190 protein-coding genes, 4 tRNA genes, 1 other RNA gene and 1 pseudogene (1 of these 196 cut by a window edge) are annotated in these 230686 nt (G+C 59.2%); 115 read left to right on the forward strand and 81 right to left on the reverse strand.

Translation table 11 applies throughout. The features are described from left to right. The 23 genes and pseudogenes from A9G06_RS00005 to A9G06_RS00115 form a co-directional block, all read left to right on the forward strand. A pseudogene (locus A9G06_RS00005) lies at positions 1 to 601 on the forward strand (IS3 family transposase); the annotation flags it as partial. A 742-nt stretch (positions 602 to 1343) separates the two neighbouring features. Then, positions 1344 to 1847 (forward strand): type VI secretion system contractile sheath small subunit, encoded by a 504-nt coding sequence (gene tssB / locus A9G06_RS00010; protein WP_069553860.1) that lies wholly within the window; start codon positions 1344 to 1346, stop codon positions 1845 to 1847. Positions 1848 to 1884: 37 nt separating this feature from the next. Then, complete coding sequence (tssC, locus tag A9G06_RS00015; RefSeq protein ID WP_069553861.1) at positions 1885 to 3366, forward strand: type VI secretion system contractile sheath large subunit; 1482 nt, start codon at positions 1885 to 1887, stop codon at positions 3364 to 3366. Positions 3367 to 3372: 6 nt separating this feature from the next. Beyond that, positions 3373 to 3804, forward strand: a complete 432-nt coding sequence (gene tssE / locus A9G06_RS00020; protein WP_005299981.1) for a type VI secretion system baseplate subunit TssE — start codon at positions 3373 to 3375, stop codon at positions 3802 to 3804. A gap of 3 nt (positions 3805 to 3807) precedes the next feature. After that, positions 3808 to 5574 (forward strand): type VI secretion system baseplate subunit TssF, encoded by a 1767-nt coding sequence (tssF, locus tag A9G06_RS00025; protein ID WP_019444948.1) that lies wholly within the window; start codon positions 3808 to 3810, stop codon positions 5572 to 5574. Then, the gene (gene tssG / locus A9G06_RS00030; RefSeq protein WP_042053054.1) at positions 5538 to 6536 is read left to right on the forward strand and encodes a type VI secretion system baseplate subunit TssG; all 999 of its coding nucleotides are present in this window, start codon (positions 5538 to 5540) and stop codon (positions 6534 to 6536) included. The genes tssF and tssG overlap by 37 nt, the downstream gene beginning before the upstream one ends. A gap of 39 nt (positions 6537 to 6575) precedes the next feature. Then, positions 6576 to 7811 carry a type VI secretion system-associated FHA domain protein TagH gene (tagH, locus tag A9G06_RS00035; protein ID WP_069553862.1) on the forward strand — a complete coding sequence of 412 codons (1236 nt, stop codon included), beginning with the start codon at positions 6576 to 6578 and terminating at the stop codon, positions 7809 to 7811. After that, complete coding sequence (gene tssJ, locus A9G06_RS00040) at positions 7811 to 8326, forward strand: type VI secretion system lipoprotein TssJ (RefSeq protein WP_058057355.1); 516 nt, start codon at positions 7811 to 7813, stop codon at positions 8324 to 8326. The genes tagH and tssJ overlap by 1 nt, the downstream gene beginning before the upstream one ends. Positions 8327 to 8328: 2 nt before the next feature. After that, positions 8329 to 9663 (forward strand): type VI secretion system baseplate subunit TssK, encoded by a 1335-nt coding sequence (gene tssK, locus A9G06_RS00045; protein ID WP_069553863.1) that lies wholly within the window; start codon positions 8329 to 8331, stop codon positions 9661 to 9663. Between the two features lie 23 nt (positions 9664 to 9686). Further along, on the forward strand, positions 9687 to 10466 hold the full coding sequence (icmH, locus tag A9G06_RS00050; protein WP_019444943.1) for a type IVB secretion system protein IcmH/DotU: 780 nt from the start codon (positions 9687 to 9689) through the stop codon (positions 10464 to 10466). Between the two features lie 20 nt (positions 10467 to 10486). Then, entirely contained in the window at positions 10487 to 13129 is a 2643-nt protein-coding gene (tssH, locus tag A9G06_RS00055; protein ID WP_069553864.1) for a type VI secretion system ATPase TssH, read from the forward strand. Between the two features lie 2 nt (positions 13130 to 13131). After that, positions 13132 to 14670, forward strand: a complete 1539-nt coding sequence (locus tag A9G06_RS00060; RefSeq protein ID WP_019444941.1) for a sigma-54-dependent Fis family transcriptional regulator — start codon at positions 13132 to 13134, stop codon at positions 14668 to 14670. Continuing rightward, a complete protein-coding gene (vasI, locus tag A9G06_RS00065) occupies positions 14670 to 15275 on the forward strand; it encodes a type VI secretion system-associated protein VasI (protein WP_069553865.1) in 606 nt (201 codons plus the stop codon). The genes A9G06_RS00060 and vasI overlap by 1 nt, the downstream gene beginning before the upstream one ends. Positions 15276 to 15283: 8 nt before the next feature. Next, a complete protein-coding gene (tssA, locus tag A9G06_RS00070; RefSeq protein WP_069553997.1) occupies positions 15284 to 16711 on the forward strand; it encodes a type VI secretion system protein TssA in 1428 nt (475 codons plus the stop codon). A gap of 41 nt (positions 16712 to 16752) precedes the next feature. Continuing rightward, entirely contained in the window at positions 16753 to 20250 is a 3498-nt protein-coding gene (gene tssM, locus A9G06_RS00075) for a type VI secretion system membrane subunit TssM (protein WP_069553866.1), read from the forward strand. A gap of 43 nt (positions 20251 to 20293) precedes the next feature. Next, positions 20294 to 21721, forward strand: a complete 1428-nt coding sequence (locus tag A9G06_RS00080) for a VasL domain-containing protein (protein WP_069553867.1) — start codon at positions 20294 to 20296, stop codon at positions 21719 to 21721. 305 nt (positions 21722 to 22026) lie between these two features. Beyond that, positions 22027 to 22314, forward strand: coding sequence for a type VI secretion system PAAR protein (locus tag A9G06_RS00085; RefSeq protein WP_019444936.1), 288 nt, complete (start codon positions 22027 to 22029; stop codon positions 22312 to 22314). A gap of 11 nt (positions 22315 to 22325) precedes the next feature. Further along, on the forward strand, positions 22326 to 24377 hold the full coding sequence (locus A9G06_RS00090; protein WP_069553868.1) for a type VI secretion system tip protein VgrG: 2052 nt from the start codon (positions 22326 to 22328) through the stop codon (positions 24375 to 24377). A gap of 1 nt (position 24378) precedes the next feature. Next, positions 24379 to 25104, forward strand: coding sequence for a DUF4123 domain-containing protein (locus A9G06_RS00095; protein ID WP_069553869.1), 726 nt, complete (start codon positions 24379 to 24381; stop codon positions 25102 to 25104). Beyond that, positions 25101 to 25616 (forward strand): hypothetical protein, encoded by a 516-nt coding sequence (locus tag A9G06_RS00100; RefSeq protein WP_069553870.1) that lies wholly within the window; start codon positions 25101 to 25103, stop codon positions 25614 to 25616. The genes A9G06_RS00095 and A9G06_RS00100 overlap by 4 nt, the downstream gene beginning before the upstream one ends. A gap of 121 nt (positions 25617 to 25737) precedes the next feature. After that, complete coding sequence (locus A9G06_RS00105; RefSeq protein WP_069553871.1) at positions 25738 to 26253, forward strand: DUF3304 domain-containing protein; 516 nt, start codon at positions 25738 to 25740, stop codon at positions 26251 to 26253. 2 nt (positions 26254 to 26255) lie between these two features. Continuing rightward, a complete protein-coding gene (locus tag A9G06_RS00110; protein WP_069553872.1) occupies positions 26256 to 27959 on the forward strand; it encodes a DUF2235 domain-containing protein in 1704 nt (567 codons plus the stop codon). 151 nt (positions 27960 to 28110) lie between these two features. After that, positions 28111 to 29484: a tetratricopeptide repeat protein gene (locus A9G06_RS00115; RefSeq protein ID WP_069553873.1), complete on the forward strand. Its 1374-nt coding sequence runs from the start codon at positions 28111 to 28113 to the stop codon at positions 29482 to 29484. 165 nt (positions 29485 to 29649) lie between these two features. Here A9G06_RS00115 and A9G06_RS00120 read toward each other — a convergent pair whose 3' ends face one another. The 8 genes from A9G06_RS00120 to A9G06_RS00160 form a co-directional block, all read right to left on the reverse strand. After that, the gene (locus A9G06_RS00120) at positions 29650 to 30372 is read right to left on the reverse strand and encodes an AcvB/VirJ family lysyl-phosphatidylglycerol hydrolase (RefSeq protein ID WP_069553874.1); all 723 of its coding nucleotides are present in this window, start codon (positions 30370 to 30372) and stop codon (positions 29650 to 29652) included. Between the two features lie 11 nt (positions 30373 to 30383). Next, on the reverse strand, positions 30384 to 32933 hold the full coding sequence (mprF, locus tag A9G06_RS00125) for a bifunctional lysylphosphatidylglycerol flippase/synthetase MprF (RefSeq protein ID WP_069553875.1): 2550 nt from the start codon (positions 32931 to 32933) through the stop codon (positions 30384 to 30386). Positions 32934 to 33086: 153 nt separating this feature from the next. Continuing rightward, positions 33087 to 33269 carry a hypothetical protein gene (locus A9G06_RS00130; RefSeq protein WP_005337116.1) on the reverse strand — a complete coding sequence of 61 codons (183 nt, stop codon included), beginning with the start codon at positions 33267 to 33269 and terminating at the stop codon, positions 33087 to 33089. A 54-nt stretch (positions 33270 to 33323) separates the two neighbouring features. Beyond that, positions 33324 to 34649, reverse strand: coding sequence for a two-component system sensor histidine kinase RstB (gene rstB / locus A9G06_RS00135; protein ID WP_069553876.1), 1326 nt, complete (start codon positions 34647 to 34649; stop codon positions 33324 to 33326). A gap of 21 nt (positions 34650 to 34670) precedes the next feature. Further along, on the reverse strand, positions 34671 to 35381 hold the full coding sequence (gene rstA / locus A9G06_RS00140; RefSeq protein WP_069553877.1) for a two-component system response regulator RstA: 711 nt from the start codon (positions 35379 to 35381) through the stop codon (positions 34671 to 34673). A gap of 314 nt (positions 35382 to 35695) precedes the next feature. After that, positions 35696 to 35771, reverse strand: a tRNA-His gene (locus tag A9G06_RS00150). Between the two features lie 52 nt (positions 35772 to 35823). Beyond that, a tRNA-Arg gene (locus A9G06_RS00155) sits at positions 35824 to 35900 on the reverse strand. 37 nt (positions 35901 to 35937) lie between these two features. Continuing rightward, positions 35938 to 36014 (reverse strand) — tRNA-Pro (locus A9G06_RS00160). Between the two features lie 213 nt (positions 36015 to 36227). On the opposite strand from A9G06_RS00160, the gene folD reads away from it, so the two are divergent. Next, on the forward strand, positions 36228 to 37082 hold the full coding sequence (gene folD / locus A9G06_RS00165; RefSeq protein ID WP_005346435.1) for a bifunctional methylenetetrahydrofolate dehydrogenase/methenyltetrahydrofolate cyclohydrolase FolD: 855 nt from the start codon (positions 36228 to 36230) through the stop codon (positions 37080 to 37082). A gap of 116 nt (positions 37083 to 37198) precedes the next feature. Here the strand turns inward: folD and cspD are convergent, their stop codons facing one another. Continuing rightward, positions 37199 to 37417, reverse strand: a complete 219-nt coding sequence (gene cspD, locus A9G06_RS00170) for a cold shock-like protein CspD (RefSeq protein WP_005300025.1) — start codon at positions 37415 to 37417, stop codon at positions 37199 to 37201. 229 nt (positions 37418 to 37646) lie between these two features. On the opposite strand from cspD, the gene clpS reads away from it, so the two are divergent. Together clpS and clpA are read left to right on the forward strand one after the other, a co-directional pair. Further along, on the forward strand, positions 37647 to 37964 hold the full coding sequence (gene clpS / locus A9G06_RS00175; protein ID WP_005337111.1) for an ATP-dependent Clp protease adapter ClpS: 318 nt from the start codon (positions 37647 to 37649) through the stop codon (positions 37962 to 37964). A 59-nt stretch (positions 37965 to 38023) separates the two neighbouring features. Beyond that, a complete protein-coding gene (gene clpA, locus A9G06_RS00180; protein WP_069553879.1) occupies positions 38024 to 40279 on the forward strand; it encodes an ATP-dependent Clp protease ATP-binding subunit ClpA in 2256 nt (751 codons plus the stop codon). 68 nt (positions 40280 to 40347) lie between these two features. Here clpA and infA read toward each other — a convergent pair whose 3' ends face one another. The 3 genes from infA to aat form a co-directional block, all read right to left on the reverse strand. After that, entirely contained in the window at positions 40348 to 40566 is a 219-nt protein-coding gene (gene infA / locus A9G06_RS00185) for a translation initiation factor IF-1 (protein WP_005300033.1), read from the reverse strand. Positions 40567 to 40634: 68 nt separating this feature from the next. After that, the gene (locus A9G06_RS00190) at positions 40635 to 41351 is read right to left on the reverse strand and encodes an arginyltransferase (protein ID WP_019445526.1); all 717 of its coding nucleotides are present in this window, start codon (positions 41349 to 41351) and stop codon (positions 40635 to 40637) included. Continuing rightward, the gene (aat, locus tag A9G06_RS00195; protein ID WP_019445527.1) at positions 41348 to 42055 is read right to left on the reverse strand and encodes a leucyl/phenylalanyl-tRNA--protein transferase; all 708 of its coding nucleotides are present in this window, start codon (positions 42053 to 42055) and stop codon (positions 41348 to 41350) included. The genes A9G06_RS00190 and aat overlap by 4 nt, the downstream gene beginning before the upstream one ends. 19 nt (positions 42056 to 42074) lie before the next feature. Here aat and A9G06_RS00200 point away from each other — a divergent pair, with 19 nt between their 5' ends. After that, complete coding sequence (locus A9G06_RS00200) at positions 42075 to 42545, forward strand: glycine zipper 2TM domain-containing protein (RefSeq protein ID WP_005359981.1); 471 nt, start codon at positions 42075 to 42077, stop codon at positions 42543 to 42545. A 108-nt stretch (positions 42546 to 42653) separates the two neighbouring features. Here the strand turns inward: A9G06_RS00200 and A9G06_RS00205 are convergent, their stop codons facing one another. The 3 genes from A9G06_RS00205 to ald form a co-directional block, all read right to left on the reverse strand. After that, positions 42654 to 43901: a diguanylate cyclase gene (locus tag A9G06_RS00205; protein WP_005351207.1), complete on the reverse strand. Its 1248-nt coding sequence runs from the start codon at positions 43899 to 43901 to the stop codon at positions 42654 to 42656. 62 nt (positions 43902 to 43963) lie between these two features. Beyond that, positions 43964 to 44914 carry a thioredoxin-disulfide reductase gene (trxB, locus tag A9G06_RS00210; protein ID WP_019445530.1) on the reverse strand — a complete coding sequence of 317 codons (951 nt, stop codon included), beginning with the start codon at positions 44912 to 44914 and terminating at the stop codon, positions 43964 to 43966. Between the two features lie 185 nt (positions 44915 to 45099). Further along, a complete protein-coding gene (gene ald / locus A9G06_RS00215; RefSeq protein WP_069553880.1) occupies positions 45100 to 46215 on the reverse strand; it encodes an alanine dehydrogenase in 1116 nt (371 codons plus the stop codon). A gap of 150 nt (positions 46216 to 46365) precedes the next feature. Between ald and lrp the strand changes: the two genes are divergently transcribed. The 5 genes from lrp to serS all read left to right on the forward strand — a co-directional run bounded on the left by lrp (position 46366) and on the right by serS (position 53281). Continuing rightward, on the forward strand, positions 46366 to 46857 hold the full coding sequence (gene lrp, locus A9G06_RS00220; RefSeq protein ID WP_005300047.1) for a leucine-responsive transcriptional regulator Lrp: 492 nt from the start codon (positions 46366 to 46368) through the stop codon (positions 46855 to 46857). A 202-nt stretch (positions 46858 to 47059) separates the two neighbouring features. Then, positions 47060 to 49576 (forward strand): DNA translocase FtsK, encoded by a 2517-nt coding sequence (locus A9G06_RS00225; RefSeq protein ID WP_069553881.1) that lies wholly within the window; start codon positions 47060 to 47062, stop codon positions 49574 to 49576. Between the two features lie 80 nt (positions 49577 to 49656). Continuing rightward, complete coding sequence (lolA, locus tag A9G06_RS00230; protein ID WP_041236057.1) at positions 49657 to 50265, forward strand: outer membrane lipoprotein chaperone LolA; 609 nt, start codon at positions 49657 to 49659, stop codon at positions 50263 to 50265. Between the two features lie 76 nt (positions 50266 to 50341). Continuing rightward, positions 50342 to 51679, forward strand: a complete 1338-nt coding sequence (locus tag A9G06_RS00235) for a replication-associated recombination protein A (RefSeq protein WP_069553882.1) — start codon at positions 50342 to 50344, stop codon at positions 51677 to 51679. 306 nt (positions 51680 to 51985) lie between these two features. Continuing rightward, positions 51986 to 53281 carry a serine--tRNA ligase gene (gene serS / locus A9G06_RS00240; protein ID WP_005337087.1) on the forward strand — a complete coding sequence of 432 codons (1296 nt, stop codon included), beginning with the start codon at positions 51986 to 51988 and terminating at the stop codon, positions 53279 to 53281. Between the two features lie 2 nt (positions 53282 to 53283). Here serS and A9G06_RS22220 read toward each other — a convergent pair whose 3' ends face one another. Further along, on the reverse strand, positions 53284 to 53460 hold the full coding sequence (locus tag A9G06_RS22220) for a hypothetical protein (RefSeq protein WP_155395816.1): 177 nt from the start codon (positions 53458 to 53460) through the stop codon (positions 53284 to 53286). Positions 53461 to 53468: 8 nt separating this feature from the next. Between A9G06_RS22220 and A9G06_RS00245 the strand changes: the two genes are divergently transcribed. The 9 genes from A9G06_RS00245 to A9G06_RS00285 all read left to right on the forward strand — a co-directional run bounded on the left by A9G06_RS00245 (position 53469) and on the right by A9G06_RS00285 (position 61615). Continuing rightward, a complete protein-coding gene (locus A9G06_RS00245) occupies positions 53469 to 53957 on the forward strand; it encodes a CvpA family protein (protein ID WP_005337086.1) in 489 nt (162 codons plus the stop codon). Between the two features lie 21 nt (positions 53958 to 53978). Next, a complete protein-coding gene (gene purF / locus A9G06_RS00250; RefSeq protein WP_005351229.1) occupies positions 53979 to 55499 on the forward strand; it encodes an amidophosphoribosyltransferase in 1521 nt (506 codons plus the stop codon). 205 nt (positions 55500 to 55704) lie between these two features. After that, positions 55705 to 56463 (forward strand): tRNA isopentenyl-2-thiomethyl-A-37 hydroxylase MiaE, encoded by a 759-nt coding sequence (locus A9G06_RS00255; protein ID WP_069553883.1) that lies wholly within the window; start codon positions 55705 to 55707, stop codon positions 56461 to 56463. Between the two features lie 303 nt (positions 56464 to 56766). Next, positions 56767 to 57411 (forward strand): adenylate kinase, encoded by a 645-nt coding sequence (gene adk, locus A9G06_RS00260; RefSeq protein ID WP_005337083.1) that lies wholly within the window; start codon positions 56767 to 56769, stop codon positions 57409 to 57411. A gap of 98 nt (positions 57412 to 57509) precedes the next feature. Beyond that, positions 57510 to 58484 (forward strand): ferrochelatase, encoded by a 975-nt coding sequence (hemH, locus tag A9G06_RS00265; RefSeq protein WP_069553884.1) that lies wholly within the window; start codon positions 57510 to 57512, stop codon positions 58482 to 58484. A gap of 34 nt (positions 58485 to 58518) precedes the next feature. Then, positions 58519 to 58911: an MAPEG family protein gene (locus tag A9G06_RS00270; protein ID WP_069553885.1), complete on the forward strand. Its 393-nt coding sequence runs from the start codon at positions 58519 to 58521 to the stop codon at positions 58909 to 58911. Between the two features lie 186 nt (positions 58912 to 59097). Next, positions 59098 to 60402 (forward strand): inosine/guanosine kinase, encoded by a 1305-nt coding sequence (locus tag A9G06_RS00275; RefSeq protein WP_005337079.1) that lies wholly within the window; start codon positions 59098 to 59100, stop codon positions 60400 to 60402. A gap of 180 nt (positions 60403 to 60582) precedes the next feature. Continuing rightward, positions 60583 to 60945 (forward strand): DUF2750 domain-containing protein, encoded by a 363-nt coding sequence (locus A9G06_RS00280; protein WP_005337077.1) that lies wholly within the window; start codon positions 60583 to 60585, stop codon positions 60943 to 60945. 175 nt (positions 60946 to 61120) lie between these two features. Next, positions 61121 to 61615 carry a hypothetical protein gene (locus tag A9G06_RS00285; RefSeq protein ID WP_069553886.1) on the forward strand — a complete coding sequence of 165 codons (495 nt, stop codon included), beginning with the start codon at positions 61121 to 61123 and terminating at the stop codon, positions 61613 to 61615. Here A9G06_RS00285 and A9G06_RS00290 read toward each other — a convergent pair. Further along, positions 61578 to 63218 (reverse strand): EAL domain-containing protein, encoded by a 1641-nt coding sequence (locus A9G06_RS00290; RefSeq protein ID WP_069553887.1) that lies wholly within the window; start codon positions 63216 to 63218, stop codon positions 61578 to 61580. The two genes, A9G06_RS00285 and A9G06_RS00290, sit on opposite strands and share 38 nt — an antisense overlap. A 189-nt stretch (positions 63219 to 63407) precedes the next feature. Here A9G06_RS00290 and glgC point away from each other — a divergent pair, with 189 nt between their 5' ends. After that, on the forward strand, positions 63408 to 64682 hold the full coding sequence (glgC, locus tag A9G06_RS00295) for a glucose-1-phosphate adenylyltransferase (protein ID WP_005337070.1): 1275 nt from the start codon (positions 63408 to 63410) through the stop codon (positions 64680 to 64682). 84 nt (positions 64683 to 64766) lie between these two features. On the opposite strand, the gene A9G06_RS00300 is transcribed toward glgC, so the two are convergent. Together A9G06_RS00300 and A9G06_RS00305 are read right to left on the reverse strand one after the other, a co-directional pair. Further along, positions 64767 to 66764 carry a hypothetical protein gene (locus A9G06_RS00300; protein WP_069553888.1) on the reverse strand — a complete coding sequence of 666 codons (1998 nt, stop codon included), beginning with the start codon at positions 66762 to 66764 and terminating at the stop codon, positions 64767 to 64769. 195 nt (positions 66765 to 66959) lie between these two features. Further along, positions 66960 to 67511 carry a lipoprotein gene (locus A9G06_RS00305; protein ID WP_005337065.1) on the reverse strand — a complete coding sequence of 184 codons (552 nt, stop codon included), beginning with the start codon at positions 67509 to 67511 and terminating at the stop codon, positions 66960 to 66962. A 243-nt stretch (positions 67512 to 67754) separates the two neighbouring features. Between A9G06_RS00305 and A9G06_RS00310 the strand changes: the two genes are divergently transcribed. Next, entirely contained in the window at positions 67755 to 68525 is a 771-nt protein-coding gene (locus tag A9G06_RS00310; RefSeq protein ID WP_069553889.1) for a hypothetical protein, read from the forward strand. Between the two features lie 12 nt (positions 68526 to 68537). Here the strand turns inward: A9G06_RS00310 and A9G06_RS00315 are convergent, their stop codons facing one another. From A9G06_RS00315 to A9G06_RS00325, 3 genes are all read right to left on the reverse strand, one after another. Next, complete coding sequence (locus A9G06_RS00315; protein WP_042023947.1) at positions 68538 to 68999, reverse strand: DUF2919 domain-containing protein; 462 nt, start codon at positions 68997 to 68999, stop codon at positions 68538 to 68540. 148 nt (positions 69000 to 69147) lie between these two features. Next, on the reverse strand, positions 69148 to 70095 hold the full coding sequence (gene corA / locus A9G06_RS00320; RefSeq protein WP_005337059.1) for a magnesium/cobalt transporter CorA: 948 nt from the start codon (positions 70093 to 70095) through the stop codon (positions 69148 to 69150). A 293-nt stretch (positions 70096 to 70388) separates the two neighbouring features. Then, a complete protein-coding gene (locus A9G06_RS00325; protein WP_069553890.1) occupies positions 70389 to 72032 on the reverse strand; it encodes an electron transfer flavoprotein-ubiquinone oxidoreductase in 1644 nt (547 codons plus the stop codon). Positions 72033 to 72201: 169 nt separating this feature from the next. Between A9G06_RS00325 and A9G06_RS00330 the strand changes: the two genes are divergently transcribed. The 5 genes from A9G06_RS00330 (at position 72202) to aroG (ending at position 77978) form a co-directional block, all read left to right on the forward strand. After that, positions 72202 to 72954, forward strand: a complete 753-nt coding sequence (locus A9G06_RS00330; RefSeq protein ID WP_069553891.1) for an electron transfer flavoprotein subunit beta/FixA family protein — start codon at positions 72202 to 72204, stop codon at positions 72952 to 72954. Then, positions 72951 to 73877: an FAD-binding protein gene (locus A9G06_RS00335; protein ID WP_069553892.1), complete on the forward strand. Its 927-nt coding sequence runs from the start codon at positions 72951 to 72953 to the stop codon at positions 73875 to 73877. The genes A9G06_RS00330 and A9G06_RS00335 overlap by 4 nt, the downstream gene beginning before the upstream one ends. A gap of 225 nt (positions 73878 to 74102) precedes the next feature. Next, positions 74103 to 75191: a 3-phosphoserine/phosphohydroxythreonine transaminase gene (gene serC / locus A9G06_RS00340; protein ID WP_069553893.1), complete on the forward strand. Its 1089-nt coding sequence runs from the start codon at positions 74103 to 74105 to the stop codon at positions 75189 to 75191. Positions 75192 to 75418: 227 nt separating this feature from the next. Further along, positions 75419 to 76702, forward strand: coding sequence for a 3-phosphoshikimate 1-carboxyvinyltransferase (gene aroA / locus A9G06_RS00345; RefSeq protein ID WP_069553894.1), 1284 nt, complete (start codon positions 75419 to 75421; stop codon positions 76700 to 76702). A gap of 220 nt (positions 76703 to 76922) precedes the next feature. Next, complete coding sequence (gene aroG / locus A9G06_RS00350) at positions 76923 to 77978, forward strand: 3-deoxy-7-phosphoheptulonate synthase AroG (protein ID WP_069553895.1); 1056 nt, start codon at positions 76923 to 76925, stop codon at positions 77976 to 77978. A gap of 126 nt (positions 77979 to 78104) precedes the next feature. Here the strand turns inward: aroG and A9G06_RS00355 are convergent, their stop codons facing one another. Further along, entirely contained in the window at positions 78105 to 79700 is a 1596-nt protein-coding gene (locus A9G06_RS00355) for a methyl-accepting chemotaxis protein (RefSeq protein WP_069553896.1), read from the reverse strand. A gap of 255 nt (positions 79701 to 79955) precedes the next feature. Here A9G06_RS00355 and hutW point away from each other — a divergent pair, with 255 nt between their 5' ends. Then, on the forward strand, positions 79956 to 81317 hold the full coding sequence (gene hutW / locus A9G06_RS00360; protein ID WP_069553897.1) for a heme anaerobic degradation radical SAM methyltransferase ChuW/HutW: 1362 nt from the start codon (positions 79956 to 79958) through the stop codon (positions 81315 to 81317). Positions 81318 to 81428: 111 nt separating this feature from the next. On the opposite strand, the gene A9G06_RS00365 is transcribed toward hutW, so the two are convergent. Together A9G06_RS00365 and A9G06_RS00370 are read right to left on the reverse strand one after the other, a co-directional pair. Next, positions 81429 to 82817, reverse strand: coding sequence for a DEAD/DEAH box helicase (locus A9G06_RS00365; RefSeq protein WP_069553898.1), 1389 nt, complete (start codon positions 82815 to 82817; stop codon positions 81429 to 81431). 182 nt (positions 82818 to 82999) lie between these two features. Then, positions 83000 to 83476: a glutathione peroxidase gene (locus tag A9G06_RS00370; protein ID WP_069527243.1), complete on the reverse strand. Its 477-nt coding sequence runs from the start codon at positions 83474 to 83476 to the stop codon at positions 83000 to 83002. Positions 83477 to 83825: 349 nt separating this feature from the next. On the opposite strand from A9G06_RS00370, the gene A9G06_RS00375 reads away from it, so the two are divergent. Next, positions 83826 to 84434 (forward strand): 2OG-Fe(II) oxygenase, encoded by a 609-nt coding sequence (locus A9G06_RS00375; protein WP_069553899.1) that lies wholly within the window; start codon positions 83826 to 83828, stop codon positions 84432 to 84434. Positions 84435 to 84638: 204 nt separating this feature from the next. Next, positions 84639 to 85628 carry a D-alanine--D-alanine ligase gene (locus A9G06_RS00380; protein WP_042055738.1) on the forward strand — a complete coding sequence of 330 codons (990 nt, stop codon included), beginning with the start codon at positions 84639 to 84641 and terminating at the stop codon, positions 85626 to 85628. A gap of 167 nt (positions 85629 to 85795) precedes the next feature. Here the strand turns inward: A9G06_RS00380 and mngB are convergent, their stop codons facing one another. Together mngB and mngA are read right to left on the reverse strand one after the other, a co-directional pair. Further along, on the reverse strand, positions 85796 to 88450 hold the full coding sequence (gene mngB / locus A9G06_RS00385) for a mannosylglycerate hydrolase (RefSeq protein ID WP_069553900.1): 2655 nt from the start codon (positions 88448 to 88450) through the stop codon (positions 85796 to 85798). An 86-nt stretch (positions 88451 to 88536) separates the two neighbouring features. Next, positions 88537 to 90483: a PTS 2-O-a-mannosyl-D-glycerate transporter subunit IIABC gene (gene mngA / locus A9G06_RS00390; RefSeq protein ID WP_069553901.1), complete on the reverse strand. Its 1947-nt coding sequence runs from the start codon at positions 90481 to 90483 to the stop codon at positions 88537 to 88539. A gap of 247 nt (positions 90484 to 90730) precedes the next feature. On the opposite strand from mngA, the gene A9G06_RS00395 reads away from it, so the two are divergent. After that, positions 90731 to 91450 carry a GntR family transcriptional regulator gene (locus tag A9G06_RS00395; RefSeq protein ID WP_069553902.1) on the forward strand — a complete coding sequence of 240 codons (720 nt, stop codon included), beginning with the start codon at positions 90731 to 90733 and terminating at the stop codon, positions 91448 to 91450. Between the two features lie 115 nt (positions 91451 to 91565). Here the strand turns inward: A9G06_RS00395 and xseA are convergent, their stop codons facing one another. Then, positions 91566 to 92945, reverse strand: a complete 1380-nt coding sequence (xseA, locus tag A9G06_RS00400) for an exodeoxyribonuclease VII large subunit (protein WP_069553903.1) — start codon at positions 92943 to 92945, stop codon at positions 91566 to 91568. A gap of 290 nt (positions 92946 to 93235) precedes the next feature. Here xseA and A9G06_RS00405 point away from each other — a divergent pair, with 290 nt between their 5' ends. From A9G06_RS00405 to A9G06_RS00435, 7 genes are all read left to right on the forward strand, one after another. Continuing rightward, positions 93236 to 93787, forward strand: a complete 552-nt coding sequence (locus tag A9G06_RS00405; protein WP_069553904.1) for a cytochrome b — start codon at positions 93236 to 93238, stop codon at positions 93785 to 93787. A gap of 444 nt (positions 93788 to 94231) precedes the next feature. Then, positions 94232 to 95695: an IMP dehydrogenase gene (guaB, locus tag A9G06_RS00410; RefSeq protein ID WP_041207517.1), complete on the forward strand. Its 1464-nt coding sequence runs from the start codon at positions 94232 to 94234 to the stop codon at positions 95693 to 95695. An 84-nt stretch (positions 95696 to 95779) separates the two neighbouring features. Further along, positions 95780 to 97369, forward strand: a complete 1590-nt coding sequence (gene guaA, locus A9G06_RS00415) for a glutamine-hydrolyzing GMP synthase (protein ID WP_069553905.1) — start codon at positions 95780 to 95782, stop codon at positions 97367 to 97369. Between the two features lie 379 nt (positions 97370 to 97748). Continuing rightward, complete coding sequence (locus tag A9G06_RS00420; protein ID WP_005337011.1) at positions 97749 to 98021, forward strand: hypothetical protein; 273 nt, start codon at positions 97749 to 97751, stop codon at positions 98019 to 98021. A gap of 472 nt (positions 98022 to 98493) precedes the next feature. After that, on the forward strand, positions 98494 to 99177 hold the full coding sequence (locus A9G06_RS00425) for a hypothetical protein (RefSeq protein WP_069553906.1): 684 nt from the start codon (positions 98494 to 98496) through the stop codon (positions 99175 to 99177). A gap of 181 nt (positions 99178 to 99358) precedes the next feature. Next, positions 99359 to 100531 (forward strand): AAA family ATPase, encoded by a 1173-nt coding sequence (locus tag A9G06_RS00430; protein WP_069553907.1) that lies wholly within the window; start codon positions 99359 to 99361, stop codon positions 100529 to 100531. Then, complete coding sequence (locus tag A9G06_RS00435) at positions 100528 to 101271, forward strand: hypothetical protein (RefSeq protein ID WP_069553908.1); 744 nt, start codon at positions 100528 to 100530, stop codon at positions 101269 to 101271. Before A9G06_RS00430 ends, A9G06_RS00435 begins: the two co-directional genes overlap by 4 nt. Before the next feature lie 340 nt (positions 101272 to 101611). Here the strand turns inward: A9G06_RS00435 and A9G06_RS00440 are convergent, their stop codons facing one another. Together A9G06_RS00440 and A9G06_RS00445 are read right to left on the reverse strand one after the other, a co-directional pair. Next, positions 101612 to 102439: a bifunctional transcriptional activator/DNA repair enzyme AdaA gene (locus A9G06_RS00440; protein WP_069553909.1), complete on the reverse strand. Its 828-nt coding sequence runs from the start codon at positions 102437 to 102439 to the stop codon at positions 101612 to 101614. A gap of 51 nt (positions 102440 to 102490) precedes the next feature. Continuing rightward, positions 102491 to 103255: an SDR family oxidoreductase gene (locus tag A9G06_RS00445; RefSeq protein WP_069553910.1), complete on the reverse strand. Its 765-nt coding sequence runs from the start codon at positions 103253 to 103255 to the stop codon at positions 102491 to 102493. Positions 103256 to 103574: 319 nt separating this feature from the next. Between A9G06_RS00445 and A9G06_RS00450 the strand changes: the two genes are divergently transcribed. Together A9G06_RS00450 and A9G06_RS00455 are read left to right on the forward strand one after the other, a co-directional pair. Further along, entirely contained in the window at positions 103575 to 104945 is a 1371-nt protein-coding gene (locus A9G06_RS00450; protein WP_069553911.1) for a leucine-rich repeat-containing protein kinase family protein, read from the forward strand. Between the two features lie 286 nt (positions 104946 to 105231). Continuing rightward, entirely contained in the window at positions 105232 to 105879 is a 648-nt protein-coding gene (locus A9G06_RS00455; protein ID WP_005337003.1) for a thiopurine S-methyltransferase, read from the forward strand. A gap of 333 nt (positions 105880 to 106212) precedes the next feature. On the opposite strand, the gene A9G06_RS00460 is transcribed toward A9G06_RS00455, so the two are convergent. Beyond that, positions 106213 to 108999 (reverse strand): insulinase family protein, encoded by a 2787-nt coding sequence (locus tag A9G06_RS00460; RefSeq protein WP_069553912.1) that lies wholly within the window; start codon positions 108997 to 108999, stop codon positions 106213 to 106215. A gap of 162 nt (positions 109000 to 109161) precedes the next feature. Between A9G06_RS00460 and sixA the strand changes: the two genes are divergently transcribed. The 3 genes from sixA (at position 109162) to A9G06_RS00475 (ending at position 111051) form a co-directional block, all read left to right on the forward strand. Beyond that, positions 109162 to 109629 (forward strand): phosphohistidine phosphatase SixA, encoded by a 468-nt coding sequence (gene sixA, locus A9G06_RS00465; RefSeq protein ID WP_005351311.1) that lies wholly within the window; start codon positions 109162 to 109164, stop codon positions 109627 to 109629. A gap of 133 nt (positions 109630 to 109762) precedes the next feature. Continuing rightward, positions 109763 to 109969, forward strand: a complete 207-nt coding sequence (locus A9G06_RS00470; protein WP_005336998.1) for a DUF1107 domain-containing protein — start codon at positions 109763 to 109765, stop codon at positions 109967 to 109969. Between the two features lie 164 nt (positions 109970 to 110133). After that, positions 110134 to 111051: a DMT family transporter gene (locus A9G06_RS00475; RefSeq protein ID WP_069553913.1), complete on the forward strand. Its 918-nt coding sequence runs from the start codon at positions 110134 to 110136 to the stop codon at positions 111049 to 111051. A 103-nt stretch (positions 111052 to 111154) separates the two neighbouring features. Here the strand turns inward: A9G06_RS00475 and A9G06_RS00480 are convergent, their stop codons facing one another. Continuing rightward, complete coding sequence (locus A9G06_RS00480) at positions 111155 to 112771, reverse strand: peptide ABC transporter substrate-binding protein (protein WP_069553914.1); 1617 nt, start codon at positions 112769 to 112771, stop codon at positions 111155 to 111157. A 382-nt stretch (positions 112772 to 113153) separates the two neighbouring features. Here A9G06_RS00480 and fbp point away from each other — a divergent pair, with 382 nt between their 5' ends. Then, entirely contained in the window at positions 113154 to 114188 is a 1035-nt protein-coding gene (gene fbp / locus A9G06_RS00485) for a class 1 fructose-bisphosphatase (RefSeq protein WP_058051810.1), read from the forward strand. Between the two features lie 100 nt (positions 114189 to 114288). Here fbp and mfd read toward each other — a convergent pair whose 3' ends face one another. Together mfd and A9G06_RS00495 are read right to left on the reverse strand one after the other, a co-directional pair. Continuing rightward, positions 114289 to 117756 (reverse strand): transcription-repair coupling factor, encoded by a 3468-nt coding sequence (gene mfd, locus A9G06_RS00490; RefSeq protein WP_171903370.1) that lies wholly within the window; start codon positions 117754 to 117756, stop codon positions 114289 to 114291. Positions 117757 to 117811: 55 nt separating this feature from the next. Further along, complete coding sequence (locus A9G06_RS00495; RefSeq protein WP_005336991.1) at positions 117812 to 118387, reverse strand: hypothetical protein; 576 nt, start codon at positions 118385 to 118387, stop codon at positions 117812 to 117814. A gap of 76 nt (positions 118388 to 118463) precedes the next feature. Between A9G06_RS00495 and A9G06_RS00500 the strand changes: the two genes are divergently transcribed. The 3 genes from A9G06_RS00500 to lolE all read left to right on the forward strand — a co-directional run bounded on the left by A9G06_RS00500 (position 118464) and on the right by lolE (position 121727). Continuing rightward, positions 118464 to 119699 carry a lipoprotein-releasing ABC transporter permease subunit gene (locus tag A9G06_RS00500; RefSeq protein ID WP_069553916.1) on the forward strand — a complete coding sequence of 412 codons (1236 nt, stop codon included), beginning with the start codon at positions 118464 to 118466 and terminating at the stop codon, positions 119697 to 119699. Between the two features lie 88 nt (positions 119700 to 119787). Continuing rightward, a complete protein-coding gene (gene lolD / locus A9G06_RS00505) occupies positions 119788 to 120486 on the forward strand; it encodes a lipoprotein-releasing ABC transporter ATP-binding protein LolD (protein WP_069553917.1) in 699 nt (232 codons plus the stop codon). Then, positions 120486 to 121727: a lipoprotein-releasing ABC transporter permease subunit LolE gene (gene lolE, locus A9G06_RS00510; RefSeq protein ID WP_069553918.1), complete on the forward strand. Its 1242-nt coding sequence runs from the start codon at positions 120486 to 120488 to the stop codon at positions 121725 to 121727. The genes lolD and lolE overlap by 1 nt, the downstream gene beginning before the upstream one ends. 88 nt (positions 121728 to 121815) lie before the next feature. Here lolE and yfbR read toward each other — a convergent pair whose 3' ends face one another. Together yfbR and A9G06_RS00520 are read right to left on the reverse strand one after the other, a co-directional pair. Next, positions 121816 to 122406 (reverse strand): 5'-deoxynucleotidase, encoded by a 591-nt coding sequence (gene yfbR / locus A9G06_RS00515; RefSeq protein ID WP_069553919.1) that lies wholly within the window; start codon positions 122404 to 122406, stop codon positions 121816 to 121818. Positions 122407 to 122498: 92 nt separating this feature from the next. Continuing rightward, the gene (locus A9G06_RS00520; RefSeq protein WP_005336982.1) at positions 122499 to 122933 is read right to left on the reverse strand and encodes a YccF domain-containing protein; all 435 of its coding nucleotides are present in this window, start codon (positions 122931 to 122933) and stop codon (positions 122499 to 122501) included. Positions 122934 to 123374: 441 nt separating this feature from the next. On the opposite strand from A9G06_RS00520, the gene tig reads away from it, so the two are divergent. From tig to ppiD, 6 genes are all read left to right on the forward strand, one after another. After that, entirely contained in the window at positions 123375 to 124685 is a 1311-nt protein-coding gene (gene tig, locus A9G06_RS00525; RefSeq protein WP_005336981.1) for a trigger factor, read from the forward strand. Between the two features lie 86 nt (positions 124686 to 124771). Then, entirely contained in the window at positions 124772 to 125395 is a 624-nt protein-coding gene (gene clpP / locus A9G06_RS00530; RefSeq protein WP_005336979.1) for an ATP-dependent Clp endopeptidase proteolytic subunit ClpP, read from the forward strand. Between the two features lie 70 nt (positions 125396 to 125465). After that, positions 125466 to 126740: an ATP-dependent protease ATP-binding subunit ClpX gene (gene clpX, locus A9G06_RS00535; protein WP_005336977.1), complete on the forward strand. Its 1275-nt coding sequence runs from the start codon at positions 125466 to 125468 to the stop codon at positions 126738 to 126740. A gap of 141 nt (positions 126741 to 126881) precedes the next feature. Further along, positions 126882 to 129236: an endopeptidase La gene (lon, locus tag A9G06_RS00540; RefSeq protein WP_069553920.1), complete on the forward strand. Its 2355-nt coding sequence runs from the start codon at positions 126882 to 126884 to the stop codon at positions 129234 to 129236. A 240-nt stretch (positions 129237 to 129476) separates the two neighbouring features. After that, on the forward strand, positions 129477 to 129749 hold the full coding sequence (gene hupB, locus A9G06_RS00545; protein ID WP_005315375.1) for a nucleoid-associated protein HU-beta: 273 nt from the start codon (positions 129477 to 129479) through the stop codon (positions 129747 to 129749). A 150-nt stretch (positions 129750 to 129899) separates the two neighbouring features. After that, positions 129900 to 131813: a peptidylprolyl isomerase gene (gene ppiD / locus A9G06_RS00550; RefSeq protein WP_069553921.1), complete on the forward strand. Its 1914-nt coding sequence runs from the start codon at positions 129900 to 129902 to the stop codon at positions 131811 to 131813. A gap of 222 nt (positions 131814 to 132035) precedes the next feature. Here ppiD and A9G06_RS00555 read toward each other — a convergent pair whose 3' ends face one another. The 5 genes from A9G06_RS00555 to A9G06_RS00575 all read right to left on the reverse strand — a co-directional run bounded on the left by A9G06_RS00555 (position 132036) and on the right by A9G06_RS00575 (position 138291). Next, positions 132036 to 133628, reverse strand: coding sequence for an ABC-F family ATPase (locus tag A9G06_RS00555; RefSeq protein ID WP_069553922.1), 1593 nt, complete (start codon positions 133626 to 133628; stop codon positions 132036 to 132038). Positions 133629 to 133793: 165 nt separating this feature from the next. Continuing rightward, positions 133794 to 135446, reverse strand: a complete 1653-nt coding sequence (locus A9G06_RS00560; RefSeq protein ID WP_069553998.1) for a cation acetate symporter — start codon at positions 135444 to 135446, stop codon at positions 133794 to 133796. 11 nt (positions 135447 to 135457) lie between these two features. Next, positions 135458 to 135769 carry a DUF485 domain-containing protein gene (locus A9G06_RS00565; protein ID WP_005336970.1) on the reverse strand — a complete coding sequence of 104 codons (312 nt, stop codon included), beginning with the start codon at positions 135767 to 135769 and terminating at the stop codon, positions 135458 to 135460. Between the two features lie 105 nt (positions 135770 to 135874). After that, positions 135875 to 136501 (reverse strand): 3'-5' exonuclease, encoded by a 627-nt coding sequence (locus A9G06_RS00570; RefSeq protein WP_069553923.1) that lies wholly within the window; start codon positions 136499 to 136501, stop codon positions 135875 to 135877. A gap of 2 nt (positions 136502 to 136503) precedes the next feature. Then, positions 136504 to 138291: a putative nucleotidyltransferase substrate binding domain-containing protein gene (locus A9G06_RS00575; RefSeq protein ID WP_069553924.1), complete on the reverse strand. Its 1788-nt coding sequence runs from the start codon at positions 138289 to 138291 to the stop codon at positions 136504 to 136506. A gap of 168 nt (positions 138292 to 138459) precedes the next feature. Between A9G06_RS00575 and A9G06_RS00580 the strand changes: the two genes are divergently transcribed. Further along, complete coding sequence (locus A9G06_RS00580; RefSeq protein ID WP_069553925.1) at positions 138460 to 139266, forward strand: crotonase/enoyl-CoA hydratase family protein; 807 nt, start codon at positions 138460 to 138462, stop codon at positions 139264 to 139266. Between the two features lie 69 nt (positions 139267 to 139335). On the opposite strand, the gene A9G06_RS00585 is transcribed toward A9G06_RS00580, so the two are convergent. Further along, positions 139336 to 140835 carry a sodium:alanine symporter family protein gene (locus A9G06_RS00585; protein WP_005336959.1) on the reverse strand — a complete coding sequence of 500 codons (1500 nt, stop codon included), beginning with the start codon at positions 140833 to 140835 and terminating at the stop codon, positions 139336 to 139338. A 348-nt stretch (positions 140836 to 141183) separates the two neighbouring features. Between A9G06_RS00585 and A9G06_RS00590 the strand changes: the two genes are divergently transcribed. Further along, on the forward strand, positions 141184 to 141621 hold the full coding sequence (locus tag A9G06_RS00590; RefSeq protein WP_069553926.1) for a GNAT family N-acetyltransferase: 438 nt from the start codon (positions 141184 to 141186) through the stop codon (positions 141619 to 141621). Between the two features lie 76 nt (positions 141622 to 141697). After that, the gene (locus tag A9G06_RS00595; protein ID WP_069553999.1) at positions 141698 to 142462 is read left to right on the forward strand and encodes a zinc-dependent peptidase; all 765 of its coding nucleotides are present in this window, start codon (positions 141698 to 141700) and stop codon (positions 142460 to 142462) included. Between the two features lie 81 nt (positions 142463 to 142543). Here A9G06_RS00595 and A9G06_RS00600 read toward each other — a convergent pair whose 3' ends face one another. From A9G06_RS00600 to A9G06_RS00640, 9 genes are all read right to left on the reverse strand, one after another. Further along, positions 142544 to 143140 carry a GPR1/FUN34/YaaH family transporter gene (locus A9G06_RS00600; RefSeq protein ID WP_005336948.1) on the reverse strand — a complete coding sequence of 199 codons (597 nt, stop codon included), beginning with the start codon at positions 143138 to 143140 and terminating at the stop codon, positions 142544 to 142546. A 223-nt stretch (positions 143141 to 143363) separates the two neighbouring features. Next, positions 143364 to 146366, reverse strand: a complete 3003-nt coding sequence (locus tag A9G06_RS00605) for a DUF748 domain-containing protein (protein WP_069553927.1) — start codon at positions 146364 to 146366, stop codon at positions 143364 to 143366. Positions 146367 to 146418: 52 nt separating this feature from the next. After that, positions 146419 to 147180 carry an ABC transporter substrate-binding protein gene (locus tag A9G06_RS00610; RefSeq protein WP_069553928.1) on the reverse strand — a complete coding sequence of 254 codons (762 nt, stop codon included), beginning with the start codon at positions 147178 to 147180 and terminating at the stop codon, positions 146419 to 146421. Between the two features lie 36 nt (positions 147181 to 147216). Continuing rightward, positions 147217 to 147627 carry a MerR family DNA-binding transcriptional regulator gene (locus A9G06_RS00615; RefSeq protein ID WP_069553929.1) on the reverse strand — a complete coding sequence of 137 codons (411 nt, stop codon included), beginning with the start codon at positions 147625 to 147627 and terminating at the stop codon, positions 147217 to 147219. Between the two features lie 2 nt (positions 147628 to 147629). Then, a complete protein-coding gene (locus tag A9G06_RS00620; RefSeq protein WP_069553930.1) occupies positions 147630 to 148598 on the reverse strand; it encodes a hydroxymethylglutaryl-CoA lyase in 969 nt (322 codons plus the stop codon). Next, positions 148595 to 150565, reverse strand: a complete 1971-nt coding sequence (locus A9G06_RS00625) for a biotin carboxylase N-terminal domain-containing protein (protein ID WP_069553931.1) — start codon at positions 150563 to 150565, stop codon at positions 148595 to 148597. Before A9G06_RS00625 ends, A9G06_RS00620 begins: the two co-directional genes overlap by 4 nt. Beyond that, positions 150562 to 151416, reverse strand: coding sequence for an enoyl-CoA hydratase-related protein (locus A9G06_RS00630; protein ID WP_069553932.1), 855 nt, complete (start codon positions 151414 to 151416; stop codon positions 150562 to 150564). The genes A9G06_RS00625 and A9G06_RS00630 overlap by 4 nt, the downstream gene beginning before the upstream one ends. A 10-nt stretch (positions 151417 to 151426) precedes the next feature. Continuing rightward, a complete protein-coding gene (locus A9G06_RS00635) occupies positions 151427 to 153028 on the reverse strand; it encodes a carboxyl transferase domain-containing protein (RefSeq protein WP_069553933.1) in 1602 nt (533 codons plus the stop codon). Continuing rightward, a complete protein-coding gene (locus tag A9G06_RS00640) occupies positions 153025 to 154167 on the reverse strand; it encodes an isovaleryl-CoA dehydrogenase (protein WP_069553934.1) in 1143 nt (380 codons plus the stop codon). Before A9G06_RS00640 ends, A9G06_RS00635 begins: the two co-directional genes overlap by 4 nt. Positions 154168 to 154471: 304 nt before the next feature. On the opposite strand from A9G06_RS00640, the gene A9G06_RS00645 reads away from it, so the two are divergent. From A9G06_RS00645 to ffs, 8 genes are all read left to right on the forward strand, one after another. Next, the gene (locus A9G06_RS00645) at positions 154472 to 155629 is read left to right on the forward strand and encodes an acyl-CoA dehydrogenase family protein (protein ID WP_069553935.1); all 1158 of its coding nucleotides are present in this window, start codon (positions 154472 to 154474) and stop codon (positions 155627 to 155629) included. Positions 155630 to 155769: 140 nt separating this feature from the next. Further along, the gene (locus A9G06_RS00650; protein ID WP_069553936.1) at positions 155770 to 156552 is read left to right on the forward strand and encodes an enoyl-CoA hydratase; all 783 of its coding nucleotides are present in this window, start codon (positions 155770 to 155772) and stop codon (positions 156550 to 156552) included. Positions 156553 to 156570: 18 nt separating this feature from the next. Beyond that, on the forward strand, positions 156571 to 157683 hold the full coding sequence (locus A9G06_RS00655; protein WP_069553937.1) for an enoyl-CoA hydratase/isomerase family protein: 1113 nt from the start codon (positions 156571 to 156573) through the stop codon (positions 157681 to 157683). Positions 157684 to 157734: 51 nt separating this feature from the next. Continuing rightward, complete coding sequence (gene mmsB, locus A9G06_RS00660; RefSeq protein ID WP_069553938.1) at positions 157735 to 158637, forward strand: 3-hydroxyisobutyrate dehydrogenase; 903 nt, start codon at positions 157735 to 157737, stop codon at positions 158635 to 158637. Between the two features lie 52 nt (positions 158638 to 158689). Then, entirely contained in the window at positions 158690 to 159469 is a 780-nt protein-coding gene (locus A9G06_RS00665) for an SDR family oxidoreductase (protein ID WP_069553939.1), read from the forward strand. Between the two features lie 358 nt (positions 159470 to 159827). After that, complete coding sequence (gene arcD / locus A9G06_RS00670; protein ID WP_005336921.1) at positions 159828 to 161264, forward strand: arginine-ornithine antiporter; 1437 nt, start codon at positions 159828 to 159830, stop codon at positions 161262 to 161264. 105 nt (positions 161265 to 161369) lie between these two features. Then, a complete protein-coding gene (locus tag A9G06_RS00675; RefSeq protein WP_069553940.1) occupies positions 161370 to 162158 on the forward strand; it encodes a sulfite exporter TauE/SafE family protein in 789 nt (262 codons plus the stop codon). A 102-nt stretch (positions 162159 to 162260) separates the two neighbouring features. Next, an RNA gene (gene ffs / locus A9G06_RS00680) (signal recognition particle sRNA small type) lies at positions 162261 to 162357 on the forward strand. A gap of 317 nt (positions 162358 to 162674) precedes the next feature. On the opposite strand, the gene A9G06_RS00685 is transcribed toward ffs, so the two are convergent. Together A9G06_RS00685 and A9G06_RS00690 are read right to left on the reverse strand one after the other, a co-directional pair. Beyond that, complete coding sequence (locus A9G06_RS00685) at positions 162675 to 164501, reverse strand: ATP-binding protein (protein WP_069553941.1); 1827 nt, start codon at positions 164499 to 164501, stop codon at positions 162675 to 162677. 8 nt (positions 164502 to 164509) lie between these two features. Next, positions 164510 to 165001 carry a molybdopterin-dependent oxidoreductase gene (locus A9G06_RS00690; RefSeq protein ID WP_005351410.1) on the reverse strand — a complete coding sequence of 164 codons (492 nt, stop codon included), beginning with the start codon at positions 164999 to 165001 and terminating at the stop codon, positions 164510 to 164512. Between the two features lie 339 nt (positions 165002 to 165340). On the opposite strand from A9G06_RS00690, the gene A9G06_RS00695 reads away from it, so the two are divergent. The 6 genes from A9G06_RS00695 (at position 165341) to A9G06_RS00720 (ending at position 171494) form a co-directional block, all read left to right on the forward strand. After that, the gene (locus A9G06_RS00695; RefSeq protein ID WP_005333409.1) at positions 165341 to 165691 is read left to right on the forward strand and encodes an STAS domain-containing protein; all 351 of its coding nucleotides are present in this window, start codon (positions 165341 to 165343) and stop codon (positions 165689 to 165691) included. After that, a complete protein-coding gene (locus tag A9G06_RS00700; RefSeq protein ID WP_005351415.1) occupies positions 165688 to 166104 on the forward strand; it encodes a hypothetical protein in 417 nt (138 codons plus the stop codon). Before A9G06_RS00695 ends, A9G06_RS00700 begins: the two co-directional genes overlap by 4 nt. 18 nt (positions 166105 to 166122) lie before the next feature. Next, entirely contained in the window at positions 166123 to 168228 is a 2106-nt protein-coding gene (locus A9G06_RS00705) for an SLBB domain-containing protein (protein ID WP_005351417.1), read from the forward strand. Between the two features lies 1 nt (position 168229). Next, positions 168230 to 168898 (forward strand): tyrosine-protein kinase family protein, encoded by a 669-nt coding sequence (locus tag A9G06_RS00710; RefSeq protein ID WP_069553942.1) that lies wholly within the window; start codon positions 168230 to 168232, stop codon positions 168896 to 168898. A 23-nt stretch (positions 168899 to 168921) separates the two neighbouring features. Beyond that, a complete protein-coding gene (locus tag A9G06_RS00715) occupies positions 168922 to 170412 on the forward strand; it encodes a SpoIIE family protein phosphatase (protein WP_069553943.1) in 1491 nt (496 codons plus the stop codon). An 80-nt stretch (positions 170413 to 170492) separates the two neighbouring features. Continuing rightward, entirely contained in the window at positions 170493 to 171494 is a 1002-nt protein-coding gene (locus A9G06_RS00720) for a glycosyltransferase family 4 protein (RefSeq protein ID WP_069553944.1), read from the forward strand. 282 nt (positions 171495 to 171776) lie between these two features. Here A9G06_RS00720 and A9G06_RS00725 read toward each other — a convergent pair whose 3' ends face one another. From A9G06_RS00725 to A9G06_RS00735, 3 genes are read right to left on the reverse strand one after another with little or no spacing between them, the layout of a single operon-like run. Next, a complete protein-coding gene (locus A9G06_RS00725) occupies positions 171777 to 172412 on the reverse strand; it encodes a sugar transferase (protein ID WP_069553945.1) in 636 nt (211 codons plus the stop codon). After that, positions 172409 to 173602, reverse strand: a complete 1194-nt coding sequence (locus A9G06_RS00730; protein WP_069553946.1) for a glycosyltransferase family 2 protein — start codon at positions 173600 to 173602, stop codon at positions 172409 to 172411. Before A9G06_RS00730 ends, A9G06_RS00725 begins: the two co-directional genes overlap by 4 nt. A 31-nt stretch (positions 173603 to 173633) precedes the next feature. Further along, positions 173634 to 174698 carry a glycosyltransferase gene (locus A9G06_RS00735; RefSeq protein ID WP_253182296.1) on the reverse strand — a complete coding sequence of 355 codons (1065 nt, stop codon included), beginning with the start codon at positions 174696 to 174698 and terminating at the stop codon, positions 173634 to 173636. 244 nt (positions 174699 to 174942) lie between these two features. Between A9G06_RS00735 and A9G06_RS00740 the strand changes: the two genes are divergently transcribed. The 4 genes from A9G06_RS00740 to A9G06_RS00755 all read left to right on the forward strand — a co-directional run bounded on the left by A9G06_RS00740 (position 174943) and on the right by A9G06_RS00755 (position 178951). Then, positions 174943 to 176358, forward strand: coding sequence for a GNVR domain-containing protein (locus A9G06_RS00740; protein ID WP_069553948.1), 1416 nt, complete (start codon positions 174943 to 174945; stop codon positions 176356 to 176358). Between the two features lie 309 nt (positions 176359 to 176667). Beyond that, on the forward strand, positions 176668 to 177426 hold the full coding sequence (locus A9G06_RS00745) for a hypothetical protein (RefSeq protein ID WP_069553949.1): 759 nt from the start codon (positions 176668 to 176670) through the stop codon (positions 177424 to 177426). A gap of 60 nt (positions 177427 to 177486) precedes the next feature. Continuing rightward, entirely contained in the window at positions 177487 to 178053 is a 567-nt protein-coding gene (locus A9G06_RS00750; protein WP_069553950.1) for a hypothetical protein, read from the forward strand. A 271-nt stretch (positions 178054 to 178324) separates the two neighbouring features. Beyond that, a complete protein-coding gene (locus tag A9G06_RS00755) occupies positions 178325 to 178951 on the forward strand; it encodes a hypothetical protein (RefSeq protein ID WP_069553951.1) in 627 nt (208 codons plus the stop codon). Between the two features lie 104 nt (positions 178952 to 179055). Here the strand turns inward: A9G06_RS00755 and A9G06_RS00760 are convergent, their stop codons facing one another. After that, complete coding sequence (locus A9G06_RS00760; RefSeq protein WP_069553952.1) at positions 179056 to 179901, reverse strand: DUF1194 domain-containing protein; 846 nt, start codon at positions 179899 to 179901, stop codon at positions 179056 to 179058. Between the two features lie 158 nt (positions 179902 to 180059). Between A9G06_RS00760 and A9G06_RS00765 the strand changes: the two genes are divergently transcribed. Together A9G06_RS00765 and A9G06_RS00770 are read left to right on the forward strand one after the other, a co-directional pair. Continuing rightward, entirely contained in the window at positions 180060 to 180827 is a 768-nt protein-coding gene (locus A9G06_RS00765) for a hypothetical protein (RefSeq protein WP_069553953.1), read from the forward strand. After that, positions 180814 to 181260, forward strand: a complete 447-nt coding sequence (locus tag A9G06_RS00770) for a hypothetical protein (RefSeq protein ID WP_069553954.1) — start codon at positions 180814 to 180816, stop codon at positions 181258 to 181260. The genes A9G06_RS00765 and A9G06_RS00770 overlap by 14 nt, the downstream gene beginning before the upstream one ends. Here A9G06_RS00770 and A9G06_RS00775 read toward each other — a convergent pair. From A9G06_RS00775 to A9G06_RS00790, 4 genes are read right to left on the reverse strand one after another with little or no spacing between them, the layout of a single operon-like run. Beyond that, positions 181238 to 181714 carry a hypothetical protein gene (locus A9G06_RS00775; protein WP_069553955.1) on the reverse strand — a complete coding sequence of 159 codons (477 nt, stop codon included), beginning with the start codon at positions 181712 to 181714 and terminating at the stop codon, positions 181238 to 181240. The genes A9G06_RS00770 and A9G06_RS00775 overlap by 23 nt on opposite strands. An 11-nt stretch (positions 181715 to 181725) precedes the next feature. Then, positions 181726 to 184266, reverse strand: coding sequence for a hypothetical protein (locus A9G06_RS00780; protein WP_069553956.1), 2541 nt, complete (start codon positions 184264 to 184266; stop codon positions 181726 to 181728). Beyond that, positions 184263 to 185462, reverse strand: a complete 1200-nt coding sequence (locus A9G06_RS00785) for a glycosyltransferase (RefSeq protein ID WP_069553957.1) — start codon at positions 185460 to 185462, stop codon at positions 184263 to 184265. Before A9G06_RS00785 ends, A9G06_RS00780 begins: the two co-directional genes overlap by 4 nt. Then, complete coding sequence (locus tag A9G06_RS00790) at positions 185459 to 186214, reverse strand: acyltransferase (protein WP_069553958.1); 756 nt, start codon at positions 186212 to 186214, stop codon at positions 185459 to 185461. Before A9G06_RS00790 ends, A9G06_RS00785 begins: the two co-directional genes overlap by 4 nt. A gap of 299 nt (positions 186215 to 186513) precedes the next feature. Between A9G06_RS00790 and A9G06_RS00795 the strand changes: the two genes are divergently transcribed. The 4 genes from A9G06_RS00795 to A9G06_RS00810 are packed head-to-tail and all read left to right on the forward strand — an operon-like array spanning position 186514 to position 191644. After that, positions 186514 to 187833: a lipopolysaccharide biosynthesis protein gene (locus A9G06_RS00795; protein WP_069553959.1), complete on the forward strand. Its 1320-nt coding sequence runs from the start codon at positions 186514 to 186516 to the stop codon at positions 187831 to 187833. Continuing rightward, positions 187821 to 189227, forward strand: a complete 1407-nt coding sequence (locus A9G06_RS00800) for an O-antigen ligase family protein (RefSeq protein WP_069553960.1) — start codon at positions 187821 to 187823, stop codon at positions 189225 to 189227. The genes A9G06_RS00795 and A9G06_RS00800 overlap by 13 nt, the downstream gene beginning before the upstream one ends. After that, entirely contained in the window at positions 189224 to 190495 is a 1272-nt protein-coding gene (locus A9G06_RS00805) for a glycosyltransferase family 4 protein (RefSeq protein WP_069553961.1), read from the forward strand. The genes A9G06_RS00800 and A9G06_RS00805 overlap by 4 nt, the downstream gene beginning before the upstream one ends. A 12-nt stretch (positions 190496 to 190507) precedes the next feature. Continuing rightward, the gene (locus A9G06_RS00810; protein ID WP_069553962.1) at positions 190508 to 191644 is read left to right on the forward strand and encodes a glycosyltransferase family 4 protein; all 1137 of its coding nucleotides are present in this window, start codon (positions 190508 to 190510) and stop codon (positions 191642 to 191644) included. A gap of 50 nt (positions 191645 to 191694) precedes the next feature. Here the strand turns inward: A9G06_RS00810 and A9G06_RS00815 are convergent, their stop codons facing one another. The 4 genes from A9G06_RS00815 to A9G06_RS00825 all read right to left on the reverse strand — a co-directional run bounded on the left by A9G06_RS00815 (position 191695) and on the right by A9G06_RS00825 (position 197805). Continuing rightward, positions 191695 to 192735, reverse strand: a complete 1041-nt coding sequence (locus A9G06_RS00815) for a diguanylate cyclase (RefSeq protein ID WP_069553963.1) — start codon at positions 192733 to 192735, stop codon at positions 191695 to 191697. 302 nt (positions 192736 to 193037) lie between these two features. After that, positions 193038 to 194105: an HD domain-containing phosphohydrolase gene (locus tag A9G06_RS21300; RefSeq protein ID WP_083243707.1), complete on the reverse strand. Its 1068-nt coding sequence runs from the start codon at positions 194103 to 194105 to the stop codon at positions 193038 to 193040. Between the two features lie 5 nt (positions 194106 to 194110). Then, positions 194111 to 195952: a cache domain-containing protein gene (locus A9G06_RS21305; RefSeq protein ID WP_083243708.1), complete on the reverse strand. Its 1842-nt coding sequence runs from the start codon at positions 195950 to 195952 to the stop codon at positions 194111 to 194113. Positions 195953 to 196188: 236 nt separating this feature from the next. Beyond that, entirely contained in the window at positions 196189 to 197805 is a 1617-nt protein-coding gene (locus A9G06_RS00825) for a response regulator (RefSeq protein WP_083243709.1), read from the reverse strand. A 373-nt stretch (positions 197806 to 198178) separates the two neighbouring features. Between A9G06_RS00825 and A9G06_RS22225 the strand changes: the two genes are divergently transcribed. The 13 genes from A9G06_RS22225 (at position 198179) to A9G06_RS00890 (ending at position 214432) form a co-directional block, all read left to right on the forward strand. Further along, positions 198179 to 198355, forward strand: a complete 177-nt coding sequence (locus A9G06_RS22225; RefSeq protein ID WP_162519496.1) for a hypothetical protein — start codon at positions 198179 to 198181, stop codon at positions 198353 to 198355. Next, a complete protein-coding gene (locus A9G06_RS00835) occupies positions 198352 to 202371 on the forward strand; it encodes an ATP-binding protein (RefSeq protein ID WP_069553966.1) in 4020 nt (1339 codons plus the stop codon). The genes A9G06_RS22225 and A9G06_RS00835 overlap by 4 nt, the downstream gene beginning before the upstream one ends. A 988-nt stretch (positions 202372 to 203359) precedes the next feature. Continuing rightward, a complete protein-coding gene (gene hybO / locus A9G06_RS00840; protein WP_069553967.1) occupies positions 203360 to 204493 on the forward strand; it encodes a hydrogenase 2 small subunit in 1134 nt (377 codons plus the stop codon). Positions 204494 to 204495: 2 nt separating this feature from the next. Next, the gene (gene hybA, locus A9G06_RS00845) at positions 204496 to 205536 is read left to right on the forward strand and encodes a hydrogenase 2 operon protein HybA (protein ID WP_069553968.1); all 1041 of its coding nucleotides are present in this window, start codon (positions 204496 to 204498) and stop codon (positions 205534 to 205536) included. Beyond that, positions 205529 to 206716 carry a Ni/Fe-hydrogenase cytochrome b subunit gene (gene hybB / locus A9G06_RS00850; protein WP_069553969.1) on the forward strand — a complete coding sequence of 396 codons (1188 nt, stop codon included), beginning with the start codon at positions 205529 to 205531 and terminating at the stop codon, positions 206714 to 206716. The genes hybA and hybB overlap by 8 nt, the downstream gene beginning before the upstream one ends. Beyond that, positions 206713 to 208416, forward strand: coding sequence for a hydrogenase 2 large subunit (hybC, locus tag A9G06_RS00855; RefSeq protein WP_069553970.1), 1704 nt, complete (start codon positions 206713 to 206715; stop codon positions 208414 to 208416). Before hybB ends, hybC begins: the two co-directional genes overlap by 4 nt. After that, entirely contained in the window at positions 208416 to 208946 is a 531-nt protein-coding gene (locus A9G06_RS00860) for a HyaD/HybD family hydrogenase maturation endopeptidase (RefSeq protein ID WP_069553971.1), read from the forward strand. Before hybC ends, A9G06_RS00860 begins: the two co-directional genes overlap by 1 nt. Then, entirely contained in the window at positions 208928 to 209467 is a 540-nt protein-coding gene (gene hybE, locus A9G06_RS00865) for a hydrogenase-2 assembly chaperone (protein ID WP_069553972.1), read from the forward strand. The genes A9G06_RS00860 and hybE overlap by 19 nt, the downstream gene beginning before the upstream one ends. Positions 209468 to 209598: 131 nt before the next feature. Further along, the gene (locus A9G06_RS00870; RefSeq protein WP_069553973.1) at positions 209599 to 211209 is read left to right on the forward strand and encodes an ABC transporter substrate-binding protein; all 1611 of its coding nucleotides are present in this window, start codon (positions 209599 to 209601) and stop codon (positions 211207 to 211209) included. Further along, positions 211194 to 212204 carry an ABC transporter permease gene (locus A9G06_RS00875; protein WP_069553974.1) on the forward strand — a complete coding sequence of 337 codons (1011 nt, stop codon included), beginning with the start codon at positions 211194 to 211196 and terminating at the stop codon, positions 212202 to 212204. Before A9G06_RS00870 ends, A9G06_RS00875 begins: the two co-directional genes overlap by 16 nt. Continuing rightward, positions 212194 to 213009: an ABC transporter permease gene (locus A9G06_RS00880; protein ID WP_069553975.1), complete on the forward strand. Its 816-nt coding sequence runs from the start codon at positions 212194 to 212196 to the stop codon at positions 213007 to 213009. The genes A9G06_RS00875 and A9G06_RS00880 overlap by 11 nt, the downstream gene beginning before the upstream one ends. Beyond that, positions 213003 to 213791, forward strand: a complete 789-nt coding sequence (locus tag A9G06_RS00885; RefSeq protein ID WP_069553976.1) for an ATP-binding cassette domain-containing protein — start codon at positions 213003 to 213005, stop codon at positions 213789 to 213791. The genes A9G06_RS00880 and A9G06_RS00885 overlap by 7 nt, the downstream gene beginning before the upstream one ends. After that, a complete protein-coding gene (locus A9G06_RS00890) occupies positions 213791 to 214432 on the forward strand; it encodes an ATP-binding cassette domain-containing protein (RefSeq protein ID WP_069553977.1) in 642 nt (213 codons plus the stop codon). The genes A9G06_RS00885 and A9G06_RS00890 overlap by 1 nt, the downstream gene beginning before the upstream one ends. A gap of 364 nt (positions 214433 to 214796) precedes the next feature. Here the strand turns inward: A9G06_RS00890 and hypB are convergent, their stop codons facing one another. Further along, the gene (hypB, locus tag A9G06_RS00895; protein WP_216093207.1) at positions 214797 to 215663 is read right to left on the reverse strand and encodes a hydrogenase nickel incorporation protein HypB; all 867 of its coding nucleotides are present in this window, start codon (positions 215661 to 215663) and stop codon (positions 214797 to 214799) included. Here hypB and A9G06_RS22395 point away from each other — a divergent pair. After that, positions 215544 to 215924, forward strand: a complete 381-nt coding sequence (locus tag A9G06_RS22395; RefSeq protein WP_253182297.1) for a hypothetical protein — start codon at positions 215544 to 215546, stop codon at positions 215922 to 215924. The genes hypB and A9G06_RS22395 overlap by 120 nt on opposite strands. On the opposite strand, the gene hypA is transcribed toward A9G06_RS22395, so the two are convergent. From hypA to hyfB, 15 genes are all read right to left on the reverse strand, one after another. Further along, a complete protein-coding gene (gene hypA, locus A9G06_RS00900) occupies positions 215902 to 216243 on the reverse strand; it encodes a hydrogenase maturation nickel metallochaperone HypA (protein ID WP_069553979.1) in 342 nt (113 codons plus the stop codon). The genes A9G06_RS22395 and hypA overlap by 23 nt on opposite strands. A 69-nt stretch (positions 216244 to 216312) precedes the next feature. Continuing rightward, positions 216313 to 217317 (reverse strand): hydrogenase expression/formation protein HypE, encoded by a 1005-nt coding sequence (gene hypE / locus A9G06_RS00905; RefSeq protein WP_069553980.1) that lies wholly within the window; start codon positions 217315 to 217317, stop codon positions 216313 to 216315. Further along, entirely contained in the window at positions 217314 to 218426 is a 1113-nt protein-coding gene (gene hypD, locus A9G06_RS00910) for a hydrogenase formation protein HypD (RefSeq protein ID WP_069553981.1), read from the reverse strand. The genes hypE and hypD overlap by 4 nt, the downstream gene beginning before the upstream one ends. Then, entirely contained in the window at positions 218420 to 218671 is a 252-nt protein-coding gene (locus tag A9G06_RS00915) for a HypC/HybG/HupF family hydrogenase formation chaperone (RefSeq protein ID WP_043819819.1), read from the reverse strand. The genes hypD and A9G06_RS00915 overlap by 7 nt, the downstream gene beginning before the upstream one ends. Before the next feature lie 5 nt (positions 218672 to 218676). Beyond that, positions 218677 to 221115: a carbamoyltransferase HypF gene (hypF, locus tag A9G06_RS00920; RefSeq protein WP_069553982.1), complete on the reverse strand. Its 2439-nt coding sequence runs from the start codon at positions 221113 to 221115 to the stop codon at positions 218677 to 218679. Next, positions 221112 to 222995 carry a selenocysteine-specific translation elongation factor gene (gene selB, locus A9G06_RS00925; protein ID WP_069553983.1) on the reverse strand — a complete coding sequence of 628 codons (1884 nt, stop codon included), beginning with the start codon at positions 222993 to 222995 and terminating at the stop codon, positions 221112 to 221114. The genes hypF and selB overlap by 4 nt, the downstream gene beginning before the upstream one ends. Before the next feature lie 4 nt (positions 222996 to 222999). Continuing rightward, on the reverse strand, positions 223000 to 224478 hold the full coding sequence (gene selA, locus A9G06_RS00930; protein ID WP_069553984.1) for an L-seryl-tRNA(Sec) selenium transferase: 1479 nt from the start codon (positions 224476 to 224478) through the stop codon (positions 223000 to 223002). Positions 224479 to 224792: 314 nt separating this feature from the next. Continuing rightward, a tRNA-Sec gene (locus tag A9G06_RS22230) sits at positions 224793 to 224884 on the reverse strand. Positions 224885 to 225097: 213 nt separating this feature from the next. Then, positions 225098 to 225589, reverse strand: coding sequence for a hydrogenase maturation peptidase HycI (gene hycI / locus A9G06_RS00935; protein WP_069553985.1), 492 nt, complete (start codon positions 225587 to 225589; stop codon positions 225098 to 225100). Then, positions 225589 to 226002 (reverse strand): formate hydrogenlyase maturation HycH family protein, encoded by a 414-nt coding sequence (locus tag A9G06_RS00940; protein WP_011706331.1) that lies wholly within the window; start codon positions 226000 to 226002, stop codon positions 225589 to 225591. The genes hycI and A9G06_RS00940 overlap by 1 nt, the downstream gene beginning before the upstream one ends. After that, the gene (locus A9G06_RS00945) at positions 225995 to 226810 is read right to left on the reverse strand and encodes an NADH-quinone oxidoreductase subunit B family protein (protein WP_005301886.1); all 816 of its coding nucleotides are present in this window, start codon (positions 226808 to 226810) and stop codon (positions 225995 to 225997) included. Before A9G06_RS00945 ends, A9G06_RS00940 begins: the two co-directional genes overlap by 8 nt. Continuing rightward, positions 226810 to 227367: a formate hydrogenlyase complex iron-sulfur subunit gene (locus A9G06_RS00950; protein WP_069553986.1), complete on the reverse strand. Its 558-nt coding sequence runs from the start codon at positions 227365 to 227367 to the stop codon at positions 226810 to 226812. Before A9G06_RS00950 ends, A9G06_RS00945 begins: the two co-directional genes overlap by 1 nt. Before the next feature lie 9 nt (positions 227368 to 227376). Continuing rightward, the gene (locus tag A9G06_RS00955; protein ID WP_069553987.1) at positions 227377 to 229095 is read right to left on the reverse strand and encodes an NADH-quinone oxidoreductase subunit C; all 1719 of its coding nucleotides are present in this window, start codon (positions 229093 to 229095) and stop codon (positions 227377 to 227379) included. A gap of 80 nt (positions 229096 to 229175) precedes the next feature. Beyond that, entirely contained in the window at positions 229176 to 230129 is a 954-nt protein-coding gene (locus A9G06_RS00960; protein ID WP_069553988.1) for an NADH-quinone oxidoreductase subunit H, read from the reverse strand. A 1-nt stretch (position 230130) separates the two neighbouring features. After that, on the reverse strand, positions 230131 to 230686 hold the end of the coding sequence (hyfB, locus tag A9G06_RS00965) for a hydrogenase 4 subunit B (protein ID WP_069553989.1). 1334 nt of this gene lie beyond the right edge of the window; 556 of the gene's 1890 nt are visible here — the last part of the coding sequence; its start codon lies beyond the right edge, outside the window; its stop codon occupies positions 230131 to 230133.

Below are 230686 nucleotides of genomic sequence, written 5' to 3' on the forward strand. Positions count from 1 at the left end.
GGCCTGGTATCCAAGCAACCGGGCGCTCATCGCTATCAGGTGGCACAGTCTGAACGACCGGACATACCCAATCTGCTGGCCCGCGAATTTGATGTCCAGCAACCCAATCAGGTGTGGTGTGGATATCACCTACGTCTGGGCCGGTGGTCGCTGGCATTACCTGGCAGCGGTGCTTGACCTGCACACTCGGCGGGTCGTGGGCTGGGCGATGTCTGATAAACCTGATGCAGAATTGGCAATCAAAGCCCTGGAGATGGCCTATCAGCAGCGGGGTTGTCCGTCAGGCGTGCTGTTTCACTCTGACCAGGGCAGCCAATATGGCGGCCGAGCATTTCGGCAACGACTGTGGCGCTATCGCATGACCCAGAGTATGAGTCGGCGTGGCAACTGCTGGGATAACGCCCCGATGGAACGGTTGTTCAGAAGCCTGAAGTCAGAGTGGCTCCCGGCTATGGGATATATGAGCGTGCGGGAGGCGAAGCAGGATATCAGTTATTACCTGATGGATTACTACAACTGGCGGCGTCCACATCACCACAATGACGGGATACCGCCAGCAAAAGCCGAAGAACGGCCTAACCAAGTGTCTGGATTTAGTTGACCACTACAACCACTGCACAATGACGTCTAACAACCCTGTGTAATCCTCAATAATGAGCTTGATGGTAACTTGATTTATATCGCCATGTAGTTATAGCGACAACTTTTGGCGTATATGTTCGTGTGTTGCTTGACTGGATTTTTAACCTGTGAGAAGGCCATTCCATAGCACGTAGCGGATTTTTATTATGTCATTTATACGGATCTAAGTACGTAATTGACGACGATGTCATGCAGAAAAAGTAAATTTCAAGTAGGGCTCTACGGATTGGTAAGTAGCCATTTTCTCTCTTGCTATTTATGCTCGCGCCGAGCGGGAGTTAGATGTGTTAACATTTAACGAGAGTGCGTCAGCTGTTGTCGCAAATCAGTTTGGCCAAGAAGGGTTAACTGGATTATGGATGGACTTCAGTTCATTTAATAAAGTCTATCGCGATTCAAAAAATGGCAATTTGATCATAAGTTATTGATTTTGTCTTCTTTTTGGTTGTGGCAACCTGATTTGTATCAACGTAAATTAATTTTGTTGTGACAGCTATGGTAAGTGTGACGCAGGTTTCATTGAGGTAAATAGTTAATGCTTACCTTCATATTAGAGTAATGGCTTTATTCATTTTTTTATCTTTAATTTCGATGGGTCAAGTCTGGTTTGGTTCAACTGTCATTTATTACAGTTGCCGCTAATGATATTAGCTATAAGCTTTGCTTCTCATGATAAAACCTTACAAATCGGGTACTAGAGCATGGGAAAAGGAATTGACGGCGCAACAGTCGCGCCCAAAGAACGTATAAATATCAAATATGTACCGGCAACCGGTGGTCAACAGGCGGAGATTGAACTCCCGTTGACCATGATGGTTGTTGGCAATATGAAGGGCCGTACCGAAGATACCCCGATCGAGGAGCGTCAGACTGTCTCCATCGACAAGAATAATTTCTCATCTGTCATGAAAGAATCGGCATTGGAACTGAACTTCACCGTTCCAAATCGTCTGGAAGAGAACAGCCAGGACGAGCTGCCGGTTTCGATCAAAATCCAGTCCTTGGAAGACTTCACTCCTGACAATGTGGCGCAGCAAGTGCCCGAGCTGCGTAAGCTGCTGGAACTGCGTGAGGCGCTGGTTGCCCTGAAGGGGCCGCTCGGCAATATCCCTGCCTTCCGTAATCGTTTGCAGGATCTGCTATCCAGTGATGAGGCTCGTGAGCAGTTGCTCAAAGAGCTGGATTTGATCAAGCCAGCCGAGTGATCGGCGGGTTGTATTGACTGAACGAGAAGGAACAAACATGTCTTTGGTCGAAGAACAGGTTCAAGCGGGGGTGAATGCAGCCTCCTCGTCCTCTTTGCTGGACGAAATCATGGCACAAGCGCGCATCACACCGGTTGATGAGGGTTACAGCGTCGCCAAGCAGGGGGTCGCAGCCCTGATCGCCAACATTCTGGATAGCGGTACTGCCAGCAGTCCGGTCAACAAGGCATTGGTTGACAGCATGATTGTCGAGCTCGACAAGAAGCTCGGCAAGCAGATGGACGTCATCCTGCATGCCAAAGAGCTGCAAGAAATGGAGTCCTCCTGGCGCTCCCTGAAGTTACTGGTGGATCGCACCGATTTTCGCGAGAACATCAAGGTCCAGGTGCTTCACGCAACCAAGGAAGAGCTGCTGGAAGATTTCGAGTTTTCCCCAGAGATCACCCAGTCCGGTCTCTACAAGCATGCCTACTCCAGCGGTTATGGACAGTTTGGTGGTCAGCCGGTGGGCGCTGTGATCGGTGATTACGCCTTCACCCACAGCGGACCCGATATCAAGCTGATGCAGTATGTCAGCGCGGTCGGCGCCATGGCCCATGCCCCCTTCATCTCTTCCGTTGCACCGACCTTTTTTGGTGTAGACAGCTTTACCGATCTGCCCTCCATCAAGGATCTGAAATCGGTGTTCGAAGGACCGGCCTACACCAAATGGCGCTCCCTGCGCGAATCGGAAGATGCCCGTTATCTGGGGTTGACTGCACCACGTTTCCTGGCCCGTCTGCCTTATGACCCGACTGAAAACCCCATCAAGGGTTTCAATTATCAGGAAGATATTAGCTCGGATCACGATCACTACCTGTGGGGCAACACAGCCTATTTGATGGGCACTTCCCTGACCGACAGCTTCGCCAAGTACCGTTGGTGCCCGAACATTATTGGCCCGCAAAGTGGTGGCGCCATTCACGATCTGCCGGTGCACGTCTATGAGGCCATGGGTCAGCTGCAAGCAAAGATCCCGACCGAAGTGCTCATCACCGACCGTCGCGAATATGAGCTCTCTGAAGAGGGTTTCATCACCCTGACCATGCGCAAGGACAGCGACAACGCGGCGTTCTTCTCTGCCAACTCGGTGCAAAAACCCAAGGTGTTCCCCAACACCAAGGAAGGCAAGGAAGCGGAGACCAACTACAAGCTGGGTACCCAGCTGCCCTACATGTTCATCATCAACCGTCTGGCGCACTACATCAAAGTGCTGCAGCGCGAGCAGATCGGCTCCTGGAAGGAGCGTCAGGATCTGGAGCGTGAACTGAACGGCTGGATCAAGCAGTACGTTGCAGACCAAGAGAACCCGCCGGCAGACGTCCGTAGCCGTCGTCCGCTGCGCGCCGCCCAGATCAAGGTGCTGGATGTGGAAGGGGAGCCGGGCTGGTACCAGGTTGCCATGGCCGTGCGCCCGCACTTCAAGTACATGGGGGCGAGCTTCGAGCTCTCTCTGGTAGGTCGACTGGACAAGGAATAAGGCCCGATGCCGCATCTCTCTTCCTGGGATAGAGGAAATGCGGCCAGCCTGTTTGATCGTATCCGGGGGGAGGGGCTTGGCTCCTCCCCTCGTTCGGAAGTTGATGAATTGGTCGACTCTGTCAAACGGCAGCTCGACCAGATCCTCAACACCCGTCCCGGCAATTGCCGCAGTGCACCCGATTTGGGGGTTATTGATCTCAATGACGCCACTCAGGGCAGTGCGGATATCAAAGGACGGATCCGTGAGGCGATCCGGCAATGCATCCGTCGTTATGAACCTCGGATCATCCATGTGGATGTCCGTTCACCCGACTATCAGGCAAGTCCGCTTGAGATGTCGTTTCAGGTGACGGCCCATGTGCGGCTGGAGCATATCGAGCAAGTTACCTCGTTCAACGTCCATATGGACAGTCACCGTCACTACCGCATGGTCTGATCAATGTCGCTGGAACATTACTTCAGGGATGAGTTGGCTTTTTTGCGCCTGCAAGGGCGCGAATTTGCCGATAGCTATCCCGAACTCACCCGCTTTTTGTCGGAGCAGAATACCGACCCTGATGTGGAACGCCTGCTGGAAGGCTTTGCGTTTCTTACGGGCAACCTGCGCGCCAAAATCGAGGACGAGTTCCCAGAGCTGACCCACGGTCTGCTCAATATGCTCTGGCCGAACTATCTGCGCCCCGTCCCCAGCATGACCATCATGCAGTTTTCGGTCATTCCGGGTGCCATTGCCCAACCGGCACTGGTCAGGCAGGGTTGCCAGCTGGACAGTCTGCCAATCGACGACGTGACCTGCCATTTTCAGACCTGTCACGATGCCTGGGTCTATCCGGCCGAAATGCGCCAGATAACGGCGCAAAGTGGCAACGATCTCTCTACTATCTCGCTCGATATTGCGCTGCATGCACCCCTGCCACTTAGCGAATTGCAGCTGGACAAGCTGCGCTTTTTCCTCGGTGGCGACAGCTACACCGCGTATGAGCTCTACTTCTGGCTCTCCAACCAGCTCTCCCATATCGAGCTGGAGATCGACGGCAAGCGCTTTCGTCAGGAGGCCAAGGCACTCAAATCGGTCGGCTTCGAGCGCGACGATGCGCTGCTGCCCTATCCGAATAATGTCTATTCCGGCTACCGGATCCTGCAGGAGTATTTCTGCTTTCCGGAGAGCTTTCTCTTCTTCGAACTCTCCGGTGGTGAGTGGCCCAAACAGCCGCTGCCGGTGAGTGAATTCAAAATCCATTTCTGTTTCGACCGGCCCTTGCCGGCGGAACTCAAGATCCGTCCCGACTCCTTCATGCTCAACTGCGTGCCGGCTATCAACCTGTTCCAGCACGATAGCGAGCCGGTCAATCTCAACGGCCGTCAGGCGGAATACCCGCTCAAGGCGAGCTATCGCTATGCCGACAGTTTCGAAATTTTCTCGGTAGATCAGGTTGAAGGCTGGGTTGAGGGCAATATGGGCCGCTCCCGCGGTACGCCACGCATTTATCAGCCGTTCGAAAGTTTTCAGCATCAGATTGAGCGGGCCAAACAGCGGCTGGCGCTCTATTACCGGGTGCGGGTTCGAGAGTCGGTGAGCGGTGATGGCTTCGAACACAGCCTCTCGTTCGTGCGGGGAGATGAAACCACTACGGTCGATCTGGATGAATCCATCTCGGTGACGCTCACCTGCACCAACCGCTCCCGTGCTGCCCGGCTCAAGGTGGGCAGCATCTGCGTGCCAACCGGCAGTTCACCGTCGTTTGCTACCTTCCGCAACCTGATCCGGCCGACCCGGCCACTGCGTCCGGCTCTCGATGGCAGCCTGCATTGGACCCTGATTTCCAACCTGTCGCTCAACTATGTCTCTCTGCTGCGCCGGGATGCCTTGGTGCAGGTGCTGCGTACCTATGACTTTCCCGCTTTGCACGACAAGCAGGCAGAGCAGGCGTCGCGCAAGCGGCTGGCGGGGATCGAGGAGATCGAGACCAAGCCGGTGGACAGGCTGGTGCGCGGCATGCCGGTGCGGGGGCTCAAGTCGGTGCTCTCCATCCGCCAGTCCGCCTTTGGCAGCGAAGGGGAGCTTTATCTCTTCAGCACCGTGCTGGCCCACTTCTTCTCGCTCTATGCCAGCGTCAACGCTTTCCACCTGCTTGAGGTGGTCAATCTCGATAACAAGGAGCGCTATCAGTGGCCAGTCCAGATCGGTCAGCACTCCCTGATGTGAGTGCCGCCAACGAGGCGCCCCGTTTCAATTTCTTCCAGCTGGTTGAGCTGCTCAACCGGCTGGACGGTGCCGATCAGGAGCGTGGTCTCGACCACCTGCCGAGTGACGAAAATATTCGTTTCAAGGCGACTGCATCGCTGGGGTTTCCCACCAGCGACGTGCTGCAAATTGGCCGCGACGAGAAGGGGCGCCACGAGCTGGAAGTGGCCTTTCTGGGTCTGCACGGCAGCCAGTCGCCGATGCCGGGGTATTACCTCGACTCGCTGGCGTGGGAGTACGCCCAGGGGGAACAGAAGCTCGGTCTTTTCCTGGATTTCTTCCACCACCGCCTGCTGACCCTGCTGCACCGGATCTGGCGCAAGTATCGCTACCACGTCCGTTTTCAGGATGACGGTGAGGATGGGTTCTCCCGTCTGATGTTTGCGTTGGTGGGGCTTGGCAACGATGCCGTCTGTCAGAGTTTGCCGGTCAACCGCGCCAAGATGCTCTCCTATGCGGGCATGCTGGCCAGCCCCAGCCGCTCTCCAGAGGTGGTTGCCGGTCTCGTGGCCCACTGCTTCGATCTGGCGGATGTGGAAGTGAGTGCCTGGCAGTGGCGCAAGGTGCCGATCCATCCGGAGCAGCAAAACCGCTTGGGCGGTGCTTGCGCCACTCTGGGGCACGACTTCGTCATCGGTGACAAGGTTAATGATTGTGCCGGCAAGTTTTTATTGAAAATCAATGATCTGAGTTTTAGCCAGTTTCTCGGATTTCTCCCGAACGGGGAGCATTTCCACGCCCTGGTGACCTTTGTCTCCTTCATCTTGCGCGATCAGCTGGCTTGGGATCTGCGGCTTGGCTTCGGCCAGGAGCAGGCCAAGGGGCTGAGATTGGGGGAGGAGCAGAGTGCCCGTCTGGGGTGGAGTACCTTTCTCGGCCAACCGCCGAGTGACCCGTTCGTGACAATCTGTGTACAGGAATAAGCACAGAAATTCAGTGTAGGAATACGTGCAGGAGTGAATGTGGACGACTTTAACCAGCAACTATCTCTGGTGGTGCTCAACAGCGAGCAGCTCGACGGCAGCCAGCAGGTGCAATATCGCTTCGACGAGATGGGGGGAACCCTGGGCTCCTCCGAACAGGATGACTGGCAACTGCGAGACAGGTTGGGGGCGGTGATGCCAGCCCATGCCCGCGTCGAGCTCAATGACGGTCGTTTCTGCCTGTGCGATCTCAGTGGCCAGACCTACATCAATGGTGCAACCTCGCCCATCGGGCGGGCTCGCAAGGTCAACCTCGAGCAGGGTGACGAGCTGATTGTCGGCCCTTTTCGCCTGAGAGCCTATCTCGGTGCCATCTCCCCCGAGCAGAGTTTGCAGCAGGTGCTGGGCAACCGTCCGACCGAGCAGCTTGATGAGTGGCTGGCCAGCGATCCTCGCCACCCCCAGACCCTGGACGATCCACAAGCCCTGGGGGTCGACCCCCTGCTGGCATTGCAGCAGGAGCGTGCGGCCCCGAGTCCGTTGGTGGATGCTCGCCTGCAGGCTCAACCGCAGTTTCAACCGGATATGGACACCGTATCCCTCGCTCCATTTTCAGCCGTCGAGAACACCATGAACCAAGAATTTCTGGATATGCCCACCATCGAGAACCACCCCGACTTCCAGCCACTGGAGGGCGTTGATCACGTCGCCCTGACTCCGCTGATGCGTGGTCTTGGCCAGCCGTTGCAGTTGCAAGACACCCAGCAAGCCCACGACATGCTCGAAGAGATGGGCAAGACCGTGCGTGCCATGGTGGAGGGGTTGCTGCAACTGCAAAGCGATCAGGCTGCGCTGGCAGACAAGCACCTGCGCCCCATCGAGGACAACCCGCTGCGCCTTGGTCTCGATTATGACGAGACGCTGGCGGTGATGTTTGCCGAGCAGAAGAGCCCGGTGCACCTGACCGCGCCTGCTGCGGTGGCCGAGAGTCTGCGCAATGTACGCATTCACCACGTGGCGAACCAGCAGGCTATTGGCGCTGCGCTCGACAGCATCCTGCAAGCCTTCTCGCCCGAGGCGTTGCTCGGCCGTTTCGAGCACTACCGTCGTACCGGTACCCCGGGTGTGGCCGATGAAGGCTGGGCCTGGAACATGTACCAGCACTACTACCGCGAGCTCACCTCCGCCCGTCAGCAGGGGTTCGACAAGCTGTTCCATCAGGTCTACGCCCAGGCGTATGACCAGGCCGTGCGTCAGCAACAGGGACTGATTTGATGATACGTGCACTGTGGTTTGGGGCCTGTCTGCTGGCCCTGGCCGGTTGTACCACCATGGGCAAGATGGCCGATGTGGCCATGAACCCGGATATCCAGGTGGGGAGCAACGATGACCAGCCCTCCACCCTGGGGCTCAGCCTGTTGGCAGAGCCTGATGTCAACCCCAACGAGAGCGGGGAGGCGGCACCCATCGAGTTTCAGGTGGTGCTGCTGGCTGAAGATTCCAAGCTGCTCGCTACTGACTATGACCAGGTGACGGCGGATGTAGAGAAGGCCCTTGGCAAGAACTACCTGGATCATCAGGACTACACCCTGCTGCCCGGCCAGTTCAAATACCTGCCCCCCGTCAAGCTTGACGAGAAGACCCGTTACATCGGCGTGATTGCACGGTACGCCGATCCGGACAGCGCCGAGTGGCGCAAGGTCATCAAGATCAAGAGCAAGGGAACGGCCTATCAAATTCTGGTGCACCTGCGCCTGGATGAAGTGGAACTACAAAAAGAAGAAGAATAATCATGTCGAGTCGAAATCGGGTTATCTGGCGTGAAGGGCTCTTTATCAAGCCCCAGCACTTCCAGCAACAACAGAGACATTCAGATTACGCGCTGCACGCGCGTTTGAGCGCGCTGTCCGACTATTTCTACGGGTTGCAGTCGCTCTCCATCAACGAGGATTACCTCGGCTTTGGCCGCATCGCGCTGGTGGGAGCCACCGGTATTCTGCCGGACGGCACCGTCTTCAACATCCCGAACGATGATGTGCTGCCGACCCCGCTGGAGATCACCGATGCCTCGGTGGCCAACCAGAAGGTCTATCTGGCGCTGCCGCTCTCGGTGAGCGGGGTCAACGAGGTCAATCAGGGGGGGCAGGTCGCCACCCGCTTGCAGGCTCATCGCCACGACGTGCGGGATCTGCACAGTGAAGGGGGGGACGTGGTTTCCCTCGAAGTGGGTCGGGTCAGCTTGCGGTTGATGCTGGAGCGGGAAGACCGCAGCGCCTACGCGTCCCTCGCCATCGCCCGCATTCTGGACAAGCGCCCGGATGGCGGTCTGGTGCTGGATCCCAACTTCATGCCTTGCAGCATCAGTGTCTCTGCCATTCCGACCCTCAAGCGCTTCCTTGGCGAATCGGCTGGCCTCGTGGCCGAGCGGGCTCGCAGCCTCTCCCAGCGCATCGCTGCGCCGGGACAGCAGGGGGTGGCCGATGTGGCCGAGTTCATGATGCTGCAACTGCTCAACCGGGCTCAGCCCCAGCTCTCCCATCTGGCGCGTCTTGGCACCCTGCACCCCGAGCGGTTGCACGAGGCGCTGGTGCAGCTTTGTGGCGAGTTGATGACCTTTACCGACGAGTCCCGTCTGCCGCCTGAGTTCCCCGCCTATCGTCATGACGATCAGCAGGTGAGCTTCGAGCCGGTGATGCTGGCCCTGCGTCAGGCACTCAGTACCGTGCTGTCGCCGCGCGCCGTCTCCATCCAGCTGCGCAAGCACCAGTACGGCATCATGGTAGCCATGGTCAACGAGAGCGAGTTGATGCAAAGCGCCGATTTCGTGCTGGCAGTGCGTGCCCGCATGCCGCAGGAGCAGCTGCGCAAACAGTTGCTGCAGCAGACCAAGGTGGCGTCGAGCGACAAGATCCGCGAACTCATCAGCCTGCAGCTGCCCGGTATCCCGCTGTTGCCGCTGCCGGTGGCGCCGCGCCAGTTGCCCTATCACGCCGGTTACAGCTACTTCCAGCTCGACCGTCAGAGCCCAGCCTGGCAGATGCTGGCGGTCAGCAACACGCTAGCCTTCCACATTGCCGGCGATTTCCCCGAGCTCGACATGCAGCTCTGGGCCATCCGTAGCCAGTGATCGCATCAAGGAAACAAGCAGAGATGACCACGGACATTATCAACAACGAGCAACTGAGCGACCTGCTGTTCGATCACGCCGAGCAGCTGGACATGGATTCGGACTACTGGTTCCGCCTGCGTGGCCAGAGCATCAACCCGATGATCGATGCGGTGACCCCGCTGCTGGGGCTGGTACAGCGGGTGCGTCTGTTGTCGCGCTACGACCGGGTGCCCGAGCTTTATCAACGGGTGGTGACCGAGATCCAGGCCATCGAGCAGGAGTTGATGGCGCAGGGTTACGAGAATGGCGTCGTCCTCTCGTTTCGCTACATCCTCTGTACTTTTATCGATGAGGCGGTGATGGGGCGCGATTGGGGCAGCCAGAGCGAATGGTCCCAACACTCCCTGCTGGCCAGGTTTCACAACGAGACCTGGGGGGGCGAGAAGGTATTCGTGCTGTTGTCGCGTCTGCAGGAAGATCCGGTGCGCTATCGCGACATCCTGGAGTTCATCTATCTCTGCCTCTGCCTCGGTTTTGAGGGTCGCTACAAGGTGATGAGCCAGGGCCGTGACGAGTTTGAACGGATCGTCAAGCAATTGCACAAACAGTTGTCACTCGAACGTGGCGGTGAGGCACCCAGCGTGTTTCATCTCGATCTCGGTCAGCAGGCGTCTCGCTACCAGCTGCGCAAGCAAGTCTCCCTGCGCACCCTGTTTATGGGCGGCGCGCTGATCCTGGCCATCATCTTTGGCCTCTATCACCACCAACTCAATAACCAGACCCAGGACGTACTGCGTCAACTGGGCGAATTATTAAAATAAATACTTAAGGAGAGCACGCCTTGATTCGTATAGAGCTACCGGTACTGGTGGAAAGACTCAACCCTATCTGCCGTCACATGCTGGAGGAGGCCGCGGCCCTCTGTGTCAATCATCAGGGCGCCGAGATCCGCATCGAGCACCTGCTGCTGAAGATGCTGGAGACCCCCCTCAGCGATGTACGCCAGATCCTCAAACGGGCCGAAGTTGAGGTTGAAGAGTTAAAGAGCCTGCTGCAACCCTCGGCGGCCGATAACGGCTATGGTCAGGGTTATCCCTCCTTCTCGCCGCTATTGGTGGAGTGGCTGCAAGACAGCTGGCTGCTCGCCTCTGCCGAGCTGCAACATGGCCAACTGCGCAGCGGCGTCATGCTGCTGGTGCTGCTGATGACTCCCCAGCGTTACCTGCCGGGCTCGGTGACCCGTTTGCTTGCCAACATCAATCGCGAGCTGCTGCGCCAGCAGTTCGACGAGTGGGTGAAAGAGTCTGCCGAGACCCAAGTGACAGTTTCTGCCAACGGTACTTCTACTCAGACCGCGCTGCCCGCCGATGCCAGCCTGCTGGCCCGCTTTACTGTCAACGTCACCGAACAGGCCCGTCAGGGAACCCTGGATCCGGTACTCTGCCGGGATCACGAGATTGATCTGATGATCGACATCCTCTCCCGTCGCCGCAAAAACAACCCCATCGTGGTGGGGGAGGCCGGTGTCGGCAAGAGCGCCCTGATCGAAGGGTTGGCGCTGCGCATCGTCGCAGGCCAGGTGCCGGAAAAATTGCGCGATGTGGAGCTGATGACCCTGGATCTTGGCGCCATGCAGGCCGGAGCCTCGGTCAAGGGGGAGTTCGAGAAACGTTTCAAGGGGGTGATGCAGGAGGTCAAGGAGTCGGTGCGTCCGGTCATCCTCTTTATCGACGAGGCACACACACTGATCGGGGCGGGCAATCAGGCGGGGGGGCTGGATGTCTCCAACCTCATCAAACCTGCGCTGGCCCGTGGCGAGCTGCGCACCATCGCCGCCACCACCTGGGGCGAGTACAAGAAGTACGTGGAAAAAGATGCCGCCCTGTCGCGCCGTTTCCAGTTGGTGAAAGTGGGTGAGCCTAATGCAGATGAAGCCACCGTGATCCTGCGTGGCCTGCGCAGCATCTACGAAAAGGCCCACGGGGTGCTGATCGATGAGGAAGCGCTGCAAGCCGCCGCCCAGCTCTCCGCCCGTTACATCTCCGGTCGTCAACTGCCGGACAAGGCGATCGACGTACTCGATACCGCCTGTGCCCGGGTGGCCATCAACCTCACCACGCCACCGCGCGCCGTCAGCCATTTGCAAAATGAACTGCGCCAGCGTGAGCTGGAGATCCGTCAGCTGGAGCGCCAGAGTCTGATCGGTCTGGGTGACAACGATGAGCGACTCACAAAACTGGAAGCGGCCCAGCAGACCTGCAGTGACACTCTGCGTGAGCAGGAAGCACAGTGGCAGCAACAGCAGGGATTGGTGCATCGGATTGTCGAGCTGCGTGCCGCACTGCTGGCCGATCAGCAGGATGAAATGCTGGCCAGAGAAGCGCTGGATCTCGCCGATGCGCCGCTCGATCCGCAAGCGGCTGCCGAGCAGCTGGCCGGGCTCGAGCGCGAGCTGGCCGAGCTGCAACAGGGTGAGGTGCTGGTCTCTGCACATGTCGACAAGACCCAGATCGCAGCGGTGATCGCCGAGTGGACCGGAGTGCCGCTTAATCGCATCTCCCAAGGGGAGCTCGATGTGGTGACCCGTCTGCCGGAGTACCTTGGCGAGCTCATCAAGGGGCAGGATGTGGCGGTGGCCCATCTGCACAAGCACCTGCTGACCGCCCGCGCCGACCTTCGTCGTCCAGGTCGTCCGCTGGGGGCCTTCCTGCTGGTGGGACCAAGCGGGGTTGGCAAGACCGAAACCGTGTTGCAGATTGCCGAGCTGATGTTTGGCGGTCGCCAGTATCTGACCACCATCAACATGTCCGAGTATCAGGAGAAGCACACCGTCTCCCGTCTGATCGGTTCGCCTCCCGGCTATGTCGGCTTTGGCGAGGGTGGCGTGCTGACCGAAGCCATTCGGCAGAAACCCTACTCGGTGGTGCTGCTGGATGAGGTGGAAAAAGCCCATCCTGACGTGCTCAACCTCTTCTATCAGGCGTTCGACAAGGGCGAGCTGGCCGATGGGGAAGGGCGGATCATCGACTGCAAGAACGTGGTCTTTTTCCTCACCTCCAACCTGGGTTTCCAGACCATCGTCGATCATGCTGAGCAGCCTGATGACCTGCTGGATGCACTCTATCCGGAGCTGGCTGCCTTCTTCAAACCGGCCCTGCTGGCGCGGATGGAGGTGATCCCCTATCTGCCGCTCGGTCACGACACCCTGGTGCAGATCGTCGGTGGCAAACTCAACCGGCTGGTCAAGCTGCTCAAGGAGCGTTTCGGTGCCGATGTGGTGCTGGAGAGCGAGGTGGCCGAGGAGATCTTGCTGCGGGCCAACCGCAGCGAGAATGGCGCGCGGATGCTGGAGTCCGTCATTGATGGAGCCCTGTTGCCGCCGGTTTCCCTGCAACTGTTGCAGCGCCTCTCGGCCGGTGAGCCCATCAACCGGGTACGCTTCTCGGTGGCCGATCACCAGTTTGTGGCCGAGGTGGAGGGCTGACCATGGAGCAAGCCCTCGCATTCGCCCTCGCGCTCACCTCGCAACGGGATGAACAACATCTCTGCCACTGGTGGAGTTCGACCCTCCATGCCAGCTTCCAGCCCAAAGGACTGCTGCTTGGCATGCTGGACGTGAGCGGCCGCCAGCTGGAGTGCAAAGGGTGGGTCAAGGGGCAGGAGGTTGCGTTGGCGCTGGCGGTGGATGATTTCTCTCATCCACTCGCCTATGTGCTGCACAAGGCGCAATCCCGCACCTGGGATTCCCTCCATGGCGGTGCCCGCATTGAGCACGCCGGTTTTCGCGCACTGCTGGCCAACCTTGGCCAGCAGTGCGGCCTGCACGCCTTTCCTCTCAATGATGGCAACGGCAAGCCGTTTGCCGTGCTGGCGATGATGGACAGCGGCGATGTGTTGCAGGAGTGGGCGGCTCGCCCCGAGCTGGCCAGTCTGGCGCAGGTCTTTTGTAACCAGCTCACTCTGATCCGCGATCTGGGGCGTAGCCGCCGGGATCAGAACGTGCTGCGCGACTCCCTGCGTCAGATCAAGGGCGAGGGGGAGCGCCAGCGCCAGCACGAGAAGTTGCTGGGGGATCAGCTGGTTGGCCAGTCGGCGGTGATCCGCGGCTTGCGCGAGCAGATCGCCCAAGCGGGCCAGCACAAGCTGACCGTGCTTATTCAAGGGGAGACCGGCAGTGGCAAGGAGGTGGTCGCCCGCTTGGTGCACCAGTGCTCCGAGCGCGCCGCCAAACCGTTCGTCGCCATCAACTGTGCCGCCATCCCCGAGAATCTCATCGAGAGCGAGCTGTTCGGTTATCAGAAGGGGGCCTTCTCCGGCGCCCTCTCCAACAAGACCGGGCTGGTGGCGCAGGCCAATGGTGGCACCCTGTTTCTCGACGAAGTGGGCGATATGCCCGCCGCCATGCAGGCCAAGCTGCTACGGGTGCTGGAGACCCGCAGCTACCGGCCGCTTGGGGCAGAGCAGGAGTATCACTCCGATTTTCGCCTCATCGCGGCCACTCATCAGCCGCTGACCCGCCATGTGGAGGAGGGGCGGTTCCGTGCCGACCTCTACCACCGTCTCTGCCAGTGTCTGCTGCTGATCGCCCCCTTGCGCGAACATATCGAGGATGTGCCGCTGCTCTGCCAACACTTCATGGCCCAGTTTGCCGCGCAGGATGACAAGGGACTGGCTGGTTTGCAGCGCAAGTTCCTCAAGCAACTGCAAAGTTACGACTTCCCCGGCAACGTGCGCGAACTGCGCAATCTGCTGGAGGTGGCCTGTGCCCACACCCGTCATGGTGAAGAGGTGGGGCTTGGCGCCTTGCCGCCGGAGCTGCGGGATCGGGTCTGTGCCGAATTGCCCGATGCGCTGGACGATTACAACCATATCCGCGATCTGCGCCGTGCCATGCAGCAGTACGAGGCATCGGTGATTGAAGCGCGCCTGCGCTACTTTCAGGGCAATCGCATGCTGGTGGCCGAGAGCCTCAATATTCCCAAGCGCACCCTGGATCACAAGTGCCAGAAACTGGAGGTGAACTGATGAGCATCATGGGTTTGTTGCCCCTGCTGCTGGCGACCGGCAATGCGATGCCTCCCCTCGATATGGCGGCGTGGCAAGCGTGTCGTCGCGAGCCATCCCCTCTGATCCGGCTCGCCTGCTATGACGCCCTTGGCAATGAGGCGACGCCATCAGGCAACAAGGAGAGTACCAAGTCTCCGGCCTGGCTGGCGATAGCGGATCAGGAGTTGGCCCGCGTGCCGGATAGCTCACCCTTCCTGTTGCGACAGGATGAGGAGAGCGGCACGGCGGTATTGACCCGTCCGGCCCTGCGCGGTGCCACCCTGGCGATTGGTTGCGTCAACAGCATCACCCATATTCGCTTGCGGCTGGATGCGCCGTGGCGAGGGGAGAGTGTCGCGGTCGCGCTGGATGGACAAGCAACTCGCAGCAGTCAGAGCTGGTTTATCCGGGATCAGGGATGGCTGCTCGAATATGGCCGCGGTCTGCCCGCCATAGAGGAGCTCAAGCGCTGGATCGGTCATCGTGAATTGCAGGTTCAGGCGGCCAACGGCGCCTTGCTGCGGGTCGATCTCAGCGGCCTGAAAGAGGCGCTGATACCGGTGCGCCAACAGTGTCGCTGGTAGGGGGGAAGATGAGCTATCAACACCCCTGGTGTAGCCGTCTGCTCACCAGCTTGCCGGATGCACAGATCAAAGGGGCCGTGCTGGCCGATGAGCCTCGCTGGGACTATGTGGAGACCGAGCTGGTCAAGTTGGGCTCCCTTGCCCACAGCCAGGTCGATCTCAATGCGGTCGCCGAAGCCTGTCTGGGGTTGCTGGAGAGCCGCACCAAGGATATGCGGGTGCTGGCACAGCTTTTGCGCTGCCTGCAGCACCCCGCCAAGGCGACCCCGATGGGCGCTGCGCTGAGCTTGCTGGAAGTCTGGATCAAGGCTTACTGGCTGTTGGCCTGGCCCGGGAATGCGACCCAGAAGCAGCGATTGATGGTGCAGATCATCAAGCGCTTCGAGGGGGCCCTGCCGAGGGTGAGCGAGAGCGCCTCGGCAGCCGAGCTGGCGCAGTTGCTGGCGCAGGCAGAACAGCTGGAGGCCGTCTGGCTGGCCCAGTGCCCTGACAAGGGGGAACTTCTGGATCCTCTGGTGATGGGGTTGAAGCGGGCCCAGCGACAACAGGTTGCCCAGGCCCAGGCAGATGCCGGAGGTCAACCAGCAAGCAGCGCTGCTGCAGCCACCGCCAGTGCGAGTGGCATGGTGGGTACCATGGTGCTCAGTGGCAGCAGCAAGGGCTCCGGGGTCGAGATTGATAGCTCCAACGATCGGGCATGGCGACAGACCCAGCTCAAGGTGGCGGAGCTGCTGATTGAGCGCCAGCCAGAGGTGGCTATCGGCTATCGGCTGCGTCGTCATGCCATCTGGGCCAGCATCACCACCCCGCCGATAACGGCGCAGGGGAATAAAACCCAGCTGGCCTCCATGTCGGCAGACATGGTGGATGAGTATCGCGCAGCCATGGGCACGCCAGATCTGGCGCTTTGGCAGCGCATCGAGCAGAGCCTGACGCTGGCCCCTTACTGGTTCGAGGGGCACAGGCTCTCGGCCGAGGTGGCCCAGAAGCTGGGATATGGCGCGGTGGCGCAGGCGATCATGGCGGAGCTGGATGCGTTTTTGCAGCGCCTGCCAGCGCTGCGGGATCTCACCTTCAGCGATGGTTCCCCGTTTCTCTCCCCCGAGTGCAGCCGCTGGTTGCAGCCTGCCAAGAGCAGTGGGGGCAGCAGCGGACAGGCCGAGCTGGCCGAGGAGGTCGCCTTGCGTCATGGGGAGCAGGGGATTGCCGCCGCGCTCGTCCTGCTTGATGAGCGGATGGCACAGATTAAAGAGCCAAGAGCCCGCTTCCATGCCTTGCTGGTGCAGGCGGAGTTGTTGGAGCAGGAAGGCATGGAGGCGCTTGCGCGCCAGCAATATCAACACTTGTGGCAAGAGGCAGATCGCCTCGGGTTGTCTCAGTGGGAGCCCGGGTTGGTCAGCCGCCTGGCCCCCTATGTCACCCATTTGCCGAAATAAGTGCCGAAATGAGTCATTGAGTCGGAGTTGGATCACATTTTATGTTCAAAACCATCTTTACCTTTCTGCGGCAACAGCTGCCGAAACTGAAACCCTCCTGGCCCCTGCTCGGTGTGGTGCTGTGGGTTGTAGCCCTGATCCTGGCGTGGTGGCTGGGGCCTCGCATCGAGATCCGTGATGCCAAGCCATTCGAGCCCTTGTGGGGGCGGGTGGTGTTTACCCTGCTCTGGCTCTGGTTGCTGCTGGGGGTACTCTCCTGGCGGGTATGGCGCAAGATGAAGCAGCTCAAGGCCGAGCGCCAGCATGAGGTGCTGCTGGAACAGGATCCGGTCAAAGGGCTCATCGACAAACAGGCGCAGTTCCTCAATCGTTGGTTGCAAGCCTTGAATGAACACCTTGGCAAGGGGGCGCTCTACGCCATGCCATGGTATCTGGTGCTGGGTCTGCCCGGCAGCGGCAAGAGCAGCCTGATCCACCGTGCCAATCCGGCCAACAAGCTCAATCCCAGACTGGATACCGAACTGCGGGACGTGGCGCAAGGCCAGCTGGTCGATTGCTGGCTGGGGGAGCAAGCCGTGATGCTGGATCCGGCCGGCGCGCTGTTGTCACAAGCCGAGCCCGAGCTGGATCCGCAAGCTCGCAAGCATGAGCGGCTCTGGTTGCATCTGCTGAACTGGCTCAACGAGCACCGTCGTCGTCAGCCCCTTAATGGTCTGGTACTGACTGTTGATTTGGCATGGCTGTCCGCGGCCAGTGTGGCCGAGCGCAAGGCGTATGCCCAGCTGATGCGTGCCCGGTTGCAAGAGGTGTCGGCCACCATGAATACCCGGCTGCCACTCTATGTCACCTTCACCAAACTCGATATGCTGCGCGGCTTTGATGTGGTCTATGAGCAGCTGGATAAAGAAGCCCGTGATGCCGTGCTGGGGGTAACCTTCCACCCCGGTAGCAGTCAGGGCAAATCCTGGCAGCAGGATCTGGCGCTGTTCTGGGATCAGTGGGTCGACAATCTCAACCGCAATTTGCCGGAGATGATGCTGGCCCGGCTCGATGCCGCCCAGCGCAACGCCCTCTTCTCGTTTGTTCGTCAATTGGCGGGTCTCAAGGATTATGTGACCAGCCTGCTCGATGAAACCCTGACCATTGAAGAGAGCAAACCACTGCTGGTGCGTGGCGTCTATATCAGCTCCGTCTATCAGCAAGGTGTCCCGTTCGATGCCTTTGCTCAGGCCGCTTCCCGGCGTTACAGCTTGCCCGAGCCGATTCACTCCGCCCTGCGCGGGGAGTCCAACACCTATTTTGTGCGCAAGTTGTTCTCTTCGATCATCTTCCCCGAGGCCCATCTGGCCGGAGAAAACCGGCTGCATACCCTCTATCGTCGTCGCCGGATGGCCATTGGCCTGAGTTGCCTGTCGCTCTTCTCTGCGGCCCTGATCGGTGGTTGGCACTACTTCTACCGAGTCAATGAGGAGGCGGGGCGCAATGTACTGACCAAGGCGCAAGCGTTCACCGAGACCAACGAGGTCGCTGATGAACATGCCTTCGGTGTCAGCCAGTTGCCACGTCTCAACCTTATTCGCGAGGCAACCCTCTCTTTTGGCAACTACCGCGAACGGATGCCGCTGGTGGCAGACCTTGGTCTCTATCAGGGGGATGAGATTGGCCCCTATGTGGAAGGCTCCTATTTGCAACTGCTGGGGCTGCGTTTCCTGCCTGCCCAGATGCAGGGACTGCTGGAGGATCTCAACCGTGCACCGGCTGGCAGCGAGGAGAAGCTCTCCATCCTGCGGGTGATGCGGATGCTCGATGACGCCTCCGGTCGCAACAAGGAGCTGGTGGAGCAGTATATGACCAGCCGATGGCAGAAAGCGTTCCCGGGGCAGGGGGCGGTGCAGGAGCAGTTGATGGGGCATCTTGACTATGCCCTCGATCACACCGACTGGCACGCTGCTCGTGCCGCTCGGGATCAGGCCGCCATCACGGCATTTGTGCCATTCAAGGAGCCGGTGTATGGCGCCCAGCGTGAACTGGGCAAATTGCCCATGTATCAGCGGGTCTATCAGAATCTGGTGGTGAAGGCGGGTGATGTGTTGCCGCCGGATCTCAATGTCCGTGACGAGGTGGGCCCCACCTTCGACACCGTGTTTGCCCTGCGCAACGAGAGTGCAGGTCAGGTGCCGCGTTTGCTGACCTGGCCCGGGTTCAGTGATTTCTTCCTCAAACAGGACAAAGCGCTGATCGATCTCACCGCCATGGATGCCTGGGTGCTGGGCCAGCGCAAGCTGAGCCAGTTGAGCGAGGCGGATCGCAAGGAGATCACCCGTCAGGTCAACGATCGCTATGTCACTGATTACGTCAACCAGTGGCAAAAATTGCTGACCAATCTGGATGTGCAGACCCTTGCCAGCCCCGAGCAGGCGCTCGATGTACTCTCGGCCATCACCGGCAACGACCAACCATTCCAGCGGGTGCTCGCTGCGCTGGATGACAACACCCGTATTCGCAAGATCTCCGATGCGGAAGGAGATCCGGCGCAGGCGATCACTGCCCGGATCGGTCGCCCCTTTATGGCCACCAATGGCGTCTTGACTGGCCGTGGGGAACAGGGGCCGCTCATTTCGGAAGTGAACCAGAAGCTGATTGAGCTGCAGCACTATATGGAGCTGATCGTCAATGCCACCGAGCCGGGACAGTCAGCCCTCAAGGCGGTGCAACTGCGTTTGACCAACAAATACGCCGATCCGGTCTTTGCATTGCAGCAGTATGCTCGTGGTCTGCCCGAGCCGCTCAATCGCTGGGTGGGTCAACTGGCGGATCAGAGCTCGCAACTGGTGATTGATCTGGCGATGTCATCCCTCAATCAGGAGTGGCAGGCGAAGGTGCTGGCACCGTTCAACAGCCAATTGGCGGATCGCTATCCGTTCAACCCAGGCTCTGCCAAGGATGTGCCGCTCTCCGAGATGGAGCGCTTCTTTGCCCCCGGTGGCACCCTGGACAGCTTCTATCAGGTCAACCTGAAACCCATGGTGGAGGGGGGCTTGATGGAGGGGGAACTGAGCTCACCCATCCAGGCCGAGCTTATCAAACAGCTGGATCGCGCTGCGCGGATCCGCCAGATCTTCTTCAGCCAGCAGGGCAATCTGGAGGTGCAATTTGCCCTCGAGCCCATCGAACTCACCGCCAACAAGCGGCGCAGTGTGCTCAACCTGGATGGCCAGTTGCTGGAGTATGCCCACGGCCGTCGCAACAAGATCCCGCTGGTGTGGCCAAACACCATGCGCGACGGGGCCGAGAGCAAGATCACCCTGGTACCGGCTGCCCGCGAACGTTCACCGCGCAGCGAGGGCTTTGTCGGTCCCTGGGCCATGTTCCGCCTGATGGACAAGGGAGAGCTGACTCAGGTCAACGAGGCCACCTTTGATGTGCGCTTCCCGGTGGATCAGGGTGCCATGACCTATCGGGTCTATACCGACAGCGCCCAGAACCCCTTCACCGGCGGCCTGTTCAGCCAGTTCAGCTTGCCTGAGTCCCTCTATTGATCATGTTGGGGGGCGCTATGCCCCCCGCATTTTGGAATCCGATATGTCACAGAATCAACAAGGCCAGCAGGCATTGAAAGTGGGGCGTGACCCCAGAATGTTGCCGGAGTACGAGGCGCTGCGCGCCGAGATCAACAAGCTCAGCCACGCCTCCCGCCCCGAGGTGGATTGGGTCAGGATCCATCAGCTCGCTAGCCAAATCTTTGAAAAGCACGGGGTGGATCTGCAAACCGCCATCTACTTCACTCTGGCGCGCTCCCGCATTCAGGGGCTGAGCGGCTTTACCGAAGGGTGCGAGTTTCTCGCCAACCTCATCGTCACCCAGTGGGAGAGTTTCTGGCCACCGGTGCATCAGGAGCGGGCCCGCATCGAGATGCTCGACTGGTTTATCGCCCGCATCAGCGACGTGATCCGCCAGTACCAGATCCGCCATGAGGACAAGCGGTTGATCTACCGCTGCGAGCGGGCGCTGCAACTCATCAGCGAGAAGCTGCACAACGCCGGTTTGAGCCGCATCCCCCGGGTCGAGAATCTGGTGCACTTTATCGAGGGGTACACCCATCTGTTTGACGAGACCGAGATTGTCATCGTCTCCGATGAGCCGGGCCTCAAGGATGAGCTGCAGATCCCGCCGATGGTCTTCTTCAAATCCGACATGGAGAGCGACCACGGCGCCTCTGTCGGGGCAACCCCGCACCTGCCTCAGGGCAGTATCCTGGTGGGGCGTGAGAAGGGGCAGATGAAGCCGACCGTGCTCAAGATTGAGCAGCACCGCAAACAGCGGCCGGCTTGGTTCTGGTTTGGCTGTGGCCTGCTCACCTGCGCCTTGCCCATGATGGGATGGCTTGGCTGGCAACATCAGCAGCAGGAGAAGGTCATCGCGGCGCAACGGTTGCAACAACCCGCTGCAGCGTTACCGCAGGCCCTGAGTTATGACGACATTCGCCAGGCGCGCATCGTGTTGGGGGAGCAGACCCTGCAGGGGATGGAGAGCGAGCTGGTGTCGCGTTATCAAGCACAGCTGGACCGGCTGGAGCAGACCTCTCCCCTCTACTGGTACCGCTATGGCGAGGGGCTGCGCAATTCGCTGCAGATGCTCTATCCCGACTCGCTGGCGGTCAAGGCGCTGGACAAACAGTGGCAGACCGCGCTGGCCGGCCAGCAGGGGGATCTCAACCGGGTTCCGACCTATCTGGAGGCGCGCGCCGGGGTCGATGCCCTGATCGATCAGCTGCTGGAGCTGGAGCGTCAGCGCAAGACGGTCACGATTTCCTACCTCAAGTCCCAGCTCTACGAGGTACAGAAGAACCTGATGCAGGAGGTCCCGTTCAGTTTACGTCTGAGCGAACTGGAGGAGCGAAAAGCGTCGCAGGAGCCTATTACGGCCGCCGAGCTGAAAGGGATAGAGAGTGACTTGAAAGCACTCAATATCCGGCTTTACCAACTGCAGCAGGGGCTATCTGGTAGCTGATTGCTCTGTTATACGCAATCAGTTGCGCATATTCCAGAGGGTTGCACTGCAGATGCAATATTTGGTAGGGGGATTGCCCAGTTTGCGCAATCTCTTGCGAATGGATAAGCCTGTCATCTATCGAAAGAGATTAACCATTTGATTTTATTTGGCTAATTTCGCCAGTGCTAAATGGCATAGCCTGTGCTGTGGCCTGTTCTGTTTATCCGCTGTTTATCAAAGTCGCCTGTGCCTGGTGCGTTCCACCGGGCACAGGGGCAGAGGGATGATGTCTGTGCGTCTCCCCGCTCATATGGAGAATGACTATGTGCCCCGCTATCGCACTGCTCGGTGACATCGGCACCGACCACGATGGCTTTCCACCGACCCCGGTGATAGCTGCCAGTCCCGACGTGTTCCTCGATGGCAAGCCTGTGGCTCGTCAAGGTGATCCACTGGCGCCCCATGACAAGCCCAACAACCCGCCGCACCCACGGGCCATTGCCGGTGGTGTTGGCTCTGTGCTGGTGAATGGCAAACCCATCGCCGTCACCGGCACGGCAGTGGATTGTGGTGGCGTGGTGATTGGTTCCGGTAGCGGACAGGCAGGATAAGGAACAGAGTCATGGCGCAAAGCACAGGATTACAATTTACGGTCAAGGTGGGGGCGTTGCCCGAGAGCACCTTTGTGGTGGCCAGTTTCCAGCTGGATGAGGGGCTGAACCGGCCGTTCAACCTGCAGCTGGAGTTGGCGAGTAGCCAGCCTGATGTCGACTTTGGCGCCGTGCTGGACCAGCCATGCGAGCTGATGGTGTGGTACAACGGCGAGTTGCAGCGTCGGGTATGCGGGGTGGTGAGCGAGTTTGCCCAAGGGGACAGCGGCTTTCGCCGCACCCGTTACAGCCTGCAAGTCAAACCTGCCCTGTGGCGATTGGGCCTGCGCCAGAACTCCCGCATTTTTCAGGCGCAAAAGCCTGATGAAATCCTCAGCATCCTGCTGCAAGAGCACGGCAATACCGACTACGCTTTTGCGCTGAAGAACGAGCACGCCCAGCGGGAATACTGCGTGCAGTATCGGGAGACCGACCTCGATTTCGTGAATCGCCTCGCTGCCGAAGAGGGACTGTTCTACTTCCACGAGTTTGAAGCAGGCAAGCATCGCATCGTATTTGCCGACGATGCAGCTGCATTGACCCAAGGCCCCGAGCTTTTCTTCAACCTCGGCAACCGCTCGCTGGAACAAGGCCCTTACGTGCGCCAGTTCCACTACCGCGAGGCGGTGCGCCCCTCGGATGTGGAGCTGAAAGATTACAGCTTCAAGACGCCGGCCTATGGCCTCTCCCACAAGAAGCAGGGTAGTGAACTTGAGCATCAACGGGATACCTACCAGCACTTCGACTACCCGGGCCGCTACAAGCAGGACCCGAGCGGCAAGGCGTTTGCCCAACACCGGCTCGATGCGCTGCGCAATGACGCAGTGGTGGGTAGCGGCAAATCCAACAGCGCCGCATTGCTGCCGGGTCAGCACTTTTCATTGACCGAACACCCCAATGGCAGCCTTAACACCGACTGGCAAATCGTTCATATTCGCCACACCGGTGAGCAACCGCAAGCGCTGGAGGAAGAGGGGGGTAGCGGCCCGACCGTCTACCAAAACGAATTTGGTGTAGTGAAAGCGAGCACCACCTGGCGCGCCCGCATCGGCAGCCCCGAGGCACCTCACAAGCCGATGGTGGACGGCCCGCAAATCGCCATCGTAGTCGGCCCCGAGGGGGAGGAGATTTACTGCGACGAGCATGGCAGGGTGAAGCTGCAGTTCCCGTGGGACCGCTATGGCAGCTCCAACGACCAGAGCTCCTGCTGGGTGCGAGTCTCCCAAGGCTGGGCGGGCGGTCAATACGGCATGATGGCGATTCCGCGCATCGGCCACGAAGTCATCGTCTCATTTCTGGAAGGGGACCCCGACCAGCCTATCGTGACCGGTCGTACCTACCACGCCACCAACCGGCCGCCATATGAGCTGCCCGCCAACAAGACCCGCACCGTGCTGCGCACCGAGACCCACCAGGGTGAGGGCTTCAACGAACTTCGTTTTGAAGACCAGGCGGGGCAGGAAGAGATTTATATTCACGGTCAGAAAGACCTGAACGTACTTATCCAGAACGATGCTGCCTGGCATATCAAGCATGACGAGCATCGTGACATCGACAACGAGCGGGTCACCCGCATCAAGGCCAATGACCACCTGACGGTGGAGGGTGAAAAACGGGATCACATCAAGACGGACTATTCGCTGACCATAGATGCCTCCCTGCATCAGAAGCTGGGTCAATCCTTGCTGGTTGAAGCTGGGCAAGAGGTACACCTGAAATCCAGTAACAAGATCGTGCTGGAAGCCGGTGCTGAGCTGACGCTCAAGGTTGGCAGCAGCTTTGTGAAGGTTGACCCCAGTGGGGTGACGCTAGTTGGTCCCAGCATCCAGATGAACTCCGGCGGCAGTCCGGGTTCTGGCTCTGGTTGGGCGGGTCAACTGCCAAGCTTACCCGGTGCGGTGGAGGTAGTCTCTCCACCCAAGCCACCGCTGTTTAAGGCCATGCCACCTTTGGAAAAACCAGTCTGCATTCCTTGCATGCAGAGGGCCATGGCTCAGGGCGATGCCGTGGTGAAGGGAGAGTAAGATGCTACCTGAATTAATCTGGCGTGAAGGAAAGACTGTAGCCCTTCTCGAAGCGGCCCATCTCACTGCCGAGCAGCGAGAGAGGCTGAGTGAAGGGCGTTTCTTGCCGCTCTATCTGCATGACGACCTGTTTGAACTGGTCAATCTGGGCCCCTGGCTCTGGCAGTGCTCACAACAGGATGAAGGCTTGCTGGCCGAACTCGTCGAGCAGGGGCATGTCGTGGGGTTGATTGACAGCGAGCGACCTGTAGAAGCCCTGCAAGAGCAGTTGGCTCTGGGTGCAAGAGTGATAGAACCAAACGGCAAGTTCAGTATGCTGCTGCGGTTCTATACCCCTGATGCCTTGCTCTTGCTGCTTGAGCAGCAGGATGCCCCCTGGCTTGGCGGTATCTTTGGTGGCATCAGTCGTTGGTGGCTGCGGGAGTGCAATGGCAACTGGCGTGAGCTGGACTTGTCTGTCCCCCCGGCAGGACCAGTTTTGGTACAACTGACCCCGACACTCTATCAAGCATTGGAAGGCTCACCGCAAGCCCATCGACTGCTGGCGCTCTGGCAATCAGGGGATAATATTGCTCAGTTTCCGCCTTGTGAGCGGATGACCATGGTTCGCAAGGCACTCGACAAGGCCAAGCAGGCAGGGGCAAGCGACGCTCAGTTAATGCTCTGGGGATTGGCCTATCTGGAAGGTGGGCGCTCAGCATTGGAGCAACTCAAGCAATCAGCATGACAGTAGAAAGAAGCCTGACACGATTTATTTCCACCATGGTCACGGCTGCGTGGGACTTGATGCCTCGTTGGGGACGCTGGCTGAGTGCCATTGTACTGGTGCTCTGGCTGGGATGGACGTTTCTGTTACAGGAGCGGCATGGCGGGGCCTCTATCGTGGTCCATTCAGTGATCGACCGCCCAATCAGTTACGTCTATGTCAATGGCAAGATGGGGAGCAACACATTTGCGTTTGACGGGCTCAATGCAGGCGGTGGTAGTGCAGGCCCCTATCGGCTTGACGGTGACACGGTGAAGATCGACTGGTTGCTTAGCACCACGCGGGAGCAATTGGATAAGGAAGGGCTGCGGCCAGAAAAGCACTCGATTACCCTGCCCATGCCCAAGCGGGAAAAGGGGCAGGATAACTTTCATGTCCTCTTCTTGCCCGACAATAAAGTGATGGTGCGATGGGGGGGGTGGGCTGAGCCTGTGATGAATGACGTGATTGATACCTATCGGACGAGTAAATAGTGATGGTGGATAGGGATGACCAGAAGTGCCGTATTGCTCGAGAAGAGAGCCTAAATCAAGTCGGCATCGGCACCAGTTCGCTGGTTGAGCGTTTGGCCCAGGAAAAACGAAAGAGACAAGCATGACAGTAGAAAGAAGCCTGACACGATTTATCTCCACGATGGCCACGGCTGCGTGGAACTTGATGCCCCGTTGGGGACGCTGGCTGAGTGCCATTGTGCTGGTGCTCTGGCTGGGATGGACGTTTCTGTTGCAGGAGCGACATGGTGGGGCATCTATCGTGGTCCATTCTGTGATCGACCGCCCCATCAGTTACGTCTACGTCAATGGCAAGATGGGGAGCAACACCTTTGCATTTGACGGGTTCAGTGCTGGTGGGGGCGGTAGTGCGGGTCCCTATCGGATCGATGGCGATACGGTGAAGATCGACTGGGAACTCGATATGACCGAGGAGCAAGAAAAAGCAGGCTACCGATTTGAAAAACACTCGCTCACCCTGCCCATGCCCATGCGGGAAAAGGGGCAGAATAACTTTCATGTCCTCTTTTTGCCCGACAACAAAGTGATGGTGCGATGGGGGGGGTGGGCTGAGCCTGTGATGAATGACGTGATTGATACCTATCGGACGAGGAAATAGTGATGGTGGATAGGGATGACCTGAAGTGCCGGATAGATCGAGAAGAGAGTCTGCATCAGGCGCGGATCGGTACTTGCTCGCTGGCGTTGCAAATTGGTTTCTTCTTCGATGGCACCAAGCGAAATATCTACACAGATGAAGAGATCCGGCGGCTAACCAATGTGGGGCGTCTGTTTCGAGCCCATCCGGATAAAATCAAGGCTCCACTCACCTCGTCCTATTCATACGCCAAGGTCTACATTCCCGGCTTGGGCACCGAGCTCAACGATACGATTTCTGAGCAACTGGACAGCATTCTGGATGCAAGGCAGAAGGCGTTGGTTGGTGATTACCTTGACGATCTGAAAGGTCAGGCGAAAGAAACGGTGGTCGAGGCCGTCAAGGGGGATTGGAGCAAGGTTCTGACCAATAAGCTCGGCGACATGCTGACTTTGAAGAGTGGTTTCGAGGCATCATTCTCCGCCGCCAAGAATGCGGCCAAGCGAGCACTGGTCGAAGCGGTGGCTCCTATCCGGGATCTCCCGTGGGTTGCAGACTTGTTTATGACCGGGGTGGACGCCAGAGTCGATTTTGCCAAAAACAAATTCAAAGAAAACATAGCGCTCAGCAAGAAAGAGAATCAGCTTCCCATCAAGTTGATCCAGGTATCGGTCTTCGGGGCCGATCTGGGGGCGGCTCTGGCTCGCCGCTTTATCGAGGAGCTGCTGGAGTCGGTCTGTACCAAGGTAGGCAACGAGTACCGCTATGAGGAGAGCAAGGTCGAGGTGATCTTCGCTGGCCTCTTCGACAGCTCACGGCGTAGCCTGCTCGATATGGGTGACACTGTTGCGGAAGTATCTGACTGGGCCGGTCTGTTGACCAAAAATCCGGCTGGCGTGCCGCTGGGCGTAGTGGCTGGGGCCAAGGTAATCGACTATGACAAGCCCCTTCACCAAGCCGTCAAGCGAGCTCTGCATCTGGTTGCCGCCCACGAACGGCGAGACTATCGCCCACTGCTCCCCCTTGGGCCGCTCAAGCAAGGATGGCGGGAGGAGCTCTGCCCTGGCATCAGCGAAGATGTTACCGGGGGCTTGCTGCCCAACGAACAGCGGCCCAGTGCCGAGCTTTGCCGGGTGCCGCTTAGAAAAATGTTTGATACCGCTCGTCGGGCTCAGGTGCCGTTCCCAAACTTTCGTACTTTGGAAAAAACATCCCGTAAGGTTGCTAGCTACTTCGTTATGCTGGACAACCTGGCCGGATACTCCGTGCAGGATTTCAGCGACTATTACCAGAAGTGGGCCGGTCGGGTCGATCCTACTCCGGCAGGTTTCGAACGGCATATGACTTGTTACTGTATCTGGCTGGGAGAAAAGCTGTACGACTACCAGGCTCGTCTCGAGGATACTCGTGGTAGTGAACGCGATGAACTCAAGGCTCGTTGGGGCTGGCTTGAGCAGGTTGGAAAGGATGCCGATGACATCGTGATGTGGCAACGCTACCAGAGCAAGACTGTACAGGCCGCGAAATATGTAAAGTACTTTAACGAGTCTCAACGGGTACCACGTGAAGTGGATGCTTTCTTCAACTACTTCATGCATGACTTCAGCTCGAAGGAGCTCAAGCACGCAACACTTAACGCTCAGGCCAACACCATGCTCCGCAGCAACAACTTCTTCGTTCCCCGTGGCATTGAGACGGTGGAAGCTGATGAGGAGGCAGCAGCATAGAGCAGCATAACCCTCCTGACAAGCAAGGCTGATGGCCAGGGAAGGCGCTGCATCAGCTATATGCCCATCAGGTGGCTGCATCGCATAACGAACCCGCTTGCAAGATGGCAGTGATTTATCCGCAACATTTTCACTCAGAGTAGATTTTTCCATGAAATTTCGTGCTTTATGGCTGGTGCTGGCGACCGGTATGCTCGCAGCCTGCTCTTCTACTACGTCACTCACTGATGCCGAGCTATCCCAAGCCGCAAAGCAGGGGGATGGCCGCGCCCAATATGAACTGGCCAAACGGCTGGCAACCCAACCCGATTACCCCAATGCCATGCACTGGATGCAGCAAGCGGCCGAGCAGTCTGGCCCTTTGGCCGCAGATCAGCAGGTCCGCGCCAATGCGGCTTGGCAAGTGGGGGACTGGTATCAGGCCGGGCTCGGGGAGCCCAAAAACCCGACGCTCGCTACCCAGTGGTGGCAGCGCTCGGCTCGCCTTGGCAATACCAACGCCAGTTATCGGCTGGGCCTGATGTGCCAGGAGCAGCATCAAGGCAAGCTGGCAAGTGGCTGCCTCGACTGGTTCGAGCAGGCTGCCAAGCAGGATCATGCAGGTGCTCAGTTGGTGCTGGCCCGTTGGTACAGTGCACAACCGGGTGCTCATGCTGATGCTGATACCATAAAATGGTTAGAAAAAGCGGCAGGACTGGGCAACCGTGATGCCCAGTACTTGCTGGGTGAGCGCTATGCGCAAGGTAAAGGGGTCGCCAAACGGCCGGATCTTGCGCAGCGCTGGAACGACAAGGCAGCAGCCCAGCAGCAACCGGACGCTTTGCTAAAGCAAGCCAGACAGGCCGCCCCTATCCATGGGTTCGCTGCCTATCAACGGGCGGCCAATGCGGGCTCTGCTGAAGCCGAGCTCTGGCTTGGCCAGGCTTATCTGGCAGGGGAGTTGGTATCAGCAGACCCTGCTTTGGGCCGTTACTGGCTGGAGCTGGCCGCTGCACACGGTTCCCATGAGGCCGAATATCAATTGAGTTTGCAGCAGGTAGACCGGGAGCAGCAGATCCACTGGTTAATGCGTGCTGCTGACGGTGGTGTGACCAGGGCATGGTTCGATCTGGCAGCACTGCAGCAGGAGCAAGGTGAACTGGAGCAGGCCAGAGCCAGCTATGCCAAGGCCGCCCGGCAAAGGAATAGGGCTGCACTCTATGCCTACGGTGAAATGTTGCGTTTGGGGCAAGGGGGCAAAGAAGATTACGCGCTGGCACTCAAGCAGTATCGGCAGGCGGCCCAACAGGGTGATCGTATGGCGCAATACCGGATGGGAACCATGCGTGAAGAGGGGCTGGGGGCTCCGCGTAACCGGGTACATGCCTATGCCTGGCTGTCATTGGCAGCAACAGAAGGGATGCCGGAGGCGGTGCAGGCTCGCGACGAGCTGGAAGCAGCGATGACCAAGCCGGAGGTCAAACAGGCGCAGAAACTGTCGGAGCACTGGTTTGGCAAAATGACATCAACCGTAAACAAGAGCTAAACACGACCTCCAGGACCAGTATGGGAATGTAATCGTAATCTGGTAGGAAGTGATTCACGTGTCTTGTCAAATTAGGGTTAAAGGGCCTCTCGCAAGAGAGGCCCTTTGCATTGCTCGCTGATTTGCCCTGATCGGTACTTGAAAGACATACCATGGTGATACCGGTTAATGCTCCACAGTCAGCGGATCTGGGGGCAGGTTCAGGTGCTTGGTGATGGCCTGATTGAGCTGGGGGTAGTTATCGTCAAAATGATGTCCTCCCGGCAGGGTGATGCTGGTGACGTTGGGTTGGTTGAGACGGGGACAGAGGCGGTCGCCGTCATCGTCATCGGCGCCTTGCAGGCAGAGCATCGGCAGATCGCGGATGGTCTTCACCTGCGGCTCGGTCGGGTAGCTACGTGTCTTGTGGGTTAGCATGTCGCTGACGTGGATCTCGAAATCCGAGCTGGTGGAGGGGGAGATCATCACGGCCCCGACCAGCCCTTGACGATAGTGCTCCGGCAACCGGTTGATGACGAAGGGGGCAATCTCGGCACCAAACGAGAAGCCGATCAGCAGCCAGCGGGGGCGCTGCCAGCGAGTCTGGTAATCATCGAGGAGCCGCTCCAGATCGGCGGTCACCTGCTCCGGGGTTTTCTTCTTCCAGTAGTAGGTGAGGGAGCTCCAGCCCACTACCGGCATGCCGTGCAGCTGAAACTGGGCACTCAACCCCTGGTCGAGGGCCGCCCAGCCACCATCGCCGCTGAGAAAGATCACCATGGGGGTGTCGGATGGCTGCTTGACCGGCAGCTCAATCAGGCTCAGGTCATCCTTGACCGGGGCGGCGTGCGCCGCAAAAGACGAAACGGGCAGTACGAGACTGAGTAACAGCAAAATCAAGGCTCTCATTGGCCATGCTCCTATTTCTTGATCAGCCCCAGCGGGCCGCGGCTAATCAGGGTGATCAGGTGAGTCAGGGTTCTGGGCAGTACCAGCTTGCTGCTGCAGAGCAGGTAGCGGGGTTCCCAGCGGGGCGAAAATTTCTCCTTGTAGCGTCTGAGCCCCTGGAAGTTGTAAAAGCGGCTGCCACGGACGAACAGGGTATTGCCAAGACGGGCCCAGTAGCTGTTGAGCGGGTGATCGTTGAAGCCGGACATGGGGGCCATCCCCAGATTGAAGCTGGCGTACCCTTGCGCCTTGCCCCACAGCAGCAGCTCGACAAAGAGAAAATCCATGATGGGAGTGGTGCCGGTATCCAGGCTGTAGCGCATCAGATCGATGGAGAGCATCTCCTTGCTGTCGCTCACCCAGAGGTTGGCAAAGCCGACGATCTGCCCCTCGTGCCACACCAGCGCTGCCGGGCTCAAGGTCAGGTAGTCAGGCTCGAAGCGGCCGACCGAGAAGCCCTTCTCCTTGCCCATCTTGCTCTGCAGCCAGGTATCGGAGACGGTCTGCAATCTGGGCAGCAGGGGGGCCACGGCGCTTGCCTCGACCACCTCGAAGGTCAACCCTTCCCGTTTGCCCTTGGCGTGGCTCTGGCGCAGGTTGCGCAGCCGGCTGCCCGCCAGATCGAAGGTAGCCAGATCGACCATCGCCTCTTCACCAAGCTTGAAGGGGATCAGTCCCAGCTCCAGATAGAGCGGCAGATAGCGGGCCGAGACCTGATAAAAGACCGGATTGGCGTCGTGCTCGTCGCAGCGCTCGCGAAATTGCCAGAGCAGCTCTTCGATCTGCTCGGGGTGACCGACGGGATCCCCCATCACAATCCAGCTGTTGCCCTCGATGCCATACATCAGGAAGGCGTCGCCGGCGGGGTGGAACAGCAGGGACTTGTCCTGCAACTGGGCCAGATAGCCGTAGATCCCCCCTTCGCGCACCACCAGCTCGTGGGCGCGCGCCAGCGTCTCCTTGTCCGGCTTTTCACCGATTACGCGCAGCGGTGCAAGCAGCTGGGCAACCCCGGCAACGGCCAGCACGGCCACCACGCTCCCCATGGCGCGCAGGCCGCGGGCAGCACCGCCGTGGGGCGAGAAGTGGAACCAGAGGGCGTGATCATACTCCACCTGACGGTAGGAGAAGAGCAGCAGCCACAGCGCTCCCAGCAGCACGGCGCCGACTGAAATGAGCCAGCCCGGGGTGTACTGGGGATAGAGCAGCGACCCCTTGCGATAGAAGAGGGAGCGGCAGGGGGTCATGATGAGCAGGAAGCTGCCGAGCAGCAGGGCTGACTCCCAGTCCCCCCCCTTGAGCAGGGAGAAGGCGATACCCAGAGCCAGCAGCAGCTGGGTGATGCGAAACGCGGCGTCGTGACGGCGATAGAGGCTACGCGCCAGCAGGATCAGGAGGATACCGCTCACGCTGCCGAGCACGTGGGAGAGCTCCAGCAGATGGAGCGGCAACACCTGTAGCCACACTTCAATGTGGCTGCGCATGGTCGGGATCATCCCCGAGCAGAGCAGCAGGCTGCCAGCGGCGAAGGTGCCCATGCTGATAAGGGCGGGCAGAAATTCGCGCACCACGCTCATCAGCCCCTGTAGCCGCTGCCAGCGTGCTTTTTGTTGCAGCATCTCCTGACTGGTAAAGAGCAGCAGGGCACAGAGAAAGGGGAGCAGGTAATAGATGCAGCGGTAGAGCAGTAGCGAGGCAAGCAGCTTGTCGGTTGGCAGGTAGTTAGCCAGCAGCAGGCTCATGCTCGCTTCGAACACCCCGATCCCGCCCGGCACGTGGGCCAGTACCCCAAGGAAGCTGGCCAGCACGAAGGCGCTGAGCAGCACGTGATAGGGAACGCTCTGAGTGGGCAGCAGCACAAACAGCACGGCGGCGGCGGCCATCCAGTCAGCCAGCGCGACCAGCAGTTGCAACAGGCGTACTTTGAAGCCGGGCAGGGTCAGGGTGTGTGTTCGCCAGGAGAGACGTGGAGCGGGCCAGCAGAGGTAGCTGGCCACCAACAGCAGAGCCATGCCGCCCGCCAGCCTGAGCAGGGTATCTGCCCATTGCGGCCAGTCAGGCAGCAACTGTGATACATCGCAGGTCAGTAGGGCGTCACCTCCCCACGCCAGTAGGCCGAGGAAGAAGGTGATGGAGCAGAACAGCACCACTCGGGCCACTTCTCCGGTGGCGAGCCCCAGTGCAGAGTAGAGGCGATAGCGTACCGAGGTGCCGGTCAGCAGGGCAAATCCCAGGGTGTTGGAGAAGGTGTAGGCGATAAAGGAGGTGATGCTGACCTGTTGCCAGGGAAGGCGCTTGCCCAGCGCATGGAGCGCCAGCATGTCATAGCAGCAGAGGCAACCATAACTGAGCAGGGTCAGCAACAGGGCGCCCGCCAGTCGCAGCAGGGGTTGGGACCAGATGGCCACACGAATATCGTGCCAGTGCCATGCCTGGGTCAGGTGATACAGCACGGTCAGTGCGGTGCCGAGCAGCAGCAAGCTGCATAAGGGGCCGAGCCATTTAAGCAGATGACGCCACATGCCATGTTCCTGTGGTCATTGACCGTTTCCCGCAAAGGGGGAGCCGGGTCGTGGATCCGGTTTGGACGAGGGAGGCGCTCGTCAGGAAAATTTCGGGAAGAGATGGAAAGGGAGGCGTCAGCCTCCCTTGGTGCTATCAAGTGACCGGTTGGATCACTTGGTTTTCGGTGCGACTTTGACGGCAGGGGTCTTGGCGTGGGTGGCTTTATGGTGTTTTTTCACCACCTTGGTCTGGGTCGCCTGCGGTGTGGCTGTCTTGGTCGGGGTGGCCGCCATGGTGAAACCGGAAGTGAGGGCGAAGACGGCTGCCAGGGTCAGAGGAATGATCTTTTTCATGTTCAATTTCCTTATTCGGGTTGATGTTATGGAGCGTTCTCCATGACAGTCATCCTATGACGGTTGCAGCGGCCCTTCAGTGAGCGGTTGGTGACGGTTTGTATCCAAATGTACAGGCAGGGTGAGGCAGAAGCGGGCACCGTGGTCACTGGCCAGCAGCGCCACATCCCCCCCGTGATGACGGGCAATGCTGCGCACGATGGCCAGCCCCAACCCGGTGCCGCCGGTGCGACGATCCCGGCTCTGATCAAGGCGTACGAACGGCTCGAAGATCTGGGGTGCCAGCGCGGGATCGATCCCCGGCCCATCGTCCCTCACCTCCAGCAGATAGTTCTCCTGTAGCCGCGAGATGGAGAGGGTGACCTCGCTCTCGGCGTAGCGCAGGGCATTGCCGATCAGGTTCTCTACCGCGCGTGCCAGCAGACGCTGATCGCCGCACCAGGGCATGTGACGTGGCGGCAGATCGAGGGTGAGCTTCTTTTCGGGGGCCAGCGCTTGCCAGTCGCCGAGATGCGCTTGTGCCCAGTTGCTGAGCTCAAGCTCGTCCTGTTGCAACGGCAACTCGGGTCTATCCAGCCTGGCGTAGGTGAGCATCTCTTCGATAAGCGAGTCCAGCGCCCCCAGATCTCGCTCCAGCGCCTGCTGTTCTTGCTCGGCAGGGGCAGGATCGAGCATGGCAAGCCGATAGCGCAACCGGACCAGTGGGGTGCGCAACTCGTGGGCGATGGCATCGGTCAGTTGCTTGCGGCTGGCAATCATGGCCTGCAATTGGGTCGCCATTTGATCGAAGGTGCGTCCCACCCGGGCCAGACTGCTGCCCGGTGGCAGATTGGTTCGGCAGGAGAGATCCCCATCGCCTACGCGACGTGCTGTCTGCTCCAACTGCTGCAAGCCGTGCCAGTGGGGACGCAACCACAGAAGGATGGGTAGGCCGAGAGAGAGGCCGATCACCAGCAGCAGCCCCACATCGACCCAGTGCAGCTCGTGCAGGTAGGAGAGGTAGGGTACAGGGCCGACAATCAGCACCCGGTCGGTATCGGGGATGCGCTGCAGGAAGGTGTCATCCTCCTCGACGATGACAATGTTGCCAGCGGCCAGAAAGGCCTGATCCTCGCTGGCCAGGGGCTGGCGCACCAGCTCGCCGATCTTGAGGGGGAGGGTAAACTGACTGCTCTGCTCGGCCAGTCGATCGGACCAGTGCTCTGGCGGGGTTCTTGCCAACTCGCCGGTCAACAGGCCAAGAGAGCCCTGCATCATGCGTTCGAGATAGCGATCACCCGCCCGTTCGGCGGTCACCTGATAGACCACTCCCACCAGCAGGATGGCCAAGGTGAAGCAGCAGATCAGCAACAGATAGAACTGGATAAAGAGACGGCGCATGGCGGTGCTCCCGAAAGAGGGTTATTCCCAGGCGTGGGGGACGAAGAGGTAGCCTTTCTGGCGCACCGTCTTGATCCGGGTCGGGTTGTCGGGGTTATCACCCAGTTTGCGGCGCAGGCGGGAGATGGCCACATCCATGCTGCGATCCTGACCGTCGTACTCCCGGCCGCGCAAGTTGCGAAAAAGGGCTTCCCGACTCAAGATTTGGCCCGCGTGGCAGGTGAGCTCCCACAGCAGATCAAAGTCGGCGGTCGAGAGGGCAATGCTCTCGCCATCGAGGCGCACATCTCGTCCTTGACCATCCACCCGCAGCCGACCAAATTGCAGCTGCTGGGGAACGCTGCTGGTGGCTGCCGGTTGGGTTGGTGTTTGCTGGTGCTGGCGAAATTGCACCCGAAGTCGGGCCAGCAGCACCGGTGGTGGTGTCGTTTTGAGGATGTAGTCGTTGGCGCCCAGCTCCAGACTCAGGATCTGGTTCATGTCGCTATCCAGCGAGGTGAGCATTACGATGGGGCCGTCGAAGCGTGGCCGAAGATCCCGACAGAGGGACATGCCATCTTGCCCCGGCAACATGATATCGAGCAGTACCAGATCGGGCTGTTCGGCCTCTACCCGGGCCAGTGCCATATCTCCTCTGGGCTCGAGGATCACGTCCATATCGTGGCGACCGAGCCAACTGCTGATGAGCTGGCCAATCTCGGGATCATCTTCGACAAAAAGAATGCGTTGCATAGAAAAGCTCCAACGGGAAGCAGGAGAGAAGAAGAGCGATCAGCATATCAATGGCGCCTGGGAAATACAGAAAAAGAACCAAGCAGGCTGATGTGTGGGGGAGTGTGGCTGTGTATCGACGGGGAGGCGCGAATCGTGACAAATGGGCGGAGCCGCGTTTATCGATCTGGAGGATGATGGCCTTGCAGACAAGGCAAGGTGCTGCCTGGCACAAAACAAAAAAACCGGCCAAGGCCGGTTTTTCGCGGAGCAGACCAGAAGGTCACTGCACCAAGTCGATGGACATCACCTTGCGGTGATTATCGACAGAATAATGGGGTGGCTGATGGGGCTCGAACCCACGACAACCGGAATCACAATCCGGGACTCTACCAACTGAGCTACAGCCACCACTGAAATTTTCATCAACACTCGCCAATCCAGAAGAAAAGGAGAGCATTAATGGCGCGCCCTGCAGGATTCGAACCTGCGACCCACGGCTTAGAAGGCCGTTGCTCTATCCAACTGAGCTAAGGGCGCTTTGTACCAACACGTCTTGACGACGAGTCGATGAACATGGTCGGTGATAAAGGATTCGAACCTTTGACCCTCTGGTCCCAAACCAGATGCGCTACCGGACTGCGCTAATCACCGAAAATCCCTGACCAGCATATCGACAAGAGTCGTACTGGGCAACGGGCGGGCATCATAGCCAAGCGTAAGGGCCAGCGTCAACGACTTTTTCCCCCAGTAAATTCAAGTGCCTACTTATTGCCCGCTACCGGTCTGGCGTGCGTCTGCCGCTAACATCCCGGCTAAAAAAATGCGACAATGCGTGGCAGTTGAACACATGGTGAGTGGAGAACGATGTCTGCCAAAATCATAGATGGAAAACAGGTTGCGCAAACGATTCGCAGCCAGGTCGCGGCGCAAGTCCAACAGCGGTTGGCGGCAGGGAAACGGGCTCCTGGGCTGGCAGTCATTCTGGTGGGGGCGGATCCCGCCTCTCAGGTCTATGTCGGCAGCAAGCGTCGGGCGTGCGAGGAGGTGGGGTTTCTCTCCCGCTCCTATGATCTGAGTGCCACTGCCAGTCAGGAAGAGCTGCTGGCGCTGATCGACCAGTTGAATGCGGATAGCCACGTAGATGGCATTCTGGTTCAGCTGCCGTTGCCGGATCACTTTGATACCACTCAGGTGCTGGAGCGGATCCAGCCTGACAAGGATGTAGATGGATTTCACCCGTATAACGTCGGCCGTCTGGCCCAACGTATTCCGGCGCTGCGCCCCTGTACTCCGAAAGGGATCATGACACTGATCGAGACCACTGGCGTGAAGACGCACGGTCTGCATGCGGTCGTGGTGGGCGCGTCCAACATAGTGGGGCGTCCCATGACCCTCGAATTGTTGCTGGCGGGCTGCACAACCACGACCTGTCACCGCTTTACCCGGGATCTGGAAGATCAGGTACGCCGTGCCGATCTGCTGGTTGTTGCGGTCGGCAAGCCCAACTTCATTCCTGGCGAGTGGATCAAACCGGGGGCACTGGTAATCGATGTGGGCATCAATCGCTTGGCTGATGGCTCGCTGGTCGGGGATGTGGAGTTTGAGACGGCGCGCAGCCATGCCTCCTTCATTACTCCGGTACCCGGTGGCGTGGGCCCGATGACGGTCGCCAGCCTGATGGAAAATACCCTGATCGCCTGCAGTGAATATCACGACTGATCATGGCTGGCGATAACCTGTGATCCCATGAGGAGGCAGGATTCGCCAGAAATCTGACAATAAAAAACCGGTTGCTCAGAGAGGAACCGGTTTTTTATTTATCCAACGGGTGTTATTTACATATTTTGTGCTTCGTTTGGCACAATCACAGAGGCGTGATTTCCTTTCGGCCCCTGCTGCAGTTCAAAATTGACAGCCTGACCCGCTTTCAGGGTCTTGTAGCCCTCCATTTGAATCGTGGAGTAGTGAGCGAAGATATCCTCACCGCCCCCTTCCGGACAGATAAACCCAAATCCTTTTGCGTTGTTAAACCACTTAACTGTGCCGGTTGCCATACTTCTACATCCTTTTATTGATTACCCAGAAGTCGTTGAGTAACCTGCGCCAGCCCTTTATAACTAGGGACATGGGCCCATAGCAGACGGGCACAGATTAGCAAGTAACCAATCTAGTCTAACTTTTGAGCGAGTCAAGAAGTTGTTAACAGCTGATGTGATCTGGTTAACAAGTCTATTGACAACCTTGTGTTAGACGGTAGTAATCTAGAGGTACCAAAGCGCGATTATGAGCAAGCAGAAAGAACTCTTTGCTAATGAAGAGATTGCAGAAGCAGAGAAAACAAAGCTGCAGCCGCCACCCATGTATAAGGTTGTGTTGAACAACGATGACTACACGCCCATGGAGTTTGTGGTGGAGGTGCTGCAAAAGTTCTTTGGTATGGATTTGGACAAGGCGACTCAGGTCATGCTGAGTGTGCATTATAGTGGTAAGGGTGTCTGCGGCATGTTTACCGCAGAGATCGCCGAAACCAAGGTTGTCCAGGTCAACACCTATGCACGTAACAACGAACATCCACTGCTCTGTACTATGGAAAAGGCTTGAATCTGATGACTTGATGGCGAGTGTGACACCACATTGTAGCTGTACTAGGGGAGGTGCCTATGTTGAATAAAGATCTAGAAAAGACGCTGAACGAGGCTTTCAAACTGGCCCGTGACGAGCGCCACGAATTCATGACCGTCGAGCACCTGTTGTTAGCCCTTCTGGATAACAGTTCAGCCCATGAGGCGCTGAGCTCCTGTGGTGCCGATGTTGAGCAGATGCGCAAGGAGATCCGCGCATTCATCACCCAAACTACTCCGCTCATACCGCGCGACGATGAAGATCGTGAAACCCAGCCGACACTGGGCTTCCAGCGCGTGTTGCAGCGTGCCGTCTTCCATGTGCAATCCTCCGGCAATACCGAAGTCAGCGGCGCCAACGTGCTGGTCGCTATCTTCAGTGAGCAGGAGTCACAAGCTGCCTATTTCCTGAAAAAAGCCGAGATCAGCCGTCTCGACGTTGTCAATTTCCTCTCCCACGGGGTGCGCAAGGACAGCAAGCCGGATCTCGGCAGCAATAACAATCCCGAGTCTGATGATGATGTCTCGGCCGCGCAGATCGAGAGCTTTGCCACCAACCTGAACCAGCTGGTGCTGGAAGGGCGCATCGATCCGCTGATTGGCCGTGATCAGGAGCTCAACCGTACCATTCAGGTGCTCTGCCGTCGTCGTAAGAACAACCCGCTGCTGGTGGGTGAAGCTGGCGTGGGTAAAACCGCCATTGCCGAAGGGTTGGCCTATCGCATCGTCAAGGGGGATGTCCCCGAGGTGATTGCGGGCAGTACCATCTACTCGCTGGATATGGGCTCTCTGCTGGCGGGCACCAAATACCGTGGTGATTTCGAGAAGCGCCTCAAAGTACTGCTCAAGCAGATTGAGCGTCAGGAAGGGGCCATCCTCTTTATCGACGAGATCCATACCATCATTGGTGCCGGCGCGGCATCCGGTGGTCAGCTGGATGCGGCCAACCTGATCAAGCCGCTGCTCTCCAATGGTTTGCTCCGCTGTGTGGGATCCACCACTTATCAGGAGTACGCCCAGATCTTCGAGAAAGACCGTGCGTTGGCCCGTCGCTTCCAGAAGATCGATATTGTCGAGCCAACTATCGATGACACCACTCGCATCTTGATGGGACTCAAGAGTCGCTACGAAGCCCACCACGGCGTACGCTATACCGCCAAGGCGATCCGTGCAGCTGCCGAGCTCTCTGCCAAGTACATCAATGATCGTCACCTACCCGACAAGGCGATCGATGTGATCGACGAGGCGGGTGCCGGTCAACGGTTACTGCCGGCGAGCAAGCGCAAGAAAGTGATCAATGTGCAGGAAATTGAGTCCATAGTGGCCAAGATCGCCCGCATTCCGGAAAAATCAGTCTCTTCTTCAGATAAAGAAGTACTGAAGAACTTGGAACGCAATCTGAAGATGGTGGTCTTTGGTCAGGATAAAGCCATCGAGGTGCTGACCGATGCGATTCGCCTCTCTCGTTCAGGACTTGGCAACGAGCGTCGCCCGGTTGGTTGCTTCCTCTTTGCCGGTCCTACCGGTGTTGGTAAAACAGAGGTGACCCAGCAGTTGGGCAAGGCGCTGGGTGTCGAGATGCTGCGCTTTGATATGTCCGAGTACATGGAACGCCATACCGTATCTCGCCTGATTGGTGCGCCTCCTGGCTACGTTGGTTTTGAACAGGGTGGTTTGCTGACCGATGCGGTTATCAAGCATCCTCACTCAGTAGTGTTGCTCGACGAGATTGAGAAGGCTCACCCGGATGTGTTCAACCTGTTGTTGCAGGTGATGGACAACGGAACCCTGACCGATAACAACGGGCGCAAGGCAGATTTCCGTAATGTGATCCTGGTAATGACCACCAACGCCGGTGTGCAGGAGACCCAGCGTAAATCGATTGGCTTCCAGCAACAGGATTTGAGCCACGATGCCATGGCGGTGATCAGCAAGACCTTCAGTCCGGAGTTTCGTAACCGGCTTGATCACACCATCTGGTTCAACCATCTCGATATGACGGTGATCCATCAGGTGGTCGACAAATTCATTGTCGAATTGCAGGTTCAACTGGATGCGAAGGGCGTCTCTCTCGAGGTGTCCGAGCGTGCCCGCCACTGGTTGGCAGAGAAGGGATATGACAGAGCCATGGGCGCCAGACCGATGGGTCGGGTAATCCAGGAGCACCTCAAGAAACCCCTGGCCAACGAGATCCTGTTTGGTTCACTGGTTGACGGGGGAATTGTGAAGGTTGAGTTGGTAAATGACAGCCTCAGCTTTGATTTTCAGGTCAATGTTGAAGCTGTTTCCCACTAAGCGTCAGTGATCAGAAAACGACAAAAAACCCCAACCGAAAGGTTGGGGTTTTTTGCTGAATTCCTGGCTTAGCGAGAGCGGAAAACAATACGTCCCTTGGAGAGATCGTAGGGAGTCAGTGCTACCGTTACTTTGTCTCCAGTCAGGATACGAATGTAGTTTTTGCGCATCTTGCCTGAAATATGAGCGATAACCACGTGACCATTCTCCAGTTCCACACGGAACATGGTATTGGGCAGGGTTTCGAGAATAGTGCCCTGCATCTCAATACTGTCTTCTTTAGCCATTGAATCCTCTTGATAAGCCACAACAAAAAACCGCTGGATCATGCCGGATTTAAGGCTATGTGTAAAGTTTACTCGGGCTTGGTGTCGATATTTTTCCATTCCCCCTGAATTAACAGCTCGTGAGGAAGATAATTGCGCTTGTAATTCATCTTGCGGCACGCCTCCACTAGATAGCCAAGATAGAGCCAGCTTCGCCCTGTTCGCCTGGCCAGATCGAGCTGGCAGAGGATGGCAAAGGTGCCCAGGGAGCGATCGGCATAATCCGGATCGAAGAAGGTGTACATGGCGCTCAAGGAGTGGGGCAGCAGGTCTGTGGTGGCGACACCGATCAGGCGTCCCTCCTTGCGCATCTCCAGGTAGAGCGGCGGCATCCAGTCACAATGGAGAAACCCGCGATACTGGCTGCGGTTGGGGGGATACATGCTGCCATCGTGATGGCGTTCGCGGATATAGCGTTCGTAGAGCAGGTAATACTCGGGTTTGTCATCATAGCTCAGGACGATCTCGATATCTCTGTTGAGCTGGCGGATCCGCTTCTGGCCGCGGCTGGGGCGAAAGCGCTCGCTGTGAATTCGAAGGGATTGGCAGGCATGGCACGCCGGGCAGTGGGGGCGATAGATGTCGTTGCCACTGCGGCGAAAACCGGCAGTCAACAATCGCTCGTAACCGTTGGCGTTGAGCAGATTGTGATCCATCAGCACCAGCAACTGCTCCTGTTCATGGTCCAGATAACTGCAGGGATGCTTGGGAGTCAGCCCTACTTTAAGGATCACTTCTTCAGTCATAGGCTGATCTCCCCCTCTTGCCAGCAGGAAGCCAACAGTGGTTGATGGCCAAGGCGCGCCAGCTCGGCCAGAAAACGGGCCCTTGGCCACTCCTCGATACCCAGGGTCGCCAGAAACGGGTTCTGCATCTGGCAATCGATGAGAGCGCCGCGATGGCGGGCGAAGTGGCGACAGAGTGCCACCATGGCAAGTTTGGCGCCGTTATCAATCCGGCTGAACATGGATTCACCGCAAAACAGTCGGCCGATAGAGAGGCCATACAGTCCCGCTTGCAGCTCTCCCTCCTGCCAGATCTCGATAGAGTGGGCATGACCCAGCCGGTGCAACTGCTGGTAGGCCTCGATCATGGGTTGACTGATCCAGGTGCCATCGGCAGTGCGACGAGGGGCGGCGCAGGCGGTAATGACTTCATTAAAGGCGCGATTGACGGAAATATCGAATGGGGTACGGCGGATAATCTTCTGCAGTGTCCGCCCCACATGGAGTTGGTCGGGACGGATCACCCCGCGGGGATCCGGTGACCACCACAGGGTCGGTTGGTGGGGTTCATTCCACGGGAAGATCCCCTTGTGGTAAGCTGCCAGCAATCTGGCAGGGGAGAGATCTCCACCGATCGCCAGCAAGCCGTTGGGCTCTTCCAGCGCATGGCTGGGGTCGGGAAACCAGCAAAGCTCATCATCCAGTTGGGTAAGATAGCGAGACATAAGGCAACGAGGTTCATAGATGAAGGCCATTATCCTGATAGTATCCAGCTTGTTCTGCTTTGTCACTGCGCCCGCCGGGGCGGAGGTCTACCAGCGCAATACCGCGCGGCCGGTCAATCAGGTGGTGTTTGGTCAGGTCGAAACGGTGCGCAATATTACCCAGCGCCAGATCCTGGAGTCCGAGCACTCTGGCTGGAAGACGCTGGGTGGTGCCGTGTTGGGCGGCCTGCTGGGGAACCAGTTTGGCGGCGGTCATGGCCGTGAAATTGCTACCGCCGTCGGTGCACTCGCGGGTGCGGCCGCTGCGCAGCAATACCAGTCTGGGGGAACCGTGGTGGAAAACAAGTTGGTGGAGCTGCTGATCCGCAACGAGCAAAATGCCCTTATCAACGTGATCCAGGATTATGATCCCGCCATGGTCTTTGCCAATGGAGACAAAGTTCGCATTCTCTACTTCGATGATGGGGTGCGGGTCGACAAGACCTACTGACTTTCGATAGTCATGGTGATGGGGGGACTGTGGCAGGAAAGGAACCCGCAGACTCTCCTGCTGGAAAGTCTGTCGGGCGGTAATACACGGGACTGATGCCCTGAGGATTCAGATAGCTGTCTCTTGAGAGACTATCTTGTCGCGACCGGTGTTCTTTGCCTGATAGAGCAGCCGATCCGCTACGCTCAGCGCCTCGTCCATGGATATCCGCCCGACGCTGATCACGCCGTAACTGGCGCGAACAAAGAGCGGGGTTTCCGGTGACAAGGGTTGCTGGCGCAGCTGCTGACGCAGCCCTTCGAGACGCTTGATCAACACGGGGACGGTACAGTGAGGCACCATCATGGCAAACTCCTCTCCGCCAAAGCGGGCGATCATGGCATCGGGGAAGAACTGGGTCAGTAGCCGGGTCAGATGGCAGAGCAGTTGATCGCCGATGGCATGGCCCCAGTGATCGTTGACCTGCTTGAAGTGATCCACATCGAGCACACAGAGTGCAAGAGGCGTCTGCTGGCGCTGATGCTCTTCAAACCATTTTTGCCCTTCGTTGAACCAGTAGCGCCGGTTGTAGAGACCGGTCAGGTAGTCACGATTGGCTGACTCCTGAATGCTGTTGAACTGCTCGAGCGCTTCCAGATTGTGACTGACCCGACACTGCAGCTCTTCCGGCTCGAACGGCTGGTTGAGAAAGTCGTTGGCGCCTTGCTTGAGGTAGCGAGCAGAGAGACCGCGCTTGTCCGAGACCGAGATCCCGATAATCGCGAGTTGCTGCTTGCTGTAACGTTCTCTCAGCATCCGCACCAGACTGATGCCATCGATATCCGGCATATAGTAGTCGACCAGTGCCAGCCGGATGTCCGGGTGTTGCTCCAGCATCGCCATCGCTTCACGGGCATGACTAGCCTCATGTACCTGCAACAACTGCTTGCGCAACTGGGCCATGGTGCGGTGACGGGAGGTGCGTGAGTCGTCGACCACCAGCACTTCGATGGACTGGTTGAGATAGAGGCGGTGCACCAGACTGACGGCATATTGCAGCGAGTGGCGCGAATCCTTCATCACATAGTCCAGCACGCCGGTTTCCAGCCAGGCGGCACGTTTATCCTCGCTGATGTCGGCAGTGAGGATCACCACCGGCAAACCTCGAGCCAGCAGCTCGTTGACCGCTTCGCCACGGGGCGCATCCGGCAAGGTCAAGTCCACCAGCGCGACCACATACTCCTCTCCCCGGCAGTGACGGGCGCCTTCGAGGGTATCGAAGGCGTCAATCTCGAGGCCTGTCTGCTGGGCAATGGCCTGAGTCAGCATACGGCGGATGGTCAGGCTATCTTCGACAATCAATATCTTCTGTTTCATTAGACTCCTTTAAATAAAAAAGGCATACCGACTGGTATGCCTTATATCACAACTACGCTTGTTTATTGCGCGTCGAGGTAGCGTTCGGCATCGAGGGCTGCCATGCAGCCGGTACCGGCAGAGGTGATCGCCTGACGGTAGTTGTGGTCGGCCACGTCGCCGGCAGCGAAGACTCCTTCAATGCTGGTCTGGGTGGCAAAACCGTCGAGGCCGCCACGTACCTTCAGATAGCCGTTTTGCATCTCCAGCTGGCCATCGAAGATCTGGGTATTGGGCTGGTGGCCGATGGCGATGAATACGCCCATCAGCGGCAGCTCGCTGGTGCTGTTGTCCTGAGTGTTGCGCAGGCGCACACCGGTGACCCCCATCTGATCACCCAGCACTTCGTCCAGGGTCTGGTGGGTGTGCAGCACGATGTTGCCGCTCGCGACCTTGTCGTGCAGACGCTTGATCAGGATCTTCTCGGCACGGAATTCGTCGCGGCGGTGGATCAGGTGCACCTTCTTGGCGATGTTGGCCAGATACAAGGCTTCTTCAACTGCGGTGTTGCCGCCACCGATCACGGCCACTTCCTGATTGCGGTAGAAGAAACCGTCACAGGTGGCACAGGCGGAGACGCCGCGCCCCTTGAAGGCCTCTTCGGAGGGCAGACCCAGATACTTGGCGGAGGCACCGGTCGCGATGATCAGGGCATCGCAGGTGTATTCGCCGTTGTCCCCTTTGAGGCGGAACGGGCGCTGAGTCAGTTCGACACTGTTGATGTGATCAAACAGGATGCGGGTATCGAACTTCTCTGCATGCTCTTTCATGCGCTCCATCAGGGCCGGGCCGGTCAGGCCTTCCGGATCACCTGGCCAGTTTTCCACTTCGGTGGTGGTGGTCAGCTGACCCCCTTGCTGCATGCCGGTGATGAGCAGGGGATTGAGGTTGGCGCGGGCGGCATAGACGGCCGCGGTGTAACCGGCCGGGCCTGACCCTAAGATCAGCAATTTGCTGTGAGTGACTTGGCTCATGATGTCATTTCCGGGATGTGATGAGTTTGCGCGATTGTAGGTAATTCGTGATCCGGGGTCAAAGGCTGGTGAGTCGATTGCACTAATCGTGTTCACAAGGGGTGACATGCAAAATAGAGGAATAAAAAAACCGCCCATCGCGGGCGGATTTTCACTCATCTCCAACTGGCGCAGGCCAGCGCAGATCAGTTCAGCAGGGTCAGGGGATCCGTGTAGGCAAGGCCATGCGCCACGGCCACTTCCTTGCAGGTGAGTTTGCCCTCCATCACGTTGAGCCCGTGCAGCAGGTTGGGATCGTTCAGCAGTGCCTGACGATACCCTTGCTGGGCCAGCTTGATGATAAAGGGGAGGGTGGCATTGTTGAGCGCCACGGTCGAGGTGCGGGCCACCGCCCCCGGCATGTTGGCGACACAGTAGTGCACCACCTCATCGACAATATAGGTCGGATCTTCATGGGTGGTGGCGTGGGAGGTTTCCACACAGCCGCCCTGATCGATAGCCACATCGACAATGGCAGAACCCGGCTTCATGCGCGCAATGTGGTCACGGCGGACAAGTTTTGGCGCAGTGGCACCCGGTACCAGCACACCGCCGATGACCAGATCGGCCGCCAGCAGATGACGCTCCAGCGTCTCGCTGTTGGAGTAGACCACCTTGGCCGCTCCCTGGAACTCGTTATCAAGACGGCGCAGGGTATCGACGTTGTTGTCGAGGATGGTCACGTCGGCGCGCATGCCGATGGCCATGCGGGCTGCATTGGAGCCAACCACGCCACCACCGATGATCACCACCTTGGCCGGTTCGACACCGGGTACGCCGCCGAGCAGCATGCCGCTACCGCCGCGCGATTTTTCAAGCGCCTGGGCACCCGCCTGAATGGACATGCGACCCGCGACTTCCGACATGGGGGCCAGCAGGGGCAGACCGCCACGGCCGTCGGTGACGGTCTCGTAGGCGATACAGATGGCGCCGCTTTTCAGCAGGGCTTCGGTCTGGGGCAAGTCTGGCGCCAGATGCAGATAGGTGAACAGGGTCTGACCCGGGCGCAGCATGGCACATTCGACAGGCTGAGGTTCCTTGACCTTGACGATCATCTCGGCTTTGGCGAAAACCTCTGCTGCAGAGGCCAAAATTTCGGCTCCAACAGCGATATAATCTGCATCGCTGAAGCCAATGCCGTTTCCGGCACCGCTTTGGACGAAAACAGTATGGTTTCGTGCTGTCAGTTCACGTACACTGGCCGGAACCATGCCTACGCGGTATTCATGGTTTTTTATCTCTTTAGGTACACCGATAATCATGCTATCCCTCGTCTATAGATTGGTGTTTCATGTTGCCAAAATGTTAACCAACATTTGCGCCTAGTATATTCAGGTATTGACAGGATTTGTGACCATAATTATAAAATGACTGGTGATTCTTACCAAAAAATAGCCAAAGGATGGAATAAAATGATGGAAGCTAAGAGTCGGCTAAAGGATTTGGACAGGATTGACCGCAACATTCTTAATGAACTGCAAAAGGATGGCAGGATTTCGAATGTTGAGTTGTCCAAGCGAGTTGGCCTGAGTCCTACACCGTGTCTGGAACGGGTTCGTCGCCTCGAGCGACAAGGTTATATCGAAGGATATGCCGCTATTCTGAACCCTCATTATCTGGACGCATCTCTGCTGGTGTTTGTAGAGATAACCCTCAATCGCGGGGCGCCTGATGTGTTTGAACAGTTCAACAAGGCTGTTCAGGTGCTCGAAGAGATCCAGGAGTGTCATCTGGTTTCCGGTGACTTCGACTATCTGCTCAAGACCCGAGTCAGCGACATGTCGGCTTACCGCCGTCTGTTGGGGGAAACCCTGCTGCGTCTGCCCGGTGTCAATGACACCCGCACCTACGTGGTGATGGAAGAGGTCAAGCAGAGCAGTCGTCTGGTGATCAGCACCCGATAAAGCAGGTTATGCCGTGGTATCTTCTCCATATGAGACACCATGACAGTCAGAAACGAGCGGCCGGTCCGCTCGTTTCTTCTTGTAAAGATAATTGCAAATATGGCCCCGTCCCATCAGGCTCTGGCTGACAATCGATGGGCTTTTCGGGGATACTAGGCCCCCTTATTTCCTGCATTACATGTTTTCAGAAAGGAGCCGGAGTTTGGCCGATAAAAAGCTGTTTACTCCTTTATCAGGTACACAACGGATCTTCGAAGCCGTCTTGATCGCCATCACCCTGATGGCTGCTTATCTTCTGCTTGCCCTGTTGTCCTATCATCCCGCTGATCCCGGCTGGTCCCAGACCTCCTGGCAAGGGGAGGTGAAGAACCTCGCCGGTAGTGCCGGTGCCTGGCTCGCCGACATCACCATGTTTACCTTTGGTGCCTTCTCCTATCTGGTGCCGCCGCTGGTGGTACTGCTGGGCTGGAGTCTGTTCTGGCGTCCGAGCCGTCTGCTTGATGTGGATTACCTCACCCTGGGGGTGCGGATCATCGGCTTTATCCTGACCGTGCTCGGCATGTCGGCCATTGCCAGCATGAACTTCAACGATATGCAGAACTTCTCCGCCGGTGGTCTGGTGGGGGATGTGATCGCTTCTGCAGTGGTGCCGCTGTTTGGCGGCGTCGGGGCCAACCTGATGCTGCTCTGCTTCGTGGCAACCGGCATCACCCTGTTTACCGGCTGGTCCTGGCTCACCATCGTCGAGCAGATCGGCGCGGCCTGTACCGGTTCGGTCAGCGCTGTTTACCACTTCCCGACCACCCTCGGCCGCTGGCTGACCGGTGGCTGGCGTCAACCCCGCAACGAGGGGCCGGATCCCTTGCTGGAAGGCGGGGTAGGGGCCATCGCGTTTGATGATGAGGAAGATGAGCCACACACCAGTTGGACGCGCAAGCCCAAGGCCAAGAATCAGAAGGCTGCCGCCGAAGAGTGGCTGCCGGAACTCGACGACGATACCTTCGAGTTCGACCCACAGTTTGATGATGAAGAGGACGAGCCGGCTCCGGCTGCCAAGCCTAAACGTGCGGTGGCGGCCGCCAATGGTCGCCGCCAGCCGGTACTGGCTGTGGCCGATGACGATGATGAGGACGATCTGGATCTGCCCTGGGCCGAAGGGGACGACGAGGTCGCCGTACCTGTTGCAGTCGCACCGACCAAGCCCAAGCGTCGTCCGCAGTCAACAATGCCGCCGTTACCGAGTATCGAACTGCTGGACAGACCGCCAGCCAAGACTCAGATGATGAGCAAGGATGAGCTGGATCGCATGGGTCGTCTGGTGGAGGCCAAACTTGCCGACTACAACGTGCAGGCCAAGGTGGTGGGTGTCTATCCGGGTCCGGTCATTACCCGTTTTGAACTGGATCTGGCGCCGGGCATGAAGGCGAGCAAGATCACCAACCTCTCGCGCGACCTAGCACGTTCCCTCTCTGCCAGCAGCGTGCGGGTGGTGGAAGTGATCCCGGGTAAAACCTATGTCGGTATCGAGCTGCCCAACCGGGTGCGCCAGACCGTTTACCTGCGTGAAACCCTCGACTGCGATGCTTTCCGCGATAGCCGCAACCCGCTCACCATGGGCCTGGGTCAGGACATCGCCGGCGAGCCGGTGGTGGTGAACCTGGCCAAGATGCCGCACCTGCTGGTGGCCGGTACCACAGGTTCCGGTAAGTCGGTAGGGGTCAACACCATGATCATCTCGATGCTCTACAAGTCATCCCCCGATGATCTGCGCTTTATCATGATCGACCCCAAGATGCTGGAACTCTCCGTCTACGAAGGGATCCCGCACCTGCTGACCGAGGTGGTGACCGACATGAAGGACGCCGCCAACGCCCTGCGCTGGTGCGTGGGCGAGATGGAACGCCGTTACAAGCTGATGTCGGCGGTCGGGGTGCGCAACCTCAAGGGCTACAACGACAAGGTACTGGCTGCCATCGAGGAGGGGGAACCCCTGCTGGATCCGTTGTGGCGCCCGGGTGACTCCATGGACCAGATGCCGCCGGAGCTGGAGAAGCTGCCCCACATCGTGGTGGTGGTGGACGAATTTGCCGACATGATGATGATCGTCGGCAAGAAGGTGGAAGAGCTGATCGCCCGTATCGCCCAGAAGGCGCGGGCCGCCGGTATTCACCTCATTCTGGCGACCCAGCGTCCGTCGGTGGATGTCATCACCGGTCTTATCAAGGCCAACATCCCGACCCGTATTTCGTTCCAGGTGTCGAGCAAGATCGACTCGCGCACCATCATCGATCAGGGCGGCGCCGAATCCCTGCTCGGCATGGGCGACATGCTATATATGCCGGCCGGTACCTCCAACCCGACCCGGGTACACGGTGCGTTCGTCGATGATCACGAAGTGCACAAGGTGGTGGCGGATTGGAAACTGCGCGGCGAGCCGAACTACATCGAAGAGATCCTCTCCGGTGAGTCGGGTGGCGAAGGTGGCAGCGGCGAATATGGCGGTGGTGGCGATGAAGAGCTCGACCCCCTATTCGACGAAGCGGTCGCTTTTGTGGTGGAGTCCCGCCGTGGCTCGACTTCCAGCGTCCAGCGCAAGTTCAAGATTGGTTACAACCGGGCAGCCCGTCTAATCGAGCAGATGGAGAATCAGGGCATCGTCAGCTCACCGGGTGGCAATGGTCAGCGCGACGTGCTGGCACCGCCGCCGGTGCGGGACTAAGCCTCACCGTTTCATACTATCCCTGGCCATGCCCTCCGCGGGCGTGGCCTTTTATCGAGAGCGTCTTTATGAAGAGCGTGATGAAAAAACAACTGTTGATGGGTACCGTGCTGCTGATGGCCAGCAGCCAGGTGTGGGCCGATGCGGCCAGCGATCTCAAACAGAAGCTGGCGGGTGTCAGCCTCTTCTCCGCCAAATTTGCCCAGACCGTCTATGACAGCAAGGGCAAGGAGCTGCAAAAGGCTAGCGGCGACCTGCTAGTGCAGCGGCCAAACCGTTTCAACTGGCACACTACCTCGCCGGACGAGAGCCTGATCGTGGCAGATGGTCAGGATGTCTGGGTCTATGATCCCTTCGTCGAGCAGGTCACTGCCCTCAAGCTGAAAGATGCGGTGCTCAACACCCCCTTTATTCTGATCGCTGGCAATGACGACAAGTTCTGGAAGAACTATGACGTGACTCAGGAGGGGGATGTCTACACCGTCACCAGCCGTAACAAGGATGAGCTGATCGCCTCCTTCCGTGTCACCTTCGACAGACAAGACAACATCAGTCGTTTCGATGTGAAAGAGGCGCAAGGGCAGTGGAGTGAATTCACCCTGAGCAGCTTCAACCGCAAGCCGGTGCTCAAGGGCAACGAATTTGTTTTCAAGATCCCGAAGGGGGTCGAGCTGGACGACCAGCGCTAATGAGCAAGCGGTCGTTGGATTGCTCGCCACTGCGCCAGTCAAAGGTGTGTGGCGTGACGCTGGGTGGTCAATACAGATGAGTAACTTGTCGCTGGATTTCTCGTCGGACTTTCGTCCGTTGGCGGCCCGGATGCGGCCGCAAACCCTCGAGCAGTACATAGGTCAGCAACATATCCTGGGGCCTGACAAGCCCCTGCGCAAAGCGATCCTGGCTGGCCACTGCCACTCCATGATCCTGTGGGGGCCTCCCGGCACCGGCAAGACCACGCTGGCCGAACTGATGGCCCACTACTGCCAGGCCGAGGTCGAGCGACTCTCGGCGGTCACCTCCGGCATCAAGGAGATCCGCGCCGCCATCGACAAGGCCAAGGAGAACAGCTGGCGCGGGGTTCGCACCATTCTGTTTGTGGATGAGGTGCACCGCTTCAACAAGAGCCAGCAGGATGTGTTCCTGCCTCACATCGAAGATGGCACCATCACCTTTATCGGTGCCACCACCGAAAACCCCTCGTTCGAACTCAACAACGCACTGCTCTCCCGGGCCCGGGTCTATCTGCTCAAGCGGCTGGAGGAGAGCGATATTCTCGCCATGCTCGATCAGGCGATGACTGATCCCCGTGGTCTCAATGATCCGGCACTCACCTTCGCCCCCGGCGTCAAAGAGGCGCTGGCCAAGGCGGTGGATGGGGACGGGCGCAAATCCCTCAACTATCTGGAGCTGTTGGCCGACATGGCCGAAACCGACAGCAAAGGGGCGCGGGTGATCGACAGTGGCCTGCTCGCTGCCGTGGTGGGGGAGCACGTGGCCCGCTTCGACAAGGGGGGCGATCACTTCTACGACCTCATCTCCGCGGTGCACAAATCCATTCGCGGCTCGGCGCCGGATGCGGCGCTCTATTGGTACGCCCGCATGGTGAGTGCCGGTTGCGATCCTCTCTATATTGCCCGCCGCTTGCTGGCGATTGCCTCGGAAGATGTGGGCAATGCCGATCCCCGTGCCATGCAGGTCGCCCTGTCAGCCTGGGATTGCTTCCATCGGATCGGGCCGGCGGAAGGGGAGCGGGCCATCGCCCAGGCGATCGTCTATCTCGCCTGCGCCCCGAAAAGCAATGCGGTCTACACCGCCTGGAAGGCGGCGCTTAATGATGCCAAAAACCTCCCTGACTTTGAGGTGCCGGTACACCTGCGCAATGCTCCGACCAAGCTGATGAGCGATCTGGGCTATGGCGCCGAGTATCGCTACGCCCATGACGAGCCGGGCGCCTATGCTGCGGGCGAGCAGTATTTCCCGCCCGAGCTTGCCGGCAAGCAGTACTACCAGCCCACCGATCGTGGCCTTGAAAAGCAGATTGGCCAGAAGCTCGATTACCTCCATGAACTGGACAGGCAAAGTCCGCAGCAACGGGGCAAATAGCCCCTTTGTTACCCCGCATGGCTGAAAATTGGTCAGACGTTTGAATATGCAGGACGGTTTGCGTGCCAAAGTCGGTAAAAACGACACAAATAGTCCCTGTTCGGGCGGGGGGGCGGTCTGCTACACTGCCCGTCTGACCCCGTTTGTCTTGGCCTTGCGCCATCTTCTTGATCTCGAAGGCCTGATAGTTGAGGCCCGATTCTGAAGACGATTGGGGTGCGCCAACCGATGTTAACTTCCGGATCTGTTTCCCAGCCCGTCATGACGACTCAGGCCCAGATCCCATTTTAAAAAAGTAGGTAAACCATGCTGGATCCCAAATATCTGCGCAGCGATATCGAAGAGGCTGCCGCTCGTCTGGCGACACGTGGCTACGTTCTGGACGTAGCGGCTGTCAACGCTCTGGAAGAGAAACGCAAGGATCTGCAGTCCCGTACCCAGGAGCTGCAGGCCGAGCGCAACGCCCGCTCCAAATCCATCGGTGAAGCTGCCCGTCGTGGTGAAGATGTTGCCCCGCTCAAGGCCGAAGTGACCAAAATCAACGACGAGCTGGAAACCAGCAAGGTCGAGCTGGATGCCCTGCTGGCCCAGCTGAAAGCCATTGCCGACGCCATCCCCAACCTGCCGAGCGAGACCACACCGGTGGGCCGTGACGAGAACGACAACGTGGAAGTGCGCCGCTGGGGTACCCCGCGTGAATTCAGCTTCCCGGTACGCGATCACATCGACCTGGGCGAAGCGGCCAAGGGCGTTGACTTCAAGAATGGCGTCAAACTCTCCGGTACCCGTTTTGTGGTGATGAAGGGTCAGATTGCCCGTCTGCACCGTGCCCTGGCTCAGTTCATGCTGGATCTGCACACCCAGCAGCACGGTTACACCGAGTGCTACGTGCCCTATCTGGTGAACCCGGACAGCCTCTATGGCACCGGTCAGTTGCCGAAATTTGCTCAGGACCTGTTCAATACCGGTATCGAAGGTGAAGGGGAAGAAGAGGGCAAGGTACGCAAGTTCTCCCTGATCCCGACCTCCGAAGTGCCGCTCACCAACATGGCCCGTGACGAGATCTTTGACGCGCAAGAGCTGCCGATCAAGATGACCGCCCACAGCCCCTGCTTCCGCTCTGAAGCCGGTTCCTACGGTCGTGATACCCGTGGCCTCATCCGTATGCACCAGTTCGACAAGGTTGAAATGGTTCAGCTGGTTCACCCGGAGAAATCCTGGGATGCGCTGGAGGAGATGGTGGGTCACGCCGAGAAGGTGCTGCAACTGCTGGAGCTGCCGTATCGCGTGATGGCGCTCTCTACTGGTGACATGGGCTTCTGCGCTTCCAAGACCTACGATCTGGAAGTGTGGCTGCCGGCCCAGAACACCTATCGCGAGATCTCCTCTGTCTCCAACTGCACCGACTTCCAGGCGCGCCGTATGCAGGCTCGCGTGCGCATCGACGGCAAGCCGCAGCTGCTGCACACCCTGAACGGCTCCGGTCTGGCGGTGGGTCGTACCCTGGTTGCCGTGATGGAGAACTACCAGCAGGAAGATGGCCGCATCGCCATCCCGGCTGCGTTGCAATCCTACATGGGTGGCCTGACCCACATCGGGTAAGCTCACGCCGCTGACCACAACGCCATGGCATTGCCATGGCGTTGTGCATTCTGGCGCCGATCAACCGTTTTAGTGCTGAAAAAATGCGGCTTTTCGGCGTCGCTTTGAACAGTTAACACATTTTTATCAAGCAATGCGCAATCGTTTTTGTTAGACTGCGCCGCAATTTCGCAGGACATCTTTTTCTATGGTCTGGATTGATTACGCCATCATCGGCATCGTCGGTTTCTCTGCTCTCATCAGCCTGGTGCGCGGCTTCGTCAAGGAGGCCATGTCTCTTGTCACCTGGTTCGTCGCCTTCTTTATTGCCAGCCATTTCTATCCCGATCTCGCCGTCTATTTCACCTCCTTCTCCGACGCGCTGGTTCGCAACGGTCTGGCCATCGCGGCGCTGTTTGTGGCGACCCTGATCCTCGGCAGCGTGGTCAACTATGTGGTGGGCCTGTTGGTGGACAAGACGGGTCTCTCCGGTACCGATCGGGTGCTGGGGGTCTGCTTCGGTGCAATTCGCGGGGTGCTGATCGTCAGTGCCCTGCTTTTTTTCATGGATACCTTCACCAGCCTCTCCCAGAGCGACTGGTGGGTGGCGTCCAAGCTGGTGCCGGAGTTCAAGCCGGTGATCCAGTGGTTTTTCGGGTTCATGTTGAACTCATCCAGTTTTCTTAAACAGGTATAGTGACTTCGAGGTAGCAAAGACATGTGTGGTATTGTCGGTATAGTTGGCACCACCCCCGTCAATCAGGCCCTCTACGACGCCTTGACGGTGTTGCAGCACAGGGGACAGGATGCCGCCGGGATCGTGACCATTGATAGTGGAAACTTCCGGCAACGCAAGGCCAATGGCCTGGTGAAGGACGTGTTTGAAGTGCGCCACATGCAGCGTCTGCAAGGGAACATCGGCATAGGTCATGTCAGATACCCCACTGCAGGCAGCTCAAGTGCCGCTGAAGCCCAACCTTTTTATGTGAACTCGCCCTACGGCATGGTGCTGGCCCATAACGGCAACCTCACCAACGCCAAGGAGCTCAAGGAGCAGCAGTTCAAGGTCGCCCGTCGTCACATCAACACCACCTCCGATTCGGAAGTGTTGCTGAACGTGCTGGCCCACGAGCTGGATCGCTGTGACAAGATGGCCCTGCGTCCCGAAGATATCTTCGCCGCGGTGCGTAGAACCCATCAGCAGATCCGCGGTGCTTATGCGGTGGTCTCGCTGGTGATTGGCCATGGTCTCATCGGTTTTCGCGATCCCAACGGCATTCGCCCGCTGATCCTCGGTCGTCGTCAGGACGAGCAGGGCCAGGTGGAGTACATGCTCGCCTCCGAGAGCGTGGCGCTCGATGCCATCGGTTTCGAGACTGTGCGGGATATTGCGCCGGGTGAAGCCATCTACATCACCGAGCAGGGCCAGCTCTTCTCCGAGCAGTGTGCGGAGAATCCGCAGATGAGCTCCTGCATCTTCGAATACGTCTACTTCGCTCGTCCCGATTCGTGCATCGACAAGGTCTCGGTCTACGCCGCCCGCCTCAACATGGGTCGCAAGCTGGGTCAGAAGATTGCCCGTGAGTGGGAAGATCTCGACGTCGATGTGGTTATCCCCATCCCCGAGACCTCCTGTGACGTGGCGCTGGAGATCGCCCATACCTTGGATCTGCCATACCGTCAGGGCTTCGTGAAGAACCGCTACATCGGTCGTACCTTCATCATGCCGGGCCAGACCCAGCGCAAGAAGTCGGTGCGTCGCAAACTCAACGCCATCAGCTCCGAATTCAAGGGCAAGAAGGTGTTGCTGGTGGACGATTCCATCGTGCGTGGTACCACCTCCGAGCAGATCATCCAGATGGCCCGTGAAGCAGGAGCCGCCAAGGTCTACTTCGCCTCGGCGGCGCCGGAAATTCGTTTCCCCAACGTTTATGGCATCGATATGCCCACCGCCAACGAGCTGATCGCCCACGGCCGCGAAGTGGAAGAAGTGTGCAAGCTGATTGGCGCTGACGGTCTGATTTTCCAGGATCTGGAAGATCTGGAAGCCGCTGTGCGGGAGATCAACCCGGATCTGCGTCACTTCGAGACCTCGGTCTTCAATGGCCACTACGTCACCTCCGACGTGGACCAGTCCTATCTGGATCACCTCAACGCCCTGCGCAACGATGACACCAAAGCGGTGCGTGAGTGGCAGGAAGGCACCAGCAATCTGGAAATTTTTAACGAAGGCAGTTAAACGTTTGCGGTTTTGCCGGATGGGATAGCGAGATGGGGGCCTTTGGCCCCCATAGTCGTTTCTACCTAACACGGGCAGAAGGGGGAGGAGATATCTGTTTGAAAAACATCCGTTTATCTTGCCGGATATGGGCATGGCCAGCGGGATCCGCTAGCATAGGCGGCAACATATATGACCGATACGCTTTTAAGAGACGAGAGTTCAGATGGATGATCTGCTAGCCCCAGTGCGCCAGTTTTTGCAGTGCGAGACCCCGGATGAGTGGGTGGAGATGGCGCGGGATCCGGCCCGTTTGCCGACCCTGCTTATCGATCACGCCAACTGCGAGACCAAGGCCGCGCTCACCGCCCACAGTCTGGTGCGCCGCTACTGCCTGCCCAAGGGCAAGCGCCATCTGCTGCCCAAGCTGGAGTTCTATCGCGAGCTGGATGCCATTCCGGAGAAGGCCGAGATCCTGGGCAAACGCAGCATGGGGGAGTCTGATCGCACCGTCTTTGCCGAGCTGGAGCGCAATCCGCTGCTGTTTCCCATGGTGCGGCTCATTCAGGAGGAGCTGCATCACTTCGAGCAGGTGCTGGAGATCATGCAGGCTCGCGGCATCGAATACGGGCCGGTGACGGCCTCCCGCTATGCCCGCCAGTTGATGCAGCATGTGCGCACCCATGAACCGGCCACCATAGTCGACAAGATGATCATCGGCGCCTACATCGAGGCCCGCTCCTGCGAGCGCTTTGCCAAACTGGCGCCCCATCTGGATGAAGAGCTGAGTCGCTTCTACGTCTCCTTGCTGCGCTCCGAAGCGCGTCACTATCAGGATTACCTCATGCTGGCCGAACAGTACGCAGGGGAGGATATCAGCGAGCGGGTGGCCTTCTTTGGCAAGCTGGAAGCCGAGCTAATCTGCTCGCCGGATCCGCAGTTCCGGTTCCATAGCGGCCTGCCTGTCACATCTGACAGTTGTTGACGCACTGGGGGCAAACTACTATTGCCCTGTTCCTACTACGAGCGACAAGTAGTTACTTTTGAGCGCAATTCCCGGCCCTGAGCCGGGATCTTTTTTTCTGTCGTGCGTCCTTCCTGCTTTTGGCGCTCTATGCTGAATCCCTGGCTATTTTTGCGTCTTCCCCTTGCGATGAAATCCTGTTCGATCAGCCGGTTATTGTGGTGATAAAGTGCTCATTCAGGTGGCTCACCCTTGTAGAAACGGGCGAAACCGTGTACTTTTTTGCCTTCGCAAGATTTGAATAACCAATCAATAGGAGCGTGTATGCGCATTGTTCTGTTGGGGGCTCCGGGCGCCGGCAAAGGTACCCAGGCTCAGTTCATCATGGAAAAACACGGTATTCCCCAGATCTCCACCGGCGACATGCTGCGTGCGGCGATCAAAGCGGGCACCGAGCTCGGTCTGAAAGCCAAAGCTGTGATGGACGCAGGTCAGCTGGTCTCTGACGACATCATCATCGGTCTGGTCAAAGAGCGCATCGCTCAGCCGGACTGCGCCAAAGGCTTCCTGTTGGACGGTTTCCCGCGCACCATTCCCCAGGCGCAAGCCATGAAGGACGCCGGTGTCGTGGTTGATTTCGTGCTGGAGTTCGATGTGCCGGACGAAGAGATCGTCAAGCGCATGAGCGGCCGTCGCGTTCACTCCGGCTCCGGCCGTACCTACCACGTGGTGTTCAACCCGCCGAAAGTGGAAGGCAAGGATGACGTGACCGGTGAAGATCTGGTGATCCGCGCCGACGACGAAGAGACCACTGTACGCAAGCGTCTGGATGTATATCATCAGCAGACCGCGCCGCTGATCGGTTTCTACGGCAAAGAGGCGGAAGCGGGCCACACCCGTTACGTCAAGATCGACGGCACCCAGCCGGTTGATCTGGTCAGCAAGCAGCTTGCCACCATTCTGGGCTGATCTTTGCTGCCGGCACTGTTTCCCGTGCCATCAGATAAATAAAGAGAAGGGCCCTGTCGGGCCCTTTTTGCATAATGACAGATAGACAGGAAGCCAACGTGACCACGAAAACCGGAATATTGCTGGTCAATCTGGGTACCCCAGCCGCACCGACCACCGCTGCCGTCAAAGCGTTCCTCAGCCAGTTCCTGCACGATCCCCGTGTGGTGGACCTGCCCCGTTACCTCTGGTGCCCGCTGCTCCACTTCATCATCTTGCCGACGCGCTCTCCCAAAGTGGCCAAGCTCTATCAGCAGGTGTGGACCGAGCAGGGCTCGCCGCTGATGGTGATAAGCAAGCAGCAGCGCGCCGCACTGGAGCAGGAGCTCAAGCGGGAGGGGGTCGAGGTGCCGGTGGAGCTGGCGATGACCTATGGTTCCCCGTCAGTGAATGATGGCTGGCAGGCGCTCAAGGCCAAAGGGGTCAACCGGGTGATCCTGTTGCCGCTCTATCCGCAATATTCGGTCAGTACCACCGCCTCGGTCTTCGATGCCTGGGGCAAGGCGATGAAGAGAGAACGCAATCTGCCGGTGGTACGGCTCATTCGTGATTATCACGCCCATCCCGAATACATTCAGGCGCTGACCATGAGCGTGCGCCGTCACTGGGAGCTGCACGGTCAGGGTGATCACCTGCTGATGTCGTTCCACGGCATTCCCGAGCGCTACGAGCAGGAGGGCGATCCCTACGGTCATCAGTGCCGCCATACCGCATCTCTGTTGGCCGATGCGCTCGGGCTGGAGGCGGGGCAGTGGACCGCCAGTTTCCAGTCGCGCTTTGGCAAGGAGGAGTGGCTCAAGCCCTATACCGATGAGACGGTGGGCGGCATGCCTGCCCGAGGCATCAAGCGACTCGATGTGATCTGCCCCGCCTTTGCGGCCGACTGCCTCGAAACCCTTGAGGAAATTCAGGTACAGAATCGGGAGATCTTCATGGAGGGCGGTGGCGAGCGGTTTGAATATATTCCGGCCCTCAACAGCGATCAGGCCCATATCCGGATGATGGTCTCGCTCATCTGCCGCGAATTGGCATGAGTGACCGGCCGTCAGTCAAACAAGGAGTCGAGTCATGGTACATATCACGCTGATCTACGCAGGCCTGCTTGGGCTGCTGTTTCTGGGGCTCTCCTTCTGGGTGGTCAAACGCCGCGCCCAGTTCGGGGTGATGATAGGGCAGGGGGAGGCCCCCGAACTGCTGGCGGCGATCCGGGCCCACGGCAATTTTGCCGAGTATGTGCCGCTGACCCTGCTGCTGATGGCGCTGTGCGAGTTCTCCGGTGCCGGTGTGCTCTGGCTGCATGCCGGTGGTGCCATGCTACTGGTTGGCCGCATCCTGCATGCCATTGGCATCCAGATCCCCAAAGCCCCCAATGTGCCCCGTTTTCTGGGCACCTTGCTGTTCTGGCTCGCCCTCGGCCTCTTCTCGGTACTGGCACTGTTGCAGGGCATGGCGGCCGCTTGAAAACAGGCGCTTTTTTATGCTAGGGAACCACCCTGGGTTGGGTGGTTTTTTTATGGTGAAAAGGCAAACGTTTTTCCTTGCGAGCCTTGTCTATACTGACTCCATTATTTAAACAGGGCGACTTTTCGGGGTGGCGGATTGTGTTAAAATCCCGCCCCTCTTTCCCCCAGAGCACAGAACATTGCCATGAAATTTCCCGGTCAGCGCAAGTCCAAACACTACTTCCCTGTCGACAGACGCGATCCCCTGGTTCCGCAAAATCCCCTGTTAACCGAGCTGGGCAAAGCCTACGTCGTCGGGATTGACCAGACCTTGGTTGATATTGAAGCCCATGTGGATGAAGACTTTCTGACCCGTTATGGTCTGAGCAAGGGGCACTCCGTCGTCATCAACGACGACGTGGCAGAACGCATTTATGACGAGCTCAAGGCCAACAACATGGTGGTGAGCGAGTTTGCCGGTGGCACCATTGGCAACACGGTACACAACTACTCGGTGCTGGCCGACTCCCACTCCATCCTGCTGGGTGTGATGAGTCAGGACATTCGCATCGGCTGCTACGCCTACCGTTATCTGTGCAACACCTCTTCCCGTGTCAATCTGGACTATCTGCAGCCGGTTGATGGACCCATCGGCCGTTGCTTCACCTTCATCACCGAGTGCGGCGAGCGCAGCTTCGGCATCAACGCCGGCAAGATGAACCAGCTGGATGTGCAGCACATTCCGGAGGATGTGATCAAGGGGGCGTCTGCCCTGGTGATCACCGCCTATCTGGTGCGTGGTGACGATGGTGACCCGATGAAAGAGGCGGCCATGACCGCGGTGCGTTATGCCCGTGAGGCCGGTATTCCCGTGGTGCTGACCCTGGGCACCCGTTTCGTCATCGACGAAAACCCCCAGTGGTGGCGCGACTTCATTGCCGAGAACGTGACTGTACTGGCGATGAACGAAGACGAAGGTGAAGCCCTGACCGGTATCGCTGATCCGCTCGGTGCTGCCGACAAGGCGCTGGATTGGGCCGACATGGTGCTCTGTACTGCTGGCCCCATCGGCCTTTACATGGCGAGCTACACCGACGAGGACTACAAGCGCGAGACCACTCATACCCTGTTGCCGGGCGTTATCCCCGAGTTCAACATGTATGAGTTCAGCCGCCCAATGGCCCGTGCCAAGTGCCGTAAACCGGCCCGCATCTACTCCCACATCTCCCCGTACATGGGTGGCCCGGAGAAGATCAAGAACACCAACGGGGCAGGGGATGGCGCCCTTTCCGCCGTGCTGCACGACATGGTGGCCAACTCCTATCACCGGATGAATGTGCCCAACTCCGCCAAGCACATCTCCGAGTTCCTGACCTACTCCTCACTGGCCCAGGTGTGCAAATACGCCAACCGCGTCAGCTACGAGGTGTTGGCCCAGAGCAGCCCACGTCTCTCCCGCGGTTTGCCGGAGAAAGAGGACAGCCTGGAAGAGGTTTACTGGGAGCGTTGATCTCCTGAATCTGCAAGACGCCTCCATCGGGAGGCGTTTTTGCAGGCAAATGGGGGTTATCCCGGCTTTTTTCCCGGAATAACCCCAATATGCTTGAGTCCATGTCACTTTTACGACACCATTTGGCAATCGTATTGTCGCCCGACAATGCCGCAGCACCCGAAAGAAAGAGAGAATCCCATGAGCATGCTTAACGACAACCTTGACGCCAATTTCCAACTGTTTATCGAACAAGTCCGCGAGTCGGGTCAGGTGTGGGGTCTGCGCTATGGGGAAGACTGGGTCGTCTGCCGCTCCGCCGAATTTGAAGATGCCGACGTGATGCCGCTCTGGTCTGCCGAAGAGGACGCTCGTCTGCACTGTGTTGACGAGTGGGCCGATTACGAGCCGGAAGTGATCGATCTGGAAGAGTTTCTCGATATCTGGATCAACGATCTGGATGAAGACGATGTGCTGGTTGGCCCGAACTGGAACGCCGATCTGGAAGGTCAGGAGCTCGAACCCATCGAGCTGGCCAAGGCACTGGTTGAACTGGACGCCTGAAAGCGCCTCCATTGATGGCCTGAACGCACAGGCCATCGGGACAAAGACCGGCATCCGTGAGGGTGCCGGTCTTTTTTATGGTCGAATGGCCCGATTGATGAGTTAAAAGCCGATTTGCCTTTGCACCTGTCAGGGGGATGGTCCATCATCAACCTTTTGCCAAGGGAGGAGCGCCATGTTTGTATTCGACGTAACGGGAGCTGCGGGTGAGAAGGCCAGCATTCGGGTGCAGGCGCTGGATTGGGCGCAAGCCGGACCAGTGACCTTCCAGTGCGATGATGATCAGCTGGCGGTCGTGCTCCTGAGCGGTTGTCGTTGCGATGCGGTGGGCTTTTTCAACCTGTTGGCGGGGTGCAAACCGCTCTATATCGAGCAGTGGCTCAGCTATCTGCAAGAGAGCGGTCGCATTGGCAAGTGGAGTCACCAGACCGAGAGTCCCGCCGATGGGGACTATCTGGCCAGAGCCGGTCTGGAGCACGATGAACTCAATTCCCTGCTTGGCCAGGTCTATCAGGTGGCGGGGTTCAATCGCCTGCAAATCAACCGTTACCTCAAGAACCGCCACAACCCCACCACACTGGCGACCCGTTACGATCAGAAAGAGCTGGAACGCTATCGCCAGCTCAATGACATCATTCTGACCCTTTTGAAGCTGAAGCATCCTCAGTAAAGAGCCCCAGCTGGCTGATATCCGGTCGCAGCGGTTGCGGCCGGGCGATCAGATAGCCCTGCAAGCCATCGACGTACATCCCCTGCAGCAGCTGTTTCTGGCCAAGCTGTTCTACCCCCTCTGCAATCACCTGACACCCCATCCGATGTGATACATCGACGATCATCCGCACGAACTGCTGGTTGGTCTGATCCTGCTCCAGTCCGGTGATCAGGGCAGGGTCCAGCTTGATGTAGTCGGGCTTGAGCTCGCGAAACAGGGTAAAGGAGCCGATCCCTTTGCCGAAATTGGCGATCGCCGAGCGGCTGCCGTTGCGGCGCAGCAGTTCAAACACCCGCTTGGCGCCGGTCAGGTTGCGCTCCAGATGCTCTTCATCCAGTTCGAACACCAGATTGGCGCTGGTATTGGGATCCTTGAGCAGCTGGCGGTCAAGCCAGATCAGGAAGGCGCTGTTTTGCAGCAGGTTGGGGGAGAGGTTGATACCCCAGCGACTCTGGTTGGCACCAAAGGCCCGGTATTGGCGCATGATATGGGTAATGACCAACTGCTCCAGCCGCATCACCATATCCAGGCGCTGGGCCATGGCAAACAGGGTGTCGGTGGGCAGGGCGGTGCCGTCATTGCCGCTGAAGCGGGTGTAGATCTCGTTGTAGGCCAGCATGCTGCGGTGCAGGGGCTGGATCGGCTGGTAGGTAAAGCTGAGGCGCTCCTGTGCCAGCACTTCGGTCAGCACGTCGCGCCAGTGGTGTTGCCCCTGCAGCTCGGAGGCGCTGTCATCTTGCTGGATGGCCCAGCCGTTGATGGTTTCTGTCTGGGCGCGAGCCAGCGCCAGATCCGCTCTGGCCAGCACAGCTTCGATTTTCTGGCCGCTGCTGAGCTTGGTCAGCCCAGAGTAACCGGTACTCTCCAGCTCATGCTGATCCTGATAGTGATCGAAGGCCACCTTCAAATCCTGCCCCAGCAGATGGGGAGGAATATTGGCCACCGGTTGCACCAGCACGGCGAAATCAGCCCCCGAAATGCGGTAGACCTGATTGCCCGGGAAACGGCTTACCACCCGCTTGATGAGGGCGGCCATGTCCTTGATGTAGGCATCACCAGACTGGAAGCCGCGCTGGGCGTTGATCTTGCCAAGCTCGGTGGCACGGATCAGCACCAGGGTCGCGGTCTGAGTGTCCTGATCCCGTTGCAGCAGCTCGGTCATGTCGCGGCGAAATGCGTGGCGGTTGAGAAGCTGGGTCAGCTCGTCGGTGGTGGCCAGGTTGTTGAGCTCGGTCAGCTGGCGATGGGCGCTCTGCTCGGCGCTTTCGAACTGCTCCAGCAGCTGTTGCAGCACCTCCTGAGAGGCCGGCTCATCGAGTTGTGAGGGATCCCTCCCTCTGATCGCCTTGACCCAGGTGAGCTCCTGATGCTGGAGCATGCCATCCATGGTGCGGATGGCCAGCATCAACAGCAGGATCATGCCAAGCAGTGTGGTGGCCAGAATAATGGCCAATGTGAGCGGTGTGCTCTGAAGGGCCAACCAAACTGCTTGCAGGAGCAGCAGGGGTATGGTCACTATGGTGGCGATCAGAAAGAGGGTACGTCCGAGCTTGTGAACCATCTTGTCATCCTTGAAGTGGCTGCTTTGTGGGGGAATTTTAACCAAGCTGGCGGAGCAAAGCATGCTATTCCTCGCAACTCGGTGAAAAGGGTCAATTGAGATCGGTTAAATGTGAGTGAAACCACTTTCACAGGTGCCGAAACAGGCGAAGATGAGTTGAAAATAGATCAAACAAGGCAGAGGTAAATCATGTTGTTAGAGCCCGAAAATAGTGCCAAAGCACGACAATTATTGAACCAGAGTATGGCACTGGTGCTGGCGGGTGGACGTGGTAGTCGCCTGAAGCAGTTGACTGACAACCGTGCCAAGCCTGCCGTCCATTTCGGTGGCAAATTCCGGATCATTGATTTTGTGCTCTCCAACTGTATCAACTCGGGGATCCGCCGCGTTGGTGTAGTCACCCAATACAAATCTCACAGCCTGCTGCGTCACCTGCAATCGGGCTGGTCCTTCCTGCGTTACCAGATGAACGAATTCATCGACCTGCTCCCTGCCCAGCAACGGGTGGACGAGGTGCACTGGTATCGCGGCACCGCCGATGCCATCTATCAGAACGTCGATATCATCCGTGACTATGGTCCCAAATACCTGGTGGTGCTGGCGGGGGATCACATCTACAAGATGGATTACGCCGCCATGCTGCTCGACCATGTACGCCTTGGCGCCAAGGTGACGGTCGCCTGTATCGAGGTGCCGCGGGCCGAGGCATCCGCCTTCGGGATCATGGATATCGACGAGCAGCGCAAGATCCGCGCCTTCGTCGAAAAACCGGCCAATCCGCCCGCCATGCCGGGTTGTGAAGATCGCTCGCTGGCCTCCATGGGGATCTATATCTTCGAGGCGGAGTACCTCTACCAGTTGCTGGAGGAGGATATTCATAATCAGGACTCCAAACACGACTTCGGGATGGATGTGATCCCCCGCATCGTGGAGGAGGGGATGGCATTTGCTCACCCCTTCAACATGTCCTGTGTCGGGGCGCGTGAGGGGCAAAAGCCCTACTGGCGTGATGTAGGTACGCTGGACTCCTTCTGGGAAGCGAACATGGATCTCGCCTCCGTGTTGCCCGAACTCGACATCTACGATCAGAACTGGCCCATCTGGACCAGCCAGACCCTGACGCCACCGGCCAAGTTCGTGCAGGATCGCAATGGTCAGCATGGCATGACCATCAACTCCATGTTTTCGGGCGGTACCATCGTCAGCGGGTCGTTCGTGCTTAACTCGGTGCTCTTTACCAATGTGCGGGTGCACTCCTTCTGCACCCTGGATCAGGCCATCATCTTCCCCGGGGTCGAGATTGGCGCCGGTTGCCGTCTGCGCCGTGTGGTGGTGGACAAGGGATGTGTGCTGCCCGATGGGCTGGTGGTGGGCGAGAATGCCGATGAGGATAGCCGCCGCTTCTACCGCTCCGAGCAGGGGATTGTACTGGTGACCAAGGAGATGCTGGACAAGCTGGTTTGAGGAAGGCCCTTGAAACTGTGTCAGACGCTGTAATGCAAAGGGAGCCAATTTGGCTCCCTTTTTCATGCTGGTGAATGGCGAGGATTACTCGCTAACCACTGCTTTAGCAGCCATCACCATGGCGGTGCCGTGCTTGCCACCGGCAGCGGTCACTTGCGGTACGCCATCTTCATCGGTGTCGCTGCCGGCACCTTCGATGATGTTCTCGCCGGAGTCACCGATCCACTCGGCCATCTGCATGCCACCGTTGACGGTGCCACGGAACCAGCTGACGTACTGACCGGTCAGCTTGGCCAGCTCCAGCTCGGGCGCCTTCTCGGCCCCTTCGTTGCGCAGGTTCAGCATGGCAGAGCGCAGGGCGCCGGAGATGGCAGCCTGGGTCCAGGGAGTGTACTCGCCCTGTTTGCCAGCCAGCCAGGTACCCGCTTTCGCACTGAAATAGGCCTTGTCAGCGGCGATAAACAGCTCGCGCGCGGCGGTGCGGTACTTGGCATCGGAAGTTGCGAGGAACGCCGCGGTCAGGCCGCGGATAGCGGCAAACTGGGCATCAACGGATTGCGCCTTGTCTACCTTGCCACCCAGTGTCAGACCATCGTGTACCAGCCCGTTGTTCCCCTTGAGATTGGCAAGGATGAAGTCGGCCTGTTTACGGATAAGCTCAAGCGCTTGCTGACCCTGCTTGGTCTTGAGGTTCAGCTCGCCATTGTCACCGGCGGCGTAACCGACCGGCAGCGCGTCCTGAGCGCGCTGGAAGATCTGCAGAGCGACCAGTGCGTAAGCGGCGTCAAAGGTGGTGACGTGCTTGCCCTGTTTGCCTGCCTGCCAGCTGTCGACCAGGGTACCAGCCTTGGCATCAAAGTGCAGGGCTGCCAGGTTCTTGAAGGTGAGGTTTGAGAGATTGATCGCCAGCGAGAAGGCATCGCTGCCCGCAACCGCTTTGCCCAGGTCATTGGTCTTGTTGGCAGCCGGTGCGGCGGCAAACGGCGCACCGTCAAACACGGCGTGGAAGGCCGGGTTCTGGTTGGTGTTGGCGCTGCGCTGATCGCTGAAGGCATAGAACTCGGAGAGTGGCCACAGCATCATCCAGGCATCGCGCAGCTGGGCGGAGCCATCCACTACCTCCAGCTTGCCGATGGCACCGGCATCGTTATTGCTGGTTTCGGTCACTTTCACCTGATGGGGGAAGTAGACAATGCCTTTGGCCGGATCGTACTGCGGGGTGATCTTGGCGCCCAGTTGCTTGCCATCGAAGCCGAGCTGGTTTTGCATGATGGCCAGCTTGTCGATGGACTGCTCAGTCAGCATCATGCCGTTGAAGCCATCGGCGGCAGAGACGCCCAGCTTGTGCTTGCCATCCTGATCCATGGTGGCGGAGGCGGCTTCTACCTCTTCATCGGTCTCGGCCACGTGCATGCCGCCGAGGAAGTCTTGCGACCACATCACCTCTTTGAGCAGGATACCGCCCACCGCAGCGGGCACCAGCAGGTTGTCGCTGCCGCTCCAGCGCAGGGTGCTGTAGTCACGGAAGTAGGCGGGTACCTGGGTCTTGACGGTTTTCTCGGTCCCTTTGGCGGTCTTGATGGTGATCTGGTCGCCATTGACCGGGGTGGCGTTGACGGCCTTGGCAAACTCCGGATTGGCGGAGGCGTAGGGCAGGGAGAGGGGATACATGCCCTGCGGCACTTCATCAGCCGGGAAGCCAACGGCATCGGCCATGGCCAGTACCCGTTGCCCCAGAGAGGCCATGGTGCCACCACGGGTCAGGTTTTGCGGCCCGTTCACCAGATGCGGACCCATGCCGGATTGGTAGTTGAGGGCGTACATCGCCTCTTCGGAGTATTCGTAGGATTCGATACCGGCAGCGAAGTCGAACGGGGTCGGCTCATCGGCACGGTTGGCATCCAGCACATCCAGATCCAGCCCCAGCGCTTCGGCCAGCGGTTCACCGGAGAGCTCGAATTCGGTATAGGCCAGCATGTTGGCGGCGGTATTGAATGTCTTGTCTTCGACTTTGACGGCAGCGTGTGCGGCGCCGCTGATCAGTGCGCAGGCGATCGCCTGAACCAGTACGGTTTTTCTCATGTTCCTTCTCACCATTGGTTTTATTATTGACGCTTCTCATGACGAATCTAAATGAGAATGGTCTGCATTATGCTGTGTTGGTGGGGACTTGAGAAGTAAAAAACCGTCCCGATCGGCTGCACGTTAAACCGGATGTGCGCTGTCGAAGAGGGCGGTTATCTGTTTATTGCGATGAAAGTGTCAATGCGGCTGCGATCAGAGCAGCTTGAACGGGATCACCAGACGGCCTGGCTCCACCTTGAGGGCTTCGACCTTCTCCTTGATCCTGGCTTCGTTCTTGCGGCTGCTGTCGAGGCGATAGACCGGGGTCTGCGACAGGAACAGGGAGAGCGACTGATTGAAGGTGGGCAGCAGCGGGGTGAGGGCGGCCCCGATATCGGCCGGCTCGGTCTTGACCGAGACCAGCTCAAGGTCGCGCAGATAGATGGCGCCCTGATCGGCCACATAGTCCGGGCGGGCACTCAGGGCAAAGCGGATCTTCATCTGCTGGCTGCCAAGGGGACTGCTCACCTGCAGGTCGCCAGCGGCGTCCAGCTCGATGCGATCTGCTTGCTTGCGGCCGATACGGCTCTGCATCTCATCCAGACGGATCTTGCTCGACATGATGCCGGGGATCCCCAGCTGTTTTTCAAAAGAGACCTGATCCTTGAGGTACTGGTTGATTTCGGCCTCGCTGACGTTGTACTGGGTCAGGGAGCAGGCCCCCAGCAGCAGGGCGAGGGGGAGTAACAACAGCTGTTTCAACATGATGGATTCCGCTTGGGCAACTATGATGGCGCTATCTTACGCGATAAAGGGCGTGGAATGAGAGCCTCATACCGTGGGAAATCACGGAGTTGCTGCATTCCCGATTGTTTTTTGGCAACCGCCGGGTTCATCATCGACGGGTGAACGGAATAGGGCTGAGCTGTTGGCTGTGGGCGGGGTCTACACCTGAGCAGAGAGAAGAGAACAGAGTGCGAGAAGAGCACAGAGAACGAGGAGAGCATAATGGTTCGGATGGGCAAGGTTGGCCGCAGGGCGCTGCTGTGGCTTGGCTGCATGATGGGACTCTGGAGCCCGTCGCTGTGGGCCGAGGTGAAAGTGATCCCGGTCTTCGAGGTGCAGGCAGCGGTGCAGACCCTCAAGGAGATCTATCCCCAGCTTGGGGTGAGTGCCATGGGTAATCAGTTGGTGCTGAGCGGGACGCCAGCCCAGCTGCAGGAGGCCGAAGCCACGCTGGCGCAGATCAACCAGCCGCCCCAGAGTCTGCTTATCGAGTGGCGGGTGGATGGTGCCGCCAGCGGTCAGCAACTGGGGGGCTCAATCAGTCGCGACGAGGCCAAGCGGCAGTGGCTGCTCGATGGCAACGCCCGGCAGTACCAGCGCAGCCAGAACGACAGCTGGCAGGTGCGCGGGCTGTCGGGCCGTCCCGTGCTGCTGCAGATGGGCTCCTATCAGCCGGTCACCTTCTATCAGTGGAACGGGGGCGCCGTGGTGGGGATGATGCCGCTGGTGAACGGCCTCTATGCCACGGCCACCTTGATTGGCGATCGGGTGCAGATTGCGCTCAGCAGCGAACAGGCGCGGCTGGATCAGGGCACCATCAATCGTGGGCAGAGTGCCACCGAGGTGAGCGGGGCCCCGGGCCAGTGGCTGACGGTGGGGGAGCTCTCGACCAGCTCAGCGGATCAGGGGAGTAGCCTCGGCACCCAGCTACAGGGGGGGCGAGGCAGCCAGAGCGAGCGCCAGACCCTGCAGATCCGGGTCACTCGTCAATAGGTATCAGCCCCGTCAGTGGGGCTGATCTGCTGCATATTCCCGTAGTTGGCGACTGCGCAGCAGATACCAGAGCGCCCAGAGGCTGGCGACCAGCACCAGTGCGGTGGGCCAGCTGAACGACCACTTCTGCAGATTGAGGCTGTGCAACTGCATCAACAGGCCGCTGACGGCAGAGCAGAGCAGCAGCAGCGGGCTGTGGCGCCGGAGTCTGGCGCGAATGCTTTGGGTCTGCTGATAGGTGCCCCCGCAGGCGAGCAACGCCAGCATGGCGGGTACGTCGGTCAGCAGGCTGATGTAGAGGGTGATCTTGTCCGGATAAAAGAGGGTCAGGATCTCGCTGCCGCTCTCGCGGGTCACTCCTGCCATCAGAAAGAGCCAGACCGAGCGGGTCAGCAACAGGGCGATGGGCCAGAACCAGAGGGGCGGGCGCAACTGGCCGTGATCGTCATATCGGTGTTCGGGGTAGAGGGTCATGGTTGCCCGTTATCCACTTGAATTGAGTGATGGAAGGGATATGGGGCGACGAAGCGCCCTTTGCAAGGCGTTGGGCGTGGCGCAAATTAATCGGGGGGCCATGCCCCCCAATCGGTTTCTTCAGATATCGCAGCGCGCGTCGGCGGCGTTACAGCCAGCCTTTGCGCTTGAAGAAGAGGCCGGTGCCGAGCGATGACATCACCATCAGCACCAGTGACATGGGATAACCATACTCCCAGGCGAGCTCCGGCATGCGGCCGAAGTTCATGCCGTAGATACTGGCGATCAGGGTCGGCGGCAGGAAGATGACCGCGGCCACCGAGAAGATCTTGATCACCTTGTTCTGCTCCAGATTGGTCACCCCCATGGAGGCCTCCAGCTGGAAGTTGATCTTGTCGAACAGGAACTGGGTGTGGGGCAAGAGAGACTCCACGTCGTGCAGCATCTCGTCGATCCACTTGTTCTGCTCAAGGCTCATGCGCTGGCGCAGGCTGCGCTTGAGGAAACGCAGGGCGCGGCGGGTATCGTGCAGAGAGAGACGGATCTGGCCGTTGGCCTCTTCCTGTGCCATCAACTCTTTCAGCATGGGGTTGATCTGATCCGGCTCGAAGATCTGATCGGCGGTGTTTTCCAAGGTCTTGTAACCATCCTCGATAAGGTCGGAGAGGTACTCCACCTTGAGGTTCTGCACCTCCAGCAGGATGTCGAGGGCATCCTCCACCTCCAGCCGATCCTGGCGCATATAGTGACGCAGCAGGCGCACCAGCCCGATGTCATCTTCACGAATGCTGATCAGCAGGTTGTTGCGCAGGGTAAAGGAGACGTGGACACCCTTGGTGTCACGACCGATCCGCTGGGGAAACAGGGAGTGAATGTGCAGACCATCGGTATCCCAGTAAAAACGGGCGGATGCTTCGATGTCGTCGAGCTCTTCCTTGTCGGGGACCTCTTCCAGGAACAGGCCCGTCAACCATTCTCGCTCTGCCGTGTCCGGCTTGTAGGCATCCAGCCAGACCGTGTTGTCAGGTACTATGTCGTCAGGCCCGAGCGTGACTATATCCAGCACCTTGTTGTTGAGAATGTAGGCGGTGATCATCTGTCCCCCCTTAAAAAGTCATGGGTAATCAGGGATGGTTGCACAGGTCATGCGGCCTTAGATCGCTGCAGAAGGCGATCCCGTGGATAAGCAGATCGGGCCGATGGAAAACCTGAATGCGGCGAACTATACAGGGGCGGGCCGCGCTTGTCAGGGGCTATTCATCAGGGATTCAGCTTGTTTGTTCAAAAAAACAGCGAGGTCGGATCACCTGAGCGGCTATGCGGGGTAGAACCCAGCCTTTGGCTGGAGGAGGGCTAGCTGGGGCTGCTTGTTGCCGCTGCCCCGCTTCATCACATATTCGGATAATTGGGCCCGGAGCCCCCCTGTGGCGGCGTCCAGATAATGTTTTGACTGGGGTCCTTGATATCGCAGGTTTTGCAGTGGATGCAGTTGGCGGCGTTGATCTGCAGTTTGGCCGCGCCTTCCATTTCCAGCACTTCAAATACCCCGGCCGGGCAGTAGCGTTGGGCGGGTTCAGCCCAGGTGGGCAGATTGACCTCGACCGGAATGCGCTCGTCCTGCAGCTTGAGGTGGCAAGGTTGATCCTCGTCGTGACTGGTGTTGGCCAGATACACAGACGAGAGCTTGTCAAAGCTCAGCTTGCCATCGGGTTTGGGATAATGAATGGGCTCGCAGCGGCTGGCCACGCGCAGCTGACGGTAGTCGTGAGCCTTATCGAGCAGCTTGAAGGGCGAGTTTGCGCCAAACAGCCGTTGCTCCAGCCAGTTGAAGGTACCGCCCAACCAGGGACCATAGCGGTGAAGAGCCGCGCCAAAGTTGCGCGCCGCCTTGAGCTCGCGGGCCAGCCAGCTCTGGTGCAGCTCGTCACTATACTGGGCCAGATCCCGGCCCCCTTCATCGCCACCTCGCAGCGCCATCGCGACGGTTTTTGCCGCCAGCATGCCGGACTTCATGGCGGTGTGGATCCCCTTGATCCGGGAAAAGTCGAGTGTGCCGGCATCACAGCCGATCAGCAGGCCGCCCGGGAAGTGCATGCGGGGCAGGGCGTGCCAGCCCCCCTTGGTGATGGCGCGGGCGCCGTAACTGATGCGCTCCCCCCCTTGCAACACGCCAGCGATAAGCGGGTGATGCTTGAGGCGCTGGAATTCGTCGAACGGGCTGAGCCAGGGATTCTGGTAGTTGAGATCGACAATCAGCCCGACCGCGACCTGATCTCCCTCCATCTGATAGAGATAGAAACCGCCGTGGCTATTGCCGCCTCCCTGCTTGCCAAGGGGCCAGCCACTGCCGTGCAGCACCTGTCCTGCTTTGCCTTGACCTGCTGGCAGTTGCCACAGCTCCTTGAAGCCGATGGCATAGTGCTGGGGCTGGGCAGGGCTTGCCAGGTTGAAGTCGGCGATCAGCTGCTTGCCGAGATGGCCGCGGGCCCCTTCGGCAAAGAGGGTGTAGCGGCCGAGCAGCGCCATGCCGGGCACATGATCTGCTTTCGGATTGCCTGCCCGATCCAGCCCCAGATCGCCGGTGATCACACCCTTGACCCGGCCCGCCTCCATGATAAGTTCGCTGGCGGTAAATCCCGGGTATATTTCGACTCCCAGTTTTTCCGCCTGTTGGCCAAGCCAGCGGCAGAGATTGCCGAGGCTGATGATGTGACAGCCCTCATTGTGCATCCGGGGCGGTACCGCCCAGGCGGGGAGTTGCAGGGAACGTTGCTCGCTTTGCAGCAGATGAACCTGATCGTCGCTGACCGGCACGCCGAGCGGCGCTTGCTGCCAGCAATCCGGCAGCAGCTCTTGCAAGGCGACGGGATCAAACAGGGCGCCGGAGAGCAGATGGGCGCCAATTTCCGCCCCTTTCTCCAGCAGACAGACGGAGAGAGTGGCATCCTGCTGTTTCAGGGCGATGGCTGCACTGAGCCCCGCCGGACCGCCGCCGACGATGACGACATCAAATTCCATTGCTTCCCGTTCCATCTTGCCTCTGCGCTCTGGTTGGCCTAGGGTAATGCTGGTAGTTTACGTAAACGTAAAGCAGTTGTAAGCAAAACTGAGCAAGAAAAAGCAAAAAATCAGGGAAGAGCGTACTGCAACAAACGCAGAGGCACACTAATGAATTCAATCCAAAGAGACGAGGCATGACCCCATGAAGCTGCTGGTCGCGATCAAACGGGTAGTCGACTACAACGTCAAGATCCGGGTGAAGGGAGACGGCTCCGACGTGGAGCTCGCCAATGTGAAGATGGGGATCAACCCCTTTTGTGAAATTGCGGTGGAGGAGGGAGTCAGGCTGCGGGAAGCCGGGGTTGCCAGCGAACTGGTGGTGGTGACCTTCGGCCCTGACGCTGCCGCCGAGCAACTGCGCCATGGGCTGGCGCTGGGGGCGGATCGGGCGCTGCATTATGTCACCGATGAGACGCTCACCCCGCTGACTGTCGCCCGCGCCTTGCACAAGGTGTGTGAGCAGGAGCAGCCGGATCTGGTGCTGCTCGGCAAGCAGTCCATCGATTCAGACAACAATCAGGTGGCCCAGATGCTGGCTGCCCTCAATGATTGGCCGCTGGCGACCTGCGCGTCCGCCCTTAAGGTGGAAGCGGGAGAGCTGCTGGTGACTCGCGAAATCGACGGAGGCCTCGAGACCCTCGGCATGCCGTTGCCTGCGGTGGTGAGCGCCGATCTGCGTTTGAATGAACCGCGCTTTGCCTCGCTGCCCAACATCATGAAGGCCAAGCGCAAGCCGCTTGATAGCGCCCCGTTCTCGACACTCGCCGTTGAGGTGGCCAATCAGACCCGTTTGCTCGGGGTGATGGCGCCGCCAGCCCGCAGCGCCGGGATCAAGGTGGGCTCGGTGGACGAGCTGGTGGACAAACTCAAACACGAAGCGAAGGTGCTGCCATGAGCGTGCTGATCATTGCCGAACATCATCAAGGCCATCTGGCCGACAACGTGGCACAACTGGTGACCGCAGCCGGCTCAATCGGCGGTCAGGTTGACCTGCTGTTGCTGGGGCAGGGGTTGACCGAGGCGGGTGAACAGGCGGCAGCTCTCGGCGGCGTCGACAAGGTGTTGCTTGCCGAACATCCCCGCTTGGCCGACGGGCTGCTGGATGGGGTGGACAAGCTGCTGGCCAGCTGGTGCGAAGGTTACAGCCACTGCCTGATGGCGGCGAGTGCCATGGGCAAGGCGCTGCTGCCACAGGTGGCGGCTCGCCTCGGGGTGGAGATGCTCTCCGAGGTGACGGCTATCGAGAGCAGCGACACCTTCCTGCGCCCCATCTATGCGGGCAATGCCATTGCCAGAGTGGCAAGCTCGGCGCCCGTCAAGGTGATGACGGTGCGGGCCACCGCGTTTGCCAAGGCGGCGACGGGCGGGCAGGCTCTCATCGAGCACTTGGCCGTGCCCGAATTCGCAGGCCGTACCCGGTTGGTCGAGCGCCGCGCGGTGCGCTCCAGCAGGCCCGAACTGACCGCCGCTCGGGTGGTGGTCTCCGGTGGTCGGGCGCTGGGCTCCAAGGCGCAATTTGCCCTGATTGAGGCGCTGGCCGACAAGCTGGGTGGGGCGGTGGGGGCATCGCGAGCCGCCGTTGATGCAGGATATGTCGCCAACGATCTGCAAGTGGGGCAGACCGGCAAGGTGGTGGCGCCCGAGCTCTATATCGCGGTCGGCATTTCGGGGGCCATCCAGCATCTGGCGGGGATGAAGGAGTCGAAGGTGATCGTGGCCATCAACAAGGACAGCGATGCCCCCATCTTTCAGGTGGCTGACTATGGGCTGGTGGGGGATCTCTTCACTCTGCTGCCGGAGCTCACCGCCAAACTGTAAATTTGTCAGAAATGGCTGAGCTGTGGTGGTTTATGCGCTCTGCCTGCCATTTCTGTGCATGTTCCCTGCAAGCCCTGACCCGTTCAGGGCTTTTTCTACTGCAAGGGGGACGCAGAGTGACGGTAAAAGGTTGAGCCAGCTCCCAAAAAGCCTTTGATCCTGTGGCGGCTCTTGTGTAAAACCTGACAAGTCATCGATTACTCTCATCCACTCACGGAAAGCGTCATGAGCAAACAGATTTACAACTTCTGCGCCGGCCCCGCCATGCTGCCGGTTGAAGTCATGGAGCGCGCCCAGCGCGAATTTTGTAATTTTCAGGGGCTGGGAGCCTCGGTCATGGAGCTTTCCCATCGCGGCAAGCCCTACATGGCGGTTGCCGAGAAGGCCGAAGCGGATCTGCGCGAACTGCTGGTGGTGCCGGACAACTACAAGGTGCTCTTCATGCACGGTGGCGGCCGCGGTCAGTTCTCCGCTGTGCCCATGAACCTGCTGGGCGGCGCCAACAAGAAGGCGGACTTCCTGCTGACCGGTGTCTGGTCCCAGAGCGCTGTGGATGAAGCCAAAAAGTATGGCGATATCCAGACCTTCCAGGGGGTTGCCAAGAACGAGCAGGGGATCTCCCACCTGCTGCCGACCCCGGCGTTTCGCGCCGATGCGGCCTATGTTCACTACTGCCCGAACGAAACCATTGACGGCATCGAGATGTTCGACATCCCGGCCACCGGCGAGGTGCCGCTGGTGGCGGATCTCTCCTCCACCATTCTCTCCCGTCCTCTCGACGTGAGCCGCTTTGGCATCATCTATGCCGGTGCCCAGAAGAATATCGGGCCGTCCGGGCTTGCCATCGCCATCGTACGCGATGATCTGCTGGATCAGGCGAGAGCCGATGTGCCCTCGATTTTTGACTACAAACTCACTGCCAAGAACGACTCCATGTTCAACACGCCGCCCACCTACGCCTGGTATCTGGCCGGTCTGGTGTTCGAGTGGTTGAAAGAACAGGGGGGCCTCGAGGCGATGGAAGCGCGCAACAAGGAGAAGGCCGACTTCCTGTATGACTATCTCGATCAGTCGAGCTTCTATGGCAATCAGGTGGATGCCAGCTGCCGTTCGCGGATGAACATCCCGTTCCAGCTGAAAAATGCCGAGCTGGACAAGCAGTTCCTGGCCGAATCGGAAGCCGCTGGCCTGCTGGCCCTCAAAGGGCACCGCATTGTCGGCGGCATGCGCGCCAGCATCTACAATGCCATGCCGCTGGAGGGGGTGAAGGCCCTGGTGAGCTTTATGGATGGCTTTGCCAAGCGCTACGGCTGAGAAGAGAGTACTCACATGCTTGCTGGCGGCCTCTCGTGACAACCCTTGAACCGCTTCCAGCTATTGCAGTGATTCAAGACGCCGGGGATACCCCGGCGTCTTTTTTTCAACAGAACCAGCGCGCTGGCGTTTACCGTGCGATTTCCCCTGAAAGTGCCCTTGCCGAGCGGGACGCAGGCTGTTAACGTCCGGACAGGCGTTTATTTTTGAGATAGCACAGGAAGTCTATGAATTCGTTGCGTTTGGAACCCATTTCTCGTGTGGCCGGTGAGGTCAATCTGCCCGGCTCCAAGAGTGTCTCTAACCGTGCGCTGCTGCTGGCGGCGCTGGCCCGTGGCACCACCCGTTTGACCAACCTGCTCGACAGCGATGACATTCGTCATATGCTGGCTGCGCTGACCCAACTCGGGGTCAAGTACAAGCTCTCCGCCGACAAGACCGAGTGTACCGTGCAGGGTCTGGGTCGCAGTTTTGCGGTGAAAGAGCCGGTCAATCTGTTCCTCGGCAACGCCGGTACTGCCATGCGACCGCTCTGCGCCGCGCTATGCCTCGGCTCAGGTGAATATACCCTGGGCGGCGAGCCGCGCATGGAAGAGCGTCCCATCGGCCATCTGGTGGATGCCCTGCGTGAAGCGGGAGCCCATATCCAGTACCTGAAACACGATGGTTATCCGCCGCTGGTGGTGGATGCCAAGGGGCTGTGGGGCGGCGATGTGCACGTCGATGGCTCCGTCTCCAGCCAGTTCCTGACCGCATTTTTGATGGCGGCGCCAATGGCGGCCGGTGATACCCGGATCCACATCAAGGGAGAGCTGGTCTCCAAGCCCTACATCGACATCACCCTGCACATCATGAAGCAGTTCGGGGTGGTCATCGAGCACGACAACTACAAGCTGTTCTACATCAAGGGCAACCAGACCTACATCAGCCCGGGTGACTTTCTGGTGGAAGGAGATGCCTCCAGCGCCTCCTACTTCCTCGCGGCGGGCGCCATCAAGGGCAAGGTGCGGGTCACCGGTATCGGCAAGCACAGCATTCAGGGTGATATCCACTTCGCCGATGTGCTGGAGAATATGGGCGCGCGCATCACCTGGGGCGATGATTTTATCGAGGCGGAGCAGGCGCCGCTGCACGGAGTGGATATGGACATGAACCATATTCCCGATGCGGCCATGACCATCGCGGTTGCCGCGCTGTTTGCCGAGGGGCCGACCTCCATTCGCAATATCTACAACTGGCGGGTGAAAGAGACCGATCGTCTGCACGCCATGGCGACCGAGCTGCGCAAGCTGGGCGTCGAAGTGGAGGAGGGGCATGACTTTATCACCGTGACCCCGCCGACCCAGCTCAAGCATGCCGAGATCGATACCTACAACGATCACCGTATCGCCATGTGCTTCTCGCTGGTGGCGCTGTCGGATACCCCGGTCACCATCAATGATCCCAAGTGCACCTCGAAGACCTTCCCGGATTACTTCGACAAGCTGGCCAGTATCAGCCAGCGTGGCTGATCACTGACAAACCCGTCATCACCGACGCTTCGGGCCCGCGCTGAGCGGGCCTTTTTGCCTTCCTCACCAGCATCGTCATTTCGCTTAGCATCATTTCAATAACTTGCAAGATTGCCATATAAAATAGTTTTGTGATTGCTGTAATTTCCTATTTACACATGCGCTGTCGCGGGCTATGTTGAGATTTCCTAATCGCAGTCATCTAGCAGGAAGCCTTGTCATGCAGCATCAAACCGACGACGTTCGTATCAGTGAAATCAAAGAGTTATTACCCCCGGTTGCGGTGCTTGAGAAGTTTCCGGCTACCGAGGTGGCCTCGTCCACCGTTTTTGAATCCCGCCAGTCCATTCACAATATCCTAGCCGGCGAAGATGATCGTCTGCTGGTGGTGATCGGTCCTTGCTCCATCCATGATCCGGTTGCCGCGCTGGAGTACGGCAAGCGCCTCAAGGCGCTGCGCGACGAGCTGAAAGATCAGCTGGAGATCGTGATGCGGGTCTACTTCGAAAAACCGCGCACCACTGTGGGCTGGAAGGGGCTGATCAACGATCCGTACCTCGACAACAGCTGCAAGATCAACGACGGTCTGCGCATTGGTCGCAAGCTGTTGCTGGATCTCAACGACATGGGGCTGCCAACTGCCTCCGAGTTCCTCGATATGATCACCCCGCAATATGTGGCGGACCTGATGAGCTGGGGCGCGATCGGTGCCCGTACTACCGAATCCCAGGTACACCGCGAGCTGGCCTCCGGTCTCTCCTGCCCGGTGGGCTTCAAGAACGGCACTGACGGCACTATCAAGGTTGCCATCGATGCCATTGGCGCTGCCAGTGCGCCGCACCACTTCCTGTCGGTCACCAAATACGGTCACTCCGCCATCGTGGCGACCCGCGGCAACCCGGACTGTCACATCATTCTGCGTGGTGGTCGTGAGCCGAACTACAGCGCCGCCCATGTCAGCGAAGTTGTGAAGGGGCTGGAGAAGGCCGGTCTGCCGCAGAAGGTGATGATCGACTTTAGTCACGCCAACAGCAGCAAGCAGTTCAAGAACCAGATGGTGGTGGCCGAAGACGTAGCAGGTCAGCTGCGTGCCGGCAGCAAGGCGGTGTTTGGTGTGATGGTGGAGAGCCATCTGGTAGAAGGCCGTCAGGATCTGGTGGAAGGGTGTGAACTCACTGTTGGCCAGAGCATCACCGATGCCTGCATCGGTTGGGCTGATACCGAAGTGTTGCTGCGCAACCTGGCGGATGCAGTCGCAACCCGCAACGCCCGCTAAAGTCATCCCGGCGGCGTAGTTAATAGTCAGCGCGCCGCTGGAACAGCAACGCGGCCGTTCGGCCAAATCGAATCCATAAAGCAAAAGCGCGACCCTCGGGTCGCGCTTTTTCATATGTGAAGTGGATTACCAGCGGTAGGTTTTCAGCAGCGCTTCCAGTTTCTGGCACTGCTCCACCAGCTGAATGCTGGCGAGGTTGGCGGCGTGTGCCTGACCCAGGGTGTCGTTGGAGGTGTTGCGAATATCGCTCACCGAGCTGTCTACCTCATGGCAGACCCTGTCCTGCTCTTCGGCCGACTGGGCCATCTGGGCGTTGAGGTCATTGATGCGGGCGATGCGCTCGATGATGTTCTGCATGGCTGCCAGGGTCGCTTCGGTCTTGCTGATGCTCTCATCGGCTTTGCTTTTTGCATCCCCGATCACCGTAACTGCGCTCTGGGCCTCATTTTGCAGGGCGGCGATCATCTGGGAGATCTCTTCGCTGGCGGCACGGCTGCGGTTGGAGAGAGCCCGTACTTCATCGGCCACCACCGCAAAGCCACGGCCTTGCTCACCTGCCCGCGCCGCTTCAATCGCAGCGTTGAGGGCCAGCAGGTTGGTCTGATCGGCAATCCCCTTGATCACCTCGAGTACACCGTCAACCGCAAGGCAGCGGCTGTCGAGTTGCTGGATCACCTGATCCACCCGATCGATCTCTGCAGACATCTCGCCCATGTCAGTGATGGAGTGCTGGGCGAGGCGACTGGTGTCAGCGGCATCCTGATTGGTGAGGGCGGAGAGCTCGGCGCTGTGGCGGGCATGTTCACGTACTTCATGAGAGCTGGCGGCCAGCTCGCTGACGGCGGCGGCGACCTGGGTGGTCATTCCCTCTTGCTGACGGGCCGAGTTTTCGGTCTGGGTCGCGACCTGACGGATCTGGTTTGATTCCTGATAGAGCTGGTGGGTTGCCCCTTCCACTTCCTGCAGGCTGTGGCGGAATCCCTGCACCATGTCATTGACGGCGCGGGTCATCTGGCCCAGTTCATCCCGGCTGTCATTGACCAGGGGGAGGGCGAGGTCGCGCTCTTTGGCCATCCGGATCATGGTGAGCTGCAGCTGGCGCAGTGGGTGTTTCACGTAGCGTTGCAATACCCACCAGAGCAAGCCGAAGCCAATGCTGAAGAGGGCGGCCAGGCTGCCGCTCAGGATCAGGTTGTTGTGGCGGATCTCGCCGAAGGTGTGGCTGAGGTCATAACTGATCCGCACTGCCCCCATCACTGTTCCTTCATTGACCTGGTGACAGGTGAGGCACTGGGTGCCGCGATACTCCTTGTAGGCTTTGAACGGTTTGATCAGGGTGAGCCGGTTGCCCTGCTGCTCCAGGATGGCTTCGCCCTGATTGATGGCACGCTCATCGAGGGGATCCTGCGCTTTCTGATCCGGGTGGCCCGGGCCAAACAGGTTGCTGACGGCTGGCGCGCGCACCAGACGGGCCTCAACGATGCCCGCTTCACTCTTGAGTTTGGTCTGCACTATCTGCCGGTTGGCCATGCCACCGGTCATCATCAGCACGTTCACCTGATCCATATAGGTGTTGGCCATGCTCTCAACTTTCTCCTCAGCCAGCCGGATGGCGAGATCCCGTTGCAGCCATGCGGAGAGTTCGAAGCAGAGGCCAAAGGTGGTGCTGATGACCAGCGCAAGAGGGAGGAATATTTTCCAGTTCAAGGAGAGGTTATGCATTTTGGGCAAGTTCCATGCGCTTGGTGTTGTTATGTGATCCCGTATCATCTTGATCGTAGACGAAGAAACGGCGGGAGATGGTTCTCTATCGGCACACGATAACCACTCTTGAGTAAATAATCTGTTAAGCAGATCGGTAATGCAGGTTGCCAAAATGCCTTTTGGGAGGGGGCTGCTCCTCGGGTTGATCCAGAACAAATTGCCAGTAACGATAATCGTTATCATTGTCATTATTTGCTGATAATAGTGACCATCATGAATCTGACCCCTTCCATGACCGGCATTGCCACGCCGGACCCCCTCAAGTTTGCTTTTAGCGCCAAGACCTCGGCTCACGCCAGCCGGGGAGGGATGCGCCCCTTCCCGCTGGATGAGGCTGGCTGGCAGAGCTGGTGGCAGCGAGAGAGTGAAGCTGAGGAGCGCGCCCTCTACATCCACATTCCTTTTTGCCGAAAGCGCTGCAGCTTCTGCAATTTCTTTGAAAATGGTGCCAACCCGGCGCGGATCAACCGCTATGTCAACGCCTTGTGCGCCTCCCTTGCGCAGGCGGCTGACACCCCGCTGGCGCAGAGCATGCCATTTTCAGCCGTCTATGTGGGGGGCGGTACGCCGACCGACATGAGCGCCGACGAGCTGGCCATGCTGGCCGCCGTGATCCGCCGTTTTCCGCTGGCGGCGGATGCCGAGGTGACGCTGGAGGGACGCCTCAACGGCTTTGATGATGAGAAATGGCAGGTGGCGTTGGCGGGGGGCTTCAACCGCTTCTCATTCGGGGTGCAGAGCTTTGATACCCGGGTGCGTCAGCAGGCGGCCCGTTTCGATGACAGGGAAACCTTGCTGACCCGTCTGGGTGAGCTGACCCGTGATGATGCGGCTGTGATCGTGGCGGATCTCATCTTTGGTCTGCCCGGTCAGGATGATGCCGTGTGGCAGCAAGATATCCGCGATGTGATGGCGAGCGGTGTACACGGGGTCGATCTCTATCAGCTCATCGCCATGCAGGGCACCAATCTGGAGCGGGCGCAGGAGAAGGGCACCCTGGATTGGCTCGCCGATGGCCAGCAGCGGGCGGCCATGTATGCCTATGGCGGGGCGCAACTGGAAGCCCACGGCTGGGAGCGTCTCTCTTGCAGTCACTGGCGGCGCAGCCCGGCCGAGCAGAGTCGTTATAACCAGATGGCCAAGCGCGGTGCGGAGATCCTCCCCTTTGGCGCCGGTGCTGGGGGCAGTATTCTTGGCCACGGCTTGATGTATGGGCGGGATCTGGCCCCCTGGCATGACGCGCTGGCCAGTGGCAAGCGGGCGCCCGGGATGGTGATGGGACGCAATCCCAATGCAAGGATGGACGGTCTGCTGCGTGGCGCCCTCGACAGTGGCGTGCTGGCACTGGATCGTCTGCCAGCGCTTTTGCTGACCCATCTGATGCCGCTTTTTGCCGCCTGGCAGCAGCACGGGCTGGCCGAGATCGAGAATGCACGGTTGCAACTCACCCTCGCCGGACGCTTCTGGAACGTCAATATGCAGGCTGGCTTGTTCGAGTTCTTGCAGCTCAATCCGCTCAATGGTTCAGCGCCGCCCAGCCATGGTACTGCCGCGGTACGCCATTCGCTGGTTTGAGCCCGAGCGGAGCATTTGCACGGAGCACTTACATGGCTCCGAGCGATCCATAACGAAAGAGGGAGCCTTGCAGGCTCCCTCTTTTGGCTTGGCAGTTAGCGTCGCGCGAGCTTACTCGTCGCTGCTCTCCTGATAGCTGTCGCGCATTGCTTTGGGCAAGCGGCGCATTGGCGCAAAGCCGATATCCTCGCCCACCACTTCCCGCTTGCGGGCCGGTGCAGGTTTTTTGCTGGCGTCACCCTTGGCTTTGCCCTTGCCCGCGGCTGGCTTGCCCTTGGCATTGCTGCTCTTGGCGTTGGCATGACCGCGAGCCCGAGGCGGGTTCTGCACCGGCTTGCTGCCCGGCAGAGTCTGGCGACTCGGCTTGCCGCTTGGCTCATACTCTTCCAGGATTTCCACGGTCAGGGATTGGCCGATCAGGGCTTCGATAGCCTTGAGCTGACCCAGCTCGTCCTGGCTGACCAGCGAGATGGCTTCGCCGCCACGACCGGCGCGGCCGGTACGGCCGATACGGTGGATGTAATCTTCCGCCATCTGGGGCAGTTCAAAGTTGATCACGTAGGGCAGTTGATCGATGTCCAGACCGCGGGCGGCGATATCGGTCGCTACCAGCACCCGCACCTCGCCACTGCGAAAATCGGCCAGCGCCCGGTTGCGGGCTCCCTGGCTCTTGTCACCGTGGATCGCCACGGTATTGAGACCATCTTTTTGCATCTGCTGGGCGAGGCGGTCGGCGATCTGCTTGGTGCGAACAAACACCAGCACCCGCTGCCAGTTGCCACGGCCAATCATGTGGGATAGCAGCTCGCGGCGGCGTTCCCGATCCACCTGAATGATGCGTTGGGTCACCTGCTCGGCGGCAGTATTGCTGGGGTCCACCTCGATCAGGGTGGGGTCGTTCAGCAGATCGTCCGCCAGCGCCTTGATGTCGTTTGAGAAGGTGGCAGAGAAGAGCAGGGTTTGCCGCTCTGCAGGCAGCGCCTTCATGATGCGGCGGATGTCGACGATAAAGCCCATGTCGAGCATGCGATCCGCTTCATCCAGCACCAGCACTTCCAGCTGGCTCAGGGTCAGGGCGCCCTGGGTCAGCAGATCCAGCAGACGGCCCGGGGTGGCGACCAGAATGTCTACCCCCAGCTTGATGGCGTCCAGATTGGGCTTGATGCTGACACCGCCATAGGCGATCAGAGTCTTGAACGGCAGGTGGTGGGCATACTTGATGATGCTCTCGCCCACCTGTGCCGCCAGTTCGCGGGTCGGGGTCAGTACCAGTGCGCGCACCTGACGACGGCCACGGCCGTGGTTGGCCAGCAGACGCTGCAACATCGGCAGGGTGAAACCGGCCGTTTTACCTGTGCCTGTCTGAGCGCCGCCGAGCACATCCTGACCGGCCAGAATGGCCGGAATCGCTTGCTGCTGGATGGGGGTTGGTTGTTCGTAACCCAGCTCCTTGACGGCCCGCAGAATATGCGGAGACAGACCCAGTTCGTTGAATGACATGTTCGAGAGAAACTCCTGAGATGAGCCTTTGGCTCAACGGGCAGCCAGCATGTTGGGGCCAGCCACGATATGGAAAAGATAGTGGGGCCGTAATATAGCAAAAGAGCGGCCGCTGCGCAGTAGCTGTCGCACCGGCCGCCATACAATCGTTCAACGCAGTGGCGTAAAACGGTGCGGGAGCATCAGAGCATCTCGCGGATCTGCTCGGCCAGACTCTCCGGTTTGGCCTGGGGGGCAAAGCGCTCCACCACGTTGCCATCGCGGTCGATCAGGAACTTGGTGAAGTTCCATTTGACGTTTTCCAGCCCAAGAAAGCCCGGTTTCTGTTGCTTGAGCCACTGGTAGAAGGGGTGGGCATGCTCACCGTTGACATCGCACTTGGCCATGATGGGGAAGCTGACCGGATAGTCGAGGGAGCAGAAGCGGGCGATCTCGTCCGCATCCCCCGGCTCCTGATTGCCGAACTGGTTGCAAGGGAAGCCCAAAATCACCAGCCCCTTGGGGCCGAGCTCCCGATAGAGCGTTTCCAGCCCTTCATATTGGGGAGTAAAGCCGCAGCGACTGGCCACATTGACCACCAGCACCACCTTGCCCGCCAGTTGAGTCAGCGGGTAGGGGGTACCATCCAGTCGTTGCAAAGTGAGATCGGGCAGAGGCATGAGAAGATCCTTTCGTGGGTGATGCGCGGGTTGTGCCGTGAGTAGTTCGGTCGGTGACAGAGACAAGCGCCGGATGAACAGAACATGGCGATGCGGATACGGTATCGGCTGGCTCTTGGCACCGCAAGGAGGCCGCGGCGCCTCCTCGTCCCGATTGCAAGGGCCATCACAGTTTCGACAGCCAATACGCTCTTTGGCAGGGCGGGATCACAACTGGCGACAAAAATGCGGGGAGGCGGGCAGCAACTCGCGTATTGATGTTGGGACTTCTCAAGAGAAGCAAACCGGTTTGTGACTTTGCCGGTAAGTCGCTACAAAGCGCCCTCTTTCCACTCATTGTGAGCCAATCTTGGACTATCAAGCTGCCATGGATGCCATTTACACCCGGGGATGGGTGATAGTGGATGATTTTTTGACCGCCGCCGAGGTGGATGTCCTCAAAGCCTGTTTGCCAGGCGAATGGCAACCGGCCGGGATCGGCCGTGACGCCCTGCACCAGGGCAATCCCGATATTCGCCGTGACCAGATCCACTGGCTGGAGCCCTCCCTCGGTGCGCCGGTGGCTGACTACCTCGCCCGGATGGAGTCCCTGCGTCTTGCCGCCAACCGGATGCTGATGCTGGGATTGTTCGACTACGAGGCCCACTTCGCCCGCTATCGCAGCGGGGATTTTTACGCCACCCATCGGGATGCCTTTGCCGGTCGCTCCAACCGCCGTCTTACCACCGTGTTTTACCTCAACAACGACTGGCTGCCCGAAGCGGGTGGAGTGCTGCGCATGTATGACGACAAGGAGCAGTTTCTGATGGATGTCAGCCCCAAGGGGGGGCGGCTGGTCATGTTTCTCTCCGAGGAGTTTCCCCACGAGGTACTGCCTGCCAATCAGGAGCGCTACAGTATTGCCGGCTGGTTTCGGGTCAATGGCAACGGCATGGGAAGGGTCGATCCCCCGCGCTGAGGGGCAATGTGTCCCGATTTTGACACAGGGGAGACTTTTCACTGCAAGAAGTGGGGTCATGGGTCTCCCATCAGCTGACAAGGGTTGATCTCCCTTGCTACACTGGCGCGCACTTATGTTCGTATCTGGCTTCGTCCGGTTTTTATGGTGGTTGGCTTATCAAATGGTCATGACGAGGCCGCTTTTCCCAAGGGATCACATCTAATGAAGAACATGCATGTCTTGCTGCTGTGCGGCGGCGGTGGCTCCGAGCACGAAGTTTCTCTGCGCAGCGCCAATTTCCTCGAGCAACAACTGGGCCTTCTGCCCGGTGTCGAAGTGACCCGCGTCGAGATGTTCGCCGATCGCTGGCTCAGTGCCGATGGCCGCGAGTGCAAGCTGGGGCTCGACAAGCTGCTTTCGTTTGACAGCGTGGCCCGTCCGGTGGATTACGTGGTGCCCTGCATCCACGGCTACCCGGGTGAGACCGGCGATCTGCAATCCTTCCTCGAACTGGCCGGATTGCCTTATCTCGGTTGCGATGCCGAGGCGAGCAAGATCTGCTTCAACAAGATCAGCACCAAGCTGTGGCTCTCCGCCATCGGCATTCCCAACACCCCCTATCTGTTCCTGACCGAGCAAAATGAGGCGGCGCTCGCCGAGGCCAAAGCTGCGCTGGCCAAGTGGGGCAAGGTCTTTATCAAGGCCGCTTCCCAGGGCTCTTCCGTTGGCTGCTACTCCGCCAGCAACGAAGCGGATCTGGTGAAAGGCATTGCCGATGCCTTCGGTTACTCCGAACAGGTACTGATCGAGAAAGCGGTCAAGCCGCGCGAGCTGGAAGTGGCGGTTTACCAGTACGGTGACGAGCTGGTGGCGACTTATCCGGGCGAGATCTGCGTGCCGCAGGACAAGTTCTACACCTATGAAGAGAAGTACAGCAGTGCCAGCCATACCGAGACTGCACTGCGTGCAGAGGGGCTGACCGAGGCGCAGGCTGAAGCTATTCACGAGTATGCCCTCAAGGCGTTCCGTCAGCTGAAACTGACCCATCTCTCCCGCATCGACTTCTTCCTGACCGAGGAGGGGGAGATCCTGCTGAATGAAATCAACACCTTCCCGGGCATGACCTCCATCTCCATGTTCCCGAAACTGCTGGAGCATCACGGTCACCGCTTCGCCGACTACCTTGAGCAGATCCTGCGCAAGGCCAGCTAAGCGGGCTCTCCCGCTTGCGGGATGAAGCAGAACCCAATAAAAATCCCTGCCAATTGGCGGGGATTTTTTATGTCTTTATCAAGCAGGATAGGCCTGCCTGAGGGATAAACAGGCGGGGAGGGGATGACTCTTCCCCGCCTGTTGCTACCTGTGGGTGTTACCGGCGGTTAGCCGCGAGCCACCCGAAAGCGCACGCTGCGGGAGTGGCACGGCGCCAGCTCACCAAATTCGCCAGCGGCCAGTTCAAGGGGCAGGGGCTGTTCGTCCATCCGCACCGCTTGCCAGTCGCTTAAGGTGTGTTCGCTGCTCATTTTGCCTCCCTCCAGCACCGCCTGTTCGCTCGGGTTGTAGACCCTGATCACCAGCGCCTCTTCATCCTCTGCCTTTTTCAGGGCGCTCAGCACCGGACCGGACGGGTCCATGGTGAGCAGGCTGAAGTGCAGCGGGGTGGTGAAGCTCGCCTTGTTGAGCTTCATGGCATCGAACGGGATCTTGTTGTAGCAGCGCACCGGGGTGAGGTAGCTGCGCGCCGCCTGCATCACGTTGGCGCTGATGTGATCGCCGGCAAACGCCAGCAGGCTGAAACGGCAGCTGAGCTTGCCACGCACCTGGGAGTCCGGGGTCGGCAGCTTGATGCCGGAGGGGCGACCCGGGCGCAGCAGCAGCTCCTCTTTACCGAGTACGCCGACCCCGCGCAGCAGGGTGAGCGCCAGGGTGTCACACTGCTCGCCAATCACTTCAAACTCGCGCAGACCATCGCTCAGCACCGCCAGCCCCTGCTTGCCATCTTGCAGGGCGACGAAGTTCATCAGCTGCCAGACCGGAATGGGGGCCTCTTTCCACCCTTCTGCCTCCCAGTTCGCCATGGCGCTGTCGCGGGTGGGGCGGGTGATGCAGCCAAACTGGTTATCGGAAACCACGGTGTCGCTCGGGAAGGGGGTGGGGATCAGCACTCGCACCCTGTGATCATCGGCCTGATTGTCGAGTTCCAGCTCGATGTCGATGCGCGGACTCTGATGCGCCAGCGTGATGCGGCAGGTGACATCGAGGTGACCACTGCACTGGCGGCTGGCCCGCTCGGCGAGGTTGGCAGGCAAGGCCATGCGAAGCTTGAGGGTGGCGGTGCTCTGCCACGCTTCATGGGTGACCTCACGGGTCACCGCAAACTCGGTGGAGTAACGCAGCCACTCGTCCCGCGATGGCGAGTAGTCATATTCGTCGCCATCATCGGAGCCCTCTTCGAGAGTGAGCACCTGATCAAAGGTGGTGCCGCGCAGTTTATCCAGGATCTGCAGGGTGCCGTTGTCATTGAGGGCGATGCGGTAAAAATCGTTCTCCAGCAGCTCGCCGCTGGCCGTCACCGGCTGCTCCAGTCCCGGCTGGTTGCCCTCGATATGGAGGGTGCAGTAGCCCATGGCCGGCAGCGGATGGCAGAGCTGGATGTCGTACTCCATAAAGGGGTCGTAGTTGCCGTAGTGAACGATCTGTCGGTCTACCAGACCCGGATCAATCTCGCGTCTGGCGCGGATGAAGTAGGGGACCGGCTGGCCTGCTTCATCGCGCAGGGCAAAGGATTGGGCACGAATGCGGATGCTGGTGTTGATCACCTCCTGACGGGGGAAGGGCATCAGGTTGAAGAGGCAGAGTTTGTCGGCCACCTGCACGCCGTCTTCGCAGAGCGCCACCGGCATGTTGTCGACAATCTTGCGCATGTAGAAGCGGATCAGGTTCTCGGCCATGTCATCGGCCAGAATGAAGCGGGTCATCACCTCCTGATGCACCTTGTCGCTGCAGCAGCAGCCGATGCTGTCATGGGCGTGGTTCTTCATGATCTCCTTCCACATCTTCTCGAGCAGCCCGTGGTGGTACTCGAAGCCGAGCGCCCAGGCGATGCTCGCCAGCGGTTCGAGGATGTTGACGATCTTGTTCTCGATGGCGGCGTGGGCCAGCTTGATGTCCATCCGGGTGGAGGAGATGGTGCGGTGTACCCGCATGTATTTGCCGTCGTTGAACTCCCCCTTGAGGGTAGCCAGCTGGTCGCGGCACGCCTCGATGCGCTCGAAGACCTGCTCGAAGCGGCTCATGTGGAATTCACGCTGGGGGTAGATCTCGCGCAGCTTGTCGATGATGGCGAAGATGTTCTGTTGCAGCGGCATCTGGTCGTGGCCGTTGGGCAGCAGGATATCCTTGGTCACCGACGCCTTCTCCAGCACCTCAAAGTAGGATTCGAGCCGCTTGCGCAGACCCGCCTCATCTTCCGGCAGGTACTTGCCGATGGCGTAGCCGAGGGGCAGTACCTGGGCGGTCACCTCGCTGCCATCGTTGCTTTGCCAGAGAAACTCGGTCTTGTCGGTGCCGTGACGCTCGGAGCAGCCGCGCCAGAACATGGCCCGATCGATCCCGAAGCCGTTGAAGATGTGGGGCAACTGGGAGGACATGCCGAACGAGTCGGGCAGGTAACCGATCTTCATCGGCTCGCCAAGGCTAAGGCAGTCGCGCATCCCGTAGAGCAGGTTGCGCAGGATGGACTCACCGCTCACCTGCATGGTGTCGGTCTGGGTGTACCAGGGGCCGATGATGAGCTTGCCTGCTTCCACCAGCGCCTTCACCCGGGCCTTGTTCTCGGGCTGGATGGCGAAGTAATCCTCCAGCACCGCGGTCTGGCCGTCCAGCACATAGAACTTGTAGTCGGGGTCGGATTCAAGCCGTGCCAGGATCTCCGCCATGTTGTTGACCAGCAGAATGCGGGACTCCTCGGTGGTGAAGTACCACTCCCGATCCCAGTGCATGTGCGGCGTGATGTGAACTCGTGAAACTGTCATGACAATGATCCTTTGCTGACGCACGGCGGCCCTTGCCTGCCGTGCGGAAAAATAGTCTGTTGAAAAAGTGGTGGTGAAGATGAGCCTTACTCTGCGGCAACCACCTGATAGGTGCCGCGCTGCATGGCGTGACGGCGCCAGCCGATCAGCACCACAGTGGAGATAAGGGTGCCCACCAGCGCCGCACCGAGCCAGACGGCGGCAGCCATCAGGGCGCCATGGCCGCCATCGTGGAGCAGGAACAGGGAGAAGATGCCGGCCCCCGGGGTGGAGAGACCAATCCCCATGGCACCCACCATGGCGCCGGTGACCACCGAGCCTGCGAGGAAGGAGCCGATCACCCGGATTGGATCTTCGATGGCCATCGGAATGGCGCCCTCGGTGATCCCCGCCAGCCCCAGCAGCCAGGTGGACTTGCCGGTCTCGATCTCGAAGGTCTGGAACAGGCGCGGCGCCAGCAGGGTGGAGAAGGTGACGGTAAAGGCCGAGACCATCTTGACCGCGCCGAAGATGGCGTAGGGGCCGTAGACCCCGTTGGCCATGGCGCCGAGGCAGAAGGCGTAGGCCGCCTTGTTGACTGGGCCACCCAAGTCAAACGAGCACATAAAGCCGAGCAGGGCGCCCAGTACCAGCGCATTGGTGCCGGAGAGGCCGTTGAGCCACTCGGTGAGGCTGTTGTTGAGCCAGGCCACCGGCTGGCCGATGACAAACAGCATCAGGCTGCCCGCCACCAGAGTGCCGATCACCGGATAGAGGTAAAAGGTGAGAAAGCCGTTGAAGTTGGGGCTAAGGCGCACATGCTGCTTGACCCAGCGCATCAGGTAACCGGCGATAAGACCGCCGACCACGCCACCGAGGAAACCGGAGCCAATCATGTTGGCGGCCAGTCCCGCCGCAAAGCCCGGGCCCAGCGCCGGTTTGTCTGCCAGAGAGTAGGCGGTATAGGCCGCCAGTACCGGTACCATCAGGGTGCCCAGCATGCCGCCGCCCAGCTTGCGGTACATCCAGAGCCAGGAGTTCTCGGTGTCAAACAGATGTTGCAGGCCGAAGATCTGGGCCAGCAGCACAGAGACGGCGAGCACGGTACCGCCTGCCACGATGAGCGGTACGGCAAAGGAGATGCCGCTCAGCAGCGCCTGCTTGAGTTCGGTCTTGAGGCTCACCTTCTTGCCGGTCTGCGCGTCGCTTTGGCTGGTGTTGGGCGTCGCGGCGGTGCGACCGGCCTTGGCCGCTTCCAGCGCCTCATTCAGGATCCGCTCGGCATGGCGGATGGGCTCGGCCACCGGCGTCTCGATCCGGGGGATGCCGGCAAAACGCTCCTGCTCCTTGATGGCCACCTCGGCGGCGAAGATGCAGGCTACCGCAGCATCAAGCGCCTCTTGCGGCAGGCGATCCTCGATGCCGTTGGCACCCTGCTTCTCGACCAATACCCGAATGCCCAGCTTGCGCCCCGCCTTTTCCAGATACTCGGCAGCCATATAGGTGTGGGCGATCCCCGCCGGACAGGCGGTGACACAGACCACTGTGGGTTGATTTGTATCTAAGTTGTCTTCTTTTGCTGGTTGCTTGCCGCTATCCCCTTCACCATCGAGCAGCGCCATCAGCTGCTCGGCACTCTGGGCCGCCAGCACCGCCTCGCGGGTATCGTCATCCACCAGGGCAGTGGTGAGGGTGGTGAGTAGCTGCATATGGGTGGAGCCCGCTTGATCGGTCGGGATCGCCAGCATGAAGATCAGGTTGACCGGCTCGGGGCCGTCGATCCCCTCCCAGCCCAGCTGCTCGCTCAGGGTAGCGACGGCAAAGGCCGCTTCGCGCACCGCATCGCACTTGCCGTGAGGTACCGCAAGCCCTTCGCCAAGGGCGGTGGGGCCCTGCGCCTCGCGGGCCATGACTGCAGCTAGAAAGGCAGCCTTGTCGTGCAGCTTGCCGGCCTGATCGAGCCGATCAGCCAGAGCATGAATGGCCGCATCCCGATCGGCAAACCGGGTTTGCAACGTGATGAGATGGGGGCCGGTAAGACTGGTCAGATTCATGATGATCCTCTGTCAGGTTGGCTTGCCAGCAAGCCGTCATGGTGAAAGTGACAGCGATGCTAACAAACCGGCCGACTGATTTTTGTGAGTGGTATCATACAATTCATTATTTGTATTGTTTTTGTATTGTTTGGTCAAGATGATTTGTTAGGTCAAATGAGGCCGAGCCGTTTTGTCTACCGGGCAACTGGGGTAGAATGGCGCCTCTTCCATTTATCATGGCGCAGAGCCGACGAGGTGGCCTTTCGTGTCGAAAAAACCCATGTATCGCCAGATAGCCGACACCATCCAGCAGTGGATTGCGCAAGGGGAGCTGGCCCCCGGCGATGCTCTGCCCACCGAAGCCGAGCTGCGCGAGCAGTTCGGGGTGAGCCGGGTGACGGTGCGTCAGGCCCTCAAGCAGCTGACCGAACTCAACGTCATCGAGAGCATTCAGGGCAGCGGCAGCTACGTGCGGCAGGAGAAGGTGAACTACGACATCTATCAGCTCACCAGCCTCTACGAGAAGGTGACTGATCCGGCGGCCGAGACTCACAGCGACATTCTTGCCTTCGAGGTGATCAAGGCGAGCCGCGAGCTGGCCGAGCGGCTCAATCTGCTGGAAGGGGCGCTGGTCTACTACGTCAAGCGGGTGCGCTTTATTCGCCAGATCGCGGTAACGCTGGAGGAGACCTGGATGCCGCTCGCCCTCTTCCCCGATCTCAGCTATGCGGTGATGCAGGGCTCCAAGTACCACTACATCGAAGAGGTGAAGCAGCTGGTGATTGACCGCAGCGAGCAGGAGATCATTCCGGTGCTCCCCTCGGCGCAGGTGGTGGAGGCGCTCGGTATCGATCCTGCTAAGCCAATCATCGAGAAGGTCTCCCGCGGCTTCTTGCAAGATGGCACCGTGTTCGAGTTCAGTCGCAACTTCTTCAAGAGCGATGATTACAAGTTCACCCTGGTCGCCCGCCGCGCCAAGGGGTGAGCGGGCGGCAGCACCCGATAAAAAAAAGCCACCACCGTGTTTGCGGTGGTGGCCTTTGTTTTTGGCTGATTGCCGGGCTGAATAGCAGATTGGTTGGTGGTTTGATGCAGCCGACCTACTGCGCAGAGTCTTTGATAACTTCCTCGACCCGCACCTGCAGGCTTCCTTGCGCCAGGGTGGTGAGGAGCTGATCGCCACTGTTGACCTGATCGGCGCGGCTGATGACTTCACCACGCGCAGTGCGGGTGATGGAGTAGCCGCGCCCCAGAGTGGCGAGCGGGCTCACCCCGTCGAGGCGGGCGGTGAGCATGGCGAGGCGGTGACTAGCAAGATCTTGCCGCTTGGCAATCAGGGCATAGAGCCGCTCCTCGGCCAGCTGATGGCGGCGCTTGCCAGCTGCCAGCAAGCGCTCCGGACTCTTGCCCTGCAGGCGCAGCTCAAGGTTGGTGAGGCGCCGCTCACCCTGATGCAGCCGCTGGCGCAATAGCTGTTGCAAACGGGTGGAGAGTTCGTCGAGGCGCTGGGATTGCTGCTCCAGCCGCCGCTTCGGATCCTGATGGTCGAGCCGCTTTTGCAGCAGGATGAAATCGTGGCGTGCGGCGGTCAGCTGGCGACTCATCGCCTGCAGCAGTCGCTGCTTGAGGTGGGCGAGGCGCTGGATGCGGGCCTGATTGTCCGGCGCTACCAGCTCGGCGGCAGCCGACGGGGTAGGGGCGCGCAAGTCGGCGGCAAAGTCACTGATGGTGACATCCACCTCGTGGCCTACCGCGCTCACCACAGGTATGGCGGAGTGGGCAATGGCGCGGGCCACCGCCTCTTCGTTAAAGCACCAGAGATCTTCAAGCGACCCGCCGCCGCGCCCGACGATCAGCACATCAACCTCGGCGCGCTGGTTCGCTTTGGCGATAGCCGCGACGATCTGGCTGATGGCGGCGCTGCCTTGTACCTGAGTCGGGTAGATAAAGACCGGCAGATCCGGCGCGCGCCGTTTAAGCACGGTGAGCATATCGTGCAAAGCCGCGCCGGTGGCGGAGGTGATAAGGCCCACCGCCCGTGGTTCACGGGGCAGCGGCCGCTTGCGGCCTTCGTCAAACAGCCCCTCGGCCCCGAGGCGGCGCTTGAGCTCTTCAAAACGCAGCGCCAACACGCCATCGCCTGCAGGCTGCATCGATTCGATGATCAGCTGGTAGTCGCCGCGCGGCTCATAGAGGGAGACCCGCGCCTGCACCAGTACCTGCATGCCATCCTGCGGGCGGAAGGCCACCCGCCGGTTGTTGCCCTTGAACATGGCGCAGCGCACCTGCGCCGACATGTCCTTGAGGGAGAAGTACCAGTGGCCGGAGCTTGGCATCGCCAGATTGGAGAGCTCGCCGGTCAGCCACACCAGCCCCAGATCCTGCTCCAGGATCATGCGCACGGCGCTGTTGAGGCGGGTGACGGTAAAGACCTGCTGCTCGCGGCCGCTCGCCGCACTGGATGGGGTAAATCGGTTCAATGGCGTACCTGTGGTCTGCTCCGGCGGGGCCGGGATAAAACGATGGCCGCTATCTTAACCCGAAACAAGGGGAGGGCGTTAAGCAGGAGGCGCCAGCAGCAGAAAAGCAAGATTGGAAACGCTGCCGTTTATTCGGGCAGGCAGTATGGCTCCCGATAAAAGCCCTCGCGCTTGCCCGCATCTGGCCGCGTTGCGGCTTGCCTAGATGCCGTTGATCTCTCAGGTGCTGCTGATGTTCACGGCGCCACCATCTTGACCAGCGTTCACTCGCCCCCTGTTTTGAGTAGCTTATGAATCCCTCAACCCACTTAAGTTTGACGACCCGTTTGCTGCACTGGTCGGTTGCCTTGCTGATGATTGGCCTGACCCTTGTGGGCTATCTGATGGTGAAATTTGAAATATGGGATCTCTATGCCCTGCATAAATCTCTGGGGGTGATTGCACTGATCTTGATCCTGCCCCGCGCCATTCTCCGCCTTGTTAAAGGGTGGCCTGAGCCTGTGCGTCAATATCCTGTTTACGAGGCATTGGCAGCCAGGGCGATCCACTGGGTTTTGCTGATGTCAACGCTGCTTATTCCGGTGTCCGGTCTCTGTTATTCTGCTGCGGCTGGCCGAGGTGTTGTGATATTTGGCTGGTCTATTATTCCGATGAATCCAGATATCCGTGATCCTGCCAATGTGATTCCATTCAGTGAATCCGTTCGGGATATTGCCCACACAATCCATATTTATTTGCCATATGTCATGCTGGCATTTTTGTTGGTGCACATTGTCGGGGCGTTGAAACATCATCTGCTGGATAAAGATAATACCTTGCTGCGGATGGTGGGGCGAAAATAATATAGATAGGCAACCCTTGTTGTGCCGGGAAATATATATTGGCAGCGGGCTAAATTTATTATCCAGACCGAGCAAAGGCGATTGAGGGGAGAATGATACCGGTGCGAGTGGTCGCCGCGAGGGCAAGAGACAATACAAGGACACAAGACAAGGGGAGGGGGGTCAGAGGCCGCTTGCCCCCTGAGCCCCTGTCGATCATCCCGTTGCATGGGGGTTGAGCTGCGTCGGCACCTACCGGTTTTGCATAAATCACCGGCTAGCCAACTCTTTTGCCCCGAAATGGCGGTTTTCGTACTGATAATCTTGGTTTTTTGGCGTTTTGGCCTCCTAAATGAGGGCTACGCCATAAAAAATTCAAAAAACTTCTTTACCAGTGACCAATCCGTGAGTAAACTTCGTCGGCAATATTTTACACCCCCACTTCCTCAACGGTGAGATATTGCCATGCTCAGGATTGCCAAAGAAGCGTTAACCTTCGACGATGTACTGTTGGTTCCCGCCCACTCCGAAGTTCTTCCCAATACTGCCGATCTGCGTACCAAGCTGACCTCCGCCATCAGCTTGAACATCCCGATGATCTCCGCTGCCATGGACACAGTGACCGAAGCCCGTCTGGCTATCGCACTGGCCCAGGAAGGCGGTATCGGCTTTATCCACAAGAACATGTCCATCGAGCAGCAGGCTGCCGAAGTGCGCAAGGTCAAGAAGTACGAGAGCGGCGTGGTGACTGACCCCGTCACCGTGCGCCCTGACATGACCATCGCCCAAATCAAGGAGCTGAGCCACAAAAACGGCTTCGCCGGTTACCCTGTGGTGACTGACGGCAATCAGCTGGTCGGTATCATCACCGGCCGTGACGTGCGCTTCGTGATTGACCTCTCCCAGACCGTTGAACAGATCATGACCCAGAAAGATCGTCTGGTCACCGTGCGTGAAGGGGCCCCTCGCGAAGAGGTGGTTGCCCTGATGCAAAAGCACCGTATCGAAAAAGTGCTGGTGGTGAACGCCGACTTCAAACTCAAGGGCATGATCACCGTTAAAGATTTCCAGAAAGCCGAGCGCAAGCCCCACGCCTGTAAAGATGACAAGGGTCGTCTGCGGGTCGGTGCTGCCGTTGGTGCCGGTGCCGGCAACGAAGAGCGCGTCGCCGCGCTGGTGGAAGCCGGTGTTGACGTGCTGCTGATCGACTCCTCCCACGGGCACTCCCAGGGCGTGCTGGATCGCATCAAAGCCACCCGCGAAGCCTATCCGGATCTGCAGATCATCGGTGGCAACGTGGCGACCGCCGCTGGCGCCAAGGCACTGGTTGCTGCCGGTGTCAACGCCGTCAAGGTCGGTATCGGCCCGGGCTCCATCTGTACTACCCGTATCGTGACCGGCGTGGGCGTGCCCCAGATCACCGCCATCTCCGATGCCGTTGATGCGCTGGAAGGCACTGGCGTTCCGGTTATCGCCGACGGCGGTATCCGCTTCTCCGGCGACATCGCCAAGGCCATTGCCGCGGGCGCCAGCTGCGTCATGGTGGGCTCCATGTTCGCAGGTACTGAAGAAGCACCGGGCGAGATCGAGCTCTATCAGGGTCGCTCCTTCAAATCCTACCGTGGTATGGGTTCTCTGGGCGCCATGTCCAAAGGCTCCAGCGACCGCTACTTCCAGACCGACAATGCCGCCGACAAGCTGGTGCCGGAAGGCATCGAAGGTCGCGTGCCGTACAAGGGTCGCCTCAAAGAGATCATCCATCAGCAGATGGGCGGCCTGCGCTCCTCCATGGGCCTGACCGGCAGCGCCACCATCGACGACATGCGCACCAAAGCTGAGTTCGTGCGCATCTCCGGCGCCGGGATGAAAGAGTCCCACGTCCACGATGTGACCATTACCAAAGAAGCCCCCAACTATCGGATGGGCTGATAAAACGGGGCCCTGCGCCCCGTTTTTCCACCCTTTTTTTATCCCGTGCCCTTTGTGACAACATCAGCCTGATGCAGGAATAAAATGACTAAAGACATTCACCAGCACCGTATCCTTATCCTCGACTTCGGTTCCCAGTACACCCAGCTGATCGCCCGCCGTGTACGCGAAATCGGCGTCTACTGCGAACTGTGGGCCTGGGACGTAACCGAAGAGCAGATCCGCGAATTCAATCCCAGCGGCATCATCCTCTCCGGCGGCCCCGAGTCCGTCACCGAAGCGGGCAGCCCGCGCGCCCCCGAGTATGTGTTCAACGCCGGTGTCCCTGTGTTCGGTATCTGCTACGGCATGCAGACCATGGCCGAGCAGCTGGGTGGCAAGGTGCAATCCTCCACCGAGCGTGAATTCGGTTACGCCAAGGTGGAAGTGCTGGGCGAGGCTGGCAAGAGCAGCGCACTGCTGCGCAACATCGAAGATGCCATCGCCGACAACGGCAATGCCCTGCTGGATGTCTGGATGAGCCACGGTGACAAGGTCACCACCATTCCGGCCGACTTCACCACCATCGCCCAGACCCCGACCTGCCCCCACGCGGCCATGGCCAATGAAGCCAAGCGCTTCTACGGCGTGCAGTTCCACCCGGAAGTGACCCACACCCGTCAGGGTGCCCGCATGCTGGAGCACTTCGTCAAAGATATCTGCGGCTGCGAATGCCTCTGGACCCCGGCCACCATCATCGACGACGCCGTTGCCCGCATCCGCGAGCAGGTGGGTGACGATGAAGTGATCCTCGGTCTTTCCGGCGGTGTCGACTCCTCCGTGGTCGCCATGCTGGTGCACCGCGCCATCGGCGATCGCCTCACCTGCGTCTTCGTGGACAACGGCCTGCTGCGCCTGAACGAAGGCACCCAGGTGATGGAGATGTTTGGTGACCACTTTGGTCTGAACATCGTCAAGGTCGATGCCGAAGAGCGCTTCCTCTCTGCCCTGGCCGGCGTTGAAGAGCCGGAAGCCAAGCGCAAGATCATCGGCCGCGTCTTCGTCGAAGTGTTTGACGATGAAGCGAAAAAGCTGAAAAACGCCAAGTGGCTGGCGCAAGGCACCATCTATCCGGACGTGATCGAATCCGCTGCCAGCAAGACCGGCAAGGCCCACGTCATCAAGTCTCACCACAACGTCGGCGGCCTGCCGGAAGAGATGAAGATGGGTCTGGTCGAGCCGCTGCGCGAGCTGTTCAAAGACGAAGTGCGCCGCGTTGGCCTCGAGCTGGGTCTGCCCTACGACATGCTCTACCGTCACCCGTTCCCGGGCCCGGGTCTGGGTGTGCGCGTCCTTGGCGAAGTGAAGAAAGAGTACTGCGATATTCTGCGCCGCGCCGATGCGGTCTTTATCGAAGAGCTGCGCAAAGCCGACCTCTACAACCAGGTCAGCCAGGCGTTCGCCGTCTTCCTGCCGGTGCGCTCCGTTGGCGTGATGGGCGATGGTCGCAAATATGACTGGGTTATTGCCCTGCGTGCCGTCGAAACCATCGACTTTATGACCGCCCACTGGGCTCACCTGCCGTACGACTTCCTCGGTCACGTATCGAACCGCATCATCAACGAGATCAACGGTATCTCCCGCGTGGTGTACGACGTCTCCGGCAAGCCGCCCGCAACCATCGAATGGGAATAAGCGGCGCGCGCCCTTCTGCCCTTCGAGCATAAAAATGCAAAAAGACGCCCTTGAGGCGTCTTTTCTTTTCTCAATCGTTTGCGCAACACATCTTCTTTTTTAGAGCAGCTTTTTTGCCACTTTGCCCCTGTCATATGTGACAGGGGCATTTTTGCCATCCCGCACTAGGCTCTCTCATGCCAATTGAGCCCGCTGTCAACAGCGGCTTGTGGCTGGGGGGAGGGCTGATCCAGTTGCAGATAGCTGCGCAAATTTGCCCATCGTCATCGCGCCAACCGGCAGTGACGATACCCCGGTGGAGACCGGAAACCACTTGAATCAACGGGGCGCAGCCCGAACGGCCAAACGAGTCGGGATCATAGAGCACGGAGAGTTTGATATGTCAGAACAAGCAGTGTTGGTGGGTGGATGGACCGCATATCACAAGCTGACCGCCGAGGATCAGGCGGTATTTGATCAGGCGCTGAAAGGATTTGTCGGGGTGCAGTACGTACCCTTTGAAGTCTCCACTCAAGTGGTGGCTGGCACCAACTACCGCTTCAAGTGCAAGAGCACTGTGCCGCTTGCCAAACCGATCCATGGCGAAGCCGTGGTACAGATCTTCAAATCACTGGACGGGGATGCCCATATCACTTCCATTACCCCGATTTGATTGGGTGGTGGGGCAGGCGGAGATCGCCTAACCGGTTTGATCTAACACCCAGCAATAAGAAAGACGCCTTAGGGCGTCTTTCTTTATCTACCATCTAGAGCCTCTGATGCGTGGTCAGGATTGGTACTTATCGATTAATTTATTGATCTTGCTCCGCAAATTATCATCATCTGCTTTTGCTTATCTGCCTTGCTCGCTATGATAGTCGTTTGGAGACGACCTTTTTGGGGTTACTTATGAGTCAAGCTAGGGAAACAGCGTGGATCAAAGGCAACAAACTGGAGGCTGTCGTGTGGTAGCTTGGTGTAATTTGGCAATGGCACGAGCAGACCGAGCGCGAAGGTGATCCGTTGCGGTTGGTCGCCTGCATTTGTCATATGTTGTGAACCTCTCGGTCTCTTGCGCCCGCAGCTTAAGCGCAACTCCGTTAAATACCAAGATGGAAAACTTAATAATAGGAGAAATTATTTAGATGGTCGAGTTCAACTTTACAGGCTTACATCCTACTTTTCTTGAGGCGCTTCAGCGCCATGAGCCATCAATTGCTTTCGCGTTGCAAGAAGGAGAAGGAAGATTTGTCTTCTTTTTTTTCTTAAAAACAGACTCACGAGGAAATATCAAGTGGGGGGATCTGGAGCTTTTTATTTTTCTAGCTCGCACTCAAACGATGTTGCGATTTAAATTGCTCGGAAACCACAAAAATGCGGGTGACTTTAAGATTCGTCTGGATATAAATGATGAGCATAAAATTAGAGAAGAATTAGGTATACAGGGTAGTCCAAATACTCCAGCGTTTGACTTGGGAAGGTTTCTCACCAGGCTGAATGATAACATTCCAGTAACTATACCTTTGAAAAATAAGGTCGAAGTAATAAAGCAGCATAAAAATGCAGTTAAAGATCATTGTCGAGAATACATTGAAGAAGCACAAAAAATTTACCTTATTAGGCTCGGTCCAGTGACGAATGGTGGAAAGCCACGAGAAGAAACACTCCGAAAGCTCTACATGATAGACGCTCCAGCAGACGATATAACTTCTTTGATCAGTGATTTGAAGCAAATTAAATGGACCGCATATTGGACGGCCAGCGAGTCCAAGGGACAGTCATTTTCTGCTATTTTTGACAAATTTCTTCAGATGCAAAAAAATGCTTGAACAACTTTTAAAATTTGACAATTTTTTTATCTAGCTAAATATTGATCTCTGCGAAAATTATAGATATCACTATTTAACAAGAAGCTATTGCCGGACAAAACTTCCATTGCACTAAAAATTTCCGTAAAGCACGGCGTTAAGCAAAAAAAGTAGCGACACTCCCTAAACTCAGGATGTAGACATGAAGGTTAAATCAATTGAAATTAGAGGGATAGGTGGTATAGATAGCCTTGATATTGATTTTAATGAAAGTATGAATTTTATTTGTGGGCCAAATGGGATTGGGAAAACAACATTGCTTGAATGCATTGCGCATTCATTTTCTTGGAACTCTTCCAACATACTTAAAAGAAACGTATCTTCTGAAAATGGTAGTGTTAAGTCTATAATTGAAATTGACGGTGTGGATACACTGGCTAAAATATCCATCGCCGATTTCGACCCGAACAAGCCGTCAACAATAAGAGGTTTGCTAGATCATTCTCCAAAACTTCTTTCCTTAAAAGTTACTAGAACTTTTGGATATCAGTCTTTAGATGCAGTACGAAAAGACGCTAATAAAGATAGAAACACTTCGTTACAGGAAGCAACGCAGGGTGTTAATGTCAATGAAGTTAAAAATTGGTTTGTTAATAGGTATTTATACTCGGCGCACGAGGGGGCTCTGACAGAGCAACAACTAAATAATTTAGAGCTGGCTAAGATAAGCTTTTCGCTTTTGAATGACGAGTTCTCGTTTAGTAAAGTTCTGGCATCTTCCAACGAGATCATGATTCACACTCCTAATGGTGAAATATACTATGAGTATCTGTCATCGGGTTTCAAATCGTGCCTATCAATTATATTTGGAATAATTAAGGAAATTGAATTAAGATTTAAGGATCCTTGTATTAATGCTAAAGACTTTGATGGTGTAATTCTAATCGATGAACTTGAGCTTCATCTGCACCCTGAGTGGCAAGGAAAAATTGCCGAAATATTATTACAGGTCTTTCCCAAAGCTCAATTCATCACTTCAACTCACAGCCCCCACATACTTCAAGGGGCCAAACCGGCAGAAATTATTGCTCTAGCTACAGACAATGGAAGAGTTTTCCGAAGAGATCTTTCACAGACTAAATATGGCTACCAAGGCTGGACTGTTGAAGAGATTCTCGTTGATGTTATGGGAATGTCAGATACTCGCACAGAAAGCTACTACCATTTGATGTCAGAATTTGAATCTGCAATAGACAACGATGACTATGGTAGATCCCAAATAGCATTTCAAGAGATAGAGCTTTTACTTCATCCTGAAAACCATCTCAGGAAACTACTAAAGTTCCAATTGGCAGCGGTAAAGGGTAATTCATGATCAAGTTAGAAAGATTCCCAAAGCCAGAGTTTCTCACCGATGAAAAAGTAGAAAAGCTAGTTGAAGAGTTCAAAAAATCTGGTTCAAGCGTGTGGAATACTGATCCAATAAAAGAGCCACTTCTTAATTCAAGTTATGGTAAATGTTCTTATTGCGAATGTGATTTAACCGAAGAAAGTAAATATATGGAAGTTGAACACTTCGAGGACAAAAAACATAACCCAGACAAAGTGGTTACGTGGGAGAATCTATTGCCATCATGTAAAAAATGTAATGGTTCTAAGAGTTCTCATGATGTTATTTCTGACCCAATATTAAATCCATACGTTCAAGACCCAAAAGATCATTTAGCTATCCGGCTATTTCGTATGAGGGGATTAACTAAAATTGGAAAAAACAGCATTGATGTGGTCGGTCTAAATAACCAAGAAAGGCTTGTTCTGAAGCGATTTGAAATCGGAAGCCAAGCTGCCGATTCTATCGAACTCGCATGGGAAAGATATCATACCTTTAAGTCTAATAAGCGAACTCAGTTCAAAAACCGACTAATTAACCTTGTAGAGGGTATTCTTTTAGAGTGTCAACCTAGAGCTATCTATGCTGCTACGACTGCAACCGTAGTGCTGACTGATTCTAGTTTTCTTGAGCTTATAGATACTATGAAGGTTGACGACTTATGGAGCGAAGATTTAGAGGCGCTACATACAACTGCACAGAATTTGGCACTACAATGCGCTTAATAAGTCAAAGCACTCGGCCGCAGTATTGCTGCGCCGGTATTTGAGGCGTTAGGCTACATAAACGAGAGTTATGGATAGACAACGCGTTAATGATCTTGGGTCAGCGGTACTGCATTGGCTTTGTTTTCAACATTTTTGTGGTCGCGGAACATTGATCTCCAAATACTACGATGCCCTGTGAGAAATCAACTAAAGGGGCAATCTCTTCTCCGAACTCTCTATTATGCCCCCCCCCCTTGATATCGCCGGACGACTGTCCGGCGATATCTGATGGGTGTTTCTTCACGGCAAAGCCAGCTCGATTTCTCCCGTAGCATGTAGCGCATAAAGGTCAAGAAGCTCACTCATACCTCGCTGCTTCCCAGGCGTGTATCGCCTGTTTGCGGGTCTCGCCCCAGTGATAGCCGCCGAGTTTACCGTTTTGCTGGATGACTCGGTGACAGGGGATCATCAAGGCGACGGGGTTGGCGCCCACCGCCAACCCCACGGCGCGGGCGGCTTTGGGGTTGCCGACGGCGCTCGCCACCTGGGCGTAGCTCACCACCTTGGCGGGCGGGATCTGCAGCAGCGCCCGCCAGACGCTGATCTGAAAGTTGGTGCCGCTCACGTGCAAGGAGATGGGGCGATCCGGCGCCTTGCTGCCATCGAACATGGTGTCGATGACCCCTTGGGTGCGTGATGGCGCTTCTTGCAACGTTGCCTCAGGCCAGCTGTGGGCGAGGGCGGCCAGTGGCGCCTCTGGGGCCTTGTCATCGAGAAACGAGAAGTTGCACACCCCCCGCGGGGTCAGGGCGACGAATGCCTGGCCGAAGGGGGTGTCGTGCACCCCGTGATCGATAACCAGCCCAGCCCCGCGCTGCTTGTACTCGCCCGGCGTCACCGCTTCGAGCTGCACGAAGTGATCGTAGAGCCGCGAACCGCTGCTAAGGCCCAGGGTATCGGCCACCTCAAGCAGGGGGCGCGACTCCTGCAGCAGCGCCTTGGCCCGCTCCAGGGTCAGCACCTGCAGATAGCGTTTGGGCGTCACTCCGGCCCAGCGGCTGAACAGCCGCTGGAAGTGAAAGGGACTTAAGTGAACGTGCGCCGCTATCTCGTCCAGAGTGGGCTGGCGCTCCACCTGACTTGCGATAAAACGGATGGCATCGGCGATGCGGGCGTAATCAGACATAAGGCGCTCTCACGATAAGGTTGCGGTCGCAGGGTGTGGGGGGCGACAACATCATGTGCGACAAATTGATACCCCACCATCGGCCAGCAGGGCAATGCCGGTGGTAAAGCTGGATGCATCGGACGCGAGATAAAGGGCCGAGCGGGCGATCTCCTCCGGTTGGGCCAGCCGTTTGAGGGCATGCATATTCTGCACAAAGGCGAGGCTCTCTGGCGTATTGGCAAAAGCCCGCCCCATGGGAGTGTCGGTGCCCCCCGGCAGCAGGGCGTTGACCCGCACCCCTTGTGCCCCATACTCGGCAGCCAGCACCCGGGTCAGGCCAATCAGGCCCGCTTTGCTCGCCGCATAGGCCGCCATGCCGGGCAGCCCCAGGGTATGGCCGACGAAGGTAGAGGTGAAAATAAGCGAGCCGCCGCCACGTGCCAGCATGGCGGGGATCTGGTACTTGGCTCCCACAAAGGCGCTGGTGAGGTTGGTATCCAGCGTTTCCTGCCACTGCGCCAGTTCAAGCTCCTCTACGCTGCACGGCGTGCCTGTGGTACCGGCGTTGTTGAAGGCGATATCGAGCCCGCCGAAACGGGTTAGCGCGAGCTCCACCAGATCGCGGGCGTAACTCTCGCTTTTCACATCCCCCGCCAGACTCACCGCCTGGCCCCCCTCATGGCGGATCTCCTCCACCAGCAGGTCTAGCTCGGGCTGGCGGCGGGCGCCGACGACGACGCTGGCCCCTTCGCGGGCAAACAGGATGGCGCTGGCGCGACCGATGCCGGAGCTGGCGCCGGTGATGATGGCGACCTTGTTGGACAGTAATGACATGGCAGTTCCCTCGCTGAGTGTGTTGTGCGCCAAATCAGTGGGGCACAGGGTTGGCTGTGGGTTGGAACTCCAATAGGTTCCAACCGACTTGGGTTTGGCCCCCACTATGGCAACCACTCCTCGCTGGAACGACCCGAATCTTGCTCTCTTTCTCTCCAACTTGTTTTGCTGCATGTCGAAACAGGCCTTTGCGGCAACAAAAGGGGAGAACTGCGCCCCGAATTCTTTATAATGCCCCCCTTTAAAATCGCCGGACCCGGGTTCGGCGCGCTGATGGTCGCTGTGCCATCAGGCAGATCATCAGGATTGAGAAACGGTTATGCATACTCTGGAACAGCTGCGCGCGGGTGAACTGTGCGGTGCCCGCCATTTGAAGCTCTCTGAAAATCTGACGGAGTTCCCCCACGAGATTTTGAGCCTGAAAGAGACGCTGGAGGTGCTGGATCTCACCGGCAACCAGCTGAGCGCGCTTCCTGACGAGCTGGCCGGGTTTGGCAAACTGCGCATTATCTTCTGCTCCGAGAACCGCTTTACCGAGCTGCCCGAGGTGCTGGGGCGTTGCCCGGCACTCACCATGGTGGGCTTTAAGGCCAACCGGATTGCTACCGTCTCGGCCAAGGCGCTGCCCGCCGGTTTGCGCTGGCTGATCTTGACCGATAACGCAATTGAGCGCCTGCCCAATGAGCTGGGCCAGTGCGACGCCCTGCAAAAGCTGATGCTGGCGGGCAACCGCCTGCGCGAGCTGCCGACGAGCCTTGCCAACTGCCGCAATCTGGAGCTGCTGCGCATCGCGGCCAATCGCATCGAACGCTTCCCCGAGTGGCTGCTGGCGCTGCCGCGCCTTGCATGGCTCGCCTATTCCGGCAACCCCTTTAGCGAAGGGGAGGAGGCGCGGGCCATCGATGATGCCCATGTCGCTCCCCTTGCCTGGGAGACGCTGGCGCTCGGCGAACTGCTAGGGCAGGGGGCATCCGGCGTTATCCAGCGCGCCACCCTTGTGGGTAATCCTGCAGATGCAGTGACTCAGGCCAGCGGCAGAACCGATGCCAGTCAGGTGGCGGTCAAGCTGTTCAAGGGAGCGGTGACCAGCGATGGACTGCCTCGCAGTGAGATGGCGGCGTCGTTGGCGGCGGGCACTCATCCCAACCTTATCAAGGTGATAGGCAAAGTGACGGATCACCCCTCCGGCATTCCGGCGCTGGTAATGGAGCTGATCGACCCGGCCTTTACCAATCTGGCCGGGCCGCCGAGCCTGGACTCCTGCACCCGGGATGTCTATCCCGAGGGGCTGCATCTGAGTGTGCCGGATGCGCTGGCGATGGCCCATGGCATCGCCTCGGTGGCGGGCCATCTGCACCGCGCGGGCATCATGCACGGGGATCTCTACGGTCACAATATCCTGTTTGCCCGTGGGTCTGACGCACCGGCTCGCGCCCTGCTGGGGGATTTTGGCGCCGCTTCCTTATATGACCGCTGCGACCGCGAGCGGGCGCTGGGCCTTGAGCGTTTGGAAGTGCGCGCCTTTGGTTGCCTGCTGGAGGAGCTGTTGGCCCATTGCGATACGCAAGACTCACCACTCGATGGCTTGCATCAACTCAAAGCGGCCTGCCTCTCGGAACTCCCCGCCGATCGTCCCGATTTTGCTTATATCGAGCGTCAGCTGGCGGCCGCTCGCGCCACGCTGTCGTGATCTTTCTGGCGTTGGCGGGCACGTTTTGGCCTGCCAATGTCATTCCTTTCATTGATTCATTCATTGCCATACTCCCATGACGTTTTTGCATGGATTGGTATGCTTTGCCCGTTATAAACGCAGCCAATTGCGATCATTGCGACAGCGAGGCGCGCGGCAAGGGGACGTCACGCCATTCGCCCGATAACACGCAGAGGCTGTGCGGCAAAAAGGGGAGGACAGAGGGTTGCGCGGTGCCGGTTAAGTTGTGATATTGAGGCATCTTTAGTACAGAAGGGTAATAACGATGGAAGCTGCGTTTTGGCATCAGCGTTGGGAAGAGAACCGGATTGGCTTTCATCAGGCGGACTTCAACCACTGGCTGCAATCCTGGTGGTCAGCCCAGCAAGCGGACGAGCCGGTGCTGGTTCCCCTGTGCGGCAAGTCTCGCGATATGCTCTGGCTGAGCGCTCAGGGCCATCCGGTCGACGGTTTCGAGCTATCGAGCCTTGCCGTCAGCCAGTTCTTCAGTGAAAACCAGCTCGCCGCGACCGTGAGCGAGGTGGGCCCTTATCAGTGCCATCAAGTGGACAGCCTGCGCATTTTTCAGGGGGATTTTTTCGCCGCCCCCAGTCTGGGTCGCCGTTACCGGCTGGTCTATGACCGCGCGGCGCTGATCGCCCTGCCGACCGCGATGCGCCGCCAGTATGCAGCCCTGATCAGTTCGCTGGTCGAGACCGGTGGCCAGATCCTGCTGGTGACCCTCGAATATCAGCCTGAGCAGCAGAGTCAGCCCCCCTTCTCGGTGGGTGAGATGGAGGTGCGAGCCCTGTTTGAGCGCGATTTTCGTATCGAGGTGCTGGGGCGCGCCGCCGAGGTGGATCACCCGCGGGTGCTGTCGGGTCAGCTCTCCTACTTCGATGAGGTGGCCTACCGACTGGTTCGCCGGGGCTAACGGGCAGCTAACGGGCGGCCAAAGGGTGATCTGCGCCGACAAATCGTCGGGCTACGCGCTCTTCGCTACCTCCTTTGACGTAGATCAACGTGACTGGCGGGGGGAGTGCCTAATATGAGGCTGTTTCTCAATCACTGTTGGCATTGCAAAGCGAGTATCGGGTCTTTCCCGCTTGCTGATCAGCAACTCAGTGTCTGATTTTCACGCTCATGTTCACTTTTGGCGGCTTTGGTCGCAATTGTTATGGTTTTTCCAGCCGACCCTGATGGGTCGGCTTTTTATTGCCTGCGATTTGCCGTGGGAATGGAAAAACGGGGGGAAGTCGAGGCCTGATCAGGCCTCGAAGGTGGCGGCATTGAGCCGAAATGCCCGTGGATCGTCGATAAACTGGCCGGTGATCCGCTCGTCATGTTCGTGCCCCTGACCATAGCTGCAGAGGATCAGCCGATCGGAGGTGCGCGAGCGCAGTTGGGTGATAAAGCGCACCAGATCGGCGCGGCTCAACTTGCCCACCTCGTCGCAGACCCGCTCCCGTTGATCGAACCCCAGATCCTTGTTGCCGATGCTGACCCACAGCCGCTGGCCGCGACTGCGCAGGTTGGCATCCCGCTCGCTCAGCTGGGCTTGCAGCCCCGCCTTGCTCTCCTGCCACTGCTGTTCGGTGAATTCGAGCATGGCGAGCGGGAAGAGGTCGATAAACTCCTCCACCGCATCGAGCAGGATCTGCGGTCCCGCCACCGGCGACTGGATATAGAAGATCAGCCCCGGATGGCGATTGAGGGGCAGGTTGCCGGCTCCCACCACATACCCCAGTTGCTGGCGGGTGCGCAGCTCGTGGAAGAAGGTGGAGGACATGATGTGGTTTGCCAGAGTGAAGCAGGCGAGATCCCGCGCCCGGGTGGTGCGGGACTGGTAGTAGACCAGCAGTGCCGAGTCCTCGTGATCGCAACCCTGCTCGCGAATAAGGGTGCCCCTGTCCTGAATGGAGATGAGCGGGCGGCGGGTCTCGCCGCTCGGCTTGCTGCTGGTGCCATTGATATCGCTCAGGTGACGCTCCATCAGAGCGGCCAGCTCCAGCGCTTCGGCGGCAGTCCAGTCGCCGTGTACCAGCGCCTCGACATGCACCTCGCCAAACAGTTGGGCCACGAAGCCGGGCATCTCCTCCAACTCTACCGTGCGCAGGTGGCGCAGCAACTGCTCGAACGGCGGGTTGTTCGGTTGCAGCAAACTGGTGAGCTGGTTAAAGAGTTGGGAGATGGGGCGCGCCTTGGACTGGTTGTCCCAGTTGCGAATGAGCTGCTCCTTGATCTCGGCGAAGCGACCCGGATCCGGATAGCCCAGGGTGCGGTTGCCGAGGATCATGTCGAGCAACAGCGGCTGCTTGTCGGCAAAACCGCTCAGGTTGATGGTAAAGCCCCCCTGATGGGCATAGATCTGGTAACCCAGCCCCGCCAGCTCCGCCGGATAGGTGAGGGCGTTGAGGTGGTCGGCCAACAGCTCCACGGCGAGGCGTGCCATGGCGATATTGCGCGGATTTTTGACCGCATGTTCGCTGTCGATGGAGATATAGAGATTGCCCTTGGGCACGCTGAACAGGTGCTCATGGAGGTGCCAGAGGCGAAAACCGGGGCGATCGATAAGGCAGGCGGGCATGTCGGCGGCAAGCTCGGGTGTGCGCGGATCGAGCCTACTGCTGATAAAGGGGTTGGGCTTGGGTAGCGCTAGCGCCGGATCCGGTTCGCTCTGCTGCCAGCGAATTTTCTCGGCCTCGGTAATGGTCGTCACGCTGTAGGGGGTCTGATACCAGCGGGCCAGCCGATCGGTCGCCACTTCCGGCGCAGTGATGGTGATACGCAAATTGTGCGGGGTGAGCTTGGCGAGGAAGCGGCGGATCAGCTGCTCGTCATATTCGAGCATCATGTAGTCGCCGTAGAGCAGATCCTCAGGTTTGTAGCTAAAGAGGTTGAGCACCAGCCCCGACACCGTATCGAGGGGGCGGCCGCGCTCCTGAAAGCGGAACGCCGATTCGAGCACGGTGCGCTTCTCGTCGTAGCGCCAGCTCTGCAGCCCTTCGCGGCCAATCAGTTTCAGATAGCCAAACAGGGCGGCGAGGATGTCGTCCACATGCTCAAGGCCCAGAGGGGTGAGGCCGAAGTTGACGCCAAAATCCTTGAAGTTGGCGCCGCTAATGCCACCGCCCGCCGAGAGCTGGTTGACCCAGCCTTTTGCCTTGAGCAGGGAGAGCAGGCTGCCATCCCCCTCGTAGCCAATCAGATGGCTCAGGAAGGTGAGGGGCTTTTTGTCGTAAAACTCGTCCACATTGGGCAAGGGGAAGCTGAGCGAAAGCTTGCGGGTCTCCTTGACCGGATTGATGTGGATGCGCACGCCGAGATCGTCGAGCCGGTAGAGTGGCATGGTGAGGGTCGGGGTTCCCAAATTGCGATTCAAAATGGGAGCAAAGTAGCGACAGCACCACTGCAACTGGGTATCGATGGATTCCGGCGAGATCATCACCAGCGCCATGCGATCCGCGCTGTAGTGGCTTTCGTAAAAACGGATAAGGTCGGAGCGCAGATCCCGTCCCGGCAGAGCGGCCAGGGTATCGAGGTTGCCCACCGAGAACTTGGAGAAGGGGTGCGCCGGGTTGACCGTCTCTTTATGCACCTGATAGCTGCGGCGCATATCATCCTGCAGCTTGAGGCGATACTCGGAGTCGACCGCGTTGCGCTCCTTGTCCACCCACTCCGGATCAAACGTGGGGCAGATAAAGAACTGGGAGAAGCGATCCAGCCCAGCTTCGAAGAAGCCGTTGTCGATCTCGAAGAAGAAGTTGGTGAACTCGGTACCGGTCCAGGCGTTGTTGCTGCCGCCATGACGGCTCATAAATTGCTGGTACTCACCAGGCTTGGGGTAGGTGCAGGTGCCGAGAAACAGCATGTGCTCCAGAAAATGGGCCATTCCCTGCCGGTCAGCGGGATCGTCAAAATGGCCGGTATTGACCGCCAGCGAGGCGGCGGATTTGTCGGTGTCGGGATCACAAATCAACAAGACCCTGAGCCGGTTGGCCAGCTCCAGAAAATGGTATTGCCGATGGTCATTGGGACTGGCATATGGGCTCATTGGCGTGTGACTCACGTTGGATTTATTTGAATTTAAACATGATTATCGACCCCGCTATCCCGTCAGGCAAACCCTTTTCTGAGAGGTAGCGCAATTGTTTCCACACCCGTGGCGGGGTAAGATCCCCCGGCTATCAAAACAGGCCCGTTGGGCGAGGTTGTAATGAAGATCTATATCATGCGTCATGGCCAGGCTGGCATGAATGCGAAAACAGATGAACAGCGTCCATTGACCGAGCAGGGTATTGAAGAGTCTATCCAGATGGCCCGCTGGCTGGCGCCTCAGCTGATTGGCCCGCTGGATCGGGTGATACACAGCAACTATCTGCGGGCACGCCAGACCTGGCAAGCCATATGCAGTGAATTACCTGACGCAGCAGCCGTTGAAGAGAGTGGCGACATTACCCCTTACGGTGATCCCGCTTTCGTGGCCAGCTACCTCACCACCCTGGCGCAGCAACATGACCAGATCCTGATGGTCAGCCATCTGCCGCTGGTGGGTTATCTGGTGCAAAGCCTCTGCCCGGCCGCAGGAGCACCCATGTTTGCCACCTCGGGGATCGCCTGTATCGAGTGGCACGATGGCAAAGGAGCCTTGCTCTGGCTCGAAGGGCCGCATACAATAGGCTAAAAGTTAATAAAAAGTTATAGATTGAATTTTTTGGGAAGAGATGGGCGAGTTTTCCGGATTTTTATAAATATTTTACGGAATTAATTCGCAGAAGCTGCTGTCATACGGATACAACTGCAAGAGGTTGCAAACGATGAGAGTGTTCAAGAAGTACCTGCCACTGATGGTGGCAAAGCATGTCAAAACCTTCTTTAAAGGTCGGATTTACATCCATGGTCGGGGGCGGTTTGATTTCCAATCCGGTTTGTTGCTGATGCCGAATCCGGCGGATATTCCCCACCGCCAGACAGTCACCGAGGTCAACGAGCTGATCTCCAGACTGCACATGGATGCCGCGTGATGCGCTTCTGAACCTGTTTCTGCACTGATATGCCCGCACTTTTGCGGGCATATTTGTTTCTGGCGACTGGCGTTCACCGCGTGGCTGTTCAGGCCCACACCTTTGTTTATCTTCCATCGCCCCCTATACTGGCCCGCTGTTCTCTCTTCGGTCTGGATCTTCTCATGCCCCTTGCCTTTCTGTTTCCCTTCTCCTGCATTGCCATTTGGGCTGGCAATGGCATCGTCAGTAAACTGGCGGTTGGTGTGTTGTCCCCGGCAGCCTTGGCCTGGTCGCGCTGGGTGGTGGCTGCGCTGGTATTAAGCCCGTTTCTGGCCCGTCGGGTATGGCGTGAGCGCGTCCGCTTGCGCGCTGGCCTTTGGCAGATCGCCATGCTTGCCTCGCTGGGCATGGTGCTCAACCAGACTTTTGGGTACTACGCGGCGCAAACCCTGGGAGCCACCGAGATGGGGTTGATGATGGGTCTGACGCCGCTGCTGACCGTGTTGTTCAGCATCTGGCTGCTGCGCGAACGTCCCACCTGGGGCGCCGTGCTGGGGGCGCTGCTTTCCCTCCTTGGCTTGTCTATCTTGCTGGGGCAGGGGGATCCGACCCGGCTGTTTACCCAAGGCATTCATATCGGCTCTGTCTATATGCTGATTTCGGCCGGTACTTATGCCCTTTACAGCGTGCTGCTCAAGAAGTGGGATCTGGGGCTCGACAACTGGTCGTTGCTCTACGGTCAGGTGATCTGCAGTGTGGTGATCCTGACCCCCTTCTTTTTGCTGATGGATGGCCAGTGGCCGGATGGCCGGGCCCTGTGGCTGATCCTCTATGCCGGTATCCCCACCTCGGCGCTCTCGCCCTGGCTCTGGATGCAGGGTATCGCCCTGCTTGGTGCCAACCGTACCGCCATCTTTATGAACCTGTTGCCGGTGATGACGGCTGGCCTTGCCATCACCCTGCTGGGTGAGCGGTTGACCAGCTATCACCTGATCGGGGGCGGTCTGACCCTGCTGGGGGTTTTGCTGGCACAGCTCTTGGTGCGTCCTGTGGTGATGGGTCGCCGCCGGGTAGTGCTGGCTCCTTGTCCCGAAGAGTAATCTTGCGCGAAAGCGTAGATGGGCCTAATGGCCCGCTTGGCCGCCAACGAAAAGCGCCTGCAGCAATGCAGGCGCTTTTTTATGGTTACATCTTCCTAGCCGGTTACTGGGCAACCAGATAGAGCTCCTTGCTGTAGACCACATCCTGCGGGTTAAGGTGGGGGTAGCCTTTCACGAAAGGCTTGAGCAACCTGGATTTGACCGAGAAATAGATGGGCGCGATGGGGGCATCCGCATCAATGAGTGCCTCTGCCTGTTGATACAGGGCATTGCGTTCAGCGGGATCCAGCGAGTCGTGGGCCTTGGCCAGTAGGGCGTCGTACTCCTTGTTGAACCACTTGCCGCTGTTGGCACTGCTGCTGGAGGTCATGATATCGAGGAAGGTGGAGGCATCGTTATAATCCCCGTTCCAGCCATAGCGGCTAACGCCGAAATCCCCCTCGTTGAGTGCCGAGACCATGGTCTTCCACTCCATGTTGTTGAGGGTGGCAGTGACCCCCAGGTTGTGTTTCCACATGGAGGAGACGGCCAGCGCAATCTTTTTGTGGCTCTCGTTGGTGTTGTAGAGAATGTCCACGGTGAGTGGCTTGTCCGGGCCATATCCCGCTTCGGCCAACAGGGCTTTGGCTTGCTTGATCCGCTCCTCTTTGCTCTGCAGCTGGCTGGCCGGTTTTTTCAATTCAAAACCGTCCACAATGGGGGGAGTGAAGCTATATGCGGCAATTTGTCCCTGTCCCAGGATCTTGTCGGTGATGGTCTCCCGGTCGATGGCGAGCGAGAGCGCCTTGCGTACTTTCGGGTCATCGAACGGTTTGCGCTGGGTATTGAAGACATAGTAATAGCTGGCCAGCGTGGGGACGCTGACCAGTTCTTCCGGGCTCTTGCTCTTGAGCTGTTTGTACTGCTCCAGCGGATAAGTGGTGTAGTGCAGTTCACCGGTGCGATAGCGGTTGTAGGCGGCGGTTTCCGAGACGATCTCCAGATAGATCACCTTGTTCAGGACGGTGTGCTGGTTGTTCCAGTAGTGGGTATTGCGCTCGGCACTCAGCCGCTCGTTGGGGGTCCACTCCTTGAGTACAAAGGCACCGTTGGAGACGATATTGCCCGGTTTGACCCAATCTTTACCGTATTTTTCAATGGTGGCCTTGGGGGCCGGGAACGTGGTGTAGTGGGCCAGCGTCTTCAGGAAGAAGGGAACCGGATTTTTCAGGGTGACCTGCAGGGTGTAGTCATCGAGCGCCTTGATCCCGAGCTCTGAAGGGCTCTTCTTGCCCTGTGTCACCTCGCTTGCATTGACCACACCGGTCAACTCGATAAACCAGGCGTAGTTGGAGGCCGTCTTGGGGTCGGCCGCCCGTTGCCAGCCGTAGACATAATCGGCGGCGGTGACTGGTTCACCGTTTGACCACTTGGCCTCGGGCCTCAGCTTGAAGGTGTAGACGGTACCTGTCTTGTCGACCTCGTAGCTGACGGCGCCTGCTGGTTTGATCTTGCCGGTATTATCCAGCTCATAGAGCCCTTCAAACAGATCGTTGACGATGGCACTACCGGCGGTCTCTTCCACCAGCTGGGGGTCGATGGTGGTGGGTTCGGTGCCGATATTGGTCACGTAGATTTGTTGGGCATCCGGCAGCAGCTTGGTACCGGCAGGCACCTGGGCAGCCCAGGCGGGAAGGGCAAACAGTCCGGCTACCATGCCGGCAATGAGAGTCTTGTTCATTGATAATCCTTGAGTTTTATTTGCTTCCAAAGCGAAATCAGTGTGCTGGATTGGCGATCGGATCTCAAGAGGCAATGGCTAAGGGAGCAGCAGGCCCATCAGACTCCATTTTTAATGGCTCAAGGCCAGTCAGCTCATGGCTTGTCGCAGGTTATTGCCACGAATTAAGGGTCCGAAAGTGATCGATTGAAACCGAATAAAACGCGTCTTTTACCATAACGTGAGGCGAAATAGCCTATTTATTAGGCCGCTTAATTCGCTGCAAAAACAAAAAACAGACGTTACATTAGGTTACAAATCAAGGCCGCCGGTGATCGGCATTTTTTTTGCCGATGCCTGCAAACGTTTTCAATGCCAACGGATGCGATCTAAAGGAACAAAAATGCGAAACATGATCACCATGGGTGAGTTCATCGTCAAAAAGCAGGCGGATTATCCTACCGCGACCGGCGAGCTGACCTCGTTGCTCAGCTCGATCCGCCTTGCTGCCAAGGTGGTGAACCGGGAGATCAACAAGGCGGGACTGGCGGATATCATCGGTTCCATGGGCGCTGAAAACGTACAGGGCGAGGTGCAGCAGAAGCTGGATGTCTACGCCAACGAACGCTTCAAGGCGGCGCTGGAAGCGCGCGGTGAGGTGTGTGGCATGGCCTCGGAAGAAGAAGAGGACTTCGTCGCCTTTGACTCGCCGCTCTCTAAAAACTCCAAGTATGTGGTGCTGATCGACCCGCTCGATGGCTCTTCCAATATCGACGTCAACGTCTCGGTCGGGACCATCTTCTCCATCTACCGCCGTTTGAGCCCGCAAGGTTCGCCGGTGACCCTGGAGGACTTCCTGCAGCCGGGCAACCGTCAGGTCGCCGCCGGTTATGTGGTCTACGGCTCCTCTACCATGCTGGTCTACACCACCGGTTTTGGCGTCAACGGCTTTACCTACGACCCTTCCATCGGCTGCTTCTGCCTCTCGCACGAGAACATTCGTATTCCGGAGGAGGGCAAGATCTACTCCATCAACGAGGGTAACTACATCAAGTTCCCGGACGGGGTGAAGAAGTACCTGAAATATTGTCAGGAGCGCGACGAGGCGACCCACAGACCCTACACCTCCCGCTATATCGGATCCCTGGTCTCCGATTTCCATCGCAACCTGCTCAAGGGCGGCATCTACATCTATCCGTCCGGCACCAACTCGCCGAACGGCAAGCTGCGTCTGCTCTATGAGTGCAACCCGATGGCGTTTCTGGTGGAGCAGGCTGGTGGCAAGGCCTCCGATGGCTTTGGCCGGATCATGGATCTCCAGCCCACCGCGCTGCACCAGCGCACCCCTTACTTCGTTGGCTCGACCAAGATGGTGGAGCGGGCCGAAGCCTTTATGCGCGAGTTCTCCGCCCATGAGGATCCAGCCAACCAGGGCTGAACGTACGCAGTAGTCAGAAAGCAAATAAAAAACGGGAGCCGATTTGGCTCCCGTTTTAGTTGGCGTTATCTGTCTGGCTCTACGCCAGCATTACAGAGACTCACAGACTGTTGTTGGCCAGATCAGCCAGCAAACCATCCACCAGTTTCAGGCGCATGGCGCGATCCTGGGTCGGTACCTGGAAACGCAACCGGGTCGGCCCGTCCATCTTGTAGACCCTTGGCTGGCTGGAGAGCAGCTTGACCAGATAGGCCGGATTGACCTTGGTCTCCTGGGTGAAGTCGAGATAGCCGCCGCGCTCGCTCATCTCCACCCGGCGAATGCCAAGGGCGGTGGCACGCTGACGGAAGGCAGCCAGCTCCAGCAGGGTTTTGGTCGCCTCCGGCAAGAGGCCGAAGCGGTCGATCAGCTCCACTTTCAGCTCGCGCAGCTCCTGCTCGTCCGCCGCACTGGCGATCCGCTTGTACATGGAGAGACGCATGTTGACGTCCGGAATATAGTCATCCGGCAGCAGTGCAGGCAGGCGCAGTTCTACCTCGGTGTGCTGGCTCATCAGCTGCTCCAGCGATGGCTCCTTGCCATTTTTCAGTGCCTCGACCGCCTGCTCCAGCATCTCCATGTAGAGGGTGAAGCCGACCGATTCGATCTGGCCGCTCTGATCGTCGCCGAGCAGTTCGCCCGCGCCACGGATCTCCAGATCGTGGGTCGCCAGCGCAAAACCGGCGCCGAGATCTTCGAGCGAGGCGATCGCCTCCAGCCGCTTGGCCGCATCCTTGGTCATCAGCTTGGGATGGGGGGTGAGCAGGTAGGCGTAGGCCTGATGGTGGGAGCGGCCAACCCGGCCCCGCAGCTGGTGCAACTGGGCCAGACCGAGATGATCCGCCCGATCCATGATGATGGTGTTGGCGCTCGGAACGTCGATACCGGTTTCGATGATGGTGGTGCAAACCAGCAGGTTGAAGCGCTGGTGGTAGAAGTCAGACATGATCCGCTCAAGGTCACGTTCACGCATCTGGCCGTGGGCGATGCCGATGCGGGCCTCTGGCACTAGCTCCGCCAGGTCGGCTGCGCACTTCTCGATGCTCTCGACATCGTTGTGCAGATAGTAAACCTGACCGCCACGCTTCAATTCCCGCAGTACCGCTTCGCGCACCACCGCCGGTTCGTGCTGGCGCACGAAGGTCTTGATGGCGAGTCGCTTGGCGGGTGGGGTGGCGATGATGGAGAGATCCCGCATGCCGGACATCGCCATATTGAGGGTGCGCGGAATAGGGGTGGCGGTGAGAGTGAGGATATCCACATCGGCTCGCAGCGCCTTGATCTTCTCCTTCTGGCGCACCCCGAATCTGTGCTCCTCATCGACGATGAGCAGTCCCAGATCCTTGAAGGTGAGTTCGGAGCCGAGCAGCTTGTGGGTGCCGATGATGATATCCACCTTGCCCTCCGCCAGCTCTTTCATCACTGCGGTCTGCTCCTTGGCGGAGCGGAAGCGGCTCAGCACCTCGACCCGCACCGGCCAGTTGGCGAAGCGGTCGCGGAAGTTGTCGTAGTGCTGTTGCGCCAGCAGGGTGGTGGGCACCAGCACGGCGACCTGTTTGCCGCCATGCACGGCCACAAACGCCGCCCGCATAGCCACTTCGGTTTTGCCGAAACCGACGTCGCCGCACACCAGTCGGTCCATGCTCTTGGCCTGACACATGTCCCCCAGCACCGCATTGATGGCGTTGAGCTGATCGTCGGTCTCCTCGAACGGGAAGCTTGCAGCAAACTGGCGATAGGCCTCTTTGTCGTGCTTGAAGGCAAAACCGGCGCGAGCAGCGCGATGAGCGTAGACATCCAGCAACTCGGCTGCCACGTCGCGCACCTTCTCCGCCGCCTTGCGCCGTGCCTTGCTCCAGGCTTCGCCGCCGAGCTTGTGGCTGGGCGGGTTATCAGAACCGGTATAGCGGCTGATAAGGTGCAAACTGGTGACCGGCACGAACAGCTTGTCGCCGCCGGCATATTCGAGAGTCAAAAACTCGGTGGGCAGACCACCGGCGTCGATGGTTTCCAGTCCCAGATAGCGGCCGACCCCGTGATCCAGATGGACCACCGGCTGACCCTGGGTCAGCTCGCCCAGGTTTCTGATCACTGCATCGGAGCTTAAGTTCTTGCTCTTCTCTCGCGCCCGTTTGCTGCGCACCTTGCCGCCCAGCAGTTCGGTCTCGGTGATCAGCGCCAATGGATCCTGACCGGCCTCCTGCCACAGGAAGCCACGTTCAAGCGGTGCCACCAGCAGGCCGTGACGATCCTGGCTTGCCATAAAGGCGTCGAGGGAGGGGAACTCTTTAGGTTGCAGCGAGATACGCGCCAGCAGATCGCCGAGCACCTCCCGCCGCCCTTCGGATTCCACCGCAAACAGGGTGCGCCCGGCAAAGCCTTGCAGGAACTGGTTAAGCGCCAGCAGAGGTTGCTCTTTGCTGTGATCGAGTTGCAGATCGGGCAGCGCGGAGATGGGCAGATCGTGCTGACCGGCATCACCGGCGGTGGCGGCCTCTTGCAGCCGCACCGCGCCATATTGGCCGAGGGAGGCAAAGAGCTGCTCCACCGGCAGATAGAGCTGGGCCGGTGGCAGCAGTGGGCGGGTGTTGTCCCAGCGTCTGTCTTCATAGCGCTGGCCGATGTCGTTCCAGAAACGCTGGGCGGCGGGGTAGATATCCCCCACAGTGAGCAGCAGGGTCTCTTCCGGCAGGTAGTCAAACAGGCTGGCGGTCTGGTTGAAGAAGAGCGGCAGATAATACTCGATGCCGGCAGGCCAGCGCCCCTTGCTCACCTCCTGATAGACGGAACCCTCGGCCCGCGACAGCTCGAACTGCTCGCGGAACTGGCCGCGAAACAGTTCGATGGCCGCCTCGTCGGTAGGGTATTCCCGGGCGGGCAGCAGGCTGACCGTCTTGACCGGTTCGCTGGAGCGCTGGGTTTCGGGATCGAATGGGCGGATGGAGTCCACTTCATCGTCGAAGAAGTCGATGCGATAGGGGCTGCTACTGCCCATGGGGAAGAGATCGAGCAGGGAGCCGCGGGCGGCAAATTCGCCATGTTCCAGCACCTGATCCACCGCCACGTAACCCGCCTCGGCCAGGCGTCCGCGCAGCTGTTGCAGATTGAGGCGCTGGCCGGCCTTCACCATCAGGCTGTATTTGTCGAGATAGACCCGGGGGGCGCAGCGCAACATCAGGGTGGAGATGGGGACAATGAGTACCCCCTTGCTCATCTGCGGCAGCTTGTAGAGAGTCTCGAGCCGCTGGGAGATGATGTCCTGATGGGGAGAGAAGGTGTCGTAGGGCAGGGTCTCCCAATCGGGGAACAACAATACTGGCGCGGACTGATCGGCTAGCTGCTTGCCTGCCAGCAAATACTGAAGCTCCTGCTCCAGGCGCAGGGCGCTCGGGGTATCGGCGGTGATAAGCAGTACCGGCCCCTTGGCTTCACTGGTGAGACGGGCTGCAATCAGCGAGAGGCTGCTGCCGACCAGCTGGCCGAGCGTGATCTTTTGGCCCGCTTTGGCGGGCAAGGCGGGGAGTGTCATTGGCATGATTCGATTCTTTTAACGTTGACGTTATCTATCGCGACGTTCGCTATGGTTAGCGCTGACGTTCTTGGGCGCGCAGCTTGAGCTGCTTCGATTGCACGTGGAGGCTGGCACGAACCAGCAGTTCACGGTCATCTTCGCGGATCCGCACATAGTCGAGCTGCACATGGGTGCCATGTTCACCGCCGTCGAGCTGTTTGACCTGGCCATAGCAGTAGATGGCGGCCGCCTCTTCCCGCAGGAAGATCTTGAGGCGCACTATCTGGTGCAGGTGCGGCGCAGCCCCGTGATCATGATAGGGGTGCAGGTAGGTGAGCTGGCCAGCCCCGAAGCGCAGGGTGTGAAAGCGCTGCTCCGGATGGTCCTGCAGGGAGAGCACATAGCCCATGATCATGTCGATCTTGCGGGACTGCTGATTGACGATCTCGATCAGGTCGTGCATCGACTCGTTCTGGTTGCGCAGCAGGCGAGTGGTCACCAGATCGATGGAGGTAATGGCCGAAGAGATCCGAAAGGGCTCCGGCAGCTCAGCGTCCAGCTCCTCCAGCGAGGGGAGGTGGAAGTCGGCCGGCATGGGGATCACATTGACCGGCGTGGCATGAGTGACGCTGAAGAACTGTTCCTGCATGGAGGCTATCCCTTGTTGTCATGGACGGTTTCCCTTTATTATCCGGTATCTTATTTTGTTGGCAACGTACATATCCTTGAAGACCGGACTTTTTCAGCCCCTTTCGCTGGCCATCGGCCTGCGTTATGCAGGCTCGAAGCGCAGCAATCGCTTCGTCTCATTTATCTCCCTGTTCTCTACCTTTGGCATCGCCATCGGGGTCGCCGCCCTGATGGTGGTCATTTCGGTGATGAACGGTTTCGAAGGGCAGCTCAAAGGGCGCATCCTCGGGGTGATCCCCCATGTGGTGGTGACCAATCAGGCTGGCCGTATTGATGCAGACCCGCAAGGCTTGCCGGATCTGGCCAACTTACCCCATGTGGTCGCCACGGCCCCCATGCTCGACAGCGAAGGGATGCTGCAAAGCCCCGGCCAGCTGACCGGGGTGAGCGTGCAGGGGATCGACCCTGCAAAGTGGCCCAAGGATGACATCCTCCACAGCCAGATGCTGGGGGGGCGCCTCGATACCCTGCAGGCCGGCCACTACCGCATCGTGCTGGGGCAGGGGGTGGCTCGTCGCCTCAATGTCTCCATCGGCGATCAGGTTCGCCTGATCCTGACCGAGGGGACCCGCTTCACTCCGTTTGGTCGGGTACCGGCCCAGCGCCTCTTTACCGTCTCCGGCATCTTCGGGGTCGGCGCCGATGTGGATAACCAGATTGCGCTGATCGCCCTGGGGGATGCCCAGCGCTTGCTGCGTCTGCCGCCAGAAACCGTCGGTGGCATTCGCCTCTGGCTCGATGATCCCTTTGCGGCTGACGAGGTGATCAAGACGCCGTTGCCTGACGGATTGGTCTGGCAGGATTGGCGCCGTGAGCGGGGCGAGCTGTTCCAGGCGGTCGCCATGGAAAAACGGATGATGGGGCTGATGCTGGTGCTGATCATCGCCGTCGCTACCTTCAACATCCTCTCCGCGCTGGTGATGGTGGTGACGGACAAGGAGGGCGAAGTGGCCATCCTGCGCACCATGGGTATGAGTGAATCAGGGATCGTTAAAATCTTCATGGTGCTTGGCGCCTCCAGCGGGGTGATTGGCGCCCTGTTTGGCGGACTGGCAGGCCTTGCGCTCTCCCTGGGTCTCAACCCTCTGCTCAATGCGGTGGGGCTCAACCTCTATATGGCGGCGGGCGGCAGTGGCCTGCCGGTGATTGTCGAGCCGGCTCAGGTCATCACCATCTTGCTGGGCGCCGTGCTGCTGAGCTTCAGTGCCACCCTCTATCCGGCGGCCCGCGCTGCGCGGGTGAAACCGGCCGAGGCGCTGCGTTATGAGTAATGCCGTGAATAATGCATCTTCTGTTGTGACTGGTGCCCCCGTAGTTGCGGGTGCCAGCGTTGTTACCGAGGCAAGTGGAGCCCCTGTTATGAATGAAGCCGTATCCCGTGAACCTCTGCTGCGCTGCCAGGCGCTCAATCATGTCTATAAAGAGGGGGAGCTGGAGACTCAGGTGCTCAAGGGGATCGATCTCTGCGTTGCGCCCGGTGAAATGCTGGCGGTAGTGGGGAGCTCCGGCTCCGGCAAGACCACTCTGCTGCATCTGATGGGGGCGCTGGACAACCCCTCCAGCGGCGCCGTGCTGTTCAAGGGGGAGGATATTCACCGTTGGGATAGCCGTACCCAGGCGAAGTTTCGCAACCGCGAGCTGGGCTTTGTCTACCAGTTCCACCACCTGCTCTCCGAGTTCAGTGCGCTGGAAAATGCGGCCATGCCGCTGCTGATCGCCGGTGAGTCGGTGGCGGTTGCCACCGAAAAGGCGACCAAGATGCTGGGGCGGGTGGGGCTCTCCCATCGCTTGAACCACCGCCCCTCCGAGCTCTCCGGTGGCGAACGCCAGCGGGTGGCGATTGCCCGGGCGCTGGTCAACGAACCGAGTCTGGTGCTGGCTGATGAACCTACCGGCAATCTGGATCACGCCAGTGCCACCGCGGTGTACGAACTGCTGTGTGAACTGAACCGTGAACTGGGCACTGCGTTTGTGGTGGTGACCCACGACTTGAGCCTGGCGGCCAAGCTCCATCGCCGGGTGACCCTGGTGAGCGGCGTGATGGCGGAGGTTGCCTGATGTTCAAACCGCTGCCCCTCTTTCTGGGCCTGCGTTACAGCCGCTCCCGCCGTCGCAACGGGTTTATCGCCTTTATCTCTGCCTCTTCCCTGATCGGTATTGCCCTCGGGGTGATGGCGCTGATCCTGGGCCTCTCCGCCATGAACGGTTTCGAGCGGGAGCTTAAAGATCGAGTGCTCTCCGTGGTGCCGCAAGGTGAGCTGGACGCCGTTGAGCGGCCGCTGCCAGATTGGCCACGTCTGCGCGACTACCTGCTGGCTCAGCCGGGCGTTGAGGCGGCAGCGCCGGTCATTCGCCTCAATGGCCTGCTGGAGCACGGCTCCGCCCTCAAGGGGGTGCAACTGCGCGCGGTATTGCCGGAGCTGGAAGCCAATTTGTCGGATGCGGGCAAATACATGACGGGCCGCGGCCTGCGTGAGCTGCAACCGGGTGAGCGTGGGGTGATCCTTGGCAAGACCATTGCCGACAAACTGGGCGTCAAGGTGGGCGACACTCTTGGTTTGTTGTTGCCACAAGGGGGTGATCAGACCGGGATCAAGAATCCCCGGCGCGAAGCCCTGACCGTGGTGGGGCTGCTGGAGATCGGCGGTCAGCTCGACGGGTTGCTCGGCTTTATGCATCTGGCCGATGCGCAAGGGATCACCGGCATGGGCAGCGATGTGGAGGGCTTCAGCCTGCGGGTGAGCGACGTGCTCAAGGCGCAATCCATCACGGTAGCCGCCGCGCAGCAGTTCCCCCATCATGTTTACATCCGTAGCTGGATGAACAGCCAAGGCTACCTCTATCAGGACATCCAGATGGTGCGTACCGTCATGTATGTGGTGATGCTGATGGTGGTGGCTGTCGCCTGCTTCAACATCGTCTCCACCCTGGTGATGGCGGTGAACGAGAAGCGCAGCGAGATTGCCATCCTGAAGACCATGGGGGCGAGCCCCGGCCAGATCCGGCTTACCTTCGTCATTCAGGGGATGGTCAACGGCGTGGCCGGTGCCCTGCTCGGTGCCCTGCTGGGTGGGCTGCTTTCGAGCAAGCTGACCCAGATCCTGAGCGTTGTCGAAAAGCTCATCGGTCACCGCTTCCTCAATCCGGATATCTACTTTATCGACTTTTTGCCGACTGAGTTGCATATGCAGGATCTGCTCATCGTGACGGGCGCCGCCATCCTGATGAGCCTGGTGGCGACACTCTATCCCGCCTGGCGGGCGAGCGGTCTGGTACCGTCCCGCGAGCTGGGTCACTGATGCGTTGCATCTAATGCGCAATAAAGAACGAAGGGCCCGCCGGTGCAAACCGGCGGGCCCTTCTGTTTTTCAGGTCATGTAGACTGGCTTAGTGAGCGTTAAGCTCATCGAGTGGCAGGGAGAAGCTGGCCACGAAGGTGTCGATAAAGTAGCGCATCTCATCGCTCATCCGGGCTGCCAGCATGGCCTCGAGGCGCTTGCGAGCCGGTTCGAACTCCCGGTTGCCGGCGTTGATCTCCTCCAGACATTTGGTATAGGCGCAGAGGGTGTCGGCATCTTTCACCAGCCTAGCCAGCTCGTCATCCTGGGCTGCCGAATCGAGCAGGGGGCGAAAGTCCTCCACCAGTTCCGGCGGCAGCATGCCAAGCAGACGCTGCTCGGCAGCCAGCTCTATCTTCTTGTACTCGCGGGCGATCTCGGGATTGAAGTATTTGACCGGGGTGGGTAGATCGCCGGTCAGCACCTCACTGCTGTCGTGATAGAGGGCCATCACGGCGGCGCGGTCGGCATTCACGTTACCGCCAAACAGTCGATTTTTGATGATGCCGAGGGCATGGGCCACCATGGCGACCTGCAGGCTGTGCTCGGCGATGTTTTCCGGCTGGATGTTGCGCATCAGGGGCCAGCGGTAGATGAGTTTCATGCGGGCAAGATTGGCGAAAAAGTGGCTGGGTAACATGACGGCCTCAACAAAAGAGAATAGAAAAGGGCAGACCCTAGTCTGCCCTTTTTTTCGTTGCAGGGCAGCGTCTGCCCGCGCATTTCCCGCCGTTAGCGGATATAGCGGCCCGATTCCGCCTCCTGGTTGGTCACAATCATCTGGCCGATAGGAGCCAGACTGATGAGTGCTAGCTTGAGATGCTGGATACCGAACGGGATACCGATAATGGTCACGAAGCAGGCCAGCGCGGAAGCGATGTGGCCGATGGCGAGCCAGACACCGATCAGCACGAACCAGAGGATGTTGCCAATCAGTCCCAGCGTGCCGGTGCCGATATCGCTCTGGCCAGTCATGGTCTTGCGATTGACCGCCTGCTTGCCAAACGGGAAGAAGGTAAAGGTGCCGATCACGAAGCAGGCTCGTCCCCAGGGGATGCCGACCAGCGAGATAAAGCAGACAAGACCGGCCAGCCACCAGGCCAGTCCCATAAAGACACCTCCCAGTACAAACCAGAGCAGATTGAACAAGAAGCGGAAAAAGGCCATGTGAGTGACTCCAGATCATCAATTTGGTTGCCACCATAACGAGGGAGGGGTAGGGACGCAATGGTTGATTGGCCCAATCGCCATTTGGCTGGTCAAATTAAGTCGCCGCCCGCAACGGTTGGCTGTTTTTCGGCGAAAGATGGGCAATAAAGCGGCGTTCGGATGAAAAAAGGTGAGCAAACGCAAAATTATTGCCATCGGATAGTTGAAGTCGGGCACCTCTCTCCCCATATAAAGGGCAGTTTTGCACGAATTGTGCTTGCACGCCGCTCAATGTGGGGGATGTGTGGCTCGACTCGACCAAAGTGCGCCGCTATAATGCCGCGTCATATTTTCTCATCACAAAGACATATCGTTGTCTTTATAAACAGGAAGACTCCGGGCTTTGCCCAGGGGCAATAAAGGGTCAGCACACAGTGCTGAGTTGAACGAGGTAGAAGAATGCAAGTTTCTGTAGAGACAACCCAGGGTCTGGAACGCCGTCTTACCATCACTGTACCGGCCGCTACCGTAGACGCCGCTGTGCGTAAAGAATTGAATGGCCTGGCCAAAACTCGTCGCATCGACGGTTTCCGTCCTGGCAAGGCTCCGGTTGCCATCATCAAGAAGATGTTCGGCGCCATGGCTCACGCCCGCGTTGCTGATGAAATGATGCAGAGCAACTTCATCAAAGCCATCATCGAAAACAAACTGAGCCCGGCCGGTGCCCCGACCATGGATCCGAAAGAGATCAAAGAAGGTCAGGATTTCGAATTCACCGCCACTTTCGAAGTGTATCCGGAGTTCGAAGTTGCAGGTCTTGAGACCATCAAGGTCGAGAAGCCGGTTGCGACCGTGAAGGATGAAGATCTGGCCAACATGATCGACACCCTGCGCAAGCAGCACGCTACCTGGGCTGATGCCGATGTTGCCGCTGCCAATGGTATGCGTGTGACCATGGACTTCGTCGGTTCCATCGACGGTGAAGAGTTCGATGGTGGCAAAGCTGAAGGCTTCAACCTGGTGCTGGGCGCTGGCCGCATGATCCCGGGCTTCGAAGACGCCATCATGGGCAAGAAAGCAGGCGACGAGTTCACCATCGAAGTGACCTTCCCGGCTGACTACCACGCTGAAAACCTGAAAGGCAAAGAAGCCAAGTTCGCTTCCAAGCTGATCAAGGTTGAAGAGCAGATCCTGCCCGAGCTGACCGAAGAGTTCGTGAAGCGTTTCGGTATCGAAAGCGGTTCTGTTGAAGAGCTGAAAGCCGAAGTGCGTAAGAACATGGAACGCGAACTGGCTCAAGCCCTGAAAAACAGCGTGAAAGAGCAGGTTCTGAACGGTCTGGTTGAAGCCAACCAAATCGACCTGCCGAAAGCAGCTGTTGCTCAAGAGATCGACGCACTGCGTCAGCAGGCTCTGCAGCGCTTCGGTGGCTTCCAGGGCGGCAATGCTCCCGAGCTGCCGGCTGAACTGTTCCAGGCTCAAGCCGAGCGTCGTGTACGCGTAGGCCTGCTGCTGGGTGACGTGATCCGTACCAACGAGATCAAGGCTGACGATGCCCGCGTAAACAGCATCATCGAGTCCATGGCGACTGCCTACGAAGATCCGAAGGAAGTGATCGAGTACTACCAGAAGAACGAACAGATGCTGAACGGCGTTCGTAACCTGGCAGTAGAAGATCAAGCCATCGACCTGATCCTGTCCAAAGCGCAAGTGACCGAAAAAGAAGTTGCCTTTGACGAAGTGATCAACAAGTCTGGCGCCGCTGCCTAAGAACATTTGACTTAAGGTCAAGACTGTTAAGTATAATGGCTCGTGTGATCTCCACTCGGGCCATTTTATTTTAGGGACAATGCCTTATGTACAAGAACTATAACGATATGACCGATTCTCCCAGCAATGCGCTGGTCCCCATCGTGGTCGAACAGACTGCCAAGGGTGAACGTTCCTACGATATTTACTCCCGTCTGCTGAAAGAGCGGGTGATCTTCCTGACCGGTCAGGTTGAAGATCACATGGCCAATCTGGTGGTTGCCCAACTGCTGTTCCTCGAGTCCGAGAATCCGGACAAGGACATCTATATCTACATCAACTCACCGGGTGGCTCGGTGACTGCGGGCATGTCTATCTATGACACCATGCAGTTCATCAAGCCGGATGTCAGCACCGTCTGCATGGGTCAGGCCTGCTCCATGGGTGCCTTCCTGCTGGCTGGCGGTGCCAAGGGCAAGCGTTTCTGCCTGCCGAATGCCCGTGTGATGATCCACCAGCCGCTGGGTGGCTTCCAGGGTCAGGCATCTGATATCCAGATCCACGCCCAGGAGATCCTGAAGATCAAAAATACCCTGAACGAGCGCCTGGCGTTCCATACCGGTCAGGACATGGCTACCATCGAGCGTGACACCGATCGTGACAACTTCATGTCCGCCGAGCAGGCCGTGGCCTATGGTCTGGTAGACGGTGTCCTGAGCCAGCGTAGCTGAGCAGGGTGTCCCGGTCTGTTGTAAACTCAACAGGCCGATCCATCCTCTATTGATAAAACGAGGTTGCTGAATGACAGAAAAACGCAAGGGTGAGGGTGATAAGCTGCTCTACTGCTCTTTTTGCGGCAAAAGCCAGCATGAAGTGCGCAAGCTGATCGCTGGCCCTTCCGTCTACATATGTGATGAGTGTGTCGAGCTGTGCAACGACATCATCCGCGAAGAGATCCGAGAGATCTCTCCCAAGCGCGATGGTAACGAGCTGCCGACCCCTCATCAGATCCGCGCTCATCTCGATGACTATGTGATCGGGCAGGAGTACGCCAAGAAGGTGTTGGCCGTTGCCGTCTACAACCACTACAAGCGTCTGCGCAACAGCGGCGAAAACAGTGGTGTGGAGCTCGGAAAATCCAACATCCTGCTGATTGGCCCGACCGGTAGCGGCAAGACCCTGCTGGCTGAGACCCTGGCTCGTCTGCTGGATGTGCCGTTTACCATGGCCGATGCGACCACTCTGACCGAAGCCGGTTATGTGGGCGAGGACGTGGAGAACATCATCCAGAAGCTGCTGCAAAAGTGCGACTACGACGTAGAGAAGGCCCAGCGTGGCATCGTCTATATCGACGAGATCGACAAGATCTCTCGCAAGTCGGACAACCCCTCCATCACCCGCGATGTCTCCGGGGAAGGGGTACAGCAGGCACTGCTCAAGCTGATCGAAGGGACCATCGCTTCCGTACCGCCGCAAGGTGGTCGCAAGCACCCGCAGCAGGAGTTCTTGCAGGTTGATACCTCCAAGATCCTCTTCATCTGTGGCGGTGCCTTTGCCGGTCTGGACAAGGTGATCGAGCAGCGTTCCGTGAAGGGAACCGGTATCGGTTTTGGCGCCGAGGTGAAATCCAAGGATGCCAAGGCCACCCTGAGCGAGACCTTCGCCAAGGTAGAGCCGGAAGATCTGATCAAATATGGTCTGATCCCCGAGTTCATCGGCCGCCTGCCGGTGGTCGCGACCCTGACCGAGCTGGACGAGTCTGCCCTTATCCAGATCCTGAAAGAGCCGAAAAACGCGCTGACCAAACAGTACGCTGCGTTGTTCGATCTGGAAGGGGTTGAGCTGGAGTTCCGTGACGACGCACTCAACGCCATTGCCCGCAAGGCGATGGAGCGTAAAACCGGTGCTCGTGGTCTGCGTTCCATCGTGGAAGCCGTGCTGCTGGATACCATGTATGACCTGCCTTCTCTGGAAGGGGTCAGCAAGGTGGTGATCGACGAGACCGTGATCAAAGGGGACTCTGCGCCCTTGATGATCTACGAAAATCCCGAAACCCAGGCTGCTGCATCAGAGTAAATGTCTGATTTTTAATCAAATGGAAGGGGCTTTTTGCCCCTTTCATGCTTTTTACGGTTTCGGCGATTGAATCTCATCTCAGCGCCCCCATATACTCAGCCAAGCGCTTTGCCAACGGTATAACAAGCCGAGAGGACATATATGAACCTAGAGCGTTCAGAACGCATCGAGATTCCCGTCCTGCCTCTTCGTGACGTGGTGGTTTATCCCCACATGGTCATTCCACTCTTTGTGGGGCGGGAAAAATCCATTCGCTGTCTGGAAGCGGCCATGGAGCAGGACAAGAAAGTTCTGCTGGTGGCCCAGAAGGATGCGTCAACCGACGAGCCGACTGTGGAGGAGATCTTCACCGTCGGGACAGTGGCCAATATTCTGCAGATGCTCAAGCTGCCGGATGGCACCGTCAAGGTGCTGGTAGAGGGGGGGCAGCGTGCCCGCCTGGAGCGGATGATCGACGACAAGGATTTCTTTGTCTGCGAGGCTCAGTACATCCCCTCCCAAGCCATTGAGGAGAAGGATCAGGAAGTACTGGTTCGCTCCGCCATCGGCCAGTTTGAAGGCTATATCAAGCTCAACAAGAAGATCCCGCCTGAGGTACTGACCTCGATCTCGGCGATCGACGATGCTGCGCGTCTGGCTGACACCATGGCGGCCCACATGCCGCTCAAGCTGGAAGACAAGCAGAAGGTGCTGGAGATCGTCTCGGTTTCCGAGCGCATCGAATTCCTGATGGCGATGATGGAGTCGGAAATTGACCTGCTGCAGGTCGAGAAGCGCATCCGTACTCGCGTCAAGAAGCAGATGGAAAAGAGCCAGCGCGAGTATTACCTCAACGAGCAGATGAAGGCCATCCAGAAAGAGCTGGGTGAGCTGGAAGATAGCCCGGATGAGTTTGAAGCCCTCAATCGCAAGATTGAAGAGGCTGGCATGCCGGAAGATGCCCGTGAAAAGGCCCAGGCCGAGCTTGCCAAGCTGAAGATGATGTCTCCCATGTCCGCCGAGGCTACCGTGGTTCGCAGCTATGTGGACTGGATGGTACAGGTGCCGTGGAAGGCGCGATCCAAGGTCAAGAAAGACCTTGGCAAGGCGCAAGAGGTGCTGGACGCCGATCACTATGGCCTCGAGAAGGTCAAGGATCGCATCCTCGAATATCTGGCGGTACAGGCACGGGTGAACAAGCTCAAGGGCCCTATCCTCTGTCTGGTTGGGCCTCCCGGTGTGGGCAAGACCTCGCTGGGCCAATCCATTGCCAAGGCGACGGGCCGCAAATATGTGCGGATGGCCTTGGGTGGAGTGCGTGACGAAGCGGAGATCCGCGGTCACCGCCGTACCTATATCGGTTCCATGCCCGGCAAACTCATCCAGAAGATGGCGAAAGTCGGCGTGAAGAACCCGCTGTTCCTGCTCGACGAGATCGATAAGATGAGCTCGGACATGCGTGGCGATCCCGCATCCGCCTTGCTGGAAGTGCTGGATCCGGAGCAGAACAACAGCTTCAACGATCACTACCTGGAAGTGGATTATGACCTGTCGGACGTGATGTTCGTGGCCACATCCAACTCCATGAACATCCCGGGTCCGTTGTTGGACCGGATGGAAGTGATCCGTCTCTCCGGTTACACCGAAGACGAGAAGCTCAACATTGCCAAGCAGCATCTGGTTGCCAAGCAGATCCAGCGCAACGGCCTGAAAGCCTCCGAGATCACCATCGAGGATTCGGCACTGGTCGGGGTGATCCGCTACTACACCCGCGAGGCGGGGGTGCGGAGTCTGGAGCGCGAGATCTCCAAGATTTGTCGCAAGGCGGTCAAGCGTATCCTGCTGGACAAGAGCATCAAGCATGTTCAGGTCAATCAGGAGAACCTCAAGGAGTTCCTCGGGGTGCAGCGTTTCGATTACGGCAAGGCCACCGACCAGAACCAGGTGGGTCAGGTGTGTGGTCTGGCGTGGACCGAAGTGGGGGGCGATCTGCTCACCATCGAGACCACCAACATGCCGGGCAAGGGCAAGCTCACTTATACCGGCTCTCTCGGTGATGTGATGCAGGAGTCCATCCAGGCGGCCATGACGGTCGTACGGGCCCGTGCCGAGAAGCTGCGCATCAACGCCGACTTCTACGAGAAGCGCGATATCCACGTGCACGTACCGGAAGGGGCAACCCCGAAAGATGGTCCGAGCGCCGGTATCGCCATGTGTACCGCCCTGGTCTCCAGCTTGACCGGTAATCCGGTTCGTGCTGATGTGGCGATGACAGGGGAGATCACCTTGCGCGGCGAAGTGCTGCCCATCGGTGGTCTCAAGGAGAAGTTGCTGGCAGCCCACCGTGGCGGCATCAAGCGAGTGCTTATTCCGAAAGAGAACGAGCGTGACCTTGAGGAGATCCCGGCAAACGTCAAACACGACCTTGAAATTTATCCGGTTCGCTGGATTGACGAGGTGCTGGAATTGGCGTTGCAGGACAATCCACAGGGGTTTGAGCGCGTTTCTGTCGTGTAAATGTTGATGCGCCGCAAATTTGGCGCATTCGGCGGGTGGTTAAGGCTTGCATGCGCCCGATAACGGAAGTAGCCTTGACCACCGATCGGGTACTCGTGATGAGTCGCAATGCGTTGTGTGGCGCGGGTTTGCGCCAGATTGTCACTTGCAACTGATCAGGAGGCTTGCTATAAAACCTCCACTTGTTGTGGCCAGGGAAATCAGCGCCGCAGCGGTGTTTGATAAAAGGGGAATATAAGAGTGAATAAATCTCAACTGATTGACAAGATTGCAGACGGTGCCGATATCTCCAAAGCTGCCGCTGGCCGTGCGTTGGATGCCTTCATTGATGCTGTTGGTGAAGCGCTGAAAGAGGGTGACCAGGTTGCTCTGGTTGGTTTCGGTACTTTCGCTGTACGCGAGCGTGCTGCCCGTTCAGGCCGTAACCCGCAGACTGGCGCGACCATCGAAATCGCTGCTGGTAAAGTTCCTGCCTTCAAAGCCGGTAAGGCCCTGAAAGACGCTGTTAACTAAGTCGGTCGCTGATATCCGTCGGCTACCGTCCTTGGTCGCAGACCAGACAAGTTAGAGAGTCTTCTCTCATACTGATTGACCAAGGCGCATCGCAATCGGTGCGCCTTTTTATTGTTTACGCCCATCGAGTTCGGGAGCATAAGTACAAACATGATGTTGGATAAACTACGCGAAGGGGCGCAGGGCAAGGTAGCCAAGGTTATCTTGGGCCTGATCATCCTCTCCTTTGCCTTGGCTGGTGTAGGTAGTTACCTGAACGGCCCGGCCCGTACCGCCCCCGCCACCGTCAATGGCACCGAGATCAGTGCTGCGGCACTGGAAAATGCCTATCGTAACGAGCGCGCCCGCATGGAATCCCAGATGGGAGAGGCATTCAGCCAGCTGGCCGCGAACCCCGATTACATGAAACAGTTCCGTCGCGGTGTGCTGGATCGCCTGATCGATCAGGCGCTGCTGGACAGCAAGGCCCGTGAACTGGGTCTGCGTATCAGTGACGAACAGATCAAGCAAGCCATCGTGGCCATGCCGGAGTTTGCCGAGAACGGCAAGTTCAACAATGACCGCTATCTGCAACTGATCCGTCGTGCTGGCATGACTCCCGAAATGTTCCGTGACTCCCTGCGTCAGGACATGGTGCGTCAACAGTTGATGAGCGCCCTGCTGGGCACCGAATTCTCCCTCAAGGGTGAAGCGGAGCAGCTCGACAAGCTCTATAACCAGACTCGCGATCTGCGTCTGGTGCGTCTGGCTGCTGCCAACTACATGGCTGACGTTCAGGTCTCCGACAACGAGCTCGAGCAGTACTACAAGACCAATGGCGCCCGTTTCATGAACGATGAGCAGGTCAAGGTCGACTATCTGCTGCTGGACGCTGCCAACCTCGCCAAGGATATCAAGGTCACCGAGCAGGATGCCCAGGATTACTACGATCAGCACCAGGATCTGTTCCAGCGTGCCGAGCGTCGCCACGTGGCTCATATCCTGATCCCGTTTGGCAAGGACGAGAAAGCGGCCGAGCAGAAAGCAGAAGCCGTGCTGGCCAAAGCCAAGGTGGGTGATGATTTCGCTGCGCTGGCCAAGGCTGACTCTTCCGATACCTTCTCTGCCAAAAAAGGCGGCGAGCTGGACTGGTTCGAGAAAGGGGTGATGGATCCGGCCTTCGAGAAAGCCGCGTTCGCCCTGAACAAGGCTGGCGATCTCTCCGGCGTGGTGAAGAGCCCGTTCGGTTTCCACATCATCAAGCTGCTGGGGGTTGAAGCAGCCCAGACCAAGCCGTTTGCCGATGTGAAAGAAGAGACCATCACTCGTCTGCAAGCTGACAAGGCCAAGGAGAAATTCTTCGCCGAGCAGCAGAAGATGGCTGACAACAGCTTCGAAAACCCGGACTCGCTGGATCTGACCGCTGATGCCATGGGGATGAAGGTCCAATCTTCCGATTTCTTCACCCAGGCGACTGCTCCGGCTCCGCTGAACGATCCCAAGGTGCTCTCCGTGGCGTTCTCCGAACAGCTGCGCGATGACAACACCAACTCCGACGTGATCGAGCTGGCTGACGGCAAGGCGCTGGTGCTGCACATCACTGGTCACAAGCCCAAAGCGGTCAAGCCGCTGGCCGAGGTGAAAGAGCAGGTGATTGCCGCCATCAAGCATGACAAGGCCAGCGAAGTGGCCCGTGGCAAGGCCCAGGGCCTGCTAGACAAGCTGAAGGTCGGTGAGAGCATCACCGCTGATCTGACTGCACTGGGTCTGAAAGTGGAGACCCACAAAGGGGTTGCCCGCTTCGATCGCGAGCTGGATCAGAACCTGATTGCCCAGGCGTTCACACTGCCTCATCCGGTCGACGGCAAGCCGAGCGTGGCTCTGGTTGCCGAGACCAATGGTGACCGCGTTGTGGTTGCGCTGGACAAGGTCAACGTCCCTGCCGCCGTATCCGGTATGGCTGCCATGCTGCAAGCTCAGCTGGGTCAGGGCAAAGCCCAGGTGGATTACAAGTCTCTGATCGACGAGCTGCGCAAAGCGGCTAAGATCGAGTACTTCACCAGTGTGGAAGCGACCGTCGAGTAATCTGCACTGCACAACCCATTGAAAACGGCTCCTTGATGGAGCCGTTTTTTTATCTGTGGGCAAGAGGGGGGATACTCAAGCTCTGCTCTCTGCTCTCTGCTCTCTGCTCTGTGGCGTGTAGTCACACCACTGCTATACGCCATCTCAGTCGTCTAAATACGGGATATAAAAAAACCGGCACATGAGTGCCGGTTTTGCATGCGCACTTGCGCAGGAGTGGGATTAGACCACGCCCTGGGTGCGCAGGTAATCCTCGTAGGTGCCGCCGAAGTCGCGGATGCCATCTTCAGTCAGCTCCAGGATGCGGGTCGCCAGAGAGGAGACGAATTCGCGGTCGTGGGAGACGAAGATCAGGGTCCCCTGGTAGAGCTCCAGTGCCATGTTCAAGGATTCGATGGATTCCATGTCCAGGTGGTTGGTCGGCTCATCCATGATCAGGATATTGGGGCGCTGCATCATCAGCTTGCCGAACAGCATGCGACCCTGTTCACCACCGGAGAGCACCTTGACCGGCTTCTTGATGTCGTCCTGGGAGAAGAGCAGACGGCCCAGTATGGAGCGTACAGCCTGCTCGTCTTCGTTCTCCTGTTTCCACTGGGCCATCCAGTCGAACACGTTGAGATCAGTGTCGAAGTCTTCGGCGTGATCCTGAGCGTAGTAACCGATCTGGGCGTTCTCGGACCACTTGATGGTGCCGGTATCCGGTGCCAGTGCGCCGACAAGGGTCTTGATCAGAGTGGATTTACCGATACCGTTGGTACCCAGAATGGCGACCTTCTCGCCCACTTCCATCATCATGTTGAGGCCCTTGAACAGGGGACCGTCGCCATAACCCTTGGATACACCTTCCACTTCCAGGATGTTGCGATAGAGCTTTTTGTCCTGCTCGAAGCGGATGAAGGGGTTCTGGCGGCTGGAGACCTTGACGTCCTCAATCTTGATCTTGTCGATCTGCTTGAGACGGGAGGTCGCCTGACGGGACTTGGAGGCGTTGGCGCTGAAACGGGAGACGAAGGATTGCAGATCGGCAATCTGGGCCTTCTTCTTGGCGTTGTCGGCCAGCAGACGCTCGCGCGCCTGGGTGGCGGCCAGCATGTAGTCGTCGTAGTTGCCCGGGTAAACGCGCAGCTCGCCGTAGTCCAGATCCGCCATGTGGGTACAGACAGAGTTCAGGAAGTGACGGTCGTGAGAGATGATGATCATGGTGCTTTCACGTTCGTTGAGCACCTGCTCCAGCCAGCGAATGGTGTTGATATCCAGGTTGTTGGTCGGTTCGTCCAGCAGCAGGATGTCAGGGTTGGAGAACAGCGCCTGTGCCAGCAGCACCCGCAGTTTCCAGCCTGGGGCCACTTCGCTCATCGGGCCGTTGTGCTGCTCAAGGGGAATGCCGACACCCAGCAGCAGCTCGCCTGCACGCGCTTCAGCGGTGTAGCCGTCATATTCGGCGACCAGACCTTCCAGCTCGGCGGCCTTCATATAGTCTTCGTCGGTGGCTTCGAGGTTGGCGTAGATGGCATCGCGCTCGGCGATGGCTGCCCACAGCTCGGTGTGGCCCATCATGACCACGTCCAGTACGCGCATCTCTTCGTAGGCGAACTGATCCTGACGCAGCTTACCGATGCGCTCGTTGACGTCCAGGCTCACATTACCGCCAGTGGGCTCCAGATCACCACCGAGGATCTTCATAAAGGTGGACTTGCCACAGCCGTTGGCGCCGATAAGGCCATAGCGGTTGCCGCCGCCAAACTTGACGTTGATGTTCTCAAACAGCGGCTTGGCGCCGAACTGCATGGTGATGTTGTTGCTACTTAACAAGGTATGTGTCCCGATTGGTCTGTCAAATGGCGCGCATTATGGCACAGATCCCCCGAAAGTTTTAGCGAGAAGTGTGATCTTGATCGGGGCAAGCGGGGCGTGCAGCCGATTGATGGGCAATAAAAAAAGCCGGCATGAAGCCGGCTTTTGCGTGATGGCTGCCCGTTAGTGGGAAGTGGCGCCAGAGGCACCCAGCCCGGTTTGGGAGCGAACGAACTGCGGCAGGAACTTGGCATGCTCGTCGGCGGCGTTTTGGGAGCTGTCGGTGATGGAGAAGAACCAGATCCCGACGAAGGCCAACCCCATGGAGAAGAGGGCAGGGTATTCGTAGGGGAAGATAGCCTGGGCATGGCCCAACACTTTCACCCACACGGTCGGGCCCAGGATCATCAGGGTCACTGCGCTCGCCAATCCCAGCCAGCCACCGTAGACTGCGCCACGGGTGGTCAGGCGTGACCAGAACATGGAGAGGAACAGCACCGGGAAGTTGCAGCTGGCGGCGATGGAGAAGGCCAGACCCACCATGAAGGCGATGTTCTGCTTCTCGAACAGGATCCCCAGACCAATGGCAACCACGCCCAGCACCAGAGTCGTCATTTTGGAGACGCGCAGTTCATCGGTCTCGTTAGCCTTGCCCTTCTTCAACACGCTGGCATAGAGGTCATGGGAGACCGCAGAGGCTCCGGCCAGGGTCAATCCGGCAACTACCGCCAGAATGGTGGCAAATGCCACGGCGGAGATGAAGCCGAGGAACAGGCTGCCACCGACCGCATTGGCCAGATGGACTGCCGCCATGTTGGTGCCGCCCAGCAGGGCGCCGGTGGCATCCTTGAAGGCAGGGTTGGTGCTCACCAGCAAGATGGCGCCAAAGCCGATGATGAAGGTGAGGATGTAGAAGTAGCCGATAAAGCCGGTGGCGTAGAACACCGATTTACGCGCCTCTTTGGCGTCACTCACGGTGAAGAAACGCATCAGGATATGAGGCAGACCGGCGGTACCGAACATCAATGCCAGACCCAGCGAGATGGCGGAGATGGGGTCAGCAACCAGGCCACCGGGGCTCATGATGGCGATCCCTTTCTCGTGCACCTTGACCGCTTCGCTAAACAGGGCACCGATATCGAAGTTGACCGATTTCATGACCATGATGGCCATGAAGGACGCACCAGAGAGCAGCATCACTGCCTTGATGATCTGCACCCAGGTAGTGGCCAGCATGCCGCCAAACAGCACGTAGAGCACCATCAGGATACCGACCAGCACCACGGCCACATGGTATTGCAGGCCAAACAGCAGCTCGATCAGTTTGCCGGCACCGACCATCTGGGCGATCAGGTAGAGGGCGACCACCACCAGCGAACCACAGGCGGAGAGGGTACGCACTTCAGTCTGCTTGAGACGATAGGAGGCGACATCGGCGAAGGTGTATTTGCCGAGGTTGCGCAGCCGCTCGGCGATCAGGAACAGAATGATGGGCCAGCCCACCAGAAAGCCGATGGAGTAGATGAGGCCGTCATAACCGGAGGTGTAGACCAGCGCGGAGATCCCGAGGAAGGAGGCGGCGGACATATAGTCACCGGCGATTGCCAGACCGTTCTGGAAGCCGGTGATACGGCCACCGGCCGCATAGTAGTCGGAAGCCGAGCGGTTGCGCTTGGAGGCCCAGTAGGTGATGAACAAGGTGGCGGCTACAAAGACCACGAACATCACGATGGCCGACACATTGAGGGGTTGGCGTTGTACCTCGCCGGTCAGCGCATCCGCTGCCAGCAGGGGGGAGGAGGCCAGTGAGGCCAACAGCAGCCACTTGCCTTTCATGCTTTTTGCGCTCATGACTGCACTCCCTTGAGGATCTTCTGATTCAGCTCGTCAAACTCGCCGTTGGCCCGAAACACATAGATGCCGGTCAACACGAAGGAGGAGAGGATCAGTCCCACCCCGACCGGAATGCCACGGGTGACGGTGGTGCTGTCGCTGAGCGGGGTGCCCAGCCAACCGGGGGCAAAGGCGATGAGTAGAATAAACGCCAGGTAGAGTCCCAGCATCAGAGCCGAGAGGGCCCAGGCAAAACGCTGGCGCTTGGCGACCAGCTCCTGGAAGTTGGGATCTTGCTGGATCCTCAGATAGCTTTGCTGTTCCATTGCAGTTCTCCATGACATGAGTGTCAGCGGTGGATGGGGTAACCCCGACGAGCAGGGGATCTGCCCATGTAAGCAAAATGTGAATTAAATGTTATCTGCCGACAATTAGACTTTGGGATAAGCCAGTGGCGAGCCGCAGGTCAGGCGCAGGTAGATGAGCGCGGCCGTGGTGGCATCGGCAAGGGCGTCGTGGGCGGGCAGGGATGGCAGTTCAAGGTGGCTGCAGATGGCACTCAAGTGGAGGTCAATGGCCGCATCGGGATAGCGGCGATAGAGGTGGTCGTGATAGAGCTGGCTCACCTCGATCCCTCGCTGGGGCAGGGTCAATCCCCACAATTTCTGGCAGGCGAGATTGAGAATGCGTAGGTCGTAGGCGATGTGATAGCCCACCAGTTCACGGGGGCCGGTAAAGTCGAGTAGCAGGCGCAGCGCGGCTTCCAGCTCCATCCCCTGTTGCAGATCCTGATGGCGCAGACCGTGGATCACCACAGATTGGCTGGTCAGGCTGGCCGGTGGCAGCACCTTGATGGCGAGGGCCTCGCCAGTCAGCAGCCTGTTGCCCTGAATGCGCACCGCCCCGATGGAGACGATCTCGGCCTGCTCGGGATCGAGACTGGTGGTCTCGAAATCGAGAGCGATCCGTTCATCTTCCGGTGGGGTGGCAAAGAGCTGCGCGAACTCGCCAGTTCGGAACGCACGGCCATACCAGTAGCGTCGAACGCGGCTCAACATGGCTATTGTCTCAGACGAAAGTGCAAGGTGAGCCACTGCTGGAACTTCTTAACCTGATGCAGCGCCTGACGCAACAGATCCCGCTCGCTGTGGCTGAGCTCGCTTGTCTGCACCCGACTATTGCCCCCCTTGAGCTGGCTGCGCAGCCTAAGCCGGATAAAGAGCCGGAACGCCTCCGCCAGATTGCTGCCATAGTCGGCGCTGAGCCGCTCAGCGGCCACCAGCGCATCGATGCGTCCCAGGGTTGAAGTCTCCAGAATGCCTGCCTCAAGTGCCAGCATGCGGATACCGTGCACCAGCGGGAACAAGCCGCCCCGCTTCAGATCCAGCCCTTCCGGTGGCTGCTCCAGCCGGCCAAACAGGGTGAGGGGGGCATGAAAGGCCACTGCCGGTCGCACCATCTCCGCCAGCAGGTCCCGTCTGTCCGCCAACTGCTCGCGCAGCGCTCTGGCAACCGGCAGATGGAGCTGTCGATCCCCCGCGATGGGGTGAGCATCGGCCAGGGTGGCGAGCCAGAGCAGCTCCTCCTCACTGGCCGTGGTGCAGGCGCTGGCAATGGCGCTTTGCCACTCATCGCCTGTTTTTACCCAGGCCGGATTGTTCACCATTACCTGCCCGGGGCACAGCGGGTAGCCGAGGCGCTCCAGCAGGGCGCTGAATTCGGCCAGATCGGCTGCCTGGGTGGGCCATGCCAGCCCCTCTGGCAGGATCAGGGCGTTGTCCTGATCGGTTTTGAGGATCTGCTCACCGCGCCCCTCCGAGCCCAGTATCAGCAGGCAAACCTTATTCTGCACCTCGGGGGGGAGCACCAGCGCAAAGGCTTTGGCGATCAGGTGTTCGTTGATGGTGGCGATCAGTTTCATCAAAAAGGCGGTGTGGATCCCCTGGTTAAACAGGGATCGGGTCAATTGTTGCTGCTCGCGGGCCACCGCCTCCAGTGCCGGCAGGCTGTCGGCGCGGGCGATGCGCAGGGTCAGTACGTGGGAGTGGGTCGAGAAGAGCCCCAGCACCTGAGTCAGTTGCAAGATGCCCGCCACCTCGTTGCCACGCCACACCACCAGTCGCTTGATGCGATGGCGTGTCATCAGCAGCAGGGCATCAAACAGATAGCTCTCCAGCGGCAGACCAATCAAGGGCGTGGGAGTCAGCACAGAGAGGGGGGCCGTCAGCGGCAATCCCTTGAGGGTCAGGGCATGGAGCAAGGTCTTGCGGGTTGCCAGCGTGAGGGAGCCGTCGTGGGCCGGGTAGAGCAGGCAATCGGTTCCCTTGCTCACCATGGCTTCGGTCGCCGCCAGCAGTGAGAGCTTGCTGTCGACGATAAGCGGTGCCTGCAGGTGGCCGGGTTCGATGCGGGTCAGGATAAATTCCGCCAGATTCTTCTGACCCAGCTGTTCGCGTTGTTCCTGCTGGCGCTGGCGTTCGGCCAGATTGGCGGTGAAGTAGCTGGCAAACTGCGGATCCTGCTCACAGAGCGCCAGAAAGGTGTGGCGAGGAATGAGCTGGCAGAGGCTATCTTCCAGCGCGGTGAAGCGGTGGCGGCAGCTGCCATCAAACTGGGCGCGCACATCGAACAGGTCATCGACCCCGTAATCACCAAACTGGTGGTGAGGGGCAGACTCTTCCACCGCCCCCTTGATGATGAGATAGAGGCCGGGAGGCTGGTCCCCCTCCTTGAGCAGCAGATCCCCGGCCCGAAAATAGCAGAGCGAGAGGTGACGGGATAGCCGCTCGCGCGCCTCCTCGCCCAGTCGGTCGAACGGTGGTCTGGCAAAATTGAACAGGGTTGACATGACAGCGTCCTCTGCTGGCTTGCGGCACTCATGCTGCTCCCAGTGTGACAAAGGGAGGGGGAGGCGACCAGCCGACTTTAGTCTCAGCTGTACCGCCTGTTCACACTCTGATAACGTGGTGGTATGACCAGTGGGTCAGTTTCAGGGATCAAGGAGAGGACAAGGGAGATGGAAAAACCAAGGATCAAGTGCGAGATCCACGACGGGATTGCCGAAGTGATGCTGACGCGGGGGGATAAACTCAATGCACTGGACAGAGCCATGTTCAGCGCCATCGACGAGACGCTGACGCAGCTCGCCCGGCACAAGGGGCTGCGGGCGGTGATCCTGCATGGCGAGGGGCGAGCCTTCTGCGCCGGGCTGGATGTGAAATCCATGCTGAGACAGCCGGTAGCGGCGCTCGAGATCCTCAAGCGTGAAGCGGACGAAGCGACCAATCTGGCCCAGCGGGTTGCTTATGGTTGGCACCAGCTGCCTGTGCCGGTTATTGCAGTCACCCAGGGAGTCTGTTTTGGCGGTGGCTTGCAGATTGCGCTCGGCGCCGATTTTCGCTTCAGCACCCCCGATTGCCGCTTCTCGGTGATGGAGATCAAGTGGGGCATCATCCCCGACATGAGCGGCAGCGTTACCATGCGCAACCTGATGGGGCTGGATACCGCCATAGAGCTGGCCATGAGCGGGCGTGAACTGGATGCCGTCGAGGCCAAAGCTCTCGGGATGGTGAGCCGGGTCTGCGCCGATCCGCTGGTGGAGGCGCGAGAGTTTGCCCGCACCCTTATCACCAAGTCGCCGGATGCACTGGCGGGGATCAAGCAGCTCTACAGCCAGGCCTGGGCCCGCAGTGACGAGGCGATGCTGAAGGAAGAGACTCGGCTACAAAAGCAGATCCTGGGGCGACCCAATCAGTGGCGAGCCACCCTTAACAGCCTGTTTCGCTGGCGGCTGCCCTTCGGGCCGCGCCGCAATCCGCTCTGAGATGAGGTGACAGGAAAAGAAATGGCAGCATAGGCTGCCATTTTTATTGATGTCTTATGTCGTTCTGGTTCAGGAGGTCTTGCGATCCTGATCCGGCTCGAACTGATGGCCAGATTTCTCCAGTTCCAGGTTCTCTTCGGAGCGCTTGCCCACCCAGTAATCGGCGTTCTTGATGCCGAGCTTCTCCGGGTGGAATACGGGGTCAATCCCTTGTGCCTGCTGCGCTTCATAATCCTTCAGACAGGTGAAGGCGGTTTTTTGCAGCAGCAGAATGGCGATGATGTTGAGCCATGCCATCAGGCCGACCCCGATATCACCCATGCCCCAGGCCAGATCTGCCGTCTTGACGGTGCCGTAGACGGTGGCAGCCATCAGCGCAATCTTCAGCAAGAAGGTGAGCCAAGGGCGATTAATCTTGCGGTTGATGTAGGCGATGTTGGTTTCGGCGATGTAGTAGTAGGCAACGATGGTGGTGAACGCGAAGAAGAACAGCGCGATGGCCACGAAAATGCTGCCAAAGCCCGGCATCATGCTCTCCATGGCGGTCTGCACATAGCCCGGGCCTGCTGCGATACCGGCAATACCCGTGTAGATAGCGGCGCCGTCCGGCCCTTGTACGTTATAGAGGCCGGTGATCAGCAGCATAAAGCCGGTGGCGGAGCAGACGAACAGGGTGTCGATATAGACGGAGAACGCCTGCACCAGACCCTGCTTGGCCGGGTGACTCACTGCCGCCGCAGAGGAGGCGTGCGGCCCGGTACCCTGACCCGCTTCGTTGGAGTAGACCCCGCGTTTTACCCCCCACATGATGGCCAGGCCCAGAATGGCACCGAAACCGGCATCCAGGCCGAAGGCGCTCTTCCAGATCAGCAGGATCACGCCCGGCAGCTGGCCGATATTGAGGGCGATGATGACGCAAGCCACGATGATATAGCCCAGCGCCATAAAGGGCACCACGGTACTGGCGAAGCTGGCGATACGCTTGACGCCGCCGAAGATAATAAAGCCGAGCAGCAGCGCCAGACCGGCGGCAGTGACGTTCGGATCGATATTAAAGGCGGTCTGCAGGCTTGAGCCGATGGAGTTGGCCTGCACCCCCGGCAGCAGCACGCCGCAGGCGAAGACGGTAGCGATGGCGAAGGTCCAGGCGTACCACTTCATGCCAAGCCCTTTCTCGATATAGAAGGCCGGGCCGCCGCGGTATTCACCGTTGATCTTCTCTTTGTAAACCTGACCCAGGGTGGACTCCACGAAGGCAGAGCTGGCGCCGAGGAAGGCGACCATCCACATCCAGAACAGGGCGCCCGGGCCACCGAAGGTGATGGCGGTGGCCACACCGGCGATGTTACCGGTACCCACACGACCGGCCAGGGTCATGGCCAGCGCCTGGAAGGAGGAGACACCGGCATCGGTGCTCTTGCCATCAAACATCAGGCGCACCATCTCTTTGATATGACGCAGTTGCAAAAAACGGGTGCGCAGGGAGAAGTAAAGACCGACCCCCAGACACAGGTAGATGAGCGCAGGGCTCCAGATTACACCATTGATGGCATTGACGATTTCATTCATGTACAACAACTCCTTTGTTGTGTTTGTGGCGCTGTCTTGGCGAGATCTTGGCCTCGCTCTCTGTCACTGTTTTCGGCCCTGTTTGTTAACAATCCAGTTAACAAATGAGCGCGAGGTTGAGGGGTTAAGCAGAGCGCAAACACGCGCCATGCATGGCTTGTAACATATCGAGTTGTATCGGTGCTTCCCAGCGAAAAATGTTGTCTTGTTGCAAATTTGTGAATTGACAAGGGTGGGGGGATAATGGCAGGCAGCGTTTTCTATGAGTAAAGATGAGATCCTCCTTGTTGATCTGCGCCAGACAATGTGACGGGCGTAACACAATGGAAAGCAAACATGAGGCCAACAATGAAAAATGACCCTGAGACGTTGACGATCCGTCCCCCCGAGGCCGACGACGGGAGCGCCATCGCCCACCTGTTCACTCAATTGGGGTATCCTGCCGAAGGCGCTGACGTGACGGCGCGCCTGTTTGCGCCGGATCCCGTGAGCGTTGTGCTGCTCGCCTCCCAGGGCGACAAGGTGGTCGGCGTGCTGGTGTGGCACAAGCTGGCACCGCTGCATGTTGCACCAGCTTGGGGCCTGATCTCGGCGCTGGTTGTCGATGAAGGGGCAAGAGGGGCGGGAGTGGGTGCAGCCTTGCTCAAGGGCGCTGAAGCGATGGCGCGGGCCGCAGGTTGCGCCCAGCTGGAGCTATCCAGCAGTCTCAAGCGCGAGGCGGCCCACCGTTTCTATCTGGCGCAGGATTATCAGGAGCGGCCGAAACGGTTCGTCAAACTGCTGTGACCTGTTGTTTGCATCAAAAGAAGGAGTAGGCGTGCTGGGATGGTTCAAATGGCTGGGTGGTCGCCCGCAAACGTCCATGAGTGAGGATGAGTTGGCGCTGTGGCGTCAGGCGCTGGCGGCTGTGCCCATCTTGCAAGGGCTCAGCGACACCGAGCAGACGACGCTTATCGGCTTGGGGCAACAGCTACTCAAGCGCAAGACCCTGACCCTGATCGGGGTAGAGCTCAGCCCACGCCAACAGGCGGTGCTGGCGCTGCAGGCGGCGCTGCCCATCTTGCATCTTGGGGCTGACTGGTATCGCGGCTTTCACGAAATCATCATCATTCCCGAGCCCGTGACCCGGCGCCAGGAAGTACAGGATGAGTTCGGGTTGGTGAGCGAGTTTGAAGAGGAGAACGCCGGTGAATCCTGGCCACAAGGGCCGCTGGTACTGGCCTGGAGCGAACTGCAGCAGGATGGCGACTGGGACGGCTTTAATCTGGTGATCCACGAGCTGGCTCACAAGCTCGATATGCTGGGCGGTGAGGCGGACGGCGCGCCGCCGTTGCCGGGGCAGATGAGCAGCCAGCTCTGGCAGCAGGCCTTTCAGAGCGCTTTCGACGAGTTGTGCCAGCAGCTCGACCGGGACGAAGTGACCGATATCGATCCCTATGCTGCTGAACATCCCGCCGAATTTTTTGCCGTCAGCTGCGAGTGTTTCTTTACCGATCCGCTGCGGCTGCAGCAGGTCTATCCCGCGGTATACCGGCAACTGAGCCAGTTCTTTAGCCAGGATCCCGCACTGCGTTTCCCCGCGACTCGCTTGCTGGCGGGGGAGGTGGACGTCGAGTCACTTGACTGATAATCGATCTGTTGAACGGTTATTCGAGATAGCAAAAAGGCACCCGAGGGTGCCTTTTTCACAATCTGAGTGGCTTGCCTATCAGGCAGCGGCTTTCAGCTGTACGGCGGCGGCTTTCTTGTGATCGCCGATCGGCATCACGGTGCGGCCGAACTGCTCGTTGATCACGGTGGCCATAGCCAGGTAGATGGCGCTGGCGCCACAGATGATGCCTTCGAAACCGGCGATGGTACCGATCAGGGTGCTGCCGGTGAAGTCACGGGCGGCCAGCAGGAAGAACAGCACGGTCAGGGAGGCGAACACGAACTGCTTGGCGCGCGGGTAGTTGATGGTGCCAACCAGCATGAACAGGGTGAACATGCCCCACATCAGCAGATACCAACCCATGTAGGCGTGCGGAGTGGCTTCGGCCAGACCCATGGTCGGCATGATCAGCAGGAACACCAGGCTCAGCCAGAACAGGCCGTAGGAGGTGAACGCGGTCACACCGAAGGTGTTGCCACGCTTGTATTCCATGATGCCAGCGATGATCTGGGCGATGCCGCCGTAGCACAGGCCCATGGCCAGGATCATGGCGCTGATGGGGAAGAAACCTGCGTTATGGATGTTCAGCAGGATGGTGGTCATACCGAAACCCATCAGACCCAGAGGGGCAGGGTTGGCCAATTTTTCGCTCACGTGGCGTTCTCCAAAAATAGAGGTGGGGTTAACAAAAGACGCGCGATTTTAGGCAGGCTGTGGCGCGCCCGCAAGGGGGCAAGGGGGATAAATCGTAAAAAAACTACGTGATTATTTACATCAGCGGCCAAATGCTCACCAAGACAGGCTGTTTGGTGAGCAAAAGGTGTCAAAATAGTTGAAGGGTTGTATTTTTCTTACGCTTTTGCGCAGTGCGGCGGCCTTACTGATCCAGTGTCAGGATCACTTTGGCTTCCTTGTCCTCTTCCTTGACCTGGCTGTCGAGCACGAACAGCCGCTCCGGGGCGATCCCCTGGCTGTCGACCAGAAACTCCTTGGTATTTTGCGCCCGGCGCATGGCGAGATTGCGCAGGGATTTGGCAGTGATGAGCTGCTGATCCCGCAGCAGGATCACCGCCTGTGCCCTCAGTGCCGCGCTCTCTTCATCCAGATGGAGGCGATCGGCCAGATCTTCCAGATCTTCGCCAAAGCGCTCTTCATAGGCCTGGGCCAGCGCCTCTTGCAGGGCGGGGTCCTGTTCCAGCAGGTCGAGATCCGCCTGATTGCCGGTGAGCTTGGCCAGTACCCGCTCCAGCTTTTGCCGTTGCAGGATGGGGCGCTCCTCGTTGAAGTTGACCTTGCCGCGAATGTTCATGCTGAGCTTGGGTCTATCCTTGAGGGCCTGCGCCAGCTTGACCAGTTTCTCCTGCTGAGTGGGGGTGAGATCGGGATCCCCCGGCAGGAAGGGAAGTTCGTCGAGATCTTCGGTGCCATCGGCCAGCGAGGCGAGCAGGGAGAAGGGGGAGGTGATCGCCTTGCTCAGGGTGTTGCCCAGCACATCCCAGAAGATATTGCCGATGCTGAAGTCCGGTTGATCGAGATCCCCCTTCACCTTGAGGTTCATCTGTATCACCCCGTTGGCATCGCTTAGCAGGGCGATGGCTAGCCCCAGCGGCAGATCCTTGGCCTGATCGCTCTTGATCTTCTCGCCCAGTTGCAGCTTCTTGATGGTGATGTCGTTATCCCCCTCCAGCCGATTGCCCTCCAGCTTGTAGTGCAGCTTCATGGAGAGCTGCCCCTTGTCGATGGCATAACCGGCATAGGTGCCCGAATAGGGGGTGAAGGTGGTGAGCTCCAGATTGTGGAAAGCGACCGCGATGTCGAGGATCGGGTTGGCCACCAGCAGGTTGGTACCGCCGCGAATGGTCACCGGCGCATAGCGATCCACCTTGCCGTTGAAGGCGAGATCGGAGCGTTGCCCCGGAATATTGCTGATATGGCGACTTTGGCCGCCCAGCGAGGCGATATCGGCCACAAAATCCTGACTCAGACTGCGATCAGCAAAGCGCAGGTTGCCCTGCTCGGTGCGCAGCTGATCGATGGTGAAACGAAAGTCGGGAGCCTTGCTGCCTGCCGTCGCGTGAGTACCTTTGGTTGCCGCCGGTTGCGGCAACAGCAGCTGTTGCAGGTTGGTGGTGCCATCCTCGTTGATCTCGATGCGGGCGAAGGGCTTGTTGAGGGCAATCTCCTTGATCCGCATCTGCTGGCTGATGCCGTCATACGCCAGACCGGTGAGAGCCAGGGTGTTGAACTCCAGCAGCCGCTGATTGTCTGCCCGATCGACTACTTTGAGCCCGTTGATATCGAGCCCCCCTTGCAGGGTCAGCTTGCTCAGATCTCCCTGGGTTGTGGTGGCGAGATCAAGGCGGGTCTTGCTGCTCAGCAGCCCGTTTTGCACCTTGATGCGTACCAGATCGGCCAGATAGGGCTGTGCCAGCGTCAGGGGCAGCCCCTGCTGGTTGATGTCGCCGCTTAAGGTGAAAGGAGTCAGGGTCAGTTGGCCATCAAAGGCGAGGGGGCTGCTCTGGTTGAACTGGGTGGCCAGAGTCAGTTTGCTCGGTTGCTCCCCCTTGCTGCCCAGTGGCCCCAACGCCAGCTTGAGGCCGGAGAGCTGGCGTGCCTGCGGTTTGCCGCTGCTCGATTCGGTGAGAGTGAGATCGCCCTTGTCGATGGCGATCTGCCTGATCTGCCACTGCCAGGGTTTGTCTGCCTCGTGTTTCTTGCCGTTACCGGCTGCCTTTGCTTGCTGTGCCGACTTGGGCGCCGCATTGTTGGCCACCTCGTTTGCGGCGTGGGCTCCTTTGACGGGCTTGGCGGGGGCCTGTTCAATCAGCAAGTCAGCCAGATCCAGCTCCTGCTGTGGGTTGAGGGTGGCCTTGAGCAGGGGCTGTTGCAGAGTGACCTTGCCGATCTGGAGCGACTGTTTCTGGCCATCGACAGCCAGATCGCTAAGGGCCAACTGGCCGAAGCGGGCAAATTCGTCGCCCTTGTGTTTTTTAAGCTGCCAGTTGTCCAGCGTCAGCTTGCCTTTGGACAATTGCCACAGTACCCCTTGCTTGCTCTCTTTAAGCTGGTACTCCACCTCTGCATTGGCGTGGCCCTTGGCCAGATCCAGCTTGAGATAGGGGGCCCAGAGCGGGGCGAAGGGTTTCAGGTCGACCTGTTTGAGGCTCGCTTTGCCCTGACCCATGCCGCTCATCACATCGAGTTTGCCGTGGGCAGCGAGGCTGCTTTTGCCGTTGATGGCGGCGTTCAGCTGATAGGCGGTCGGGTGATTTGCCTCGGTGCGCAGGTTATCGAGCTTGAGGGTCACTTTCTCCAGATTGAGAGGCGGCAACCAGCCGGGTTCGCTCTCCTTGCGCTGATCCTGATAGCGCACATGCCCGTCAGTGACATTGACGCTGGCGATGTCGACCAGTAGCGGGGCGCTTGCTGTCTCGGGCTCGGGGGCGGGCGCAGGGGTGAGCAGGGTCGCCAGCGCATCGGTCAGATTGAGTCGAACATCCCCCTTTTTGTCTGCCAGCCGTTGCAGCTGCACCACGGGTTTGGTCAGGGTGACGGCGGAAAGCACGACCCCTTTCTGCTGCCAGCTGGCTTGCAGGTTTGGGGTGATAAAAAGCTGTTCAAAACCGATGATGGTCTGCTGCTTGGCATCGAGCAGGGCAGTCGCGCCGAGGGAGATAGAAGGGTTGCGCAGCCCTACGTCAATCTCCCCCAGCGTCAGTTGCAGGCCATAGTGCTCGGCCAGCCAGCCGGGCAGATAGCGCTGGATCAAACGGGGGGTTTGCCACAGCAGCAGAGTGATCAGGATAAGAAACAGCAGGAAAGCGTAGGCAAGGTAGCGCAGCAAGCGGAGCTTGGGGGACGCGGGCTCGGTGGTGTTCATTTGGTGCACTCCCATTCGGTTCCCGCCATGGTACAGAAAAGCTGGATAGTAATCATGGGGTTGCGTGCTGTTGTACGCCGTACTTTGTCCAAAGGCGATCCAGTTCCCCCTTTTTTTGCAGCGCTGCCAGCCACTGTTCCAGCTGGGCAGGGGTAATGGGAGCCTCAGGGTGAAGGATGGCGCGGTGTTGATACTGTTGATCCCATTTTTGCGAGATCAGCAGCTGGTCGGCGGTGTCGGGATGGGCCAGCAGATACTGGTTAAGGTAGGAAACGTTGAGAATGGCTACCTCGCCACGCCCTTTGAGCAGGGCTTGCAGGGCGCTGATGTTGTCCTTGACCAGGGTGATATTGAGCTTGCGCTGCAGGTAGAGGGGATCAGCATTGAACTGGCCGACGCCGTAGTGGTAGCCGGTCACCCCGATAAGATGATGCCGAGAGGGGTCATCGAAAAAGCGCTGATCCCGGCCCGTTTTGTTCAGGGCCACATAGACCTCACCACCACCGAGAAAGGGGGCTGTTATCTTGAATTTATCTGTGTCCCAGCCCCACTTGGTGTCTTCAAACAGCATCAGCGAGAAACGGCCCAGATCGAGCGCCTTGTAACGGTTGGCGGCCGAGGTGGGAACAAACACGAATCTTACCTCTTGCTGGATCTCGTTTAGCTTGGCGATGAGGTCCAGCGTCAGCCCTTCATAGCGGGAATCGGAGAGTTTGACCACAAAGGGGGCATAGGGGTATCCGCCAACCTTGATGAGGGGATGGCTCCAGCCAGAGAGGCTGAACAAGAGCAAAAACCAGCACCAATATCTCATGGGATCCCCAGGGCAATAGCTTGTTCCCAGATTCGGTTAATCTGCGCCAGTTTTCAAGCTGTTAAGGGAATTAACACAGCGCTGTTCGGCGGCCTCCAGCTCGGCCATCACCATCTGGATATCCTCCAGTTGTTGGCGCAGCACGCCGCGTTTTGTCTCGATCAGCTGGATCATGGAGTGGAGCTGGGTTTTGCTCGATTTGTCAGTGTCGTACATATCGAACAGCTCGCGGATCTCGGCCAGGCTAAACCCCAGCCGTTTGCCGCGCAGGGTCAACTTGAGCCGGATCTTGTCCCGATGGCTGTAGATGCGGGTTTGCCCCTCCCGCAGCGGGGTGAGCAGCCCCTCATCCTCGTAGTAGCGGATGGTGCGCGGCGTGACATCGAACTCTTGGGCCAGCTCCGAAATGCTGTAGGTGATCTCCTTGCCGGGCAGGGAACGGGGCATGGTCATGACTCCTGTTGCTGGGCGTGTGGCTGGCAGAGGCGGGCGCGCAGCCGCTCGGCATTGGCGTGCAGGGCCTGACCGACCCGCGAGCCGTTGGGACGGCCGAGCTGCTCGCTCACCCACTGGCCGGTGGCCGCCAGTTTGTCGAGATCCACCCCGGTCGTCATGCCAAGGCCGTGTAGCAGGTAGACTACCTCTTCTGACGCCACATTGCCGGAGGCGCCCGGCGCATAGGGGCAGCCGCCAAGCCCCGCCACCGAGCAGTCGATGGTGCGAATGCCACGCTCCAGCGCGGGTAGCAGGTTGGCCAAGCCTTGACCGTAGGTGTCGTGAAAATGGACCGCGAGCCGCCCCGCCGGGATCTCGTGCAGCACCGCATCCAGCATGGGCGCCACCGTGCCCGGAGTGCCGACGCCTATGGTGTCTCCCAGCGAAATTTCGTGGCAGCCGAGATCCAGCAACTGTTCGGCCATGGCGGCGACCCGTTTCGGGCGGGTCGGGCCATCGAACGGGCAGGCGATGACGGTGGAGAGGTAGCCGCGCACCTTGATGCCGAGGCGTCGCGCCTCCTGCACCAGCGGGGCGAAGCGCACCAGCGACTCCTCCACGCTGATGCCGATATTGGCCCGGGTAAAGCCATCGGAGCAGGCGGTGAAGAGGCCAATCTCGTCGGCTCGGGCGGCAATGGCTGCCTGCAAGCCTTGCAGATTGGGCACCAGAGCGCTGTAACGGGTTGAGCCCTTGCGCGGCAGTGCCTCGAACAGCGCTGCGGAGTCCGCCATCTGCGGAACTTTTTTGGCAGAGACAAAGGCACCCACCTCGATGCGTTGCAGGCCGCTGTCGGTAAGGCGCTGGATCAGCTCCAGCCGCTGTACCAGGGAGAGGGGCGCAGCTTCATTTTGCAGGCCATCTCGCGGCCCCATCTCCACCAAACTGACCCTGTCGTCACGGACGTCCTGTGATCGGTTCATGGGTGATCCTCCTGTGAAGCTATCTCTTCGGCAAAGCGCACCAGCACAGTTCCCTGGCTTACCTGCTCGCCCTGTTTGCACTGCAGGGCTTCAATTACCCCGTCCCGCTCTGCACGCAGTTGGTGTTCCATCTTCATCGCCTCCAGCACCAGCAGGGGTTGCCCCTTGCTGACCGTTTGGCCGGGTTCGACCATTACGGCCACCACGATGCCGTGCATGGGGGCGATGGCGCCTTGTGCCTTCTCGTTTGCCTGATCATGGTGGTGGCTGTGCTGCTGATCATCAGCAGTGAAACGGATGCGCTGGCCCCCTAGGATCATGATGAAGGTTGCCTCCGAGCCTGCGACCGTCTGAATGGGGATCTGCTGCCAGCAGCCACCCTGTTGTAGCCGGATATGATCGTCACCTCTCTGGTAGCAACGGGTCTCCCCTTGCCACTCAAACTGGCCGTCATGATCGTTAAGGGTCAATACCCGGCGCTCATCACCGATCCGTACCGCCGCCGTCCAGCAGCGATCCGGCCCCAGTCGAAATCCGCAGGCTTGCTGCCAGGGGGAGGTGCCGGCAGGGCGGCTCGCCAACCAGAGGGTGGCGAGCGGCCAGGCGAGTTCAGGAATGGGCTGCGCTGTGGTGGGGATGAGCCACTGGGTATGGTGGCGCATGGTCAAGACGTCAGGCTCTTCACACAGGCGCAGCAGCAGCGCTCCGTTATGCACCAGTGGGCCGAGATCCAGCGCAGCCAGCGCATCGGCCAGTTGGGCGAACGCCTCGGCGCGGTTCTGGCCGTGGGCGATCAGCTTGGCGATCATAGGATCGTAATAGGGGCTGACCTCATCGCCAACGGTAACGCCGGTGTCGATGCGTACGCCATCCGGCCACTGCAGCCAATTGATGGGGCCGCTGGCGGGCAGAAAACCGGCCGCCACATCCTCGGCGTAGAGGCGAGCCTCCACTGCATGGCCGCGCAGCACCACTTCCTCCTGGGTGAGTGGTAGCGGCTTGCCTTCTGCCACGGCCAGCTGCCAGGCAACCAGATCCTGCCCGGTCACCGCTTCGGTGACCGGATGCTCCACCTGCAGCCGGGTGTTCATCTCCATAAAGAAGAACTCATCCTTGCAGAGCAGGAACTCGATGGTGCCAGCCCCCTGATAATGGATGGCCTTGGCTGCGGCCACGGCTGCCTCCCCCATGGCGCGGCGCAGAGCCGGAGGGATGTCGGGGGCGGGTGCCTCTTCGATCACCTTCTGATGGCGTCGCTGCAAGGAGCAGTCCCTGTCCCCCAGATAGATGGCGTTGCCGAGGCTATCGGCAAAGACCTGTACTTCCACGTGGCGAGCCTGGGGCAGATAGCGCTCGAGCAGTACCAGATCGTCACCAAAGGCGGCCTTGGCTTCCCGTTTGACTGCCGCCAGCGACTCGTCAAAGTCGGCCAGCTGATCGACCCTACGCATCCCCTTGCCACCGCCGCCACTGGCCGCCTTGATAAGTAGCGGGAAGTCAATCTGGCTCGCCTGATCGCGCAAGAAGTCCGGCCGCTGATCCGTGCCGTGATAGCCGGGCAGCACAGGTACGCCGGCAGCCTGCATCAGCGCCTTGGCGCCCGATTTGTCGCCCATGGCGAGAATGGCGGCGCCGCTTGGGCCGACAAAGCGCAGGCCGCGCTGTTCGCAGGCGGTGGCAAAATCGCTGTTTTCCGACAGAAAGCCGTAACCGGGATGGATGGCATCGGCACGCGCCTCTTTGGCAATCTTCAGCACCTTGCCGGTGTCCAGATAGCTCTCTCTGGCCGGTGCGGGCCCCAGATGCCAGGCCTCATCGGCCAGACGGGTGTGCATAGCTTGGGCGTCGGCATCTGAGTAGATCGCGATGGTGTGAATGCCGAGGCGTTTCGCCGTCTTGATGATGCGCACGGCGATTTCGCCGCGATTGGCGATCAGCAGGCGTTTAATCTGAGTGTGGTGGGTCATGTCTCATCCTTGAAACGGGGACGCCAGGCGGGAGGACGTTTGTCGAAGAAGGCCTGCATTCCCTCCTGGGCTTCGAGCCCCACCCGAACCCGGGCAATGGTCTCGACGGTTCTCTCTTCATGAAGGCGAGAGGGATGGGCCTCTATCGCCGCCAGCAGTCGTTTGGTCTCTTTCATCGCCTCCGGCCCGTTGCGGCACAGACGAAGGGCCTGCGCCCGTCCCTCCGCCAGCAGTTGATCCGGTTTGCAGAGTTGGTGTGCCACATTGAGCCGACAGGCGGTGATGGCATCGAACGGCTCGGCACTGAGCATGTAGCGGCGTGCCTGACGCATTCCCATGGCGCGTACCACGTAGGGGCTTATAACCGCAGGCACTAGCCCGAGGCTTACCTCTGAGAGGCAGAAGCGCGCATCATCGCTGGCCAGCACCAGATCGCAGGCGCAGATGAGCCCCAGCGCCCCGCCGTAGGCGGCCCCTTGCACCAGCGCCACCGTGGGGAAGGGGAGCTCGTCGAGGGTCTGCATCAGCCGGGCCAGTACCCGGGCATCTTCGCGATTGTGCTCAAAATCGGCGTGGGCCAGATTGCGCATCCAGTTGAGATCGGCGCCCGCGCAAAAGTGTTTGCCTTCGGCCCGCAGCAGCAGGGCGTGGGGGCGTTCGGCAAGATCATGACCATGGAGATGGGCCAGATCATCGAGGCAGTCGAGCAGCCCCAGCATCAGGTCGGCATCAAAGGCGTTGTGGCGGGCCGGGCGCGACAGCACCAGCTCGGCCAGCGGGCCGTGCCGCTCCAGCCGAAACGGGCCCTGTGTTGAAGAGCCAAGTGCTGAGGAAGTAAGTGGATCTGACATAGGTTGCTCCTTACATCCGGAAGATGCCGTACTGCTCGGTTTCAATGCGGGCACCCTGACAGGCGGCGAGCGCCAGCGCCAGCACGGTGCGGCTCTGGGCCGGGTCAATGACGCCGTCATCCCAGAGGCGGGCGCTGGCGTAGTAGGGATGACCCTGGCGCTCATACTGTTCGATCACGGGCGCGCGGATGGCGGCCGCCTCCTGCTCGCTCAAATCTTTGCCCTCGGCAGTCAGCTTGTCCCGACGCACCTGCACCAGCACTCCGGCAGCTTGTTCGCCACCCATGACAGAGATGCGGCTGTTGGGCCAGCTAAAGAGAAAATCGGGTTCATAGGCACGGCCGCACATGCCGTAGTTGCCGGCACCAAAGCTGCCGCCGACGATCAGGGTGATCTTGGGCACCCGGCTGCAGGCCACGGCGGTGACCAGCTTGGCGCCGTGCTTGGCGATCCCCTCTTTTTCTGCGCTACTCCCCACCATAAAACCGGTGATGTTCTGCAAAAAGAGTAGCGGGATGGCACGCCGGTTACAGAGTTGGATAAAGTGGGCCCCCTTCTGGGCGCTGTCGCTGTGCAGCACGCCGTTGTTGGCTAGGATCCCCACCTCCATGCCGCAAATGCGGGCAAAGCCGGTCACCAGAGTGGTACCAAATAACGCCTTAAATTCGTCAAAGTCAGAATCATCCACCAGTCGTGCAATCAGTTCGCGGGCATCGTAAGGGCGTTTGAGGCTGGTGCCCACCAGACCGTAGAGCTCCTCGATGGGGTAGCAGGGGGGCTCGTAGCCGGGGCTGCTCTCTACCGGCTCGCTACCCAGATGAGTCACCAGCGTGCGGGCGATGGCCAGAGCGTGGGCATCGTCACGGGCCATATGATCAGCAACGCCGGAGTGGGCGCAGTGCACTTCGGCGCCGCCCAGGGCCTCTGCGCTGATCTCCTCGCCGGTGGCAGCCTTGACCAGCGGCGGACCCGCCAGAAAGATGGTGGCCTGCTCCCTGACCATGATCGACTCGTCCGCCATGGCGGGCACGTAGGCGCCCCCGGCGGTGCAGAGCCCCATCACCACTGCCAGTTGAGGGATGTTTTGGGCCGACATGCGGGCCTGGTTGTAGAAGATGCGGCCAAAGTGATCCCGGTCGGGGAACACCTCGTCCTGCATCGGCAAGAAGGCGCCGCCGGAATCCACCAGATAGAGGCAGGGGAGACGCAGCCGCTCGGCGATGGCCTGGGCGCGCAGGTGTTTTTTCACCGTGAGCGGGTAGTAGGTGCCGCCCTTCACGGTGGCGTCGTTCACCACCAGCATGCAGAGCCTGCCCGAGACCCGGCCGATGCCGGTGATGATACCGGCGGCGGGCACTGGCTCGTCATAGACCTGCCAGCCAGCCAGCGCCGACAGTTCGAGAAACGGGGAGCCCGGGTCCAGCAGCTGATTGATGCGCTCGCGGGGCAGCAGCTTTCCACGGGCCTGATGGCGGGTGTTGTTGGCCGCGCCGCCCCCTTGCGCAATCTCGGCAATGCGGGCGTGGAGATCGTCGACCAGCCCCTGCATGGCGGCCCGATTGGCCGCATATTCCGGGCTCGCCGTGTCGAGGCGGGAGTGGATACGACTCATGCATTTTCTCCCATCAGCTCGCGGCCGATGAGCCAGCGGCGGATCTCAGAGGTGCCGGCGCCGATCTCGTAGAGTTTGGCGTCCCGCAGTAGGCGGCCAGTGGGGTATTCGTTGATGTAACCGTTGCCGCCGAGCAACTGGATAGCGTCGAGGGCCATCTGGGTGGCGTTTTCGGCGGCAAACAGGATAGCGGCGGCGCAATCTTTACGGCTGGTGCGACCCTGATCGCAGGCGCTCGCCACCGAGTAGACCAGCGCCCGGCTGCTGGCGAGGCGGGTATACATGTCGGCGAGCTTGCCCTGCACCAGCTGGAACTCGCCGATGGCTTGACCAAACTGCTTGCGCTCGCGCACATAGGGCAGCACCACGTCCATGCAGGCCTGCATGATGCCAAGGGGGCCCGCAGCCAGCACCACCCGCTCGTAATCGAGCCCGCTCATCAGCACCTTGACCCCGCCATGCAGGGTGCCCAGCAGGTTTTCCTGCGGCACCCGGCAGTTGTCGAACACCAGCTCGCAGGTGCTGGAGCCGCGCATCCCCAGCTTGTCGAGCTTCTGGGCGGTAGAAAAACCGGGAGTGCCGGCTTCAACGATAAAGGCAGAAATTCCTTTGGGGCCCGCACTGGTATCTGTCTTGGCATAGATGACGAAGGTGTCGGCATCGGGTCCGTTGGTGATCCACATCTTGTTGCCGTTCAGCACGAAGTGATCGCCCTCGCGCTCCGCGGTGAGACGCATGCTGACCACATCGGACCCGGCTCCCGGCTCGCTCATGGCCAGTGCCCCCACATGTTCGCCGCTGACCAGCGGGGGCAGGTATCGCGCTTTTTGCTCGGGTGTGCCGTGGCGGTGGATCTGGTTGATGCAGAGGTTGGAGTGGGCGCCGTAGGAGAGGCCGACCGAGGCGCTGGCGCGGCTTACCTGTTCCATCACCAGCACGTGGGCCAGATAGCCGAGGTTCACCCCGTCATACTCCTCCGCCACCGTGATGCCGTGCAGCCCCAGCTCACCCATCCGGGGCCAGAGATCACGGGGGAAGGCGTTGCTCTGATCGATCTCGCTGGCGCGCGGGGCGATCACTTTCTGGCAGAAGGCCGCAACCTGTTCGGTCAGGGCATTCAGGGTCTCATCCATCTGCATCCATGCTCTCCTTGCGGATATGACAGTCGGGTAGGAAGGTTGGGTCGACCGGCTGACTCGGCGTTACGGCTGGCAGTGGTCGGTCCATTTTGTACTTCACTTCTGCCACAAGTTTACGTTAGCGTAAACGTAAATCAATTGTTAATCTGTTGTGTGTCGATAAAGCGGTGGTAGTGAAAGCGTCATCAGCTACCACGACAACAGCGCCATAGTGGCAGATCCGAATGACCAGTGTGTGGGCGCCGCGTTATAAAGCGCTAACTCAGGAAAATCAGCGCAGGGCAACAAGGGAGCGAACGACAAGATGGATTTTACCCTGACCGATGATCAACAGGCGTATGTGGAGGCGGCCGCCGCCTTTACCGATGAGGCGCTCAAACCCCATGCCGCGCGCTGGGACAAGGAGCATGAGTTTCCGATCCCGACCATCAAGCAGGCGGCCGAGCTAGGTTTTTGTGGTCTCTATACCCCGGAGCAGTTTGGCGGATTGGGGTTGCCGCGCCTCGATGCAAGTCTCATCTTCGAGCGTCTCGCCATGGGTTGTACCTCGACTACTGCGTATCTGACCATCCACAACATGGTGAGCTGGATGCTGGGCAGCTGGCTGCCCACCGAGGTTGCCAAAGAGTGGGTTCCGAAACTGGCCAGCGGCGAATTGCTGGGCTCCTATTGCCTCACCGAGCCGGGGGCGGGCTCTGATGCGGCGGCACTCAAGACACGGGCGGTGCGCGAGGGTGACAGCTACCTCATTGAGGGGACCAAGGTCTTTATCTCGGGGGCAGGCAGCAGCGATGTGCTGGTGGTTATGGCCCGTACCGGTGGTGAAGGGGCGAAGGGGATCTCTGCCTTTATGGTACCGGCTAATGCCCCAGGCGTGAGCTATGGCAAGGCAGAAGAGAAGATGGGCTGGAACAGCCAGCCGACTCGGGAGGTTGTCTTTAATGGGGTTCGCATTCCTGCCTGCTATCGGTTGGGCGAAGAGGGGGAAGGGTTCAAGTTCGCCATGCAGGCCCTCGATGGTGGGCGCATCAATATTGCCACCTGCTCGGTAGGCACTGCCCAGCAGGCACTGGACGATGCGCTGGTCTATGTGCAGCAGCGCCAGCAATTTGGTCACCCGATCAGCGAATTCCAGAGCGTGCAGTTTCGCCTGGCCGATATGGCGACCGAGCTGGCTGCCGCCCGCCTGCTGGTGCGTCAGGCCGCCGACAAGCTGGATCGCGGGGCACCCGACAAGAGTGCCTGGTGTGCCATGGCCAAACGGTTTGCCACCGATGTGGGTTATCGAATCTGTGATGAGGCTCTGCAACTCTTTGGCGGCTATGGTTATATCCGCGAGTATCCGCTCGAGCGCTATCTGCGCGATACCCGGGTACACCGCATTCTGGAGGGCACCAACGAGGTGATGCGACTTATCATCGCGCGCCGCCTGCTGGCCGATCCCGGCTTGTCGCTGGGCTAACCGGTGGTCGCATCAAGGGTGTGTTGCCTGCCACCCGATTTGCACCATGCCATATCGGTTTTGGCTTTGTGAGCCAGCCACAGGTTGGCGTCATTCAAGCCTGTCATCATGACGGCAGCTTCATCGACAAGGACAATGTTATGACAAGGATCAGACTCGAATATCATGGCCACGTGGCCTATATCACCCTCGACCATCCCCCTGCCAACACCTGGACCCTCGCCAGCCTGCAGGCCTTTTTGCAGATGATGGTGGAGCTCGATAGCCGTCCCGATGTGGTGGCGCTGGTTATCCGTGGTGCGGGTGACAAATTTTTCTGCGCCGGTGCCGACCTCAATATGTTTGTCGAGGGGAATGTCGAGCAGGCCCGCGAAGTAGCCGAGGCCTTTGGCAAGGCCTTCGAGGCGCTGGCCCGCTTTCACGGCGTCAGTATCGCCGCCATCAATGGTTATGCCATGGGCGGCGGGCTGGAAGTGGCGCTGGCCTGTGATATCCGCATCGCCGAGCAGCAGGCGTTGCTGGGACTGCCGGAAGCCTCGGTGGGCTTGCTTCCCTGTGCCGGTGGCACCCAGCGTCTGACCGAGCTGGTAGGGCCGGGCTGGGCCAAGCGGATGATCCTCTGCGGTGAGAAGGTGAGTGCCTCGCTGGCCTACGAGATGGGGCTGGTGGAGGAGGTGGTGAAAACCGGTCAGGCGTGGGAGGCCGCCCATCAGATGGCCCATCTGGTGGAGCGCCAGAGCCCGAGTGCCCTGCGCGCCTGCAAAACCCTGATCAATCAGGGCCGCAGTGGCCCGCGGGATGCTGCCTTGCCCCTTGAGCGAGCGCTGTTTCTCGATCTCTTTAGCGATGCCAACCAGCGTGAAGGGGTGGCCGCCTTCCTGGAGAAACGCTCACCACGCTGGCAATATGGCCCAACAGAATAAATCCATACGGAGCCGTTTATGAGTGAGCCGGTCAAGGTTAGCTGTTATCCCACCGAAGATGGCCATCAGATCGGGGTGTTGACCCTCGACAGTCCTGCGTCTCTCAACGCATTGAGCCTTCCGATGATCCAGATCCTGCAACAGACGCTGACCCGTTGGGAGCAGGATCCCGCCATCGTCTGTGTGCTGCTGCAGGGGGCGGGTGAGAAGGCGTTCTGTGCCGGTGGCGATATCCGCTCCTTCTATTACCGCAAGCAGGAGGCGAGCGAGGCGGAACTGTTCGAGTATGCCTGCGACTTTTTCGAGCAGGAGTACCGGCTCGACCACCATATCCACAGTTATCGCAAGCCCCTGATCTGCGTGGCGGACGGTATCTGCATGGGGGGCGGTATTGGCCTGTTTGCCGGAGCCGATTTTCGGGTGGTGACCGAAAGAAGCCTGTTCGCCATGCCGGAGGTGACCATAGGCCTCTACCCCGACGTTGGAGCAAGCTGGTTTTTAAGCCGGATGCCGGGGCGGCTGGGGCTCTGGCTCGGTCTGACTGGCGCCCGCTTCAACGGGAGTGATGCCATCGGTCTTGGGCTGGCGGATCACGCCATCGCCAGTGGCGAGCGCAGTGCGCTGTTGTCACGCCTCGCCGTACTCGACTGGGCTGGCAGTGGTGATCCCCGTGAGCAGATCGATCTGCTGCTCACGGGGTTGTATGGTGAGGTGGCGGCCCGCTTGCCAGCGCCTGTGCTGCTGCCCCATCAACAGAGGATCGATGCCCTGCTGGCGGGGCGCACGCTGCAAGGGGTATTGGCGCGGTTGTTCGAGGCTCAGTTCGATGAACAGGAGGCGGTACTCCAGCAGGCGCAGCAGCTCTGCCGTACCGGCAGCCCCATCAGCCGCGCCATTTTGTGGCGTCAATATTGGCAGGCTCGCCGCAACTCACTGGCAGAGGTATTTGCCGAGGAGCTGACCCTCTCGGTCAACTGCGTGCTCAAGGGGGATTTTGTGGAAGGGGTACGGGCACTGCTGATCGACAAGGATAAAGATCCCCGCTGGCAACAGTTGCCACCGGAGGGGGAGTGGCTGGACGAGTTCTATCGCTGGCCGCAGGGGCGCAATCCGTTGGCCTGCAAGGAATAACATCTTGGCAACCGGCGGAGGCCGCCATCAGCAACGCAAGGAGCAAGCGGGATGACAAGGATAGGGTTTATCGGGCTCGGCAACATGGGGGGGCCCATGGCGGCAAATCTGGCCAGGGCCGGGCAGACGGTGCAGGTGTTTGATCTGGTTGCCCAAAACATTGAGCGCGCTATCGCCTCTGGCTGCATCGCAGCTGGGGATGCCCGTGAGGCGGTGACCGGCTGCGAGGTGGTGATCAGCATGCTCCCTGCGGGGGAGCATGTGCGCGACCTTTGGTTGTCTGAGGGGCAGGATCTGCTGGCAGCACTGCCGGTTGGTGCACTGGTGATCGACTGCTCCACTATCGATGTCGACTCTGCCCGTCAGGTCGGGGAGGCGGCCCGCGCCCGCGGTTTGCGCTTTATCGATGCCCCTGTCTCGGGTGGGGTCGCCGGCGCAGCGGCAGGCTCACTCACCTTTATTGTCGGTGGCGAACAAGCCGACTTTGATGCGGCCAAGCCCGTACTGGCCTGCATGGGGCAGAACCTGTTTTACGCCGGGACGCTGGGGGCGGGGCAGATCGCCAAGATGTGCAATAACATGCTGCTTGCGATCCATATGGCGGGCACTGCCGAGGCGCTGGCCCTCGGGGTGAAGGAGGGGCTGGATCCCGCCGTGCTCTCCACCATCATGGGCAAGAGCTCCGGCAACAACTGGAGTCTGGAGCGCTACAACCCCTGGCCCGGGGTGATGGAGAATGTCCCTGCCGCCCGCAACTATCAGGGGGGCTTTATGACCCGCCTGATGGTGAAAGATTTGGGGCTGGCCATGGCGCTGGCCGAGCATGGCCACAGTACGGTGCCCATGGGGGCGCTCGCACGTAACCTGTTCAACCTGCATGCCGCCCAGGGGCAGGGGAGCCGAGATTTCTCCAGCATCGTCGAACTCTATCTGGATAAACAGGATCCCGCCTGACGGGCCACCTCTCTTCAAGGCATCTCCCTTCTACCAGCTACAAGGAGCATTGATGGATATCAAAGGTAAGGTCATCGTTATTACCGGCGCCGGACGTGGCTTGGGACGGGCCATTGCGCTGGCCCTGGGCGCACAGGGGGCGACGCTGGCGCTGCTCGACATCAATCGCGCCGATCTGGAGGCGACCTCAGCCATGGTGCACAGCCAGAATGATCAGTGCGATCAAGATAGCCAGTGTGAGCTGTTTGTCTGCAATGTGGCGAGCGAAGCCGAGGTTGAGTCGGTTTTTGCTGCTATCAAGGAGCGTTTTGGCGTGCTGCACGGTCTTATCAACTGCGCCGGCATTTTGCGCGATGGCATGCTGATCAAGGTGAAAGAGGGGGAGCTGGTGGAGAAGATGACGCTGGCCCAGTGGCAGAGCGTGATTGACGTCAACCTCACCGGTACCTTCCTCTGCGGTCGTGAAGGGGCGGCGCTGATGGCGCAAGGGGGGCTGGGGGGCGTTATCATCAACATCTCTTCCATCGCCCGCGCCGGCAATATTGGCCAGAGCAACTATGCCGCCAGCAAGGCGGGGGTTGCCTCGCTGGTGGTGACCTGGGCGCGGGAGCTGGCGCGCCATGGCATTCGGGTGATGGGGATTGCCCCCGGGGTGTTTGCCACCGATATGACTGCGGCGATGAAGCCGGAGGCGATGGCGCGGATGCAGCAGGCTATTCCGGTCGGCACCCTTGGCGAGGCGCAACAGCTGGCCGAGACGGTGAGCTTTATTTTTGCCAACGACTATCTGTCGGGAAGGATGATAGAACTGGATGGTGGTTTGCGTTTATAGGGATTTACATAATGGGCCCCGGTGTTTCCACCGGGGCTTTTTTATGCAGATTATTTATACAGAGAGTGCCTGAATGGCGATGCATAGGAACCATGCGAGTCAGGTTGTGTTGGCAGAAAAATGAGAAATATCAATGGGTCTTGGTTAATTTGAGCCAGCTCACAGGCCATATGGGTCAGTGCTGTAAAATTGCGCGCGGTCAAGGCGGTGCATGATTGACGGGACGAGGGATTGCGGTCGGAATAGTCATGCAATATAGTTGCCGCCTTTTTCACGGGGTCAGGATTCCCAGCCCCTCCCATATTGCGCGCAGTATGAATACGGACGCTCTGCCGCCGCCTAAATAAACAGGATTGAAATGGACAAGAAACTAGGGCTGGGCGCCCTCATTTCGCTGGTGATCGGCTCCATGGTCGGCGCCGGGGTCTTCAGTCTGCCACAAAACATTGCTGCGCATGCCAGTGCCGGGGCGGTGGCCCTGGGTTGGGCCATCACCGGTCTTGGCATGATCTGTCTCGCACTGGTCTATCAGAACCTCTCCATGCGCCGCCCCGATCTCGATGGCGGTATCTTCAGCTATGCCAAGGCCGGTTTCGGCGATTTCATCGGTTTCAACGCCGCCTGGGGTTACTGGCTCTGCCAACTGCTGGCCAACGTCTCCTACGCCATCGTAGTTTTTAGCGCGCTGAGCTACTTCTTCGATACACCTGACAACGTCATCTTCGGTGACGGCAATACGCCGGTGGCCATCACGCTGGCCTCCATCCTGATCTGGTCAGTGCATGCGCTGGTGCTGCGCGGGGTACAGGTTGCTGCGCTGGTGAATATCGTCACCACCATCGCCAAGATGGTGCCGCTCATCGTCTTCTGTGTTGCGATCCTGCTGGCCTTCAACATGGATACCTTCACTCTGGATATTTGGGGCCAGAACAACATGGAGCTGGGCTCCGTGATGGATCAGGTCAAGTCCACCATGAAGGTGACCCTCTGGGTCTTTATCGGGATTGAAGGGGCCGTGGTGGTCTCTGCCCGTGCCCGTCATCGCAAGGATGTGGGCCGTGCGACCGTGCTGGCGTTGCTCGGCGCCCTGACACTCTATGTGATGGTGACCCTGTTCTCGCTAGGTGTCATGAGCCAGCCGCAACTGGCGGCGCTCAAGAACCCTTCGACCGCCATGATCCTTGAAGCTGTAGTCGGCCCCTGGGGCGCCTGGCTTATCAACATCGGTCTGGTGGTGTCGGTGATGGGGGCTCTGCTCAGCTGGACCGTGCTGGCTGCTGAAGTGCCCTACATTGCAGGCAAGACCGGTGTGTTCCCGGGCTGGTTTGCCAAGGAGAACAAGAACGGCTCGCCGCAGGTGTCCCTCTGGTGCTCTACCTGTCTGGTGCAGATCTTCCTGATCATCATCTACTTCCAGAGCAGCACCTATCTGGCGCTGGTCAACATCGCAACCTCGGCGGCGCTGGTGCCTTACGTCTTTTCGGGCGCTTATGGCCTGAAGCTGGCATTGAAAGGGGAGACCTATCAGGGTCAACCTCATCAGCGCAAGCGTGACCTGCTGCTGGCCCTGGTGGCGACGGTTTACGGCTGCTGGCTGGTATACGCTGCCGGTGTGGAGTACCTGTTGCTGGTGGCGCTGCTCTACAGCCCGGGCATCTTCATCTACTGGAAGGCGCGTCAGCATCACGGTCTGCGCGGCCTTAACCGGTTGGAGCAGGGGATGACGGCGGCCCTGCTTGGCTGTGCCGTGCTGGCCTTCTACAAGGTGATGGATGGTACCATTCCACTGCACTAACCGGCACAATGAAGAGATGGCCCTCGCGCCATCTCTTTTTTTTCATGCAGATATCCACTGTTGCCCGGCCGTGTCGGCCAGTTTTTGTTTAACACAGGAATTTTTATGCTGTTTATGGGTTACCTCCTGCTGGGCGCCTTTGCCGGTATGCTGGCGGGACTGTTCGGGATCGGCGGCGGTCTTATCATTGTCCCCGTGCTGGTCATGACCTTTCGCGCCCAGGGCATCGACCCTGAAATCATTACCCATCTGGCCCTCGGCACCTCGTTGCCCACCATGATCTTTACCGGATTCAGCTCGCTGCGGGCCCACCGGGAGGCGGGCGCCGTCGACTGGGTGATGATCCGCCGACTCGGCGCCGGCATGCTGATCGGGGGCTGGCTTGGCGGCATGACCGCCAATCTGCTCAGCACCAGCACCCTCAATATCATCATCGGTTGTTTCGCCTGGAGCATGGCGCTGCAGATGGGGCTCAACCTTAAACCCAAAGCGGAGCGCCATATGCCGGGGCCGCTCGGCACAGGCATCGCCGGTACCATCATTGGCTGGATGTCAGCGCTGTTTGGTATTGGCGGTGGCTCGCTGACCGTCCCTTATCTGAGCTGGAACTCGGTGCCAATGCGCAATGCGGTAGCGGCCTCTGCAGCCTGCAGCATGCCCATCGCGCTGGCGGGGAGTCTGAGCTACCTCTATGCGGGTTGGGATCATGCCGATCTGCCCGAGTGGAGTGTGGGCTACATCTATCTGCCCGCCCTGCTTGGCATTGTGCTGACCAGTACCCAGTTCGCCCGCATTGGTGCCAAGCTGGCGCATCGCCTGTCACCAAAACGCCTCAAGCAAGCATTTGCCCTGCTGATGCTGCTGGTGGGGGCGAAATTTATGCTGTTTAGCTGATTCATTCGGCAGATTGTTGAAAAATAAGGCAAACGATCTGTTGGAGGGTAGAAAGCCGTTGCATTGAACGCCCAGTTTGCCTATTCTCCTCGCCGGTGGTCCTATTGGTCCTCTCGCATTGATAACCCGTCGACCTGGTCAGGACCGGAAGGTAGCAGCCAAGGCGGGGGACTCGAGTGCCGGGATGTGGCTGGTAGGGCCACCACTTGTTTCTGCAATTCAATAAGTTAGCTTCCTAAAGCCCTGGTCATCCACTTTGTGTGGACGACGAGGAGCTCATCGATGAATCTCTGGCTCAGTCCCCACGGCATCTGGTATTACCGAAAAGTCACCACGCTCCCCTGTGGTCGTCGTAAAGAGATCAAAAAATCCCTGCATACCCGAGACAAGCTGACGGCCCGTGCAGCTGTTGCGAAGCTGCTTGCCTGTGTGCATTCCAGATCCAAGCCCATTCAGTTGCCTGCAGAGGCCAATGTTGCCCCACATGAGCAATCAGTAGCCCGGAATCAGGGGGGGTTATTGCTTGGTGACACGCATGGCTGCGTTGTATTTGAGCCGCCTATGGGAAATATGTCTGTTAATCTCGCTCAGTAGCGTCTCTTTATTGATGGGCTTGGTGATATACCCGTTCATGCCATGGGAGAGATAGTATTGCTTGGATTCCGGCATCGCATCAGCCGTCAGGGCGATGATGGGGATATCTGCCCAAGGCATCTGGGAGGTGCGGATCCGGGTGGTGGCCACCAGACCATCCATCACTGGCATCTGGACATCCATCAACACCAGATCAAATTCGGTGTGACCCAGTTTCTCCAGCGCCTCTTCTCCCTGTACGGCCAGTGTGACCTGATGGCCCACGGAGTCGAGCATGGCGCCGATCACCTTGCGGTTGGTGGCATTGTCATCAACCAGCAAGATGCGATAGCTCTCCTGATCCAGCGGCTTGGACGGCAGGCAAACAATCGAGGGGGTCGTGGCTCTGGCGGGCCAGATGTAGGTAAAAGTACTGCCATGTCCCTCGCTGCTCTCTACCGAGATATCGCCGCCCATCAGGCGTGCGAGGTTACGGGATATTTCAAGTCCCAGGCCCGATCCGCCATATTGGCGGGTGATCGAGACATCCGCTTGGGCGAAACGTTGAAACAGGTTCTTTAACTGACTTTTGCTCATGCCGATCCCGGTGTCTTGGATCGAGATACGTATCGAGTAGCGATCCTGCTCCAACAGGGTGCTATCAACGTGGATCTTTACTTCCCCCTGATGGGTGAACTTGATGGCATTGCTCACCAGATTGAATAGTATCTGACGCACTCTCAGCGGGTCGATCATCAACCACTCCGGCGTATCGGGGGCGACAGTGAGTGTCAGCTTGATCCCTTTTGCATCGCAGTTGCTCTGCATCAGGGCCCGGATATCCTCCAGCAGCTGGGGCAAGTGATGGGGGGCCAGTTGCAGCTCGATCTTGCCCTCTTCCAGCTTGGATACATCCAGAATGTCGTTGAGCAGACCGAGCAGATGGTTTGCCGATTCGCGTGCCGTCTCCAGATAGTCTCGCTCCCTCGGATCCATATCCCGGTCGGCCAGCAGTGAGAGCATGCCGAGAATGCCATTCATGGGGGTGCGAATTTCATGGCTCATGTTGGCCAAAAAGCTGCTTTTGGCTCTTGTGCCGGCCTCTGCCGCCTGATTTGCCCGCAGCAGTTTGTCATTGAGCTGCTGCATCAGTTTGTGTTGCAGAAACGAGATATTCATTTGCCGCCAGATCAGCAGGGCGAGCACAAAGAGCAGCGCAAATTGCAGGGTTGCGATGAGTGTCGTCGTGATGATCTGCTCCCTCACGCTGTCGCGACGCGCCACATCAAACAGGGTCGCCTGCTGGTTCACCTCCAGAGTCAGCTGATGGAGCAGGGGAAGCAGGGAGGCGAGCTGTTGGCGCAGCTCCTGATGGGCAAGATTGTCGAGCTGCTTGGTGGCTTCCGGGCCGAGCCAGATATCCGCCAGAGAGATGTAGGATCGAATGGCTTTGCTTGCCTGCTGGTAGATCTCTGTTTGCTGAAGCAGGCTGCGATCCTTGCTCTCCAGCACCAGATCCATGCGGCTGACCAGAATATCGTATCTGAGCTGGAAGGTCGGTTGCGACTCATGGAGCAGCGAGCTTTGAAAACGCAGCGCTTCGTTATAGAGCTGGAAATAGTTCCACATCACGTTGTCTTCGCCCTGGCTGGTACTGCGCTGCAGATCCTGAAATTGCCGGTACTGGATGGTACCAATACCGACAAAGGCAAGAAGCAGTACGCAGAGCACCACAAACAAGAAACGTTGACTGGCCGCCATGGAACGCATGATGGGATTTACTCCACTTTTATCGCACTGATCTGCCAGATAGCCCGACCGTAATAGAGCTTGTTTTGCAGTTCGGGATATTGATCGAACGGATAGACAAGGAACAGCGGCCCTTTGTCACGCACCGACAGTGGCTTGCCATTGATCGTGCGGGCGAGGATGACCCGATACTGCTCGGCATCGCTTGTAGGCACCTGTACCGAGTAGTCATTGAGCGCGGTAATGGTGAGCTGTTTGCCGGTTGCCCCGACCTTGGCCAATACATCTTGCAGCAGCGGGCCGCGAAAGGTCTTGGCTTCGTCATACCAGGGGGTATGGGTTTTGATTTCGTGTACCGGCAGTTGATCCAGCATGGCGCTGTCCCACAGGGCCAGAGCCTGATGAGTGGGGCTGCTGATGGCACCTTCAACCTTCAACACGGCGCTGTCAGGGGAGGGGGCTGCGTATGCTGTGCCGCAAAGGGCAGCCAACAGCGGTGCGATATAAAGGCCTGCTTTCATGATCTCTCCTTCCTGGAATATGGCGGCATGGGGGCCGAGCCAACGGTGGCTTGTGAGGTGTGTCCAAAGGCAAGCAATAATCGGGCCCGGTGCGATGGGCTTGAATTATCAGTCATTTAGCCTGTTATCGGGCGATCTCGGCCAAGGTGAGTTGCAGTTTGCAACGTGCGGGGGAGGTTAATTGCAATTTGGCAATCAAAACGAGGAGTGGGTGCCGGCGAATAAGGCGCAAAGAGTATCATTTGGGGAACAAGTGCCATGGCTCTGCCCGGCATAACATTTGCAACGTGCGGAATGCCGTGACAGCAAAATAGTCTGAGAATCGACAAGGAGCTAGCGATGGAAAGCATGACTTACACCCTTAATGATATCCAGGTCGTGGTACTGGAAAACGAGTTTGACGCGATGGCCGTCAGTGAGCTCCGCCCGTTGTTTGAAACCCTCTCGACCCACCCGGGAGATATCCTGGCCGATATCAGCGATGTTCATTTTATCGATTCATCGGGGATCGGAGCCTTGGTATTTCTCTATAAAAGATTGATTATGAACGGGCATCAGATGGCCCTTGTCTGTGGACCCGGTCAACCTCATGACCTGCTGGAGATGCTGCATATCGACCGGGTGATCCCCTGCCATGAGAGCATCAAGGCCTATATGCGTTCCCGTGGCATGATGGCCGCTGCATCATGAAACGCTTTGGTATCCTGCTCTCGTCCATTCTGCTGTCGGGTTGTGCGCAGTGGCCACCGGAGGGGTATGGCGGCATGGCCGAGGCAAGACCCACCCGAATTCCGGTCAATGAGGATGAACGGCGGGTCTGGTCTCGTTATGATGAGCGTCAGAAGGAACTCGACTTGCAGCTGACGGAATTAAAGCAAGCGAGTCTGCAGGGGTGTATGCCTGCCGAGTTGAAACGACTACAATCTCAACGTATTGATATCGAACGGGATATGCACGGACGGCTCTGGTCGGATGTGGCCTGGCGTCAGACCGTGTTGGCACAATCACTACAACAAGTACGTTTGCGGCTGCAACAGACAACAGCGGATGGCTGTCGTGCTGATTGGTCAGGGCTCCCCTTACGCCAATGGGGGCAGACGTAACAGACGAAAAGGATGTCTATGAAACGGGGCGCTCTCGAAGGATTGATCTGTGTTCTCTTGCTGTTGTTCACCTGCCCGTTACTGGCCTCCACCTTGTTGGCTCCCGGTGATCGGTTGGCCATAGTGCAACCCGGTGAGCCTGCTTTTGATCAGCCTTTCCAGATCAACAAGCAGGGGGAGATTGCACTGCCTGAAGTCGGCAACCTAGTGGTGGGGGGGAAGACCCTGCAACAGGCGGATGAACTGATCCGCACCGCCCTCAAACCTGTTTACAACAACCTCTCTCAATTGACCGTCACCTTGCTGGAGAAGCGGCTGCTGATCAGCGTGATGGGCTATGTCAAAAAACCCGGCAGTTATGATCTGGCGCCCGATGGCAACGTGCAGATGGCCCTCGATGCCGCTGGCGGTCTGGTGCCCGGCGCCCAGCTCAACAATATGCAGGTGCGGCGTGGCAGCACGGTCTCTAGCTTCGACTACAAGCGTTATCTCGATACCGGCGATGCCAGCGTGTTGCCACCATTGCAATCCCTCGATGTGGTGTTCGTGCCAGCATCCCCTTTGATCGGCAACGTGCAGATCGATTTTGATGCGGCGACCCTGGCGGCAGGTGGGGATGGGGATACCGGCAAGGCGATCAAGGTATTTGGCGAGGTCAACAGCCCCGGCGCCTTCAGTTTCAAGAGTGGCAACTCCATCGTGGATCTGCTGATGCGAGCCGGTGGGGTGACCCGCTTTGCCGGGGTGGAGCGGATCCGGGTGATTAATGGTGATGCCCCCGAACTGTTCGATCTCAAAGCCTATCTCGACTCCGGCAACAACAAGTTGCTGCCCAATCTGGCGCCGGGCGCCACCATCTTCGTACCCAAGGATGAAGAGCAGATAAAACGGGGGGCACGTACCATCTACATCATGGGCGAGGTGTTCAAACCCGGCGCCTATGAGGGGCGGGAAGGGGACTCCTTCCTCGATATTCTGGCCAATGCCGGTGGCCCGACCCGCTATGCCGAGAGTCGCCAGATCCGTTTGCTGCGCACCGATGGCACGATCGAACCCATCGACTTGCAGGCCTATACCGAAGGGATGCAAAAGGCGCTGCCCCAAGTCAAACCCGGTGACGCCATCTTTGTGCCGGAAAAGACCGATATCAACGAGAAGTCCTGGTTGAAGGTGGCACCCGGACGGGCGGTGATGGTGATGGGGGCGGTACGGATCCCGGGCCGCTATGAATGGTCTGACGAGATGTCGCTGCTGGATCTGATCGCCCACGCCGGAGGCCCCAACGAGCGGGCCGATATCGCCAAGGTGCAGATCCTGACTGCCGAAGGGGGACAGGCCACGCCGACCCTGTTTGATCTCGACAAGTTCCTCCATCAGGGCGGGGCGCTGGCCAGCCTGCCGAAGATCCGAGCCGGATTCACCATCATGATCCCCGAGCTGCCCACCGATCCCAGTGACAACAAGTCCCAGTGGGTGCGCCAGTCACCGGACAGTTCCATCTATATCTTCGGTCAGGTCGGGGCCCCCGGTCGCTATGCCTTCAATGAACAGATGGGCTTTATCGACATCCTGTCGGCCGCCGATGGCCCGACTGCGGCGGCGGATCTGCGCAATGTGCGCATCGCCCATCGCAGTGGCAGCACCGCGCGGGTCAGCAAGCTCGACCTTGCCCTCTACTTTGAAACCGGCGATGAAACCTTGCTGCCCAAGGTGCTGCCCGGTGACTCCATCTACCTGCCGGAGAAGAATCGTCCTTGGCTCGACGAGCCCAAGGAGAACACCATTCGAGTGTTGGGGGCCATCGCTCGCCCCGGTCGCTACCGCTTTGACTCCTCCATGACCCTGCTGGATCTGCTGGCCGAGGCGGGAGGACCGACCAGCAGCGCCTATATCAAGAAGATTGTGGTGATCAACATGGCCACCAGTGGTCAGGGGGATCAGGCCCGCAGCTTCGATCTCGACGGCTTTGCCAAAGAGCCAGACTTTAGCCAGTTGCCGGTGCTGCGCGCAGGGGACACCGTCTTTATCCCTGACAGCAAGAGCAGCAACTGGGCCATCTTCATGGATGGCATGCGCGACATCCTGACCACGATCTCGGTGGTGGCCCTGGTCGGGACGCTTTGATATGAGCATCCCCATTCAATATCTGGAGCTCGAATCCCTCTACGCGGCGACGGTCGCCCGGGGGATCCGCTCGCTGGCGGTCACTTCGTCGGAAGGGGGAGAGGGGGTGAGCTCCATCTGCGATGCGCTGGCAAGGCGCTCGGAGGCGGATGGGCTGCGCACCCTGCTGGTGGATCTCAATCTCTATCACCCCGGCCGCGCCACGGCGGTTGCCTGGGGGCCCAATGATGTGCCCGAGCCGGTGGCCAATGGCCGCTCCTTGTCGCTGCTCCCGGCGCCGGGCAAGGATCTGATGGCCTTTCGCAACAAGGATACCTTGCGCCAATTGCTGGTTCGCTGGCTGGAACATTACGATGTGGTGATCTTCGATACCTCGCCGCTCACCGCCCTCAATCGGGGCAATATTCCGGCCGATCAGGTGTGTGGGGCCTGTGAAGGGGCACTGCTGGTGGTGCTGGCGGGAGTGACCCCGACCACCGTGGTACAAAGTGCGGTGGATAAACTGACCCGTGCCGAGGCCAATCTGATTGGCGCAGTCTATAACGACAAGCTCAACCCGGGGCTGGCCAGCGAGATCCTGCGCGAGCTCAACCGGCTGCCCAGTAACCGGGTGACCGAATGGCTCAAGCGCTGGTGCCGGCGCAGTGCCTTGCTCAATTTCCGGATCTGATCGCCCGCTGATGGAGGCCCGATATGGATGACTGGTTGCGATCTGCTCCGGCAACCCTGCAGTCGGTGCGCGAACTGCGCAACCGGCTGGCGCAGGGACTCTCCCTGTTTCAGGTCTCCCCAAAGGATCAAGCCAACTGGCTGCTCTGTTTCAGTGAGCTGGCCACCAATAGCGTCAAACACACTGCTCCTCCCGCGACCCGGCTCTGGCTCACTCTGAAAGAGGATGAAACGGGCTTGAGTCTGATACTGGAGGATGATGGCGGCCCGCAACCCGGCCTTGCCAGCGCGCCGTTACCTGATGAGCTGCAGGAGGGGGGATACGGGCTGGCGCTGGTGCACCAGCTGTTTGCCGAGGTGCACTTCTCTCGCGACGGTGATCGCAATCGCGTGACCCTTCGCCAGCAGGGCCCGGTCAACCAGTTGCCGGTGATCGCGGTGATCGACGATGACAAGGTTATGCGTGCCTTGCTCACCGCCTACCTTCATGAGCACTATCGGGTTGAAAGTTATGCCGACTCCCATGCCGCCCTGCTGGCGCTCGGGAAGCAGCCCCCCGCGCTGGTGCTCTCCGATATCGAGATGGAGGGGATCGATGGCTTTGGGCTGCGTCAGCAGTTGATGAAGGATCCCAAGATGAAGGGGGTGCCCTTTATCTTCCTGACCGGTCATCAGGATCAGTGGACCCAGAGTCGGGCGGGGGCGCTGGGGATCGATGACTTTCTGGTCAAGCCCATCACCAAGCAGGACCTGTTGCTGGCGGTTTCGCGGGTGCTGCAACGCTCGGAGCAGCTCAAGTCGCAATGGGGCGAACAGCTGGATCAGCGCATGACCTCGGCGCTGCGCCCGTTATTGCCCGCCACCTCGATAGGGGGATACCAGCTGGCGCTGCAAACCCGCGCGGCCACCGTGGGGGGCGGGGATTTTCTGCTGGTCAAGGATCGGGTGCTGTGGCTAGGGGATGTGATGGGCCACGATGCGGAAGCCAAGTTCTTTGCCCATGCCTATGCCGGTTATCTGCGCGGCTTGCTGACGGCGCACGATCTGGAGCGCGCCCCCGCCCGCTTGCTGACCATCTTGTCTAATGCGGTTCACAGTGATCCGTTATTGGGGGCTACCCTGCTCACCACCCTCTGTATTGAGCTCGGCAACGAGGGGCGGGTGCAGTGGGCCAGTGCGGGCCACCCTGCGCCCTGGCTGGTCGGGCCCGGCACCATCCGTCAGGTCGGCGTGACCGGCCCCTTGCCCGGTTTGCGCCCGGATCCCCACTTCGTGACCAATGAGCGTCAGCTCAAGCCCGGCGAGATCCTGCTGTTCTGGACCGATGGTCTGCTCGATAGCCGTGATGCCGCAGAGCGCCAGCGCTGGGAGTCGCAGCTAAAAGAGATCTGCCTGACTTCGGGGCCCGGTCTTGAGCAACTGGCTCATCGCATTGCCCGCTGGTTTGATGAACGCATCAATGATGCCGCCCTCGATGACATGACCCTCTTGCTGGTCGCCTGTCCCGGCGCCTGATCCTGCCCCTCTTTGCCTGACTGGCCCGCTCTATGCAGCGCCTCATTTCAGGTGGCATGGAGCCACGGGAGGAGGGCCTTATGTTACCCATGCAGCAGATCTGGTTGGCCATCGATGCACGTCAGGTCGGTGGAATAGAAGTTCACATTATCCACTTGGCCAACGATCTGCTGGCCAGGGGATTTCGCCCCACCATAGTGCTGGTGAGCAACCACGGCATGACCCCCTTTACGACCCTGCTCAAACAGCAGGGTTTGCCCTACGAGGTGTGCCACAACAGCCGCGACTTTATGCGCCGTCTGGCCCGCCAGCCGGCTTCTGTGCTGATCCACACCCACGGCTACAAGGCCGGGGTGCTGGGGCGGCTGACAGCCTGGTTTACCGGTAAATCGGTGGTCTCGACCTTTCACAGCGGGGATGACGGGGAGGGATTGCTGAAGTTTTACAGCTGGCTGGATCGCACAACAGCGCGTTTTGCGAAGTGTATTGCAGTAAGCGAGCCCATTGCTCGCAAATTGCCTGTGCCAAGCACGGTGATCAGCAACTTTGTCCCCATGCCTGCGACGCCGGCTACGGTAACTGGCAACCGGATTGCCTTTGTCGGCCGCCTCTCGCCGGAAAAGGGGCCGGAGGCGTTCTGCCAGCTGGCCGCCTTCTGCGCGGATGGGGCGTTTCATCTCTACGGGGATGGCCCCATGAAAAGTGCCTTGTTGCAGCAGTATGGTGATCGCGTCCAGCTTCATGGTTTCCAGAACATGGCCAATGAGTGGCACAACATCGACCTGCTCTGCATCACCTCCCGCTTTGAAGGGTTGCCGCTGGTGGCCCTGGAGGCGATGGCTCACGGCATACCGGTTTGTACCTTTGCTGTGGGGGGGCTGGTCAATCTGATCGACCATAAATCCAATGGCTGGCTGGTGGAGCCCGGCCATGTGCGGGATATGGCTGAGCTGGTCAACTACTGGCTGCGTAGCGATGGGGTGGTGCGCAGCAAAATGAGTCAGGCGGCCCGCAACACCATAGCCCGCGGGTACAGCGTCAACAACAGAGTGACCGATATTCTGGCTGTCTACGGCGCCTGAATCACGGAGAAACCTGTCAAAACGAGTGGCCGCTGGCCACTCGTTTTTTTATGTGCCGGTGTTAGCGGTTGCAGGGGGCGGATTGCTTATGTGATCACGCAACGCTCGGGTTTCTGCAGTGGGTCAAGCGGACATCCGGCCTGTGGATGGGGCCAGATGATGGCGATCAGGTCGCTGACTTCTCGGTGATCAACGTTGATTTGCCACAAGGATGCGCCATAAAAAAGGCCATTGCAGTGGCAATGGCCTGATGGTCTCGAGGTGTGGCTGAGATTGGCGGGATTAGCGCCCCTTCTTGCCGACCATGATGGCGATCGTCTTGCCGATGATATGCACATCCTGCACCAGCCAGCGCCAGGGGTGGAGCAGAGCAACCGAGTAGGCCAGATCGAACGCCAGCTTGCTGCGCACATCATCGAGCGACTCGTCGTAGCCCTGATTGACCTGTGCCAGACCGGTAATGCCGGGGGCCACTTCATAGGTGCGTTCGATAAAGTACGGCACCGCATCTTCCAGCCGGTTGGCGATCCCGGGTCGCTCCGGGCGGGGGCCGATCAGTGACATCTCCCCTTTGATCACATTGATAAACTGCGGCAGCTCATCGAGCCGGGTTTTGCGCAGGAAGTCGCCGCTGCGGGTGATCCGGTTGTCCCCCTTGCCACACCAGACCGGCCCGGTGGCCGCCTCGGCGTCGGCGCGCATGGTGCGAAACTTGATCATGAAAAAGAGCTCGGTATGGGTGGCGTGGCTGCGTCCGATCCGCAGCTGACGAAAGAACACAGGCCCCGGGCTATCGAGCCGGATGGCCAGCATGATCAGCGGCCACAGTGGCAGCGTCAGCAGCAGGCCAAGAGTGGCACCGAGCAGATCCATGCTGCGTTTGACCACCAGGGTCAATCTTGGAATGGGGTGTGTCATACGGCTTTCTCCTGTGACATGAAACGTATGGGGGCGCGCAGGCAGTAGCGCAGGGTGCCCATGCCGTTGTACCAGTGTCCGAGTACCAGATAGTGGATCTTGCGAAACAGATTGGGCCAGGGGTGCACAGGGGTCAGTTGGATCAAGATGATCAGCAGATACCCCAGCAGTTGCAGCCCCAGCAACAGCTGAAACAGCAGAGATTGGGTGGCAAGCGGGATGGCGCAGAGCCACAGCAGGGTCAGGCAGAGCGGCATCAACACCCGCAGCCCCTTGCCACTGGCAAAGTTGAAGGCAACCCAGCCGAACTTGGGGTGCAGCAGGGGCAGTAACCGCAGCAGCTGCTGGGTGTTGCCAGCGCCGATCCGCTTGCGCCGTGTCGCCTCCAGCGCGGCATCGGAAACTTCCAGCTCAAGTGCGGCGCAGCGATTGTCATAGACAGCGCGATACCCCTTGGCGATGGCCTGCATCGGCAGGATGAAATCGTCGTTGATGGTATCGGCAGCCAGCGGGGTGAGGCACTCCCGGCGCATCATGTAAAAGGCCCCGTGGGCCCCCAGCATGCCGCCAAGGGCCGATTCGCAGAGCTTGATCTGGCTTTGATAGTGCCAGTAACTCTCCTCGCCCTGTGAGCCCGGTTGCCAGAAGCGGTACGCTTCCCCGACCACCCCTACCTTGGGATCGGCAAAATGGGCGACCGCCAGCAGCAGGCTGTCGATGGGCAGCAAGGCAGAAACATCGGTGAGGGCCACCAGATCGCTGTGCACCCGGGTCATGGCCTCGTTGAGCACGGCGACCTTGCCGCGATTGCGGGGGTGATCAAACAGCCTGATCTGCAACTGCTGCAGGGCGGGATCTCCGAGCTGGCTTAGCGCAATGGGGTAACTGTTGTCGCTGCAACCATCGAAATGCACATGCACCCACAGCTTGTCGGCGGGGTAATCGAGGCTGGCGAGGTTTTGCAGCTTGGCCGCGATGGTCGCCGCCTCGTTGTAGACCGGCATCAGCAGGGTGATGGTCGGCAGCGCCTCATCGGCGGCGTCTATTTTGAATCCCCGATCCAGGGGGCGGGGGGGATTGGCTACCTTGCGCGCCTGCCGACCACCGAATTTGAGCAGCAGGGGATAGCCGACATGGTGGTAGACCACCAGTACAGCGCACAGCCAGAACACGATCATGATCCATTCCATGGGATGCTCCTCTGGTCATCGGGTCGCTTGATCAGCGGCTGTAAAGCTGCTGATAGGCCTGAGCCATCCGGCTCAAGCTGCTTTGCTGGCACACAAACTCTCGGGTGACGGCACGCAGGCTATGGCACTGCAGCAACCCTTGTGCCAGAAGCTGGGCAAGGCGGCCGGGATCCCGCTCCGACAGGATATGGCCGCTGGCCTGACAGACGATCTCTCTGGCCGCCCCCACATCGCTCATCACCACCGGCACCCCGCAGGCCTGTGCTTCCAGCACGCAGAGCGGCATCCCCTCCGCCAGCGAGGGGAGGCAGAAGAGATCCAGCCCCTGATAGAAGCGCGGCATGTTTTCGACCAGCCCCAGAAAATGGACCCGATGGGCGATCCCCAGTTGCTGACACTGTTGTTGCAATGCATTTTGCAAACTGCCGACCCCAGCCAACGCAAGATGCACCTCCTCCGGCAGGGCGCGGATCGCCTCCAGCAGCAAGGTATGTCCCTTGACCGACTCAAGGCGGGCGGCGCAGCCAATCAGTTTGACCCCTTGCGGCAATCCCATCTCCTGACGGGCGAGGGCGGCGGCGCCCGGGGCAAAGCGCTGCTCATCGATGCCGTTGGGGATCACTGTTGGCGACAGCTGGCCCAGCTTGGCCAGCAGCTGGTTGGCCACCGGCGTGGCATCGGCCACCAGAATGGGTTTGAAGGCGCGCAGCCCCCACAGGGCCAGCGTGCGCTGATGGGGATCATCGAGATACCAGGCATCGTGCTCTGTGTGTACCTGGGTGGGCACCCGGGCCAGCCGACTGGCGAGGCCACCATAGAGCATGGGCCCCAGATGGTGGGTATGTACCGCGACGGGCTTGAGCTGGCGCAGCAATCGGGTGAGCCGCCAGAGGGTTGCCAGCGACCATCCAGCGGGCTTTTCCAGACAGTGAATATTGCCCGCGAAGGGATGCAGAGCGGGCCATGCCCTTAGCACATCTCCTTTGCGCCCTTCGAGGGAGATGATATGCACCGGTTGCTCGGCGGGGCTCGCCTGAGTGAGGTTGAGCACCATGGTCTCCAGCCCGCCGGGCTGCAGGTGCTGCACTATTTGCACGACAGGTTGCACGACAGACTGAACGACGGGCTGGGGGATGACGTCCCTGTGAGGATGGGGTTTGTGCGACGGGGTTGATGACAACATGGTTCGCGCTCCGGCAAGGGAAGGGGTCACACCCCGGATAGCGGGAGAATGCGAATCTTGTACCACTCTTGCGATCTGCCCACAGAGGCGATCAGCTCCTCTGGTGGCACTGCCTTTGCATCGTGCGGGGGGAGGGCTTTTCTCAGGGAGTGATGCCATGCCTGTCCAGTTCTATTACAACCTCTACATCATTCTCTTTGCCGCCTGGCGCCGTCGCTATCTGCTGGTGATCCCGGTACTGGTGATGCCGCTGGTGGGCGTGACGGTCGGTCTGCTCAGCCCCAAGGAGTATGAGAGCCGCACCACCTTTATGGTGCCGCAAGATGCCAACCAGACCCCGACCCTCAAGGATCTGATCACTCAGGAGAGTCTCAAGGATCGCTTTGCGGTGCTCGAAGCCCTGCTGCGCAGCCGTTATGTGCTGGACGGGGTGGCGCGGGATCGCGGTCTGGTCAATGACGAGACCCCGCCTGCCCAGCGCGATGCCATCATGGACTGGCTCTCGAGTGCTGTCTCTTTGCGGCTGATCGGCGATGAGGTGATCGAGATAAAGGTCAAGGCGGATTCGGCGGCCAACAGCGCCGGTTTGCTCGAAGCCATTTCGCGGCGCTTTTTCTTCAACCTGCTCAGCAAGGGGCGCCAGTCGGCGGAGTCGTCCGAACGTTTCCTGCAAAGCCAGCTCGACAGCCGCCGCAGCGAACTGCAAGCGGCCGAGCAGCTGCTCGCCGATTTTAAACGGGAGCATGCCAGCGCCTTGCCCCAGCAGCAGAGTACCAACGTCGCCCGTCTCTATGGCTTGCAGGAGCGTTATGCCGAGAGCCTGATCACCTTGCAGCAGGCCAAGTCCCGGGTAGATCAGCTATCGCTGGGGCAGGAGAGCCAGCTGGCCCGCCAACTGGATGAGAAGCTGCAGCTGATGCGCACCGAGCTGGTGTTGCTGCGGGCCCGCTACAGCGACGAGCACAGCAAGGTGCAGAGTCTGCGCTATCAGATTGACCAGTTGCAGCAGGAGTTCGAGCAGCTCAAATCCCAGCCGGATATGGCCCGCGGGCCCGAGTGGCAGCTGGCCCAGACGCAGCTGACGGAGGCGGAGCAAAACACCGCTGGCTTGAAGAGCCAGCTGGATGGGCTGGACAAGGTGGTTGACTCCCAGGGGGATACCGAGCGCCAGCTCGCCGAGCTGGAGCGGGATCTGGTGGTCAAACGCACCCTCTATCAGGATTTGCTGCTGCGCTATGAGAAGGCCAAGGTGACAGGCGATCTGGGCAACTTCGAGCAGGGAGAGCGGATCAAGGTGATCGACAAACCCTTTGCCCCCAGCAAGCCGAGCAACTACCCGCTCTGGCTGTTTCTGTTGGCGGGCATTGTTGGCGGACTGGGGCTCGGCTGCGGTCTGGCGCTGGTGGCCGAACTGGCGGATGCCAGCCTGCGCCGCTCCGATCAACTGGCCGCCCTGGTCAAGGCGCCGGTGCTAAGCCGCATTCCCTACTGCGAGCCGGTGCCGGACTATCCATCCAATAGTGATCATGCGCTGGATGGGCAGGTGCTGCCCTTGTCACCAGAGCCGGGGTGATTGCCACAAAAGCTGGCTGCTAGCCGGAATCTGGATATTTCTGAAAAGGCCTTGTGATAAGGCCTTTTTATGTTGTACGGATGGCGGAGTAAACATCGCGGCAAGCCAATAAAAGAGGAGATAGGCTTCATTTTCTGTTTACGTTTCTTGACGGTAGTTTTACCCAGTGGTACAAGTGGAACTGACCTAAGGCATTGATAATACACATATAAATCAGGCGTTGGTTGGTAATTGCGCTATTTTAAAGTGATTTTATTGGTTGTAATGACGAGCGGTAGGGCGGAGCTAGATGGAAGGCGTTAATAACACATGAATAGCGCCTTCCATCTAGTTACTGTTAAATTTCTTTTAAGTTCAGACAGTGGCGATCGAATGGAAGAGTTAAAGAAAGTTGAAGAACTGATTGTGTCATTTTTTTGCGAGTCACATGACTTTAATGGGATCCCGCTTAGACAAATTTCACAGGATTTGGGATTGGAATATGAATATAGCATCGACTTGGTAAAAGAATTGGTCAAATCTGAAATTGCTTCGATTCAATCTAGCTCGAATCCACATATTATTGGCTTTTCACATCATAAGGTCGACTCTCAACTTCAAGTACTCGATCATGCAAAGACTACAAAGGTCGAGAGTCAGAAAATTGGTGTGCTTGAAATATCAATTGAGAAAACAGAATACCCAATCTGTGTTTATCCGACCAAAATTCTCCTAGAAAAGAGTCGTGATTTAACTATATTTGGCAATGCCAAATATACGACTCAACTAGCTTTGGCTGAACCGCAACTAACATTTAGGTTTTTTGAAACTGATGTTTTGGAGCGTTACTCAAACGATCCTAGATTTGATTTTAAATTTCACGATTTTAATGGTTCGATTTCATGCCAATATGATGAGGACGGTAATCCCATTCTCAGAGAAGAAGATCGGATATTTTTGAAGTCGTTCGGGCTGGGGTTTGATTCTGAATCTAATCGAGTGGTAGTTGTATTATTAAGGGATCTCAGCAAACTCTCGTGGGAACATCAAGTGTATTGGAGTACAAAGGAGATCCCATTCAGCGAGTGAAAAGTATTAGAAGACCACTTTAATAACGTAATTCTTGGGCAATGGATCACTTCCAAATCTATGTTCAGTGCTTTAATTGATGAGATTAACGCTATTTATAAACTGACTGCATCAATTTTTGGCACTCCTTTGTTTCTAAAAGAGTTTGATGGACAAGACAGCCCTAAAAACTTTACTTTTTTCTTTTCCCCGACATCGAAGAACTATTACGACTTCATAAATTTACTTGATAAGCTCTTGTCTGAGAATATCAATAAATCGTTCTTCGAGGGAACATTGGAATTAGAGGAGCTAAAACTAATCGATGGTGATATTTATGAACGTGTTCGTAAAGGTACACTACGGCTACTTGAAGAGTGGATAGTCTTGTCGTTCAGGTTTCCGGATAATAGTTACCCAAGTAAAATGTTAAATCCATTGAAGAAAGTACGCAAAGAACGACAAACGCCAGTTCACAAAGTTGTTGACAACAAATATGACAAAAGCTACTTCGCTAAGCAAAAGAGCATAATGGAAGATTGTTATTTTTCTATCACCAGCCTACGGAGACATCTACAAACACATCCAGAAGCGCATTTGGTTGAGCTAGCCCCATACTTGGATAAAGTAGATGTGAAATATTTTTAGCTCGTAGGTTCGATTAGCCGGTAGGCGTAATCGGACGATCGCGATGAAATTCCATGTCAATGCGGCAATAACGTCACGACCGGAGCCAGTTCGAGAGTAAGTGTTTTTGGGGAGGGGCGAAGTGGCAAGCTGGGAGGGTTTTGGTGAGTTTAATAGAAATATTGCAAAAAGACCGCGAATGTCCGATTACGCTTCGCTAATCGAACCTACAGCCCTTGCTTCCGGAAAATATCGAATGCTGCAAGGCAGCTTATTTCAAACGTGAGGATCGATGAATCAACCCATAGCGCTCACTGATGGCTACACGTTTTGCATCGCAGGCACCGGTACGGAATACCGCTTGTGCGCTCCCTTTCTGCTCCCCGAAGCGGTAGACCCAATAGCCATGCTGGCTGTTGCCAATCAGTCACTCGACCTACATCCCTGTGCTGCATTATCACAAGATGCTTCAAGAGCCCGGAGCGCTGCCGCCTTTATGTTGCTATGTGTGGGACGAGCCGCTCAGGCAGAAGCCATTATCCGAGAGGTGATCTCCGCGCAGATGGTTTCAGAGGACGATGCTGCTCGCGTGAGCTCAGAACTACGCCTAGTGCAGGTTTTGCAGCGGCTCGATCGTGCGGACGAAGCTGTCATATTGGCCTCCCAAGTAGTTGAACGGTTGCAACAAAGCTCCCTTATGCGGCATTTCGCACTGCATCATCTTGGCAAGGCTCTCGCACAGACCGGTGCTTATGACAATGCTCGCGCCGTGTTGTCAGAGGCGCGCTCTCTACGCCAGGCGCTGGGCAAGAGTGAACTTATTGCATCCACTCAGGAGGCCTTATCGTTGTTGCCCTCAGAAGAACAAGCGGTGCAGCATCCATATGGTCAGAGCTGGCATATTGGTCAATCGGGCTAATTTCGTCAGGGCGACTAGCCTTTGCGCTCTGCATTCAGATCATCACCGCCACAAAAAAAATCAGGGAGCCATGGCTCCCTAATCGCAACACACGGGCTGATAAATCAGCCGATAGCTGGCGTTTGTTGCCAGTTGGCTTGCTGCGGACGGCCTTGAGATCGGCGTTGATAGCGCCAGGCCAGCAGTAGCGGCATACCGAGCAGCAGCTGGGCGGCCAGCGGGATCTCCTCGATGGGGGCGGCCAGTGCCCCTTCCGGAATAATGCCCCCCTCAATTTCGGCCGCCAGTTTGAGCTCCAGCGCATTGCCAAAGTCGGCGAAGGTGGTGGCATTGATGACAAACGCATCCTGACCGCCCGCCACGTTCCCCACATACCACTCTTGCAGCACCCCATCGGCATAGTCCTGACCTATGGTGATGCCGTTGATGGTATCGATGCCAGAGGCGAGCAGTTGATCCCGCACGGTGGAGGTATCCAGCCCGTTGTTCTGGATGCCGTCACCCGACACATCCATCACCTGGCGGGCGGCGGTGAAGTTGTTGGTATCAAACTGTTGGGCACCAAAGGCCATGGCCGAACCGGGGGCCGTCATCCCCGCATAGGGGCGCACCAGGTTGTCCAGCGTGGCGGCAAAGTTGTTGATGGAGGTCATGTCGTAGAGGTGGAACCAGTCGGTCATCAGACTTTGCTGGTTGCTGCTGCTCCACATCACCATCTGCACGGCGATGGATCCCAGCTTGCCGCCGCTGGTATCGAGGATGGCGCTCTGCACCTCCTGGTTATAAAAGGCGTCCACATACCCCTGTAACTGCAAATTGAATTCCGATGAACTGACACTGCCCGACACATCCATCAGCAGTTGCAGTTCGGTATCGACTTCGGTCAAGGCGTATGCGGGGGAGGTTACCAACAACATCCCCAGCAGCCCTGCCAACGGTTTGAGTTTCATTGCTCACTCCTTCTCCCTGGCGCTAGTGCCAGCAGGGTGGAATGAATAAAACGTGCCAGCTTTGTTGAATCATCTAACTTGGCTTGGTCCGGGTGAAGGCGGGCAGGCATGGAACTTGCGACAGCGGTCAAGAGAGCTGATAAGCGGCAGGAGTTGCGATGAAGATCCGTCCCTGGCAGTGGGCACCCAACTGGCTGCTACTTGGTTTGGCCAATCAGTGGGGCATGGTGTGGCTCAATATGGGTCACTTCAACCTGCTGGTGGTGTTGCTGATTGCTATCTGGTGGCAAATTGCATCGCGGGTTGCACCGAGCTGGCGCCCGCATCCACTGACGCTCACCCTCTTTATCCTGCTGATCCTGATCCCCAGCGCCAGTTGCAAGGCGCTGGCCTGTTTGCTGCTGGTGGCCTCGTTGTGGCGCCGTCATCAGAGTGGCGATGAGCGGGCGGTGCTGCAGATTGTGCTCGCCTTTACCGTGGCGGTGTTGTGGGGTCAGCAGGTGTTTGCCCTGCTCTCCGGCCCTGTGCTGGCGCTCGATGCCTGGGGGGTGGGCCAGTGGTTGCAACTGCTGGGCTGGGAGACTCGCCTTGATGGCAATCGCATCGAGCGGTTAGGGGGCCATGCCCTGATCGTACTCAAGGGGTGCTCCTCGTTTTCTCAACTCTATCTGGTGGTGCTCTCCTGGCTGGTCTCCTGCTGCTGGCTGGCGCCGGAGCGCCCACTCTACCGGCAGTGGCCCATGTTGCTGCTGGTTTGCCTGCTCTATATCGGGGCCAATCAGCTGCGGTTGGTGCTGATGAGCCTGGATCTGCGCTGGTATGGCTGGCTGCATACCGGCTCGCTGGCCCAGCTCTACCAGTGGGCCATCATGTTGTTGGTGATGACCATCCTCTTTATCCGGGGGCGCCGTGATGCATCTATCTAGGGGATATCTGCTGCTGTTGCTGGTGGCGCTGCTCAGTGCTGCCGCCATGGGCTGGCGTTATCAGAACCGGGCAGTTAACGAGGGGGCCCAGCCCATGCTGCTGGAGCTGGTCCAGATGGGCTGGCGCTTGCGGGTGGCTACGCCGGTATTGGGTGGCACCTATGTCAGCTATCAGCTGGCCCATCCCCGCTGTGATCGTCTGCTGCAGGCCATGCTGGTGGCGCCGGATAGCGAGGCGATGTCAGTGACGCTGGCGGGTGAAGGGATGAGTCAGGGGGTGATGTTTTTAGGCGAGCTGCACCAGAGTCCGCCGCTGATCTCGTACCGTCTTACCCAGGGTTGGCGCAAATTGTGGGGGCTGGCACCTTATCCCCTCTATCGGGTGGCCTTGCCGACTTCTTGCATTGACCTTATTGCGCCGCCGCTGGGGTGACCGACCCCGATTCACCGTTTGGCAGAATGCGGATCAGCAAGGTATTGGGGGCCAGCATGGGGTCATAGCGGGGCTCCAGCTCAATGGCGCGAGCTCCCAGCAAGCGGGTGAGAGCCGTCAGTCGCACGCTCGCCATCCGCGCACTCTCCAGCATGTCGGTTTGCAGCCCGGGGCCGCTGATCAGCGCAATTCGGGCCGGATCCTTGCGTCCCAAAAACTGATGCAGCTGCTGCTCCTGATCCGCCGCAAGTTGTGTCTCCGCTTGCTGGTACTGCAGTTGCAGCTGGGGCTGTTCGGCCAGTTGCTGTTCCCGCAACTGGTTGAGGATCGGCAGGGTCTCATTGACCGGCTCCTGACGGGCGCAACCGGTGAGGATCAGCAGCGGCAGCATCAGAGGCAACAGGCGGCGCATGGCGCTGTCTTTGGCTGTGGAGCGGGGAGTCTGGTTGGCCATACGCAGTCACTTCAGGAGGATGAGTTGGCACCAGTTTGCAATGTTTTCAATCCCTTGGCCAGTTGTTCAATCTCGCGGCGCCACTTGTTCCAGGCGGCAGAGGGCAGTTGCTCTGCCACCTGCCAGCGGGTCGGCAGCTGATCGCGCAGGCGCTCCAGCAGCAGGGCGGCATCCACCTGATAGCGGGCCTCCTGCTCCAGCCAGGCGAGCCAGCGCAGATCCTCGATGGCTTGCTGCAACAGCAGCAGATCGTGGGAGAGGCGGTCCGCTTCGCAGGCTTGCGGGCCGAGCAGCATAAAGTCGCTCTCCCGCCCATCGGTGGGGTCATAAGGCAGGGCGGTGGGCATGCGGCCATGCCACTGCAAATAGCCTTCGGCGCCGCTTTGCCACAGATAGAACCCGGCGGCTCTCGGGGTGCCCAGATTGTAAAACCAGGGGGTGACCTTGTGTTGGCGCACCCGGGCCACATCGGCCTTGTCGGCGCCAAAGCCTGCGTTGATCAGGGCAATCTCCACCTCTGCCAGCAGACCAACCTGACCCGGATGATTGAAGTGACCTGCGCGGATCACTGCCGGATCCCGCCGTTTCATCTCCCGCGCCAGGGTGGTAATGGCGGGCAGGGTGGCGAGATCGGGCTCATCAAACAGGCTCCATGCCAGCGGCGGCAAGCCGCTGGCGGTCAGCCCCTGTTGCCGCGCCTGCCACTGATCAAGCTGGCTGGCAGGGTCGCTACCCCAGCGTTTGAGCGGGGTATAGGCCAGCAGGGGGGGCACAAAGCCGAGCCCCACCGCCTCTCCCAAGATCTCCCGCATCCCCGCTTCATCCTGTGGCAGGGCGGGCGAGAGGCCGCTGATCCCCAGCTTGGCGAGCCGCTGCAGATCGCAGCGACTGGCCGCGGCGATCTGCTCTTTTAACGCCTCGGGGTTGGGGCTCAGCCAGTTGAGATAGGGGGGCGCTTCGACATAGATGCCGACGGGCTTGCTGGCCGCGGGCAGGGTCAGCGGCAGCACCTCGATAGTCAGTGGCAGCTGCACCAGTTGCTGTTGGCTCAGCAGCTGAATATTGCCCAGATAGCGCCCCGCCGGCGCATCGCGTGGGACGGTCATTTGCAGCACCAGACGCCGAGGTACGTCTGCCAGCAGGGTGAGCCCGGCGATCCCCTCGACCAGCTCCTGATCCGAGGGAGCCAACAGGGTGCCGCTCGCCTGCGGGCGAACCAGATGCCACTTGCCGTAATAGGGGGTCAGCGCCAGCGGCGATCCTGCCTGCTCGGGGGGCTGGATCACCAGCAAGGGGGCCGGATCGTCGGTGGCGGCGTGGATGGCAAACTCCAGCAACAGCTGGCTGCCACGGGCGGCCAGCACCGGTTGTGAAGCCTGCTGCAACGCATCGGCCGCAGATAGCGGGGCGATCTGCAGGGTTGGGGCGGCATCCGTAATCGGCGTGAGGCTGAGCTGCTGCGAAGCTGGGGCTGGGGTTGGGGAATAGGGGGCCAGAGTCCATTTTTCCAAAAACAGCTGGCGCTGCTTGGTCAGCACGATGGCGGTAGCGTCGGCCAATACGGCGCGATCTTTTCCGCTATTCGGGAGAGCCTCTTTGCTGGTGGGGGCCGGATAGGGGGCAAGCAGCAACCCCGCCAGGTATTTGGCATCCGGTGAGTGGCCCACCAGTGTGATAGTGAGCGGGCCGCCGGGGTGGTTCAGGGTGACATGAACGGGGCCGCCCTGTCGTGCCCCGAACTGCTGCCAGGGATCCGGATTTGGCAGTGCCTCGCGAGATTGCCCCGCGAGATAGCGCTGCGTTAGCCACTCCTGCGGTTGCCACTGCTCGGCCCAGATGGGCTCGCCATTGACCAGCACGCTGCGCTCGAAGGGGTGGGGCAGGTACTCCCATTCACCTGGGTCATCCAGCCAGAGGGTGAGCTGGTAGCGTCCTTTGGCCAAGTCCAGTCGCACTCCGTCGAGATTGCGCAGCCCATCGCGCACCAGAGCATCGCCGGAGGGGCGCAATATGGGGGTGGGATGGCCAATCAGCCGGGGATCCCCCGGGATCAGGGGCTCAAAGCCGGTAAAGCGGGGCGCAGCCGCGGCCCCCAGATCCAGCGCAATGGTGCCCTCAGGCAGGGTCAGACCGGGCACCCAGTACCAGCGGTGAATGGTCAGCGAGGGGGCGTTATCGGCCATAAAAAAATAGAGCTTGGTGAGTTTGTCCAGCGCCAGCGCTCTGGGTTGGCTGGTGCGCCACTCACTCAAGGCAAAGCGCTGGGTGAAGGGGCCGGGTGCGACAATCCGCTCCAGATTGACCCGGCTGCGGTAGTTGACCGAGGCCTCATCGTCGATACGCAGGATCAGGGTTTGCGGGCGGGCGCTGGGGTTATGGCCCTCGATCACCAGTTCATCATCGCTGCCCACCGGCCAGCTGTGGGTGCTCAGATCGAGCCGCTGGGGTGTCTGGTTGCCCGTCAGGGGCAGCGGGGTCTGCCCCTCCAGCCGGGTGGTGGCCATTGCTGCATGGCAGCAGAGCAGGATAACCAGCCAGAGCCCTCTGCTCATCCGGGCAGCCCCTTCAACCAGTTGTTCAGCTCGGCAGCCTTGTGATCCCAGCTTTGCAGGGCCACCTGCTGTTGGCGAGTGTGGCGCCCTTCGCTGCGGGTCAGCCCCTCCCAGCCACTCTCCTGCAACCAGCCCGGATTGGGTTGATCAAAGGCGGCCCGATTGATGGCCTCGGCCAGGCTCTCCCCACTGCGGGGGAGCTGGATCTGATCCCGATAGCCATCGAGCGCCGGAAAGTCAGTGCTGACGATGGGTCGCCCTGCGGCCAGATATTCACGCAATTTCAACGGATTGCAGGCACGGATCTGGGCGTTGTCGACAAAGGGCAGCAGACTCACCTGCCAGTGCTGGGCATAGGCCGCCAGGGTGTGGTGGGGACGGGGCCCCAGCAGATGGATATTGGGGAGCCCCTTGAGGGGGGAGATATCGGTCTGGACCGGGCCAATCAGCACCAGATCCCAGTGGGGCAGGGCGGCCGCCGTCTCTGCCAGCAGGGGAATATCAATCCAGTCGCTCAGGCTGCCGTAAAATCCGGCAATGGGACGGCCGGAGGGGAGATCCGCTGGACGCGCTCTGGGGGGCATAAACAGCTCGAGATCCACGCCGTGGCTGAGCAGCCGGGTTTTATGGGGGGGAAAGCGGCTGGCCAGCGCGGGGCTGGCGGCCAGAATGAGATCGGCTTTTTCCACCAGTCGGGCCTCGCAGTGAGCGATGGCCTGATGATCCACCCCGGCCAGCGCCGAGAAGTCATCGCCGCAGTAGTAGATCACCGCCCGCTCTTCGAGCTTGCCAATCAGATCGACGGCGCTGGGCAGGGAGATCCAGAGCAAGGGGCGATCCAGCTCGGGCAGCTGGCGCCGGATCTGCGCCGCCAGCCAGTGGCCATTGATTTTGCCCGCCAGACGACTGCCCGGCAGTGGCAAGGCGAGCGGCGGCAGTACCCGGGGGCTGCTGGCTTCGGATGGCGCAACCGACTGGCCGCCAGAATGGCGTGCTCCGCGCAGCACCGCCCCCAGTTTGCGGACGATGCGGGTGAGATCATGAAGGGTAACGCGGGGACAGCGCATGCCGATGGAGTTGACCCAGAGCACTTGATAATCAGGCAACAGACGCTTGATCAGGTGTTGGGTGCTGGAGGGGTGCTGGCCCCAATCCTCTCCCAATACCACCAGTTGCGGCAGTGAGTGTGGTTTCATGCAAAGGTCTCCGAGGCGTGTGCGAGGTCGCTGTGATCCTGTGGTTGCAAGGGGCGCAGTACGGTGGCCGGTACACCCGCTGCCAGCACACCTGCGGGCAGATCCCGGGTGACGACGCTGCCTGCGGCGACAATGGTACCGGCGCCTATGGTGACACCGGCCATCACCATCACCCCGGTGCCAAGCCAGACATCCTGCTCCAGCACGATGGCCCCCACCTGTTCATCGCGATCCGGTTTGCCAAGGGCGCGATCGCGGGCGTTGACCGGGTGCCCCGGGTAGCCCGCCAGAAAGGCACGGCCTGCAATTCTGACGTTATCCCCCAGCACTATCTTGCTGCCCACCGCCAGGGTGGTCTGCCAGCCAATCCCGACATTGCGGCCAATCACCAGCTTTGGCGTCTGGCTCGATGCCCGGCCGCTGATGGTCATGGCGGCGCTGAGGCGGCAGTCGGCACCAATTTCGATGGTAACCGGACCGCTGATATAGGGGATGCCGCCATAGAGATAGAGGCGCGGGGCGGGGGCCGTCAGGCGAGATTGAAACAAGGGGGTCCACCAAAGGGTGCGGGTCAGGGTTGCCAGCGCGTTGCTGCCCAGCAGATAGAGCCGATAAAGCAGCCGATGCAGGGGAGGGATCACGGGGAATGACCAGTTGCGGGCACTTTTGGCCAGTCGCCATACCCGGCGGGCCAGTGGCGTCTCTCCCTGTTTGGCCCAGCTTTTCATCCGGTGCAGGTTGATGGTGTTCATGGCGACCTCTCCCTCTGGTGCAGTCCGTTGCTCGCTAAGCAGAAAGCAGGGATCGGGCCAACAGGACGACCCCAGTGTGATCGGGCCAAATGGGGCTAAGAGGAGGGACAGATTGCGCTGGTCGGTGCAATTTGCAGCCCGCGTTGTGCAAAACGCAAATGCCAGTCTCATTCTGGGCTTGCTCAGGCCGGTTAAACCGCACAGAGAAGCTATCGTCTCTGGGCGGGAGTGAGTGGCGTGGGCTTTGCATTAGCGGTAGCTGACCCGAAGCGGGATGCTTCGGGTGGCTGGGAGGCCCTATGAAACTTGGTGTGAACCAGATTGCCATGCTCTATTACGCCGGCGGCTTGCTCCTGATGAAGGGGATCTCCCTGCTGATGCTGCCGGTGCTGACCCATCAGCTGCTGCCTCGTGAATACGGTCAGTTGGAGGTGCTGCTGACCCTCATCAATCTGGGGTCCCTGATCCTTGGCTTCGGGCTGGTGGATGCCCTCTACCGCTTTGCCGGATTGGCGAAAGATGAGCAGGAGCGCCAGCAGGTGGTGGCCCGCATGTTTGGTCTGGTCTGGCTGATCGCCCTGGCCAGTCTGGTGCTGCTCTGGCTGCTGGCACCTCTGGTGCAAGCCTGGCTGCCGGTTGAAACCCGCCTTGCGGATGTGCGCTGGGTGCTCTGCGCCCTGCCGTTTGAAGGGGTGATCGGCGTGCCGCTGGCATGGCTGCGGATGCGCAATCAGGCGCAGCTCTTTTTCGTGGCGACCGCAGGCAAGGCGGTGATCCAGTCGGTGCTGACCGGCTGGTGGCTCTGGCTCGGTTGGGGTGTGAGCGGGGTGCTGGCCTCCGGCACCCTGACCTGTGTTGCACTGGCGCTGCTGCTGAGCCTCTGGCAGTGGCGAGATAGCGGGATCCGCTTTGACTGGCAGCACTATCGACCGCTGCTGCGCTATGGATTGCCCCTGGTGGTGAGCGGGCTGGCAGGCTTTGCCCTGAGCGGACTGGATCGCTGGCTGCTGGCCGATGTGGTGGGGGAGGCGCTGCTTGCCTACTACGCCGTAGCGGGCAAGCTGGCGCTGGCGGTGGGGTTGTTGCTGCAACCCTTTGCCCTCTGGTGGTATCCCCGCCGTTTCATGCTGCTGCGCGAGCCGGATGGACTGCGGCTCAATGCCCACTACAGCGTGATGGGGTCAGTACTGGGGTTTGTCACCGCGGGGATTGTCGGGCTCACCGCCCCCTTGCTTATTCGCTGGCTGACCCCGGAGAGCTATCACGGAGCGATCGCCTATATTCCGCTGCTGGTGCTGGGTATGGCGGTGCGCAATGTTTCGGACTTGCTCAATGTCGGCTGCTTTAGCGGAGAGAAGAGCAATGCCCAGATGGTGATCAATCTGGGCTGCAGCGCCCTTGGGGTCGCAGGCTTTCTACTCGCCATCCCACCCTTCGGGGTTGCCGGGGTGATCTGGACCCTGCTGCTGGTCTATCTGGTACGGGCGCTGGCCTTTTATCTGGTGAGCCAGCGGCTGCTGCCGCTGCCGTATCGCCTCTCGACCCTCTGGGCCAGTTCGCTCGGGGCGCTGGCGATGGTCTGGCTCGGCCAATGGTGGGCAGGATCATGGCTCGTCTAACGCCAGCCATCTGGGCAAGCGCCATCTGTCTGGTGCTGGCTCTACTCTGGTGGCGGCTGCCCCATCCCTTGCTGCTGCCGGTGCTCGGCCTTGCCATTCCCGCCATCTGGTTTGCCCTGCGCTGGCCCTTCTTGATGGTGCTGGGATTTGTCACCTTCTCCTTCTTTCGGTTGCATGAGGTGTTCCCCCAGCTCTATCCCCTCAAGATCCCGCTGCTCTTCTCGCTGGCCGCCATCGGCGCGCTGGTCTGGCACATTTTGCTGACCGGCCGGATCAAGCCCTACTGGAGTCCAGCGCTGAGCTGGCTGACGGCTTTCTTTGTGATGGTCTCCATCGGTGTGCTGTTTGCCAGCAACCGGGGTGAGGCGATCGCCACCTGGACCGGCAGCTACAGCAAGATCTATCTGATGACCCTGGCAACCGCCTGGCTGGTGCGCACCCCGGGGGATTTTGCGCTGGCGGTACGCACCTTTGTGGTGGCGGGCTGTCTGGTGGCGCTGGTGGCCCTCTACAACAAGGCGAGCGGGATCGGGCTGGTGGAGGGCACCCGGGTGACCATAGGGCGCGAGCTGGGCTCTGTGCTGGGGGATCCCAACGATCTGGCGCTGGTGCTGCTCTTTCCTGCCGGTTTTTCGCTGAGCTTGCTGCTCAATCAGGGCAATGGGGTAGGGGGGCGTTTGTTGGGGGGGCTTGGTTTTGTCCTGACTGCGGCCGCCATTATCGCCACCCAGAGCCGCGGCGGTTTGCTTGGCGTGTGTGCGGTCAGCGGCCTGTTTGCCTGGCAGCGGGTGAAGTCGAAAACCCTGTTGATCTCGATGGGGATGGTCGCGCTGGTGGTGCTGTTTGCCGCCGCCGGGATCAGCGACCGGGCATCTGGCGGCGCCGCCGAGAGCGGGGTCGATGCCTCGGCCATGGGGCGGATCTACGCCTGGCAAGCGGCCTGGGGCATGGCGTTGGGCCATCCGCTGGTGGGGGTGGGCTTGTCCAATTTCTATTACAACTACTTCTTCTACAGCCCCCATTGGGATGGACTCAATCATGCGGTGCACTCCACCTGGTTCGGGGTGCTGGCTGAAACCGGTTTTGTCGGGCTGGCGCTGTTTATCGGTATGGTGACGGTGACCCTGCGCAGTTGCTGGCGTTGCCAGCTTGCTGGCATGCCTCCTGCAGTGATCACGGCGATGCAGGGGGTGATGGCCAGCATGGTGGGGTTTGTGATTTCGGGATCCTTCCTGACCCAGGGCTTTACCTGGCCCATCTATCTGGAATTGGCGCTGGCCGTCGCCGCCATCAAGTACGTGCAGCAGGCGGCCACAGAGGTGAAGGCCACCCCTGAGGATCATCAGGAGGCAACCCGGTTGCCGGCAGTGCCACCAACGGGAGCAAGAGGATGAACGCAACCCCTGTTTTGCTGGTTCACTACGGAGAGGACTGGATCCGCGGCAGCGAACGCTGCCTGCTGGATCTGCTGGCCCACCTCGATCGCAGCCGGTTTACGCCGTTGCTCTGGTGCAATAGCCCGACGCTGGCGGCAGAGGCGGCCACCCTCGGGGTAGAAACCATGGTCGAGCCGTTCAGCCTGCTGCTGGGATGGCAGGCGCCCCGCTTAGATCTTGCTGCCCATCGGCGCCTCTCCCGGCGAGCCAGAGAGCTCATCACCGAGCGGCAGATTGGGCTGGTGCATGCCAACAGCGCGGCCCCTTGTCAGTGGCTGGCGGGGGTCTGTCGGGCGTTGCAGGTACCGCTGGTGTGCCACCTCCATGCCCGTTACCAGCCAAGAGACAGGTTCAGCCTGCGGGTCCATCAGGCAAGCGTGCTGATCGGGGTGAGCGAGCCGGTGTTGACCGGTTGGCGCCAGGATGGCTGCGTGGCCGATCGGTTGATCCGGGTACCCAACGGGGTCGATGCCGCTCGCCTGAATGGCGGTGCTCACTGGCCGGTCGTCGGCATGCTGGGCTTGCCCCCGGGGGATATGATCATCGCAACCGTCGGCTCCCTGATCAAGCGCAAGGGGATTGATCTGCTGATCCGATCGCTGGCTGCCCTGATGGCATCGGGGGAGGAGGCCCAGTTGCTGATTATTGGCAGCGGTCCGGAGCGGGAAGCATTGGTGGCGTTGGCTGTCGAGCTCGGTGTGGCCGAGCGGGTCCACTTTCTCGGCGAGCGACCAGACAGTGCCGCTATCTTGCGAGGCGGGGTGGATCTGCTGGTCTCCGGCGCCCGTGAGGAGGTGTTTGGTCTGACGTTGGCGGAGGCGGGCATGTTGGGGATGCCGGTCAGTGCCTATCGGGTGGGCGGCATCCCCGAAGTGGTGGAGGAGGGGGTGACCGGCTTGCTGGCAACCCCTGGGGATTGGGCCGAGATGGCTGATCACTGGCGGCAATTGAGCAATCCGCAACGCCGATGTGAAATGGGGCGGGCCGCTCAGCTGCGTGCCGCGCAACTGTTCACGGTGGTGCGTTATGTCGACGGCATCACGGTGGTGTGGGACGCCGCTTTGGCTGGTCGTTGGCACGCCACGGCCCCCACATCCTTCCGACCATTCATTCATTGGGCGGGGCAACGACTCCTTGCCAGAGGTCGCAATATGCTGGCGAGTGGGATGGCAAGAGTGGCGCAAAAAGTGCAACTGGGGTTTGGCCGCAGCAAGGTGCCAGAGTAAGGGAGCAGCAAGATGAGCATGCAAACTGAGCCGGTGTTTGGAAAGATCATCGTCGTGGATCCCATCCCGTTTCGCGGTGGCTCCAAGGTTGCGACCGAAGTGCTGCTCGATGAGTTGGCCAAGCGGATGCCCGGGCTCACATGCCATGTGTTGACCCAGGATCCCGACTCCTGGCCCCGCTGTGAGCATCATTCCCTTTGGCTGCCCCACATATTGAAGGGGCGGGAGTCCGGCATCGGCTATCTGCTCAAACAGGGGTGGCAAACCCTGCTGATCCTCTGGCTGGTGTTGCGTCTGGGGCAGGTGAAGTGCCTGGTGGCGGCGTCAGGGCCGGGGGTGGATCTCTGTTGTTACTGGGCGGCCCGCTGGTTGCGGTGCCGGGTGGTTCAGCTGATCCATGGCCCTGTGGGGTGCTCGGGGCTCTCTGCCAGAGCCCTGCAACGGGCGAGTTTTGTCTTTTATCTGGAATCGACGCGCAGCTCCCTGGCGGCATTGCTGGCCCGGCTTGGCGAGACCGAGTTCCCGTCACACTGGCAGCCATTTACCAATGGTTTGAGCGAGATTGATTGGCCCAAAGCGACCCTGGGGGGGCCTCGTATTTTGTGGGCGGCCTCGTTGCTGCGCTGGAAGGGGCTGGAGACCATGCTGGCCGCCCATCAACTGATCCCTGATGCTCGCCCCGAGCTGATGGTGTGCTATCTGCAGCCCAAGGGCACGCTGCAACCCTGCAGCCAGCCTCAACCACAACTGCCAGACACGCACTGGTATGCCAACCCCGCCAATCTTGACGAGATCCGATCTCGATGCGGCATTTTTGTCTCCACCAGTCATCTGGAACCGTTTGGTCTCTCCATTCTGGAGTCCATGGCGGCAGGATTATGCGTAGTGATCCCGGCCGATGGCGCCTGGTGGGACCGACACCTCACCGATGACGTGAATTGCCGCAAATATCAGCCAAACGATCCCGGCGATCTGGCGCGGTTGCTGGCAAGCCTCAATGCCATGCCCGATGTGGTCAAGCGACTTGGCTATCATGCCCGCTTGCATGCCATGGCCCATTACAACGCGGCGGATACCTACCAAAGCACACTGGATCAGTGGGAAGGTATGTTGCGATGGGATGCGTTGAGCCTTGCCGTGCATGGTTAGCGCGCAGTGGTTCCCCGTGGGGAGGATGGTCACGCATGAGGGACTTATGGTCAGACTGGTTGCGGGAGGGTGGGTGACTCCGCCACTCTGATGCAGTTACGGCCGGATGATTTGGCGGTGTAGAGCGCAGCATCAGCCAGTTTTACCAGTTCAGATGGCTGCCAGTGACTCGATGGTCTGAGGCAGGCAACACCCATGCTAACGGTCACCAGACCGGTGGTATTTTGTGCGTGTGGCTGCGCGAGTGCAAAAATCAGCCGCTGGATATGTTGGGCAATTTCATAGGCGGATTGACGCTCGACATGTGGCAACAGGATGACAAATTCCTCTCCGCCGTAGCGAGCCACCAACTCCCCCGAGCGGCGCCCGGATTGCGCCAGGGTATGGGCCAGCAATCGAAGGCACTCGTCACCGGCAACGTGGCCATAGAGGTCGTTGAACTGCTTGAAATGATCGATGTCGAGCATGATGAGCGCAATCGGCATCTCTGTCTGAATACAGCGCTCCCAGGCCTGGTTCAATGAGTTGTCGAACAGACGACGGTTGCCGATATTGGTTAGCCCGTCGGTATTGCTGAGCGCTTCCAGTTTCCGGTTCGCTTCCGCCAGCTCCTTGGTTCTGAGCTCGATAATGAGTTCCAGCTCATGTTGGCGCTCCTCCAGACTGGTCATCGGGTAAATTTCGCTTTCCCGAGCCGCACTGTAAGGGATGGAGATACTGCTGTGAGCAATTTTCCACGCCATGGCTTCGTGTCGAAAAATCAATACCAACCTGGCGGTTCTGCGGGAGAGGATAGGTTCTGATTTCGGTAGATGGATATGAAAGAAGGCGGTCACAGCCACCACATCGGCGGCCAGATCTTGCAGGGTTACATCGAGTATTTCCAGGTGGATCCTGCCCGGGATCTGGGCAAAATCGCGGCGGGTTATCCGGATCCACTCATCTTTATCGGTAACCAGAACATCACTGCTGCCGGCAAAACCGCTGAAATTGTTGCTAAACCGCGTTGTGAGCCGATCATCCCGTGATGAATACAGCTCGATGTACTCATCAAACAGTGAGCTGATCAACGGTTCCCGTTCAGTGGTCATTGCGCTGGGCCCATGTGAAGTGGTCACGTTTTTCAAACGTTCGATTGAACTATAGTCAATAATGTCATTTCATTTGGCTATCTATCCTGATTTTTATCGTTTTTTTGTTCGATTACCGTTATTGGCAAGTGTCCGTAAGGTCAGTCAGAACAAGGTGCCATGGAGAGGGTTAGCATGGCTGTCCGGTGCATATCCTCCCCATCTCTATTACGCATCGGGGTGACCACCGGTGACAAGACGGCGGGTCTGCATGCAGATCCCCAGACTGCAGGCATCAGGTAACCCAGAGTGCCTCGCGGCGATCAATGGCTGGCGAGATAGGGGCTGATATCCACCTCGTCAATGAGCTCCGGGCTCATGTAACGCTTGGCATAGCGCAGGTAGACGCCAGAGCGGAGAAAGAGCGCAAACAGCTCGGGGTCGATATGGTGATCCTGTTGCATGAATCCCATGATGCGGATGGCCTCCGAAAGAGATTTGGCTTTCTTGTAGGGGCGATCGCCGGCAGTTAGCGCCTCGAAGATATCGGCGATGGCCATCATCCGGGCAGGGATGCTCATCTCGTTCCGTTTCAGCCGCTTGGGATAACCGGTGCCATCCATCTTCTCATGGTGTCCCCCTGCGATTTCCGGCACCTGTTTCAGGTTGGCGGGGAAGGGGAGTTTTTCGAGCATGATGATGGTCTGGATCATGTGCTCGTTGATCTTGTAGCGCTCCTCATCGGTGAGGGTGCCCCGGCGGATGGAGAGGTTGTAGAGCTCGCCGCGGTTATAGAGGTATTCGGGCGTGTTGACCTGAAATCCCCAAGGGTTGTCAGGGGCAAGGCGGTCGCGGTTGCTGCGGGTGAAGAGGTGATCCGGGCGATCGGCCAACAAGGGTTCGGTGACCGGCAGCGGTGACTCCGCGGCCCGCTGTTTGCGCGCCAGTTCATCCTGAGAGATGCCAATCCGATCGGAGAGCGTGCGCTGCCAGGTGCGGCCCGCAATCTGCTGCAGTCTTGCAATATCCTCTGTGGCCATAAATTCGCCCCCTTCGTTGCAACGGGCGATAAAGGCAAACTCCTCATCCAGCTGTTGCCACTGCTGTTGCAGCGTGGCCTGTAACGTGGCCTCATCACCCCCGTGGAGACGTGCCTGCCAGTAGGCAATCTCGGCATCCCGTTTCAGCACTTCAAAACGCATCCTGACCTCGTGAATGCGATCGCACAGGGTTTCCAGCTTGGTGGCCTTGTCGACCACAAACTCCGGGGTGGTGACTTTGCCGCAATCGTGTAGCCAGGCCGCGATATGTATTGCTTCCCACTGTTTTTCATCGAGCGAGAAGTGTTGGAAGGGGCCCTCCTTGGCCTCACATGCCGCTTCTGCCAGCATCTTGGTCAGTTCAGGGACTCGCTGACAGTGGCCACCGGTATAGGGACTTTGGCATCGATGGCCCCTGCGATGAGCTGGATAAAGGCTTCCAGCAGATTGCGCTGCTCCTCCAGCAGCCGCTGGGTGGTGAGTGCCACGGCGGCGGTAGAAGAGAGCGCGTTGACAAATGCCATCCGCTGCGGGGTCAGGGACTTCTTCCGTTCATCGATCAAAAACACCAGGGTGCCGAGCAGTTGGCAATCACGGTTTTTCAGGCCAATCGGCCAGAAGGTCAGCGGCGTGTCGCTCTCCTCAATGTAGGGAAACAGGATCTGCAATTCGCTGGTGACCAACGCAACGGGTTCCAGTTCTACTCCTTGCAAGCTCTGGAACAGTGGGTGTTTTGGCTGATTGAGCGTTCCGATACTGTGGATCGGCGTTTGCTCCTGCACCTCGCCATTCCAGCATAACCCTGCCAGCTCCAGTGTCTTGTTGCCGCTATCGGAGAGGTAGAGCATACAGCCTGTTGCTCCGGTCAGTTGCTGCATTTCGGTGAGCAGCCGCACCAGCAAGCGGGGGAAACTGGTCTCGCTGGAGAGGGAGGTGGAAAGCTGCAAAAAGCGCTGGATGGTCGATTTCATGTCGCCCATGGCCTGGGAGAGATCGATGATTTCAGCAATATAGGAGTTGACCCTGATCGGATCGTTGAAGTCGAAGTGGGCGATTTTTCCTGCTTCTTCTGTCAGATCATCAAGGGGCCTGGCGGCGGTTCTGGCCAGCTTGATGGCCGCGAACAGGGCAAAGATCAGGAAGATGCCCGACAGAAGGAAGGTCTGATTGCGAATGGTTATGACCTTGGCCAGCAGTTCATCGACAGGCGCCGCAATCCAGAGTGATTGTCGTGACTCATCAGCTTCCGGCAGCTCAATATGCATACCTTGCCAATCTCGACCGTCTGATTGAAACGTCAGTTTATCGATCTTCTGGCGTCGGCTGGCATCGATGAGCCGTGGAAGCATCGGAAGGTCGGCCTCCACTATCTTGGCCAGTCGAAAGGTGCCGTTCTCACCGTGAATGATCATCCCGCCCTTATGGCTGGTCATCAGTTCTCCCCGACCATTGACAATAGCCAGCCGCATATTGGGGGTGATCATGGCGGACTTGAGCAGGCGTTCGATGGAGCGCAGGCTCATATCTACCCCGATGACGCCAGCCCCGTTTTGCATCGGTTTGGCAACACTCACGTTGACTTCCCGGGTATCGAGCGTGATGTAGGGTGGTGTCTGAACCAGTTGCCCGGCCTGCTTGGCCTGAATAAACCAGGGGCGCTCTCTGGCATCAAAGAGCTGCCCTGATACCTGTTGATGCTCGATGACGGTGAGGTTGTCGGCCAGCGCGAAGATATCGGTGAGCGTGGTTGCCTCCTGATGCCGAACGCTTTTGACGATCCAGCGGGTATTGGCAGGTGGAGTCAGATGTTGCACCTCGGTGTCGGCAGGCCAGCGCATCAGCCGGAACACATCGCCGTTGTTGTAACCGGCATAGACCCTGTTGGCCGAGGGCAGCCCTGTTAACAGGGTCGCCATATAGGGGATGTTGGCCATGCGGTCTGCCAGGGTTGTGGCCTTGGTCAAGCGCTGTTGGGCGAGCAGATTGACACTCAGGGCCGAGGAGCTAAACAGCCCTTCCAGCTCCTGGGTCGTGAGTTGGCCAATCAGGCTGAATCTCTCTTCCGCCTCTTTCATCAACATGGTTTTGGTCTGCCGATATTGGTGACCAAGGGTGATCAGGGCAAACACCAGCAGCAAGCCCAGAAACAGGTGGGCAATATGAACATACAAGGGGATAACGCGGCGAATGAGACTCATGTTATCTCCTTAATGGATGGGTTTGTTGAGTGGGGTATAAATGAGATAACCCAACAGGATAATGGGTAGCTTCATGGTGTTCGCCCTTGCTGCTTGCATTAAAGATACCCCGTTGCGTAAACCACCAGATGACGATAAATGGAAAGGGGTGATAAATCCTTTTTTATTCACCCATCGCAGTAGCCAAAAATGATCCACGGCGATGTTACCGTTGAGTACTGTGATCGTGATTCTTTTCACTCTGGATATGGATTAAAACCCTCTTTTTGCGGGAAGTGCGCCGAGATATTCAGCAGCCGGGTTTCTTCATCCAGCGACACAGTGACGGTGGCGCCATGGGCTTCCAGCATGATTTTGCCATGATAGCCATTGTGACTGTGTGCTTCTTTGTTGTTATTAGAGGATGGGAATCTGTCGAACAGAGAGAGGACATTGTTGATATCCAGCAAGGTCGAGCTATCAATATTTAAAATAATGCTGTCGGGGTATTTCAGACAGACAATTTCCACGCAGGAGGAGGGCGCCGCATGCTCACAAGCGAGCCGTGTCAATATTTGAAACGCGGAATAACAGAGAAATTCGTCACCTGCGATGAATAGCTCGTCATAGAGGTAATTTTTGGGTTTGGTCAGCTTGATATCGAGCTTTTTCCCGGCATAGAGATTTTTGAATTGCACCGAAAGCCGGTTGAAAATATTAAAGAGCTGGACTTTACCCGCTTTCAAAACAAAGGTGCCGGTTTCAATCTGGTAAATCTCGCTGGCCAGCCTGGTCAATGCCAGTGCATCGCCTACAGATTTTCTGGTGATGGATAGCTGGGTTTTTTGGAGCATGTTGAGCGATGAGTCGGCCGCTAGCTCTTCCAGCAGGTGTAGCGCGTTGAGCAGGGGCTCCTGAATTTCATAGCGGATATTGAACTCGAGGCTCTCTTTGAGCGCATTGAGCTCAAGCATCTGATCGAACTCTTTTTGCAGATCTCTTCTGGCATGCACCAGCCGCATCAGATTGGCAATGCGAAAACGCAGCATCTCGATGTCGATCGGCTTGGTGATAAAATCGACGGCCCCCAGTTTCATCGCCCGTTTACGGGAATAGATATCATCCAGTGCCGTCATAAAGACGATGGGGATGTGCTCAGAGTGGGGATGTTCACGCAAAATTCTGGCGACATCGAATCCGTTCAGGTTGGGCATCATGATATCGAGCAGCACCAGATCGGGTGGATTATCCGATTGGCAGATCCTGATCGCTTTTTCGCCATCCTTGACCAACTTGAGATGAAACTCTTTGCGAAATACCGAGGTGATCAGCATCAAATTATCTGGAACATCGTCAACCACCAGAATGGTTGGACTATCCTGATTGCTGGCGACCAGATCGCTGTTGGAAAAACGGTGCAAACGACCGAATTCAAATTGTGAAAGTGGGGGCTGCGACTGGCTGGTTGCCAACAGCAGCCGAGTAATCCTGGTTTTAAGGGTATCGGGCTTGAGCGGGGTCAAGATAATGTCAGAGACTTTCGCCTGGACAAATTGTTCGATCAATGGGCGATCTGTCCCTGAGGTCAGGGTCAAAAAAGGCAGTGTGTGATGAGGTGCCCTACTGCGAATATTTTTCAGCAGTGTGAGCAAGTTTGCCGAATCGAGATCGATATTGCAGATGATCATGGCGGCAGGGCCATCAGCCACGCAACGTTCCAGCGCCTCGACACTCTCCACCACCGTAATCTGGCTTATGCCAATGGCTCGTAACTGATTGCATAGCGCATCGCTGTGCACATTATCTTTTTCCAGTACCAGCGTGGGGCCGGAAATTATTTTTGCTATGTCCATATGGCTATCTGATGTGCCCATCTGTCGCTGTATCCTGCCAGCTCATTTTGAGCATGATAATATAGGGTGCATGACCCTGGTCAACCGATACCTCTGCTACCTTGCGCTGGAAATATAAATCTGCAAGCTGGCTCATGACCCAACGTGATAAAGAGAGCAATCCGATATCATCATACCGTTGGTGCTGACCCATCTTCTGATGGTGTACAACCGCCATTACCCCATATCCACTTTTTCTTGTATCCGATTTATCCCTTGTGAGTTGCTGGCTCCTGTCGGGTTGTGCGCACATTTCAACCGGGTTGTCATGGCTGCCTGTCGGGGGATCCGTTATGGTGTGAGAAAGGTTGGCAGGGGTCGCCATCCTCCATCTTGGCAGGGAGAATCACGAGATATGGAACATCTTGCCCCGAGCGCGGCTCATCCTATGGTGCTGCTGGTTGATGATAAGAGTGGCTGCCACAAGTTGATGAATGCGCTGCTCGGTGAGTGCCTTTTATTGCACGTCTTCTCCTGTGAGGCGGTGCTGATGATGGCCAGGCAGAGCGATGGAGCATGCTGTCAACCATGAAATCGCGTCTCTGGCACATTGCTGCCGTGCTGTTGCTCTCCCTGATGTTGGCCACGCTGGTCGACGCCTTCTATCTGGAGCTGGAGCGGCAGGAGTATCGCCAGTCGCTGGATACCCGCATTCAGCGCGAGGGCGACAATCTGCAGCAACTGACCCTCTCAAGCAAGGGGATGGGGGCGGTGCAACTGGCTGGCCGCCTCAACCGCGAGATCCAGCAATCGTCACTGCTCGAGCGGGGGGAGCTGAGCCCGAGCGAAGCTCTGCAGGTGTTGGCGCAGGGGGTGAAGGCCAATCATGCCTTTGTTACCAATAAAGCAGGGGTGATTGTCCGTGATTGGGATGCGCTTGGTCGCCATGTCGTCGGGCAGGATGTGTCGTTTCGCTCTTACTTCAGACAAGGGATCCTGGGGCTGGAAACGGTAGATGCTGGGGTTAGCCTCAATACCGGCAAGCGGATGATCTATGTGGCGGCGCCAGTCTCTCACGATCGGGCGCAAGGAAGCGACATTACTGGGGTGGTGGTGGCGCGTTACGAGATGGCGCTGCTCGATACCTTTCTGGCCGGGTGGGGCGATACCATCGGTTTGCTGGTCTCGCCAGATGGAGTTGTGATGGCCAGCAACAAGAGCGACTGGCAAATGGCGGTGGTGGGAGCGAACTCTGCCGCCAGGCAACAGCAGCTCTTTGCCTCTCGCCTATATGGACACTACTTTGCCCCGGATCGCCAACCGGTGATCCTGCCTGCACTCGATGGCAGTGAAGTTCGGATAGGGAAAGATAGCTATCTGGTGAGCCGCATGCCTATCGAGTGGCACGATGCCAAAGGGCAGTGGATGCTGCTGCTGTTGGGCAATGTGGAACAGGCCGTGTCAGGATGGCGGCGAGTGGCCTTGTTCGGCACCGCCCTGTTGATATGTCTGAGCTCGGCCCTGCTCTGGCAGGGGCGAATGTTGCGTCGCCGCAGTATCCGCGAGCGCAACGAACAGTTTGCCTTCCAGCAGGCATTGATCGATACCCTGCCACATCCTCTCTTCTATACCGATAATCAGGGTCGCCTGCTGGGGGTAAATCGCGCCTTTACCAGTTCATTTGGTGGTGCCCGCCCGCTCGAGGGCAAGCGGTTGGCGGAGTTGCCCCAACTTGCCGGGTTGGACTCGGCGGATGAGGACAACACCTTGTTGAGGGTGGCTGGCAGCCAGGCCAGAACGCAGCATGAGGTGCGCCTGTTTTCGCCGGATGGCCGCCCTCTGGACATGCTCTATTTTCTCTCGGGGATCGAGCTTGCCGAGAGCGAGCGAAGCGGTGCGGTCGGCAGCCTGGTCGACATCACCCCGATCCGTGCCGCCGAGCAGGCCATGCGGGAGGCTCATGACCGGATAGCGGCAGATCGCCAGCGGCTGCACGAGAGCGAGCAGCGGATCCAGTCCATGGTGCGCAACGTACCGGGTATGGTCTATCGCTGCTTGCCTCATCATCCCTGGACCATGTTGTTCGTCAGCGACGAGGCGGAAAAATTGACCGGCTATCCCGCCAGCGATTTTGTCGGCGTAGGCAACAGCCGCGATTTTGGTGACTTGATCCATCCCGATGACCTCGAACTGAGCAACCGCAACACCATCGAGGCCATTGCCGAACATCGGCAATATATCAACGAGTACCGCATCTTCGATCGCTGGGGTCAGCTCCGCTGGGTCTACTCCATCGGACTCGCCACCTATGATGCCGAGGGTAAGGCCATGTATCTGGACGGGATCATCTTCGATTTCAGCGACCGCAAGCAGGCTGAGGCCGCCATGCTAGAAGCTAGGCAGATCGCCGAAGATGCCACCCGAACCAAGAGCGAATTTTTGGCCAACATGAGCCATGAGATCCGCACGCCGATGAATGCGATCATCTGCATGGCCCATCTGGCGCTGCAAACCAGTCTCTCCCCCGAGCAGCACAACTATGTGAGCAAGATAGACAGAGCGGCGAACAACCTGCTCGGGATCCTCAACGACATCCTCGACTTCTCAAAGATGGAGGCGGGTAAGCTGCAACTGGAACAGGTGGATTTCCGGCTCAACGAGGTATTCGAGTGGCTGGCTGATCTGACGGCGTTCCGGGCGCGGGAAAAGGGGCTGGCGCTGCTGTTCGATCTGGCAGGTGATCTGCCTGACCGTTTACGCGGTGATCCCCTGCGACTTGGCCAGATCCTGCTCAACCTGACCAGCAATGCCATCAAGTTCACCGAGCAGGGAGAGGTGATCGTCCAGCTGGCACGCAGTAACGAGCGAGATGGCAAGATCTGGCTGCAGGGCAGTGTGCAGGATAGCGGTATCGGCATGACAGTCGAGCAGTGCCAGCGTCTCTTCCACTCCTTTGAACAGGCTGACAGCTCGACCACCCGCAAATATGGTGGCACCGGTCTTGGTTTGGCTATCACGCACAATCTGGTGCAACTGATGGACGGGGAGATCCGGGTGGAGAGCTCCCCGGGGCAGGGCAGCGAGTTTCACTTCCGTATCTGTCTCGCCACCCTGGCGGATAAGGGTCATGAAGAGCAACATGTGGCCATGCCGCTGGCGCCGCAGCGTCTGCTGTTGCTGGAGCCGCGCCCTGTTTCGCGAGCGGCCATTCTCCACCAGTTGGTGGCGCTGCCCGTTGAGCTTGTCTGTGCGGACGCTCCCGCCGCAGTGCTGGCACTGCTGCATCAAGGCATCGCGGCGGGCAAACCCTGTGAACGAGTGATGCTGGGGTGGCAGGATGGAGATAGCTGGTTGCCAGAGGTGCTGCAGGAGGTTGGCACGCTGGCAGCGCCGCCTGCGATCTTGCTGATCACCTCGGGCGATCCCGCACCGCTTGCCAGCCATGTTGCTGCGCTGGGGTTGGCGCCGTGTGATGTGCTTGCCCATCCCTTTACTCCGCAAGCACTGCGTCAGGCGCTAGCGGGCGATGCCGTGGGACGGGAGGCGTTATCGGATGCAAGCCCCCATCATCAGGTTGCGCTGCCCGCTCATGGGCTGGCGGGGGCTCGTCTGCTGCTGGTGGATGATAACGACATGAACCGGGAAGTTGCGTTGGCCCTGTTGGGCAAGCAGCAGATCTCCCTGGTCTGTGCTTGCGATGGGGCACAGGCGCTTGCCTTGCTGGCGCAAGATCGCAGGTTTGACGGCATCCTGATGGATTGCCAGATGCCGGTGATGGACGGGTACACCGCGACCCGGTTGATCCGCGCCGATCCGGCGCTGGCCGGGATCCCCATTATCGCCATGACCGCCAGCACCATGGCCGGAGATAAAGAGAAGGCGCTGGCGGCAGGCATGAATGACCACATCGCCAAACCCTTGAATATGCCGCTGTTGCTGGCGACCCTCTCGCACTGGATCACACCCGCCAGACCTCTGGCTGCCGCCAGCAAGTTGCAGGTGACTGACGATGCGACCCCTTGGCAAGGCGTGCCCGGCCTTGACGTGCAGCGGGGCATGGCCGTGATGGGGGGCGACAGTGCGCTCTACCGCAATATGTTGCAGCGCTTTTGTAACGGGCAGCAGGGGTTTGAAGCCAGTTTCCACTCGGTGTGGGTGTCGGATGACAAAGTCACGGCCCGGCGTCTGGCTCACACCCTCAAGGGCAGTGCCAGCACCATAGGGGCGACCGGTGTGGCGGAGCTGGCGGCGCTGCTCGAGCAAGCCTGTGAAGAGGGGGATGATGCAGGGGTCGCAACCCGCTTGCCATCCCTGATGGCAGAATTGACGCCCCTGCTGTCTGGGCTGGAAGCCGCGCTGGCAGCGTCCCCTGTGACGATGAGCGCTTCCCGGGGCATTGATGCCGGGATGATGGCGGCGCAACTCCAGCAGTTGGGGGCCTTGCTGGCACAGAGCGATGCCCAGGCGTTGGCGCTTTGTCAGCAGATTGAGGCTGATCTGGCAGGCAGTGCATTGCCGCTGCGTGCTGCATTTCAAGAGGTGAGCCGGGCAGTCAACGAGTTCGAGTTCGATCAGGCACTGCAGTTGCTGGCGCCACTGCTTGGGTGATGGTTAACACCCTTATCGCTTCTCATGTTCATCGTCATCCTACTAATTTCTTTTGGTTGTCACTGAACAAGAATAATTATCATCTCTATCGGTATGGTAGATATTTACGTTCCGGTTAATTACGCTGGGTGACGTAAAGGTAAATAGTGTAAATATGGGCGGTAACATCTGTAACCTGATGAGCGAATGTATCGCGAGTTAAATATGGTGACTATGTTGCAGACAGCCGACATCCTCACTTTTTTTCTCACCATTAATTTGAATGTAGATTCACGATGATGCGTAAACATATCCGTGAGTGCGATATTTTACTCACCAGCATCCAAGACAATAAAGAGTGGGGGAGGTCATACTGATATGCATACCTCGGCGGCATCTTTTTATTAAGCTGTGTTAAACGTCAGGGAGGCCAAGTGGGGTTGTACTATGTAGGCTAGCAGGAGCAATCATCGCCCTGCAGCGCAGGTAAGATGCAAGCAGACACCAAGCGACATGCAGGGATATCGTGCCGTGCCGTGCCGTGCCGTGCCGTGCCGTGCCGTGCCGTGCAGGCTGTGCTTGCTACCGGTGGCAGCTGGCCGTGAGACCGTTCTGGTGTGGAGAGGCAAGTCAGGAGGTTGTCCCGTGGATGACTGTATGGAATATGCAATGAAATGAGTAAAGATATATTAAATGGATCATTTATGGGTGGCATCAGTATTGTGAAATGAGCGGTATAGCCAAGATTTCAATCATGTTAATTTGGCTCACAGTGAAAGAGAGGATATGCGGTGATTAATTATTTAATATCCAATTAAGTTCATAAAATTTACGGAGTTGCCAAATATCTCTTTGGGAGTAATTAATTTAATTTGTGATGTGGCTCGCTATGAAAATAGGGGTAAGCCGGTCGAAATTGATAGAGATCAATACTGCAGGGTGGGTGAGTCCTTAGCATTTCCGCTATTAAGCATTTATCAAACAAGTGCTCACTACGGGAATAAGTAGAATGGTCGAGGATAATTTTTTATCGGCTCATGGGATTAATCGCCGTGATTTTATGAAATTGTGTGCCGGGATGGCCGCAACCCTGGGATTAAGTCAGCATGCCGTCGCCAAGATGGCCACTGCGCTCACCAGCCCCGAGCGGCCGCCGGTTATCTGGATTGGGGCGCAGGAGTGTACCGGTTGTACCGAATCGCTGCTGCGCGCCACCCACCCCACCATCGAGAACCTGATCCTCAATACCATTTCGCTGGAGTACCACGAGGTACTCTCGGCGGCCTTTGGTCATCAGGCGGAAGAGAACAAGCACAACGCCATCAAGCGCTATAAAGGCAAGTATGTGCTGGTGGTGGATGGCTCCATTCCGCTCAAAGATGGTGGCGTCTACTGCATGGTGGCTGGTGAACCCATCGTTGACCATATTCGCCGTGCCGCCAGTGACGCGGCTGCCGTCATCGCCATCGGCTCCTGTGCCGCCTGGGGCGGCGTCCCCGCCAGTGGCGGTAACCCGACCGGCGCTGTTAGCCTTGAAGAGGCGCTCGGCAATATCGGTACCCCCATCATCAATATCCCGGGCTGCCCGCCCAATCCCCACAACTTCCTCACCACGGTTGCCTACTACATCACCTATGGCAAGCTGCCGGCGCTGGATGCCAAGAATCGGCCGCTGTTTGCCTATGAGCGGCTCATCCACGAAAACTGCGAGCGCCGTCCGCACTTTGACGCAGGTCGCTTTGCCAAGGAGTTCGGTGACGAAGGCCACCGTCAGGGCTGGTGTCTCTATCATCTGGGCTGCAAGGGGCCGGAGACCTACGGCAACTGCTCGACCCTGGAGTTCTGTGATATCGGTGGTGGCATCTGGCCCGTTGGTATCGGTCATCCCTGCTACGGCTGCAACGAACAGGGTGTCGGTTTCAGCAAGGGGATCTTCCAGCTCGCCAAGGTTGAGAATCCGACCCCGCGGGTCAACAAGCCCGATGTGGCCATTCAGGAGGGGGGTCATATCTCTCCCACTTCCACCGCGCTGATCGGCGGTGCCCTCGGGGTGCTGGTCGGGGTGAGTCTGATGACGGTGCGTGAACTCGGTCGCCAGCAGAAGCGCCATGAAGCCGGGCAGCATCCGTCACGGGAGGAGTGACCGTGAACAGACGCAACTTCCTCAAATTTGCCTCCGTCGGCGCGCTGGCAGCCGGGGCCACTGTGCCCGGCACAGCCCTTGCGGCTGCCAAAAACAAGCCACCCATTCCCGGTGCGCTTGGCATGCTCTACGACTCCACCCTCTGTGTCGGTTGCCAGGCCTGCGTGGCGGAGTGCCAGCGCCTTAACGGCAACCCGGCCAATCCGGCGGGCGAGCAGACCTGGTCCAACAACGACAAGCTGAGCCCCTACACCAACAACATCATTCAGGTGTGGAAGAGCGGCGCGGGCGATCACAAGGATCAGCTGGTGGATGGCTACGCCTACATCAAGAAGCAGTGCATGCACTGCGTCGATCCCAACTGTGTTTCCGTCTGCCCGGTGAAGGCCCTTAAAAAAGATCCCAAGACCGGCATCGTTCACTACGACCCGAGCGTCTGTACCGGTTGCCGTTACTGCATGGTGGGCTGCCCGTTCGACGTGCCCAAATATGACTACGACAACCCGTTCGGGGCGATCCACAAGTGCGAGCTCTGCAACCAGAAGGGGCTTGAGCGGATTGATCAGGGTAAATTGCCCGGCTGTGTCAAGGTATGCCCGACCGGTGCCGTCATCTTCGGCACCCGCGAGGAGCTGATGGCTGAGGCCAGGCGTCGCCTGCTGGCGACCCCGGGCAGCGAATATGCCTACCCGCGCCAGACCCTCAAGACCAACGACCCCTACCTGCACGAAGTGCCCAACTACCAGCCTTACGTCTATGGCGAGAAGGAGGGGGGCGGCACCCAGGTGCTGGTGCTGGCCGGGGTGCCCTACACCAAGCTCGACATGCCCGATCTGCCGGAGCTCTCCTCCGGGGCGCGCTCGGAGCATATCCAGCACACCCTCTACAAGGGGATGGTGCTGCCCATGGTGGTGCTGACCGGTCTCTCGGTGCTTATCCGTCGCAACACCAAGAATGGCCACGATCATCACGATGGTCACGATCAGGGCAAGGGGACGTCGGTCGATCAAGGGACACAACAGGGGGGTAAGGATCATGAGTAACCACAAGGCACATCCCCTTGGCGGCAGGCTGGTGAGCTGGCCGGTGCTGGTGCTGGCACCCTTTGCGGTGCTGTGCGGCATGCTTATCCTCAAGCGCCTCATCTTCGGGTTGGGCTCAGTGACCGATCTGAACGGGGGTTATCCCTGGGGTCTCTGGATCTCCTTTGACCTCTTGATCGGTACCGGTTTCGCCTGCGGTGGTTGGGCGCTGGCCTGGGCGGTTTACGTCTTCAACCGGGGCGAGTATCACCCGCTGGTGCGACCGGCTCTGTTGGCGAGCCTGTTCGGTTATTCGCTGGGCGGCCTCTCCATCACAATCGACGTGGGGCGTTACTGGAACCTGCCCTACTTCTACCTGCCCGGTCACTTCAACACCTCCTCGGTGTTGTTCGAGACAGCGGTCTGCATGACTATCTACATCGGGGTGATGGCGCTGGAGTTTGCGCCCGTGCTCTTGGAGAAGTTCGGCTGGAAAACCTCCATGGCGCGGCTCAACAAGATCATGTTCTTCATTCTGGCGCTGGGGGCACTGCTGCCCACCATGCACCAATCCTCGATGGGCTCGTTGATGATAGTGGCGGGGGAGAAGATCCATCCGCTCTGGCAAAGCTATGAGCTGCTGCCGGTCTTTTCGCTTCTGACCGCCTTTATCATGGGCTTCTCCATCGTGGTGTTTGAGGGCTCTCTGGTGCAGGCGGGGCTGGCGGGGCGGGGCCCCAACGAGAAACCGCTCTTCTACAAACTGACCCAGGTGATCGACATCTTCCTGATCCTGTTTGTGGCGCTGCGTTTTGCCGAGATCGTCATCCACGACAAGTCGGAGTACCTCTCCGAGTTCAACCGCTACTCCATTCTGTTCTGGAGCGAGATCGCGCTGATGATCTTCCCGCTGCTGGTGTTCCACTGGGACAAGAGTCGCCGGGATTCGCGCATGCTCTTTCTGGGGGCTCTCAGCATGCTGCTGGGCGCCGCCCTCTGGCGACTGGATTACTCCCTGCTCGCCTTCAACCCCGGCAATGGCTACCACTACTTCCCCTCCGCGACGGAGGTGCTGATCTCCCTTGGCTTTGTTGCCATCGAAGTGTGTGCCTATTTGCTGCTGATCCGGCTGTTGCCGGTACTGCCATCACTTGAACGTGTTCACCAAGATTATCAGGCCCGAGGGAAAGCCAACGTATGAGCCAACGTATCACCATAGACCCCATCACCCGCATTGAGGGGCACCTGCGTATCGACTGTGAAATCGAAGGCGGAAAAGTGACCAAAGCCTGGTCGTCCGGCACCATGTGGCGCGGGATGGAGGAGATCGTCAAGGGCAACGACCCGCGCGATGCCTGGATGATAGTGCAGCGCATCTGCGGGGTATGTACCTCCATCCACGCCATCGCCTCGGTGCGGGCGGTGGAGAACGCCATCGGCGCCAAGGTGCCGGTCAATGCCCAGTTCATCCGCAACCTCATCATCGCGGCCCACAACATCCACGATCACATCGTTCACTTCTATCAGCTCTCCGCGCTGGACTGGGTGGACATCACCGCGGCCCTTGAGGCCAATCCGCAAAAAGCGGCGGACATGCTCAGGGGGGTCTCTACCTGGTCCCTCAACAGCGCCGACGAGTTGACCAAGGTGCAGGACAAGATCCGCGCCCTGGTGGCGAGCGGCCAGCTCGGCATCTTTGCCAACGGCTACTGGGGTCACAAGGAGATGACGCTGAGCCCGGAGGTGAACCTCATCGCCGTGGCGCACTATCTGCAGGCGTTGGAGTGCCAGCGCGATGCCAACCGCATCGTCGCTATCCTCGGTGGCAAGAGCCCGCACATTCAGAATCTGGCGGTGGGCGGCGTGGCCAATCCCATCAATCTGGATGCACCGAGTGTGCTCAATCTGGAGCGGCTGCTCTATGTGAAGAGCTTTATCGACCGGCTCGGCGAGTTTATCGAGCAGGTCTACAAGGTGGATGCCGCCATCATAGCCGCGCACTACCCCGAGTGGCTGAATCTGGGGCAGGGGGCCAAGCACTACCTGAGCGTGCCTGAGCTCCCCACCGATGCCAACGGCGGCAGCTTCCTGATGCCGGGCGGCTATATCGAGAATGGCAATCTGACGGGATATCGCCCCATCGAGAGTCATCAGGATGGCTGGCTTATGGAGGGCATCGCCGAGAGCAACAAGCACGCCTGGTACAAGGATGACGCCCCCCTCAAGCCGTGGGAGGGCAAGACCGAGCCGAACTACACCGGCTGGCAGGATGACGGCAAATACTCCTGGGTCAAGTCTCCCACCTTCTACGGTAAGGTGGTGGAGGTGGGGCCGCTCGCAGACTTGCTGGTGAAACTCGCCGCCAAGCACCCGGAGACGGTGGCGCACTTTGATCAGCTGAACGGCATCTATAAAGTGCTGACCGGTTCAGCCATCAAGACCGAGCAATTGCACTCCACCATGGGCCGCATCATCGGCCGTGCGGTGCGCTGCTGCGTGCTGAAAGACACCCTGTCTCATCAGTGGAAGGCGCTGGTGGACAACATCGGCAAGGGGGATACCACCGCCTATATCAAGGCCGAGATCCCGGCGGACAAGGAGTTTCGCGGGGTGGGCTTTGAAGAGGCGCCGCGGGGCATGCTCTCCCACTGGATCGTCATCAAGGGCGGCAAGATAGAGAACTATCAGGCGGTGGTGCCATCGACCTGGAACTCGGGCCCGCGCAACTTCAATGATGAGCCCGGCCCCTACGAGCAGGCGCTAGTGGGTACCCCGGTGGCGGATCCCGCCAAACCGCTGGAGGTGGTGCGCACCATTCACTCGTTCGACCCCTGCATGTCCTGCGCGGTGCATGTGGTGGATACCCAAAATGGTGAAACGACTCAGGTAAAGGTGTTGTGATGAACATCCTGATCCTGGGCGTGGGCAACCTGCTCTTGAGTGACGAGGCCGTCGGCGTGCGCATCGTTGAGGGGCTGGGGCGCGAATACCGTTTCGCCCCCGGCATCGAGCTGCTCGACGGCGGTACCGCCGGCATGGAGTTGCTCGAAGCGATGGCCAGTCGCGATCACATCATTCTGGTTGATGCGGTGCGCAGCGGTAATCCGCCGGGCACAGTCGTGACCCTGAAGGATGAGGAGATCCCGACCCTGTTTGGCCGCAAGATCTCCCCGCATCAACTGGGGCTGGCGGACGTGCTCTCGGCGCTGCACATGACGGGGGAGTCGCCCAAGCGACTCACCTTGATCGGGGTCGAGCCCGAATCCCTCGAGCCCCGCATCGGCCTCACCCCCGTGGTGGCGGCTGCCATGGGGGAGGCGACGGATCGGATTTTGACCCTGCTGGCCGCCGTTGGCGCGCCCGCCATTGCACTCTCTGAGCAGGAGAAAGCTGAACAAGCACGGGAGGGCCTATGGCGCAGTCCAATTTAAGCGAGGCTGAGAGAGTGCTGGAGATAGTACCGGAGACAGCGCAGGAGTTTGCCGGTTTTGCCAGCAATCCCGCGCCTCTGCTGGTAGCCCAGTACGAGCGGATCGCTCGTGAAGAGATGCAGGTGTTGCCCTTCTATCACGCCACCATGCCCATGGTGGCGGAGTGCACGTTGTTTGAAGGTCAGTGGCTCGGCTGTGTGCTCACCCCCTGGATGCTGAGCGTGGTGGTGCTGCCGGGACCGGATCAGCTTTGGCCGGTGCGCAGCAGCAGCGATCGGCTCGCCCTGCAGCTCCCCTGCGGCAACATGACCTTTATGGTGGGTGAATTGCCCGAGACGGGACAGCTGCTGGCTTGCTCGCTCATGTCCCCCATCGACCCGCATCTGGGGGCCGACGAGGGGCGGGCGCTGGTGAGCAGTACCCTCAAGATGCTGCTCTCCTTGCCGGTGCAGCAAGGGGCTGGCGGTGTGGATCTGGGTCGCAGACGGCTATTTGGTGCCCGGCGCGGTCAACCGGCATAGTCGCTAGGTTTCACGCGAAATCAAGTTTAGAATAGGGGGCCATTTTGGCCCCTCACTCCCATGTTAAATCACGCATTCCACCTCTTTTTTGAGTGATGATCCGTGAGTGGTACAAAACAAGAAGGATCCCCATGACTGTTCCACGCAATTCCCTTCGCTATTACGCTAGATCCAGCGCTACCGCCCTGTTGACTCTGCTGCTGGGCACTGCCTCTTACGCGGCGCTGGCCGCTGCCCAACCTGTGCCTGCCGAGCTCAAGCTCGCCATCGGAGCCGAACCCACCGAAGGGTTTGACCCTCTGCTTGGCTGGAGTCACGGCAGCTACCTGTTGCTGCACAGTCCGCTGCTCAAACAGAACGCCGATCTCAGCTGGCAGAATGTGCTCACCCAATCGGTGACCCCGAGCAAGGATGGCAAGGGGTGGATCATTACCCTCAAGCCTGACCTGAAATTCTCCAACGGTGCACCGCTCACCGCCGAAGATGTGGCCTTTACCTACAACAGCGCAGCCCAAGGCGGCGGCAAGATCGACATGGGCAACTTTGTCTCGGCCAAGGTGCTCTCGCCCACCGAGGTTGCCATCACCTTGAGTGCCCCCCAGAGCACCTTCGTCAACGTGCTGGGATCCTTGGGCATAGTGTCGAAGAAGGATTACGACGCAAAAGCATATGCCCAAAAGCCGGTCGGTGCCGGCCCTTACCGGCTGGTGAGCTTCCTGCCCGGTCAACAGCTGGTGGTGGAGGCGAACCCCTATTACGCCGGTGGCAACAATGACTTCAAACGGCTGGTGTTTGTCTTTATCGATGAAGAGAGCGCCTATGCCGCCGCCCAGAGCAGCCAGCTCGATGTGGTGCGCATCGCCCCGTCGCTGGCGCCTACCGTGCCAGCTTCCCTCAAGCTGTGGGTGCGACCGAGCGTGGAGAACCGTGGCATCGTCTTCCCTATTCCGCCTGCGGGTGGCAAGGATGCCAAGGGTTATCCCATCGGCAACGACGTGACCTCGGATGTGGCGGTGCGCCGTGCCATCAACTACGCTATCGACCGCAAGCTGCTGGCCGACCAGCTGCTGGAGGGGCACGCCATCCCCGCTTACAGCGCGGTAGAAGGCTTGCCCTGGCTGAACAAAGCCACCGCCTTCAAGGATGGCGATGCCGCCCACGCCAACGCCCTGCTCGACGAAGCGGGCTGGAAGATGGGCAGTGACGGCATTCGCCACAAGGGCGACCTGCGCGCAGCCTTTACCCTCTGGTACACCAGCGGTGATAGCACCCGCCGGGATCTGGCGGAAGCGGTGCGCGCCATGCTCAAACCCATCGGCCTTGAGGTGAGCCTCAAGTCCGGCAGCTGGGAGCAGGTGGAGCGGGAGATGCACGCCAATCCGGTGCTGATGGGGTGGGGGAGTCTGGATCCCATGGAGCTCTATCACCACTACCAGAGCGGCTCCGGTGGCGTGGAGTTCTACAATCCGGGCTACTACAGCAACCCTGTGGTGGATGGCCACCTCAAGCTGGCGCTGGATGCCCCGAACTGGCAGGCGGCCGTGCCGTTCTGGCAGCAGGTGGAGTGGGATGGCAAGACCGGCGCCGGAGTGCAGGGAGATGCCGCCTGGGCCTGGCTGCTCAATGTGCAGCACACCTATCTCGCCAACCGTTGCATCGATCTTGGCAAGGGGGCGCCGGAAATCCACGGTAGCTGGTCCCTCCTCAACAACCTGCAGGATTGGCGGTGGACGTGCCGTTAAGTTCGCCCTTGAGTCACTCCGGTTATCTGTTGCTAAAAGCCCTGCTGCGTCTGGCAGGGCTGCTCTGTCTGGTCTCGATCGCCACCTTTGTGCTGCTGAGTTACTCCCCCATCGACCCCATCAAGGCCTATATCGGCAACGATCTGCTCCATGTGCCGCCGGAGCAATACGCCCGCATCGCCGCCCGTTGGGGGCTGGATCAGCCGCTCTGGCTGCGCTACTGGCACTGGTTTACCCAGGTGCTGCGGGGGGATCTCGGTTACTCCATGCTCTACAACGCGCCTGTGGGTGAGGTCATAGGCCAGCGCTTTGCCGCCTCCTTCCTGTTGCTGGCGGGTGCCTGGCTGCTATCCGGTTTTTTCGGGATTTTGCTGGGTCTCTGCGCTGGTCGCTATCTCAACCGCTGGCCCGATCGCCTTATTTGCCGTTTTGCCTACCTGCTCGCCTCCCTGCCCACCTTCTGGGTCGGCCTCTTGCTGCTCGCCCTGTTTGCGGTGCACTGGCCGCTGTTGCCAGTCTGCTGCGCCTGGACGCCGGGGCTTGCGGCCGATGAGGCTGATTGGGCTATGCGAGCACGCCATCTGTTGCTGCCGGTGACCACGCTTGCCCTGCTCGGGGTGGGCAATATCGCCCTGCATACCCGGGGGCGGGTGGCCGAGGTGCTGGATAGCGACTTTATCCGCTACGCCCGCGCTCAGGGGGATGGCGGCTGGCCCATGCTGCGTTTTCATGTGCTGCGCCATGCCCTGACCCCGGCGCTCTGCCTGCAGTTTGCCTCCCTTGGCGAGCTGATTGGCGGATCGCTCTTGGCCGAAAAGGTCTTCTCCTACCCGGGGCTCGGCCAGGCCACTGTGGATGCGGGGCTGCGGGGCGATATTCCCTTGCTGATGGGAATCGTGCTCTTCTGCACCCTGCTGGTCTTTATTGGCAACACGGTGGCCAGTTTGCTGCTGGTCCGCATCAATCGGGGCTGGGAGGGAGAGCATGCTGTTTAATCCGCTTCCCTCCATAGTGCGCCTCGCTGTAGCCCTGATTGGATTGGCGCTACTGGCCACTTACGGCTGGAGCCTCTCTCATCAGGATGTGCCGATGGATCTGCTGGCGCGCCAGCAGCCCCCCTCGCTGACCCACTGGTTCGGCACCGATCAGATGGGGCGTGATCTCTGGTTGCGGGCCTTTCAGGGCACACTCACCAGTCTGGAACTCGGCATCAGCACGGCGCTCTGTAGCGGGTTGCTGGCAATGGTGGCGGCCAGCGTATCGCTCATTCACCCCAGATGTGATGCGGCGGTGCGAATGGTGATCGACGCCATGCTGGCGCTGCCCCATATGCTGCTGCTGATCCTCATCTGCTTTACCGTGGGGGGCGGCATGCGCGGGGTGATCCTGGCGGTGGCGCTCACCCACTGGCCCAAGCTGGCGCTCATTCTCTGCGCAGAAGCGCGGCGGATCGTCTGCAGCGACTATGTGGTGCTGGCCCGCTGTCAGGGGATGGGGGCGCTGCGTCGCTGGCGCATCCACCTGCTGCCGGGGCTGTTGCCCCAGTGGTTTATCGGCACCTTGCTGATGTTTCCCCATGCGGTGCTGCACAGCGCGGCCTTGAGCTTTCTCGGTTTTGGGCTGGCGGCCCACGAGGCCTCGCTGGGCCTGCTGCTGGCCGATGCCTTGCGTTATCTGGCCGGTGGCGGCTGGTGGCTGGCCCTCTTCCCGGGGCTGATGTTGCTGCTGCTGGTACTGCTGTTTGATCAGGCTACCCGCACCTTGCAACAGCTGCTGTGGCACAGGAGTGAACCATGCTGAGTTTTGATCAGGTGACCATAGAGGCGGCCCACTACTCCTGGCTGGGGCGGCGCAACTGGCAGCCTTTGCTGACCGATATCAGCCTGCAACTGGCGCCGGGGGAGATAGTGGCGCTGGTGGGGGGGAGTGGCGAGGGCAAGAGCCTGCTGCTGCAAAGCGCCCTGACCCTGCTGCCGGACAACCTGCGGATGCGTGGCAGCATCTCCCTCGACGGCACGCCTCTGTGCGATGCCAGCCGGGCCCGTCTGCGCGGCCACACCCTCTGCTATGTGCCGCAGGGGGTGAGCGCCCTCAATCCGCTGCTAACGGTGGAGCGCCAGCTGGGCCGGGCGGCACGTCTCTGTGGCCAGAACGGGTCTCGCGAGCGGCTTGGCGAGCAACTGTTGCGCTATCAGCTGCCCGCTGCCACCCTGGACAGCTATCCACGCCAGCTCTCCGGCGGCATGGCCAAGCGCATTCTGGCCTGCACTGCGGCGCTCGGCAGTGCCCGCTACATTCTGGCGGACGAGATCACCGCCTGGCTCGATGAAGGGTTGGCCTGCCAGCTGCTCGGCCAGTTGCGTGAATTGGCCAATCAGGGCAGCGGCATCCTCTGGGTGACCCACGATTTGGCGCTGGCGGCCCGCTTTGCCGATCGCATCGTGGCGCTCCATCAGGGGCAGGTGAGCGACACCTTGAGCAGCCACCATCTGCGCCAGGGGCAGGGGAGCGAGATGCTCCGTGCCCACTGGCAGGCGCTGCCCGAGTTCAATGCGCTCTTCTCTGTGCCGGAGGTTTCCTGATGTTGGAAGTACGAAATCTCACCATCTCCCAGGGTGAACGCCCCCTCTGGCAGGGGTTATCGCTGACGGTGAAAGCGGGCGAAAGGCTCGGCATCTCCGCTCCGAGCGGCCATGGCAAGACCACGTTGGGGCGAGTGTTGGCGGGTTGGCAACCGGTTGGGGCCGGCGGGCAGATCCTGCTGGATGGGCAGCCGGTGCCTGAACAGGTAAAAGGTTATAACCCCATCCAGCTGGTGCCCCAGCACCCGGAACTCACTTTCAATCCCTATCGCACCACCGGCCAAGCGCTCTGGGACGTATGGCGTCCCGATGACGCCATGCTGGCCCGCTTTATGGTCAAGCCTGCGTGGCTCGGTCGTAAACCCGGCCAGCTATCCGGTGGCGAGCTGGCCCGCATCGCGTTGCTGCGCGCCCTCGATCCCCGCACCCGGTTGCTGATTGCCGACGAGGTGACCGCCCAGCTGGATCCGCAAATCCAGCGCCAGCTCTGGCGGGAGTTGATGGTTGAATGCGAGCAGCGCGGCCTCGCCATGCTTGTCTTTAGTCACCAGCAGGCACTGCTGCGTCAGATCTGTCATCGGGTGCTGCGCTTTGGTGAGGCGCCTACTGAGCAGTGGACGATGGCCCGCAGCGTGGCCTGAAGATTGGCTTCCCCCTCATCCCCAGCCCTTCTCCCGCAAGGGGAGAAGGGAGCAGACGGTGCCATCTCACCCGCTCAGGGTTTAGGGTTTGGAAAATCTCGGGGTTTGAAAATATGGCTGGTTGTTATGCTCGAAGCCGCCCCCTGAGGCGTTTGAGGGCGTCGCATAGTTACAGCATGCTGTCGGCATTCACAAACCGATTCCCTCTCCCTGGGGAGAGGGCCAGGGTGAGGGGGGCGAGTATGAAACGCTGGCCACTCTGGACAGATAGCACGGCGGGCAAGATTCGCAGATAAAAGAGAGGGAGGCATCAGCCTCCCTCTCTTTTTTTCTACCGTTATCAGCGGCGTTTAACCGGCTGATTTCAAGCACTGGCCAGCCAGTTCAACCAGGCATCCATCCCTTCACCGGTAGTGGCGCTGACCTGGATCACCTGAATATAGGGGTTGACCCGTTTGGCGTTCTCGATGCAGCGGGCCACGTCAAAGCTGACGTAGGGCAGCAGATCGATCTTGTTGATCACCATCAGCTGGGCGGCGGCAAACATGTCCGGGTATTTCAGCGGCTTCTCTTCCCCCTCGGTGACGGAGAGGATCGCTACCTTGTACTTCTCGCCGAGATCGAAGCTGGCGGGGCAGACCAGATTGCCCACGTTCTCGATAAAGAGGATGCCCCCTTGATTGGCGGGCAGCTGGTGGCAGGCGTCGTGAACCATTTTGGCGTCCAGATGGCAGCCCTTGCCGGTGTTGATCTGCACGGCAGGGACACCGGTGGCACGAATGCGATCCGCATCGGCGCTGGTCTGCTGATCTCCTTCGATCACGGCGCAGGGGCGCTTGTCGGCCAGCAGGCGCAGGGTTTCGCACAGCAAAGTGGTTTTGCCTGAACCCGGGCTAGAGACCAGGTTGAGCACCAGCTGGGCAGCCTCGTCGAAGTGTTCGCGGTTGTGGGCCGCCAGCGCGTTGTTCTTGGCCAGCACATCCATCTCGATGGCGATCAGCTGGCGCTGTCCCATGCCGGGCACCGACAATCCCGCTTCCCCTTTGCCATAGTGGAGATCACCCTGCTGATGGTCATGGTCATGGTCATGGTCATGGTCATGGTCATGGTCATGGCTGTGATCATGGGGATGCGCGTGGGAATGGCCGTGGTCATGAGAGTGGGCATGATGATGGTCGTGGGGGTGATCATGGTGATGCTTATGTGGGTGATCATGCCCCTCATGGCTTATGGGAGCCCGCACCCCGTGGTAGTGGTGATGGACATCTCCCTGATGGTGATAGTGGTGGTGAATGATCAGGGTGCGCGGCGCGCTCTGCTCGTGATCATGATGGTGATGGGCATCATGAGCATGATGATGGTCGTGCTCATGACCATGTTCATGGTGATGTTCATGTTCGTGATGATGCTCATGATCGTGCTCATGGCCGGCGATCCGCGCCTGGCCGCATCCGCATACGCTACACATATCAACTTACCTCGATGTCGGTGATGCGCAGGCTATCACCCTGCGCGACTCGTAATTTGTATCCGCCACACCCGGGGCAGGCCTGCCCGCGCTCGGTGAGGGTGACCGTCTGGTTGCAGTCATAACACCAGGCCTCTGCCGCCTGGCGCTGAAAGTGCAGCTGGGCCCCTTCGACGGCGGTGCCCTTGGCGGCAGCCTCGAAACAGAAGGCAATGGTGTCCGGGTCGACGCAAGAGAAGCTGCCGACCTCGAGCCAGAGGGCGGTCACCTTGTTAAAACCCCGCTGGGTGGCCTGCTCGGCCGCCAGATCGATGGCGGCCATGGCCAGAGACATTTCGTGCATGGTGACTCCTTAACCGATATGGGGAGGAGCAGTGACTCCTCCCTGTAATTGACGGAACGGCATGGCCGATCAACAGATCCGCGGCAGTAGTTCTCCTTGCGGCAGCTCCAGATAACGGCGGCTGCCCCAGGGGTTGTTGAGGATCACCTTGTGGCGATCACTCGCCTGCACCACGCCGATCTGGCTGGCGGCGGAGTTGAATTGCCGCAAGATGCCCAGCGCGTCCTGCGCCTGTTCGGCAGGCAGGGCCAGCACCATGGTCCCCTCGTTGGCGAGATCATGGGGCTCGAAACCGTAGAGCTCGCACAGGCCGCGCACCGGATCGCACACCGGAATGGCTGACTCCTCCAGCTCGATGGCAACACCGGAGGCGCTGCTCCACTCGTTGAGCACGGCGGCAAGGCCACCGCGGGTGGCATCGCGCAGGGCGTGAGGGGTAATCCCCGCTTTTAGCAGCGCTTCTACCTGCGGCCAGAGGGTGGTGCAGTCGCTCTTGAGATCGGAGCCCAGTTGCAGGGCGTCACGGGCCATCAGGATGCAGGCGCCGTGGCTGCCGATATCCCGCGACACCAGAATGGCGTCACCGGCTTTGAGGTTGCGTACCGAGATGCCCCGGCTCTGCTCAGGCCGCGGAAAGGTGCCGACCCCGCTGGTGTTGATAAAGATCTTGTCGGCCGCCCCCTTGGGCACCACCTTGGTGTCGCCGCAGACGATGCGGGCACCGCTCTTGGCAAGTTCGGCCGCCATCGACTCGACGATGCGGGCCAGATCGGCGTAGGGGAAGCCTTCCTCGATGATAAAGCTGGCGCTCAGATACTCGGGCTTGGCCCCCATCATGGCGAGATCGTTGACCGTACCGGCGATGGCCAGCTTGCCGATATCGCCCCCCTCGAAGAAGAGCGGCGAGACGGTAAAGCTGTCGGTGGTGAAGGCAACGGGGCCGTTTACCGGCAGCAGGGCGGCATCTTCACCGCGCAGCAGGATCTCGTTGCCAAAGTGGCGAAAGAAGAGCTGATTGATCAGCTGGTTCATCTCCACACCGCCGCCGCCGTGGCTTAACTGAATTTCTCTCATTGGATCCCCATATATCGGTAGTAGGCATTGCAGGCCCCTTCGGAGCTGACCATGCAGCTGCCCATGGGCTGGGTCGGGGTGCAGCCCCGGCCAAAGACTTTGCACTGGTTCGGTTTGGCCAGGCCGCGTAGGATATCGGCGCACTGGCACGCCTTGTGGTCATCGATGGGAGTCTGATTGAGCGCGAAGTGGCGCTCCGCATCGCGTTTGGCAAAGGTATCGCGCAGGCGCAGGGCGGAGGCGTTGATATCCCCCAGACCTCGCCAGCGAAAGTGCTCGCGGGTCTCGAAAAAGCGCTCGACCAGCCGCTGGGCGGCTTTATTGCCGCTGGCGGTGACGGCGCGGCTGTACTGCACCTCCAGCGCGTAGCGACCCTCCACCTTCTGGCGCACCATCATCAAGAGCGCCTCCATCACATCCACCGGTTCGAAGCCGCTCACCACCACCGGCACCTGATAGCGATCGACGATGGGCAGGTAGATATCGGCGCCGGTGATGACGCTGACGTGGGAGGGGCCGATAAAGGAGTTCACCTTGGCCACCCCGTCAGCCATCACCGCATGAATGGCTGGCGGCACCAGCACATGGTTGATATGAAACAGCAGATTCTCGACCTCTTGCTCTTCCGCGGCAGCCAACAAGGCGGCCGTCATCGGGGTAGAGGTCTCGAAACCGATGGCGAAGAAGACCACGGTTTTCTCCGGATTCTCTTTGGCTATACGCAGGGCGTCGAGGGGGTCATAGACCGGGCGGATATCGCTCCCCTTGGCCCGCTGCTGGGCCAGCGTGCCTTTGGAGCCCGGCACCCGGATCATGTCCCCCAAGGTGACCAGAATGACGTTGGGCTGGCTCGCCAGCTCGATGGCCTGATCGATGCGCTCTTTGGGCATGATGCAGACCGGGCAGCCGGGGCCGTGGACAAACTCGATGCTGGCCGGCAGCAGCTGGTGCAGGCCGTACTTCATGAGGGTGTGGGTATGGCCGCCACACACCTCCATCACCCGCAGCGGTTCGGGCAGATCTTTGGCGAGTTCGGTGATCTGGGCGGCGAGGGCGCGGATCACCTCGGGCTGGCGAAAGCCCTGGAACAGATCATTCAAGGTCAGCATGGCAAGATATCCTGTTTGGGCATCAGGGCCACCATCTGGCGGAAGCTCTCGAGGCTGGCCTGCGCCTCCTCTTCGTCAATCTTGCTCATCACAAAACCGATATGGAGCAGTACATAGTCGCCAATGTTGAGAGGCTCTTCGAGCAGCATGCAGCTGACGCGCCGTTGCACTCCCAGGGTATCGACGGTGACACAGTTATCTTCGGGGTGCAGCTGCACCACCTGAGAGGGGATGGATAGACACATGGATTTCAGGACTCCGACAAGGTGGCACAGCCGGTGGTGACAGGCTGGTGCATGGCAAGATGGTGGATGGCAAACCAGAGCTGACCGGCGGCGATGCCACCGTCATTGAGTGGCAGGGTTTCGCTGGTCAATACCTGCCGGCCAGCGGCTTCGAGAGCGGGAACAAGCTGGTCCATCAGCACCCGGTTTTGAAAGACGCCGCCCCCCAGCGCTACCGGATAGCCGGGGAAGCGCTCGGCAAGGGCGATGACCAGATTGCTGATGGCGCGGATAAAACCGGCGGCCAGGCTGGCGGTGGAGGTGCCTTTGCGCCGCTCGCGGACAAGGGTATTGATCAGCTCGGCCCACTCGATCTGCTGCGGCCCTTCCGCTGATTGGCTGAGATCAAAGGCGAGGGGGAAGGGCTGTTCATCGGGGGCTAGCCGCGAGGCAGCCGCCTCCAGCAATAGCCCCGCTTCGCCCTCGTAATCGGGGGTGTCGATCACTTCCAAGAGCGCCGCCACCGAATCGAACAGCCGACCGATGGAGCTGGTGTAAGGGGCGTTGCGGCCAAGGCGCCAGAGCTGGTGCAGGTTGCTGATCCGCTCAAGGGACTGATTGTTGATCAACGGAATATCGAGGGCGCTGATCTCCTCAGGACTGTGCGATTCAAACAGCAGCCCCAGCAGCTGGCGTACCGGCTCGCGGATGGCTGCCTTGCCGCCGATCAGCTTGAAGGGGGTGAGGTGGGCAACGCGCGTAAAGCCCTGAATGTCTGCGATCAGCAGCTCGCCGCCCCAGAGGGTGCCGTCATCGCCAAGGCCGGTGCCATCGAAGGCAACCCCCAGCACCGGGCCCGTGATGTTGTGCTCGGCCATCACCCCCAGCAGGTGGGCGTGATGGTGCTGCACCTCGAGGTGGGTCGCACCCTGATCCTGGCAATAGCGTTTGGCCCACTGGTGGCTGAGGTAGCCGGGGTGGCGATCCGACACCAGCAGTTCGGGTTTGAGATCGTAGAGATCGCGAAAGGTCGTCAGGGTCTGCTCGAAGTGCTCCTGCATCGGCAGGCTGTGCAGATCGCCGATATAGGGGCTGTAGATGCGCTGGCGACCGAAGGCGAGCGCCAGCTGGTTCTTCTGCTGCGCCCCGACAGCCAAGAGCGGCGCCTTGACCGCCTCTTTCAGGCTGGGGGTGCAGGGGGCATAGCCCCGGGCGAGGCGCAACGTCTGGCGCCGCCCGCCTGCCCACTGCACCAGACTGTCGTCGCAGGGGTGCAGGATGGGGCGGTTGTGATCCAGAATGCCGTCAATCTCGCTGCCGAGCTCCCTGACCACCGCCTCGTACTCGATAAGGATTGGGCTGCCGCGACCATTGGCGCTGGTGGCCACCAGCGGCATGGCGCAGGCATCCAGCAGCAGCTGATGGAGCGGGGTATAGGGGAGCATGACGCCAAGGTAGGGGATGCCGGGGGCGATCCCCTCGGCCAGCGGCGCGGCTGACAGTCGGGATTCTGAGAGCCGATCATCGTTAATGCGCTTGCGCAGCAAGGTGATGGGTCTGGCCTGAGAGGCGAGCAGCTTCCACTCTGCTTCGCAGCCGGTGACATGCAATTTGGCCTCGGCAAGGGAGCCTATCATCACCGCCAGCGGCTTGCGCGCGCGCCGTTTGAGCGTTCGCAATCTGGCAACACTCTGTTCATTGCGGGCATCACACATCAGGTGATAACCCCCCATCCCCTTGACTGCGATCAGCGCCCCGGTTTTCAGGGCGCGGGCGGCGGCGTGCAGGGCCTCTTCGCGTTCGGCCAGCGCATTTCCATTGCCGCTGAGCCAGCTGAGATGGGGCCCGCACTCGGGGCAGCTCACCGGCTGGGCGTGGTAGCGTCTGTCCAGCGGGTTTTCATAGGCCGCCGCACAGCGCGGACACATGGCAAAGCCCGCCATGGCAGTGTGGGGTCTGTCGTAGGGGAGGCGGCGGATGATGGTGTAGCGCGGGCCGCAGTGGGTGCAGTTGGTAAAGGGGTAGCGATGGTGGCGATCCGAAGGGTTGGCCACATCGTTGGCGCACGCCTCGCACATCCCCTGATCCGGCGAGATGGCGACCGTTGCAGAGCTCTGCTGCTGGCTCGCTTTAATTCGAAACTGGCCATGAAATTGGCCATCGAAGTCGGGCTCATGAGCAAGGGGCAGCTCCCGCTCGCTGAAATGATCGATGCGGCTAAGCGGCGGCGCCAGTTCCCGCAGTTCGCGGGCAAAGGCTGTGAGCTGCTCAGGGGATCCTTCGGCGCCGATAGTGACGCCGTTGGCATCGTTCAACACATAACCGGCAAGGCCGTGGCGCAGTGCCAGCCCATAGACGAAGGGGCGAAAGCCCACCCCCTGTACGATGCCGTCGATATGAAATTCGCGGCGCAGCCGGTTGGCCACAGGATTGGAAGAGCCAGAGGGGGCGATGGTGGCGCTCATGCCGGCTCCATCTCATCTTGAGTCTGCGGCAGACGCAGCACCCGGCGCTCGTTCTCCTCGCGCCGCACCCAGCCATCCATCTCCATGCGCAGGCAGAACGGAATGGCGTATTTGCGCGACAAGCCGGTGATCTCCTTGAGGGATGCCATGTCGATCAGATCTCCCACCTGCTGGCCCGCCAGCACGGCGGCGACCATCTGGTTGTAAAGCTCGGCGTCGTAGTAGATGGGGCCATCGAGCTGCACCAGATACTTGAGTCGCGCCAGGTTGCGCAGCTGCTTTTGCAACGCGCCTTTTTGTTGCAAGCCCTGCTGCAGGGCTGCGGGCAGCTGGCGGATGATAAAGGGATCCAGCTCCACGCCGCCGGGGCCCAGTTTACCGGGCTCGTAACCCTCCTTGCCTTGATCTCGCACCACCTTGAGCACCAGCTGCGCCTCTTCCCCCAGATCATCTTCCGACTCGCCGCTGCCCGGCTGCCACTTGTCATGGTGCAGGCGAACAAGCTGCTCGCTCTTGAGCTGCTGGAGCAGGGCTTGCATGACCGGCAGGGCGATACCAAAGCGGGTCGTGAGCTCCGCAGCACTCAGCGGTTCGCTGGCCAGCGTAGCCAGCAGCTGGTCGCGGCGTTGGGCCAGCCAGCAGTTATCCAGTAGCCAGTCAGCGAGGGGGGTGACCTGCTCGGGCTGCTGGTCAAAGCGGCTGGCCAGCACATAGCCGTTGAGCCCCAGCTGCAAGGCGGCGGGGTTGTAGTGCTCGAGCTCGTCTGGCAGCTCGCCCAGCAGGGTATGCAGCGCCTTGCGTCTGGCGGGGTGGATGTCGCCGCACCAGACGATGCGGGCGCCGTGCAGCAGTTCGCTGCTGCCGTGGCGAATGATGGCGAGCGGCTGGCCAAAGAAGCAGGGAATGGGGCTGGTAAAGATCAGCCGCGCCAGCCGGGTATCCTTGATGGGCACGAAACGGGCCCGGCTATGCCAGCTGCCAAGGGCCACCTCGATCTCCTGCGTGCGCAGTGTCTTGCTCCTCAGGCTCTCGGCGTTGAGTCGCACGATAAGGTGGGTTGCCGCCTCGCACTGGCCGGCAGCGCTGGTGAGGCAGTGACCGCGTGCTACCTCCTTATGGGGCACTTTTTTAAGGCCCACCGCTACCCGGCAGACGGCGCCGATCTCGTCGACGCTCTGGTGATAGGCCTGCAGGGAGCGCACCTGCACCTCCCGATCGGCGGGGTAGAGACGCAGCTTGTCCCCCACCTTGAGGCTGCCCTGCTGCAAGGTGCCGGTAAGCACGGTACCGGTGCCATTGGCTGTAAAGACCCGGTCTACATACAGTCGCGGGGTGGCCTGCTCGCGGGGGACATGATGCTCGGCCATATCCCCCAGCTGGCGCACGATGGCGGTGTGCAGGGCGGCCATATTGGCGCCGGTCTTGGCACTGACGCTGACGATGTCGGGCACCATGCTGCTCTCGTCCATCACCCGCTCCAGCAGGCTCTCTTCAAGGAGCTCCAGCTCGTCGGGGGAGACCAGATCGCACTTGTTGATGCAGACCAAGAGGCGCGGCACCCCCATCGCCTTGAGCAGGCGCAGGTGATCGCCGGTCATCGGCATCCACCCCTCGTCGGCGGCAATCACCAGCAGCACCAGATCCAGACTCCAGAGCCCCGCCACCATGTTGCGGATATAGCGCTCGTGGCCGGGCACATCGATGACGCCTATGGTGTTGCCCTGACCGTCGTCGAAGTGGGCAAAGCCGAGATCCTGGGTCATGCCGATGGCCTGCTCATGGGCGCGGGCCGTGGTGATGCCGGTGAGGGCCTTGATCAGCAGGGTCTTGCCGTGATCCACGTGGCCGGCAAGACCGATAACGGCGCGATAGGGGGTCATGGGATCAGGGCTCCTCGGTCGCATTTGTTGCATTGAACGGGGCGGGCAGCAGCAATTCCTTGAGTTGGGCGATCAGCAGTTCCATTTCGGTCGGCAGCAGGGTGGCCATATTGATCAGCACCTTCTGCTGGCGCACGGTGGCGATGACCGGCACCGGCAGTTCGCGCAAATCATCGAGCAGCTGCTGGGCCGGGCGCGGGTCGGTGCACTCCAGCGCGGGCGCCGGATAGAACTCGTCCGGTAATGTGCCACCGCCCACCACCAGCTGGGCGGGGACCGGCACAAAACAGCCGGGCAGGGCGGCCATCAGCCGGGAGGCTCTCTCCTGCATGGTTGCCGGGTTGCTCAGGGTGCGCTGGGCGATACCCTCGCCGACAGGAGATTTGTTGAGCTTGTGGATGAGCAGGCGTTCGAGCAGGGAGTAGACGATGCGGCTCGGGCGGAAGGTGCGCATCATGGGGTGTTTTTCCAGCCGCTTGATAAGGTCGTTGCGGCCGCTGATGATGCCCGATTGCGGGCCACCCAAGAGCTTGTCACCGGAGTAGCAGACCAGATCCGCCCCCGCCTTGATGTACTGGCGCACCGAGGTTTCGTCCGGCGCAAACTCTTCGGTGGTCAATCCCGAACCCTGATCCACTGCCAGCACCACGTGCTCGGGCAGGGCGCGGGCCACCTCGCCGATATCGGGGGATTCGGTAAAGCCGCGAATGGCGAAATTGGATCTGTGCACCATTAGCACGAGCGCGGTCTGATCGGTGATGGCATCGAGGTAATCTTTGGCGGTAGTGATATTGGTGGTGCCCACCTCCACCAGTTTGGCACCGGAGAGCGCCAGAATATCGGGAATGCGAAAGCCGCCGCCAATCTGGATCTGCTCGCCGCGCGAGACGATCACCTCGCGACCTTTTGCCACCTCCTGCAGCAGCAGGAAGAGGGAAGCGGCGTTGTTGTTGACCACCAGCGAATCCTCGGCCTGGGTGAGGCAACGGAGCAGGAGGGCGATCAGCCCCTTGCGCCCGCCGCGCTTGCCGGTGGCGAGATCCAGCTCCAGATTGTTGTAGCCGGTGTTGAGGTCACGTACCTCGTCCCACAGATCGGCACTTAACGGCGAACGCCCCAGATTGGTATGCACCAGGGTGCCGGTGGCGTTGATCACCCGGGTTTGACGCTGGCGCAACTGCTGTTGGCAGCGTTTGGCAATCAGCGCCTCGATCTGCTCGGGGGCGACGCCATGCTGGCGAAAATCTTCGCTCTGGCGCAGCTCGCTCAGGGTGTCGCGCACCGCCTGAGTCACCAGCGGGCGGCTCAGCGCTTCGATAAAACCGGCGAGAAAGGGTTGCTGCAGCAGCTGTTCCACTTGCGGCAAACGGCGCGTTAGTTGCTGGCCGGGCAGTTGCTGAGAATCTGGCTGTGAATCGTCGGCAGCCGTACCTGATGCGGGCTGGCGGTGGGGGATAGCTGACGCGTGAGACGAGTTCGGCATGGGATTACCAGTGCAATGCGTGGGTTCGGGATGCGCACCGGTTTGCCGATAGAGAGGCCGAGCTGACGGGTTATGGTACTGCTGGCGATTTGCGGATGACTGCAAACTGGGTGCATCAATGAGCGGGTATAAATTAATGCTGCATCGATGCTGATAAATTAATTTTTGGCCAGCGAGATAACCTGACTTCGGATTATATTGGCAAGCGGAAAGCACCTTTTTTAAGGTATTACTTCAAACATATTGAACAAACAATGGAAATAACATTCAGGCCGAAAAATTCAGCGGGAGAGTATTTGTTCAATAGATAAATTTGGCGGAAGAGGCAGGAATCGAACCTGCCAAAGCCTTCTCGGCTCACATCGGTTTTGAAGACCGAGGAGGCCACCAGACCCCATCAACTTCCGTAATGGTCGCCATTTTGTGGCAAATTTCTGTGACTGGCAACGCTTTTTTTGTCATAAAAAAGCGAGAGTTAGCGATTTTTTGAAAAAATCAAAGAACCTTGTTTTATATCAAGTTCAGCACAATTAGCCCGATGTTTTTAATTTAACATCGGGCCTTGATTACATTGCCGTAACCGTCGGTCAATAACGGTCGTTAACAACTCGATAAATAATCACCGGCTGGCGTTGGCAATATTCCACTGATCCAGTTTATCTATTAACAGACTGGTGTCACTGGCGGCATCAAGATGCTGATAAAGATAATCCATCGCCTCGCTCACCATCTCGGTCATCGGGAAGGAGAACGCCACGATGGCCGGTTGTACCCCGACAAAGATCACCTCGGGGACAAAGGTCTTGAGCTCGTCGATCAGGAAATTGAGCGGCATATTGTGGGTCGAGAAGATAAACATCTCGGCGATGGTCTCGGGGGGGATCACCTGCAGGGTACCCGCCTTCTCGCCGATCTCGGCGGCATCCACCAGCACCACCCGCTCAGGTTGCAGCTCCCGCACCTTGTAGACCACATTTTCCGGCGCGATGCCGCCGTTGATATGGATCCAGCAGGGCAGGGGGGCGGCCTGCAGTTTGCCGGCGAGATAGGGGCCGGCACCGTCGTCCCCCATCATGGCATTGCCCACAGTCAACACGAGATTGCAGCCCATCAGCGGCTCCTTACCATCAGGTACATATGGGGGTCGTTAAAGAGGGCGGTGAGCTGATCCATAAAGGTATTGGTCCAGCCCAGCTCCTGCTCATCGAGCAGATTGTCGGCTTTGCGCAGTCGGTCGAAGGCGCAGGCCAGCATATGGCAGTGCTCGCGATAGATGGTGATCTCGCCAAAGGTGAGAAACCCCTCCATCTTGCGGCGCGCTTCGCTCCCCTCTGGCAGCTTGGCCACCCAGTCGCGATAACCGGTCAGCGAGCAGACCAGGTCTGCTCGCAGGCAATCGACGATGCCGAGGTGATGGCCGATGGCGAGGCTGTAGTACATCACCTCTTTGGCTTCCTCGGGGACGTCGAACTGCTCGTCGACGAACTTGCGCGAGAGGCGGTAGAAAAAAACCTCGTCAGCCATGCACCGCCTCTCCCTTGCCGGCCGCCCGGTTGAGGCAGGCGTTTGCGAGGTTGTTGACGATCTCCGCCAGACGGGGATCGTCGTGCTGATCGAGGTAGCTCTGGATGCGCAGATCCACATCCTGCTGGGTCGCCCCTTCGAGCAGGGCCATGAATTCGTCGGCGATGATCCGCCCCTGCCGATAACCGGCCATGCGGCGCGCTTCGCGCTCGATCATCACCCGAATTTCGTTGGGGATGCCGGTGTGGCGCAGCTCGACCCGCTCACCCGGTTGCACCTCGTGGCTGGTGGCTTTGAGTTTTTGCTCAAGCAGACCGAGCGCCACGGCAAAGCCGTAGATGGTGGCTGCCGGTGTTGGGGGGCAGCCCGGGATATAGACATCCACCGGTACGATCTTGTCGGTGCCGCCCCAGACGCAGTAGAGGTCGTGGAAGATGCCGCCGTCACAGCCGCAGGCGCCGTAGGCGATGCAGATCTTGGGATCGGGCGCCGCCTCGTAGGCGCGCAGGGCCGGCACCCGCATCGCCCGAGTCACCGCGCCGGTAAAGAGCAGGATGTCGGCGTGGCGGGGGGAGGCGACCACCTTGATGCCGAAACGCTCGGCATCGAACAGCGGGGTGATGGTGGCGAAGATCTCGATTTCGCAGGCGTTGCAGCCGCCGCAATCGACCCGGTAGACATAGGCCGAGCGGCGAATGTCCTTGAGCAGAGTCTTCTTGAGTTTGGTTATCTCGGGATCCTGTGCCAGCGGTACGGCGCGGGTATGGGCATGGCCGACAACCGGTTCTATGCCTTTGATCTTGCTCATCACATCCACTCCTTTTGTGCGGCCATCGGTGTGGCTATCGGTGTGATCAGGGCCGAGTCAGGCTGGCTCAGCATGCTCTGTTTTCGTTTGCAGTCGGGGCAGTGGTGCAGCCGCTCCGGGGTGGCCAGCGGTGTGCCTGCCTGCTTGAGGGTGTCCTCCACCAGCGCCACCAGCTTGCTCGGGGCAAAGTAGGTGCCGCACAGGGTGCAGGGGGCCAGCGCGAAGCGGGCCTCCTCATAGAGATCCGCCTTGTTGGTCACCGCCAGCTCGAACTCGGGTGAGAGGGCGATGGCGCGGGTCGGGCAGACTTCCTCGCAGCGGCCGCAGAAGATGCAGCGCGCCATGGAGATCTCCCAGCGCCGTTCGCCGGTCTCCATGTCCACTTCCATCACCAGCGCATTGGCCGGGCAGGCCTTGGTGCAGGCGGCGCAGGCGTTGCACTGATCCGCCTGATATTTCGGTTTGCCGCGAAAATCCCGGTTCACCTCGTAAGGAGCGAAGGGGTATTTGGCGGTCGGGGTGCCAGCCTTGAGGATGGTCTTGAACAGCTTGATCATGATGACCCCTTATTTCAGCGGAGAGTTTTTGCGATCGATGCCGTAGCGCTCGATCTCCTTGTAGGAGACCACGGTGGATTCGCCCTTCTTGGGGTCGACCAGGGTGACCCGGTCGGTACAGGAGTAGCAGGGATCCAGACTGCCGATGATGAGCGGTGCATCCGCCACGGTATTGCCGCGCAGCATGTAGCGCAGAGCGGGCCAGTTGGCGTAGGTGGCGGCGCGGCAGCGCCAGCGGAACAGCTTCTGGTTGTCGCCAGTCATGCTCCAGTGGACGTTCTCGCCGCGGGGCGCCTCGGTAAAGCCCAGCGCAAACTTGCCCGGCTGGTAGGTGAACCCTTCGGTCAAAAGCGGCCCCTCCGGCAGGTGCTCAAGGCCGAACTCAATCATGTCGAGGGAGTCGTAGAGCTCATGGATCCGCACCAGCACCCGGGATTGCACATCGCAACCCGCCTTGGTCTGGATCTCCATCGGCAACTCGCGGTAGCCGGCAAAGTCGTGAACCCGACGCACGTCGCGCTTGAAGCCGCTCGCCCGCACCATGGGGCCGACGCAGCTGAAATCGCGGGCAATCTGCGGCTCGAGCTTGCCGATACCGATGAGGCGGGAGGAGATATTGGCGGTATCCAGCAGCATGGCCACCAGGGGTTTGAGCTCATCACGCAGCTCGCGCACCAGCTGGGCACCCTTGATGCGATCTTCCTTGAAGATGTCGCGGCGTACCCCGCCAATCAGGTTGAGGCCGTAGGTCTTGCGCGCGCCGGTGAGCAGCTCGGCCAGGGTCATGGATTTCTCCCGCACCCGGAAGAACTGCATGAAGCCGGTGTCAAAACCGGTGAAGTGGCTCGACAGGCCGATGTTGAGGATATGGCTGTGCAGGCGCTCCACCTCCAGCAGCACGGCGCGGATCATCTTGGCCCGCTCCGGCACCGGAATACCCATGGCGTTCTCCACCGAGGTGGTGTAGGCGACGCTGTGGGTAAAGCCGCAGATGCCGCAGACCCGATCGGTCAGGAAGGCCACTTCGTTGTAGCCCATGCGGGTTTCTGCCAGTTTTTCCATGCCGCGATGGACATAGAAGAGGCGGTAGTCGGCATCGATGATGTCTTCCCCATCGACGAACAGACGAAAGTGCCCCGGTTCATCCGAGGTGATGTGCAGCGGGCCGACCGGCACGATGCGGTTGGCATCACTGCCGAGCTCGTTGACGAAGGGATAGGTCTCGGTGTCGGTGGTGGGCATCGGGCGCTGGCGATAATCCATGGCGTCCTTGCGCAGGGGATGGATATCCTCCGGCCAGTCGTCAGGCAGCACCAGACGACGTTCGTCCGGCAGGCCGATGGCGCGCAGGCCGTACATGTCGCGGATCTCCCGCTCGCCCCACACCGCCGCCGGAATGGTCGGGGTGATGGAGGGGTACTCCTGGGTATCGGCATCCACCAGCACCTTGACGGTGATCCAGCACTTGGTGTCGCCCTCCATGGAGAAGACGTGGTAGACGGCGAAGTGGCCGTTTAGGCTGCGCTCGTCATTGGCAAAGGAGAGCGGAAGCCAGCCCCCCAGCTGGTGGAAGATCAGGCTGGCGGTCTCGACCAGACTGGTGGGTTTGACGGTAATGGTGGCCTGATCGGCGGTTTGCCACTCCTCATCGATGATGGCGTGGGGCAGTTGTGCTCGCACCTGCTGGATGTAGTCGCAGCCGATGCGATCCGAAATGGCGATGGTCATGCAGTTCTCACTTTAATGTTCGGGAATGAGCATTCACAAATGATGAAATCGGAAAAAGTTGCTGTGTTGGCGGGCATGGCTCAGACCCCGACCAGATAGGCGAGCAGCGCCAGCAGGGCCAGCCCCAACCCGTAGCGGGTGAGCTTGTGGGTGCGCACGAACTGGGTGCGGGCCATGGCGTTTTCGATGATGCCGGCCAGCAAAAAGGCCACCAGCAGCTTGCAGGCGAGGATCAGCGCCGCGCCGATGAGCGCAGGCAGACTCCAGTTGGCCGCCTTGCCGAAGGGCAGGAAAATCACCAGAAAGAGCTGCACCACCACCAGCTGCTTGAGGCCGATGGAGAGCTTGAGCAGGGCCAGGCCCGCACCGGAATACTCGGTGAGCGGCCCCTCCTGCAACTCCTGCTCGGCTTCGGCGCAGTCAAAGGGCAGCTTGCCCATCTCGACAAACACCGCGAAGGCGCAGGCGGCGCCAGCCAAGAGGGTGGCAACCGGCGCGGCCAGCGGCTGGGTCGCCACATAGTTGCTGATGTTGCCCAGATCCGAGCTGCCCACCATCATCGCCATGATGAAGCAGGCGAGCACCAGAATGGGCTCCACCAGAATGCCCAGCGTCAGCTCGCGGCGGGCGCCGATCCCTGCAAACATGCTGCCGCTGTCGAGCCCCGAGAGGGAGAAGAAGAAGCGGAAGATAGCGAACAGATAGATGTCGGTGATGAGATCCCCGGCGATGGGGAAGGGAGACTCGTGAGTCAGGGTCGGCAGCGCCATCCCCACCAGCAAGAGGGCGGCGATGAGCAGCGCAGGCATCAGGTTGAAGATGATGCCGGCAGGCTCGGGGCTCACCTCCTGACGGCGCAGGAGCTTGGCGATATCCCGGTAATCCTGCAGCAGGCCCGGCCCCTGACGGGAGTGCATCTTGGCCCGCAGCACCCGGTTGAAACCGGTGGCGAGCGGCGCCAGCGCCAGCATGGCGATGGCCTGGGTCAGGGCGAGGGCAACCATGCCCCAGCTCGGCATTTCAAGAACAGGCATATCAGACTCCTACAGCCATCAGGATAAAGAGCGCCAGCACAACGCCATGCAGCAACCAGCCGGTCATTCCGCTGGTATCGCTCACCACGTGCAGGGCGCTGGCCAGATCGAGCTGCGGCTGTTTGCGATAGAGCGGCGCACAGAGTTGGCGCAAGGTGTGGGTGACACCGCCGGAGGTGAGGCTCATGCGCTCCTCATAGGCGTAACCACAGGCCCACGGGGTGCCAGCGTGACGACGACCCAGCTTGGGCCCCTTGAAGATGGCCAGTACCAGCAGCGGAATGAGGAACAGCCCCAGCAAGGTGATGGCGATAACGGGTGGGGAGAGGATCGCTTGTGAGCTGTCGAGTGGCAGCAGGGTGGCGCCGGTGGCGACGCTCATCTGGCTGGCAACGAGTGCCTGACCATAGCTGGCGATATGGGGGGCAATCCAGGGGGCGCCCAGACCCAGCACCAGACAGACAGCGGCCAGCAGCAGGGTGCCTGCCACCATGGAGCCCGGCACTTCGCGGGCGTGGCTCGCTTTCTCGCTGCGCGGGGCACCGCAGAAGCAGATG

Origin of the sequence: Aeromonas sp. DNP9 (assembly GCF_001728955.1) — a bacterium.
GTDB lineage: Bacteria > Pseudomonadota > Gammaproteobacteria > Enterobacterales > Aeromonadaceae > Aeromonas > Aeromonas veronii.

What these genes read in the sequence shown, in the direction of transcription:
- tssB (WP_069553860.1), top strand. Translation starts at nt 1,344, where the DNA reads ATGGGAAAAGGAATTGACGGCGCAACAGTCGCGCCCAAAGAACGTATA.
- tssC (WP_069553861.1), top strand. Translation starts at nt 1,885, where the DNA reads ATGTCTTTGGTCGAAGAACAGGTTCAAGCGGGGGTGAATGCAGCCTCC.
- tssE (WP_005299981.1), top strand. Translation starts at nt 3,373, where the DNA reads ATGCCGCATCTCTCTTCCTGGGATAGAGGAAATGCGGCCAGCCTGTTT.
- tssF (WP_019444948.1), top strand. Translation starts at nt 3,808, where the DNA reads ATGTCGCTGGAACATTACTTCAGGGATGAGTTGGCTTTTTTGCGCCTG.
- tssJ (WP_058057355.1), top strand. Translation starts at nt 7,811, where the DNA reads ATGATACGTGCACTGTGGTTTGGGGCCTGTCTGCTGGCCCTGGCCGGT.
- tssK (WP_069553863.1), top strand. Translation starts at nt 8,329, where the DNA reads ATGTCGAGTCGAAATCGGGTTATCTGGCGTGAAGGGCTCTTTATCAAG.
- icmH (WP_019444943.1), top strand. Translation starts at nt 9,687, where the DNA reads ATGACCACGGACATTATCAACAACGAGCAACTGAGCGACCTGCTGTTC.
- A9G06_RS00060 (WP_019444941.1), top strand. Translation starts at nt 13,132, where the DNA reads ATGGAGCAAGCCCTCGCATTCGCCCTCGCGCTCACCTCGCAACGGGAT.
- vasI (WP_069553865.1), top strand. Translation starts at nt 14,670, where the DNA reads ATGAGCATCATGGGTTTGTTGCCCCTGCTGCTGGCGACCGGCAATGCG.
- tssA (WP_069553997.1), top strand. Translation starts at nt 15,284, where the DNA reads ATGAGCTATCAACACCCCTGGTGTAGCCGTCTGCTCACCAGCTTGCCG.
- tssM (WP_069553866.1), top strand. Translation starts at nt 16,753, where the DNA reads ATGTTCAAAACCATCTTTACCTTTCTGCGGCAACAGCTGCCGAAACTG.
- A9G06_RS00080 (WP_069553867.1), top strand. Translation starts at nt 20,294, where the DNA reads ATGTCACAGAATCAACAAGGCCAGCAGGCATTGAAAGTGGGGCGTGAC.
- A9G06_RS00085 (WP_019444936.1), top strand. Translation starts at nt 22,027, where the DNA reads ATGTGCCCCGCTATCGCACTGCTCGGTGACATCGGCACCGACCACGAT.
- A9G06_RS00090 (WP_069553868.1), top strand. Translation starts at nt 22,326, where the DNA reads ATGGCGCAAAGCACAGGATTACAATTTACGGTCAAGGTGGGGGCGTTG.
- A9G06_RS00095 (WP_069553869.1), top strand. Translation starts at nt 24,379, where the DNA reads ATGCTACCTGAATTAATCTGGCGTGAAGGAAAGACTGTAGCCCTTCTC.
- A9G06_RS00100 (WP_069553870.1), top strand. Translation starts at nt 25,101, where the DNA reads ATGACAGTAGAAAGAAGCCTGACACGATTTATTTCCACCATGGTCACG.
- A9G06_RS00105 (WP_069553871.1), top strand. Translation starts at nt 25,738, where the DNA reads ATGACAGTAGAAAGAAGCCTGACACGATTTATCTCCACGATGGCCACG.
- A9G06_RS00110 (WP_069553872.1), top strand. Translation starts at nt 26,256, where the DNA reads ATGGTGGATAGGGATGACCTGAAGTGCCGGATAGATCGAGAAGAGAGT.
- A9G06_RS00115 (WP_069553873.1), top strand. Translation starts at nt 28,111, where the DNA reads ATGAAATTTCGTGCTTTATGGCTGGTGCTGGCGACCGGTATGCTCGCA.
- A9G06_RS00120 (WP_069553874.1), bottom strand. Translation starts at nt 30,372, where the DNA reads ATGAGAGCCTTGATTTTGCTGTTACTCAGTCTCGTACTGCCCGTTTCG.
- mprF (WP_069553875.1), bottom strand. Translation starts at nt 32,933, where the DNA reads ATGTGGCGTCATCTGCTTAAATGGCTCGGCCCCTTATGCAGCTTGCTG.
- A9G06_RS00130 (WP_005337116.1), bottom strand. Translation starts at nt 33,269, where the DNA reads ATGAAAAAGATCATTCCTCTGACCCTGGCAGCCGTCTTCGCCCTCACT.
- rstB (WP_069553876.1), bottom strand. Translation starts at nt 34,649, where the DNA reads ATGCGCCGTCTCTTTATCCAGTTCTATCTGTTGCTGATCTGCTGCTTC.
- rstA (WP_069553877.1), bottom strand. Translation starts at nt 35,381, where the DNA reads ATGCAACGCATTCTTTTTGTCGAAGATGATCCCGAGATTGGCCAGCTC.
- folD (WP_005346435.1), top strand. Translation starts at nt 36,228, where the DNA reads ATGTCTGCCAAAATCATAGATGGAAAACAGGTTGCGCAAACGATTCGC.
- cspD (WP_005300025.1), bottom strand. Translation starts at nt 37,417, where the DNA reads ATGGCAACCGGCACAGTTAAGTGGTTTAACAACGCAAAAGGATTTGGG.
- clpS (WP_005337111.1), top strand. Translation starts at nt 37,647, where the DNA reads ATGAGCAAGCAGAAAGAACTCTTTGCTAATGAAGAGATTGCAGAAGCA.
- clpA (WP_069553879.1), top strand. Translation starts at nt 38,024, where the DNA reads ATGTTGAATAAAGATCTAGAAAAGACGCTGAACGAGGCTTTCAAACTG.
- infA (WP_005300033.1), bottom strand. Translation starts at nt 40,566, where the DNA reads ATGGCTAAAGAAGACAGTATTGAGATGCAGGGCACTATTCTCGAAACC.
- A9G06_RS00190 (WP_019445526.1), bottom strand. Translation starts at nt 41,351, where the DNA reads ATGACTGAAGAAGTGATCCTTAAAGTAGGGCTGACTCCCAAGCATCCC.
- aat (WP_019445527.1), bottom strand. Translation starts at nt 42,055, where the DNA reads ATGTCTCGCTATCTTACCCAACTGGATGATGAGCTTTGCTGGTTTCCC.
- A9G06_RS00200 (WP_005359981.1), top strand. Translation starts at nt 42,075, where the DNA reads ATGAAGGCCATTATCCTGATAGTATCCAGCTTGTTCTGCTTTGTCACT.
- A9G06_RS00205 (WP_005351207.1), bottom strand. Translation starts at nt 43,901, where the DNA reads ATGAAACAGAAGATATTGATTGTCGAAGATAGCCTGACCATCCGCCGT.
- trxB (WP_019445530.1), bottom strand. Translation starts at nt 44,914, where the DNA reads ATGAGCCAAGTCACTCACAGCAAATTGCTGATCTTAGGGTCAGGCCCG.
- ald (WP_069553880.1), bottom strand. Translation starts at nt 46,215, where the DNA reads ATGATTATCGGTGTACCTAAAGAGATAAAAAACCATGAATACCGCGTA.
- lrp (WP_005300047.1), top strand. Translation starts at nt 46,366, where the DNA reads ATGATGGAAGCTAAGAGTCGGCTAAAGGATTTGGACAGGATTGACCGC.
- lolA (WP_041236057.1), top strand. Translation starts at nt 49,657, where the DNA reads ATGAAAAAACAACTGTTGATGGGTACCGTGCTGCTGATGGCCAGCAGC.
- A9G06_RS00235 (WP_069553882.1), top strand. Translation starts at nt 50,342, where the DNA reads ATGAGTAACTTGTCGCTGGATTTCTCGTCGGACTTTCGTCCGTTGGCG.
- serS (WP_005337087.1), top strand. Translation starts at nt 51,986, where the DNA reads ATGCTGGATCCCAAATATCTGCGCAGCGATATCGAAGAGGCTGCCGCT.
- A9G06_RS22220 (WP_155395816.1), bottom strand. Translation starts at nt 53,460, where the DNA reads ATGTCCTGCGAAATTGCGGCGCAGTCTAACAAAAACGATTGCGCATTG.
- A9G06_RS00245 (WP_005337086.1), top strand. Translation starts at nt 53,469, where the DNA reads ATGGTCTGGATTGATTACGCCATCATCGGCATCGTCGGTTTCTCTGCT.
- purF (WP_005351229.1), top strand. Translation starts at nt 53,979, where the DNA reads ATGTGTGGTATTGTCGGTATAGTTGGCACCACCCCCGTCAATCAGGCC.
- A9G06_RS00255 (WP_069553883.1), top strand. Translation starts at nt 55,705, where the DNA reads ATGGATGATCTGCTAGCCCCAGTGCGCCAGTTTTTGCAGTGCGAGACC.
- adk (WP_005337083.1), top strand. Translation starts at nt 56,767, where the DNA reads ATGCGCATTGTTCTGTTGGGGGCTCCGGGCGCCGGCAAAGGTACCCAG.
- A9G06_RS00270 (WP_069553885.1), top strand. Translation starts at nt 58,519, where the DNA reads ATGGTACATATCACGCTGATCTACGCAGGCCTGCTTGGGCTGCTGTTT.
- A9G06_RS00275 (WP_005337079.1), top strand. Translation starts at nt 59,098, where the DNA reads ATGAAATTTCCCGGTCAGCGCAAGTCCAAACACTACTTCCCTGTCGAC.
- A9G06_RS00280 (WP_005337077.1), top strand. Translation starts at nt 60,583, where the DNA reads ATGAGCATGCTTAACGACAACCTTGACGCCAATTTCCAACTGTTTATC.
- A9G06_RS00285 (WP_069553886.1), top strand. Translation starts at nt 61,121, where the DNA reads ATGTTTGTATTCGACGTAACGGGAGCTGCGGGTGAGAAGGCCAGCATT.
- A9G06_RS00290 (WP_069553887.1), bottom strand. Translation starts at nt 63,218, where the DNA reads ATGGTTCACAAGCTCGGACGTACCCTCTTTCTGATCGCCACCATAGTG.
- glgC (WP_005337070.1), top strand. Translation starts at nt 63,408, where the DNA reads ATGTTGTTAGAGCCCGAAAATAGTGCCAAAGCACGACAATTATTGAAC.
- A9G06_RS00300 (WP_069553888.1), bottom strand. Translation starts at nt 66,764, where the DNA reads ATGAGAAAAACCGTACTGGTTCAGGCGATCGCCTGCGCACTGATCAGC.
- A9G06_RS00305 (WP_005337065.1), bottom strand. Translation starts at nt 67,511, where the DNA reads ATGTTGAAACAGCTGTTGTTACTCCCCCTCGCCCTGCTGCTGGGGGCC.
- A9G06_RS00310 (WP_069553889.1), top strand. Translation starts at nt 67,755, where the DNA reads ATGGTTCGGATGGGCAAGGTTGGCCGCAGGGCGCTGCTGTGGCTTGGC.
- A9G06_RS00315 (WP_042023947.1), bottom strand. Translation starts at nt 68,999, where the DNA reads ATGACCCTCTACCCCGAACACCGATATGACGATCACGGCCAGTTGCGC.
- corA (WP_005337059.1), bottom strand. Translation starts at nt 70,095, where the DNA reads ATGATCACCGCCTACATTCTCAACAACAAGGTGCTGGATATAGTCACG.
- A9G06_RS00325 (WP_069553890.1), bottom strand. Translation starts at nt 72,032, where the DNA reads ATGGAACGGGAAGCAATGGAATTTGATGTCGTCATCGTCGGCGGCGGT.
- A9G06_RS00330 (WP_069553891.1), top strand. Translation starts at nt 72,202, where the DNA reads ATGAAGCTGCTGGTCGCGATCAAACGGGTAGTCGACTACAACGTCAAG.
- A9G06_RS00335 (WP_069553892.1), top strand. Translation starts at nt 72,951, where the DNA reads ATGAGCGTGCTGATCATTGCCGAACATCATCAAGGCCATCTGGCCGAC.
- serC (WP_069553893.1), top strand. Translation starts at nt 74,103, where the DNA reads ATGAGCAAACAGATTTACAACTTCTGCGCCGGCCCCGCCATGCTGCCG.
- aroA (WP_069553894.1), top strand. Translation starts at nt 75,419, where the DNA reads ATGAATTCGTTGCGTTTGGAACCCATTTCTCGTGTGGCCGGTGAGGTC.
- aroG (WP_069553895.1), top strand. Translation starts at nt 76,923, where the DNA reads ATGCAGCATCAAACCGACGACGTTCGTATCAGTGAAATCAAAGAGTTA.
- A9G06_RS00355 (WP_069553896.1), bottom strand. Translation starts at nt 79,700, where the DNA reads ATGCATAACCTCTCCTTGAACTGGAAAATATTCCTCCCTCTTGCGCTG.
- hutW (WP_069553897.1), top strand. Translation starts at nt 79,956, where the DNA reads ATGAATCTGACCCCTTCCATGACCGGCATTGCCACGCCGGACCCCCTC.
- A9G06_RS00365 (WP_069553898.1), bottom strand. Translation starts at nt 82,817, where the DNA reads ATGTCATTCAACGAACTGGGTCTGTCTCCGCATATTCTGCGGGCCGTC.
- A9G06_RS00370 (WP_069527243.1), bottom strand. Translation starts at nt 83,476, where the DNA reads ATGCCTCTGCCCGATCTCACTTTGCAACGACTGGATGGTACCCCCTAC.
- A9G06_RS00380 (WP_042055738.1), top strand. Translation starts at nt 84,639, where the DNA reads ATGAAGAACATGCATGTCTTGCTGCTGTGCGGCGGCGGTGGCTCCGAG.
- mngB (WP_069553900.1), bottom strand. Translation starts at nt 88,450, where the DNA reads ATGACAGTTTCACGAGTTCACATCACGCCGCACATGCACTGGGATCGG.
- mngA (WP_069553901.1), bottom strand. Translation starts at nt 90,483, where the DNA reads ATGAATCTGACCAGTCTTACCGGCCCCCATCTCATCACGTTGCAAACC.
- A9G06_RS00405 (WP_069553904.1), top strand. Translation starts at nt 93,236, where the DNA reads ATGAATCCCTCAACCCACTTAAGTTTGACGACCCGTTTGCTGCACTGG.
- guaB (WP_041207517.1), top strand. Translation starts at nt 94,232, where the DNA reads ATGCTCAGGATTGCCAAAGAAGCGTTAACCTTCGACGATGTACTGTTG.
- guaA (WP_069553905.1), top strand. Translation starts at nt 95,780, where the DNA reads ATGACTAAAGACATTCACCAGCACCGTATCCTTATCCTCGACTTCGGT.
- A9G06_RS00420 (WP_005337011.1), top strand. Translation starts at nt 97,749, where the DNA reads ATGTCAGAACAAGCAGTGTTGGTGGGTGGATGGACCGCATATCACAAG.
- A9G06_RS00425 (WP_069553906.1), top strand. Translation starts at nt 98,494, where the DNA reads ATGGTCGAGTTCAACTTTACAGGCTTACATCCTACTTTTCTTGAGGCG.
- A9G06_RS00430 (WP_069553907.1), top strand. Translation starts at nt 99,359, where the DNA reads ATGAAGGTTAAATCAATTGAAATTAGAGGGATAGGTGGTATAGATAGC.
- A9G06_RS00435 (WP_069553908.1), top strand. Translation starts at nt 100,528, where the DNA reads ATGATCAAGTTAGAAAGATTCCCAAAGCCAGAGTTTCTCACCGATGAA.
- A9G06_RS00440 (WP_069553909.1), bottom strand. Translation starts at nt 102,439, where the DNA reads ATGTCTGATTACGCCCGCATCGCCGATGCCATCCGTTTTATCGCAAGT.
- A9G06_RS00445 (WP_069553910.1), bottom strand. Translation starts at nt 103,255, where the DNA reads ATGTCATTACTGTCCAACAAGGTCGCCATCATCACCGGCGCCAGCTCC.
- A9G06_RS00450 (WP_069553911.1), top strand. Translation starts at nt 103,575, where the DNA reads ATGCATACTCTGGAACAGCTGCGCGCGGGTGAACTGTGCGGTGCCCGC.
- A9G06_RS00455 (WP_005337003.1), top strand. Translation starts at nt 105,232, where the DNA reads ATGGAAGCTGCGTTTTGGCATCAGCGTTGGGAAGAGAACCGGATTGGC.
- A9G06_RS00460 (WP_069553912.1), bottom strand. Translation starts at nt 108,999, where the DNA reads ATGAGCCCATATGCCAGTCCCAATGACCATCGGCAATACCATTTTCTG.
- sixA (WP_005351311.1), top strand. Translation starts at nt 109,162, where the DNA reads ATGAAGATCTATATCATGCGTCATGGCCAGGCTGGCATGAATGCGAAA.
- A9G06_RS00470 (WP_005336998.1), top strand. Translation starts at nt 109,763, where the DNA reads ATGAGAGTGTTCAAGAAGTACCTGCCACTGATGGTGGCAAAGCATGTC.
- A9G06_RS00475 (WP_069553913.1), top strand. Translation starts at nt 110,134, where the DNA reads ATGCCCCTTGCCTTTCTGTTTCCCTTCTCCTGCATTGCCATTTGGGCT.
- A9G06_RS00480 (WP_069553914.1), bottom strand. Translation starts at nt 112,771, where the DNA reads ATGAACAAGACTCTCATTGCCGGCATGGTAGCCGGACTGTTTGCCCTT.
- fbp (WP_058051810.1), top strand. Translation starts at nt 113,154, where the DNA reads ATGCGAAACATGATCACCATGGGTGAGTTCATCGTCAAAAAGCAGGCG.
- mfd (WP_171903370.1), bottom strand. Translation starts at nt 117,756, where the DNA reads ATGACACTCCCCGCCTTGCCCGCCAAAGCGGGCCAAAAGATCACGCTC.
- A9G06_RS00495 (WP_005336991.1), bottom strand. Translation starts at nt 118,387, where the DNA reads ATGCAGGAACAGTTCTTCAGCGTCACTCATGCCACGCCGGTCAATGTG.
- lolD (WP_069553917.1), top strand. Translation starts at nt 119,788, where the DNA reads ATGAATGAAGCCGTATCCCGTGAACCTCTGCTGCGCTGCCAGGCGCTC.
- lolE (WP_069553918.1), top strand. Translation starts at nt 120,486, where the DNA reads ATGTTCAAACCGCTGCCCCTCTTTCTGGGCCTGCGTTACAGCCGCTCC.
- yfbR (WP_069553919.1), bottom strand. Translation starts at nt 122,406, where the DNA reads ATGTTACCCAGCCACTTTTTCGCCAATCTTGCCCGCATGAAACTCATC.
- A9G06_RS00520 (WP_005336982.1), bottom strand. Translation starts at nt 122,933, where the DNA reads ATGGCCTTTTTCCGCTTCTTGTTCAATCTGCTCTGGTTTGTACTGGGA.
- tig (WP_005336981.1), top strand. Translation starts at nt 123,375, where the DNA reads ATGCAAGTTTCTGTAGAGACAACCCAGGGTCTGGAACGCCGTCTTACC.
- clpP (WP_005336979.1), top strand. Translation starts at nt 124,772, where the DNA reads ATGTACAAGAACTATAACGATATGACCGATTCTCCCAGCAATGCGCTG.
- clpX (WP_005336977.1), top strand. Translation starts at nt 125,466, where the DNA reads ATGACAGAAAAACGCAAGGGTGAGGGTGATAAGCTGCTCTACTGCTCT.
- lon (WP_069553920.1), top strand. Translation starts at nt 126,882, where the DNA reads ATGAACCTAGAGCGTTCAGAACGCATCGAGATTCCCGTCCTGCCTCTT.
- ppiD (WP_069553921.1), top strand. Translation starts at nt 129,900, where the DNA reads ATGATGTTGGATAAACTACGCGAAGGGGCGCAGGGCAAGGTAGCCAAG.
- A9G06_RS00560 (WP_069553998.1), bottom strand. Translation starts at nt 135,446, where the DNA reads ATGAAAGGCAAGTGGCTGCTGTTGGCCTCACTGGCCTCCTCCCCCCTG.
- A9G06_RS00565 (WP_005336970.1), bottom strand. Translation starts at nt 135,769, where the DNA reads ATGGAACAGCAAAGCTATCTGAGGATCCAGCAAGATCCCAACTTCCAG.
- A9G06_RS00570 (WP_069553923.1), bottom strand. Translation starts at nt 136,501, where the DNA reads ATGTTGAGCCGCGTTCGACGCTACTGGTATGGCCGTGCGTTCCGAACT.
- A9G06_RS00575 (WP_069553924.1), bottom strand. Translation starts at nt 138,291, where the DNA reads ATGTCAACCCTGTTCAATTTTGCCAGACCACCGTTCGACCGACTGGGC.
- A9G06_RS00580 (WP_069553925.1), top strand. Translation starts at nt 138,460, where the DNA reads ATGGAAAAACCAAGGATCAAGTGCGAGATCCACGACGGGATTGCCGAA.
- A9G06_RS00585 (WP_005336959.1), bottom strand. Translation starts at nt 140,835, where the DNA reads ATGAATGAAATCGTCAATGCCATCAATGGTGTAATCTGGAGCCCTGCG.
- A9G06_RS00590 (WP_069553926.1), top strand. Translation starts at nt 141,184, where the DNA reads ATGAAAAATGACCCTGAGACGTTGACGATCCGTCCCCCCGAGGCCGAC.
- A9G06_RS00595 (WP_069553999.1), top strand. Translation starts at nt 141,698, where the DNA reads ATGAGTGAGGATGAGTTGGCGCTGTGGCGTCAGGCGCTGGCGGCTGTG.
- A9G06_RS00605 (WP_069553927.1), bottom strand. Translation starts at nt 146,366, where the DNA reads ATGAACACCACCGAGCCCGCGTCCCCCAAGCTCCGCTTGCTGCGCTAC.
- A9G06_RS00610 (WP_069553928.1), bottom strand. Translation starts at nt 147,180, where the DNA reads ATGAGATATTGGTGCTGGTTTTTGCTCTTGTTCAGCCTCTCTGGCTGG.
- A9G06_RS00615 (WP_069553929.1), bottom strand. Translation starts at nt 147,627, where the DNA reads ATGCCCCGTTCCCTGCCCGGCAAGGAGATCACCTACAGCATTTCGGAG.
- A9G06_RS00620 (WP_069553930.1), bottom strand. Translation starts at nt 148,598, where the DNA reads ATGAACCGATCACAGGACGTCCGTGACGACAGGGTCAGTTTGGTGGAG.
- A9G06_RS00625 (WP_069553931.1), bottom strand. Translation starts at nt 150,565, where the DNA reads ATGACCCACCACACTCAGATTAAACGCCTGCTGATCGCCAATCGCGGC.
- A9G06_RS00630 (WP_069553932.1), bottom strand. Translation starts at nt 151,416, where the DNA reads ATGTCAGATCCACTTACTTCCTCAGCACTTGGCTCTTCAACACAGGGC.
- A9G06_RS00635 (WP_069553933.1), bottom strand. Translation starts at nt 153,028, where the DNA reads ATGAGTCGTATCCACTCCCGCCTCGACACGGCGAGCCCGGAATATGCG.
- A9G06_RS00640 (WP_069553934.1), bottom strand. Translation starts at nt 154,167, where the DNA reads ATGCAGATGGATGAGACCCTGAATGCCCTGACCGAACAGGTTGCGGCC.
- A9G06_RS00645 (WP_069553935.1), top strand. Translation starts at nt 154,472, where the DNA reads ATGGATTTTACCCTGACCGATGATCAACAGGCGTATGTGGAGGCGGCC.
- A9G06_RS00650 (WP_069553936.1), top strand. Translation starts at nt 155,770, where the DNA reads ATGACAAGGATCAGACTCGAATATCATGGCCACGTGGCCTATATCACC.
- A9G06_RS00655 (WP_069553937.1), top strand. Translation starts at nt 156,571, where the DNA reads ATGAGTGAGCCGGTCAAGGTTAGCTGTTATCCCACCGAAGATGGCCAT.
- mmsB (WP_069553938.1), top strand. Translation starts at nt 157,735, where the DNA reads ATGACAAGGATAGGGTTTATCGGGCTCGGCAACATGGGGGGGCCCATG.
- A9G06_RS00665 (WP_069553939.1), top strand. Translation starts at nt 158,690, where the DNA reads ATGGATATCAAAGGTAAGGTCATCGTTATTACCGGCGCCGGACGTGGC.
- arcD (WP_005336921.1), top strand. Translation starts at nt 159,828, where the DNA reads ATGGACAAGAAACTAGGGCTGGGCGCCCTCATTTCGCTGGTGATCGGC.
- A9G06_RS00675 (WP_069553940.1), top strand. Translation starts at nt 161,370, where the DNA reads ATGCTGTTTATGGGTTACCTCCTGCTGGGCGCCTTTGCCGGTATGCTG.
- A9G06_RS00685 (WP_069553941.1), bottom strand. Translation starts at nt 164,501, where the DNA reads ATGCGTTCCATGGCGGCCAGTCAACGTTTCTTGTTTGTGGTGCTCTGC.
- A9G06_RS00690 (WP_005351410.1), bottom strand. Translation starts at nt 165,001, where the DNA reads ATGAAAGCAGGCCTTTATATCGCACCGCTGTTGGCTGCCCTTTGCGGC.
- A9G06_RS00695 (WP_005333409.1), top strand. Translation starts at nt 165,341, where the DNA reads ATGGAAAGCATGACTTACACCCTTAATGATATCCAGGTCGTGGTACTG.
- A9G06_RS00700 (WP_005351415.1), top strand. Translation starts at nt 165,688, where the DNA reads ATGAAACGCTTTGGTATCCTGCTCTCGTCCATTCTGCTGTCGGGTTGT.
- A9G06_RS00705 (WP_005351417.1), top strand. Translation starts at nt 166,123, where the DNA reads ATGAAACGGGGCGCTCTCGAAGGATTGATCTGTGTTCTCTTGCTGTTG.
- A9G06_RS00710 (WP_069553942.1), top strand. Translation starts at nt 168,230, where the DNA reads ATGAGCATCCCCATTCAATATCTGGAGCTCGAATCCCTCTACGCGGCG.
- A9G06_RS00715 (WP_069553943.1), top strand. Translation starts at nt 168,922, where the DNA reads ATGGATGACTGGTTGCGATCTGCTCCGGCAACCCTGCAGTCGGTGCGC.
- A9G06_RS00720 (WP_069553944.1), top strand. Translation starts at nt 170,493, where the DNA reads ATGTTACCCATGCAGCAGATCTGGTTGGCCATCGATGCACGTCAGGTC.
- A9G06_RS00725 (WP_069553945.1), bottom strand. Translation starts at nt 172,412, where the DNA reads ATGACACACCCCATTCCAAGATTGACCCTGGTGGTCAAACGCAGCATG.
- A9G06_RS00730 (WP_069553946.1), bottom strand. Translation starts at nt 173,602, where the DNA reads ATGGAATGGATCATGATCGTGTTCTGGCTGTGCGCTGTACTGGTGGTC.
- A9G06_RS00740 (WP_069553948.1), top strand. Translation starts at nt 174,943, where the DNA reads ATGCCTGTCCAGTTCTATTACAACCTCTACATCATTCTCTTTGCCGCC.
- A9G06_RS00745 (WP_069553949.1), top strand. Translation starts at nt 176,668, where the DNA reads ATGAATAGCGCCTTCCATCTAGTTACTGTTAAATTTCTTTTAAGTTCA.
- A9G06_RS00750 (WP_069553950.1), top strand. Translation starts at nt 177,487, where the DNA reads ATGTTCAGTGCTTTAATTGATGAGATTAACGCTATTTATAAACTGACT.
- A9G06_RS00755 (WP_069553951.1), top strand. Translation starts at nt 178,325, where the DNA reads ATGAATCAACCCATAGCGCTCACTGATGGCTACACGTTTTGCATCGCA.
- A9G06_RS00760 (WP_069553952.1), bottom strand. Translation starts at nt 179,901, where the DNA reads ATGAAACTCAAACCGTTGGCAGGGCTGCTGGGGATGTTGTTGGTAACC.
- A9G06_RS00765 (WP_069553953.1), top strand. Translation starts at nt 180,060, where the DNA reads ATGAAGATCCGTCCCTGGCAGTGGGCACCCAACTGGCTGCTACTTGGT.
- A9G06_RS00770 (WP_069553954.1), top strand. Translation starts at nt 180,814, where the DNA reads ATGCATCTATCTAGGGGATATCTGCTGCTGTTGCTGGTGGCGCTGCTC.
- A9G06_RS00775 (WP_069553955.1), bottom strand. Translation starts at nt 181,714, where the DNA reads ATGGCCAACCAGACTCCCCGCTCCACAGCCAAAGACAGCGCCATGCGC.
- A9G06_RS00780 (WP_069553956.1), bottom strand. Translation starts at nt 184,266, where the DNA reads ATGAGCAGAGGGCTCTGGCTGGTTATCCTGCTCTGCTGCCATGCAGCA.
- A9G06_RS00785 (WP_069553957.1), bottom strand. Translation starts at nt 185,462, where the DNA reads ATGAAACCACACTCACTGCCGCAACTGGTGGTATTGGGAGAGGATTGG.
- A9G06_RS00790 (WP_069553958.1), bottom strand. Translation starts at nt 186,214, where the DNA reads ATGAACACCATCAACCTGCACCGGATGAAAAGCTGGGCCAAACAGGGA.
- A9G06_RS00795 (WP_069553959.1), top strand. Translation starts at nt 186,514, where the DNA reads ATGAAACTTGGTGTGAACCAGATTGCCATGCTCTATTACGCCGGCGGC.
- A9G06_RS00800 (WP_069553960.1), top strand. Translation starts at nt 187,821, where the DNA reads ATGGCTCGTCTAACGCCAGCCATCTGGGCAAGCGCCATCTGTCTGGTG.
- A9G06_RS00805 (WP_069553961.1), top strand. Translation starts at nt 189,224, where the DNA reads ATGAACGCAACCCCTGTTTTGCTGGTTCACTACGGAGAGGACTGGATC.
- A9G06_RS00810 (WP_069553962.1), top strand. Translation starts at nt 190,508, where the DNA reads ATGAGCATGCAAACTGAGCCGGTGTTTGGAAAGATCATCGTCGTGGAT.
- A9G06_RS00815 (WP_069553963.1), bottom strand. Translation starts at nt 192,735, where the DNA reads ATGACCACTGAACGGGAACCGTTGATCAGCTCACTGTTTGATGAGTAC.
- A9G06_RS21300 (WP_083243707.1), bottom strand. Translation starts at nt 194,105, where the DNA reads ATGCTGGCAGAAGCGGCATGTGAGGCCAAGGAGGGCCCCTTCCAACAC.
- A9G06_RS21305 (WP_083243708.1), bottom strand. Translation starts at nt 195,952, where the DNA reads ATGAGTCTCATTCGCCGCGTTATCCCCTTGTATGTTCATATTGCCCAC.
- A9G06_RS00825 (WP_083243709.1), bottom strand. Translation starts at nt 197,805, where the DNA reads ATGGGCACATCAGATAGCCATATGGACATAGCAAAAATAATTTCCGGC.
- A9G06_RS22225 (WP_162519496.1), top strand. Translation starts at nt 198,179, where the DNA reads ATGGAACATCTTGCCCCGAGCGCGGCTCATCCTATGGTGCTGCTGGTT.
- A9G06_RS00835 (WP_069553966.1), top strand. Translation starts at nt 198,352, where the DNA reads ATGAAATCGCGTCTCTGGCACATTGCTGCCGTGCTGTTGCTCTCCCTG.
- hybO (WP_069553967.1), top strand. Translation starts at nt 203,360, where the DNA reads ATGGTCGAGGATAATTTTTTATCGGCTCATGGGATTAATCGCCGTGAT.
- hybB (WP_069553969.1), top strand. Translation starts at nt 205,529, where the DNA reads ATGAGTAACCACAAGGCACATCCCCTTGGCGGCAGGCTGGTGAGCTGG.
- hybC (WP_069553970.1), top strand. Translation starts at nt 206,713, where the DNA reads ATGAGCCAACGTATCACCATAGACCCCATCACCCGCATTGAGGGGCAC.
- A9G06_RS00860 (WP_069553971.1), top strand. Translation starts at nt 208,416, where the DNA reads ATGAACATCCTGATCCTGGGCGTGGGCAACCTGCTCTTGAGTGACGAG.
- hybE (WP_069553972.1), top strand. Translation starts at nt 208,928, where the DNA reads ATGGCGCAGTCCAATTTAAGCGAGGCTGAGAGAGTGCTGGAGATAGTA.
- A9G06_RS00870 (WP_069553973.1), top strand. Translation starts at nt 209,599, where the DNA reads ATGACTGTTCCACGCAATTCCCTTCGCTATTACGCTAGATCCAGCGCT.
- A9G06_RS00880 (WP_069553975.1), top strand. Translation starts at nt 212,194, where the DNA reads ATGCTGTTTAATCCGCTTCCCTCCATAGTGCGCCTCGCTGTAGCCCTG.
- A9G06_RS00885 (WP_069553976.1), top strand. Translation starts at nt 213,003, where the DNA reads ATGCTGAGTTTTGATCAGGTGACCATAGAGGCGGCCCACTACTCCTGG.
- A9G06_RS00890 (WP_069553977.1), top strand. Translation starts at nt 213,791, where the DNA reads ATGTTGGAAGTACGAAATCTCACCATCTCCCAGGGTGAACGCCCCCTC.
- A9G06_RS22395 (WP_253182297.1), top strand. Translation starts at nt 215,544, where the DNA reads ATGGCTGTGATCATGGGGATGCGCGTGGGAATGGCCGTGGTCATGAGA.
- hypA (WP_069553979.1), bottom strand. Translation starts at nt 216,243, where the DNA reads ATGCACGAAATGTCTCTGGCCATGGCCGCCATCGATCTGGCGGCCGAG.
- hypE (WP_069553980.1), bottom strand. Translation starts at nt 217,317, where the DNA reads ATGAGAGAAATTCAGTTAAGCCACGGCGGCGGCGGTGTGGAGATGAAC.
- hypD (WP_069553981.1), bottom strand. Translation starts at nt 218,426, where the DNA reads ATGCTGACCTTGAATGATCTGTTCCAGGGCTTTCGCCAGCCCGAGGTG.
- A9G06_RS00915 (WP_043819819.1), bottom strand. Translation starts at nt 218,671, where the DNA reads ATGTGTCTATCCATCCCCTCTCAGGTGGTGCAGCTGCACCCCGAAGAT.
- hypF (WP_069553982.1), bottom strand. Translation starts at nt 221,115, where the DNA reads ATGAGCGCCACCATCGCCCCCTCTGGCTCTTCCAATCCTGTGGCCAAC.
- selB (WP_069553983.1), bottom strand. Translation starts at nt 222,995, where the DNA reads ATGACCCCCTATCGCGCCGTTATCGGTCTTGCCGGCCACGTGGATCAC.
- selA (WP_069553984.1), bottom strand. Translation starts at nt 224,478, where the DNA reads ATGCCGAACTCGTCTCACGCGTCAGCTATCCCCCACCGCCAGCCCGCA.
- hycI (WP_069553985.1), bottom strand. Translation starts at nt 225,589, where the DNA reads ATGGGCTGCAATCTCGTGTTGACTGTGGGCAATGCCATGATGGGGGAC.
- A9G06_RS00940 (WP_011706331.1), bottom strand. Translation starts at nt 226,002, where the DNA reads ATGGCTGACGAGGTTTTTTTCTACCGCCTCTCGCGCAAGTTCGTCGAC.
- A9G06_RS00945 (WP_005301886.1), bottom strand. Translation starts at nt 226,810, where the DNA reads ATGAGCAAGATCAAAGGCATAGAACCGGTTGTCGGCCATGCCCATACC.
- A9G06_RS00950 (WP_069553986.1), bottom strand. Translation starts at nt 227,367, where the DNA reads ATGATCAAGCTGTTCAAGACCATCCTCAAGGCTGGCACCCCGACCGCC.
- A9G06_RS00955 (WP_069553987.1), bottom strand. Translation starts at nt 229,095, where the DNA reads ATGACCATCGCCATTTCGGATCGCATCGGCTGCGACTACATCCAGCAG.
- A9G06_RS00960 (WP_069553988.1), bottom strand. Translation starts at nt 230,129, where the DNA reads ATGCCTGTTCTTGAAATGCCGAGCTGGGGCATGGTTGCCCTCGCCCTG.